Origin of the sequence: Lactobacillus sp. IBH004 (genome assembly GCF_026185255.2) — a bacterium.
Lineage (GTDB): Bacteria > Bacillota > Bacilli > Lactobacillales > Lactobacillaceae > Lactobacillus > Lactobacillus melliventris.
Genome location: NZ_CP110217.2, coordinates 1,380,925 through 1,611,610, shown reverse-complemented (window position 1 = coordinate 1,611,610; position 230,686 = coordinate 1,380,925). Strand labels below are relative to the sequence as shown.

Annotated in this window: 221 protein-coding genes, 4 tRNA genes, 1 pseudogene and 2 riboswitches (2 of these 228 running past the window's edge); of the genes and pseudogenes, 187 read left to right on the top strand and 39 right to left on the bottom strand. The window is 36.3% G+C overall.

Features of this window, described 5'->3' with window-relative positions; translation table 11 throughout:
* Nucleotides 1–1,086, top strand: the 3' portion of a protein-coding gene (lacG, locus tag LDX54_RS08055; protein WP_265667496.1) for a 6-phospho-beta-galactosidase. The gene continues 339 nt to the left of window position 1, outside the view; only the last 1,086 of its 1,425 coding nucleotides appear in the window; its start codon lies off the left edge, out of view; its stop codon occupies nt 1,084–1,086.
* 155 nt (nt 1,087–1,241) lie between these two features.
* On the opposite strand, the gene LDX54_RS08050 is transcribed toward lacG, so the two are convergent.
* Complete coding sequence (locus LDX54_RS08050) at nt 1,242–2,765, bottom strand: O-antigen ligase family protein (RefSeq protein WP_265667497.1); 1,524 nt, start codon at nt 2,763–2,765, stop codon at nt 1,242–1,244.
* Nucleotides 2,766–2,873: 108 nt separating this feature from the next.
* Nucleotides 2,874–3,188 carry a DUF2187 domain-containing protein gene (locus LDX54_RS08045; protein WP_122026482.1) on the bottom strand — a complete coding sequence of 105 codons (315 nt, stop codon included), beginning with the start codon at nt 3,186–3,188 and terminating at the stop codon, nt 2,874–2,876.
* Between the two features lie 94 nt (nt 3,189–3,282).
* Between LDX54_RS08045 and LDX54_RS08040 the strand changes: the two genes are divergently transcribed.
* The 4 genes from LDX54_RS08040 to LDX54_RS08025 all read left to right on the top strand — a co-directional run bounded on the left by LDX54_RS08040 (nt 3,283) and on the right by LDX54_RS08025 (nt 6,506).
* Nucleotides 3,283–3,828, top strand: coding sequence for an AAA family ATPase (locus LDX54_RS08040; RefSeq protein WP_187156766.1), 546 nt, complete (start codon nt 3,283–3,285; stop codon nt 3,826–3,828).
* A gap of 180 nt (nt 3,829–4,008) precedes the next feature.
* Complete coding sequence (locus LDX54_RS08035) at nt 4,009–4,500, top strand: NlpC/P60 family protein (RefSeq protein ID WP_046325494.1); 492 nt, start codon at nt 4,009–4,011, stop codon at nt 4,498–4,500.
* 209 nt (nt 4,501–4,709) lie between these two features.
* Nucleotides 4,710–5,429 (top strand): C40 family peptidase, encoded by a 720-nt coding sequence (locus tag LDX54_RS08030; protein ID WP_265667498.1) that lies wholly within the window; start codon nt 4,710–4,712, stop codon nt 5,427–5,429.
* A 153-nt stretch (nt 5,430–5,582) separates the two neighbouring features.
* Entirely contained in the window at nt 5,583–6,506 is a 924-nt protein-coding gene (locus LDX54_RS08025) for a C40 family peptidase (protein ID WP_265667499.1), read from the top strand.
* Between the two features lie 82 nt (nt 6,507–6,588).
* Here LDX54_RS08025 and hflX read toward each other — a convergent pair whose 3' ends face one another.
* On the bottom strand, nt 6,589–7,869 hold the full coding sequence (gene hflX / locus LDX54_RS08020) for a GTPase HflX (protein ID WP_265667500.1): 1,281 nt from the start codon (nt 7,867–7,869) through the stop codon (nt 6,589–6,591).
* 345 nt (nt 7,870–8,214) lie between these two features.
* Between hflX and LDX54_RS08015 the strand changes: the two genes are divergently transcribed.
* From LDX54_RS08015 to LDX54_RS07960, 12 genes are all read left to right on the top strand, one after another.
* On the top strand, nt 8,215–9,648 hold the full coding sequence (locus LDX54_RS08015) for an MFS transporter (protein WP_265667501.1): 1,434 nt from the start codon (nt 8,215–8,217) through the stop codon (nt 9,646–9,648).
* 139 nt (nt 9,649–9,787) lie between these two features.
* Nucleotides 9,788–10,075, top strand: a complete 288-nt coding sequence (locus LDX54_RS08010) for a type II toxin-antitoxin system HicB family antitoxin (RefSeq protein WP_110446552.1) — start codon at nt 9,788–9,790, stop codon at nt 10,073–10,075.
* A 259-nt stretch (nt 10,076–10,334) separates the two neighbouring features.
* Nucleotides 10,335–10,901 carry an aldose epimerase gene (locus tag LDX54_RS08005; RefSeq protein WP_265667502.1) on the top strand — a complete coding sequence of 189 codons (567 nt, stop codon included), beginning with the start codon at nt 10,335–10,337 and terminating at the stop codon, nt 10,899–10,901.
* A gap of 104 nt (nt 10,902–11,005) precedes the next feature.
* Nucleotides 11,006–12,130, top strand: coding sequence for an LCP family protein (locus tag LDX54_RS08000; RefSeq protein ID WP_265667503.1), 1,125 nt, complete (start codon nt 11,006–11,008; stop codon nt 12,128–12,130).
* A complete protein-coding gene (locus LDX54_RS07995) occupies nt 12,130–12,762 on the top strand; it encodes a glycerol-3-phosphate acyltransferase (protein ID WP_174795105.1) in 633 nt (210 codons plus the stop codon). Before LDX54_RS08000 ends, LDX54_RS07995 begins: the two co-directional genes overlap by 1 nt.
* 21 nt (nt 12,763–12,783) lie before the next feature.
* The gene (locus LDX54_RS07990) at nt 12,784–15,756 is read left to right on the top strand and encodes an alkaline phosphatase family protein (protein ID WP_265667504.1); all 2,973 of its coding nucleotides are present in this window, start codon (nt 12,784–12,786) and stop codon (nt 15,754–15,756) included.
* A 270-nt stretch (nt 15,757–16,026) separates the two neighbouring features.
* The gene (gene tyrS / locus LDX54_RS07985; RefSeq protein ID WP_265667505.1) at nt 16,027–17,292 is read left to right on the top strand and encodes a tyrosine--tRNA ligase; all 1,266 of its coding nucleotides are present in this window, start codon (nt 16,027–16,029) and stop codon (nt 17,290–17,292) included.
* 99 nt (nt 17,293–17,391) lie between these two features.
* A complete protein-coding gene (locus LDX54_RS07980; RefSeq protein ID WP_174795102.1) occupies nt 17,392–17,787 on the top strand; it encodes an NUDIX domain-containing protein in 396 nt (131 codons plus the stop codon).
* 75 nt (nt 17,788–17,862) lie between these two features.
* Nucleotides 17,863–18,201 (top strand): heavy metal-binding domain-containing protein, encoded by a 339-nt coding sequence (locus LDX54_RS07975; protein ID WP_265667506.1) that lies wholly within the window; start codon nt 17,863–17,865, stop codon nt 18,199–18,201.
* Between the two features lie 63 nt (nt 18,202–18,264).
* Nucleotides 18,265–18,337, top strand: a tRNA-Thr gene (locus LDX54_RS07970).
* Nucleotides 18,338–18,579: 242 nt separating this feature from the next.
* Complete coding sequence (locus tag LDX54_RS07965; protein ID WP_110446545.1) at nt 18,580–19,416, top strand: hypothetical protein; 837 nt, start codon at nt 18,580–18,582, stop codon at nt 19,414–19,416.
* A gap of 226 nt (nt 19,417–19,642) precedes the next feature.
* Nucleotides 19,643–20,296: an HD domain-containing protein gene (locus LDX54_RS07960; protein WP_110446544.1), complete on the top strand. Its 654-nt coding sequence runs from the start codon at nt 19,643–19,645 to the stop codon at nt 20,294–20,296.
* A gap of 56 nt (nt 20,297–20,352) precedes the next feature.
* Here LDX54_RS07960 and LDX54_RS07955 read toward each other — a convergent pair whose 3' ends face one another.
* A complete protein-coding gene (locus tag LDX54_RS07955) occupies nt 20,353–20,886 on the bottom strand; it encodes a methylated-DNA--[protein]-cysteine S-methyltransferase (RefSeq protein WP_122037977.1) in 534 nt (177 codons plus the stop codon).
* A 281-nt stretch (nt 20,887–21,167) separates the two neighbouring features.
* Between LDX54_RS07955 and LDX54_RS07950 the strand changes: the two genes are divergently transcribed.
* From LDX54_RS07950 to LDX54_RS07890, 13 genes are all read left to right on the top strand, one after another.
* Nucleotides 21,168–22,259, top strand: a complete 1,092-nt coding sequence (locus LDX54_RS07950) for a BMP family protein (RefSeq protein WP_110446542.1) — start codon at nt 21,168–21,170, stop codon at nt 22,257–22,259.
* A 119-nt stretch (nt 22,260–22,378) separates the two neighbouring features.
* Nucleotides 22,379–23,449, top strand: coding sequence for a BMP family ABC transporter substrate-binding protein (locus LDX54_RS07945; protein WP_110446541.1), 1,071 nt, complete (start codon nt 22,379–22,381; stop codon nt 23,447–23,449).
* 74 nt (nt 23,450–23,523) lie between these two features.
* The gene (locus LDX54_RS07940) at nt 23,524–25,059 is read left to right on the top strand and encodes an ABC transporter ATP-binding protein (RefSeq protein ID WP_281214426.1); all 1,536 of its coding nucleotides are present in this window, start codon (nt 23,524–23,526) and stop codon (nt 25,057–25,059) included.
* Nucleotides 25,052–26,197 (top strand): ABC transporter permease, encoded by a 1,146-nt coding sequence (locus LDX54_RS07935; RefSeq protein WP_265667507.1) that lies wholly within the window; start codon nt 25,052–25,054, stop codon nt 26,195–26,197. Before LDX54_RS07940 ends, LDX54_RS07935 begins: the two co-directional genes overlap by 8 nt.
* On the top strand, nt 26,197–27,153 hold the full coding sequence (locus LDX54_RS07930) for an ABC transporter permease (protein WP_187160429.1): 957 nt from the start codon (nt 26,197–26,199) through the stop codon (nt 27,151–27,153). The genes LDX54_RS07935 and LDX54_RS07930 overlap by 1 nt, the downstream gene beginning before the upstream one ends.
* A 9-nt stretch (nt 27,154–27,162) precedes the next feature.
* Nucleotides 27,163–28,098: a nucleoside hydrolase gene (locus tag LDX54_RS07925; protein WP_187160430.1), complete on the top strand. Its 936-nt coding sequence runs from the start codon at nt 27,163–27,165 to the stop codon at nt 28,096–28,098.
* 71 nt (nt 28,099–28,169) lie between these two features.
* Complete coding sequence (locus LDX54_RS07920; RefSeq protein WP_265667508.1) at nt 28,170–29,873, top strand: glucose PTS transporter subunit IIA; 1,704 nt, start codon at nt 28,170–28,172, stop codon at nt 29,871–29,873.
* Entirely contained in the window at nt 29,860–30,855 is a 996-nt protein-coding gene (locus LDX54_RS07915; protein WP_265667509.1) for an ADP-ribosylglycohydrolase family protein, read from the top strand. Before LDX54_RS07920 ends, LDX54_RS07915 begins: the two co-directional genes overlap by 14 nt.
* Nucleotides 30,856–31,014: 159 nt before the next feature.
* Nucleotides 31,015–31,626 carry a hypothetical protein gene (locus LDX54_RS07910; protein WP_046325472.1) on the top strand — a complete coding sequence of 204 codons (612 nt, stop codon included), beginning with the start codon at nt 31,015–31,017 and terminating at the stop codon, nt 31,624–31,626.
* Complete coding sequence (locus LDX54_RS07905; protein ID WP_265667510.1) at nt 31,619–32,362, top strand: energy-coupling factor transporter transmembrane component T; 744 nt, start codon at nt 31,619–31,621, stop codon at nt 32,360–32,362. The genes LDX54_RS07910 and LDX54_RS07905 overlap by 8 nt, the downstream gene beginning before the upstream one ends.
* Entirely contained in the window at nt 32,359–33,195 is an 837-nt protein-coding gene (locus LDX54_RS07900) for an ABC transporter ATP-binding protein (protein WP_265667511.1), read from the top strand. Before LDX54_RS07905 ends, LDX54_RS07900 begins: the two co-directional genes overlap by 4 nt.
* Nucleotides 33,192–33,986, top strand: a complete 795-nt coding sequence (locus LDX54_RS07895) for an energy-coupling factor ABC transporter ATP-binding protein (protein ID WP_122037969.1) — start codon at nt 33,192–33,194, stop codon at nt 33,984–33,986. Before LDX54_RS07900 ends, LDX54_RS07895 begins: the two co-directional genes overlap by 4 nt.
* Entirely contained in the window at nt 33,986–34,924 is a 939-nt protein-coding gene (locus LDX54_RS07890; RefSeq protein ID WP_265667512.1) for a nucleoside hydrolase, read from the top strand. Before LDX54_RS07895 ends, LDX54_RS07890 begins: the two co-directional genes overlap by 1 nt.
* Nucleotides 34,925–35,021: 97 nt before the next feature.
* On the opposite strand, the gene LDX54_RS07885 is transcribed toward LDX54_RS07890, so the two are convergent.
* Together LDX54_RS07885 and LDX54_RS07880 are read right to left on the bottom strand one after the other, a co-directional pair.
* Entirely contained in the window at nt 35,022–36,338 is a 1,317-nt protein-coding gene (locus LDX54_RS07885; RefSeq protein WP_174795093.1) for a C1 family peptidase, read from the bottom strand.
* A 138-nt stretch (nt 36,339–36,476) separates the two neighbouring features.
* Entirely contained in the window at nt 36,477–36,899 is a 423-nt protein-coding gene (locus tag LDX54_RS07880; RefSeq protein WP_046325466.1) for an Hsp20/alpha crystallin family protein, read from the bottom strand.
* A gap of 209 nt (nt 36,900–37,108) precedes the next feature.
* On the opposite strand from LDX54_RS07880, the gene greA reads away from it, so the two are divergent.
* The 4 genes from greA to LDX54_RS07860 all read left to right on the top strand — a co-directional run bounded on the left by greA (nt 37,109) and on the right by LDX54_RS07860 (nt 40,062).
* Nucleotides 37,109–37,570, top strand: a complete 462-nt coding sequence (gene greA, locus LDX54_RS07875) for a transcription elongation factor GreA (protein ID WP_187160433.1) — start codon at nt 37,109–37,111, stop codon at nt 37,568–37,570.
* Between the two features lie 78 nt (nt 37,571–37,648).
* Nucleotides 37,649–38,962, top strand: coding sequence for a Y-family DNA polymerase (locus LDX54_RS07870; RefSeq protein WP_265667513.1), 1,314 nt, complete (start codon nt 37,649–37,651; stop codon nt 38,960–38,962).
* Complete coding sequence (locus tag LDX54_RS07865) at nt 38,955–39,311, top strand: hypothetical protein (protein ID WP_265667514.1); 357 nt, start codon at nt 38,955–38,957, stop codon at nt 39,309–39,311. The genes LDX54_RS07870 and LDX54_RS07865 overlap by 8 nt, the downstream gene beginning before the upstream one ends.
* An 88-nt stretch (nt 39,312–39,399) precedes the next feature.
* Nucleotides 39,400–40,062 carry a CPBP family intramembrane glutamic endopeptidase gene (locus LDX54_RS07860; protein WP_265667515.1) on the top strand — a complete coding sequence of 221 codons (663 nt, stop codon included), beginning with the start codon at nt 39,400–39,402 and terminating at the stop codon, nt 40,060–40,062.
* 125 nt (nt 40,063–40,187) lie between these two features.
* Here LDX54_RS07860 and LDX54_RS07855 read toward each other — a convergent pair.
* Both LDX54_RS07855 and LDX54_RS07850 read right to left on the bottom strand, forming a co-directional pair.
* Nucleotides 40,188–40,258, bottom strand: a tRNA-Gly gene (locus tag LDX54_RS07855).
* A gap of 158 nt (nt 40,259–40,416) precedes the next feature.
* Entirely contained in the window at nt 40,417–41,022 is a 606-nt protein-coding gene (locus LDX54_RS07850) for an SOS response-associated peptidase family protein (RefSeq protein ID WP_265667516.1), read from the bottom strand.
* A 97-nt stretch (nt 41,023–41,119) separates the two neighbouring features.
* Between LDX54_RS07850 and trpS the strand changes: the two genes are divergently transcribed.
* The 11 genes from trpS (at nt 41,120) to glmU (ending at nt 53,242) form a co-directional block, all read left to right on the top strand.
* Entirely contained in the window at nt 41,120–42,139 is a 1,020-nt protein-coding gene (gene trpS, locus LDX54_RS07845) for a tryptophan--tRNA ligase (RefSeq protein ID WP_174795088.1), read from the top strand.
* 4 nt (nt 42,140–42,143) lie between these two features.
* A complete protein-coding gene (locus LDX54_RS07840) occupies nt 42,144–42,623 on the top strand; it encodes a deaminase (protein WP_045928576.1) in 480 nt (159 codons plus the stop codon).
* On the top strand, nt 42,610–43,209 hold the full coding sequence (locus tag LDX54_RS07835; RefSeq protein ID WP_265667643.1) for a TPM domain-containing protein: 600 nt from the start codon (nt 42,610–42,612) through the stop codon (nt 43,207–43,209). The genes LDX54_RS07840 and LDX54_RS07835 overlap by 14 nt, the downstream gene beginning before the upstream one ends.
* A gap of 57 nt (nt 43,210–43,266) precedes the next feature.
* A riboswitch (M-box (ykoK) riboswitch) is annotated at nt 43,267–43,433 on the top strand.
* A 90-nt stretch (nt 43,434–43,523) separates the two neighbouring features.
* Entirely contained in the window at nt 43,524–46,214 is a 2,691-nt protein-coding gene (mgtA, locus tag LDX54_RS07830) for a magnesium-translocating P-type ATPase (protein ID WP_265667517.1), read from the top strand.
* 116 nt (nt 46,215–46,330) lie between these two features.
* Entirely contained in the window at nt 46,331–48,307 is a 1,977-nt protein-coding gene (gene metG / locus LDX54_RS07825; RefSeq protein WP_265667518.1) for a methionine--tRNA ligase, read from the top strand.
* Entirely contained in the window at nt 48,307–49,074 is a 768-nt protein-coding gene (locus tag LDX54_RS07820; RefSeq protein WP_265667519.1) for a TatD family hydrolase, read from the top strand. Before metG ends, LDX54_RS07820 begins: the two co-directional genes overlap by 1 nt.
* Complete coding sequence (gene rnmV, locus LDX54_RS07815) at nt 49,061–49,627, top strand: ribonuclease M5 (protein ID WP_265667520.1); 567 nt, start codon at nt 49,061–49,063, stop codon at nt 49,625–49,627. Before LDX54_RS07820 ends, rnmV begins: the two co-directional genes overlap by 14 nt.
* Entirely contained in the window at nt 49,617–50,510 is an 894-nt protein-coding gene (rsmA, locus tag LDX54_RS07810; RefSeq protein WP_265667521.1) for a 16S rRNA (adenine(1518)-N(6)/adenine(1519)-N(6))-dimethyltransferase RsmA, read from the top strand. The genes rnmV and rsmA overlap by 11 nt, the downstream gene beginning before the upstream one ends.
* A gap of 84 nt (nt 50,511–50,594) precedes the next feature.
* Nucleotides 50,595–50,840 (top strand): Veg family protein, encoded by a 246-nt coding sequence (locus LDX54_RS07805; protein WP_034978009.1) that lies wholly within the window; start codon nt 50,595–50,597, stop codon nt 50,838–50,840.
* A gap of 122 nt (nt 50,841–50,962) precedes the next feature.
* Nucleotides 50,963–51,793 carry a pur operon repressor gene (gene purR / locus LDX54_RS07800; protein ID WP_122026440.1) on the top strand — a complete coding sequence of 277 codons (831 nt, stop codon included), beginning with the start codon at nt 50,963–50,965 and terminating at the stop codon, nt 51,791–51,793.
* Nucleotides 51,794–51,856: 63 nt separating this feature from the next.
* The gene (gene glmU / locus LDX54_RS07795; protein ID WP_265667522.1) at nt 51,857–53,242 is read left to right on the top strand and encodes a bifunctional UDP-N-acetylglucosamine diphosphorylase/glucosamine-1-phosphate N-acetyltransferase GlmU; all 1,386 of its coding nucleotides are present in this window, start codon (nt 51,857–51,859) and stop codon (nt 53,240–53,242) included.
* A 107-nt stretch (nt 53,243–53,349) separates the two neighbouring features.
* Here glmU and LDX54_RS07790 read toward each other — a convergent pair whose 3' ends face one another.
* Entirely contained in the window at nt 53,350–64,272 is a 10,923-nt protein-coding gene (locus tag LDX54_RS07790; protein ID WP_265667523.1) for an SLAP domain-containing protein, read from the bottom strand.
* A gap of 409 nt (nt 64,273–64,681) precedes the next feature.
* Between LDX54_RS07790 and LDX54_RS07785 the strand changes: the two genes are divergently transcribed.
* From LDX54_RS07785 to LDX54_RS07760, 6 genes are all read left to right on the top strand, one after another.
* Nucleotides 64,682–66,034 (top strand): MFS transporter, encoded by a 1,353-nt coding sequence (locus LDX54_RS07785; protein WP_265667644.1) that lies wholly within the window; start codon nt 64,682–64,684, stop codon nt 66,032–66,034.
* A 145-nt stretch (nt 66,035–66,179) separates the two neighbouring features.
* Nucleotides 66,180–67,736, top strand: coding sequence for an SLAP domain-containing protein (locus tag LDX54_RS07780; protein ID WP_265667524.1), 1,557 nt, complete (start codon nt 66,180–66,182; stop codon nt 67,734–67,736).
* Nucleotides 67,737–67,888: 152 nt separating this feature from the next.
* Nucleotides 67,889–68,287: a nuclear transport factor 2 family protein gene (locus LDX54_RS07775; RefSeq protein WP_233557727.1), complete on the top strand. Its 399-nt coding sequence runs from the start codon at nt 67,889–67,891 to the stop codon at nt 68,285–68,287.
* Nucleotides 68,288–68,576: 289 nt separating this feature from the next.
* Nucleotides 68,577–69,941, top strand: a complete 1,365-nt coding sequence (locus tag LDX54_RS07770; RefSeq protein WP_046325441.1) for a PTS sugar transporter subunit IIC — start codon at nt 68,577–68,579, stop codon at nt 69,939–69,941.
* A gap of 14 nt (nt 69,942–69,955) precedes the next feature.
* Nucleotides 69,956–71,056 (top strand): MupG family TIM beta-alpha barrel fold protein, encoded by a 1,101-nt coding sequence (locus tag LDX54_RS07765; RefSeq protein ID WP_265667525.1) that lies wholly within the window; start codon nt 69,956–69,958, stop codon nt 71,054–71,056.
* Between the two features lie 124 nt (nt 71,057–71,180).
* A complete protein-coding gene (locus LDX54_RS07760; protein ID WP_265667526.1) occupies nt 71,181–72,248 on the top strand; it encodes a MupG family TIM beta-alpha barrel fold protein in 1,068 nt (355 codons plus the stop codon).
* Nucleotides 72,249–72,303: 55 nt separating this feature from the next.
* Here LDX54_RS07760 and LDX54_RS07755 read toward each other — a convergent pair whose 3' ends face one another.
* Nucleotides 72,304–73,023 (bottom strand): alpha/beta hydrolase family protein, encoded by a 720-nt coding sequence (locus LDX54_RS07755; RefSeq protein ID WP_265667527.1) that lies wholly within the window; start codon nt 73,021–73,023, stop codon nt 72,304–72,306.
* A 118-nt stretch (nt 73,024–73,141) separates the two neighbouring features.
* Here LDX54_RS07755 and LDX54_RS07750 point away from each other — a divergent pair, with 118 nt between their 5' ends.
* The 17 genes from LDX54_RS07750 to LDX54_RS07670 all read left to right on the top strand — a co-directional run bounded on the left by LDX54_RS07750 (nt 73,142) and on the right by LDX54_RS07670 (nt 90,845).
* A complete protein-coding gene (locus tag LDX54_RS07750; protein WP_265667528.1) occupies nt 73,142–74,041 on the top strand; it encodes a BadF/BadG/BcrA/BcrD ATPase family protein in 900 nt (299 codons plus the stop codon).
* Nucleotides 74,038–75,132 (top strand): MupG family TIM beta-alpha barrel fold protein, encoded by a 1,095-nt coding sequence (locus LDX54_RS07745; RefSeq protein WP_265667529.1) that lies wholly within the window; start codon nt 74,038–74,040, stop codon nt 75,130–75,132. The genes LDX54_RS07750 and LDX54_RS07745 overlap by 4 nt, the downstream gene beginning before the upstream one ends.
* 20 nt (nt 75,133–75,152) lie before the next feature.
* Nucleotides 75,153–76,430 (top strand): PTS sugar transporter subunit IIC, encoded by a 1,278-nt coding sequence (locus LDX54_RS07740; protein ID WP_265667530.1) that lies wholly within the window; start codon nt 75,153–75,155, stop codon nt 76,428–76,430.
* Between the two features lie 5 nt (nt 76,431–76,435).
* Nucleotides 76,436–76,699, top strand: coding sequence for an acylphosphatase (locus LDX54_RS07735; protein ID WP_265667531.1), 264 nt, complete (start codon nt 76,436–76,438; stop codon nt 76,697–76,699).
* Nucleotides 76,700–76,706: 7 nt separating this feature from the next.
* On the top strand, nt 76,707–77,843 hold the full coding sequence (locus LDX54_RS07730; RefSeq protein ID WP_265667532.1) for a DUF1343 domain-containing protein: 1,137 nt from the start codon (nt 76,707–76,709) through the stop codon (nt 77,841–77,843).
* A gap of 371 nt (nt 77,844–78,214) precedes the next feature.
* Complete coding sequence (locus LDX54_RS07725; protein ID WP_265667533.1) at nt 78,215–79,060, top strand: MurR/RpiR family transcriptional regulator; 846 nt, start codon at nt 78,215–78,217, stop codon at nt 79,058–79,060.
* Between the two features lie 61 nt (nt 79,061–79,121).
* Nucleotides 79,122–80,018 carry an N-acetylmuramic acid 6-phosphate etherase gene (gene murQ / locus LDX54_RS07720; RefSeq protein ID WP_265667534.1) on the top strand — a complete coding sequence of 299 codons (897 nt, stop codon included), beginning with the start codon at nt 79,122–79,124 and terminating at the stop codon, nt 80,016–80,018.
* A 311-nt stretch (nt 80,019–80,329) separates the two neighbouring features.
* On the top strand, nt 80,330–81,301 hold the full coding sequence (locus LDX54_RS07715) for a ribose-phosphate diphosphokinase (RefSeq protein WP_046325435.1): 972 nt from the start codon (nt 80,330–80,332) through the stop codon (nt 81,299–81,301).
* A 163-nt stretch (nt 81,302–81,464) separates the two neighbouring features.
* Nucleotides 81,465–83,066, top strand: coding sequence for an ABC transporter ATP-binding protein (locus LDX54_RS07710; protein ID WP_265667536.1), 1,602 nt, complete (start codon nt 81,465–81,467; stop codon nt 83,064–83,066).
* Nucleotides 83,056–84,660 (top strand): ABC transporter ATP-binding protein, encoded by a 1,605-nt coding sequence (locus LDX54_RS07705; protein ID WP_265667537.1) that lies wholly within the window; start codon nt 83,056–83,058, stop codon nt 84,658–84,660. The genes LDX54_RS07710 and LDX54_RS07705 overlap by 11 nt, the downstream gene beginning before the upstream one ends.
* A gap of 190 nt (nt 84,661–84,850) precedes the next feature.
* On the top strand, nt 84,851–85,879 hold the full coding sequence (locus LDX54_RS07700) for an SIS domain-containing protein (protein WP_265667538.1): 1,029 nt from the start codon (nt 84,851–84,853) through the stop codon (nt 85,877–85,879).
* A gap of 66 nt (nt 85,880–85,945) precedes the next feature.
* Nucleotides 85,946–87,016, top strand: coding sequence for an SIS domain-containing protein (locus tag LDX54_RS07695; protein ID WP_174795075.1), 1,071 nt, complete (start codon nt 85,946–85,948; stop codon nt 87,014–87,016).
* Between the two features lie 3 nt (nt 87,017–87,019).
* On the top strand, nt 87,020–87,439 hold the full coding sequence (locus LDX54_RS07690) for a hypothetical protein (protein WP_122026421.1): 420 nt from the start codon (nt 87,020–87,022) through the stop codon (nt 87,437–87,439).
* A gap of 13 nt (nt 87,440–87,452) precedes the next feature.
* Entirely contained in the window at nt 87,453–87,920 is a 468-nt protein-coding gene (locus LDX54_RS07685; protein ID WP_046325428.1) for a PTS sugar transporter subunit IIB, read from the top strand.
* Between the two features lie 22 nt (nt 87,921–87,942).
* Nucleotides 87,943–88,755 carry a PTS sugar transporter subunit IIC gene (locus tag LDX54_RS07680; protein ID WP_122026420.1) on the top strand — a complete coding sequence of 271 codons (813 nt, stop codon included), beginning with the start codon at nt 87,943–87,945 and terminating at the stop codon, nt 88,753–88,755.
* The gene (locus tag LDX54_RS07675; protein WP_046325426.1) at nt 88,745–89,578 is read left to right on the top strand and encodes a PTS system mannose/fructose/sorbose family transporter subunit IID; all 834 of its coding nucleotides are present in this window, start codon (nt 88,745–88,747) and stop codon (nt 89,576–89,578) included. Before LDX54_RS07680 ends, LDX54_RS07675 begins: the two co-directional genes overlap by 11 nt.
* An 88-nt stretch (nt 89,579–89,666) precedes the next feature.
* The gene (locus tag LDX54_RS07670; RefSeq protein ID WP_265667539.1) at nt 89,667–90,845 is read left to right on the top strand and encodes an MFS transporter; all 1,179 of its coding nucleotides are present in this window, start codon (nt 89,667–89,669) and stop codon (nt 90,843–90,845) included.
* Here the strand turns inward: LDX54_RS07670 and LDX54_RS07665 are convergent.
* The 3 genes from LDX54_RS07665 to LDX54_RS07655 all read right to left on the bottom strand — a co-directional run bounded on the left by LDX54_RS07665 (nt 90,842) and on the right by LDX54_RS07655 (nt 94,316).
* Nucleotides 90,842–91,579 carry a GntR family transcriptional regulator gene (locus LDX54_RS07665; protein WP_265667540.1) on the bottom strand — a complete coding sequence of 246 codons (738 nt, stop codon included), beginning with the start codon at nt 91,577–91,579 and terminating at the stop codon, nt 90,842–90,844. The two genes, LDX54_RS07670 and LDX54_RS07665, sit on opposite strands and share 4 nt — an antisense overlap.
* Nucleotides 91,572–92,309, bottom strand: coding sequence for a GntR family transcriptional regulator (locus LDX54_RS07660; RefSeq protein ID WP_187156718.1), 738 nt, complete (start codon nt 92,307–92,309; stop codon nt 91,572–91,574). Before LDX54_RS07660 ends, LDX54_RS07665 begins: the two co-directional genes overlap by 8 nt.
* A gap of 648 nt (nt 92,310–92,957) precedes the next feature.
* Complete coding sequence (locus LDX54_RS07655) at nt 92,958–94,316, bottom strand: HD domain-containing protein (protein WP_265667541.1); 1,359 nt, start codon at nt 94,314–94,316, stop codon at nt 92,958–92,960.
* 197 nt (nt 94,317–94,513) lie between these two features.
* Here LDX54_RS07655 and LDX54_RS07650 point away from each other — a divergent pair, with 197 nt between their 5' ends.
* The 9 genes from LDX54_RS07650 (at nt 94,514) to scrK (ending at nt 105,085) form a co-directional block, all read left to right on the top strand.
* The gene (locus LDX54_RS07650; RefSeq protein ID WP_265667542.1) at nt 94,514–95,344 is read left to right on the top strand and encodes a helix-turn-helix transcriptional regulator; all 831 of its coding nucleotides are present in this window, start codon (nt 94,514–94,516) and stop codon (nt 95,342–95,344) included.
* Nucleotides 95,345–95,870: 526 nt separating this feature from the next.
* On the top strand, nt 95,871–97,475 hold the full coding sequence (locus LDX54_RS07645; protein ID WP_265667543.1) for an ABC transporter ATP-binding protein: 1,605 nt from the start codon (nt 95,871–95,873) through the stop codon (nt 97,473–97,475).
* A 222-nt stretch (nt 97,476–97,697) separates the two neighbouring features.
* The gene (locus LDX54_RS07640; protein WP_265667544.1) at nt 97,698–98,888 is read left to right on the top strand and encodes an MFS transporter; all 1,191 of its coding nucleotides are present in this window, start codon (nt 97,698–97,700) and stop codon (nt 98,886–98,888) included.
* Nucleotides 98,889–99,000: 112 nt separating this feature from the next.
* Nucleotides 99,001–99,405: a DUF1934 domain-containing protein gene (locus LDX54_RS07635; protein ID WP_122037926.1), complete on the top strand. Its 405-nt coding sequence runs from the start codon at nt 99,001–99,003 to the stop codon at nt 99,403–99,405.
* A 47-nt stretch (nt 99,406–99,452) separates the two neighbouring features.
* Entirely contained in the window at nt 99,453–100,007 is a 555-nt protein-coding gene (gene rpoE, locus LDX54_RS07630; protein ID WP_046325417.1) for a DNA-directed RNA polymerase subunit delta, read from the top strand.
* 126 nt (nt 100,008–100,133) lie between these two features.
* Complete coding sequence (locus LDX54_RS07625) at nt 100,134–101,753, top strand: CTP synthase (RefSeq protein ID WP_122026405.1); 1,620 nt, start codon at nt 100,134–100,136, stop codon at nt 101,751–101,753.
* Between the two features lie 129 nt (nt 101,754–101,882).
* On the top strand, nt 101,883–103,157 hold the full coding sequence (locus tag LDX54_RS07620) for a UDP-N-acetylglucosamine 1-carboxyvinyltransferase (protein ID WP_265667545.1): 1,275 nt from the start codon (nt 101,883–101,885) through the stop codon (nt 103,155–103,157).
* 160 nt (nt 103,158–103,317) lie between these two features.
* On the top strand, nt 103,318–103,944 hold the full coding sequence (locus LDX54_RS07615) for a hypothetical protein (RefSeq protein ID WP_265667546.1): 627 nt from the start codon (nt 103,318–103,320) through the stop codon (nt 103,942–103,944).
* A 268-nt stretch (nt 103,945–104,212) separates the two neighbouring features.
* Nucleotides 104,213–105,085, top strand: a complete 873-nt coding sequence (scrK, locus tag LDX54_RS07610; RefSeq protein ID WP_265667547.1) for a fructokinase ScrK — start codon at nt 104,213–104,215, stop codon at nt 105,083–105,085.
* 84 nt (nt 105,086–105,169) lie between these two features.
* On the opposite strand, the gene LDX54_RS07605 is transcribed toward scrK, so the two are convergent.
* Entirely contained in the window at nt 105,170–106,003 is an 834-nt protein-coding gene (locus tag LDX54_RS07605; protein WP_265667548.1) for an AraC family transcriptional regulator, read from the bottom strand.
* Nucleotides 106,004–106,158: 155 nt separating this feature from the next.
* Between LDX54_RS07605 and LDX54_RS07600 the strand changes: the two genes are divergently transcribed.
* Both LDX54_RS07600 and LDX54_RS07595 read left to right on the top strand, forming a co-directional pair.
* Nucleotides 106,159–107,457, top strand: a complete 1,299-nt coding sequence (locus LDX54_RS07600; RefSeq protein WP_265667549.1) for a PTS transporter subunit EIIC — start codon at nt 106,159–106,161, stop codon at nt 107,455–107,457.
* Between the two features lie 23 nt (nt 107,458–107,480).
* Nucleotides 107,481–108,956, top strand: coding sequence for a glycoside hydrolase family 1 protein (locus LDX54_RS07595; protein ID WP_265667550.1), 1,476 nt, complete (start codon nt 107,481–107,483; stop codon nt 108,954–108,956).
* 63 nt (nt 108,957–109,019) lie between these two features.
* Here the strand turns inward: LDX54_RS07595 and LDX54_RS07590 are convergent, their stop codons facing one another.
* Nucleotides 109,020–110,435, bottom strand: coding sequence for a C69 family dipeptidase (locus LDX54_RS07590; RefSeq protein ID WP_265667551.1), 1,416 nt, complete (start codon nt 110,433–110,435; stop codon nt 109,020–109,022).
* 201 nt (nt 110,436–110,636) lie between these two features.
* Here LDX54_RS07590 and LDX54_RS07585 point away from each other — a divergent pair, with 201 nt between their 5' ends.
* Together LDX54_RS07585 and LDX54_RS07580 are read left to right on the top strand one after the other, a co-directional pair.
* Complete coding sequence (locus LDX54_RS07585) at nt 110,637–110,792, top strand: helix-turn-helix transcriptional regulator (protein WP_071290284.1); 156 nt, start codon at nt 110,637–110,639, stop codon at nt 110,790–110,792.
* A 183-nt stretch (nt 110,793–110,975) separates the two neighbouring features.
* Nucleotides 110,976–111,854, top strand: coding sequence for a phosphotransferase (locus LDX54_RS07580; RefSeq protein WP_265667552.1), 879 nt, complete (start codon nt 110,976–110,978; stop codon nt 111,852–111,854).
* Between the two features lie 78 nt (nt 111,855–111,932).
* Here LDX54_RS07580 and LDX54_RS07575 read toward each other — a convergent pair whose 3' ends face one another.
* Both LDX54_RS07575 and LDX54_RS07570 read right to left on the bottom strand, forming a co-directional pair.
* Nucleotides 111,933–113,246 carry a nucleobase:cation symporter-2 family protein gene (locus tag LDX54_RS07575; RefSeq protein ID WP_265667553.1) on the bottom strand — a complete coding sequence of 438 codons (1,314 nt, stop codon included), beginning with the start codon at nt 113,244–113,246 and terminating at the stop codon, nt 111,933–111,935.
* Nucleotides 113,246–113,824 carry a xanthine phosphoribosyltransferase gene (locus LDX54_RS07570; RefSeq protein ID WP_265667554.1) on the bottom strand — a complete coding sequence of 193 codons (579 nt, stop codon included), beginning with the start codon at nt 113,822–113,824 and terminating at the stop codon, nt 113,246–113,248. Before LDX54_RS07570 ends, LDX54_RS07575 begins: the two co-directional genes overlap by 1 nt.
* An 80-nt stretch (nt 113,825–113,904) precedes the next feature.
* Nucleotides 113,905–114,002, bottom strand: a riboswitch (purine riboswitch).
* Between the two features lie 188 nt (nt 114,003–114,190).
* Between LDX54_RS07570 and guaA the strand changes: the two genes are divergently transcribed.
* The 6 genes from guaA to LDX54_RS07545 all read left to right on the top strand — a co-directional run bounded on the left by guaA (nt 114,191) and on the right by LDX54_RS07545 (nt 122,022).
* A complete protein-coding gene (gene guaA / locus LDX54_RS07565) occupies nt 114,191–115,741 on the top strand; it encodes a glutamine-hydrolyzing GMP synthase (RefSeq protein WP_281214425.1) in 1,551 nt (516 codons plus the stop codon).
* 271 nt (nt 115,742–116,012) lie between these two features.
* Entirely contained in the window at nt 116,013–116,135 is a 123-nt protein-coding gene (locus LDX54_RS09650) for a type IIL restriction-modification enzyme MmeI (RefSeq protein WP_348650911.1), read from the top strand.
* A gap of 112 nt (nt 116,136–116,247) precedes the next feature.
* Nucleotides 116,248–117,540 (top strand): ATP-binding protein, encoded by a 1,293-nt coding sequence (locus LDX54_RS07560; RefSeq protein ID WP_265667557.1) that lies wholly within the window; start codon nt 116,248–116,250, stop codon nt 117,538–117,540.
* 250 nt (nt 117,541–117,790) lie between these two features.
* Nucleotides 117,791–118,501, top strand: coding sequence for an acetolactate decarboxylase (gene budA, locus LDX54_RS07555; RefSeq protein WP_265667559.1), 711 nt, complete (start codon nt 117,791–117,793; stop codon nt 118,499–118,501).
* Nucleotides 118,502–118,853: 352 nt separating this feature from the next.
* A complete protein-coding gene (locus tag LDX54_RS07550) occupies nt 118,854–120,455 on the top strand; it encodes an ABC transporter ATP-binding protein (protein ID WP_265667560.1) in 1,602 nt (533 codons plus the stop codon).
* Nucleotides 120,445–122,022 (top strand): ABC transporter ATP-binding protein, encoded by a 1,578-nt coding sequence (locus LDX54_RS07545; RefSeq protein ID WP_265667561.1) that lies wholly within the window; start codon nt 120,445–120,447, stop codon nt 122,020–122,022. Before LDX54_RS07550 ends, LDX54_RS07545 begins: the two co-directional genes overlap by 11 nt.
* Before the next feature lie 43 nt (nt 122,023–122,065).
* Here LDX54_RS07545 and LDX54_RS07540 read toward each other — a convergent pair whose 3' ends face one another.
* Nucleotides 122,066–123,145: a GntR family transcriptional regulator gene (locus LDX54_RS07540; RefSeq protein ID WP_265667562.1), complete on the bottom strand. Its 1,080-nt coding sequence runs from the start codon at nt 123,143–123,145 to the stop codon at nt 122,066–122,068.
* A 381-nt stretch (nt 123,146–123,526) separates the two neighbouring features.
* Here LDX54_RS07540 and LDX54_RS07535 point away from each other — a divergent pair, with 381 nt between their 5' ends.
* From LDX54_RS07535 to LDX54_RS07485, 11 genes are all read left to right on the top strand, one after another.
* Nucleotides 123,527–125,131 (top strand): FGGY-family carbohydrate kinase, encoded by a 1,605-nt coding sequence (locus LDX54_RS07535; protein WP_265667563.1) that lies wholly within the window; start codon nt 123,527–123,529, stop codon nt 125,129–125,131.
* The gene (locus LDX54_RS07530; RefSeq protein WP_265667564.1) at nt 125,132–125,860 is read left to right on the top strand and encodes an L-ribulose-5-phosphate 4-epimerase; all 729 of its coding nucleotides are present in this window, start codon (nt 125,132–125,134) and stop codon (nt 125,858–125,860) included.
* Nucleotides 125,861–125,880: 20 nt separating this feature from the next.
* Nucleotides 125,881–126,852: a family 43 glycosylhydrolase gene (locus LDX54_RS07525; protein ID WP_265667565.1), complete on the top strand. Its 972-nt coding sequence runs from the start codon at nt 125,881–125,883 to the stop codon at nt 126,850–126,852.
* Nucleotides 126,853–126,869: 17 nt separating this feature from the next.
* The gene (locus LDX54_RS07520) at nt 126,870–128,156 is read left to right on the top strand and encodes an oligosaccharide MFS transporter (protein WP_265667566.1); all 1,287 of its coding nucleotides are present in this window, start codon (nt 126,870–126,872) and stop codon (nt 128,154–128,156) included.
* The gene (locus LDX54_RS07515; RefSeq protein WP_265667567.1) at nt 128,156–129,649 is read left to right on the top strand and encodes an alpha-N-arabinofuranosidase; all 1,494 of its coding nucleotides are present in this window, start codon (nt 128,156–128,158) and stop codon (nt 129,647–129,649) included. The genes LDX54_RS07520 and LDX54_RS07515 overlap by 1 nt, the downstream gene beginning before the upstream one ends.
* 57 nt (nt 129,650–129,706) lie before the next feature.
* Complete coding sequence (gene araA / locus LDX54_RS07510; RefSeq protein ID WP_265667568.1) at nt 129,707–131,131, top strand: L-arabinose isomerase; 1,425 nt, start codon at nt 129,707–129,709, stop codon at nt 131,129–131,131.
* 127 nt (nt 131,132–131,258) lie between these two features.
* The gene (locus tag LDX54_RS07505) at nt 131,259–132,296 is read left to right on the top strand and encodes an aldose epimerase family protein (RefSeq protein WP_187156691.1); all 1,038 of its coding nucleotides are present in this window, start codon (nt 131,259–131,261) and stop codon (nt 132,294–132,296) included.
* Between the two features lie 167 nt (nt 132,297–132,463).
* Nucleotides 132,464–133,318 carry an ABC transporter ATP-binding protein gene (locus LDX54_RS07500; protein WP_265667569.1) on the top strand — a complete coding sequence of 285 codons (855 nt, stop codon included), beginning with the start codon at nt 132,464–132,466 and terminating at the stop codon, nt 133,316–133,318.
* A complete protein-coding gene (locus LDX54_RS07495) occupies nt 133,319–134,164 on the top strand; it encodes an ABC transporter permease (protein ID WP_265667570.1) in 846 nt (281 codons plus the stop codon).
* Between the two features lies 1 nt (nt 134,165).
* Nucleotides 134,166–134,615, top strand: coding sequence for a LytTR family DNA-binding domain-containing protein (locus LDX54_RS07490; RefSeq protein WP_265667571.1), 450 nt, complete (start codon nt 134,166–134,168; stop codon nt 134,613–134,615).
* Between the two features lie 2 nt (nt 134,616–134,617).
* The gene (locus tag LDX54_RS07485; protein WP_265667572.1) at nt 134,618–135,007 is read left to right on the top strand and encodes a DUF3021 family protein; all 390 of its coding nucleotides are present in this window, start codon (nt 134,618–134,620) and stop codon (nt 135,005–135,007) included.
* 168 nt (nt 135,008–135,175) lie between these two features.
* Here LDX54_RS07485 and LDX54_RS07480 read toward each other — a convergent pair whose 3' ends face one another.
* Both LDX54_RS07480 and LDX54_RS07475 read right to left on the bottom strand, forming a co-directional pair.
* Nucleotides 135,176–136,720, bottom strand: a complete 1,545-nt coding sequence (locus LDX54_RS07480) for a caspase family protein (protein ID WP_265667574.1) — start codon at nt 136,718–136,720, stop codon at nt 135,176–135,178.
* Nucleotides 136,721–136,920: 200 nt separating this feature from the next.
* Nucleotides 136,921–138,228 carry an amino acid permease gene (locus LDX54_RS07475; RefSeq protein ID WP_265667575.1) on the bottom strand — a complete coding sequence of 436 codons (1,308 nt, stop codon included), beginning with the start codon at nt 138,226–138,228 and terminating at the stop codon, nt 136,921–136,923.
* Nucleotides 138,229–138,428: 200 nt separating this feature from the next.
* On the opposite strand from LDX54_RS07475, the gene rbsK reads away from it, so the two are divergent.
* From rbsK to alr, 11 genes are all read left to right on the top strand, one after another.
* Complete coding sequence (gene rbsK, locus LDX54_RS07470) at nt 138,429–139,334, top strand: ribokinase (RefSeq protein WP_265667576.1); 906 nt, start codon at nt 138,429–138,431, stop codon at nt 139,332–139,334.
* A 147-nt stretch (nt 139,335–139,481) separates the two neighbouring features.
* A complete protein-coding gene (locus LDX54_RS07465; RefSeq protein ID WP_265667577.1) occupies nt 139,482–140,390 on the top strand; it encodes an L-lactate dehydrogenase in 909 nt (302 codons plus the stop codon).
* Nucleotides 140,391–140,759: 369 nt separating this feature from the next.
* Nucleotides 140,760–141,419, top strand: a complete 660-nt coding sequence (locus LDX54_RS07460; protein ID WP_046325389.1) for an amino acid ABC transporter permease — start codon at nt 140,760–140,762, stop codon at nt 141,417–141,419.
* Nucleotides 141,400–142,077, top strand: coding sequence for an amino acid ABC transporter permease (locus LDX54_RS07455; RefSeq protein ID WP_265667578.1), 678 nt, complete (start codon nt 141,400–141,402; stop codon nt 142,075–142,077). The genes LDX54_RS07460 and LDX54_RS07455 overlap by 20 nt, the downstream gene beginning before the upstream one ends.
* Before the next feature lie 5 nt (nt 142,078–142,082).
* A complete protein-coding gene (locus LDX54_RS07450) occupies nt 142,083–142,823 on the top strand; it encodes an amino acid ABC transporter ATP-binding protein (RefSeq protein ID WP_265667579.1) in 741 nt (246 codons plus the stop codon).
* Nucleotides 142,824–142,833: 10 nt separating this feature from the next.
* Complete coding sequence (locus tag LDX54_RS07445; RefSeq protein WP_187156679.1) at nt 142,834–143,679, top strand: transporter substrate-binding domain-containing protein; 846 nt, start codon at nt 142,834–142,836, stop codon at nt 143,677–143,679.
* Nucleotides 143,680–143,794: 115 nt separating this feature from the next.
* Entirely contained in the window at nt 143,795–144,043 is a 249-nt protein-coding gene (locus LDX54_RS07440; protein ID WP_046325385.1) for a type B 50S ribosomal protein L31, read from the top strand.
* 131 nt (nt 144,044–144,174) lie between these two features.
* Nucleotides 144,175–145,542, top strand: coding sequence for a UDP-N-acetylmuramoyl-tripeptide--D-alanyl-D-alanine ligase (gene murF / locus LDX54_RS07435; RefSeq protein WP_122026368.1), 1,368 nt, complete (start codon nt 144,175–144,177; stop codon nt 145,540–145,542).
* A gap of 10 nt (nt 145,543–145,552) precedes the next feature.
* Nucleotides 145,553–147,034, top strand: a complete 1,482-nt coding sequence (locus LDX54_RS07430; protein WP_265667580.1) for a DEAD/DEAH box helicase — start codon at nt 145,553–145,555, stop codon at nt 147,032–147,034.
* A gap of 78 nt (nt 147,035–147,112) precedes the next feature.
* Nucleotides 147,113–147,466 (top strand): holo-ACP synthase, encoded by a 354-nt coding sequence (gene acpS, locus LDX54_RS07425; RefSeq protein ID WP_110446449.1) that lies wholly within the window; start codon nt 147,113–147,115, stop codon nt 147,464–147,466.
* Between the two features lie 2 nt (nt 147,467–147,468).
* The gene (alr, locus tag LDX54_RS07420) at nt 147,469–148,596 is read left to right on the top strand and encodes an alanine racemase (protein ID WP_265667581.1); all 1,128 of its coding nucleotides are present in this window, start codon (nt 147,469–147,471) and stop codon (nt 148,594–148,596) included.
* Between the two features lie 68 nt (nt 148,597–148,664).
* Here the strand turns inward: alr and cbpA are convergent, their stop codons facing one another.
* Nucleotides 148,665–149,357 carry a cyclic di-AMP binding protein CbpA gene (gene cbpA, locus LDX54_RS07415; protein WP_046325378.1) on the bottom strand — a complete coding sequence of 231 codons (693 nt, stop codon included), beginning with the start codon at nt 149,355–149,357 and terminating at the stop codon, nt 148,665–148,667.
* A 226-nt stretch (nt 149,358–149,583) separates the two neighbouring features.
* Between cbpA and pth the strand changes: the two genes are divergently transcribed.
* The 11 genes from pth (at nt 149,584) to lysS (ending at nt 162,730) form a co-directional block, all read left to right on the top strand.
* Nucleotides 149,584–150,150, top strand: a complete 567-nt coding sequence (pth, locus tag LDX54_RS07410; RefSeq protein WP_265667582.1) for an aminoacyl-tRNA hydrolase — start codon at nt 149,584–149,586, stop codon at nt 150,148–150,150.
* Nucleotide 150,151: 1 nt separating this feature from the next.
* Nucleotides 150,152–153,646, top strand: a complete 3,495-nt coding sequence (mfd, locus tag LDX54_RS07405) for a transcription-repair coupling factor (RefSeq protein ID WP_265667583.1) — start codon at nt 150,152–150,154, stop codon at nt 153,644–153,646.
* 9 nt (nt 153,647–153,655) lie between these two features.
* Nucleotides 153,656–153,898, top strand: a complete 243-nt coding sequence (locus tag LDX54_RS07400; protein WP_046325375.1) for an RNA-binding S4 domain-containing protein — start codon at nt 153,656–153,658, stop codon at nt 153,896–153,898.
* 75 nt (nt 153,899–153,973) lie between these two features.
* Nucleotides 153,974–154,351, top strand: a complete 378-nt coding sequence (locus LDX54_RS07395; protein ID WP_265667645.1) for a septum formation initiator family protein — start codon at nt 153,974–153,976, stop codon at nt 154,349–154,351.
* A complete protein-coding gene (locus tag LDX54_RS07390) occupies nt 154,351–154,716 on the top strand; it encodes a S1 RNA-binding domain-containing protein (RefSeq protein ID WP_198202728.1) in 366 nt (121 codons plus the stop codon). Before LDX54_RS07395 ends, LDX54_RS07390 begins: the two co-directional genes overlap by 1 nt.
* Nucleotides 154,706–155,962, top strand: a complete 1,257-nt coding sequence (gene tilS / locus LDX54_RS07385) for a tRNA lysidine(34) synthetase TilS (RefSeq protein ID WP_265667584.1) — start codon at nt 154,706–154,708, stop codon at nt 155,960–155,962. The genes LDX54_RS07390 and tilS overlap by 11 nt, the downstream gene beginning before the upstream one ends.
* 86 nt (nt 155,963–156,048) lie before the next feature.
* Nucleotides 156,049–158,301 (top strand): ATP-dependent zinc metalloprotease FtsH, encoded by a 2,253-nt coding sequence (ftsH, locus tag LDX54_RS07380; protein ID WP_265667585.1) that lies wholly within the window; start codon nt 156,049–156,051, stop codon nt 158,299–158,301.
* A 47-nt stretch (nt 158,302–158,348) separates the two neighbouring features.
* The gene (gene hslO / locus LDX54_RS07375; protein ID WP_265667587.1) at nt 158,349–159,224 is read left to right on the top strand and encodes an Hsp33 family molecular chaperone HslO; all 876 of its coding nucleotides are present in this window, start codon (nt 158,349–158,351) and stop codon (nt 159,222–159,224) included.
* 187 nt (nt 159,225–159,411) lie between these two features.
* Entirely contained in the window at nt 159,412–160,038 is a 627-nt protein-coding gene (locus LDX54_RS07370; protein WP_187156668.1) for a histidine phosphatase family protein, read from the top strand.
* A 113-nt stretch (nt 160,039–160,151) separates the two neighbouring features.
* The gene (gene dusB / locus LDX54_RS07365) at nt 160,152–161,171 is read left to right on the top strand and encodes a tRNA dihydrouridine synthase DusB (RefSeq protein WP_110446438.1); all 1,020 of its coding nucleotides are present in this window, start codon (nt 160,152–160,154) and stop codon (nt 161,169–161,171) included.
* 17 nt (nt 161,172–161,188) lie between these two features.
* Entirely contained in the window at nt 161,189–162,730 is a 1,542-nt protein-coding gene (lysS, locus tag LDX54_RS07360; RefSeq protein ID WP_265667588.1) for a lysine--tRNA ligase, read from the top strand.
* Nucleotides 162,731–162,746: 16 nt separating this feature from the next.
* On the opposite strand, the gene LDX54_RS07355 is transcribed toward lysS, so the two are convergent.
* A complete protein-coding gene (locus LDX54_RS07355) occupies nt 162,747–164,438 on the bottom strand; it encodes an IS1182 family transposase (RefSeq protein ID WP_265667589.1) in 1,692 nt (563 codons plus the stop codon).
* A 177-nt stretch (nt 164,439–164,615) separates the two neighbouring features.
* On the opposite strand from LDX54_RS07355, the gene LDX54_RS07350 reads away from it, so the two are divergent.
* From LDX54_RS07350 to LDX54_RS07335, 4 genes are all read left to right on the top strand, one after another.
* Nucleotides 164,616–165,059, top strand: a complete 444-nt coding sequence (locus LDX54_RS07350) for a hypothetical protein (protein WP_265667590.1) — start codon at nt 164,616–164,618, stop codon at nt 165,057–165,059.
* 19 nt (nt 165,060–165,078) lie between these two features.
* Nucleotides 165,079–165,522: a hypothetical protein gene (locus LDX54_RS07345; protein WP_265667591.1), complete on the top strand. Its 444-nt coding sequence runs from the start codon at nt 165,079–165,081 to the stop codon at nt 165,520–165,522.
* A gap of 37 nt (nt 165,523–165,559) precedes the next feature.
* Nucleotides 165,560–167,173, top strand: a complete 1,614-nt coding sequence (locus tag LDX54_RS07340; protein WP_109586373.1) for an ABC transporter ATP-binding protein — start codon at nt 165,560–165,562, stop codon at nt 167,171–167,173.
* A gap of 135 nt (nt 167,174–167,308) precedes the next feature.
* Nucleotides 167,309–168,583 carry an ISL3 family transposase gene (locus tag LDX54_RS07335; RefSeq protein WP_265667192.1) on the top strand — a complete coding sequence of 425 codons (1,275 nt, stop codon included), beginning with the start codon at nt 167,309–167,311 and terminating at the stop codon, nt 168,581–168,583.
* A 111-nt stretch (nt 168,584–168,694) separates the two neighbouring features.
* On the opposite strand, the gene LDX54_RS07330 is transcribed toward LDX54_RS07335, so the two are convergent.
* Nucleotides 168,695–169,513: a DUF2785 domain-containing protein gene (locus LDX54_RS07330; protein ID WP_265667592.1), complete on the bottom strand. Its 819-nt coding sequence runs from the start codon at nt 169,511–169,513 to the stop codon at nt 168,695–168,697.
* Nucleotides 169,514–169,708: 195 nt separating this feature from the next.
* On the opposite strand from LDX54_RS07330, the gene LDX54_RS07325 reads away from it, so the two are divergent.
* From LDX54_RS07325 to rpoC, 5 genes are all read left to right on the top strand, one after another.
* Nucleotides 169,709–169,780, top strand: a tRNA-Gly gene (locus LDX54_RS07325).
* 43 nt (nt 169,781–169,823) lie between these two features.
* Nucleotides 169,824–169,897: transfer RNA gene (locus tag LDX54_RS07320), tRNA-Pro, on the top strand.
* 289 nt (nt 169,898–170,186) lie between these two features.
* Nucleotides 170,187–172,682, top strand: coding sequence for an ATP-dependent Clp protease ATP-binding subunit (locus LDX54_RS07315; protein ID WP_265667593.1), 2,496 nt, complete (start codon nt 170,187–170,189; stop codon nt 172,680–172,682).
* Between the two features lie 210 nt (nt 172,683–172,892).
* On the top strand, nt 172,893–176,531 hold the full coding sequence (gene rpoB, locus LDX54_RS07310; protein ID WP_122026354.1) for a DNA-directed RNA polymerase subunit beta: 3,639 nt from the start codon (nt 172,893–172,895) through the stop codon (nt 176,529–176,531).
* A 16-nt stretch (nt 176,532–176,547) separates the two neighbouring features.
* The gene (rpoC, locus tag LDX54_RS07305) at nt 176,548–180,207 is read left to right on the top strand and encodes a DNA-directed RNA polymerase subunit beta' (protein WP_122037887.1); all 3,660 of its coding nucleotides are present in this window, start codon (nt 176,548–176,550) and stop codon (nt 180,205–180,207) included.
* A 70-nt stretch (nt 180,208–180,277) separates the two neighbouring features.
* Here the strand turns inward: rpoC and LDX54_RS07300 are convergent, their stop codons facing one another.
* Nucleotides 180,278–180,646, bottom strand: coding sequence for a DUF3021 family protein (locus tag LDX54_RS07300; RefSeq protein ID WP_046325362.1), 369 nt, complete (start codon nt 180,644–180,646; stop codon nt 180,278–180,280).
* Between the two features lie 204 nt (nt 180,647–180,850).
* Here LDX54_RS07300 and LDX54_RS07295 point away from each other — a divergent pair, with 204 nt between their 5' ends.
* On the top strand, nt 180,851–181,366 hold the full coding sequence (locus LDX54_RS07295) for an ECF transporter S component (RefSeq protein WP_046325361.1): 516 nt from the start codon (nt 180,851–180,853) through the stop codon (nt 181,364–181,366).
* A gap of 65 nt (nt 181,367–181,431) precedes the next feature.
* Here the strand turns inward: LDX54_RS07295 and LDX54_RS07290 are convergent, their stop codons facing one another.
* Nucleotides 181,432–182,121: an A24 family peptidase gene (locus LDX54_RS07290; RefSeq protein ID WP_265667594.1), complete on the bottom strand. Its 690-nt coding sequence runs from the start codon at nt 182,119–182,121 to the stop codon at nt 181,432–181,434.
* Nucleotides 182,122–182,304: 183 nt separating this feature from the next.
* Between LDX54_RS07290 and rpsL the strand changes: the two genes are divergently transcribed.
* The 42 genes from rpsL (at nt 182,305) to LDX54_RS07080 (ending at nt 206,543) form a co-directional block, all read left to right on the top strand.
* On the top strand, nt 182,305–182,712 hold the full coding sequence (gene rpsL, locus LDX54_RS07285) for a 30S ribosomal protein S12 (protein ID WP_110446429.1): 408 nt from the start codon (nt 182,305–182,307) through the stop codon (nt 182,710–182,712).
* Between the two features lie 13 nt (nt 182,713–182,725).
* Nucleotides 182,726–183,196 (top strand): 30S ribosomal protein S7, encoded by a 471-nt coding sequence (gene rpsG, locus LDX54_RS07280; protein ID WP_034980476.1) that lies wholly within the window; start codon nt 182,726–182,728, stop codon nt 183,194–183,196.
* Nucleotides 183,197–183,220: 24 nt separating this feature from the next.
* Nucleotides 183,221–185,314: an elongation factor G gene (fusA, locus tag LDX54_RS07275; protein WP_046325358.1), complete on the top strand. Its 2,094-nt coding sequence runs from the start codon at nt 183,221–183,223 to the stop codon at nt 185,312–185,314.
* 474 nt (nt 185,315–185,788) lie between these two features.
* Nucleotides 185,789–186,097: a 30S ribosomal protein S10 gene (rpsJ, locus tag LDX54_RS07270; protein WP_045928455.1), complete on the top strand. Its 309-nt coding sequence runs from the start codon at nt 185,789–185,791 to the stop codon at nt 186,095–186,097.
* A 24-nt stretch (nt 186,098–186,121) separates the two neighbouring features.
* On the top strand, nt 186,122–186,751 hold the full coding sequence (gene rplC / locus LDX54_RS07265; RefSeq protein WP_046325357.1) for a 50S ribosomal protein L3: 630 nt from the start codon (nt 186,122–186,124) through the stop codon (nt 186,749–186,751).
* A 14-nt stretch (nt 186,752–186,765) separates the two neighbouring features.
* Nucleotides 186,766–187,398 (top strand): 50S ribosomal protein L4, encoded by a 633-nt coding sequence (rplD, locus tag LDX54_RS07260; RefSeq protein ID WP_046325356.1) that lies wholly within the window; start codon nt 186,766–186,768, stop codon nt 187,396–187,398.
* The gene (gene rplW / locus LDX54_RS07255) at nt 187,395–187,706 is read left to right on the top strand and encodes a 50S ribosomal protein L23 (protein WP_046325355.1); all 312 of its coding nucleotides are present in this window, start codon (nt 187,395–187,397) and stop codon (nt 187,704–187,706) included. Before rplD ends, rplW begins: the two co-directional genes overlap by 4 nt.
* 15 nt (nt 187,707–187,721) lie before the next feature.
* Nucleotides 187,722–188,558 carry a 50S ribosomal protein L2 gene (rplB, locus tag LDX54_RS07250; RefSeq protein ID WP_034980459.1) on the top strand — a complete coding sequence of 279 codons (837 nt, stop codon included), beginning with the start codon at nt 187,722–187,724 and terminating at the stop codon, nt 188,556–188,558.
* A gap of 18 nt (nt 188,559–188,576) precedes the next feature.
* On the top strand, nt 188,577–188,858 hold the full coding sequence (gene rpsS / locus LDX54_RS07245) for a 30S ribosomal protein S19 (RefSeq protein ID WP_038523755.1): 282 nt from the start codon (nt 188,577–188,579) through the stop codon (nt 188,856–188,858).
* A 19-nt stretch (nt 188,859–188,877) separates the two neighbouring features.
* The gene (rplV, locus tag LDX54_RS07240; RefSeq protein WP_265667596.1) at nt 188,878–189,231 is read left to right on the top strand and encodes a 50S ribosomal protein L22; all 354 of its coding nucleotides are present in this window, start codon (nt 188,878–188,880) and stop codon (nt 189,229–189,231) included.
* A gap of 13 nt (nt 189,232–189,244) precedes the next feature.
* On the top strand, nt 189,245–189,916 hold the full coding sequence (rpsC, locus tag LDX54_RS07235) for a 30S ribosomal protein S3 (RefSeq protein ID WP_046325354.1): 672 nt from the start codon (nt 189,245–189,247) through the stop codon (nt 189,914–189,916).
* On the top strand, nt 189,916–190,356 hold the full coding sequence (gene rplP, locus LDX54_RS07230) for a 50S ribosomal protein L16 (protein WP_046325353.1): 441 nt from the start codon (nt 189,916–189,918) through the stop codon (nt 190,354–190,356). The genes rpsC and rplP overlap by 1 nt, the downstream gene beginning before the upstream one ends.
* Nucleotides 190,346–190,543 (top strand): 50S ribosomal protein L29, encoded by a 198-nt coding sequence (gene rpmC, locus LDX54_RS07225; protein WP_046325352.1) that lies wholly within the window; start codon nt 190,346–190,348, stop codon nt 190,541–190,543. Before rplP ends, rpmC begins: the two co-directional genes overlap by 11 nt.
* A gap of 18 nt (nt 190,544–190,561) precedes the next feature.
* A complete protein-coding gene (gene rpsQ, locus LDX54_RS07220) occupies nt 190,562–190,828 on the top strand; it encodes a 30S ribosomal protein S17 (protein ID WP_034980439.1) in 267 nt (88 codons plus the stop codon).
* A gap of 32 nt (nt 190,829–190,860) precedes the next feature.
* Nucleotides 190,861–191,229: a 50S ribosomal protein L14 gene (gene rplN, locus LDX54_RS07215; protein WP_034980437.1), complete on the top strand. Its 369-nt coding sequence runs from the start codon at nt 190,861–190,863 to the stop codon at nt 191,227–191,229.
* Between the two features lie 16 nt (nt 191,230–191,245).
* The gene (gene rplX, locus LDX54_RS07210; protein WP_046325351.1) at nt 191,246–191,509 is read left to right on the top strand and encodes a 50S ribosomal protein L24; all 264 of its coding nucleotides are present in this window, start codon (nt 191,246–191,248) and stop codon (nt 191,507–191,509) included.
* A 14-nt stretch (nt 191,510–191,523) separates the two neighbouring features.
* Nucleotides 191,524–192,066, top strand: a complete 543-nt coding sequence (gene rplE, locus LDX54_RS07205; protein ID WP_046325350.1) for a 50S ribosomal protein L5 — start codon at nt 191,524–191,526, stop codon at nt 192,064–192,066.
* A 12-nt stretch (nt 192,067–192,078) separates the two neighbouring features.
* Nucleotides 192,079–192,264, top strand: coding sequence for a type Z 30S ribosomal protein S14 (locus LDX54_RS07200; protein WP_034980430.1), 186 nt, complete (start codon nt 192,079–192,081; stop codon nt 192,262–192,264).
* Between the two features lie 22 nt (nt 192,265–192,286).
* A complete protein-coding gene (rpsH, locus tag LDX54_RS07195) occupies nt 192,287–192,685 on the top strand; it encodes a 30S ribosomal protein S8 (RefSeq protein WP_046325349.1) in 399 nt (132 codons plus the stop codon).
* A 24-nt stretch (nt 192,686–192,709) separates the two neighbouring features.
* Nucleotides 192,710–193,240: a 50S ribosomal protein L6 gene (gene rplF, locus LDX54_RS07190; protein ID WP_034980425.1), complete on the top strand. Its 531-nt coding sequence runs from the start codon at nt 192,710–192,712 to the stop codon at nt 193,238–193,240.
* A 23-nt stretch (nt 193,241–193,263) separates the two neighbouring features.
* Nucleotides 193,264–193,623 carry a 50S ribosomal protein L18 gene (gene rplR / locus LDX54_RS07185; protein WP_046325348.1) on the top strand — a complete coding sequence of 120 codons (360 nt, stop codon included), beginning with the start codon at nt 193,264–193,266 and terminating at the stop codon, nt 193,621–193,623.
* A 16-nt stretch (nt 193,624–193,639) separates the two neighbouring features.
* Nucleotides 193,640–194,146 (top strand): 30S ribosomal protein S5, encoded by a 507-nt coding sequence (rpsE, locus tag LDX54_RS07180; protein ID WP_046325347.1) that lies wholly within the window; start codon nt 193,640–193,642, stop codon nt 194,144–194,146.
* A 13-nt stretch (nt 194,147–194,159) separates the two neighbouring features.
* A complete protein-coding gene (gene rpmD / locus LDX54_RS07175; protein WP_046325346.1) occupies nt 194,160–194,345 on the top strand; it encodes a 50S ribosomal protein L30 in 186 nt (61 codons plus the stop codon).
* Nucleotides 194,346–194,368: 23 nt separating this feature from the next.
* The gene (gene rplO, locus LDX54_RS07170; protein WP_046325345.1) at nt 194,369–194,809 is read left to right on the top strand and encodes a 50S ribosomal protein L15; all 441 of its coding nucleotides are present in this window, start codon (nt 194,369–194,371) and stop codon (nt 194,807–194,809) included.
* Nucleotides 194,809–196,104 (top strand): preprotein translocase subunit SecY, encoded by a 1,296-nt coding sequence (gene secY / locus LDX54_RS07165; RefSeq protein ID WP_110446428.1) that lies wholly within the window; start codon nt 194,809–194,811, stop codon nt 196,102–196,104. Before rplO ends, secY begins: the two co-directional genes overlap by 1 nt.
* A gap of 10 nt (nt 196,105–196,114) precedes the next feature.
* Complete coding sequence (locus LDX54_RS07160) at nt 196,115–196,771, top strand: adenylate kinase (RefSeq protein WP_110446427.1); 657 nt, start codon at nt 196,115–196,117, stop codon at nt 196,769–196,771.
* A gap of 65 nt (nt 196,772–196,836) precedes the next feature.
* On the top strand, nt 196,837–197,058 hold the full coding sequence (gene infA / locus LDX54_RS07155; RefSeq protein ID WP_034980408.1) for a translation initiation factor IF-1: 222 nt from the start codon (nt 196,837–196,839) through the stop codon (nt 197,056–197,058).
* Between the two features lie 14 nt (nt 197,059–197,072).
* Nucleotides 197,073–197,189 carry a 50S ribosomal protein L36 gene (gene rpmJ / locus LDX54_RS07150; RefSeq protein WP_006729432.1) on the top strand — a complete coding sequence of 39 codons (117 nt, stop codon included), beginning with the start codon at nt 197,073–197,075 and terminating at the stop codon, nt 197,187–197,189.
* A 20-nt stretch (nt 197,190–197,209) separates the two neighbouring features.
* Entirely contained in the window at nt 197,210–197,560 is a 351-nt protein-coding gene (gene rpsM / locus LDX54_RS07145) for a 30S ribosomal protein S13 (protein ID WP_034980405.1), read from the top strand.
* 21 nt (nt 197,561–197,581) lie between these two features.
* Entirely contained in the window at nt 197,582–197,965 is a 384-nt protein-coding gene (rpsK, locus tag LDX54_RS07140; protein WP_034980403.1) for a 30S ribosomal protein S11, read from the top strand.
* A 45-nt stretch (nt 197,966–198,010) separates the two neighbouring features.
* Entirely contained in the window at nt 198,011–198,949 is a 939-nt protein-coding gene (locus LDX54_RS07135) for a DNA-directed RNA polymerase subunit alpha (protein WP_046325342.1), read from the top strand.
* A 26-nt stretch (nt 198,950–198,975) separates the two neighbouring features.
* On the top strand, nt 198,976–199,359 hold the full coding sequence (gene rplQ / locus LDX54_RS07130) for a 50S ribosomal protein L17 (protein ID WP_046325341.1): 384 nt from the start codon (nt 198,976–198,978) through the stop codon (nt 199,357–199,359).
* Between the two features lie 404 nt (nt 199,360–199,763).
* Entirely contained in the window at nt 199,764–200,615 is an 852-nt protein-coding gene (locus LDX54_RS07125; RefSeq protein ID WP_265667599.1) for an energy-coupling factor transporter ATPase, read from the top strand.
* Nucleotides 200,591–201,436 carry an energy-coupling factor transporter ATPase gene (locus LDX54_RS07120; RefSeq protein WP_265667601.1) on the top strand — a complete coding sequence of 282 codons (846 nt, stop codon included), beginning with the start codon at nt 200,591–200,593 and terminating at the stop codon, nt 201,434–201,436. The genes LDX54_RS07125 and LDX54_RS07120 overlap by 25 nt, the downstream gene beginning before the upstream one ends.
* 4 nt (nt 201,437–201,440) lie before the next feature.
* The gene (locus LDX54_RS07115) at nt 201,441–202,238 is read left to right on the top strand and encodes an energy-coupling factor transporter transmembrane component T (RefSeq protein ID WP_265667602.1); all 798 of its coding nucleotides are present in this window, start codon (nt 201,441–201,443) and stop codon (nt 202,236–202,238) included.
* On the top strand, nt 202,238–203,023 hold the full coding sequence (gene truA / locus LDX54_RS07110) for a tRNA pseudouridine(38-40) synthase TruA (protein WP_265667603.1): 786 nt from the start codon (nt 202,238–202,240) through the stop codon (nt 203,021–203,023). The genes LDX54_RS07115 and truA overlap by 1 nt, the downstream gene beginning before the upstream one ends.
* Before the next feature lie 106 nt (nt 203,024–203,129).
* Nucleotides 203,130–203,573, top strand: a complete 444-nt coding sequence (rplM, locus tag LDX54_RS07105; protein ID WP_122037880.1) for a 50S ribosomal protein L13 — start codon at nt 203,130–203,132, stop codon at nt 203,571–203,573.
* An 11-nt stretch (nt 203,574–203,584) separates the two neighbouring features.
* Entirely contained in the window at nt 203,585–203,980 is a 396-nt protein-coding gene (rpsI, locus tag LDX54_RS07100) for a 30S ribosomal protein S9 (protein WP_034980394.1), read from the top strand.
* Between the two features lie 196 nt (nt 203,981–204,176).
* Nucleotides 204,177–205,034 carry an ABC transporter ATP-binding protein gene (locus tag LDX54_RS07095; protein ID WP_265667604.1) on the top strand — a complete coding sequence of 286 codons (858 nt, stop codon included), beginning with the start codon at nt 204,177–204,179 and terminating at the stop codon, nt 205,032–205,034.
* Nucleotides 205,015–205,665, top strand: a complete 651-nt coding sequence (locus LDX54_RS07090) for an ABC-2 transporter permease (RefSeq protein ID WP_265667605.1) — start codon at nt 205,015–205,017, stop codon at nt 205,663–205,665. The genes LDX54_RS07095 and LDX54_RS07090 overlap by 20 nt, the downstream gene beginning before the upstream one ends.
* 18 nt (nt 205,666–205,683) lie before the next feature.
* Nucleotides 205,684–205,848, top strand: coding sequence for a hypothetical protein (locus tag LDX54_RS07085; protein ID WP_265667606.1), 165 nt, complete (start codon nt 205,684–205,686; stop codon nt 205,846–205,848).
* A gap of 338 nt (nt 205,849–206,186) precedes the next feature.
* Nucleotides 206,187–206,543, top strand: a complete 357-nt coding sequence (locus LDX54_RS07080; protein ID WP_122026341.1) for a DUF6176 family protein — start codon at nt 206,187–206,189, stop codon at nt 206,541–206,543.
* A 126-nt stretch (nt 206,544–206,669) separates the two neighbouring features.
* Here the strand turns inward: LDX54_RS07080 and LDX54_RS07075 are convergent.
* From LDX54_RS07075 to LDX54_RS07050, 6 genes and pseudogenes are all read right to left on the bottom strand, one after another.
* A pseudogene (locus LDX54_RS07075) lies at nt 206,670–207,651 on the bottom strand (transposase); the annotation flags it as partial.
* Between the two features lie 313 nt (nt 207,652–207,964).
* A complete protein-coding gene (locus LDX54_RS07070; protein WP_265667607.1) occupies nt 207,965–208,717 on the bottom strand; it encodes a hypothetical protein in 753 nt (250 codons plus the stop codon).
* Nucleotides 208,714–209,373, bottom strand: a complete 660-nt coding sequence (locus tag LDX54_RS07065; protein WP_265667608.1) for an ABC transporter ATP-binding protein — start codon at nt 209,371–209,373, stop codon at nt 208,714–208,716. The genes LDX54_RS07070 and LDX54_RS07065 overlap by 4 nt, the downstream gene beginning before the upstream one ends.
* The gene (locus tag LDX54_RS07060) at nt 209,370–209,681 is read right to left on the bottom strand and encodes a hypothetical protein (protein ID WP_265667609.1); all 312 of its coding nucleotides are present in this window, start codon (nt 209,679–209,681) and stop codon (nt 209,370–209,372) included. Before LDX54_RS07060 ends, LDX54_RS07065 begins: the two co-directional genes overlap by 4 nt.
* A 41-nt stretch (nt 209,682–209,722) precedes the next feature.
* Entirely contained in the window at nt 209,723–209,854 is a 132-nt protein-coding gene (locus tag LDX54_RS07055) for a hypothetical protein (RefSeq protein WP_265667610.1), read from the bottom strand.
* A gap of 90 nt (nt 209,855–209,944) precedes the next feature.
* On the bottom strand, nt 209,945–211,018 hold the full coding sequence (locus tag LDX54_RS07050; RefSeq protein WP_265667612.1) for a S66 peptidase family protein: 1,074 nt from the start codon (nt 211,016–211,018) through the stop codon (nt 209,945–209,947).
* Nucleotides 211,019–211,247: 229 nt separating this feature from the next.
* Between LDX54_RS07050 and LDX54_RS07045 the strand changes: the two genes are divergently transcribed.
* The 3 genes from LDX54_RS07045 to LDX54_RS07035 all read left to right on the top strand — a co-directional run bounded on the left by LDX54_RS07045 (nt 211,248) and on the right by LDX54_RS07035 (nt 213,069).
* Nucleotides 211,248–211,388: a hypothetical protein gene (locus tag LDX54_RS07045; protein ID WP_167334247.1), complete on the top strand. Its 141-nt coding sequence runs from the start codon at nt 211,248–211,250 to the stop codon at nt 211,386–211,388.
* A gap of 165 nt (nt 211,389–211,553) precedes the next feature.
* Nucleotides 211,554–212,177, top strand: coding sequence for a DUF1700 domain-containing protein (locus LDX54_RS07040; RefSeq protein ID WP_265667613.1), 624 nt, complete (start codon nt 211,554–211,556; stop codon nt 212,175–212,177).
* Between the two features lie 25 nt (nt 212,178–212,202).
* On the top strand, nt 212,203–213,069 hold the full coding sequence (locus LDX54_RS07035) for a DUF4097 family beta strand repeat-containing protein (protein WP_265667614.1): 867 nt from the start codon (nt 212,203–212,205) through the stop codon (nt 213,067–213,069).
* Between the two features lie 294 nt (nt 213,070–213,363).
* Here LDX54_RS07035 and hxlB read toward each other — a convergent pair whose 3' ends face one another.
* Genes hxlB through LDX54_RS07010 form a run of 5 tightly spaced genes read right to left on the bottom strand, consistent with a single transcriptional unit; the run spans nt 213,364 to nt 216,550 of the window.
* Entirely contained in the window at nt 213,364–213,906 is a 543-nt protein-coding gene (gene hxlB, locus LDX54_RS07030) for a 6-phospho-3-hexuloisomerase (protein ID WP_046325317.1), read from the bottom strand.
* Between the two features lie 8 nt (nt 213,907–213,914).
* Nucleotides 213,915–214,361 carry a PTS sugar transporter subunit IIA gene (locus tag LDX54_RS07025; protein ID WP_265667615.1) on the bottom strand — a complete coding sequence of 149 codons (447 nt, stop codon included), beginning with the start codon at nt 214,359–214,361 and terminating at the stop codon, nt 213,915–213,917.
* Nucleotides 214,361–214,648 (bottom strand): PTS galactitol transporter subunit IIB, encoded by a 288-nt coding sequence (locus tag LDX54_RS07020; RefSeq protein ID WP_046325315.1) that lies wholly within the window; start codon nt 214,646–214,648, stop codon nt 214,361–214,363. Before LDX54_RS07020 ends, LDX54_RS07025 begins: the two co-directional genes overlap by 1 nt.
* Nucleotides 214,649–214,666: 18 nt before the next feature.
* Nucleotides 214,667–216,025, bottom strand: a complete 1,359-nt coding sequence (locus tag LDX54_RS07015) for a PTS transporter subunit IIC (protein WP_265667616.1) — start codon at nt 216,023–216,025, stop codon at nt 214,667–214,669.
* A gap of 9 nt (nt 216,026–216,034) precedes the next feature.
* On the bottom strand, nt 216,035–216,550 hold the full coding sequence (locus LDX54_RS07010) for an RpiB/LacA/LacB family sugar-phosphate isomerase (RefSeq protein ID WP_046325313.1): 516 nt from the start codon (nt 216,548–216,550) through the stop codon (nt 216,035–216,037).
* A gap of 192 nt (nt 216,551–216,742) precedes the next feature.
* On the opposite strand from LDX54_RS07010, the gene LDX54_RS07005 reads away from it, so the two are divergent.
* The 3 genes from LDX54_RS07005 to LDX54_RS06995 all read left to right on the top strand — a co-directional run bounded on the left by LDX54_RS07005 (nt 216,743) and on the right by LDX54_RS06995 (nt 221,586).
* Nucleotides 216,743–217,504 (top strand): DeoR/GlpR family DNA-binding transcription regulator, encoded by a 762-nt coding sequence (locus tag LDX54_RS07005; RefSeq protein ID WP_110446402.1) that lies wholly within the window; start codon nt 216,743–216,745, stop codon nt 217,502–217,504.
* Nucleotides 217,505–218,136: 632 nt separating this feature from the next.
* Nucleotides 218,137–220,740 (top strand): cation-translocating P-type ATPase, encoded by a 2,604-nt coding sequence (locus LDX54_RS07000; protein WP_265667617.1) that lies wholly within the window; start codon nt 218,137–218,139, stop codon nt 220,738–220,740.
* Nucleotides 220,741–220,938: 198 nt separating this feature from the next.
* Nucleotides 220,939–221,586: a hypothetical protein gene (locus LDX54_RS06995; protein ID WP_174794993.1), complete on the top strand. Its 648-nt coding sequence runs from the start codon at nt 220,939–220,941 to the stop codon at nt 221,584–221,586.
* A gap of 204 nt (nt 221,587–221,790) precedes the next feature.
* On the opposite strand, the gene LDX54_RS06990 is transcribed toward LDX54_RS06995, so the two are convergent.
* From LDX54_RS06990 to LDX54_RS06980, 3 genes are all read right to left on the bottom strand, one after another.
* Nucleotides 221,791–222,825 carry a linear amide C-N hydrolase gene (locus LDX54_RS06990; protein WP_265667618.1) on the bottom strand — a complete coding sequence of 345 codons (1,035 nt, stop codon included), beginning with the start codon at nt 222,823–222,825 and terminating at the stop codon, nt 221,791–221,793.
* Nucleotides 222,826–223,006: 181 nt separating this feature from the next.
* Nucleotides 223,007–223,591, bottom strand: coding sequence for a DJ-1 family glyoxalase III (locus LDX54_RS06985; RefSeq protein WP_265667619.1), 585 nt, complete (start codon nt 223,589–223,591; stop codon nt 223,007–223,009).
* Nucleotides 223,592–223,627: 36 nt separating this feature from the next.
* Entirely contained in the window at nt 223,628–224,284 is a 657-nt protein-coding gene (locus LDX54_RS06980) for an HAD family hydrolase (protein ID WP_265667646.1), read from the bottom strand.
* A gap of 257 nt (nt 224,285–224,541) precedes the next feature.
* Between LDX54_RS06980 and LDX54_RS06975 the strand changes: the two genes are divergently transcribed.
* The 9 genes from LDX54_RS06975 to LDX54_RS06935 form a co-directional block, all read left to right on the top strand.
* Nucleotides 224,542–224,820 carry an autorepressor SdpR family transcription factor gene (locus LDX54_RS06975; RefSeq protein WP_034980372.1) on the top strand — a complete coding sequence of 93 codons (279 nt, stop codon included), beginning with the start codon at nt 224,542–224,544 and terminating at the stop codon, nt 224,818–224,820.
* On the top strand, nt 224,807–225,442 hold the full coding sequence (locus LDX54_RS06970; RefSeq protein WP_265667621.1) for an SdpI family protein: 636 nt from the start codon (nt 224,807–224,809) through the stop codon (nt 225,440–225,442). The genes LDX54_RS06975 and LDX54_RS06970 overlap by 14 nt, the downstream gene beginning before the upstream one ends.
* Nucleotides 225,443–225,692: 250 nt before the next feature.
* Nucleotides 225,693–226,454, top strand: coding sequence for a sulfite exporter TauE/SafE family protein (locus tag LDX54_RS06965; protein ID WP_265667622.1), 762 nt, complete (start codon nt 225,693–225,695; stop codon nt 226,452–226,454).
* A 34-nt stretch (nt 226,455–226,488) separates the two neighbouring features.
* A complete protein-coding gene (locus LDX54_RS06960; protein WP_046325304.1) occupies nt 226,489–227,169 on the top strand; it encodes a histidine phosphatase family protein in 681 nt (226 codons plus the stop codon).
* A 53-nt stretch (nt 227,170–227,222) separates the two neighbouring features.
* On the top strand, nt 227,223–228,104 hold the full coding sequence (locus tag LDX54_RS06955; RefSeq protein WP_265667623.1) for a cation diffusion facilitator family transporter: 882 nt from the start codon (nt 227,223–227,225) through the stop codon (nt 228,102–228,104).
* Between the two features lie 14 nt (nt 228,105–228,118).
* Nucleotides 228,119–228,298 carry a hypothetical protein gene (locus LDX54_RS06950; protein ID WP_265667647.1) on the top strand — a complete coding sequence of 60 codons (180 nt, stop codon included), beginning with the start codon at nt 228,119–228,121 and terminating at the stop codon, nt 228,296–228,298.
* A gap of 1 nt (nt 228,299) precedes the next feature.
* Nucleotides 228,300–228,980, top strand: coding sequence for a 2,3-diphosphoglycerate-dependent phosphoglycerate mutase (locus LDX54_RS06945; protein ID WP_265667624.1), 681 nt, complete (start codon nt 228,300–228,302; stop codon nt 228,978–228,980).
* An 85-nt stretch (nt 228,981–229,065) separates the two neighbouring features.
* The gene (locus tag LDX54_RS06940) at nt 229,066–230,001 is read left to right on the top strand and encodes an AAA family ATPase (protein WP_265667625.1); all 936 of its coding nucleotides are present in this window, start codon (nt 229,066–229,068) and stop codon (nt 229,999–230,001) included.
* A gap of 140 nt (nt 230,002–230,141) precedes the next feature.
* Nucleotides 230,142–230,686, top strand: partial view of a galactokinase gene (locus LDX54_RS06935; RefSeq protein WP_265667626.1) — the 5' end (the start) only. Its footprint extends 619 nt past the window's final position; 545 of the gene's 1,164 nt are visible here — the first part of the coding sequence; the start codon lies at nt 230,142–230,144; the stop codon falls past the right edge of the window.

Sequence of the window (230,686 nt, the reverse complement as noted above, 5' to 3'; positions counted from 1 at the left end):
GAACCTTACGTTAGCCTGCATCATTTTGATAGTCCTAAAACTTTATTTGATAATGGTGACTGGTTAAATCGCAAGAATATTGATTATTTTGTTGACTATGCCAAGTTTTGCTTTAATGAATTTAAAGAGGTAAAAAACTGGTTTACTATTAATGAACTAATTTCTTTAGCATATTCACAGTACATTGCCGGTACTTTTCCACCAAACCATCATTTTGATGTTACCAGTGCGATTCAGGCCGAACATAACGAGTTAGTAGCACATGCCAGAGTAGTTAATTTATATAAAGAGCTGGGTTTACCAGGTAGAATTGGCCTAATTCATGTTATTCAACCAGTATATCCAATATCAACCAGTACTGAAGATAAACATGCAGCTAAATTGCAAGATGCGTTTTTGAACAAGTTTTTGCTTGATGGGACGTTCTTAGGCTATTACTCAGACGATACCATGGCATCAATTAATGAAATACTGCGTTTAAATAACGCACATTTGGATATTCAAGACGGTGACCTCGCTATTCTCGCTAAAGCTGCATCACAAAATGATATTTTAGGTCTAAATTATTATCAAAATCAGTTTATTAAAGCATATCATGGCGAAAGCGAAAATCACTTTAACGGTACTGGTGACAAGGGTACTTCTTCCTTTAAGTTTAAAGGAGTAGGAGAAACTGTCAAAAAGCCGGGGGTACCGACAACCGACTGGGACTGGAATATTTTCCCACAGGGTCTCTATGACACATTAAAGCGTATCAGTCATGATTATCCTAACTGTAAGACAATTTATGTGACTGAAAATGGTTTAGGTTATAAGGATAAATTTGTCAGCCCAGATAAGATTATTGATGACACTCCCAGAATTGATTTTATTGATCAACATGTCGCAGCCCTTTTAAAAGCTCGCACTGAAGGAGTGAATGTCCAAGGCTATTTTGTATGGTCTCTGCAAGATCAATTTTCCTGGGCGAATGGCTACAACAAACGTTATGGTCTGTTTTATGTAGATTTCAAAACGCAGAAGCGTTATGTTAAAAGGAGTGCCTTATGGTTTAAAGAATTAGCAGATACAATGAATAAAGAATAAAATTTAAGCAACTAACTTAGTTTAAACCCCGAAATTGAATAAATTGCGGGGTTTTCTAATGGGCAGAAAATTTTTAAAAAATAAAAGAACTAAGTCTGATTGTGACAGTTAGTCCTTTATCTAAAATTAAAACTATGATAAATCTACATTTTACATTAATTGGATATTGCTATTGTTTCCTTTTTACGAACTTGAACTAATAGATTTCCTTCAATGAAGGCGAGAATAAAGCTGGCTGTCAAAAAGTCAACCACATTACCGGAAGAAAAGGCAGCGAGCAGGATGAAGCAACTGGCCAGTAATAAGGAACTGACTAAATAAGTCCGTGCTGCTTTATATCTGAGCCACCTGTAAGCACCATAAATTAGTACTGCCAAATATGGTCCGACATACAAAAGCATTCCCAGCCAGCCTAAGGAATATATTTGGGCAGTAAAATCTCGTTCTAAATTAAAAATATTGTTTTCTCGGATGTAAGAAATACCAAAAAGCTTGTCTAGTTTGTTGTTATTGGTTTTGACTACTTGATTAAGCATAGCCTTTTCAATTTGGCGGTTTTCCATGCGCGACTGGCCCGGTTCGTTCATAATTTTGAGCCAAAATTCCGGGTCATATTGGTAAGGATAGCTTTTAAAGACAAATTTGGGATTAAGCGCATATTCTTGATAATTTTTCTTAATGAAGTAACGCAAAAACTCTTTTCTTTTTTTGCCATTAGGGTATTTTTGTAAACCAGCAGCTAATTCCTTTTTTTCGTCCGCTAAATCATGGTCAGACTGTTTAGCTAGATAAATTTCATAATTATAACGCTGAATTGCAGGGCCAAAGGGCAAAATCACTAGGGCTCCTGCTTCTATTAAGACAGCAACTAAAAACGCTTTGCCGCCCTTTTTTACATCTTTAATCAGATATTTATGTAGGCCAAACAGGATGAGACCGATTATTATTCCGCCAATCAGACCAATAGCAGCAACTTTAGTGCCGATTTCAATCATTGCCAGAGCCTGCACCACATTTAACAAAATGGTATGCCAGTTAAATGAAGTGAAAAGATAGTAGAGCATGAGCGGCAACAACATAAAGAGGACGGCTGAAATCATGTTGGTAAAATTGAAGAAGCCTTTAGATGCCATATGGGAATAACCGATATTGGGATTAAAGAACCATTCAAAAATGTTGGCACTGATAGTTCCTGTTTCGTATGATTTCAGAGAAATGACGAAAAGGTTAGAAAGTACAATAGTACCGGAAAAAAGTCCCGAAATGCCTTCAATCACCATTTGTAATTGCCGGGATCCAAAATCTAATTCATCAGTCAAATATAGCACTGTTAAGGGTAATATCATTCTAATTAAATAGAAGATTTCTCCACTAGGAGAATAACCATAATTGTTGGGACTCACGCTGGTAAAATGCTGCACGTGTATTAAATGTAGTGCTGAATAGATGACTAACAGCATAATATAAATTAGTAGCCATTTTTCCTGTGATAGTTTCTGCCAGGAATTTTGCGAGCTAAAGTAAAGGCCAACCAGGCTCGCCACTGCAAAAATACGGATAATTGTAGGCAGTGTAAATGGTAAAATATTAGCCAGAGTGCCATGATAGAACCAATATAAATCTAGAAACGGTTGTATTAAAATGAACCAAAATAAAATGGTTCTTGCTTTTTCTTTCACTTTTTTCTCCATATCATAAATATTTTCATGGTTTAATTTTAGGCAAAAATAAAGCAAAAAAAAAGAGCAGTGAACATTAATCACTGTTTCTTAATTAAAAAATAGTTATTATTCTTTGTTTGTGTCAGTAGTTGCTTTTTCTGTGGCAGATTTTTTGATCTTTTCTACTTTAACGTCACTTTTTGCTAAAGCCTGAATTTCCTTCATTTTCTTTTTAGAAACGGTTTTTAAGTTCTTAAAGTTGACCACTATTTTTTGATTGAGGTCACTAACTGCAGTTTTATCAGCTTTATCATAATCGATTATTTTTAGCAGAACAGAATTTTCATAAATTTTTTCTACTTTGCCCACAAATGGTTTGGTCAGTTCTTCATCAGACTTGGCACTGAGAATGTCATCTGCTTTGACGTCAGCTTTTTTCATAATAAGTTTTACTTCCTCTCTTAGCCATGTTTCACTATAATAGAAAGATATTATTATAAAAGCGAATAGTTTTCAAGTAAAGGAAGCTCGGATTTTGCAAAAATTAATTTTAATTGCTGGCCCCAGTGGTGCTGGTAAAACTACTATTTCAGAATACTTGGCAAATACATTCGCCATTCCCAGGGTATTGACCCATACCACCCGGCCAATGAGGCCGGGAGAAAGTTCAAAAGAATCGTATCACTTTGAAAGTGAAGCCAGTTTTAAGAAACTGCATTTTTTTGAACATGTCAAATACGGTTCCTACCAGTATGGTTCAAGTAAAGAAGCTCTAGACCAGGCTTGGCAGGATCATGATCTAGTATCTTTGATTGTCGACATTAAGGGAGCGCAATCTTACCTAGCAAAGTTAGAAAAACAGGTCTATTTTTTATACGTTACTGCCAGTTCGAAAAAGATGCTGGCTGAACGTTTAATAAAGCGTGGAGACGATCCAAATAAGATTAAAGAACGGTTAACTGGCAGTGAACTAAACGTCCTGCCGCCAACTCTACAAAAATACGCGCACATCTTGGTTAATGACGATTGGAATCAGACTAAGCGTCAACTCGATAATATTGTTAAAGAACTGAGTAAGTAACTTGTCTGAGTAATTACTTTTGTAAAATGGTTTCAAATTAAAATTCTTAACATTTTGTAGCTCGTTTGACACGAATGTGTAACATTAAATGAGTAAGATAGAAAATGTCGGAAGAAATAGATAAGTAGTTTTAACTCTGCTTGCTAAAATTAATAAATATATTTAGAAAAGAGTTTAATTTTGAAACACGGACACTCGAAAGGATTAATTAAGTTAATAATTGTTATTGCCCTCTTTTTCACTGGTGCAACTAGCGTAACGGTAGTTAGTGCTGCTACTGCTAATGATGTCAGTGCTAGTAGTGTAACCAAGAAGCGCAAAGCTGTAGCTAATTTAGCTAAAAAGCAAGTTGGCAAAGGCTATGTATATGGCGCTGCGGGTCCTTATTCTTTTGACTGTTCCGGTTTAGTACAATATGTCTACAAGACAGCTGGAAATAAAATTTTACCAAGAACTACATATTCACAAGTTTTACAAGGTAAAAAGGTTTCACTAAAAAAATTAAAGAAAGGTGATTTACTTTTCTGGGGATCTTCAGCTGCCCCAAACCATGTCGGCATCTATGTGGGTGATAACCAGTTTGTACATGCTGCTACGCCAAGCCAAGGTGTTTTAAAACAATCAATTAGTGCTTATTTTTATCCTTCCGCTGCTAAACGTATTTTAGATTAAGCACTCTTTTCTAATTTCCCCAAATTTGCTAAACAATAGAATAAATTTGAGCGTCCTTTTACTGCTAAATTTGTGAAAGGGCTTTTTTACGTACCGGTATTATTTCTGTAACCTTTTTGTAATACTTTGCGTGTAAAATTGATTTTGTAATATAGAAGTAGAGCTTATTAATATAAATAGTTTGATGCGAATACGGGGGGATTTTGATTTTGAAGATTAAAAGTAACTTAGTTAAATTTACTACTGCTGCGGCGCTTACCATCACTGGCTTAGGTGTTGCCAGTTTAGCCAATAACAATTTGACAACTGCTAATGTTAAAGCTGCCACTAAAAAAGTAAAAATCAATTATGTTCCCGGTTATGGTATCAACATTTGGGATAACTATGAAAATCCTACTTTTACCGGCCAACGGATAAAACACGGTAAAACAGTTAATGTTTTAAGCAGTGCTATTGACCAAAAAGGCAGAACCTGGTATCAAATTGGTGAAGGTCAATGGATTCAAGCACGTTACACCGTCAAACCTGGTGTTAAAATAAAGTCGGTCAAACCCAAAAAATCTGTTAAGCAAGCCGAAAAAGTTGTGGATTTGGCTAATGCAGAAGTGGGCAAAGCATATGCCTGGGGTGGCAATGGACCTCAAGGATTTGACTGTTCAGGTTTGGCTCAGTATGTATTTAGTGAAGCTACTGGCGTGAACCTGAGTCGTAGTACTTATTCACAAGTTAAACAAGGTAAACAGGTTTCGATACAGGACTTAAAGCCTGGCGATCTTCTGTTTTGGGGATCAGCAAGTGCTCCATATCATGTTGGTATTTATGTTGGCAATAACCAATATGTTCATGCTGCTTCTCCTTCACAAGGTGTTGTTAAGGATAGTTTAAGCTCATACTTCTATCCTTCAGTTGCAAAACGTGTTCTTGAATAGGAATATATTAAAAATTAAAACACTTAGGAAATCTTCTAAGTGTTTTTTTAGTACCATTTGATTAGTGTAACTTGATTAAAAATCTGAAGCGTTTAAAATGAAGTTAAATAGTAGTTTTTGGTCACATTATGCTACCAAAGGAGAAATGATTTGATGAAGCGTAATTTTTGGAAAATGAGTCTTGCTGCAGCATTGACATTAACCGGAATTGGTGTTGCTTCACCGCAAAAAACTGTAGATGCTGCTACGTTTAAGACACCTATAAAAAGAATACAAATCAATTGTCTGCCAAATAAGAGTGTGAAAATATGGACAGATTATAATGGAGGGCAACTGATCAGTTTTCGTGCAAAAAATAAAAGTAAATGGAATGTTGCCAAAACGGCTGTTGATCGCAAAGGTAAATTATGGTACATGATTGGCGACAGTGAATGGATTGAAGCACGTTACACGCAAGATTTAACGCAGGATTCTAATACACAAACTGTGCACGAGCAGGTTAAGAGTGCAGTAACTAAAAAGAAGAATAAAAAGGCTAAAAGCAAAACTAAAAAAATAGCAGTTGGGCCGAATAAGCAGAAGACAGCTAAGCCAAAGGCGCAGGAGCAAAAGATAGTTGTACCTAAACTTAATAATGCGATCCAAACAAAGAGTGCCGCTAATGTAACCCCAATAACACGTTTGAGTAATAAAGTTTCTGCTGATAATGTTTCTAAACGTGCACAAGACGTTGTGAATTTAGCAAAAAGTCTAATTGGTAAAGGTTATGCCTGGGGTGGAAATGGTCCAGATAATTATGACTGCTCGGGACTGGTTCAGTATGTTTATAATCAAGTCGGTGGCGTGCAATTGCCCCGCGTAACGACTGACCAAGTAAAAGTTGGAGTGACTGTATCGCTGGACCAGCTGCAGCCGGGTGATCTCTTATTCTGGGGGTCCGAAGATGCGCCTTATCATGTCGGAATTTACGTTGGCAATAATCAGTATGTTTGTGCTGCAACACCAGAACAGGGAGTAGTATTACAGACAATCAGTTCATATTTTTATCCTTGTGTAGCAAAGCGCGTTATTCAATAATAAAATGGTAGTTTTGAGGCTAAGAAGCTTTGAGTAAATGAAAAAAGATTCTCACAATAATAAAATATGCGAGGATCTTTTTTTAGTTAATATAATTGGCTAAGCGTGCTTGTTCTTGGGGTGAAAGACGCGCAACAACATGAATACCATCATTTTGATAGTTTTCTTTTAATACTTGAGCATTTTCATGCAGGTAAGCTAAAATCTTTCCCGCAGATAAGGGTAAAAGCAGATTAATTTGCTTATAACTGCTAAAAATATGCTTGGTTATTAAATCAGCAAGGGTTGCGATAGACTTGGTATCAATTGCAGAATATAGAATACCGCTACCTTCAATTTGCGGATAATTGCGCTCTGACTTGTCAGCCTTATTATAGGCAGTAATCATCGGCGTGTTTTTGACGCCAATTTCATCAAGCACGTTTTGTGTGGTGCGGATCATCTGTATCATATTGGGATCAGAAGCATCAACGACGTTAATTAATAAATCGGCATCTTTTACTTCCTGCAGCGTAGCTTTAAAAGATTCAATCAGATTATGGGGCAATTTAGAAATAAAACCAACTGTATCTGACAGGATAAAGCTAAAATTATTATCTAAGTCGATACGACGAACATTTGTATCCAACGTAGCAAACAGCATGTTTTTAACAAAAACTTGTTTAGCACTATGCTTGGAAAATTCTGTTAACAGCCCATTCATAGTGGTTGATTTGCCAGCATTAGTGTAGCCGACTAGTGCTACTTTAGGGATATGATTTTGATTGCGCCTTTTGGCTTTAATTTCTTCTTGTTTACTAATAGTTTGTAATTCCCTTTTTATAGTAGAAATTTGTTTGCCAATTGTGCGCCGATTCAATTCCAGTTTCGTTTCCCCAGCACCACGGTTGGCAAAACCACCACCAGTGGAGCCGCCATTACCGCGTTGTTGATCCAACGAGTTCTCAGAGGGATGCAGGCGCGGTAATTCATATTGTAATTGCGCCAGCTGCACCTGCAATTTTGCTTGCTTAGTCCGAGCGCGATTTGAAAATATTTCTAAGATTAATTCAGTGCGATCAACTACCCGCAGCTTAGTCAGTTTTTCTAAATTACGTATTTGTACAGGTGTTAACTCATCATTAAGTACTAATACTTTTGCTTTTAGACCCCGTGCCATATCTTTAATTTCATTTATTTTTCCCAAGCCAAAATAAGTACCAGCTATGATGTGTTCCGCATTTTGTCGTGTCTGTCCTACAACCTGCATGTTTGCGGCTTCTGTAAGATTGGCAAGTTCATTCATGTAATATTCAAAATTAGGGTCATTTAAATTAACTCCTGCAATAAATGCCTCTGTTTTATGGGGAGTATTTTCAATCATTTAATTCTCTTTCTGTATGTGAAGTTATTAATAGTGATCTTATAAATTAATATTTTTTAATCCTCATGATTCATACCTCTTTTGCTTTGCTATTAGTTTAATTTTAATACATCTATGTCTCATTACCAAAAAGAAGATTAATTGTCCGCCAATTTTAGTGGCAAAAATAAAGCTTTTTAGGATAACTGTCCCAATTGATTTATCATAGAGCCGGCTCTTTTACCTGCTAGGTTTTGCAAAAATTACTGCCAATAGTTTTTATTACTTGGCAGAGAGAAAAAAAGGAGTATAATTCAATCTGTTAAGGTACCTAACTAATTTTGTAAAAACGGAGATATTTGTAAAATGGCACAAAGAATAAGCTATCAAACTAATCAAAAGGTACAACAGAATCGCTGGTGGATTCTGGTTGCCGTGGGACTTTTCACGTTCATGTCAACTTTAGATGGCACAATTGTTAATATTGCTTTGCCAGTAATCAGTAAAGATTTGCGGATTCCAATGAGCCAGTCCGAATGGGTAGTTTCGCTGTACTTAATTGTAGTCTGCAGCTTTATTTTGTTTTTTGGCAAGTTAAGTGATATCTTGGGCAAGATTAAAATTTTTCGCTTAGGCGCAATCTTTTTTATTGCGGGGTCACTTTTATCAGGTTTTAGAATCAATCTATTGTTTTTGCTGGGCGCAAGGGCCTTGCAAGCAGTTGGTGCCGCTATGACTATGGCTACAAATAATGGTATTATCACAGAAATTTTTCCCACTACAGAAAGGGGAAAAGCGTTAGGAACTATTGGCTCCTTTGTTGCTCTGGGTTCAATTGCTGGTCCCGGTTTAGGTGGATTAATATTAAGTCGCCTGTCCTGGTCTTATATTTTTTGGCTTAATGTGCCAGTGGGAATCATTGCTGCATTAATTGGCGCCAAGTTTTTACCACAAGACATTACTTTTACCAAAGCTCCTCTGGATAAAATGGGCTCGTTCAGCTTTGCTTTCGGCATGATTACTCTATTTGGTGGTGTTTTCTTAGGCCAGCAATTAGGTTTCAGTTCTTTACCGGTTTTATTAATGTTAATAATTGGTCTTGTAAGTTTTATTTGGTTTGTTTATGTGGAAAATCATGCTGCTAATCCATTGTTACAATTCAAATTGTTTAAAAATCCGGATTTTTCAGTTAGTCTGCTCTGTGCGTTATTAATTTTTATTACGAACTTTTTCTTCAATGTGGTCACACCTTTTTACTTGGAAAATGCGCGTCACTTACCTCCGAGCCAAACTGGTTATATCTTGATGATCTTACCTGTAGTCCAGCTGGTTGCCGCTCCTGTTGCAGGATCTCTTTCTGACAAGATAGGTCCTAAATTAATCACATTTATAGGTTTGGTTTTACTGTTAATCAGCCAGGTGGGTTACACATTGTGCAACTTAAATTCACCAATTTGGCTGTTCATTATCAGCATCGCTTTAATGGGATTGGGAAGCGGCATTTTTAGTTCTCCTAATAATTCACTTGTCATGGGTTCTGTTGAACAAAAGGATTTAGGTGTTGCTGGCAGTATTAACTCTTTATCCCGTAATCTAGGTATGGTTATTGGTATTTCCAGTGCAACTACCGTATTATTTGCGGCAATGAGCAAAGCAAAAGGAGCTAGAGTCACCGCATATTTACCCAAGCAACCTGAAATTTTTATTTATGGTATGCATGTAGTTTTCATTATTTCAATGATAATTTGTCTAATTACTGTTATCTTAAGTGGCTGGAGACTATTCAAAAATAATAAATAATAACTTGTAAATAAGTGTCGAAAATAAAAATTTTCAACACTTTTTTGCTTTAAAAAATAATTTTTTAATAATTTTTTCTTCTTTTTACTTATTTGGGTATATTATTGTAGAGGGAAAGTGCAAAACGAGGAGGTTTAGGATGAACCATAAAGTTGTGACGTATCCAGCCATTTTTAAGCCACTGGAAAATGATATATATGTAATTAGTTTCCCTGATGTTAAAGGGGGAATAACCGAAGGGCAAGGTCTGCGTGAAGCAATGAAAATGGCTGCTGATACACTTGCGAGTCGTTTATACAATAAAGCGGTATTGCCGAAGGCTAGCAAAGCTAGTGATATTAAGTTGCCAGATGATGGTTCCTTTGTTGCACCGGTTTCTGCAGATTTAACTGAGGCGTCGCGCGATCGTCTTAATTATGAAATTTGATTTACAAAAAAAGCACCCCAATTTCTTGGGATGCTCTTTTTATTAACTTGTTCCAAAAACTTTCTTTTAATTCTCGGGAACAAGTCTATTATAATATATCTAACAAAATTTTGCTAATACTTTTAGCTTGTTTTACTAAAAAGTGTTTGCAATAAGCTCTAATTAAATGTACAAAAGCATTTTAGATATTCGATACAAATTGACAATAACATTATTTGAGTGCTATTTTTGAGAAAGAAAAAAAGTGTGGGAGTAAATTATGCAAACGATTGAAAGTTCTGTTTTGCGAATTTCTATTTCTGAAAAGGGTGCCAAGTTAGTTAACTTTATTGCCCAAAATAAGCAGAATGATTATTTTAAAGATGAGAATGAGCAAAAACAATTAGAGATTATTTTTAAGGGAGCAGGTCAAGGGGAAAACCTGGCTGACATCCTGCCATGGACAGTTGTAGATAAGGGAGATTCCAGAGTAAGCTTAGCGTTAATTGACGACAACTCAAGCTATAAGAACTTTCCTTACCATTTTGAGGCAATTCTGACATATGCTTTGGAGGGAAATAGAATTGATATTAAGTTTTATTTAAAAAACAATTCGCATAAAGATTTGCCATTTTCGTTACAATTCTTAATGCCTGTTTTCACAGGCTGGTCAATCACTACCAACGCAAATGAACTCGAGCTGGGTAGAAACGATACTACTTTGACTTTGGATTCTGCTCATTTCGCGTTAACAGCTGCTCATGAGCAAGTTAAAGCCAGTATCGACCAGGCCAGTCTTGCCAGTGATAGTGATGAAGAATTGACATTGACCTTAACATTGAGTTAAACAAATTAATGTTTTTAATAAGATAAAATTGACAAACCGTCGTCGGTTTGTTTTTTTTGCTATAATATACTCATTGTAACTAGATTTTAGGTAAGTAAAAAGTTATGGATCACAACGAGAATCACCCGCATAAGAGTCGGGTCGAATTGCACGCAAAGGACTACCACAGAAGAAAGCGGATTTTAGCTTGGGTGTTAAGCATTGCAGTCCTGTTAACTGTGGCGGTTGGTGCGTATTCCGCATATATTTATTTGCGCACGAAAGATGCAGTTGATAATGCCTACGATGACCAAAACAGTGTGCAGATCAAAAATGGCGAGTTTGATGGCAAGAAAAAATTTGCTGTATTGCTAATGGGCACTGATACCGGGGCACTTGATCGTAAAGAAAAAATAGGTAATACTGATACTATTATTATTGCTGTCGTTAATCCGCAGAAAAAGCGTTATTCATTGATGTCGGTACCAAGAGACACAATGGCTCAAATGATAGGAGCAGAAAAATTTCAAGTTAAGAAAATTAATGCTGCTTATCCTGTTGGTGGGGCTGCCATGTCCATGGCCAGTGTTTCTAAACTAGTTAATGTGCCTCTCAAATACTATGTTTTGGTAAATATGAAAGGTATTATGCGATTAATCCGCTATATCGGTGGCATTAATATCAAACCTACTTTGAGTTTTGAGTATGGTGGTTACATTTTTAAGAAAAATCAATTGACTCACATGGGTGGCGGTGGAGCTCTGGCATACTCACGTATGCGCTATGATGATCCGGAAGGTGATTATGGCCGTCAGAAGCGCCAGCGGCAAGTGATAACTACTATCATCAAGAAGTCAGTATCAGTCAGTACTTTAGCCAGGCTAGATTCAGTATTGTCCGCAATTTCTAACAACATTAAAACTAATTTGCCCTTTGATGCGCTGCGCCAAATTGCGTTTAACTACCGTGATTCTACCAAGAATGTCAAAAATGATTATCTTCACGGACACAATGCGACAATTGACGGTGCATCTTATCAAGTACAATCAACTAAGGAACTGCAAAGAGTTTCAGATTACTTACGAACGGAATTAGGCTTGTCTATTGTACCAGTAGACAATAACGAAACCTACCAAAACAAACGTAACAAAATTCAAGGGTTTGATTTTAAAAATCCTGAAAATCAAGATTATCATATTTACGAGGATTATCAAGATCAAAGTTACCAGGAAGAAGGCGACAATTGGTAATGCGTTTGTGGTCAATCGCTATCGGATATGGATTCGGCTGTTTGCTGTTTGCGGTTTTTATTTGCCGCTTTGCTTTACACGAGGATCCCACAAAGGTGGGTTCGGGTAACCCAGGAACGGCTAATGTCGGAGCAGTGTTTGGGAAAAAATGGGGTATATTAACTTGTATTGGTGACTTGTTAAAAACGCTCATCTGTCTTCTTATCGTACACTATCTTTTCTCAGACAATATTGCTCTTTTGTATGCTGGCTTAGGCTTGGAGCTGGGGCACTGCTTTCCCTTTTGGAACCATTTTGACGGGGGAAAGGGCGTCACGGTAGCCGTGATAGTAGCGGCGCTGTATGATACTCCTGCTGCTGCGGTGACACTTCTAGTTTGTTTAATACTACTGATACTATTACAAAATTTGACGATTCCGCCGATAATTTTTATAATATTGTTCAGTTTGTATGAACTTTTTAAAGTTAAAGAAGCGGGAATCGTATTATTAATAATGACTCTGGTCATGACTTTCAAATTTAGATATGACCTACGTGACTTTTTTACTGGCAACGGGAAAAAGGTTGATGTTTTATACTCAATTAAGAAAAAATTGGGTCTATTGCATGATAGTCAACAGCATCATTTTTAGTGAGGAATATAACTTAGGAATATGAATAAAAATAAGAAATCTTTAAAAGCTATTCAGATAATTTTCCTATTGGTGGCAACTCTGTTTATGCTAGTGCAAATGTTTAATTTGAAAGGATTTGCTGCCAGAGCGCACTTTTCATTTATTCACTTTATGCCTAACATGTTGCACAACGCAACTTTAATGATAGTGCCTATGGTATTTGGTGCTGTTTACAGCAAGAAAAAGCAAAGTGTTAGTGAAAGCTTTAAATATTGGCTGCTAGCCAGTGTTACTTTAATCGTTTACTACATTTTCTTTTTCTTTATAGTTCCAACCCGTTTTAATATGTGGCGCGTTTGGGGAATGCTGTTTCCCATCATTACCAGTACTTCAGTTTTGTTCTCCGGCCTGGTTTTCTGCTTACTAATCCAGCCACACCTGTATGACTTTTTGCATAAATTAACTGTTAAGCAAAATCTCTTAGTACTAAGTTTGCTGACATTATTAGGTTTTGCCCTCAGTGCCGGTAATTTATCTTTTCAATACTCGTTTTATGGCTTGTACTTAGTGCTTTTCTTTGCCTGGGGCATGTTTTTAGCCAATGTTCCCATCAATAATAAGTTGCTGACATTATCTTTAATCAGTGGTTTTTTGTCCTTCTTCATTGTAGTGATTGGCGTTTCCGGCTTTGACGCTGTTTACTGGTCTCAGATAATTTCCGGTAATGGTGGTGGCGACTGGAACAGGGAATTTTTAAATAATCCTACGTCACCATTTATGTTTTTACTGGTGGTTGCCGTCTTTTTATTGTTTAAGAAGTTAATCTTAACTTTTAACAAAAAGCAGATGCGCTACTTTATCCCAGTAATCATGATCATGGATGCACCTATTTCACCCAGATTTATGAGAGCTTTTAGCTTTACAGGATCATCCATTATTGACAAGCTGATTTTGCTGCTAGTGATGACAATCATTGTGGTTGTCTGGTATCAATTGCTTGAGCGCTATTTGTTCCAAATAAATCCATTTGCTAAGATTATCAATTACTTAGATCATGAACCTAATCTGGCCAAAATTTGTGAAAAGGGTTGGGCAATATTTACCAACTTTGTTATTAAAAACAGGGTTAATCTGCTAACTTGGGCCTGGTTCTACATTTTAAGTTTTGGCTCTTTCCTAATTGAATCCGATAACTTACGAATTCAGATAAGCACGGCGGCAACGATTAATGCGATAGTTTATCTTCTTGGCACTAAGTTCTTTGCCATGATTCTAACCACCATTTTTCTAGATGCATTGTTCTCAGTATTTTATTTCGTAACAACGCGTTACTGGACTTCGAATATTCTGGTAAGTCTGATAGCTATCGGCTGGGCTATCGCAAATAAAATTAAGCTTTTACTCCGTGGTGAACCAATCTACCCCACTGAATTAAGTGAGATAGTCAACTGGAGAACCTTGATTCCAATGATTGGTAAAACAACTGTCATTGTAATTTTAATTGCATTGGTTGTAATAATTGCGCTGGATATTTTCTTAGAATTAAAGTGTCCAATCAAAAAGCGCGGATCATGGAAACGGCGTGGAATTTGGGCACTGTTAAGTCTGTTACTATTTGTTACGCCGCTGCGTTTTAACCATGATGGTGGCGTAATCTATCATATTAATCGCGGTTTTGACAACAGACAGAGATTCCGTAACCCAGAGCGTGATATTCAGGTTAATGGGCCTGTCCTTAATTTCTTGAATTACATTGACCTGCAAATTATGGATCAGCCTGAAGGTTATTCAGAAACAAGCATTAAGCAACTAAATACCAAGTATGAAAAAGTTGCTGCCAAAATTAATAAGAAACGTAAAAATGATCTGAAGAATCAAACCATTGTCTTTAATCTGAGTGAAAGCTTTGTTGATCCAAGCACCTTCCCTACGATTAGATTCGATCGTGATGTTCCAAATCCAGTTAAATTTATCCAGTCGATGAAGTCACGCTCAACCTACGGTAATATGTTGAGTGCTGGTTATGGTGGTGGTACTGCCAACATGGAATGGGAAACTTTAACTGGTTTGAATATGGGTATGTTCAAGTCTACTTTGACCCCTTACGTTCAAATTGTGCCAAATTATGACTTCTACCCAACAATAGGGATGAACTTTGATTATAAATCTGCAGTCCACCCATTTATCGGTACATACTACTCACGTCAGGAAGACTACCATAGATTTAAGTTTGATAAGTTTATCTACGTCGGTTCAAAATATAAAATTATTGACCAAAAGAAGCTAGGTAAGAGCGGTTATAACTCTGACTTCACTACCTACGCCAACGGACTAAAAGAAATCAATTCACGTAATGGCGGCCAGTTTATCAACCTGATATCAATTCAAAACCACATGCCATACAATAACTGGTACCCCAACAACGAATACATGGGTAAGATTTCGGGAGAGTTGTTCAAGTCTCCAGCAGTACGTGATCAAATGGCTACCTATGTCAAGGGTACGCAATATACTGACAAGGCAGTTGAGCAATTTATCAAGCAGATTGATAAAATTCAAAAGCCTATTACTCTAGTCTTTTATGGCGATCACTATCCAAGCATTATTTCTCAAAACTATACTGCTAAGTATCCGGTACAAATGCATTCAACGCGCTACTTTATTTACTCAAACAAGTATGCTCGTCAACATGGTGCTAAGACTAGGTTGCCGCGTAGGGCTAATAACTTCGTCAGCTCGAGTGACTTTATTGCTATGATGCTAGAACAGACTGATTCGAAAGTTACCCCTTACCAAGCGCTGTTAACTGAAGTGCATAAGAAATTGCCGGCAATTACGATTAACTTTAAAGGCGATAAGGGCTTCGAATTAATTGGCCGGCAAGGACAAGTAATTGATCCAAAATATCTCACTAAAAAGCAACAAGAAATTTTAGCTGACTATGAAGCTATCCAATATGATATGACAGCAGGTAAAGCATATGGCTTAAAGATTAAAGGCTTCTATAAGTAATAAAATTATATTGACTTATTAAGAAAAAATGAGTATTATCATTTATAACAATTTTAAGTAGCACCTTGATTCAGCGTTCAGAGAACTAGCGGTTAGTGTGAGCTAGACAGGTCAAGAGTAGCGAAATACTAGTTGGGTGGTTCCCGTAAAGACCATAGTTAAGGCACTTGTAATTAAGTGTAAACGTGGGTGGTACCACGGCTGAAAAGGTAATTAGTCGTCCCTAGATTCAAAAATGAATCTGGGGACTTTTTTATTGGAGGAAAAAAGATGGCAAATTTTGATATTTTAGCAGATTTGAAGTGGCGCGGAGCGATTAACCAGCAAACCGATGAGGCTGGCTTAACCAAGTATTTACAAGAACATGATGATTTAGCCCTTTATTGTGGTACCGATCCTACAGGTGATTCCCTTCATATCGGCCATCTTATTCCCTTCATGATCTTAAAAAGATTTCAGTTGGCCGGATATCATCCTGTGATTGTTATAGGTGGTGGTACCGGAACAATTGGTGATCCTTCTGGGCGTAAATCTGAGCGGGTGCTTCTTAGTGCGGAAAAATTGCATGAAAACGAGGTAGCTCTGACTAAGCAAATGGAAAAGCTGTTTGGCACTGACAATTTTCAAATTGTTAATAACGCTGAATGGCTTGATAAATTAAGTTTAATTGAATTCTTGCGTGAATATGGCAAGCACTTCCAAGTTAATAACATGATTAATAAAGATGTAGTTGCCAGTCGTTTGGAAAATGGTATTTCCTTTACTGAATTCTCCTACCAAATTTTACAAGCCATTGATTTTTACCAGTTAAATAAAAATTATGGTGTCCAAATGCAAATTGGTGGCAGTGATCAGTGGGGCAATATCACCGCTGGCATTGATTTAATTCACAAGTTAATGGGACCAGACAGACAGGCATTTGGTTTAACAATTCCGTTAATGTTAAAAGCTGATGGCACTAAGTTTGGTAAATCAGCAGGTGGAGCTGTTTGGCTTGATCCTGAAAAAACCAGTCCTTACGAATTTTACCAGTTCTGGATCAATCAGGACGATCGTGACGTAGTTAAGTATTTGAAGTACTTTACATTCCTAAGTCATGAAGAAATTGATGATCTGGCTGAAAAAGTAAAAACCGAACCATGGAAACGGACAGCACAAAAAACACTTGCAAGGGAAGTAACCAAGTTTGTTCACGGCGAAGCAGGACTAAAAGAGGCAGAGATGATCACAGACGCCCTGTTTTCCGGTGATATTAAAAACTTGTCGGTTAAACAGATTGAGCAGGGACTTAAGAGTGCTCCTGCAGCCGTAGCACCTTCTCAGAGCCAAAATATCGTAGACTTCTTAGTTAATACTAAGATTGAATCTTCTAAACGTCAGGCACGAGAAGATGTTGTTAACGGAGCAATTTATGTTAATGGTGAGCGCGAGCAATCAGTTGACTTTGAGGTCGATCCTGCTAAAGCCTTTGACGGTAAATACGTTATTATTAGAAAAGGCAAAAGAAAATATACTTTAGTTACAATTAAAGATTAATCTAAAAGAGGCAGTTGCTATTTTCGCAACTGCCCTTTTTTAACTCTAATTAAAAGCGTATAATAAGAAAACATTATTTTTTCGGAAGGAGTGGTTGATATGCGTGCACGTGTAATTCTTTATAATTCTGAAAATGATGCGATTTTATTAATTCATAGATTAAAAAATGGTCGAGACTACTGGGTAATTCCTGGTGGTGGAGCTAAAGGGAATGAAACCCCAGTTGAAACCGCAATCAGAGAAATTGATGAAGAACTAAGTATTCAACTAAAACCAGCTGCCTTAAACCAGCTATTTGAATACAAAAGTCAAGAAAATGAACATTTCTTTTATGCTGAAATTTCCTTTATAGCTGCACCAGAAATTAGTGGAGAAGAAAAAGAACGCTCAAATAATGCAAATGTTTATCAGCCTGATTGGGTAGCTGTCAAAGACCTAACTCAGATTAATTTAATGCCTCCTAAAATTGCTTGTAAAATAATAAATCTGATTTGACTAATTTGACAAAAAAGTTATGGGATTTCATACTATTAATTTAGTAACGTATAACCATACTGCTAGGAGGGCAAAATGGCACAAAAAGAAATTTTAATAACAACTACAGAAAATATACCTGGTAAAAAATACGAAATTATCGGAGAAGTATTTGGTCTGACTACTCAGTCCAAAAATTTTGTTAAAAACTTTGGTGCAGGATTAAAATCAGTTGTTGGTGGTGAAATTCGCAGTTACACCAAAATGCTGGAAGATTCTCGCAATCAAGCTTTAGAAAGGCTGCGTCAAGCTGCAGAGGATAAGGGCGCAGATGCAATTGTGATGATGCGTTTTGACTCTGGTTCAATCAGTGGCGACATGCAGTCAGTGGTTGCCTACGGTACTGCTGTAAGATTTATTGAAGATGACGAATAGATATAGTATTATTTGAAGTATTCGCTTTATGGAAAGTGAATGCTTTTTTATTGAATGTAATTCGCCACTTTAGCTCAGAAGGTAGAGCACCGCCGTGGTAAGGAGGAGGTCCCCAGTTCAAATCTGGGAAGTGGCTTAGAATTTTTAATATCAGTAATTTATCAAAATATTGCTATGATAGTTTAAGGACTATTCTGCATTAAGTGTCGTAATCAGTTTTAGCGGTAAAATTGTATCGAAAAATTGAAAATTAAAAATCATTATTATCTAATTTTTATATTGCTTAATTTTATTATTGATTATATAACTAATAGTGTCAGGTAAATAATTTATTATAAAAGGTCAAACTGTATCTTACAGAAAGGATGTCAATTTGCTATGAAGAAAACCAAATTATTCAAAAAAATCATAATTGCGGGAGTGTTATTGACTGCTGGCATTACTACACTAGCTTGTTTAAACTCTCAAACCGTTGCTGCCAAATCACTACCGGTTGCGACAACTAAGGATTATAACAAGCTCCAGAAACTTTCTAAAAAGTCTGGTGTCCATTACATCAAAAAAAGAAAATGGTACGCTAGTTTTATTCCAGGCGACAATGTTGAAGCGTATCGTGATCTTAAATCACTGAAATTAATAGGAACTAAGTCTGATCCTGGGATTGATGACTGGGATGTCTTTATAGGTGCTGGCACAATCAACGGAACGCGCTATTTTATTAGTAATATTAAGGAAAAAGATGGCAAAAGAAAATATATTATTCCTGCCGCATATTGCCAGGTCCCATATGGTTACCAACTTAAAAAGGGACACGCGGTAGTTCATGATTACAATGGTTCTTTGGCTAATGCTTATAATGGTTACAGTGAATCAGATCATAAATATGGTAAAACGCTAACTAATGAAAACATTATATATAGTAATAAGGAAGACGCCACGTTTACAGTTTCCCTGAAGCAAGATGGTCAAACAAAGGGCAAACATAAAGGTTTTTGGATTGGACGCACACCGATTAAATTCAGAGTTGACGGTACTAATACCTATGAAAATTATTACCCGCTGTATAACTATGTGCCCAATGGTGAATTAATTGTGACTTATATTAAGACGGAAGATTTAAGTCAATTTAAACCAGCAACAGTAACTTATAATCACATTGGTACTATAACTAAAAATCATAAGTTCAAACCAGCCCATAAGAAATTAAACATTTAGCATTGATATTTGGTAAGAATTATCTCAACAGCTAGTGTTTCTTTGATCTTGGTGACTAACATAAAATGGTTTGGTTAAATTAATCAAAAGAGATAGACTATTAAACAAGTAGTAAAAGCTATGAATTTGTGGTCTGTCTTTTTTTAGTAAAAAAGCAGTAAAATCATAATTAAGTTATATTTTTAGTGATGTGAGCTTAATAGTTGGATGCGGAAAGGAAATTAATTTGGATTTAGCTAAAGTAACAGAATTTGTTAAAGAGCAGCTGCAAGATGAAAAAACTGGTCATGATTTTTATCATGGCCAACGGGTAGCGCATTTGGCCAGCAAAATGTATTTGCAGGATAATCCTGCTGCACATAAAGACAGCCGTATGGTTGCTATTATCGAGGCAGCCGGATATTTGCATGATACTATTGATGAAAAGATTTGTGCAGATCCTGATCAGGTTCTTGCTAGTATTAAAAAATTGTTGCCACAAGCAGGGTTTACTGCTTTAGAAGTAAAAGATATTTTATTTACAATACAGCATATGTCCTTTTCAGCCAATATAGAGCATCATTATCAGCTGCCAGTTTCTGGAGAATATGTCCAAGATGCTGATCGCATTGAAAGCCTGGGTGCAATCGGTATTGCGCGGGCTTTTACTTATGGTGGTGCCCATGGCAATGTTATATATGACCCCAGAATCAAACCGCAAAAGCTGGTTAGTCATGATCAATATCGAAAGCACACGGAAACAACAATTAACCATTTCTATGAAAAATTATTTCACTTAGTTGATTTAATGAATACAGCCGGAGGTAAAAAGGAAGCACAAAAAAGAACCGAATTTATGCGTGACTATGTCCAAGAATTTATGTCTGAATGGAATGTTTAAGCTGCATGAGCTCCATGCAGCTTTTTATTTTGCTTTAAAACCGAATATTAAATGCTTTATAGCAAGTCTAATTGACTGGAAAATTTGATTTGGGGATTTTCCATTTTTAATAATGTCTTTTTGCGGTCGAGACCTCCAGCATAACCCGTTAAAGAGCCGTCACTGCCAATTACTCGGTGGCAGGGAATGATTAAGCTAATAGGATTGTGTCCAACAGCATTGCCAATTGCACGAGCCTTATTTACTTTATTCTTTTGCCCCTTTTGCATGCGGTTGGCCAATTCTTTATAAGTGACAAGCTCGCCGTAAGGCACCTTTTGCAGTTCCTTAAGTACTTTTTGCCTAAAGGCTGACACGTCAGGTTTCACGGGGACAGTATACGGGTCGGGGTTTTGCCCAGCAAAATAGTCAGTCAGCCATTTTTGGGCCAATTTAATCGGGTTACTGGGAAAGACTTTGACAAGACTCAAATCATAGCCGGCACCAAAATATTTTTGTCCGTTAAACCATAATCCTAAGAGGTGGTTATCATCGCTTAAAAGCGTTAATGTTCCTAATTTTGATTTAAAAAAAGCTTTATATAATTTCATTAGATTACCTTTATCATTGACGAACATTTTACCGTTTATTTTATTATACGTTAGTTTATGAACAAAGGTTGCTTAATGGCGCCAGATTAACTTAATTAACACCTATACGAAAATTTTAACTTTTTTATTTGTGGTATACAAAACATTATGAGTAAGGCTCAGTTTCGCTTTCATGAAAAAATAGGAATGCTATCAGATCAACACTTTATCTTGTAGCTTACTTTTGACAATACTACCAGATATGGTATGTTAGGTATTGTGATATTTACAGGAGGTACAATATGAGGTCAAAAATCAAAAAAATCTTTTCCATCAGTGCGATAGCGGTTGCTGCAGGGTTAGCGCTTACTGCTTGTTCAGGTAAAAAGCAGGGTGGCGCCAGCAATTCAAGTAGTAGTGCCAAGCACTCAATTGCGCTAATCACTGATACTGCGGGCGTTAATGATAATTCTTTTAACCAGTCTGCTTGGCAAGGCTTTAAGGAATATGGCAAAGATCATAATCTTAATCGCGGGCGCAATGGCTACCAGTATTTTCAATCAGGCAGTGCGGCGGATTTTGAGCCTAATTTTGATCAGGCAAGCAAAGCCGGCTATCAGACAATTTTTGGTATTGGCTATAGCTTAAAGGATGCGGTCAAGGCTGCTGCTAAAAAGAATCCTAAAAAGAACTACGTTATTGTCGATGAAGTAATAAAGGGGCAGAAGAATGTAGCTTCTGCCAACTTCAAGAGTGAGCAGGCTTCCTATTTGGCAGGTGTTGTTGCGGCAACAGAAACAAAGACGAATGTCATCGGCTTTATTGGCGGTGCCCATGGCAATATTATTGATTTATTTGATGCCGGTTTTACCAAGGGCGTTCATGACCAGGCGCAAAAATTGCATAAAAAAATTACACTCTTAAACCAATATGTAGGCGACTTTAAGAGTGCTGATAAAGAAAAGGCAATTGCACAGTCAATGTATGCTAAAAAAGCCGATATCATTTTCCACGCTTCTGGTTTAGCTGGCAACGGCTTGTTCCAAGAGGCTAAATCAATTAACCAGACAAGAACAGCTGCTAACAAAGTTTGGGCTATTGGCGTCGATTCCGACCAGTCTCATTTAGGTAACTACAAGTCTAAAGATGGTAAAAAGGATAATTTTGTTTTGACTTCAGTTATTACCGGTGTAAATGTAGCTACACGGGACATTTCTAATCGCGCTTATCACGGGAAATTCCCTGGCGGTCAACAACTGGTTTATGGTTTAAAAACTAACGGAGTTTCGATCAAACGCGGACAAATTAGTGCAAAAGCTTGGCAATATTCACGTCAAGCTCGTACAGAAATTATTAAGGGTAATATCAAAGTGCCAATTCATCCAAGTAAATAGTTCGCAATACGCCAACATTTTTACCTATAATCAACCACAAAAAAATATTTCTTGAATTAATGCGTATTTTATTATAATATTAACTATGAAAAGTTCGTATTTTGTGGAGGGTAAAATCAATGGGTAAGAAATTTACGAAATTTTTGTCATTAGGATTTTTAATGGCATCATTTACTTTAGTTTTGAATGCTTGCTCGGGAAAAAAGCAGGGAACAAGCAGTCAGAACAAAAAAGACAGTATTGCTTTAATTACTGATAGCAATGGTATTAATGACCAATCCTTTAACCAGGCTGCATGGGCCGGTTTTAAAGATTATGGTAAAGAACATCATTTCAAGCAAGGTAAAGGCTATCAGTATTTCCAATCTAGCAGTGCTACTGACTATACGCCTAACTTTAACCAAGCTGCTAAATCTGGTTACCAAACAATATTTGGTATTGGTTATATGTTAAAAGATTCGGTTAAAGCAGCTGCTAAAAAGAATCCTAAGAAAAATTTTGTAATCGTTGACGATGTGATTACTGGTCAAAAAAATGTGGCTTCAGTAACTTTTAAGAGTAATGAATCATCATATTTAGGTGGTGTGGCTGCTGCTTATTCTACTAAAACCAACAAAGTTGGTTTTATCGGAGGAGCAAAGTCAGCTATCATTGATACTTTTGAAGCTGGTTTCAAGCAAGGCGTAAAAGACGCTGCTAAAGCTCAGCATAAAAAGATCAATGTCAGCGTACAGTATATCGGTAACTTTACTTCAAACGATAAAGCTAAATCAATTGCTCAGTCAATGTATGCTAATAAATGTGATGTAGTATTCCAGGCTGCAGGTTCAGCCGGTAGCGGAGTCTTCCAAGAAGCTAAAGCCCTAAATCAAACTAAACCTGAAAGTAACAAGGTTTGGGTGATTGGTGTAGATGTTGACCAGAAAAATCTTGGTAACTATAAAACGAAAGATGGTAAAAAGGCTAACTTTACTTTAACTTCAGTATTGAAGGGACTAAACGTTGCAACTAAATCCTTGGCTGACGATGCGGCTAAAGGTAAGTTCCCAGGAGGAAAGCATCTTGTCTACTCCTTAAAAGGCAATGGTGTTTCAATTACTAAAGGCAACCTTACACCAAAGGCATGGCTGGCAGTTGAAAAGGCCAAACAACAAATAGTTGCCGGAAAAATTACTGTAGCGCAAAATTAAAGTAAATTATTGATTAAAACTCTTTGTGTATACTTATGCAAAGAGTTTTTTACGAAAAAGGAAATTTACATAAAATGGAAGATATGACGAACGTAATAGAAATGCGCCATATTGTTAAGGATTTTAATGGCTTTAAAGCCAATAACGATATTAATCTGACTTTGAAAAAAGGTGAGATTCTAGCGTTATTAGGGGAAAACGGTGCTGGTAAATCAACTCTCATGAGCATTCTATCAGGATTGATTCAGCCCACTTCAGGTTCAATCGAAGTTCGCGGAAAAAAGGTTAATATTAAAAATCCGACTATCGCCAAAGATCTAGGTATCGGTATGGTACACCAGCACTTTATGTTGATGGAATCCTTTACAGTTTTGGAAAATATTATTTTGGGCCATGAAACAACCAAGGAACCTAAACTAGATTTCAAAAAAGCTGAAAAGCAGATTATGGCCTTATCTGAGCGCTATAACTTAAATATTGACCCTCAGAAAAAAATCAGTGAGATTACAGTGGCGCAACAACAAAGAGTGGAAATTCTGAAAGTTTTGTATCGCGGGGCTGATATTATGATTTTTGATGAGCCTACTGCTGTTTTAACGCCACAAGAAATTACGGAATTTATTCAAATTTTGCGTGGACTGGCTAAAGAGGGTAAATCGATTATTTTAATCACGCACAAGCTGGAAGAAATTGAGAGAGCTGCTGATCGTGTCACCGTTATTCGTGCTGGCCAAAGTGTAGGAACTTTTGCCGTTGCTAACGTCGATAATAATCGTTTGGCGGAATTGATGGTTGGTCGTCATGTTAACATGACGCTTAATAAACCAGTGGCAAAAATTGGTAAAACGATGTTGCAGGTTGAAAATTTGCAAGTGAAAAATAAGCAAAACGTGGCTGTAATTAAAGGAATGTCTTTTAATTTGCATGCTGGCGAAATTTTGGGTGTTGCCGGTATTGATGGTAATGGTCAAGATGAACTTGTCAGGGCTTTAACCGGCTTGCAACATGTTCATGCCGGCAAAATTATAATTGACGGCGAAGACATGACTAATCGCAAGGTACGCCAGATAACTGAAAAGGGCGTGTCATATATTCCTGCTGACCGGCAAAAATATGGCTTAATTTTACCTTTTTCAGTTTCAGATAATTTAGCCCTGCAAACTTATTATCAAGAGCCATTTTCACGTCACAACGTCATGCACTACGATGTCATTCACGAACATGCTAGAAACTTGATTAAGCAATTTGATATCAGGACGACCAGTGAAAAAATGCCTGTGAGTGATTTATCTGGTGGTAATCAACAAAAAGTGATAATTGCCCGTGAACTAAGTCGCAACAGCAATTTGGTTATTGCTTTTCAGCCGACACGCGGACTTGATGTTGGTGCTATTGAATACATTCATAATCAGCTTTTAAACGAAAGAGCTCAAGGTAAAGCAATTTTGTTAATCTCGTATGAACTTGATGAAATTATGCAGTTGTCTGATCGGATTATTGTCCTTCATAATGGCAGTATTTCAGGTGAAGTCAGACCGGAAAACACGAGTGATGAGGAATTAGGATTGTTAATGACTGGCGTTAAGAAAGAAGGCAGCGCTCTTGCTTAAAGTAACACTAAAAACCAAAAAAATTTTAGTACCAATTATTTCAATTTTAGCAGGCTTTTTAGTTGGGGCAATCATCATGCTGGTCTGGAGTTACAACCCGTTTCAAGCATACGTTTCAATGTTTTCCAGCGCCTTAGGCAACATGAATGGTATAGGTGAAACTATTCGTGAAGCAACTCCCCTGATTTTCACTGCTATTGGATTTGCCATTGCTTCTACTGCTGGCTTTTTCAATATTGGTTTGCCCGGTCAGGCGCAAGCAGGCTGGTTGTCATCCATCTGGGTGGTGCTTGCTAATCCCAATATGCCTAAAGTATTTTTACTGCCACTGGCTGTAATTACCGGTATTATTGCCGGTGCACTTGTTGCCGGTGTTGCCGGCTGGCTGCGTGCTCAATTTGGGACTAACGAAGTAATTACAACTATTATGATTAACTACATTGTGCTTTATTCTTGTCAATATTTGATGCAGCAGGTAATGTCAGCGAAATTACGTATTGATACTGATACTACTAAAACAATTACTGCTAACGGTAGTTTAAAGATTAACTGGCTTAGTTCAATGTTTGGTGATTCACGGATTAATGCGGGAATTTTTATTGCTTTAGTCGCCGTCTTTTTGTATTGGTATTTAATGAGGAAGACTACCACCGGCTTTGAAATTCGTTCGGTTGGTACTAATGCTGCAGCTAGTCGTTATGCCGGAATGTCTGCTAAAAAGAATATTATGCTATCGATGCTCTTGTCTGGCGGTTTTGCCGGTTTAGGTGGAGTTGTGCAAGGCCTTGGTACTTATCAAAACTACTTTACCCAGACGACTAGTTTGGATATTGGCTGGGATGGCTTGTCTGTTGCCCTTCTTGGTGGCGGCACAGCTGTTGGTATTTTGCTAGCTTCATTATTGTTTTCGATATTAAAAATTGGTGGTCTAGGGATGCAGACCATTGCCGGTATTCCTTATGAGATCGTTTCGATAGTTATTGCTGCTATTATTTTCTTTGTTGCTATTCAATATGTTATTGGACTGCTATTTAAAACTAAAAAAGCCCAGGCAATTCAAAGAGACACCAAAACTGCTGATACGGATTCAGACAGTGCGGTGGCGGATTCTACTAAAACTCAAGGAGGACAAAATTAATGAATTTAGTTACGATTTTAGCGTTAATTGTATCATCAACTTTTGTCTATTCGGCTCCGTTGATTTTCACCGCTTTAGGTGGCGTTTATAGTGAAAACTCAGGTATTACCAATATTGGCCTAGAAGGAATAATGACTATCGGTGCCTTTTCTGCCATTGTGTTTAACCTGACTTTTGCTTCTACTTTTGGTAAAGCAACGCCATGGCTTGGCTTATTGATTGGTGGAATTGTGGGTCTGCTCTTTTCATTACTACATGCTGTTGCCACTATTAATTTTCATGCTGACCATATTATCAGTGGGACTGTACTTAACCTCATGGCACCGCCTTTAGGAGTATTTTTAGTTAAAGCTATTTATGATAAAGGGCAAACTGAAAACATTACTCAAAGCTTTGGTTATTTTAGTTTTCCCGGCTTAGCTGATATTCCTGTAATAGGGCCTATTTTCTTTCAAAATACATCAGCACCAGCATGGCTGGCAATAGTGGTGTCCGTAGTATTGTGGTGGATTTTGTATAAAACCCGCTTTGGCTTGCGCTTGCGCTCATGTGGTGAAAATCCGCAAGCAGCTGATACTCTGGGGATTAATGTTTATGGTATGCGCTATACCGGCGTATTAATATCAGGCTTTTTAGGTGGAGTTGGCGGTGCAGTTTTTGCAGAGGCAATTTCTGGTAACTTTTCAGTTTCTACTATTGTGGGCCAAGGTTTTATGGCTTTGGCGGCCATGATCTTTGGTAAATGGAATCCGTTAGGTGCAATGATGGCTTCGCTTTTCTTTGGTTTTGCTCAAAGTATTAGTATCATCGGCAATCAATTGCCGTTCTTCAGCCACATACCTGCTGTTTACATGCAGATTGCTCCTTATGTAATTACAATCATAGTTTTAGTTCTGTTCTTCGGAAAATCGGTTGCTCCAGCAGCTGATGGTCAAAATTATATTAAGTCAAAATAGGGAGTATTAATGAAAACAATTTATTTTAACCATGATGGTAATATTGATGATTTAGTAGCTTGTTTACTGTTTTTGCAAGCGCCGGATATTAAATTAATTGGCGTTAGTGCAATTGATGCGGATGGCTATGTTGATCCAGCTGTTGAAGTGTGTCGTAAGTTGACAGATCGCTTTAACTTGCGCGGTGATCAATTGGAAATTGCCAAATCAAATTCTCGCGCCGTTAATCAGTTTCCGGAAGATTGGCGTAAAGCGGCATATTCTTTCAATTATCTGCCGTTATTGAATCGTTCTGGCAAAGTGATTACTAAGATGGCAGACAAGCCGGCTCATTTAGATATGGTTGAGAAAATTATGGCATCAGAGCAGCCTGTAACTTTAGTTATGACAGGTCCTTTAACGGATTTAGCGCGCGCACTAGAAACTAATCCTCAAATTGCGGATAACATTGAAAAGCTGTATTGGATGGGTGGTTCCCTTGATGGTCATGGTAATGTTGTTCAGGTTAATGCTGACGGTACTCAAGAATGGAATGCTTTCTGGGATCCTTTTGCGCTTGAAACTGTTTTGAAATCAAGCATTCCCATGCAGGTTATTGGTCTTGAAAGCAGTGAAGAACTGCCTTTAACTGATGAGTTAAGAATGCACTGGGCCAGTTTAAGTGAACATCCAGCTATGGATTTAGTTGCACAAGGATATTGTCTTCTGGTTAATCCGCCAATACCAACTGCGCAATTATACTTCTGGGACGTTTTAACGGTCATTAGTGCCCTGTATCCCGCAGTTGTTTTGACGACTGAAAAACACAAGGTAAGAGTAATTACCCAAGGCTTGGCAGCAGGCCGTCTGGAAGATGATCCCGCTGGTCGTGAAATAACTTTAGTGACTAAAGCAGATAAAAATTTATTCTTTAAAAAGTTTGATGAATTATTATTGCGTAGTTAAGTAATACTTATAAAGAGAAAACCCTCGATTTTCGAGGGTTTTCTTGTAATTAAAATTTATAGTGGACAATTATGAACAGCAAGAATTTAATTGCAGATTTAGGTGGAAAAGATAATATTGAATCAATTTCACACTGTATGACTAGGATTCGTATTAAAGTCAAAAATCCGCAATCTGTCAATAGAAGGCAAATTGCAAGTGAAAAAAATGTGATTAAGGAACAGTTTGTTGGTCATGAATACCAGATTATAGTGAGCAATAACGTGGAAAAAGAATTTGCCAGTCTGCAAAAGCAGATGCATTCAGGTGGGAATGATTTTACAGCTATTGAGTGGAAAACCATACCAAGTCAAATTTTAGTTCCTATACTACCTTTATATACAACCGCGGCTATTTTTCAAGGTGTTTTAGTATTAATTAAATTGTGCAATTTAGTTTCCGCTGATAATTATCAATTTCTATTAAATTTAATACGACTTCCCGTATTTTGTTTACCAATAATTATTGGTTATAGCACCGCCAAAAGTATCAAATTGAACCCACTTGCTGGAATAGGCTTTGGTATAGAATTAATGGCAGTACATCATTATTTCAAAGCTTTTCCCAATTATGTTGGTTCTTTTATTCCTGTGATTTTGGTATGCCTGGCAAGCAAAATTATTTTTGTGTTTTTGGATAAAAAAATTAGGGGAATCATAGGTGCTACTTATAATTTTACATTGGGCTTTATCATTACCAGTGTAATAGGAATTTTATTTTTAGCACCAATTGGCCTATTTTTAGGCAAATTATTTTCAGATACTATCAAGTTAATTATGCTAAAAGTGCCTGTCATTGCAGCGTTAGTAAGTTCTATACTTTATTTGTTTTTAGTTGTCAAGGGTCAGCATTGGTGGTTAACGCTACTTGCTCTGAGCAACTTAGGAGCCTTAGGCTATTCTTGGCTTTTTGCTTTTACTTCAACTGCACAGTTTGGCCAATTGGGCGCAGTTTTGGGAATTGCGACAAAGCACAAAGAAATAAAAAATAAAAAAGTAAAGAATACTGTGAAAAATTGCCTTTTTTGTATTATTGAACCCGCATTATATGGTTATACGACATTAAAGAAAAGCAGATATATTTCAAGTCTTGTTGGACTAGCTCTCAGCGCAATTTATTTAGCTATAGCTAACGCTAAAATGTATGCTTTTCCAAGCAGCATCCTTTCCTTGGTTAATCCAGAACAGCCGACCTGGGATTCACTAATAACAGGTTTAATTTCGATTTTAATTGCTATCTTCGTCAGCTTCATTGCTGCTTTAGCTAGCGAACAGAATAACAGTTTACCTAAAATTAAAGTGACGGCCCCAATTGCGGGAACATACTTTGATATTGCACAATCTAAGGACCAGACATTTGCCAGTAAGGTACTGGGAGATGGAATAGCAATTACTCCCTTATCCTCGACTAATGCTGACATTTATGCTCCCGTAAATGGGAAAATCATTATGATCGCGCCCGACCAACATGCATTTGGTATGAAAACTACTGCAGGTGTTGAACTTTTGGTACATGTCGGAATTGACACGGTAAAATTAAAAAAAGCAGCTGTTAAACTAAATTTAAAAGTAGGACAATTAGTTGCAAGAGGAGACAAAGTCGGAAATGTAAACATCAATAATATTATCCAAGCAGGCTATAATCCAGAAACATTGCTGATTGCATTGAAAAATCCAGAATATTATTTTGATAAGAATAATTTATGCTTAGTTAAGAGGAAAAATGAAACCAGATAAGAAAAGAGTTTTAGGAATATTGCAGGGAGTATCACTAGGTGATGCTATGGGAATGCCAACAGAAGTATTGTCACAAGAACTTATTCGCGAAAAATTTCCTAACGGTATTCATGAATTGTTAGGCCCTGTAAGCGGCGGACCGTACAAGAGAGATTTACCGGCTGGCTCTATCACTGATGATACCGTTAATACCTTATTAGTCTGCAAAATGTTAATTAAAAATAATGGCAAAATAGACAGCAGGCAATTTATTGAATCCTTAATAAGATGGACACAGGATTCCAATATGGCACAGTATGTTGCGGGTCCATCAACTAAAAGTGCTATTAAAGCTATTCAAAACGGGTTACCACTTGAAAAAGCTGGAATTACTGGTACTACTAACGGAGCAGCAATGAAAATTTCTCCGGTTGGTATTGTGTTTGATTATAAAAATGCTAGTGCACTGCTAAAGGCTGTTTCGGCTATTTGTATGCCTACCCATAACACGAGTATTGCCATTGCGGGAGCTAGTGCGATAGCAGCTATAGATAGTTATGTTGCAAGGGGTGGCACGAAGATCAGTACAATATGGCAAATTGCCGTAGATTTTGCTCAAAAGGGCTCAATGAATGGCTTTAAATTTCCATCCGCCGATTTAGTTTTTCGCATTAATCAGGCAAAAGCAATTGTTCAGACTTCCAGAACAAGAACAGTATTGCTTTCACGGCTTTACCAAGAAGTTGGCAGTGGAATGGAAACGATAGAAACTATTCCCTGCGTTTTGGCCATAGTTGACTTTGCCAAGGCAGATGCTTGGAAAGCAGCACAATTAGCTGCAGAAATTGGCTGGGATACAGATACAATTGGCTCTATTGCCACTGGTATATGTGGTGGTATACGTCCTGAAAGTATACCAATTTCAAAAATTGCTCGGATCGAGAAAGTAAACCAGATTAATCTTAATTATATATCCGAACAATTATTTAAAGTAGTAAAATAAAATAAAGTTTGTATTATCTCCTTGCTAACGCAAAATTTTTCCTATATTTAAATAAAAGTAGCCTTGAAAATCACAATCATTTCATGTATTCTTAAATTGAATCATACGTATAAATTTATGCGTATATCATTATATTGTTCGTCTTTTAAGGAGGAAAAATTGAAACGAGGACTTAGGTATGATTTCGATTTACTGGCACTATTATTAATACCAGTTGGCGTAGCGTTAAATTTTGTCGGTTATCAGTTATCTGCGGCATTAAAATTACCTGTTTGGATTGATCAGGTAGGAACATGTTTTGTGTCTATGATTGCAGGTCCGTGGGTGGGAATGGTGATGGCTTTATTAGGCAATATCATTAATGGTATGTTAATACCAACTGCGATTCCATTCGCCTTGGTAGCCATGACTAACGCATTATTTGTTGGTTATTTTTCACGGTTTAAGTTTTTTAGCAACATTTTTACGGCAGTTATTGCATGTGCAATTGTTAATGTTGCAACTGCAGTACCTTCAGCTATAGTAACAACTTTTGTGTTCGGTGGAGCAACAGGAGCTGGTAGTGATTTGCTTACAGCTGTATTTTTAGCAGCAGGCAAAGCTTTGCTTTGGTCAACAATTCAAGCAAACTTAGTTGGGGGTACTTTTAGTGTGGCCTTTAACTTCACTATTGCATGGCTTTTAGTAAGACGTTTACCCGATAGATTTTTAATAAAATTAAATTATGGTCGTCCATACATTAAAAACAGAAAGGCTCTAATCTATGCTTAAATGGTTTAAATCACTATATCCTTCAACTAAGGCATTAATTGTTTTGCTTCTTATTTTACTTAGTATGATGAGCTCAAAGTGGCAGGTTCAATTGTGTTTAATAGCTGTAACAATGATTCTGGCATTATTTTCTGGTACATTAGTCAGGCTAATTAAATTGTTCTTTGAATCTTTAGCATTAATTGTGGTCTTTTTATTTGTATTGCAAGTGTTTTTCATCAGCTATCCTGATTCACAAAAAATTTGGTGGGTCATTAAGTTTTCACAAACAGGTCTTAATACTGCAATTATGTTGGCAAGCAGGATAATTGCTATTTCGTTACCAATTATCTGGTATTTTTTAGTTACTTCCAGCGATGTTATCATCCAAGCTCTAGATCAAACTAAGTTGCCTAAAAAAGCTATCTTTGTTTTAGCTTCAACTATTCAGGTTGTTCCCCAATTAATGTGGCAGTCAAATATCATTAGTGAGGCACAGCAAGCAAGAGGAGTAGAAACTACGGGTTCATTATGGCAAAGAATAAAGACATTTATACCAATGATGGGTCCCTTGGTTTTATCTTCTGTTGAGCAAAATGAAGAAAAAGTTTTAACGTTACAGGCACGTGGCTTTTCTAATCCAACTCCCCGGACAACTTTGCATCATATTTCTAAAAAGAAAATCGATTATTTATTAGACATAATACTCTGTTTAATCTTGGTTGTTTTTGTTATTTGGGGAGGTAAATTTCTATGAGCTTAATAGAACTGCAACATATCAATTATCGCTATCCGTTAACTTCAGACCTAACGATTAAAGATCTGTCATTAAAGGTTGAGCCAGGTGAAGTGTTGGGTGTTATTGGCAGCAATGGTTCTGGTAAAACGACTGTGTGCAATATAATGCGTGGCTTTATTCCTGCTTTTTATAAAGGCGAACTTGAAGGAAAGGTTATCTTTGAAGACAAACCGCTGGATACTTCTAACCTGGGCAGACTGGCACAAAAAATTGGCTATGCTTTTCAAAATCCGTTTACACAAATAACTGGCGTTAAATATACAGTTTATGATGAAATAGGTTATGGACTGGAGAACTTGTCTATTCCCAGAGAAGAAGCTAATGAAAAAGTTGAGCAGGTCATAAAATTATTAAACTTAGAAAAAATACGTAATCAGAATCCTTATGATTTATCTGGTGGTCAAAAACAAATGGTAGCTCTGGCTTCAGTTATTGTATTAGATCCAGAATTAATTATTTTAGATGAGCCTACTTCACAGCTGGATCCCAGCTCGACATTAGCTGTGTATAATATTGTCAAAAACTTGAAAAAGCAAGGTAAGACCATAATTATTGTTGATCATAAAGTTGATTTACTGGCACAAGTTTGTGATGAAATTGCAGTGATCCAAGACGGACAACTTGTGGTTAAAGGAGAAACACATCATGTTTTTAGTGATGAAAAAGTAGTAGCTGCAGGTGGACAGATTCCAGAAGTATCAGCTTTCTATTTAAAAAAATATCCCAAATCAAAACAAGTTCCTGTTACGGTTGATGAAGCATATGAAATGTTAAAGGAAGCTAGAGCATGAGTTACTTAAGTCTGCAAGATGTCAGTTATTCGTATGATAATAAAAATAATGCAGTTGAAAGTGTCAATTTAGAATTTGAACTAGGTGAGGCAGTAGCTATTATCGGACAAAATGGTGCTGGTAAAACTACTACTGTAAAAATGATGAACGGATTGATTAGACCTGATAAGGGTCGAGTTTTACTCGATGGCAAAGATACTAAAGGAATCAGTGTAGCTCAATTATCTCACCATGTTGGGTATGTGTTTCAAAATCCTGATGAGCAGATTTTTCAAGATTCAGTTGAAAAAGAAATTGCATTTTCGCTAAAAAAGCAAAAGCTGCCACAAACGGAAATAACTACCAGGGTAAAAGACGCTGCTAGACTGTGTCACTTGGATAATAAATTAAATGAACATCCATATAATTTACCTTATTCTCAAAGAAAATTTGTTACAATTGCGGCAATTATAGCTATGAACCCAGAAGTTATGGTCTTTGATGAACCAACCGCAGGGCAGGATCATAACTCAATTATACGTTTAAATAAAATTATCAAAAAACTAACAAGCATGCATAAGCTAGTGATTACAATTACACACGACATGAGCTTTGTAGTTAATAATTTTAAACGCGTGATAGTTTTTGCTCAGGCTCATAAGCAAAAAGAAGGTTCTCCTGCAGAAATTTTTAGTGATGAGTCTCTTTTACGTAAGAGTAAATTAGAACCGCCAGTAATTGGTCAACTGGCAAAAAAACTAGGGTTTAGCAACGTCTTAACAGTTACAGATCTACTAAGAGTGGTAAATTAATGGATATTTTATATGACTGCGATCCTGGTCAAGATGACGCGATGGCTTTATTAACTGCTTTAGGTAATCCTGATAAGGTAAAGGTTTTATGTGTTTCCACAGTTGGCGGCAATCAGAATATTAATTTGGTAACGCAAAATGCGGGCTACTTACTAGCCTTTTGTAAGCAACACATTCCGTTAGTTCAAGGACAAGCAGGGCCACTGCTTAATCAATTACACGTGCAGGCAAAAGCTCATGGCAGCACTGGTATGGATGGCTCAGATAGTTTAAATAAATATGCTTATCCGGTTGAAGATGACAATGCAATTTGTTTTATGGCAAATATGTTGAAAAAGCAGTCTCAAAAGGTGACTATTGTTGCTACGGGACCGCTCACAAACATCGCGTTATTAATTAAAACTTTTCCCGAAATTATACCTAAAATAGCTAAAATAGTTATTATGGGCGGAGGTATAGATCACGGCAACGTTACTGACTTAGCTGAATTCAATATTTGGACTGACCCTGAAGCGGCGCAAATTGTCTTTAGTTCATCTTTGGAAGTGATCATGGCGGGTTTAGATGTAACTGAAAAAATTACTATTACTAAAAAACAAATAGCAAGTCTTCAATTTGGTGGTCCAGCATCTAAATTGGCAGGTAATCTGTTACATTTTTATCAAAAATCAGGTGAACAATTTGGTTTTACGGCTGCACCTGTACACGACCTAGTTGCAATGGAGTATGCAATTTGGCCAGAATTTTTTGAGGCCGTTCCAGCCAACATTAAAGTTAATACTAATCACGGAGATGCATATGGGCAAACGTATATTGCTAAGGGAAAAGACGAGAATAAAGCAGCCCATAATGTACTAATTAAAAAAATGACTAAAAAGCTATTTTTTGCTCTTTTGCAAAAAAGTTTGCAGTTTTTGGACCAAAAATTAGTCAATTGAAATTAAAAGCAGTCAATTTTATTACATAATTGTTTTTAAATAGATAAAAAGACGAAATTCTATTGTGAATTTCGTCTTTTTTATTAGATATAATGCTCTAAGCGAGTGAATCCCAAGCTGGCAAATCAGTAATTGGACCTTCTGCTATAGCTACTTGCTCTGGTGTCAGGTACTTCTTGTGGACAACAACTTCGTAAACATAATCTTTAAACCAGTCGTTGTTCATAACAAAGAATCCTTTGTCGCCATTCTTTTCGCCCCAGGAGTTTTCAACCTTCCATTGGCGAACATGTCCACCGTCTTCATCTACGCCAACTAAAGTCATTGCGTGAGTAGAAGCGCCTGCACCAGTGCGCAAACGATCAGCCTTGGACATCTTAAGGTCTACGCCAAAGAGTTCGCTTAGTTGATACAAATCACTGTCAAGGTAGCCCTTCTTGCGGTCACTTTGTTCACCAACATCATTGCCAAACCAGACTGCTTCGCCGTCTTTTAACTGGTTAACAGCTGCAGTTTCCAAATACTCCATTGGTACGTTTAAGAATTTGATGCGGTATGACCCCTCAACGTTATCTTCAAAAGGTAAGCCATATAATTTATCATATTCATGGTCTGGAGCATTAGACAATACGACATAGTCGTTGAAGTCAACGTCACCCATGTATTTATGCAAAAATTCCAGTGGAGTTAAATCTTTATCCAAGTGGTATTTCTTATCGTCATCACGATATTCCAAATCAAATTTCTTAGGTGGTTCACCGACTGCGATTGCAGTCATCTGGTAAACTTCACTTAAGAATTGCTTGCGGGCTTTTTCGATCTCATCGTCTTTACCGGCCTGCTTTAATTTACGCAAGACCAGAGCATCCTTCTTCAGCTTATCACCCAAAGCTTTGGCAAAGCCGTTAGTATTATTGGTATTGAAACTCTCAGGCATTGCATAAGAAGGAACGACACCATATTTTTCAATTAAAGCAGCGCCCATGTGGAATTGGCCACCATCTTCGCCTGCACCATCTAGGTGGGCTTTAACAGTACGTGAATCGAGTGGTTCGTCTGCTGTGTCTAAGATATTGTCATAAAAAATATTTGCCCGTTCAATTTTATCCCAGAAGAAGTTGTAGCTTTGTGAGAAAGTAAAATTCTTGCAGTGATATTTTTTACCAAAATTGTGGCGTAAAATGTTTAAAGTGGCAAATTCCCAGCAACGACCTGATTGGCGTTGATTAGTAACATTTTCTGTATCAAGTTCGGTTGAAAACACACGGGTCAATTCACCTTGAACGCGTTCATTGTAAGCAGCTGTTAAAACACCACTTTTTTGAGCTGCTCGAGCAACAACTTGATTTTGTGGTTTTTCATTAAAGTTTGCGGCAAATTCTTCCAACTCTTGGACAGTTAATTTATGAGCCATAAAATAAATTCTCCTTTTTTAATCTATTTTTAAATTACTATATATTTTAAGCTAAAATAAAAGCGAGTTCAATAGCTGAACTCGCTTTAGAGAATTGTATTGGTAACTTATTTAAAATTTATGCAAGATGGTAATAGGTTAATCAATTTGAATTGAATTATCATTTGCACCAGCTTGCTGCTTTGGCAAGGTAATAGTCAATACACCATTATCGTATTTGGCGTGAATGTCACTTGCAACTACATTTGGTAATCTGAAGCTGCGTGAAATGTGGCCTTCACTTCTTTCACGGTGGATAATACTGTTATCCTTAGACATATCCTTAAATGATTTTCTTGAGCCGGATACGCTCAAAATACCATTATTATAATTTAGGTGTATCTTATCCTTGTCCATTCCGGGCATATCAACTTTGATCACATATTCTTTGTCGTTTTCAACAACATCTGATTGCATTAATTTTGCTACTTCGTTATCGTCAAAAAATTTTCTCGGAAGATCAAACCAATCGTTCATCGCATCAAATAGGTCATTGTGCCGATTCATCATATCATTTGCCATAGTAAAAAACTTCCTTTCGAAATTTATATATTTGTATCAGAAGACTTTCATTTCTTCCTTACAATTATTATTATAGTATGCAGTTTCATAAAAAGGAAATAATTAGCACTATTATTTTTTGAGTGCTAAATAATTAGCTTAGATACCTTGAAATTGGTATTTATAGCTTGTGGATAATATTTTTAAGAAAATAATTAGGAGAGAATATTTTGGTTTATTATCAAAAAATGACGCCCAAGGGTTACCAAAAAATCAAAGATGAAATAGCCGGTTTAAAAAAGGATAGGCCCAGAAGAATTAAAATTTTACAGGAAGCCCGCTCTTTAGGTGATTTGTCGGAAAATACTGAATATACGGAGGCCAAGCGTGATTTAGGTCATCTTCAAAGTCGTCTGCGTTATCTGGAAAAGCAGTTGAAATATGCCGAAATTATTGAAAAGAAGGCCGATGGCAAAGTAGATTTAGGCAAGACGGTCACACTAAAGTTTGCTGACGATCCGGAGACTGAAACATACCAGGTTGTCGGTCGCATGGAAGCTGATATTGAAGCAGGAAAAGTTGCGTTTGACTCACCTCTGGGTCAAGCAATTATGAAAAAAGAAGCTGGTCAAACTGTAAGTGTTGCAGCACCTGCTGGGAAATATCAAGTTACTATTAAAAAAATTGAATAAATTTTTGCTTGATTATTCGAACTTGTGTTTGTATAATTTATTTTAGCGAACGTAAGTTTGCAATAGGAAGTGAAAGCAATGTATGATTACCGTTATGAACCACACCGGTTAATTTTTATGATTGATAACAAATCATTCTTTGCTAGTTGTGAGGCACTTCAATTAGGTCTAAACCCAATGAAAGCTGTGTTGGCAGTAGTTTCGCATCAGCCGCATACAAATTACGGCTCGGGGCTAATTATGGCGGCTTCACCATTAGCGAAAAAGAAATATGGGTTGACTAACGTCATGCGGGTACGTGATTTACCCACCAAAAAAGAAGCGCCGGATTTGATTTTAGTAGAACCTCATATGAACTTATACATCAAGCGCAGCATGCAGGTATTGGCAATTTTTCAAAAGTATGCTGCTGATGAGGATATCCATGTCTATTCTATTGATGAAAGCATGATTGATATGACTAAGTCATGGCGTTTGTTTGGCAACGATCCGTATCTGGTAGCACGCAAAATTCAGGTAGAAATCAAATCAAAAATTGGACTTTACACTACTTGCGGAATAGGAGAAAATCCATTGCTAGCCAAATTAGCCATGGATATTTCTGCTAAACACCGTTGTTCAATGATTGATTATTGGCATTATATTGATGTACCTGATACTATTTGGCAAATTAAAGATCTGGAAGATGTTTGGGGGATTGGCAAAAAAATAGCTGCCCGTTTGCGCCGATTACACATTAATAATATGTATGAATTAGCACACACTGATCCAGCAATTTTAAAAAAAGAGTTTGGCGTAATTGGTGAGCAGCTATTTGCAATTAGCTGGGGAGTGGATCGCAGCATTATTAGCGAAAAATATTTTCCCATAATGAAAAATTACGGCAATTCACAGATTTTAAACCGTGACTATACAGATCAGCGGGAGGTTGAGATAGTCTTACGTGAAATTGGCGAGCAGGTAGGTGCCAGAATACGGGCACACCGCTTGCAAGCTGGCTGCATTAGTTTATTTGTCGGCTTTTCCAGGTATGAACAAGATGGCAAACGCAAGGGCTTTAATGTGCAGCAAAAAATTTGTCCGACCAATGATAATGACTTGTTAGTGCAAGAAATACTGGCACTTTTTCGTAAAAATTGGCATGGCGAAACAGTCCGTGCTTTAGGGGTTAACTGCAGTCGTTTAGAGCCGGATACCTGCCAGCAATTGACCTTCTTTGTTCCAGCTTCTGAGCAGATAAAAAAACGTACTATAAACATAACTATTGATAGAATCAGAAAGAAATATGGCTTTACCAGTTTGGTCAAAGCATCGAGCTTGGCTAAAGGTGCAACAGCAATCAGGCGTAGCAGTTTAGTTGGCGGGCATAATGGCGGCAATGCATATGAATGATTTTGATAAAATTGTCACAGATTTTTTTAAAAACTATCAAGATCGCAAAATGAAAAAGTGGCAAGGCTTCTTTTTAAGCGATCATACAATGGCAATTAACAAAGATAAGCAAAAGCGCAGCGTGCAGCATCCCGCTAAACAAACTATGAGTATAGAAGAAATTGGCTTACAATTACTTAAAGCATATGGTAATCACCGCATGGTTCACCTGCAAGTCAAGGTCATGAACAGCGATGATCAGCTGCCCGCAGATATAGTTGGTTTTGTCAGTGGCTATAGTGATGATGGCATTATTGTTGCTGGTCAAAAAATTGCGCTAGAAGATATCAACAATATCAGTATCGATTGAGAAAAATTTTCTTGATATTTTATATAGGTTGCTTTTTTTGCTATAATATGGAACTTGTAAGGTACATAATAGTATAGAGGTAATTTTTGTGAATACACCAGCATCGAGGCAAGGCAACATCATACGCTATTTTGTTTATTTTATTAGTTATTTGATGGTTGTCGGCGTGATTAAGCTAGTTACTGCTAATTCACCGATTCATATTTGGGATTTAATCTTATTTGCAACTATCTCGCTGATGGTTTCATTGTTTTTTATTTATCGTTTTAATAGAGAACAGCGCTTTTTTGACCGTAGTTTTGGGGGCTCCTGGCTGAACAATTTTGGCTTAATAATTGGTTTGACTGCTGTGGTAACGGCTTTACGTATTAGTGTTTCCTGGCTCCAATCCTACGGCAGATTAAAATTATATAATTTTCAAATTGCTTATTTGCACCATGAAGCAAGTTTAACCTACTGGTTTTTACTAGCTGCAATAGGGATAGTTTTACCAATTCTGCAAGAATTTTTAATTACAGGGTTTTTATTTAATTATGCATTTAGAAGTAACACTGTCTTAACAGCAATTCTGGGCATACTTACTTCTGGTATCTTGTTCGGCTTACTTAATTGGCAAAATTCACTGTTACTATTAGTAGTTAACGTTGTACTTGGTGGGCTTTTTGCCTGGTCTTACCTTTATACTCAAACTTTATGGATGCCAATTTATTTAGCGGTGCTAAATGGCATTATCTTAATAATTATGACTTAAAATAAGAGCTTAGCACATGAAATAATTCCCTAAATTTTGTCCGAAATTTTGGGAATTTTTTTGGTTTCAATTATCTGCGTAGAGTAAAAAGGCAACGACTATTGAAGTCATTGCCTTTTTAATTAAGCGGATAGCGTGAATCGAACCCGCATCTTCAGCTTGGGAAGCTAACATTTTACCATTAAACTATACCCGCATTACTCAAACAGTTTACCATGTTTCGTTTGCGAAACCAAGTTTTGTTTTTTGATTTTTTAAAACTTGCTAGATAAAAATGTAGCTAAAGCCCTTAATATTTTCGCGTGTTTTAGCTTTATTTGCGTAATAATAAGTGATAGAAAAATTTAAGAGTAATTACTTTCTATGGTGCATTTTGACAGAATCAAGCTCCAACTGGCTGCGATCAACTAAAGACGAGAAGTTTTGAAACAGCCATTGGCGCAACTCGTCTGCCTGAATAACTAGAGGCATACGGTCATGGATTGGGGCATAGGACGCATTAGGTTTAGTAGTTACCATTGAAAAATGGTCTTTTTGATAGATTCCGGCGATTAATGTCAGTGCGGCATTGGAATTTTTAAAACCGAATCGTTCATGATAACTGTGGTTATTTTCACCCAGATAGGTTTCATGACCGGATTCAAAAAATTGCTTGGCGATTATAATGCAGCGAGATTTGGCAAATGAAGAATCCCACATTGATCTTTTTTCTTCAAAGAAGCGTTCAACCCGGGCATTAAAAACCACTTGTTTGTGGTCGAATGGACTGGGATAACCCCAGGATTTAGGCAGTAACTGTAATTGCTTATCCGAATATACTAGTACAGGAGCAATTCCTTGTGGGAAAATGTTCTGGTTTTGGGGTAAGTTACTTGCTGGTTCTACTAAAGGCAAGTTTAAGTCGTTTGCTAAGTATTTTTTAATTTCGGCCAAACTTGGCAGTTGAAATTGATTGCACATTTTTTCCTCCGTGTTTAATCATTGCTTGATTTTTGGTAGAATTATTATAAATTATTATATTAAAAAGATTTTAATTATTTAAGGAAGGAAAACTAAATTGAAAAAGAAAATTATTCTGACAGGTGATCGACCAACAGGAAAGTTGCATGTAGGTCATTACATTGGTTCATTAAAGAATAGGGTAAAATTGCAAAATTCGGGTGAATACCACCCATTTATCATGATTGCTGATACCCAGGCTTTAACTGATAATGCCCGTAATCCTGAAAAGATTCAAAAAAGTTTAATTCAAGTAGCATTAGACTATTTGGCAGTGGGGATAGATCCTCAAGTTTCAACCGTTTTCGTTCAATCCCAAATACCCGCCTTGTTTGAACTGACAGCCTATTATATGGACTTAGTCACAGTCAGCCGCTTAGAGCGTAATCCAACTGTTAAAGCTGAGATCAAGCAAAAAGGTTTTAACGATTCCATTCCCGTGGGCTTCTTAAATTATCCAGTATCACAGGCAGCTGATATCACAGCCTTTAAGGCAACTTTGGTACCAGTTGGAGATGACCAGGAGCCCATGCTAGAACAAGCACGTGAAATTGTGCGGACCTTTAATCGTGTCTATAATTGCAATGTTTTAGTAGAACCTAAAGGCTACTTCCCGGAAAAAGGTGAGGGACGCTTGCCGGGTCTAGATGGTAATGCCAAAATGTCCAAATCCTTAAATAATGCTATTTATTTATCTGATGATGCCAAGACCGTTGAACAAAAAGTAATGTCAATGTATACTGATCCCCAGCACATCCATGTTGAAGATCCAGGCAAAGTAGAGGGCAATACTGTCTTTACCTACCTTGATATTTTTGATCCTGACAAGAATAAGGTAGCGCAATTAAAGGCAGATTACCAAAAAGGCGGCTTGGGTGACGTTAAAATTAAGCGTTACTTAAATACGGTGTTGGAAAAAGAACTGGCTCCAATACGTGAGCGGCGCGCTCAATATGAACAGAATATATCTGCTGTTTATGAGATGCTGATTGAGGGCTCTAAAAAAGCAAACGAAGTAGCTGATCAAACCTTACAAGAGGTACGAGACGCAATCGGTTTGAATTATTTCAAGAGGTAAAAAAATGCGTAAGCGAATTCCCTGGAAACAGTACTTTATGATGCAGGCCTTAGTGATTGCTCAGCGTTCAACATGTGACCGGGCTTTGGTTGGCAGTGTTTTAGTAAAAAAGAATCGTATTATTGGCACCGGTTATAACGGTTCCGTTACGGGTCAGCCTCATTGCGATGATGTAGGTCATCAATTAGTTGACGGTCATTGCGTGCGGACAATCCATTCTGAAATGAACTCACTTATTCAGTGTGCACGTAACGGCGTTTCAACCGATGATACTGAAATTTATGTTACACACTTTCCCTGTTATAATTGTGCTAAAGCTTTAGTGCAGGCTGGAGTTAAAAAAATCAATTATTATTTTGATTACAATGACAGTCCGCTGGCGATTAAACTTTTTAAAGACTGTGGGGTTCCTTATGAACAAATTAAAATCGATCGGCAATATGTGGAGCAATTGGCCCATAAGTTGGAAGATGCTGAAAACTAAATTAGCGTTATTTACGGCTTTATTCGGTATTTTCCTGACAATGACGGGCTTTGCAAGTCCCAACATTAAAGACAATAGTAATTTGCTTGAACGCGAAACCAGTAAATTGATTTTAGCCAAAAATGACCGTTATTTTCAAACCAGTGAACAACCACAAATCATTGTCAAAACGGTAAACCGGGTTGACCATTTAACACCCGCCAAATTAAATAAATATAAACGGACAGTTTTTATCGTTGTAGGTACTAAAAACAAGAAGCGTAACGTGCAGATATATTCCAGTAAAGATCTTCACAGTGCGTTTTCTGCTGATGTCCGGACAAATATAATTCGGTCTCAATCTGACAAATTGCGTAGTAACAATAAAAAGAAATTTAATGAAGGGTTACGTTTTGTTTTTAGGGCATGTGCCACTACCATTGACCAGCGTTACCAATATTCACTTGATAAATATGACTTGTCCAGTGATGAGCGCGCGCAACTTTCCCACCCTCATAGGCTGGCTTTACCTATCGCTTTAGCCTTGGCACTAGTAATCAGCGGCTTAGTTTACTTTTTTAAAAATAATTTGAACATAAAAAGGTAAAAATGTTGACTTTATCATGTGTTATGTATTAAACTCACAGTGCAAATTAAATAAGAACAAATAAACTGTTAGGTGAGACTCCTACGTGAACAAATGCTATCGCCCGGAAACATCCAGAGATGCCAACGGGTCAAATAGTTTTCGTCGATATAAGGCGCAAACCAGATAGCTAGCAGCACAAGCTTACGTCACGTAGTGTTAAAACTGAACGATGAGTATAATAATACCTGTTGAAAAGGGGACGCCAAGCGGTTAGCTAGGTGGCTCCTTTTTTAGTTTGTTTGAATTAGTTGTGTGATGAGGAGAGTGGGAAAATGCTGAAAAAACCAAATGGTACTACCAGCAACAAAGACTTGGAGCTGGTAAAAGCAATAGCTAAAGAAAATAGATCAGAGACTTTAGCGCGGCTGCATGCCAGCAGTAACGGTTTAACTAGCGAGCAAGCTGAAAAAAACCGGGAGGAATATGGTTCTAATACTATTGCCACAAATAGACACAATTCTAAGCTCCGCTTTTTGGCGGAAGCTTTCATCACGCCATTTACTTTGGTATTACTGGTCTTAGCTACATTGTCTTTATTTACCGACTATATTTTTGTACCAGCAGGAGAAAAGGACTTAACCACCGTAGCAATTATGGTCACGATGGTTTTGATTTCCGGAATAACCAGCTTTGTGCAAAACGTCCGGTCATCTAATGCTGTGGATTCCTTACTTAAGCTTGTTTCTGTTACGACAGATATTATTCGCGATGGTCAGGACCAGGAAATTGATACTAGTGAAGTGGTTGTAGGTGATGTAATTCGGTTAGCTGCAGGAGATATGGTACCGGCCGATATGCGCCTTTTAACCAGTAAGGACCTCTTTTGTTCTTCCAGTTCTTTAAATGGTGAATCAAATCCGGTAGAGAAAATCGCTACTGCCAAGCCAAAAATTGGGGCGGATCGTGATTATCTGGATTATCCTAATATTTTATACGAAGGTACAACAATCGTTTCCGGTTCTGGTTTAGGAATTGTGTTTGCAACTGGTGAAAGAACCATATTCGGCAAATTGGCTCATGATATTTCACATAACGATGTTAAAAACACAACTTTTGATGTTGGTATCAAAAATGTTTCTAGATTATTAATAATTATGACTGCCATCATCGCACCTTTAGTTTTCATTATCAATGGTATTACTAAGGGCGATTGGGTTAATGCCCTGATCTTTTCAATTGCGACCGCTGTCGGACTAACACCCGAAATGCTGCCTGTAATTGTAACCACCAATCTGGTTAAAGGTTCAATTGAAATGTCCAAAAAAGGCACAATTGTTAAAAAGATGAATTCAATTCAGAACTTTGGCTCGGCTGATATTTTGTGTACTGATAAAACTGGGACCCTGACTCAGGACAAAGTGGTTCTGGAGCGTCATTATGATTTAAATTTACGGGAAAATCCGCGGATTTTAGAGTTAGGCTATCTTAATTCCAATTACCAAACGGGGATGAAAAACCTGATTGACAAAGCAATCATTGAAGCTGCTGGGGATGAACTGGATATCAGTGAAATTCAGCGTGATTACAATAAGATTGATGAAATTCCGTTTGACTTTTCCAGAAGACGCATGAGTGTGGTAGTGGAAAACTCTGATGAACAGCACGGCGAGCACTTGTTAGTAACTAAGGGTGCTTCAGAAGAAATGATGGCTGTTGCTACGAAGCTTGAAGTTGACGGTCAGATTTTACCTTTAACACCTGAACGTAAGCAAAAAGTAATGGCTAAAGTAAATGACATGAATGATGATGGCTTGCGCGTGATCATGCTGGGATACAAACGTAATCCTGCACCTGTCGGTGAATTTTCAGTAAAAGATGAAAATGACCTTATTCTTTGCGGCTATCTTGCCTTCCTTGATCCCCCTAAAGAGAGTGCCAAAGACGCTTTAGCTCGTCTAAAGTATGATGGTATCAACGTTAAAATTTTAACAGGAGATAACGAGGCTGTTACCAGAACTGTTGGCTTACAAGTTGGTTTAAATGTCGATACGGTTTATTCAGGTGCGGATCTTGAAGGCAAGAAACCTGAAGAGTTGGCAAAAATGGTGGAAGAATGCAATATTTTTGTCAAATTATCACCGGAAGATAAAACCAAAATTATTAATCTGTTAAAGCAAAATGGTCATACAGTAGGCTATATGGGTGATGGTATCAATGATGCTCCTGCAATGAAGGCAGCTGATGTCTCAATTTCTGTTGATACTGCTGTGGATATCGCCAAGGAATCTGCTGATATTATTCTGCTGCATAAGGATTTGAATGTACTAGAAGAAGGCGTGAGAATCGGTCGAAAAGTATTTGGCAACACCATGAAGTATATCAAGATTACGCTGTCTTCCAACTTTGGTAATATTTTATCAATTATGGTAGCTTCTTCATTCTTACCATTCTTGCCAATGCTGCCACTGCAACTTTTGGTTTTAGATTTACTCTACGGCACTAGTTGCCTCTCTCTGCCATTTGATGACATGTCTGATAAGTTCTTAAAAGAACCCCGGACATGGTCAACCAAGAAGTTGCCTAAATTTATGTTTTACTTTGGTCCAACTTCATCTGTCTTCGATATTCTGACTTTTGCGTTATTATTCTTTGTTATTTGTCCACAATTGACAGGAGGAAATTACAGCGCTTTGGGAGCAACCCAAAAAGTTGCATTTGTCGCTCTTTTCCACACTGGCTGGTTTATTGAATCGCTGTGGACTCAGGAAATGGTTATTCACGCTTTGCGTGATCCGCGTTTGCCATTTATTAAGCAGCACGCTGCACCGGGAGTCACGCTAGCAACATTTGGTGCTGGGGTAATTGGAACCTTGATTCCATTTTCATTCCTGGCAACAAAACTGGGCTTTGGCAAGATGCCAATTAAATTTATGTGGGTAGTATTCGGTATACTTGTTCTATATATTTTATTGACTACAGTTGTCAAGTATTTCTATTTAAAGAGTGAAAAATTTTTAATCTAAAAATAAGTACAGAATGCTAAATATCTACTAAAAAAGAGAACTCCGTAAGGAATTCGCTTTTTTGTTAGTGTAGTATAATATAGTATAATTAAGCGAAAATTAAGGAGCAAATGAATATGGCTGATAAAAAAACTTTTTATATCACAACACCAATCTACTATCCATCCGGCCGATTGACTATCGGCAATGCTTATACCACAATCGCAGCTGATGTGATGGCGCGCTACAAGCGCAGCCAAGGCTACGACACCTTCTTTTTAACTGGTACTGATGAGCACGGATTAAAAATTGAGCAAAAAGCTGAAAAGCAAGGGGTTAAACCGCAAGAATTTGTGGATAAAATGGTGGTTATTTATAAAAAGCTGTGGCAAAGCCTTGATATTTCATACGATAAATTTATTCGGACTACTGATAAAGAACACGTTAAAGGCGTTCAAAAGATTTTTGAGCAGCTGTTAAAACAAGGTGATATTTATCTGGGAGAATATACAGGCTGGTATTCTGTAGAAGATGAAGAGTATTTCACAGAATCACAATTAGCTGAAGTTTATAAAGACGATGATGGTAATGTGATCGGCGGCAAGGCACCATCTGGTCATGAAGTCCAACTGGTTAAAGAACCATCATACTTTTTCAAGATGAGCAAATACGCAGACAGACTTTATCAGTACTACCAAGACCATCCTGATTTTATTCTGCCTCATTCTCGCGAAAAGGAAATGGTCAACAATTTCATAAAGCCTGGTCTGGAAGATTTATCAGTCACCAGAACGACTGTTTCCTGGGGTATTCCTGTTCCAAGTGATCCTAAGCATGTCGTGTATGTTTGGATAGATGCATTATCTAACTATATTACTGCATTGGGTTATGGCTCAGACGATGATTCTTTGTTTAAAAAATACTGGCCGGCTGATATTCACTTGGTAGGGAAAGAAATTGTTCGTTTCCACACAATATACTGGCCGATTATGTTGATGGCTTTAGGTTTGCCATTACCTAAGCATGTGATTGGTCACGGCTGGGTTTTGATGAAAGACGGCAAAATGTCCAAGTCGAAGGGCAACGCAGTTTATCCTGAATCTATTATTAACCGTTATGGCGTGGATGCATTGCGTTACTACTTAATGCGTGCCTTGCCATTTGGCTCTGATGGCGTCTTTACGCCAGAAGATTTCGTTGAGCGCGTTAACTATGACTTGGCTAACGACTTAGGCAATCTGCTCAACAGAACTGTTTCCATGATCAATCAATATCAAAATGGCAAAGTTGAACCAGTTGCCCAAGAGCAGGATGACTTAGGTAAGGACTTGGCCCAAACGGCAGCAGACGTTATTGCCAGCTATAAAACAGAAATGGATACTTTGCACTTTACTCAGGCAATTGAAGATATCTGGAAGTTTATTAATCGTGCTAATAAATATATTGATGAAACAATGCCTTGGAAATTAAATAAGGAGGGTAAAGCTGCAGATTTAGCGCGCGTAATGTCGAACTTGGCAGAGAGTTTACGTATCATTGCTTTGCTGATTGCTCCAATTATGACCAGGACTCCAGTAGAAATGTACAGACAATTAGGTCTTGACTGGGACAATGATGAGCACAAGCAACTTGAATTTGGTGCATGCACCTGGAAAACTCAAGTCATTTCTGATCCCAAGCCGATTTTTCCAAGAGTTAAGCCTGAAGAAGAAATTAAATACATTAAAGACGAGATGGCTAAAGCTAAGCCGAAGAAGGCAAGCCGCAGCGAACAAGGTAAGGATAAAGAAATATCGATAGACGATTTTGCTAAGGTTAAAATCCAAGTCGGTAAAATTCTGTCTGTTGAGCCAGTTCAAGGTTCTAAGAAATTGCTTCAGTTCCAAATGGACTTTGGCAATGGCGATGAAAGACAGATTTTAAGTGGTATTAGGCAGTATTACCCTAATGCCAGTGAATTACTGGGCAAAAAGGTTTTGGCAGTAACCAATCTTAAGCCACGCAAGATGTTAGGTCATCTAAGCCAAGGTATGCTGCTTTCTAGTGAAAAACATGGTGAAGTAAAGCTGGCTTTAGTTGGTGACGAACATGAAATTGGGGCCCAACTAAGTTAATGGAATTAATTGATAACCATACTCATTTACAAGATGAACCATTTCGTGGCAAAGAAGAGTTTTACCTCGATCGGGCACAAAAATTAGGTGTAACTAAGATAATTTGTGCAGGACAGGATCCAGAGTTTAATAAGCGCGCAATTAATTTAAGTCAGCGTTTTACTCAAGTCTCTGCGATGGTGGGTTATTGCCCTGATGTGGCCAAAGATTATAACCAAAAAGCAGAAGACTTGCTAATTGAACAGTTGCAACTTCCTGGCGTTGTGGCGTTAGGTGAAGTAGGGCTAGATTACTATTGGGATGAATCTCCGCGTGATAAACAAAGAGAGGTTTTTGCTAGACAGGTTGAACTGGCTCATGAATTAAAAAAACCGGTTGATATTCATACGAGGGATGCTTTTGGTGATTGCTATGAGATATTAAAAAGCAGCAACTTAGAGTACGGTGCAATTTTGCACAGCTTTAATGGCGATATTTCATGGCTAACTAAATTTTTGGATTTAAATGTATATTTTTCTTATTCTGGTGTTGTTTCCTTTACTAAGGCAACTGCAGTCCATGAATCGGCCAGAAAAACTCCGTTAGAGCGATTGTTGGTGGAAACCGATGCTCCGTATTTAACTCCTAAACCATATCGCGGCCGGCAAAATGAACCGGGCAATGTTTATTATGTAGCTCGCGCCATTGCGGAATTAAAGGATCTCCCGTTAGAAAAAGTTGCTCAGGCAACATATGCGAATACGATGAGGGTCTATGGTCTTAACTAAAAAACAATATAATGCCGTTGTTGTCGTTGAGGGAAAAGACGATACTATTCGTCTTAAACAATTTTTTCCCGGAATTGAAACCATTGAAACGAATGGCTCGGATGTGCCTGATACAGTACTTACTGAGTTGCAGGAACTAGCTCATAAAAGAGAAATTATTGTCCTGACAGATCCTGATTTAAACGGCGAGCGAATAAGACGTCTAGTTACTAAAGCAGTGCCGACCGCAAAGCAGGCTTTTATAACGCGTAAAGAGGGTGAGCCTCATAAAAAAGGTTCACTTGGCGTTGAGCATGCATCAAAAGAGGCACTGGTGAGGGCACTAAGTGTTTTACATGAAAAGAAGCTGCCCAGCAGTGATTTGACCAGGAAGAAATATCAAGAACTAGGTTTAGCCAGTGGCCCTAATTCACGCAAATTGCGGGAACAAGTTGGAATAAAGCTGCGCGTTGGCTATGGCAATGGCAAGCAATTCTACCATCGTTTACAGACTTTTGGGATTTCACTTGCGGAGCTTAAACAGGCTGTTGAGGAGGTTAAAGATGAACACTGAGATTCCTATTGGCTCTCCAGTTAGAACTCAAGCAATTATCAATCGCTATTTTATGAAGGCTAAAAAAAGCTTGGGTCAAAACTTTTTAGTAGACTTGGATGTACTTCAAGGTATAGTTCGAGCTGCCGCAATTAAACCCGGTGATCAGGTGATTGAAATTGGACCGGGAATTGGTTCTTTGACTGAACAACTGCTCAATGCCGGAGCTAAAGTTTTTGCTTATGAAGTTGATGAAAACCTCCCAGAAGTGCTGCATAATGAACTACCCGCTAAAATAAATGGTATGCCATTAAAACAATGCTTTAAATTAAAAATGAAAGATATTTTAAAGGCTGATTTTGCAACTGATCTGGTTGACTTTTTTGATTTAAATAAACCGATCAAGGTTGTTGCTAATTTGCCTTATTACATTACAACTCCAATCATTTTCTTTCTTAGCAATTCTCAACTGGAATTTACCAGTTTAACCTTAATGATGCAAAAAGAAGTGGCAGACCGTTTGCATGCCCATGTCGGAACAAAGGAATATGGGCCTTTAACAATCGCGGTTCAAGCCGAAATGAGTGTGCAGCCTTATTTGACTGTCAAAAGCAGCTCATTTATACCTCAGCCTAAGGTTGACTCAAGCGTCGTAGTTTTAAAACCTTTAGCGGCAGCGAATAAACCTGATATAGCTAACCTTGAACACTTTAACCGGGTAGTTAAAATGTGTTTTGCTCAAAGACGTAAAACATTAAATAATAACTTAAAAGTTCTTCTGCCAGATGAAAAACAACGCTTAGCTCTGATTAAATCTTTGGGAGTCGATTCACGCATTCGTCCAGAACAACTGACACTAGAGCAATTTATTAAAATTGCACATAGTGTGTCGGTTAAAAATTGACGAAAATATTCTGGGGTAGTTTTTAAAAAGAATTGAAAAAATAATAATAAAGTGGTATAATGCAACTCAAAGGAGTTGTTTTCATTGCCAACATCTATTATGACCATTAAGAGTAAGCTGGATTCACATTTAGGTGATTCATTAACTGTAGTTGCAAGAGCTGGACGTAAGAAAGTAACTAAAAGACGTGGAATTTTGAAGAACACTTTTCCTGCAGTTTTTGTAGTTGATTTAGACCAGGATTCAAATAACTTTGAACATGTTTCTTATAGTTACACAGATTTGTTAACCAAAAATATAACATTAAAATTTGATAACGCTGTGCAATAAGATTAAGGCGTCATCTTAAGATTACTTTTTGGCAATAACATTTGGTAAAATGTTAGTGCCTTTTTTTATGGTTGAGTGTATAGTAGTAACTGGCAAAAAGCAAACAATAGGAGGTAATTTCTATGAAACGTTCAGAGAGATTAGTTGATATGACTAAATATTTAATGGAACGACCACATGACTTAATTCCGCTGCCATTTTTTGCAAAGAGATATGGTGCAGCCAAATCTTCAATTTCTGAAGATTTGGCAATTTTGAAGCACACCTTAGCAAGTAATCAAGACGGAATTTTGGAAACAGTCGCTGGAGCAGCTGGGGGTGTGCGTTATATTCCTTTTTGGGGTAAAAAGCACGCCCAGAAATATTTAAATGAATTGGCCAGTCGCATTGAGGATCCTGACCGCATTTTAGCTGGTGGATTTGTTTATCTGTCTGATATCATTGGCAATCCACAAGACTTGGATAAAATCGGTAAATTAATTGCTACTAGGTATGCATATTCTAATATTGACATTGTGATGACTATCGAAACCAAGGGCATTGCTTTGGCTCAAGCAGTTGCGCGCTATTTAAATGTACCCTTTATCATTGCTCGTAAACGCTCAAAGGTAACTGAGGGAGCAACAGTTTCTGTAAATTATATTTCTTCTTCACTTGATCGTGTTTCTAAAATGGAGTTACCCACAAGGGTGTTAAAAGAAAACTCAAACGTACTGTTGATAGATGATTATATGATGGCTGGCGGAACGCTGACGGGAATGCAACAACTGGTAAAAGAATTTAATGGCAACATTGCCGGTATTTGCGTTTTATGTGAAGCGGATTTTGACGATGTTAAACTAATTGAAGGTCATCTTTCTTTAGTAAAAATTAAAAAAATAGATGATAAGAGGAAAGTTATCATGGCAGAGCCGGGTTCTTTAATTGCTCATACTGATTTTGGCAGCTTTTAGTTTCTGCGCCAGTATACTAAAATATAAATAGTAATTTAAGAATATAAAAGAGGCTAAAAATCTATGAGAAAATTTGTAATTGTTCTAGCGGCTGGCAAAGGAACACGTATGAAGTCCAAATCATACAAAGTTTTGAACAAGATATGTGGGAAAACTATGGTTGAATATGTGGTCGAAGCTGCCCAGGCCACTGAACCGGATAAAATAGTTACAATTGTTGGCATTGGCGCTGAAGAAGTTAAAAAAGTCCTGGCCGGTAAGTCCGAATTTGTTTTGCAGAAAAAACAGCTTGGTACAGGGGATGCTGTTTTAACTGCAGCTGATGAATTGGCGAAAGAAAATGGTGCAACTCTTGTGATTACTGGCGATACTCCCTTATTTACAGGCGAAACCTTTCAAAAATTATTTGATTACCACCAAAGTAAGGGAAATGCAGCTACAGTTTTGACTGCTCAAGCTGCTAATCCTTTTGGTTATGGCCGCATTATAAGGGATGACCAGGGTAACGTCTTAAGGATTGTTGAGCAAAAAGATGGCACAGCAGAAGAATTGGAAACTAACGAAATTAATACTGGTGTTTTTTGTTTTGACAATCAGAAACTGTTTAGTGCCTTAAAGCAGGTTAACAACCATAATGCTCAAGGAGAATATTACTTGACTGATGTCTTGGAAATCTTGCGTAATCAAGGTGAAAGAATTGGTGCATATAAAATGCCCGATTTCAGTGAAAGCCTTGGGGTCAATGATCGCTTGGCATTAGCTCAGGCTACTAAGACTATGCAGAAGAGAATCAATGAAAAGCATATGGCTAATGGCGTTACTTTTATTGATCCGGAGACGGCATATGTAGATGTGAATGTAAAAATTGGTTGTGATACCCAAATTGAGGGCAACGTAGTTATCAAAGGTAATACCGAGATCGGCGATAACTGCGTAATTACCTCTGGTTCAAGAATTGTTGATTCAAAAATTGGCAATAATGTGACTGTGACTTCATCCACGATTGAGCAGGCCGAAATGGCTGATTTTTCAGATATTGGGCCAAACTCACACTTGCGTCCCCAGGCTATTATTAGAAAGGGTGCCCACATCGGTAATTTTGTTGAAATTAAATGTGCCGAGATTGGAGAAAACTCCAAAGTTGGTCATTTAACTTATATTGGCGATGCTACATTAGGTAAAGATGTTAACGTTGGTTGTGGTACTATCTTTGCTAATTATGATGGTGTAAAAAAAGATCACACTAACGTTGGTGATCATGCATTTATTGGTTCAGGTGCTACTTTAGTGGCACCGGTTAATATTGCTGACCATGCTTTTGTAGCAGCAGATTCAACAATTACTAAAGATGTAGCTAAATATGATATGGCAATTGCGCGTGGCCGACAGGTAAATAAGCCTGATTACTGGCATAAATTGCCCCTGTCTAACGATTCTAACTGGAAATAATAATCAAACAGAGCTGAAATCAATTTTCAGCTCTGTTTGATTTTGCAGAATAACTAAAAATAGCTCCTGAGTTCTTTAAACTCAAGAGCTATTTTAGTAAGCTACACCTATTTATTAAAATTAGTTTCTTTAACAAACTTATTTTTAGCAATGATAAAGTACTTTTCGTGGTTAATTTTGACAGGACTGCCATAAGTTTTAATTACTTGCTGTTTCCTTAAAACTTTTTTGCTAATTAGATTACCATGTTGGCTGTAAACATAAGCATTATGCCTTAATTTAAGCATATTAGAATCAATATTGTTAGCGGCGATGAATAAACCATCATCCAGTTCGTAGTATTTCTTACCATTGATGAATCGCTGGTTAACCGTATTAACAATTGAACCGGCCAGTATAACGATCTTGTTAGCACGTTTACCGTTTTGATCATATAGATAGGAATTGTGCATAATAGTTTTTGCAGCTGCTGGTTGCGCCTTTTCCATTACGAGTTCGTTGTTCGGCGCTGCACTAGCGGCTTTTTGCAAAGCAATATTTGCAGCCTTAACAAAGCGGTTTTGGGCAATAATGTAATATTTTTTGCCCCGAATTGTGACTGCGTTACCATAGGTTTTAATATTATTGCCTTTTCTTAATACGCCAGCTTTCTTTATGCGATTGCCATGTTTATTGTAAACATAGGCATTATGTTTTAATTTCTGACTTGTAGGAATAACATTACCCAGAGCAATATAGTAAATTTTATTCTGATTGCCTTTATCGACCAAGACGTAATAGCTCTGCCCGTTAATCTCTTTGGTGCCGTAAGAAGTAATGATTGAGCCGGCACCAAGAATAACTTTGTTAGCACGTTTGCCATTTTCATCGTAAAGGTAAGCGTTGTGCATTAAGGTTAATTCTTCGCTGCTGGTTAAATCAAGTTTTGCCTCATTGTCTTCTTTGCTTGATGTATTAACAGGCGTATTGTTAGCAGGAACCGGGATAGAATGATTGTTAGAACTATGTTCATTTTCGCGATTAATATCATGAAGAATATGATCAATTGTGGCAGAATCCGTAGCATCAAGATACATTTGCTTAATAGCATCATCACGCAGTTTAGTAATTGTCTGACTGTCATTGACCTGAGGCTGTTTGAGAGCAGCGTTTGCCTGGGACATATCTGTCTCAATTTGCTTAATAATAGCTTGCTTTTCTTGCTCAGTGTACTTGCCAGACGACTGAATTTCACTTGTAGCTGCTTTTTGTGCTTCTGTCAGTGCTCCAGCAGCTATTTCTTTTTCACCAGCTAATCCTGTTGCAGCGAGTTTATCCGCGTTGGCAGGATCATTGAGCGCATCTTTAGCATTTTCGTATGCTTGATCAACGCTAGTGGTGTTTGCTTTATCCTTAAACCTGTCTTTGAGAAGTTTAACAGCGGAATCATAGGCAGCTGTTAGTCTTTCTTCTTGTACATTGCTATCGTTATTTAAAACATTCTCAAGTTCTTGACTATCGCTTACAATAATACTGCTTATCTTGTCAACTGCATTCTTTCTGGCAGTTTCTATGCCAGTTGAACTTTGAGCCTGATCAATAGTGCCCGTTTGATCCGAGTTAGCTTTAGCTGCTTCTTGGTCAATGTAATCTTTAATTGCCTGCTTTTCAGCACTAGTATAATCGCTGCCATCTTGATGCTTTAATTTATCAACTTGGTTTTTAGCGTTGATAGCAGTGTCTGCTACTGACCCCTTAGCTATTTCTTTTGCAGCTGCAGTCTTAGCTGCTGTAATATCTTCAATTGAGTCACCATTCACCTGTGAGTGCTCGTGATATGCTTTATCAACATTGGTGGTGTCAGCATTTTCGCCAAATTTTTCTTTTAGTTCAGCAACTGCTTTTTGATGTTCAGCAGCTAATTCATTGTTTGCTTCTGCTTTAAGCGAACTAATAGATTCCTCTTTAGCGGCATTACCAGCACTGCCGATATCGGATTTAGCGGTTTCTGTGATTTTAGCAATCTGGTCCTTTTTGCCCGATGTATCGCCTTTAGGAGCATTAACTGCATCAATTTGATCCTTGGCTTTCTGGCTATCATCTTTAATTTGCTCTTTCAGCCTGTTCTTTGTTTCAGCAGCTAATTTATCGTTACTGTCGATTTCTGCAGTTACTTTTGCAGCTTCCTCGTCGATGTCAGCCTTAGCCTGTTCCTTGTTAATGATGGTCATAGCCTCATCATAAGCAGTGCTAGCAGTCTGGATATCAGTAGCATTATTAATAGCTTTAATTTGCTCGTCAATATGATCTAGCAATTCTGGTGACAGCTTATCTTTCAGTCTGTCTTTTAATTTACTGTATGCATCGTTAATGCCGTCTACTCCTTCAGCGCCCTTAAGGGCATTATTTTGTTCATCATTGAACCATTCTGGTTCAGTGCCAGTTTCAGGCTTAGCCAACAGCCGATCAATGTTTTGCCCAATATCAGCTTCTTCTGGGATGTCGGCACTTGCAGCAGCACTTTCGATATCTTGGTAACTCTGCTTGTATGCATCATCAATTGCTTTTTTAGCTGCTGCCTTTTGCTCGGCAGTTAATTGAGATTGATCAATTACAGCATGAGCCTTAGTTTGTTTATCTTTCAGAATGTTTTCGGCTTTTGTCTTATGACCAGCCAGGGCTGTCTGTTCTTTAATGCTATTGATATTAGTAATAGCTTGTTTTCTATTATTATCTATTTGGTCTTTAGCGCCGGCTTCAGATTGCGAAACAGAATTAATGTCAGTTCTTGCTTGTTCAACAAGTTTTTGAATTTGCTCCTTTTGCTTTTGCTGGTCTGCTGGGGACAAACCAGATTTTTCTATTGCGTCATTTGCTTCTTTTTGAGCTTGTTCGATCTGAGAAATTGCCTCTTGTTTAGCTTTAACTATTTCGGCTTTTTCTTGTGCAACTTGGAAAATGCGGTCGATTTCTTTCTCACCAAAATTAGCAGTTTCACCTTCTGGCACTATACCTTGTTCGGCATTTTCAACTTGTGTTTTAGCATCTTCGTAGTTGTTTTCAAGCTTAATACCGGCAATGTTAGCAATGGTTTTGTTAACGGCTTCTTCCAATTGCTTTTGAAGAGCGTCAATTTGATCTTGCTCAAGGTTGGTTGCCACACTGGCAATTTCGCCTTTACTGTTAACATAGTCCTTAAACTTATTAATTTGTTTATTCTTTTCCGCAGTCAGTTTGCTTGGCAATTTTGCCTGATCAATGTTTGTTTTGGCATCTTGTTCTAACTGGGATAGCTGTTCACTTGTCCCGCCATAAATTGAACTAATACCATCATTTAAGGCCTGGTCAATGTCTTGATAGCCACTAGCGGCATCGTTGCCGGCTAAACCTATACCATCAATGTCAGCTTTGGCTTCTGCGGCGTGTTCTTTTAAGCTCTTAACGATTTGATTTTTACGATCAAAATCATCACCTAATTTGTTAATTGTGGTAATGCCATCATCTGCAGCTGTTTGAATTTGCGTAATGGTGTTCTGCTTACTGCTCCTAGCGTTAATAATCTTTGCTGCTGCTTTTTTTTGTTCCTGATCTATTTGTGCTTTCATTTGGTCAGCAACGGTGCTGTCTTCAGTTTCAGCAGCTTTAGCTTTGGCGTTGGTGGCTGCAGTTTGTAAATCATTTAGAGCTTGGGCTAGAGCTTCTTCGTTAGCAATATTATTATTGACCTTGTTAAGAGCTGTCTCACCATTACCTTTGGCAGCATTAATTTTATCCAGATCAGTGGCAGCAGAAATCTCGGCTTTAGCTGCACTTAAAGCGTCACTAATAGCCTTACTTAAGTCATCATATTGATTTTGATCAATTTTGTTATGCAAACGGTCATCGTTTAAGCGTTGGCTCAGCTTTTTAGCCTGCTCAACCAGTGAGTTGTAGGCGGCATTTTGTTCCTGCAGTAAAGCTGCGTTTTCTTTGGCATTTTGTACAATACCGGTAATGGCATTTTCAGCGCCTTGTTTGGCTTTTTCTACCTCGTCTGGACTTTGTGCCTTGTTAATATTTTGGATAGCTATCTCTTTATTTGAGTTGATTAAGTCAATTTGCTGGGCTTTCTCAGTATCACTTAGAGCTGACTGTTCGATCTTCTTGATATTATCTGCAGCTGTTTGGGCAATATTCTCTAAGTATTTATTGGCATTATTCTTAGCCGCTTGTAATTGAGCAGCGCTTAAAGCTTTGTCAATGTTGATAATACCAGTAGTCTTAGCGGATGCAATATCGTCTGTTGTTTGCTGAGCGTTAATCTGACTGACAGCTTTATTTTTAGCAGCGGTTGCCTGACTCTTATACTGAGCTTTTTCTTCAGCACTTAAGCCTGTAATTTGATCAATTTGAGCTAAAATTCCCGGAGCACCAGGATTATTAGTTTGACCGTTTAGTTCCGCTGTCAATGCTTTAATTGCTTCGTCTTTAGCATTTTTTATTTTGGCAGCATCATTAGAATCTGCTGTAGTCTTAATTCCTTTGATGTGATTAATGGCAGAATCTCTACTGCTCAAAACAGTGCTACTATCCTCAGCAGCAGTAATGGCTGAAGCGGCATTCTCTAGAATAGAATCAACACTGTCTTGATCCTTTTTATCTTTTAAGTTGTTTTTGATTTCGTCTGCGACATCTTTAATAGCTTTTCTGGCTTGTGCTTTGGTAATTGCTAAGTTACCACTTGCTTCTGCTTTATTGATGGTAGTAACGGTAGCAGTAGTGATTTTATTGCTATCTTCTTTTGTCTTGCCATTTTGTAATTTACTCTTGGCATCCGCAACAGCCTGATTAATATCAGAGATTGCCTGCTCATATTGGGAACTAGCTTCTTCTTTTTCTTCAGCGCTTAGAGTGTCATATGAAGATTTTAATCTGCTAATTGCTTCTTGAGCAGCTTGGTTAATAGCCTCTTCGCTGTGATGTTTAGTATTCTCCAAATCAGCTGTCATAGCTGTGGCTGCAACCTGACCAATAGCATCTTTACCATCATTTTTGGCTTTGTCTACGGCATCATTATTTTTTTGCAATTCAATATTTTGCTTAGCTTTAGCTCTTTCATCGTTGATTTTTGCAATGGTTTGAGTTTTATCCGCGTCAGACATCGCAGATTGATTAATGGTAGAAATTGCTTGATCAGCCTGCTTGTCGACTTCTTGCTTAGCATGATCAATATTGGTATCAAGGCTTTGCGCATCCCTAATAACTGTGTTCATATTATCAATGCCTTGCTGTTTTTCAGAATCGACTTGAGCAGCAGGAGCATTCTTTACTTTAGCAACTGCATCATTATAGTAATCAGTTAACTGTTTAATTAATCCGTCTTTAGTAGTGCTGTTAACATTTTGTAAGTTGGTAATTTGATTAGAAACATCGGTGCAGGTGTTCAACAATTCTTTAAGCGCAGCGCTTCTACTTGATTGCAATACTACTTTAGCAAGAATTTTATTTAAAGCTTCCCGACCGGCGTTTGTTGCAGTAGCAATTTCATCTTGAGAATGAGCATTTTGAATATCAGTTTTGGCTGAAGTTAAAGCAGAACTAATTTCGTCATAATAATCACTTTTTTCTTTGCCGGAAAGGTTAGGATCTTTTTCGATACTTGTCCGAATTTTCTCTGCTAGAGCATTTAGGCCAGTGTCTTTATTGGTTAAAGCATCATCTTTTTGTTGTTCTAAGTATTTTGCTTCTTCACTGGCAATACTGCTAGCAACGCTGGCCATAGCAGCAATGCCATCATCCCTATCTTTAGCCACTTGTTCAGCAGTCAAGTCGTTGTATACTTTGCTGGTTGCCGTTTCATAGAAGCCATTAATTTTGTCTGTTAGTGCGTCTTTTTGCTCGCTATTAATTTTATTATCAGTAAAAGCCTGATTAATAGTATCTAAGTCTTTTTTCTTCTCATCTTGCAACGCTATATTTGCCTGAGATTTTGCGACTATTAATTGACTGGCCGCCAAATCCTCATTAATACTGGTTTTACCAGCTTGTCTAGCAGAATTAACACCATCATTGTCTTTAGCTGCATTAATTGCTGCTTTGGCGTTAGCCAAGTCTTTATTAATAGTTTCTTGATAATGTTGTTTATCTTCTGGACTTAAAACAGTATCGTCAAAGTCGTCAATTGTACTTAAAGCGTTTTTAGCTGCTTCTTCAACTCCCTTGATTGCATCTTGACGCTGCTTATTTAAATTATTAGAGCCGGTATTAGCAGCATTTTCTTGATAACCGGTAATATTTTTAATGGCTCTGTCTTCATCTGTTGCAATTGTAGTTTCATCTTCATCTTGAGTGATTTTAGCAACACCAGCAGCAGTTGCAGTATTAATTAGTTCTTGATATTTGGTTTTTTCCTCGTCACTCAGATTTTTATTATTTGTAATCTTAGCAATAGCTTTGTCTTTAGCATCCTGAATTGCTGCAATGGCCTGATTACGTCGACCACTTAAGTTTTGCTCATCAAGTAAATTGTTTAATGCAGCAGTGCCTTCTCTAACTGCGGTATTAATATCAGCTATAGTTTCAGCCTTATCAATGCGGCTATTATAACCTTGACTTCCGGTAAGCAATTCACTGGCTTTATTGGCAGCATCGTCTTTATTCTTGGCCGTTAAATTAGGATTATTCTGAATTTTGTTAACAATGTCTTGTTTAACTGTTTCCAGTTGCTTTTTAGCAGCAGCCTTATAGGCATTTAAAACATTCTTTTTACCGTCAATAACGTCCTGGTTGATAACGGTAAGTGAGTCATGGCTAGCAATCGTGTTGATAGCATTAGTGACTGCCTCATCAATATTAGACTCTTGCTCAACCCCTAAATTGTTTTTAGCTTCAGTTGCATCTTGCTCAATTTGTGCTTTAGCAGCCGACTTATAGGCATTTAAAACATTCTTTTTGCCGTCAGTAATATCTTGCTTGATGTCAGCAGCAGAGCTATGACTGTCAATCGTGTTACCGGCATTGGTGACTGCGTCATCAATATTAGTTTCTTGCTCAACTCCTAAATTGCCTTTAGCTGTCTCTGCGTCCGCCTTAACCTGAGCTTTAGCATTTTCTTTAAATGCGTTTAAGATATTTTCTTTAGCGGCTTTTTCTGCTTGGACAATATTTGAACTACTTGCAGCATTATCCTCAATTTTATCAATTGCCGCTAGGGCATCTGTCATGGCGGTTTCGGCTTGGCCAACTTGACCAAGGACATTCTCGTAGTCCTTAGTATAACCAGCAATTTCAGCTTTGGCAGCTGCTTTGTTAATTAAACTTTCAGCAGCAGCTTTTCTCTTATTGATAATTTCACTGTCATCAGTGCCATAAATAGATTTGGCAGTATCACCAGTAGTAGCTGTTGCAGCAGCAACTGCTTCATCTATTTCATCAAGGTATGTTTTTTGTTCATCCGCTGTTAAATCAGAATTTTGAATCCGTTCTTTAGCTTGAGCAGCTGTCTCCTTAATATCTTTTGCTGCTTGGTCTTTTACTTTATCCGTATGTGTGCCATTAATCTTATCAATACCATTGTTAAGATCATCTTTAGGATTATTGCTGTTAATAATATCTTTGATAGCTTGATTTAAAGCAGCTTGAATTTCAGGTCGATCATCACCATACTGTGCTATTTGCTTTTTAGCAGCAGCTTCTAATGCTGCAATTGCATCAATAGTATCTTGCACACCTGGGAGTAGAGCTTTGGCTTCTTTTTGATGGTTATTAATAGCCGCTTCATCTTCGTCTTGATCAAGCTCACCGTCAGGAGCAACAATTTCTTTTGGTCGCTTGAGCTTGTCTTTTATACCGTTAATTAACTCGTCTACCAGTGATTTAACATTCTCATCTTTTGAGACTGTGTCAATAGCATTTTCGACTTTTGTAATTGCCTGGTTAATATCAGTTTTTACATTATCTCGGTAATCTTTTCCTGCTTGATTAATAGCATTAATACCGTCATTAACAACCTGATCGATGTTAATGTTATTTGTGGCAGCAGCCTGTACTTTACTAATGGCTTGGTTTTTAGCGGCAGTGATAGATTGTTCCTGTGCAGGGAACTTTTTAACTTGCTCCTCAGCTTGCTGAGTTAGTTTGTCAATTGCAGCCGCTTTAGCTTTTTCATATTCTCCTTGACTTTGGGCTGTTTGTATAGCCTTATTGACCAAGTCTAAAGCCGTCTTTTTCCTATTATTTATTTCACTGATTGCCGTCTTGGATGATTGGACGCCATAAACTGATTTTTTAGAATCATAATTGCTATTTTTATTGGTAGCAGCATACTGGGCGGCTTCATTCAGTGCATCAGAGAATGCTTTTTCCTGATCTGCAGTCAAATTAGCCGGCTTTTTAGTTTTAGCAGCATTAATAGCATCAGTAATTTCCTGAGCTGCTTCTTGTTGTACTTCGCTAAACGGTTTGATGCCGAGACTAACTATAGTAGGGCGGTCGCCACTGGCAATGTCTAACGGACTATATTCAATGAAGTTTGCATGTGGAGTTAGTTGAATTGTGGCGTCTTTAGCCATCCTGGTAGTAATTTCGGCAGGGATGGTAATGGTGAAGGAGCCATCAGGAGCAACTTTAGCGGCAAATTTGGTAGGTAATGCTGCCAAATCATTTGCTTCACCGCGATAAGTATCAACAGTATCAGCGTAGGGATTAGCGATTGTTGAATCAATAACAGCTTGACCATTTCTGTATACACCACTATCTTTAAACCTGGCTAAAACATAGGCTTCGGTACCACCAGGTAAGATGTTTTTAAAAAAGCTGTCACTATCAGGACCATCTTTTGCAGGATTATAGTATAATACATAACCTTTGACTAGTTTTGAACCATCTTCTTGATTAATTACCGTCACATCTTCTGGGTCTATGTCTAAGAAGCCGCTTTGATTAGCCGGTGTAAATCTGATGTTATTGTAGCCTGGGTTGTCTTTATTGGAAAAAGCTGCTTCCACGATGGCTCGAAAGAGCTGGTCATAGCTTTGATGATTGTAATTTTGCAGCAATTTCTGGAAGTTTTCAGGTGCTTTACTGAGAATGGCGCTAAGCTGGGGGCTATCTTTTTTGACTTTTTCTAAGTCGAAGATCCTTTGACCGTTTAATACTTCCAGTTTGTTAACTGCGACAGTTTTAGCATTTTTTTCGACTTGTAAAACATGAAAAGGCGGCAAGACTAAGTTGCTGCCAAGAGCAGATCCATTTAACAGTTCACCAAGGTTTAAGGACTGGCGAACATTTGTCACGGTGATTTTATTATCACCGATAATACTGGTGCGATCATTGTTATTCAGATGAGCATCTAACACAAGAGAAGTAGGGTTATTAACAATCAGTTGCCCAGTATTGGCCACATCAACCAGCTTTATTGCACCAGTACCGGCATCACCAACTAATTGAATTTCAAAGCCGCCGTTTTGCACGTTAGCTGTACCGTCAATTTGCACTAGCGAACCACTATAATTGCCCATGTTTTGCCCGGTAATTTTGAGAGCACCACCTGAGTTAATGGCAAAATCGCCCCCAATATAAATCAGGCTTTGCTTATTTTTAGTTGAAATATTACCATTCGTGTTAACGGTAATTGCACCATTTTTGCTAATATTGACCTTTGAATTGGCGTTGTTTAAATAAATGGCTCTGGCCTGGCCATTATTTTGCTTGCCCGCATACTTAATTCCTTCACTTTGTCCGATGTTAATGTTCACCTGACCGTGAACAGTTACTTGCGCATCGTCACTAATGAAAATGGCACTGACTGGATTGCCGTGTTCACTGTTATTAGCACCATTTGAGCCATCGTACGTCTTAAGTGGGGTCAGGTCAACAACTGCTCCTTGTTCAACATTAAGAGAATTGCCTTCTCCTCTCATTTCAATCAAAGTTCCGCCAAATGTCGAACCGTCAAAGTGGCAGCCTGCTTTAAAAGTAATGCTATTATTGCTATTGGTGAATTCTAAAAGCTGCTGATTATTACCGTCAAACCAACCGCCAATATTGCTTGGAATTTTGACAGTTTCAGCGTGAATTTGGCCTTCAAAAATAATGTCAGTATTATTTTTGGTATATGTTAATTGTGAACCATAAAAATCAATATTTCTAAAAGTGATTTTAGCCGTTTGCCCTTTAGTCATATTGTAAGTATCAGCGACACCATAATAGTCTGTACTTTTAAGTATTAAGTTTTCATAAGTAATATCTAAAGAAGAATTACCGGTAAGAGTAGGGTGGTTACTCTTGAAATCAAGGGTATATTTCGCATTACCTGCAGACTTAATTAATAATTTTCTACCTTGAAAAGCCTGGCGATTATGACCTGTCTCTCTGTCAGCAATAATATTATTGGTAATATCAATTTCACTGACATTACTATTGTTTAGGGCGCTAATAAAATCCTTCCAGTTACCAACGCTTACTTTTTTACCAGCGTCTTTTGCATCTTTTGCGGTGATCTTAGACTTTGCGGCGTCCTTATTTTTATCTGTTTTGCCAGTTTCCTGCTTAGCAGTATCGTCTGTATGGGGCTCTTCTTTGTCCGAGTTATCGCTGTTAATGCCTGTTTTGTCTTCAGTGCCTTTGTTAATATCATTGTTGTCTGCACTATTTGCATTAGGCTCTACCTTGTCTGGGTCGTCATTGGCAGCAGTTTGATCTGTTTGAGCAGTGTCATTTTGTTTACTGTTACTATTATTCTCCCTCAAAAACGAACTCAAGCCAGAAAATGCGGTTAAATTTGGTTCCCCTTCTGGCTTGTTTGTTTTGTATGTAGTAGTAGATATATCTCGTGCGGTATTTTTGTTGCTGTCTTGCGAAAAGATTTCTGCTTGAGAATAGGTATTCTTCTCAGTTAGTTGAGGTGGAACAACTGTATCAGCCTTAACTGTTTTGCTGTTTAAGCCTAAAAAAGTAAAGCCAAGCAATACAGAAGTAGTACCGATACTCAATTTACGAATTGAGAAATGGTCTTGCTTAGCCTGCCTTGCCATTTTTTTCACCCGTTCATTGTAATTATTCTTTCCTAACATAGAAATTTCCTTTCTAATTTCCATTTACTATATAATTATCAATTTAGTAGATGATGATATAAATGTCAATTATTGCGTTTTGTAAAGTATTATTTTATAAATAACAAGTTTTGCAAAAATAAGACAGCGTAAATTAAATAAAGATAACGCTAGCATTAAATTTTTGATAACAATAATTGGCTTTTATAGGCAAAAATTAGATGATGATATTAAAAAACTGTTCAAAATAAGATAGCTAAAATTTATATATATATCTAAATAATATTGTTATATAATTTATTTGATTTGCTAAAATACGAAGGAAAAATACAGTTGCCGCAATGCATGATTTGTTATGTTTCAAATTAGTTGCACCATTTTAAGTATTGAGAAAGTTCTATGATATCCTGAAGGGGAGGAGGCATTTATGATGTTTAAATGGATTTTAAAACAGCCTGATTCGAATATGCTAGTTCCTAAAGAAAAAGTGGCACAAACATACGGATGGCGGCAACTAGGAGTTTTACTAGCAACTTGTATTGGCTATATTGGGTACTACATCATTCGCCTTGTATTTACCACAGAACAAAATGATATTATGAAAGAATATCATTTCTCTACAGCTAATATTGGTCTCATTTTGTCTTGTTTTGGTATTGGCTACGGCATAGCAAAACTCTTTATGGGGGTATTGGCAGATAGGTGTGATTCCAACCGGTATTTAATGGTAGGACTGTTATTGTCTGCAATCTTAAATATTTTTTTAGGTTCAACTCACAACCTTTATTTAATGATGTTGTTAATGTTTTTAATGGCAGTCACACAAGGAATGGGGGCTGCAGCTTGCCAAAAAATGATTCAGCTCTGGTGGGGACCAAGAATGAGGGGAACAATGTATTCCATTTGGTCTTCAGCACATAATGCCGGCTCATTTATTTGTGTGGCCATAGTGCAACTGGCGGTTTTCCTTTTTTCAGGTTCAATTCCAGCTGTCTTTTATACATCCTCAGCAGTTTCCTTTATCATTTGCATCTTAATTTTAGTTTTGGGTGCTGATAGACCTAAGGTGGTCGGGTTACCTGATATTTCTACTTATACAGGTGACAAAGTTATTCTGGATAATGGCCAAGTTTCGACTGCGGATCAGACTGATTTGAGTGTGGGCCAAATTTTTGTTAAGTATATCTTGCAAAATAAATTAGTTTGGGCAGTTACTCTGACTTCAATGTCACTTTATCTGGTTCGCTACGGCATTCAGAGCTGGATCCCATCTTATTTAGTCCAGAATAAGGGCTTCGATCCTGCAGCTGCTAAATGGATTATCGGCATTTTTGAATTAGCATCAGTTCCGGGAGTAATTATTATTGGAGCGATTTCAGATGCTTTAAAAGGTCGCCGCGCATTAGTTTCAATCGCTTGCGTAATTGGGACGTTAATTTGCTTAACGCTATATTTTTTCAGTAATAATCATGCTCTGATAATTGCCGCTTTAATCATAATGGGTAATTTAATTTACGCACCGCTGACACTTGTGGGACTAATGATTAATGAGGTTGTCCCGAAATATGCAGTAGGTGCGTCAACGGGTTTCATGGGCTTTTTCCAATACATTTTTGGTGAAACTCTAGCAACAGCTTTAATCGGGATACTGGTTGATAAATTTGGCTGGATCGCCAGCAACTCGGTTCTTTACGTTGCCTCATTTGTGGCATTAATTTTCTTAATTTATACCGCTATTAGTGAAAACAAGATGCGCAAAGAAGCGGAAAGTAATAATAATTAGATTAAAATAATTTTGCAGACATTTTACATTGATGCAAGAGTGTTAAAAAAAGGTAAGTAATGCTTTAAGCTATTTGAATTAGCGGTTTTTAAGTATACAATATTATGTACCGATATAATTTTAAAAATAACGAGGTTGGAAACAAATGAAGATTAGTCGAAAATTATTAATGGTATCTGCTGCTGCATTAATAGGTGTCAGTCCTGTGCTTAGTGCAAGTCAAGCTGTTGTGGTTCAGGCCGCTAACAAGACTACCGCTAAGAAAAAGACGACAAAGAAGAATACCATTAAGTTGAGTCATAATGCTTATGTTTATGACAAAAATGGTAAACGCTTGAAGACCTACATGGGTAGTGCTAAAAACACTAAAATTGCTAAAGGCATTACTCTATCATTTAGTAGTAAAGTAACTATTAATAAGAAGGATTATTACAGCATTGGTAATAATGCCTTCATTAAGGCTGCTAATGTTGGCTATGTTAATGGTAAAAAGGTCACTAAAAGTGCACCAGTAGCTACTGCAAAAATTAAGCATAATTCATATATCTATAATGCTAAAGGCAAAACAGACAAGAAGAAAATTAAGAAAGGTCAAACTGTTACCGTCGACCAGTTAATTTATATTGGTAAAAAGTTGTTTTACAGAATTAGTGGTCAAAGTGATCAGTTTATAAAAGCCGCAAATGTTGGTAAAACCAGTGGTGCTAAACTAAAGCCAGTAAATAAGAAACCTGGTAAGAATGAAAATGTACCAAGCGATAATCAAAACGACCCAACTGTAATTCTTCTTAATCACAATGCATATGTCTACGATAGTAATGGTGAAACCACCAAGACTCTGATTAGGAGTGGTGAAAAGGTAACAGTTGATAAATTACAATATATAGGTAAAAAGCTTTATTATCACATTAATGACGCTAATTACCCAGGTAATGATCAATGGGTTAAAAAGAATAATGTGGGAATTGTAACTGGCAAGCAACTTGAGCCTTCAAATTCAAAGCCTGAAAGTGATGAAAATGTGACAACTGTTACTTTAGCTCGCACCGCTAATGTCTACAACAATAAAGGAGTTCTACAATCAACTAAGACCTTTGCTAAAGGCCACACTGCCCGTGTAACAGAATTGCGTTATATTTGGGTAGCTGCTGAAAACCAATCTGCACTGTTTTACAAGTTGCAAAGTGATAAAAATGGCTATCTGAGAGAATCGGATATTAGTAACGTTAATGGTGTTAAATTATCACCAGTCAACACTCCAGAAGCAGCTAAGAATGAAAATACTTTTGCTTCAGCAACCGATAAAAAAGCGTTGCAGGATGCTTTGAGTCAAGATACAACTGTTAAAGCCAGTGATGCTTATAAGCTTTCTGCTAAATCATTACGCGATGCTTATGACGCAGCTATATCCAGTGGAAGTCAGGTTAACACTGCTAAGTCAACTGTTACTCAAGTAAATGATGCTTTAACTAAAATTAATACTGCTAAAGCAGCTTTAAATGGTAAAAAGATAATTGTTAGTGATTTAAAGAACTTGTCATTAACTGAAGCCAGTCAAATTGTTGATCTAGTTGCCAGCGTAAATGGTGTAGACAAGAGTGCTGTACAATTTAGCAACAATAATACGATACTGACAATTATTAGTGCTAATGGTTTCCAAAAACCTGTAACTATCACTGATTACGTCACGACAAATAAATAAAGTGTAAATAAAATCAGATAAACTAAAAAGAACGCAATTCACTGAAAATGTGAACTGTGTTCTTTTTTAGTAAATTATATAAAGCTCTTTAACTTTAAGCTTATAATATTGATAGATTCTGAAAGTCAAAATGAAAACTGGCAGGAGGCAAAATGATGCACACAACTGAGCAACTTTTCGCTGAGGAAAAGATTATTAGAGAATATTTTAATTCATGGCTAGAAAGCGATTTTAGTAGGCTTGATAACTGGTTTAGCCAAGATGTCTATTACCGTGAATGTTATGGTGCTACTTATAAGGGATTAAATGAGTTAAAAGCCTATATCAATTCGAAGTCTAAAGAGCAGACAGTTTTAAAATGGGATATTTTGAGCATGGCTTATACTTCCTCTAACCAGTTTGTAGTTACTTGGTTTTTTGATGCTAAAGAAAAGCAGGAATATTGTTTTGACGGTGTTTCCCTAATAGCTTTTTCTGATAACAAGATAAAAAGCATAGTGGAATATTCAACCAAACATGAGACATACCGACCATACAAGGACAAGGTGTAACCATGATTTTGTAAACATCATATATTTAACTCATTGGTGGCAATAATTTAAGTTTTATAATTTCTTTTTTTATAGCATAAACAAAAAGGTTAAAAATTTTTTGAAGAAAAATATGGTATATACCATTTATATTCAAAAGCTATAAATATATTGAAATACAAGACTAATTTGGTTTATACCAAAGCTCTAAACCCTACTGCCACAACATTTTTCATCGATTTTTAGTAAAACGTTTCCATTTAATGTGCTATAATACAATTGTAGTGAAATATTAGTAGGAGGAAATATTATGAATGCTATAATTAATTGGCTAAACAAGCATCTAGTACCTGTTGCAGCCAAGATTGGTTCAATTCGCTGGCTTGTAGCTTTACGTGACGCCTTTATTTCGATAATGCCAATAATGTTAGCTGGTTCTGTTGCTAGTGTATTGAATGCCATTTTTAGAGACGTTCCCACCAACTTAGGCTGGATGGGTGTTGTTAACTCAATGCAATGGCTGATCAGTATCAATGCAATGGTCTGGACAGGATCAACTGCTATTTTGGGCTTGCTGTTTGCCTTTACCTTTGGTTATCAGATGTGTGTGCAGTATAAAGTTGAACCCATTGCGGGTGGTCTTCTTACACTAGGCACATTTATTATGAGCTTGCCTCAGAGCTTTTCAGTTGATTTGAAAAATGCTCTTACTAAAGGTGATATAAAGACTTTAACTGATGCTGGTACAGCTGTTGTCGGTAAAAATGTTAGTGCCTGGGGCTGGTTTAACTTTAACAAGTACTTTGGTGCTTACGGCTTCTTTACCATAATGATTATGGGTGCCATTTCAGTTGCAGTTTATATTGCTTTAGTTAAGAGACATATTACTATTAAGATGCCTGAAAGTGTGCCACCTGCAGTTTCTAATGCCTTTACTGGTATTATTCCAGCAACTGCTGGTTTGTTCGTTGTCGGTATTATTGATTATCTATTTAGTTTAAAGAACACTACGGTTATTGACCTGATTGCTCAAACAATTCAAGAGCCATTAATGAAGATGGGTCAAGGCTATGGTTCATTATTATTAATTGTATTCTTAGTACAACTGTTCTGGTTCTTTGGTATTCATGGTACCAATGTTCTTGCTCCAGTTACTGAAAGTATTTGGACAACAGCATTAATCGCTAACGTTAATGCCCACAAGATGCAAAAAGCTTTACCATATATGTGGACTAGAAGCGACTTCGACCTTTACGTTTGGATTGGTGGTGCAGGTTCAACACTGTTACTTATTCTGGCTGTTCTTGCCTTTTCAAAACGTGAAGATGAACGTGCTGTTGCTAAGGTTTCTCTCGTACCTGGAATCTTCAACATTAACGAGCCTATGATGTTTGGTATGCCAATTGTTTTGAACCCAATTTACATTATTCCATTCATTCTTGCTCCATTAGTTATGGTATCGATTGCCTATGGCGTTTTGAGTCTCGGCTGGGTAAGTCCGGTTGCAGTACAGACTACTTGGGCAATGCCGCCATTCCTTAACGCAATAATCGCTACGATTGACTGGCGTTCAGTTATCTTACAAATTGTTAATATGGTTGTTGGCTTCCTAATCTATGTACCATTCGTTATTGCATCTAATAACATGGATCCTGAAAAAGTTAATAAAGTTTAAGGAGCAATAATTTTATGAAACAGTTAGGTATTTCCCTTTATCCCGAACAAAGTACATTTGAGCAGGATAAAGAATATATGGATTTAGCTCACAAGTATGGCTACAGCAGAATTTTTTCTTCACTCTTGCAATTAAAGAGTGCCAGCGGTGAAGATTTACTTGCCAAGTTAAAAAAAGACGTTGCTTATGCAAATGATTTAGGGTTTAAAACCGTAGTTGATATTAATCCCGTTTTATTTAAAGAATTAAAAATTGACTATAATGATTTAGTCTTTTTCCATGACTTAGGCGTTTGGGGCTTAAGGTTAGATGAGGGCTTCAGCGGTATGGAAGAAGCCGCTATGACTCATAATCAATATGGGTTAAAAATAGAACTTAATATGAGTCGTGGTACCAATTATTTGGATAGTATTATGGCTTATGATCCAGAGATTGATAATCTAATTGGTTGTCATAACTTTTATCCTCAAGAATACACGGGATTAAGTGAGAAAATTTTTAATGAATATTCACAAAAGTATCGTGACTATGGTTTACATACCGCTGCGTTTATTTCATCTAAAAATGCTCAATTCGGTCCGTGGCCTGTTCATGAAGGTTTACCAACAATGGAAAGCGATCGTCAAAGAGCTATTTTTAGTCAAGTAACACATTTGCGCTTGAGTAAAAAAATTGATGATATTATTTTTGGCAATGCGTTTGCTAGTGAAGATGAACTAGTTGCTGCTGCGAAAGCTTTTAACAGTTCATTTCCTGCTCTAGGAATTGAATTTGAACAAGATATTTTGCCAATTGAGAAGACAATTTGTCTTAAAAAGCCGCATTTGTATCGCGGTGATGCTTCGGAATTTTTGTTGCGTGATACCCAACCCCGTGTCGTTTATGCTAAAGAAGATATTCCTGCACATAATAACGATAAAGCCTCTTTTGAAAGAGGAGATATAGTTGTTGTCAATGATAAATATCCACGCTACAAGGGAGAATTACAAATTGTTTTAACTCCATTTGCAAATGATGGCAGACGTAATCTTGTTGGTCATATCTGTCCAGATGATTTGGATCTGTTGAAAGACATTGAGCCTTGGAGTACATTTATATTACGAGAATCTAACTAAGTTAATTTAATTATTAAAGCCATGAGCAATTGCTCATGGTTTTTTATTGTGCAATTTTTTAAGAATAAAATAGTATAATTGTACATGTAAGTGATTTCAGATAAAGGAAGAGAATTAAATTACTATGCTAGGTTTTTCAATGTATCTCAACCGCGATTTTACGGCTGATGACTATAATTATTTGCTGGCAATGCGTAATGCGGGATTGACTACTGTTTTTACCTCATTGCATATACCAGAAGATGATCAAAAAGTTGTTTTGAAAAGATTAGCTGAATTAACCAAGTGGTGTCAAAATTTAGAAACAGATATCATTGCTGACGTTTCTGAGAAGGGACTAGAGAAATTAGGAATTCTACTAGATAACGAAAAGCAGGTTAAAAGTCTGGGGCTAACTGGACTAAGAATAGATGATGGTGTGTCCTCAGCTACTATAGCCAAACTTTCGCAGAAAATGCCAATTGCTCTGAATGCCAGCGCTATAAATGAAGATGACATCACAGCTTTACGAGAACACGGCGCCAGTTTTGAAAATTTACAAGCTTGGCATAACTTTTATCCTCGTCCGGAAACCGGCTTAGATGCAAATTGGTTGGAACAAAAAAATAATTGGTTACACCAAATGAATTTGGAGACGATGGCGTTTGTTGCGGGCGATGATATTCTGCGTGGACCTATTCATGCTGGATTGCCAACTCTTGAAAAACATAGAGGTGAGAATCCTTTAGCTGCCACACTGGAATTGAAACAGCTTGGTTGCGATCATGTCTTTATTGGGGATGGCTCTTTAACAACAAATATGATTGACTGTTTTAAAAATTACATTAAACAGCGGACTATTACACTTCACGTTGATGAAAACTTGCCTGAATTGTTCAATTATGAATGGAGCAATCGTCCAGATGTAGCGCGAGATGTGATTAGATTGACGGAGGGGCGTAGCCGCCAACTTTTTAACACAGAACCAGAGACAAAAGTAAGTTCACGTCCTAAGGGAACCATTACCTGTGATAATAAATTATATCTGCGTTATCAGGGTGAATTACAAATAACTAAGCGTGATTTACCAGCAGATAAGAAAGTCAATGTTTTAGGACGAGTGGTGCCTCAAGACTTACCGCTTTTGAATCAACTTGGTGCAGGCCAGAAGATTAGCTTTGTACCCATTGCTAAGAAATCAACAAGTTTATAATAACCTAATGAAGTTAAAATTATTTGCTAGATATTTGGAACCAATGTTTACCTGATTAAAATTTCTCCAATGGTAACCAGTCAAAAATTTTCTCAATTTGTTTATCCCAAAAAGTCCAGTCATGTTTGCCACTGCTAATTTGCATGTTTAAATTAATCCCTAGTTTTTTAATTCTGTTTACAAACTTTTGGTCATCATTCAAAAGAGGATCTGAATCACCAATTAAATTCAACCAATTTGCCATAGATAAAATATTTTTATTTGATAATGCCAAATTATACAATGAAGAAGTTTTTTTACTCTCTATTATTTGATAATCTGGCATTATTTTTGGTAATACAGATAAGTTGGTTACAGGAGACATAGTTGCGATATAGCTGAATTTATGTGGATCCGAGAAAGCCCATTTATATGCCCCAAATCCTCCCATTGAATTACCGACTAAAAAGTTTTTGTTCAGATCAGTACTAAAAGGAAAAACAGAGTATAAATAATGATATAACTCATCTGTTAGATATGTATAAAATGGCAAACCGTCTTGTATATTTAAATAGAATGATCTCTGCATGTCGGGAAAAATTATAGCAATATTGTACTTTTCAGCGAATAATTCAATTCTTGTTTTCCGCAGCCAAGTATTACCATTGTCTCCTAGTCCATGTAGCCACCATATTACTGGTAATGGGTTTACTATTTTTTGATCAGGAATTAAAAGTCTTACAGTAGTCTGATTTTCTAATAACTTTGATGCAAATTGAATTTTTACAAGAGCCATATCGTTCTCCTTTTTGAAATTTTTTTACATAAATTTTATAAAAATATTGAAAATATTTTTCTTTATATTATAATGTAAGCGTAAACAAATAACAAATGCTTTTTTAGAAGGTGATTAATTGGAATATGTAATTGGGATAGATAGTGGTGGGTCACACATTGTAATTCAGGCAATTAATTTAAAAGGAAAAGAATTGTTTGAATTCACTAGTGTGGGTTGTGGAAATATACTGATTGATTATTCAGCAACACTTGAACAAATAAAAAAATTAATTTTTAAAGTTGATGGCAATCTTTCTTTAAGTTTTTGCAAAGTAATAGTAATTGGAATAGCTGGTTTAAGTAATAGTAAATGTGCTTCTAAATTTAAAGAAGAAATTTTTAATTGCTTTCACTTACCAGTAGTTTTGATGACAGATGTAAGCCTAGGTATGTGGAACGTATTGCGTGGTGAAGATGGAACTTTGGCAATAGCTGGAACTGGTTCAGCTGTTTTTGCCAAATCCAGAAACAAAATCGATCGTGTTGGGGGATGGGGATATCTTATAGGAGATGAGGGCAGTGGATATGACATTGCTCGAAGAACAGTAAAGTTTATAACGAGTTCCATTGACCATCACTTGAAAGATGACTTTACCGATTTATTTTTGCAAAAATCAGGATTTGACGGAGTTTCAGACTTAATTTCCTGGATATATTCTAATGATAGAGATCAAATTGCTACACTAGCTAAAGTTACTGCCGAAATTGCTCCTACTAATTCGCAGGCTCTTACTATTATTAGTAATGCTGCTAATGACTTGGCTAAACAGGTAATTATATTGCTGAAACGGAACCCCAAAAATTTGTTGATTGGTGAATCGGGTAGTGTATTAACTACAAATACTATATACAGAAAGAAATTTGAAACAGTAATAAAATCGTTCTCTCCAAAAATGAAATTTGTTATTTCTTCTAAGAATAATTCGTATGGTAGTTATTTTTGGTATAAATATAATAAGGAAAATATTGAATCATGACAATGCGCCAATTGGGTTTGTCAATTTATCCCGATCACAGTGATCAGGATAAGGACGAATCATACATACTACAGGGTGAAAAATATGGTTTTACCAGAATATTTATGAGTATGCTTGAAGTCAAAGATGTTTTAGCTACAAAAAAGAAGTATGAACACATAATTAATTTCGGTAACTTACATGGCTTTACTACCACTTTGGATGTTTCTCCAAATATTTTTAAAAAAATTGGGGCTTCATATACTGACTTAACCTTTTTTAAAGAACTAGGTGTAACTGGAATACGCTTAGATCAGGGGTTTGATGGCATTACGGAGGCCGAGTTGTCTTTTAATCCAGAGCACTTAATTATTGAACTTAATATGAGTAATGATACAGGATATTTAGATAATATCCTTAGTTATCAAGCCAATGAGCCATTCATATATGGATGTCACAATTTTTATCCCCAAATTGGAACTGGACTGGAAGAAGAATTTTTTATACGTACAAGCAAAAGGTTCAAAAAAAGAGGAATACATACAGCTGCCTTTATTTCAAGTCATTGTGGAAACTTTGGCCCTTGGAATGTTAATGATGGGTTGCCAACAAGAGAATGTGACCGAAATTTACCGATTGAAGCGCAAGCTAAGTCGCTGTTTATGACGAACTTAATTGACGATGTAATTATTGGTAATGCTTATGCGAGTGAAGTCGAAATGAAAAGACTAAGTTGTATAGATAGATATGAATTGAGTTTTAATGTCAACATTTCCAATAATATAAGCGCTGTTGAAAAGAAGATATTATTAAATGAAAAACATTATCGTCGAGGAGACAGCAATGCAATAGTTGCAAGGTCAACAATGTCTAGAGTTAAATATAGAGATATGAATAATCCTTGTCATGATAATGATAAAAAATTTCATGTTGGTGATATTGTTGTTGGCAATGACAATTTTGGTATTTATAAAAATGAATTGCAAGTCGTTTTAAAGTCTCATTATGATATTCGTAAAAATAAAGTGGCAGAAATTGATAAAGTAGATATCCCTTTATTAAAGTATTTAAAGCCATGGACAAAATTTAAATTTAAAGATATTACGAATTAATTTTATGAAAGGAGTATATAATGAAAAATTTTAGTAAAAGCCTTGAACAAAAGGTTATGCCAGTAGCAACTAAAATATCACAAAATCGATACTTGGTTTCGATTCGTGATGGTATTATTGCTACTATGCCTTTAACAATGCTTGGAAGTTTTTTCGTTCTATTCGCACAATTACCAATTACGGCTTATCAAAATTGGGTAAAGCCTTATGTTACAACAATTATGCTGCCATATAGAGCAACAGTTGGTTTAATGGCGGTTTATGCTGCATTTTGTATAGGTTATTATTTGGCAAAGCAGTATAAAATAGATGCCTTGTCTAGTGGATTAATAGCAATGGTAGCATTTATGATGACTACCATTCCTGTAATAGCTAATGATGCTGCAAATCCAAAATTGTCACTAGGAATGGTATTACCAATGACCTATTTAGGTGGATCGGGTATGTTTACAGCAATGGTGGTGGCCATACTTTCTGTAGAAATTGTAAACTTTTGCGTGAAGAAAAATATTACAATAAAAATGCCTGATGCTGTTCCTAAATCTGTTTCTCGCTCATTTACAGCAATTATTCCAGCTGCAGTTGTAATCATACTAGTCTGGATTGTTACTGGTATTTTGAAGTTTAACATTAGTGAGTTTTTAATGACAATTTTTAAGCCGATTATAAATATAGGTTTGAATTCATACTTAGGAATTATTATCCCAACTTTGCTTATCACCATATTATGGTGTATGGGAATTCATGGATATGCAATAATTGGTCATATCCTCGAACCTTTCTGGTTAATCCTTTGGCAACAAAATGTTGATGCAGTGGCTGCTGGACATGCAGCTACTAATATCGGAGCTACTGGTTTTTATAATTTCGCCTGGATTGGCGGTGCCGGTGGTACCCTTGCTTTATGTGTAATTGCAGCCTTTTGTTGCAAATCAGCTTATTTGAAAGAAGTTGGTCGATTAGCATTACTACCAGGTATATTTAATATTAATGAACCTATCATTTTCGGTGCACCTATTGTATTGAACCCAATACTTGCAATTCCATTCGTTGTTGGGCCATTTATTACTACTACTGTTACATATTTTGCTATGTATTTTAACTTGTTAAATAAAACCTCAGTTAACGCACCATTTACTGTGCCATTTCCACTTATGGGTTATATGACAACTCTAGGAGACGTAAGAGCCATATTCTGGATGCTTCTTAACTTTGTGATTTATTTAGTTATTTATTATCCTTTTACAAAGATGTATGATAAACAATTACTTAAAAAAGAACAGGCTGAGGCGAAGTAATAGATATGAGAAAAAAGCTGATATTACATGGAAACTTAACTGACGGTGGTGTAAAGTATGTCGCACAGCGGTATGCAATGGAACTACATTTAACAGGTATTTCTGCTCGTGGTCCTGAAGGAACAATTGAAATTGAAGTTCAAGGTGAAGAGCAAACAATAAATAAATTTATAGAAAAGATCAAACAGGGTAATCAGTTCTTTAGTGTTCAAAAAGTCGATGAAAGTGTAATTCCAGAGATACCCGAAAAAATCTTTCATATTGGTTAAAGCAGTCATGAAATTAGGAATTGAAAATATTAATGAGTTTAAATCTTTAATAATTAATAAAAATATTGGCTTAATTACAAACTTTACGGGTTTAACTTCTGATTTTAATTCGACAATTGATGTTTTGAACAAATACTCCTCAGTAAAGAAAGTATTTACGCTAGAACATGGGTTACATGGTATTGCTGATCCTGGACAAAAAGTGGCAAATTATTTTGATCAAACTTTAAAAATAACGATTCATAGTCTTTATGGCAGTCAGCTTGCTCCTACTGCTGACGAATTAAAAGATATTGATATCTTGATCTTTGATATTCAGGATATTGGTGTCCGTTACTTTACGTATATAAGCAGCATGTTTAAATTAATGCAAGTCGCAAATAAACTAAATTTACCCTTCTTAGTCATGGATCGCCCCTTACTTTTAGGTCGTAAAAAGCCATTAGGACAAATAATAAAGCCTGACTTTTATTCCTTTGTTGGGATGTTACCGTTGCCAAACTATTATGGTTTAACAATTGGTGAATTAGCAAGTTGGATAAAAGATACTCAATTACCTAATTTAAATCTATTTGTTAGTCATTTAATAAATTGGAATCCTAAATTAAATATTGAAGAAAATGGGTTATCTTTTGTAGCTCCGTCACCAAATTTGCCTTCAATAAATGCTCTTAAATTGTATCCAGGTCTTTGTTTCTTGGAAGGGACTAATATTTCTGAAGGGAGAGGAACGGTTAAACCATTTGAACAATTAGGGGCTCCATGGATTGATGAAAAAGAATTTACTAAAACTTTGCGAGATTCTTTTCAAAATAGTGGTGTCTTGTTTCAACCGGTGTGGTTCAAACCAAGTAGCTCTAAGTTTTGTGATAAGATTTGTAAAGGAGTACAAATACATATTGTAAATCACAGCTTTAATCCATTAATAGTAGCAATTAAAATTATACGAGTTCTATTAGTTTTATATCCAAATAAATTTAAGATGGATTTAGTTTCACCTGCTATAGGAACAAAACATAATTTTATTGAATATTTAATGGGTTGTGAGTTTCGCAACTTAGATGATACAGACCGTTTACTAGCAATTTTTGAAAAGGATGACGAACCTTTTTATAAAATAGCACGTAATTATTATTTTTATTAGGGAATAGGAAAATGTCTATTGGATTAAGAATTACTTTTTTAGTTGTTATATTACTTTTTCTGTTCATATTAGCACATAGTCTAGTTGAGAAAGTTTATAAGAGTGGTCACAAAATTTATAGTATGCTGGTTGGCTTTATCAGTTGTTTGTTATTAATATATGATTCGCTTTTTGTCAAAAATACTATAATATCAACTATCATTCAAGCATTATACTTATTTGGTGGCATCATCTTCTTTATGTCTTTTAATTTGAACTTTAAGCTTATAATAAAAGGTAAAGGAAATAGTTGGTTGGCAAAGCGTATAAGACGATTACAATCAATAAGTAAAAATATTAAATAATCAGTTTTTATCCTTGTTAGGTGTTTTATGAATTTTCAAAATAGAGTTGAAGCAGTTCGTGATAATTTAACAAAATCAGAAGTCAAAATTGTCAAATTTATAGAAAATCATCCAGATAAATCTCTTAAACTTAGTATTAACGAATTGGCTAGTTGTGCGCAGTCAAGTTCAGCAACAGTTACAAGACTAGTAAAAAAGCTTGGTATTGATTCTTTCACGGCCATGAAAGTAATGATTTCTAAAGATTTGGGAGGCCAAAAAGAAGATAGTAACTATCAATTGGATGTAAGAAAAAATGAATCTTTCATTTCCATTTCTGATAAGTTACAGGAAAATTATAGTAAAAATATTATGGCTACCAAAGAACTATTGAAAGAAGAGATTTGTCAATCCGTAGTAAATCGCTTACTAAAAACCAAAAATTTATATGTTTATGGCGTTGGCGCTTCGTCACTCGCTTCAACTAATATTTATCAAAAATGGTCAAGAATCGGTTGCCATGTAGTTAAAAATCAAGATTTTGAAGTCTTTTTAACGAATCTTTGTGGAGCTAAATCTCAAGATACCTTGTGGTTAATTTCTAATTCAGGCGAAACGAAAGAAGTATTGAAGTTGGCGAATTTTGCAAAGCAAAATAATATTTTTACGATTTCTCTTACCAAATTTGGCCAAAATTCTTTAGTTAAAAACACTAAGTTAAATTTGACGACATGTAAACCCCTAGAGCCTGATATTAGAGTTGGAGCAACCAATTCTATTATTGGTCAGTTTTATGTAATTGATGTAATTTTCTATTTGTACTTTAGCCATAGTTTTGAAGAAAGCTATAAGGCAATAACTGCTTCAAAAAATGCTGTTAAGAAATTTAAATAATATAACTCATCTGTTTTATTAGAACTTAAAAACTATTTATAAGATAACTAACGGGAAAAGAATGAAATTAAAACAATTAATAACAGAAGCACGCAATCCTGCTTCAACTCATATTGATACTATGTCTACTATCAATATGGTAAAAACTATCAATGCCGAAGATCAGAAAGTAGCGCAAGCTGTAGCAAAACAAAGTGAGACAATTGCACTCGCGATTGATCAGGCTGCTGAAAAATTCGCGGATGGTGGGAGATTAATATATATAGGTGCTGGCACTAGTGGTCGGTTAGGAGTCTTAGATGCAACTGAGTTAGTTCCAACATATGGCATTGAGCCAAAAAGAGCAGTAGGTCTTATTGCTGGTGGAAAAGAAGCATTGTTTACTGCTGTTGAGGGTGCAGAAGATTCTATGACTCTCGGAATTAACGATCTCCAAAAAATTAAATTGACTGCAGATGATATTGTAATTGGTGTAGCTGCTAGTGGTCGAACACCCTATGTTGTTGGCGGCTTAAAATATGCAAGAAGAAGCCATGCTCTCACTATAGCCATTGCCTGTGTATCAAAATCAGTTATTGGTCAAAATGCTGATATTGCAATTGAAGCTGTAGTTGGTCCCGAAGTAATTACTGGTTCGACCCGAATGAAAGCTGGTACTGCTCAGAAAATGATTTTAAATACGATATCAACAGGTATAATGATTAAACAAGGCAAGGTTTATCAAAACGTGATGATTGATGTACAGCCGACAAATGATAAATTAATCGATCGTGCATCTCGTATTATCAGTGAAACGGCGGCAATATCTCTTAAAGAAGCTCAGACTTATTTAAGGCTAGCAGATAATAATGTTGCAGTAGCAATAGTAATGGCCAAAACAGGAAAAAATAAAATGGAAGCAGCACAGTTATTAACCAAGTATCATTGCAACGTAAGTGCTGTTCTAAAAAATAATTAATCATATTCGATTAAATAGAACCCTCTATGTTAAGAAAATGAAGTGCTCCATAATAGTTAGACATTAATCTGACTATTAGGGGCACTTCAAAGTCGACTTGAGGGTTTTACTGTGAATGATTTTCTAAAAACGGAAAAATGAAATGATTATATACTGCTTTTTGCGGTAAAAATTAGTTATTTTGCTCATTAATCTAGTATTCGGGGCTTGAATGTCACCAACTAAAGTTGAATAATAATATAGGAAGTAACTTTTTCAGACAACTTTTGGTAAAATAATAAGTTGTTAACAATTTTAATACGGAGGAAATTATGTCTTATAAAGACAATATGATGTTGTTTGCCCTTAATTCAAACGTTCCGCTGGCCCAAAAAATTGCGGAACGTGTGGGGGTGCCCTTAAGTAAGTCCAGTGTTCAACGCTTTAGTGATGGCGAAATTCAAATAAACATTGATGAATCTGTCCGGGGCAAAGATGTATATTTAATTCAGTCAACCAGTGTGCCGGTCAACGATAACCTAATGGAGCTGTTAATCATGATTGACGCTGTGCGCCGTGCCAGTGCACAGACGATTAATATCGTAATTCCTTACTATGGTTATGCTCGTCAAGATCGTAAAACAAGACCCCGTGAGCCAATCACTGCTAAACTAGTAGCTGATATGTTGCAAGAAGCGGGTGCAACTAGAGTTTTATCTCTTGATCTTCACGCCCCACAAATTCAAGGTTTCTTTGATATCCCAGTTGACAATTTAATGGGTGCACCTTTACTTGCTGATTACTTTTTAAGAAATAATTTGCAAAAAGATGCCGTGGTAGTTTCACCCGATCACGGTGGTGTAACTCGTGCTCGTAAATTAGCCGAGTTTTTAAAGACACCAATTGCAATTGTCGATAAACGACGTCCACGAGCCAATGTTTCAGAAGTAATGAATATTATTGGTAACGTGAAAGGTAAGCGTGCGATTATCATTGACGACATGATTGATACTGCAGGCACTATCACACTTGCTGCTCAGGCTTTAATAGATGCTGGAGCTACCGAGGTTTATGCCAGTGCTACACATGCGGTTTTATCAGGACCCGCTATTCAAAGGTTAAACGATTCTCCGATTAAAAATTTGGTGCTAACTGACTCTATTAATCAACCTGTAGAAAAGAAACTGGAAAAAACTCTTCTAGTTTCGGTTGGTCCGCTTATTGGGGATGCAATTAAATGCATTCAAAAACACGAGCCTCTTAGTCCATTGTTTAATACTCGGTATGAAAAAGATAAACATTAATAAGTTAAAAAAGATAGAAGATCTGCTTGAAATAAGGCAGATCTTTTAATTTGACAGAATTACCACTTAGTCTGCTTTATTGACCCCTTAGTGAAATACTATTGCATTTAAAATAAAATTAAAGTTTAATAAAAACATACAAAAGATGAAAGGATAAATGGTAATGTCACTGAAAGAACTTTTGAAAACTAATATTCCCCGTAGTGTATTTATTCTAATTATTTTCTTAGGTTATGCCATTTGTGGAACACTAGGAACATATCTTTTTAAATTTGCAATTAATGATCTAACAAAGGGGCATTGGGACAGATTTGTGTTTTGGCTGGTTGTTGATTTTGTCATATCAATCTTTTCCGTTTTGCTTTTACCAGTAGGAACATTTTTATTTAATAAACAAATTCAAGAATGCATACATAATATTCGGGCAAAACTTATGCGCCATTATTATCAGTCAAATACTTATAAAGTTTCCAATATTCAAAACCAGTTGAACAACAATCTCAAAATTTTAACTGATGATTACGCCACTCCCTGGATACAGGTCTGGACTAATTTGTTAAGTATAATTATGGCAATAGGTACATTGCTTACACTTCACTGGTCATTAATTTTATTCGTTGCCATAGCAGCTGTCATTGTGCTGACATTACCAAAAGTAATGACTAAAAAGTTATCGAGCTCAACAGCTGAAGCGTCAAAGAAAAATGCCGAATTTTTAAATACAATTGAAAATTGGTTTTCTGGTTTGAGTGAATTGCGTCGTTATAGTGCGGGTGCTCGCTTGGACAGAGCACTTGGTCAAGATAGCAGAAAACTGGCAGCCGCCAATGTTAATAGAAGAAAAATCCAAGGAATTTCTATTAGTATTAATGGCTTAGGTAATGCTATTGGTCAAATTGGTGCAAGTTTATGGAGTGGGCTGCTATTTTTTGCACATATTATCACCTTAGGTGATTGGTTTATAGCGGGCAGCTTTGCTTCGACAATTTTTAATGGTCTCTGGTCAGTTATTAGCGCAATAACGCAGATGAGATCTACCAAAAAATTGCGTCAGGAAATTGCACAATTGACAAAGCCAATATCTGGGAAGAAGCAAGGCACTAAAGTTTATGGTGTTGAATGTCACAATTTGAAGGTGCAATATCCAAATGGTGAAAGTATATCTTATCCTGATTTTACTATTAATAAAGGCGATAAGGTTTTACTTTCAGGTGATTCAGGTACAGGTAAATCGACTTTATTCAAAGTTTTACTGGGGCAACTTAAACCCGAAACAGGTGAAGTATATTTCACTGCTAAAGACGGCACCAAAATATCACCTCAAAAAGCTCAACTGGGTTATGTAGCTCAGGATGCAACGCTTTTTCCTGATACTATTGCTAATAATATTACAATGTTTAACCGCAAATTGACTGGCAAACTAAAAGAAATTGTCCAAAAAGTTCAACTGGTGCCTGATTTAGCCAAGTTTCCCGAGCAAATTAATACAACGGTTGATTTAGATCAAGGCAATTTATCAGGTGGACAAAGACAAAAAGTAGTTTTAGCAAGGGCTGAAATTCATGATGAACCATTTTTGTTACTTGATGAGGCAACTAGCGCAATTGACAGTAAAGCTACCAGTGAAATTATTGGTAACTTGCTCGATACTGATAAAACAGTTTTGATGATTGCACATAACTTTAGTCCTGAACTAAAAGACAAGTTTGATTATCAAATCAATTTAAAATCTAATAAAAAATCAGGTAATCAAAATGACAATTAAAGAATTTTACAAGAACAATCCTTTCCGTTTTATTGTTTTACTATTAATCAATATTAGTTTCTATGCTCTGCTAATTATTGGCACAGTTTTCAGTATTATAGAAACTACGGCAATTCAACAGGGCAATTTTAAAATCTTTTTAATTACTATTTTATGTAGTTTTGCATGTGTAATGGCAGATTATTTAATGCAAGGTCTGACAAACTACCTTTTGTCTTGTCAAGAAGAACAGTATAATATCGCCATCAGAGCGAAAACTGTTAATCACTTTTATGAAGATCAAAAAGATCACACAGTGGCACAAGTTCAAAATCGGCTAACAAATGATGTAGTCCAAAGTCAGCAAAATTATATTACTCCCTTTTTTAGTTTAATTGGCGGAGTAGTCATCATAGTTTCTGCTGTTATATTATTGATTTCATTGCATTGGAGTTTGCTTGTTACTATTGTAATAATGGTGGTAATCTCTTTACTTTTACCCAAGCTGTTAGAGAAACCCTTGCAAAAGTCAATGCTTCGAATTTCTCAAAGTAACCAAAAATATCTCGATTGTCTGGAAAAATGGCTTAATGGACTTGCAGAAATACAGCGTTATTTTAGTGGGGCAAAACTATTTAGGGTAACAGGTAGCGCAGCTAAAGAATTAGAAGATGCCAATGTTAAGCAAAATGGTGTCATGCAATTATTAACTGTTATCAACGGCTTAGTGTCTGTGGTTTTCTCACTGATTTTATTTTTATTAGCCGGATATTTGTTTCAGCAAAAATTAGTAGTGTTTGGCGTCATTACCGCAGTAGGTAATTGCTTAAGCTACTTGAAACAAGGAATTCAGTTTATAGTAACCTCTTATGGGCAAATGAAGGCAACGGCATCTCTAAATAAAGAAATTGCTAAAACCGCAAAACCAGTAAGAAAAACTCAAATTGAAAAAATTGTGACTCCAGCAGCGATTAGCACATCTAATCTTAGTTTGCAATTTCCTAATGGTGAAAGTTTGGCTTTCCCAGATATGGACGTGAAACCTGGGGAAAAGATATTATTAACTGGAGACTCCGGAGCTGGTAAGTCAACGTTGTTTAAACTCGTCTTGGGACAGATTAAACCAAATTCTGGACAAATCATATTTAAAGATAAAGATGGTTCAAGGATTAATCCAGATATGAGTAAAATTGGCTATATCCCGCAAGATCCAGTTCTTTTCCCCGTCAGCATTGCTGATAATATGACAATGTTTGCCGATGAACTTAAGAGTGCTTTACCACAACTTGTAAATAAAGTAGAGCTTGCTGGTGATATTGCCAAATTTGACGATGGACTAAATCAAAAGATTGACCTAAATAAGTTAAATATTTCAGGTGGTCAAAGGCAAAAGATTGTGCTGGTACGAGCTTTAGTTCATCAGAGTGAAATTATTTTGATTGATGAAGGGACTAGTGCCATTGATCAAGAAGCAACAATGCAAATATTGCGCGAGGTTACTTCAACCCCTGCTACGGTAATCTTCATTGCACACAACTTTAGTGACAAAATGAAAAGCCTATTCGATAGGGAAATTCACTTAGTTAAAAATGTTAAAGCTAAAAGTAAAAATTAAGAGAAAAAATCAATAAGTAAATGACTAATTCAAAGCTTGTTTTGGATTAGTTTTTTTCTACCAAAATATTTTTGAAAGCGATTTAAAAAAGTGTTGATTTATTTCTAAAAACTGGTACACTTAAAAGTGAAATCGGACTTATTAAATATCCAATTTTGTTTATCTTGTTTTTTTACTTGGGAGGTAAAAAATGGAAACAGAAAAAGTAGAACTAATTAATTTTAACCCAGAAGCCTATCTAAAAGACGGCGAAATGGTCTATTCCAAGAGGTCAGAAATTGAAGAGTTGGCTGATAAGCTAACCCAAGAAGGATATAAAAATATCTATCTGATGGGAATAGGCGGAACTGAGTTTGAATTGTACCAGTTTGCATATGCAGCTAATAGAATGTCAGATTTACCTGTTAAAGTGATTAATGCTGCGGACTTAAATGCAGTTCATCCACGTGATTTGACTAAAGATACAATTGTTATTACTGCAAGTGACAGTGGTAATACCCCAGAGATTATTGAAGCTGCACAGTGGTTGATAAAAGATAATATTAGACTAATTGCGTTTACTAAAAAGAGCGGTGAATTAGGTGGAATGGCACCAACTGTAATTGAAGTAAATGGCTCAACCGGTTCTGGGCAAAACTACTATATGGCAGAAGCAATGCTAATTTATAGTTTGCTTTATAAACATGGTGATTTTCCAGACTACCCTCAATTTGCTGATCAACTGAAAAATGTCTTTAAGGATTTGCTGGACATCAGAAAGAAATTCGAACCAAAAGCTGATGAGATTGCTCATAAATGTTACAAGGCTCCTTACACTATTTTCACCGGTTCAGGAGCTTTGTGGGGTGAAACTGAATTATTCGCTGAATGTCTGCTTGAAGAAATGCAATGGGTAAGAACACGCCCAATTACCAGTGCAAAATTTTTCCATGGTACTCTGGAGCTAGTTGAAAAAGGTGTACCAGTTTTCATTGTCGAAGGTGAAGACGAATTCAGAAAGCAAGACGTTCGTGTACAACGTTTCTGTGAAAAGATTGGCGCTGAACATTATGTAATTGATACAAAAGAATATAGTTTAAGTGTTGATGATAAGTTTAGACATTTGGTTATTCCATGGATTGTTAACTCTCTATTAACAGACAGATTAACAAATCACTACCAAGTTTATACAAAGCATAATAAGAACTACAGAAGATATTATCGTCAATTCGAATATTAGTATGATAAAAAGACGGGATACTTGTGTATCCCGCTTTTTGTTCAAATTTTTAGTTTGGAAGTGAATATGATGAAAATGCTGGATTATGTTAAAGCGTCACCACAAAAAGTTAAAGAAAACATTAATGATAAAGAAAGTTTAGTTACACCATTAGTAAAACTTTTTTGTGATCAAAATTTTGTAAGCGTTATCATAGTTGCGTCTGGATCATCTATGAATGCTGCAAAAATGGCACAACCATATATGGTTAAACGTTTAGGATGTCCTGTATCGGTAATAACCCCTGAATTGTATGAACTGATAGAACCAATTAATTTTAACAAAACATTCGTATTCTTTATATCTCAAAGTGGGGCTTCTACCAATATTCTGCATGCGATGAATTACATGAAAAAGTTAAGCCACCAAACTATTTTATTGACAGGTAATGTTCATAGTCAGGCTGCTGGTAATGCTGATTACGTAATTGATTACGGTGTAGGCGTTGAAACGGTTGGTTATGTGACCATCGGTTTGTCAACCTTAATTCTTTATTTAGCCCTCTTTGCAAATGAAGTTGCTATTAAAGGTGATCGTGAACATAACACTGATGATGAATTTATCCAATTAGCTAATGTTATGTCTAGCACAGTAGATAAGGGAATTGATTTTGTCAATGAGCACTTCCTGGAGCTTGCTGAAATGGGCCCAACTTTTATTTGCGGTAATAATATGAACCTGGGTGTTGCCAGAGAAGCTGCTCTTAAATTCCAAGAAACTTTGAAAATTCCTACGATGCATTATGAAGTTGAAGAATTTATGCATGGACCAGATATTCAACTAAGCCCAAAATATACGGTGTTTTTAATTGATAATCTGCAACACAGCTCACGAATTTCCAGTATTTATGAAAAACTAGCTGTAGTAACTTCAAGAAGATATTTGATCACGTTTGACAGTGAACCAAAAGAGCAAAACGTTATTAATATTACCAAACCGTTGATTACAGATCTGTGTTCTCTGGCCGTAATACCATTTTTCCAAGTTATTGTTGCCTCAATGATGCCCGCACTGAGTACGGAAAAATCTCATCCGCTGGCAGAAAAATTTATGGACGCAATTACTACTAAAAATTATAGTCAAAACAACAAGGAGTAAAAAATGGTTCAAGTATTGATATGTACGCATGAAGAGATGGCAGTTGGTGTGAAAAAAACAGCGGAATTTATTATGGGCCCGCAAAAAAATTTACATGCTATAGCAGCTTATACTGATGAACATTTAGATTATCAAAAAATGATTGCTGAGTTTTTAGCAAAACATTCTTCTGAACCTGTTGTTGTGCTAACAGATATCCTTGGCGGCAGCGTTAATACAGCATTAGGGAAAATGCTAGATCAATACCAAAACCTGCATATCATCTCGGGAGTCAATTTACCAATGATAGTGCAACTGTTGTTGTCAAATGAAAAAACCTTGGATGGAACAATCCAAAAGACAATTGCAGAAGCAAAAAATGGTATTCAGTATGTAAATCAAACACTCACTAAACAAACGAATAGTTTAAGTGATGATTTTTAAGGGGATGTTTTAAATGATTAAAATGATCAGAGTTGATTACCGTCTATTGCATGGCCAAGTCGCTGTGTCATGGACAGGAACTCTTGGAGCTGATGCACTTTTGCTAGTTAGTGACACCTTGAAAAATGATAAGTTAAGATTACAAATGCTTGCTTTGGCTAAGCCCAGTGGTGTCAAGGTAGTAGTAAAAGACACACAAGGTGCAATTGATGTCATCAAGAGTGGCAAAACCGATCGCTACAGTTTATTCATTATTTGTGAAACTGTTGAAATAGCGGCCAAGTTAGCTCGTGAATTTAATATTAAATCAGTTAATTTGGGCAATATCTCATTTGGTGACGGCAAGCAAAAGATTAGCAAGAGTATTTATATTAATGAAGACGAAAAACGAACAATTAAAGAATTAATTGATGAAGGAGTTGATGTCTTTATCCAAATGGTACCTACAGAAAATAAGATTGAGGCCAAAAACGTAATTTAGAGCGGTAAAGGAGATGTTCTAAATGATTTTAAAAACATTTTTGATTTTCATTGTGGCTTTAATTGGCTATAGTGATGCTTTTACTGGTACAAGTTTAATTCAACGTCCACTAGTTATGGGGATGTTAACAGGACTGGTATTGGGCGATTTAAAAGACGGCATTATTATGGGTGGTGCCATGGAACTGGCCATGGTAGGTTCAGTTTCAATTGGTGCTTATATTCCGCCTGATATGGTTTCTGGAACTATTTTAGGAACTGCTTTGGCAATTCAAGCACATGCGGATTCAGCAGCTGCTTTAACATTGGGTATTCCAATTGCTACTATAGTATTGGCTTTAGAAACAGCAATTGGTCAGCCACTAAAGTTGATCTTTGTTCACAGAATTGATAAAAACGCCCAGGATGGAGATACTAAGGCAATTGCACGTAATATGATCCTTGGTGGTTATGCTGGTAAATTACCGGGCTTAGTTATCGTACCAACCGCATTTTACTTTGGTCAACATGCGGTTACTACTTTACTCAGCAATATGCCTAAATTTATCTCGACGGGGATGACTATTGCTTCAGGGTTACTGCCAGCATTAGGATTTGCCATGTTAGCACAAATGATAATGAACAAGAAAGTTGCTGTGTTCTTTTTCATTGGTTTCTTCATGGTTGCTTATGGCAACTTGTCAACAACAGGTGTAGCTTTATTTGCTGCTTTAATCATCATTGTAATGTACATCTTTGTTGAGAGAAAAGATGATAAGAAAGGTCAAGCTACAGCCACTGAACCCGCCACAGGACAAGCAACAGAAGAACAAGGAGATGGTTTCGATGAGTTTTAAAATACAGCCTGAATATAAAGGTAAAATAACTAAAAAGGATCTACAAAAAGTATTTTGGCGCAGTATTCCAACAGAGCATTTGTGGAACTACGAAAGAATGATGAATGTTGGCTATACTTTTGCCATGATCCCAATCTTAAAGAAACTTTATCCTAAAAAAGAAGATTTATCAGCTGCATTGACGCGAAGTCTAGAAGTTTATAATGTTACTCCGTATATTATTACTTTACCAGAAGGTATTGCTACTGCTATGGAAGAGCAAAATGCGAGTGATCCAGATTTTGATACGCAATCAATTTCGGCTGTGAAACTCGCTATGATGGGTCCTTTATCAGGAGTTGGTGATGCTTTCTTCTGGGGAACTTTAAGAATACTGGCTACTGGTGTTGGTACTTCCTTAGCAATGCAGGGAAATATATTGGGACCTTTACTTTTCTTGATAATTTTTGATGTACCACATTTTATAATCAGATATGTCATGACTTTTTTAGGATACGGTCTTGGTTCAAACGTGATTGATAAACTAAAGAAGTCCGGCATTATGGATAAGGTTATGGAATATGCTTCAATCATGGGGATCATGGTTGTTGGTGGCATGACGATGAGCATGTCAAAAATTAACTTTATTACAAAAATAGGTTCCGGTAAAGGCGCCCAGACGATCCAAGGACTACTTGATGGTATCGCCCCGGGACTAGGTGTCTTAGCGCTATTTGGCGTCATGTACTGGATGCTTAAGAAGAAAATGAATCCATTGTTAATTATGTTGATTGTCTTAATCGTAAGTATAGCAGGAGCTTACTTTAACATTTTAGGAGTTTAGCTGCTATTTAATTTAAGAGTCATCAAAAAGAAATGAGATTAAATGAACTCATTTCTTTTTGTTTTTTAAGTAAAAACTAGGTGAAAAAATGTTGAAAAAAAGACGAACTATTTCTTTAAAATGGCTACTTCTTGGTGTTTTAATTACTAATACTGCAATGAGTTTTATTTGGCCGTTAAATACAATCTATATACATGAAACATTACATAAAAGCTTGGTAGTTGCGGCATCTGTATTATTCTTAAATCAACTTGCAACCATGTTGGGTAGTTTGATTGGTGGTAAATTGTTTGATACCTGGAGTCCTTATTACTCCATTTTACTAGGAATAATTTTAAATATATTTGCTTTAGGGGGACTTATTTTTTTTCATGCTTGGCCGGCCTACGCTTTATTGCTCATTTTGTCTGGTCTTGCAAATGGTATTTCTGTAACTTGTGAAAATTCTTTGGCAACTAGAGTCGGCGATCATCGTTCCAGTTATGTATTTAACCTCTTATACTTCGCCTCGAACTTTGGCTTAGTTTTTGGAACTCTTACAGTTGGATATATTATGCCTTTGGGAATTGCTTACGTATTTGCCATTGCAACCATAATTCAAGTATTGTTTTTAGTGGTAGCTGTTATCAATTACAATATTCAGTTTAACCAAACAATTGGCGACAGAAAGCAAGCAATAAAAAAGGGAAAATTAACACCAAAGATTCTAGGTGCTCTTATCATGGTTTTAATTTGCTGGCTCATTTATGAACAATGGCAAAGCAATCTCTCCACTTTTATGGTTGAAAAAGGCTTTAAAGTTAAAAGTTACAGCTTTCTTTGGACATTCAATGCAATTTTAATTGTTTTATTTCAACCTGTTGTTACTCATTTTGATGAATTATTGTTAAAACATATTAGAGGACGATTAAATATAGGTATTTTATTATTGCTGGCATCATTTGCAATTTTATTATTACCTTTTAAAAACACTTACGGCCTCTATGTGACATCTATGTGTTTACTTACCCTAGGAGAGATATTGCTTTTTCCAGGGGTTGCCAGCTTTGTAGACATTGAATCACCTAAAAATTTAACAGGTTATTATCAAGGCAGAGTTCAAATGTTTAGTGCTTTAGGCAAAGCAATAGGTCCCTTATTCGGAGCATTAATTATTGACAATACCAGTTATGAATTTTTGTTCTTAACCTGTATTTTAATGGCCTTAATGGCTTTAGTTATTTTTTCTTGGCCGGGATTTGCTATTTCAAAAAAATATAAGGTCTAATTGCTGAGGTTTACATGATAACGGATTGACCCTTCGTTTGCAATGACGTAGCTTTCAGTGTATTCAATGATATCCTGATTTTGATCAGCGGTTGAATAGCAAGATTTGAAAACAAATGAGTTGGTACTAATTTGTAATAGTTTTGCTTCCACGGGCATCAAGGTTTCGAGTTGCTGATAAGTTTGATGTGCCTTTAAAAAGTGTCCCATGCTTTCAATATAATCGTATAAACCGATATTATTAAAATCAATTTGATAAAAGTTAGGGAAGAACTTTCCCGGAACAAAGGAATTTTCAAGTGCAAAGGGTTTGCCACAATGTAACTTTAACCGTTGAACCCCATAAACGGGCTCAGTTTCATTAAGAGCTAATTTTTGCCGTAAAAATTTTGAATCAATATTAGTAAAAAATTTAATTTGTTTGTTTGTGATAATAATTCCTTTAAGAGACATTGAATTGGTCAGGGAACGGGAACTGTCAAATGAAATATTAAAGCGTTGGTCAATACCACTGACGACGAAAGTTCCTTTTCCCAGTTTTCTCACTAATAACCCGTGTTCAACTAAGGAATTGATAGCACGCTTTGTGGTAGTCCTGCTTATTTTATAGTGTTCAGCTAGTTCACGCTCACTAGGTATTTTTTGCCCCGGTAAATACTCTTGAGTTCTAATTTTTTCGTATAAAAGGTGTTCAATTTGTTCGTATAAAGGAGCTTTATAAGAAATTTTATTCATTAAATGTACCAAGTTTTTCACTTATTATCTGAGACGGCATAATACTTACCGTATTTTTGGCGTCACTATATTGTTCTATAAAAAAACAAGTCTGATTGCTTGTAGTGGTAAATGTAGTTTCAACAGATAGCAAAGGATCCTGCACTTTGACGTGAAGAGCTTTAGCAATTAGCTTATCAGCAAAACAGAAGTTTAAAGTAACATCTGCATCTTGCGCCGTTTGCAGTTTTTCCTTAATTTTATTGAAGATCATTTCTTCACTACTCATTGAAAAACCGTTGTCAATTGGCAAAAAGATTCTATAAACTACATAACCGTTTGATTCTTTTTCAACTGATCTGAGAGTTATTAGTAGAATTTTTGTTCCCAATAACACCTTTAATTTTTCAGAAAGCTCTTTGTCGGTGTCGATGAATTTATGTCTCAGTATTTCATATTTGGTGTCATGTTGAGAAATATTAAGGTAATCAAGTTTATTTGAAAAAGAATTAATCAAATTTAAAAGAGGTTCATGTTTACGGTAGTTAACAAAGTAACCTGCTGCCGGTTTGCGAGAGATCAACCCCTGCTTTTCCAGTCTTTTTAAAGCCATTCTGGCAGTTCCGCGAGACACTGAATAATTTTTGGCTGTAGTACGTTCAGTCAATTTTTGTTCATATTTAATGAAGCCTTGTTCAATTTGGTATTGAATATCTTTAGCTATCAATTCTTCTTTCTTTATAGCCGACAAGATAGCCACTCCTTAGATAGATTAATTCGGAATTAATTGAAAACATTTAGTTATATTTAAAGTAATTTTATCAAATTTATTTTGATATAGATGTGATGTGTTGATAAATTATCAAAAAAATCACTTCTTTATAATGCAAAATTTATTATATCATGATTGAAAAAAGTATTGTGTTAATAAGTTAGACAGTGAACAACTTGTGTATTGTTAAAAAAGCCTTATTTCGTTTTAAAAAGCGAGATAAGGTTTTTAAATGTTCGAGCCATTAAATCTATATGTATATAAGTCAGGGTTATAGTATGAAACAAATACTCCTAGAGGTACCCGCTTACCAGATATGGAAATTGTATCAACGTTAGCTAAAGTTTTTAAAAGAAAGTCAACACTCAAATGTAATAAGCTTTGTTGCTCTTTTGTGGCTCTAACTGCGTTAATTTCTGCGTAATTTTCAATTAATGGTAACTTACATTTTTTTAAATATTGGTATAAAGACTTGTTCAAAAGGGCTAAATCAATATTTTGCATTACGTCAAAATTTAAATATTCTTCATTAATAGCTATAGGCTGATTATTACCTGTCCTAAGTCTTTTTAAATAATAAAATTTTCACCTTTTTGTTAAATTGGAAGAATAATTTATGAATATTTTTTATTTTTTAGGCTTTCTGATATATCTTAACGCACCATTTTTAACGTAACGTTGGAATTTTTGGTACAGGGGATCAAAAATTTGGGGTTCATCACTATTTGACATCATAATTTTTGGAAAAAAGAAACGTTCATCGCCTTGAAGTGTGCCATTTAATGATCTTACAAGTGGACTTAATTGTGACAATTCAATCAATTGTCCGTCATCCTGCATGATTTCAATTTGACTGTTGGCATTTTTGCCTGATGGCTTATAGGCATCGTATGGCTCGTCAAAAGCCGAATTGGTATCTGTATAATAGTTTGGATCAAAACCTGCTTGTTTAATCAAATCTTTCAATTTAGGTAGTAAATTTTTAGTTTCCTGATCAATACAAATACTGGCTAAGGGTTGTCTAAAAAGATAACGTTTGGTTAGATCCGCCAAAATTGGGTCACTCACTTTAGTCCACATTGAAAAATTAGTTTCCATTACGCCATCATCTAGCTTCAAATAATCATCAAGCGTCCAGTCATTGGCTAAAAATTTGGCTAAACTTGGTGTTACAGGCAAATTACCCTGCTGGTAAATAATTTTTGCTCTTTCAAGTAAATGTTGTAAAATTACTTCCATTGAACGACCAACTCTATGAAAGTAAACTTGTTGATACATTTGATAACGGGAAACAATATAATCTTCAACAGCATGCATACCAGCCATTGTGAAGCAGATTCCCTCATTGTAGGGACGAATTTCCTGTAAAATTCTTGATAAATCGAATTTACCGTAGGTTACACCAGTAAAATAAACGTCACGTTGCAAATAGTCCATTCTGTCAGCATCTGCCTGACTGGATATCATTTTTACCACCTGTGGATTAGGATAAGTTTTGGCAATAACGCTAGCTACAAGAGCTGGAAAATTGGGTGAAACAGACCTCAAAACCTGATTGATTTCGGTATTTGGATCAGTGATAATTTTTTGACCGATTTTTTCGTGATTTGTACCAAAAAGATGCTCGAAAGTATGTGAATAGGGGCCGTGACCAATATCATGCAGTAGTCCCGCACATTCAACAAGGAGTCTGTTATTATCGTCCCAGAGACCATCACCTGAGCGTTGAGAAGGATATTTTTTGGCAAAAATATTACAAATTCTGCGTGTCAGTTCATAGACACCTAAATTGTGTTCAAAGCGTGTATGAGTTGCACCAGGAAAAACATATGAGATTGGCCCGAGTTGCTTTATTCTCCGCATACGCTGAAATTCTTTGGTTTTTAAAATATCAAGTATTACCTGATCTTCAATATGGATGTATTCATGAACCGGATCTCTTAAAACTACTTCTTTTTTAAGTTTTTGGCTGTAGAAATTTGGCATATAGAATCCTCGAAAATTACTAGATTAGTCTTTAAAGGTTATTTGATACCTAAATTATAACAAACTTAAGCCTTTTAGTTTAATACAGTTGCCGTTAATATTATTTTTATTAAAATTAAATAATGAGTTTTGCCAGTTGTGGCAAAACTGTTCATAATTATAAAGGCACTAATATTATTAAATAGATGGGAGATCATATGAACTATATAGGCAATAAATTAAAAGCCTTACGTCAGGAATTAGGCTTAACTCAAACAGAAATGGCAGCTGGTATAATTTCCGTTTCCTTTTATTCAAAGGTCGAGCGAGGCTTAAATGACATCGGTGTAAATGATTTTCTGGAAATTTTACAGAAGCACAATGTTGACCCACAAGAATTTTTTGATGAATTTAAGGGCATAAAAAATAATAAAAAAACAGTAACAGCTTTAATGAACAAGTTAGTAAGGGTTGCTAATGAGGACAATGACGTAGCTATTAATAGTATCATAAATAAACTTAATAAAATAACACCGCAAACACCCTTTATTAAGTTTGCTATTTTACAAGCAAAATTAATTTCTAATACACATGATGTTAATGCTTTAAGCAACTTAACAAATAGTGAAAAAAAGCAAATAAAAAAAGTTATATTTCAAAGGGATACGGAAGAAAACGAATATTATCGATTAATATTAATTACAAATATTATTCAAATTTATAGTATTGAAGAATCTAACTTTTTAATTAGTAGTATTATTCGTCGCTATAAGGATACTGATAATTTGGATCGGAAAACTGTTGTTGTTTTAGGTGCGTTAATGATTAATTTTGTTGATTGGAGTTATAGGAAGGATAAAAAAGAATTTTGTTATTTACCACTAAGTTATTTAAGATCTTTACCTAACATAATTGAAGTTGCCTTTCCCAAAATCTTAGGCGTGTATTTTGAAAACAAAATTGGGAATAAATACGACGAGGCGAATGAAATAAAAAATATTCTAAAAAAAGCAGGATATGATACATTTGTAAATAAAATGAATAGGTGATTTTCAAATATGAAAAAATACCCACAATTTATAAAAATAGAATTAGAATAGTAATTAAGAATTTATTTAATATGTAAAGGAGTAAATTATGGATTTGTTAAGAACTCTAATTGTCGTTGTTGCTGAAGAATAGTTTAATTAATATGTTAAATTAGTTAATATTAAAAAGAGACCTTTAGGTTTCTTTTTTTTTGAAATTTGATTGCCTAAAGTATTGATAGAACAGGAATTTAGAAATTAGAAAATATTTCTTAAGGTGTTATAAACTTATTTATAATTAGAGCTTGCAGAACCTCTGCTATTTGAAATTGTATCAAAATAATTAAATTTAATAATGAAATTAGAAGATTTAAAACTAAAATAAACCAGTTTTCCATCCAGACAGGGTTTCAAAAGTTTATTAACTTTCGGAGCCTTTTTATTTATTAAAATTTTTTACAAAAAATAATTTATTATTAAAAATTAATGGTAAAATGAAACAAAAGTAGTTTTTAATTTTAAGATGATGTTCCTAAGGTAAAGTTTTATGAAAAATTTGTTTAAATACGTTAAACAAGAACCGGCAAAAGTAACTTTGGTAGTAATTCTCCAACTAATTTGCTCAGCTTTTCGGGTTCTTAATTCATTAATTAATGTTTTCATTTTAAATAGCTTAATTAAACTTGATTTTCAAGCATTTTTTAAATACATTTTGCTCAATATCTTATTGTTTTTGGTAATGACTGTATTCTTAATTAGTGAACAAGTATTGAGCGTAAAAACGGTGCAGTTTCTTAGCTTAAGGTTACGTCAGGATATTATTGAACACATAGAAGATTATTCGGTTTCCAGGTTTGAAAAACATGATACTGGAGTTTACACATCATGGCTGACTAATGACATGAATTTAGTTGAAGAAAATGGTTTTACAAATTTATTCTCAATGGTACAAATTTTTGGTGATTCCATCTTTTCTCTAATTGCATTGATAAAATTTAATTGGACTTTTCTGCCTCTGGTAGCCATTTTGACCCTTTTTACTTTAGGATTACCTCAGCTTGTGCGAAAGAAAGTCGCCAGCAGCAACTTCACTACTAGTAAGGAAAATGAAAAAGTGGTTAATGTAATTAATGATTGCTTACAAGGGTTTGCTACTTATAATATTTTTACTGCAGAACAACAAATAGAAAAACGTATTACCGATGCTATAAAAAAATTAATTGGGGCGAAAGTACGACAAGCAAAGTATAGCTCATATAATGGCAGTATAGCTGGGGCCAGCAATGTTATCAGTCAAGTAGCTATTCAAGCTTGGACAGGTTTTCTGATTTTAGAAAAGCAGGTAACTATTGGGGTAATTAATTCATCTACTTCGCTTGCCTTTAATGTTTTTAATTCATTAGCGGTTATTGCACCGATATTGACTGAATTGCAGGCACTCAATCCGATTTTTAGCAAATACCAATTAGACAAGCCACTTAAAGCTCATACTCAAGGCGGTAGTAAAATTGCTGACATTAATATTACAGCTAAAAATTTACAAATTGCTTATCATCCAGGTAAGCCAGTATTTAAAAAGCCACTCAACTTTACCATTCATGATGGTCAAAAAATTGCTGTTGATGGAGAATCAGGTAGTGGTAAGAGTACATTATTAAAAATTCTAGCCGGTAGGTTGACCGATTACACAGGTGATCTTCAATTAGACCAAACTGAGATTAGAGACATTGATAATAATGCATTACGGTCTAACACTGTTTACATTGATCAAACAGCATATCTTTTCAATGCTACAGTGCGCTATAATTTGGAACTTGGCCAGCATTTTACTGACGAAGAAATAAAATCTGCATTGGAAAAGGCTGATTTATGGGAATTTGTCAGCACTTTGCCGCAAAAATTAGATACCCCAGTTGGCGAAGGTGGCGCTAGTTTATCTGGTGGGCAAAAGCAACGTTTGGCTTTAGCTCGAGGATTGTTACGTAATCGTAAGTTATTCTTACTGGATGAATCGACTAGCAGCTTAGATAAAGCTGGAGCTATCAAAGTTGAAAATGACTTTTTAAATCAACCTAAGATTACTGTTGTGTTTGTCAGTCACCAATTACATGAAGAAAATAAAGATAAGTTTGACCAAATCATAACTGTTTAACTTATTAAAAGTAACTCTTTTGTAAATCTAACATAAAACGACTCGAAACTCTTTTTTTCTTGAAATTTTTTACGAAAAATGATTTATTATTAAAAAAAAATGATAGAATGAAAAACAAGAAGTTTTTAATTTTAAATTTTCGTTCCATGTAAAACAAGCGGTTATTTATTTTAAGCGCCTAATATAAAACGATATTAACAAGCTAAGCTTTAGAGGAAAATCATGTTAGAAAAAAGACCGTACTTACTTTCCCGATTAGTCAGTGGTTTAGGCAACTCACTTTTTGGTATGGTATTTATTTGGTGGATCCAAATACAATCTAAGAGTTCATCTGTTGTTGGTATTACCAATGCCATTTTCACAATAACTGCAGCCCTTTCTATTTTTTATGGGCCATTCATTGACAATCATTCTTTCAAGAAAACCAGTATTTATTCAATGGTGATCCAAGTAGTCCTACTTTTTATGTTAACAGCTGCAATGATTTACTTTAGTAAATATTACGCTTTTGCCATTATTATTGCCGGACTTCTGTCCATTTGTGATGAGTTTTTTGGTCCCGCTGATCGGGCTATTTTAAAAGAATCTGTGTTAGACGAAAGCGAAATGACCAGTATCATTTCCCAGATTAATATTGTTGATCAGCTGGTCAATGTTGGTGGTACTGCACTTTCTGGCGCATTACTGGCCTTTTTGTCAAGTGGAGATATTATTTTAGCTTGTTCATGCTTAAGCTTGCTCGGACTTTTATTACTAATTAGAGCTCTAAGAAATATTCCTGTTCACAATGTAGTTAAAGAAAAAGAGAATAAAGATGAAGGCTTAACAAAATATTGGCAAAAAATTCTCAACGGTTACCGCTACATAAAGGGAAACAGCTTTTTGTTTCACTATCTTTGGTCCAGCGTACTATATTCATTTGCAGAACCTGCACTGATCTTGATTTTGCCTCGGATAGCTGCAAAGGCAGGACAACCGGCACTTTATAGCACTTTTTACATTTGTATACTGGTAGGAATAATTCTTGGTGCTGTCATCGGTGGCAAAATGAAAGCTAAAATTAAAACAATTGGTTGGGCCTGGATTATTAGCGCTATACCTATCATTATTATGCTCTTTTTCTTAAAGAATATGGTTATGCTTTGTATCCTGCTTTTCCTGTTTGGCCCTGCAACCAGTATTCATAATGTCCTTGAAGAATCTATTATTCAAACTTCGACCTCTGATAATTACTTAGGACGAGTTTTGACGACTATCAGGACGTTTGCCAATATTGGTGGACCGATTTCGTCAGTTGTTGCCGGAGTAATTCTTGATCATCTTGGTGAAAAATTTATTGTTGTTATTAGTACAAGCCTAATTATAATTGGTGGTATTAATATTTTGCTGTCAGCACCTAAAAAAACTAATTAGTGGTGTTAAAAAATAATTTGTTTTATAATATTTTCTGCTAAAATTAAGAAGGATGTTAAATTATATTAGCTAATCGTGATGGTTGGCTTTTTTATTACAAAGAATCAGATAGATGACTAAAGTAAAAATTGATTTTACTAGTAGAATAACTCAAGGAAAAGAAAGCGAAACTTTTACTAAAAAATGCCAAGGAGAACTAATTGAATCAGGTGAAACTACTAGAGTTTCATACTTGGAAGATGGCAAAGTACCGGTTAAAATACTGATTAGAGAAAATAATGTGATTATTAGGCGTGGCAGTGACCAGAATAATTACTCGCAGTTACATTTTATAGTTGGCGAACGTAAAGATTGTCGCTATGTGGCACAAGGCTATCAAATGGATCTGCAAAGTACAACTGAATTTATTAAATTTTTTTCTAAAAATAATAATTCCCGTGAACTTCAGATTGAATATAACCTTTACAGTGGTCTATACTTAATAGGTAATTATACCGTCACATTGATTTTTACATGAACGCCTAGTAAAATAAGAAAGACTGTTTAAAAGAGAGGAATACAATTGTGGGATTAAACGACTTTAAAGACAAAAATCGCAATGAATTATCAATGATTGAAGTTGCTCGCGCAATTTTAGAAGATAACAATAAGAGAATGGCTTTTGCAGATATTGTTAACGCTGTGCAAAAGTACTTAGGTGTGAGCGATGAAGAAATAAGGGAACGTTTGCCCCAATTCTATACTGACATGAACACCGATGGTGAATTTATTTCAATGGGTGAAAATGTGTGGGCTCTTCGTTCATGGTTCCCGTATGAATCTGTAGATGAAGAGGTTAATCACCCTGAAGATGAGGATGAAGAAGATACTCGGACTCACCATAAGAAAGTTAATGCCTTTTTGGCTAGTGCTACTGGCAGCGATGATATTATTGATTACGACAATGATGATCCAGAAGATGAAGACTTGGATGCCACTGCTGATGATGAGCCTGATGACTTTGATGATGACGATGATTATGTCAATACTGATGATGACGATGACGAAGACTTACCTGATGGTATTGAAGGTCAGTTATCAGAATTAAACGATGATGACGACGAAGATGACAATGAATAATTTTCTTGACTTTGCGTCCTAAAATAGATAGTATTTTATTTGGGCACGTTATGTGCGTTTAAGCTCCCGTTAGGGAGCTTTTTTATTTTTTGATTATTCTTATTTTTTGCAAAGGAGTTTGGGCTAATGACAAAATATATCTTCGTTACTGGCGGTGTTGTTTCTTCACTGGGTAAGGGAATTACCGCTTCTAGCTTAGGTCGATTATTAAAAAACCGCGGTTTAAAGGTAACAATGCAAAAGTTTGATCCCTACATTAACATTGACCCCGGAACAATGAATCCTTATCAACACGGGGAAGTGTTTGTCACTGATGATGGTACTGAGGCGGACCTTGATTTAGGACACTATGAAAGAATTGTTGACGTACGTACCAGCAAATATTCAAATGTTACTACCGGTAAAATTTATAAAGAAGTACTGGAAAAAGAGCGGCGTGGGGACTATCACGGTGCCACTGTTCAGGTCATTCCCCATATCACAGACATGATTAAGCAAAAAATTATGCGTGCTGGTCTGACCACTGATTCAGACGTTGTTATTTCAGAAATTGGCGGTACTGTTGGTGATATTGAATCTACTCCTTTTATGGAAGCTATCAGACAAATGCGCCGTGAAGTAGGTGAAGAAAATGTAATGTACATTCATTGTACGCTAGTACCTTATTTACATGCAGCACAAGAAATGAAAACTAAGCCTACCCAACATTCTGTCGCTGAACTGCGCAGTATTGGTATTCAGCCTAATATGCTGGTTTTACGTGCTGAAATGCCAATTGATCAGGAGCATAAGGATAAAATTTCCAATTTTACTGATGTGCCGGTTGACCGTATTATTGAATCAATTAACGCACCATCGCTTTTTGACTTGCCGTTAGCTTTTCAAAAGCAGGGAATGGATCAAAAGGTCTGTGATTTTCTCCATATCAAGAGTCCTAAGGATGAAGCAGATATGGCTGAATGGCAAAGGCTTGATGAACGGGTTAAAAATTTACAACACACTACCACGATTACTCTTGTTGGTAAATATGTTGAACTTGAGGATGCATACATTTCTGTTACTGATGCGCTAAAACATGCTGGTTACGCCTACAATACTGATGTCAAAATTAATAAGGTGCAGGCAGAAGATGTGACCGAAGATAACATTGCCGACTTTATGAAAGGCTCTGATGGTTTAATCGTTCCTGGTGGCTTTGGTTCACGTGGTTTTGAGGGAATGATTACAGCAATTAAGTATGCCCGTGAAAATGATATTCCGTTTTTAGGAGTTTGCCTGGGGATGCAAATGGCGACTGTCGAATTTGCACGTGACGTTTTAGGATATAAGGATGCTAATACCACCGAAGCAGATCCTAAGACTAAGCATAATGTAATTGACATTATGGCTGATAAGCGTGACGAAGAAAATATTGGCGGTACCTTGCGTTTAGGTCTTTATCCAGCTACCTTGAAGAAGGGGACAAAGACTGCTGCTGCATATGATAATCAAGATGTCATTCAGGAGCGTCACCGTCACCGTTACGAGTTCAATAATGAATATCGTGAAGCATTTGAAAAAGCAGGAATGACTTTTGCTGGAGTATCACCAGATAACCACCTAGTTGAAATTATTGAATTAACTAAAAACAAATTCTTCATTGCTGCACAATATCACCCTGAATTTTTGAGTAGACCGCAAAGGCCGGAAGGATTGTATAAAGCATTTATAGGTGCTGCATGTGGACTTCCTGAAGAAAAGCTTTAATTGGCAAAGTTGAATAATACAAAAACCAGATTTTTGGGTGAGGGAAGGCAAAGGTCTTCTCTTGTTTTTTCTGTTAAATTCCTATAACATTATTATGACTAAACGAAATAGAAAAGGATTTTTTCGCCAATGAAGCAAATGATAATTCATGGTGGAAAGCCCCTGCAGGGTGATGTCTGGATTGGTGGTGCCAAAAATTCAACGGTCGCATTAATTCCAGCATCTATATTGTCGCGTACACCAGTAACTTTGGAAGGTGTTCCAAAGATTGCGGATGTTGACAACTTAATGGATCTGCTCAGTGAAATGGATGTTGTGAGTGATTTTCACAATACAACATTGCGTATCAATCCAGAACACATTAAGATGAGCCCATTGCCAAGTGGTAAAATCAAGAGTTTGCGTGCATCTTATTATTTTATGGGTGCCCTTCTTGGTCGTTTTGGTAAGGCTGTTGTGGGCTTCCCTGGTGGAGATGATATTGGTCCCCGCCCCATTGACCAACATATTAAGGGGTTTGAAGCCTTAGGCGCATGTGTAAAAAATGAGAATGATCAAATAAAAATTACTTCCCCTGCAGAAGGGCTCCATGGTGCTACTATTCATTTAGCAATGCCTTCTGTAGGTGCAACAATGAATATAATTATGGCATCAGTAACCGCTAAGGGACAAACTATTATTGATAATGCTGCTAAAGAACCTGAAATAATTGACTTGGCTACGTTTTTAAATAATATGGGCGCAGTTATCAGGGGTGCCGGAACGGATTCGATTAGGATTGAAGGAGTTAAGCAGCTGCAAGCTAAGACCCCCCACACTATAATTCCTGATCGAATTGAAGCGGGCACTTATATTTCCCTTGCCGGTTGCATTGGCAATGGCATCTGCATTCATAATATTATTGAGGAGCACCTTGATTCTTATTTAGCTAAGGTAGAAGAAATGGGTGTAGTAATTGATGCAACTGAAGATTCCCTTTATGTTTATCCTGCTGGCGATTTAAAAATGACACAAATTCGCACTTCTTCTTATCCAGGATTTGCGACAGATTTGCAGCAGCCGGTGACTCCGCTTCTGCTTTCTGCCAAGTCCGGTGAAGGCGTGATTATTGACCAGATTTATCCTAAAAGAATCGGTCACATTGAGCAGTTGCGTAAAATGGGTGCGGACATTAAAGTGGAAGATAATATTATTTTGATTCATCCAACTGCTAAACTTCATGGTACGAAGGTTTCAGCTGGTGAAATTCGTGCAGGAGCCTGCTTAATGATAGCTGGTTTGATGGCAGATGGCGAGACTGTAATTGACAATGCTGATAATATTCTCCGTGGTTATGATCGCGTGCAAGAAAAACTCCGCCTACTTGGTGCGGATGTAAAAATCCAGGATGCACTTAATAAATAATTTAATAGTAACTGAATAATAGTTGAGTGGGCTAATCATAATGATTAGCCTGTTTGGTTATATTTTAAAATTATAAAAAGTACTTTATTGTTTCTTTTGTAATAAGAACGTAATATAATTACATTATTATTACTAAAAGATGAAATAATGAGGTATAAAAATGAAAAAGGACTTTCATAAATTTTCAAAAACTGTCATAGCTGCGGCTTTGCTAAGCGTTCCTGTCGGAGCAGTTTTTTCTGTAAACAATGTTAATGCAAAAACTGTTACAAGCGCAGAAAAACTCTTTCACTATTCTCAAAAGACTTTGTCCAAAAAGTTTGTTAAGGCCGGTTATGTTTTTAAACTAACTGATGCCACAAAGGGAGCCTTATATAAGTCTACTGGTAAACCCTATAGTACTAAAGTCATTAAAAAGATTGTCAAGAACAATACACTTTTTAAAGTTAAAAAAGTTACGCCAATTCATAATGGCATGTTTGTTGATTTAGTTTCAAAAGATGGTAAATATAAGGGTTCTACTACATATCTAACTGGTATATATAACAAAAATACAGAAGATGAAAAGCTGAAACCTTTGGTGCAGGCAGAGCTGGATGTTATGACAGCTAGAGATAATAATAAGCCAACTGCAGAACTATTAGCTAAAGCTGAAACATTAGCTAATGAATTGACAGGACACGAAAAGAAAATCGCACTGACATCTATCAAAGAACTAAAAGAATTCGTTAAGTATGGGACTATGGGAGAAATACCAGTGCTATTAATTGGAAAGTATCCTGATTAATTAAAGGAATAGATCAAGTATAGAATTATGTGGTAATACAGCTACTACAGATTGAAAATTGTTCAAAGACTTAATATAGATAGGATAAATAATATAGTTTAAGTAAATATAAAGCCTGAAGTATGATTGCTTCGGGCTTTTTTATTAAATAATTGTTTGTATGGCTTGCAGGAAGACGCACTTTTTATTTGAGAAAAAAATTTTTTATTCTGATTGAGAGTTATAATAAAAAAGTAACTAAAATGAAAGGTCAATTAAGGAGTTATAAATGCTATTAGGTTCAATAGAAGCTGGCGGTACCAAGTTTGTTTGTGCAGTCGGCAATGAAAATTATCAAATTAAAGATCAAACAACTTTTCCCACCACGACACCAGAAGAAACTTTGCAGAAAACAGTGGATTACTTTAAGCAATTTGCCGTTGATGCCATTGGAATTGCATCTTTTGGACCGATTGAGGTGCGGAAAACAGCACCTAATTATGGCTTTATCACTGATACACCAAAAAAGGGATGGAACAATACTGACTTTGTCGGATTTTTGACTAAAACAATTAAAGTCCCAGTTTTCTTTACTACTGATGTTAATGGTTCGGCTTTTGGGGAATACGTGATGTCACAGTTATCAAATGAAGACGTTGACTCTCTTGTTTACTACACGATTGGCACTGGTGTCGGTGGCGGAGCTATTATTAATGGTAAGTTGGTAGGCTCTTTAGGCCACCCTGAAATGGGTCACGTAAAAGTTAAACGTCATCCAGATGACTTGGATTTTGCAGGAATTTGTCCTTTTCATAAAGATTGCCTGGAAGGTTTAGTGTCAGGTCCTACTTTTGAAGCTCGCCTTAATAAAGCCGGTAAAGATGTGCCGCTTTCAGATCCTGTTTGGGATATTATGAGTTACTACGTAGCTCAGGCTGCCTTGCAAGTCACCTTAATTTTACGTCCTGACAAAATTGTTTTTGGCGGCGGCGTTACTAGTGAAAAGTTTCTAGAAAAAGTGCGGCGTGATTTTGCGACATTATTGAATAATTATGTCCACGTGCCACCATTGGAGCAATACGTCACTATGCCGGAAATCAGTAATAATGGTTCTGCCACAGTCGGTGATTTTGCTTTGGCAAAACGGGTGTTGAGAGAATAATTCATTTTAGTAATTTTACAAAAATAGCGAAACCTGAAATTAATTTTTTTAATTTCAGGTTTTTATTATGGAACATATTTTTACTCAGTGGATTTCTAGCCTGTACTTTTTTGGATTGTAACCGTATTGTTTTTTAAAATAGGAACTAAAAGACCTAGAATTTGAAAAACCATTTTTAAAGGCAATTTTATTGATTGATAAGTCTGTCATTGTTAAGTCAAAGTATGCATGTTTTAAACGCACCTTAGTTAAATACTCTGAAAAAGAAACACCTGAATGCTTTTTAAAAAATTTAGAGAAGTATGTGCTAGAGTATGAAAATAATTTGGCAGTTTCCGCTAATGTTATTGGATAATGATAATTTTCTTCTATATAAATCATTATTTTTGATAAAATTTCTTCGTATTTTTGAGAGGTATTGATCATCTGTGTATCAAAATCTCCTACTTTAAATTCTGTCAACAGTAAAAAAATGATGTCATTAATACAAGCTTTTATCCTAAAATTAAGCTCTAGCCCTTGATTTCTTTCTTGAATAATATTTAATTCTTCCATATAATTTCTTAATTTTACTAAGGAAATATAATTTTTATCGGATAGTTTTGTGTCAAATTCATAAGTACTAAAAATATCTTTATATTCACTTAAACACTCTTTTTCAATGGTTAGTCGTAATAGTTGAAATGGAACTTTTGATTTTATTGAATGACTTTTAAGACTATTTATAAACAGTATTCTATTTTTTGTTAGATTATGATTTTTAGAACCAATTTTAACTGTTGCATTGCCTGAATAGCAAAGTAATAGTTCGAAAGAATTATGCCACCGACTTGATTGTGAAAAATTATTACTTTTATTTGAAATAATATTAGTCGAATATAATTGCTTAACCTTATAGTTCATCGGCATGTAACTCATTTTTGTTTTCCTTACTTAATTATGTTGTAGCAAAAGTTTGCACAAAAGAAACTAATTATTTTGTTTTTGGTAGCGCTTTATTTTAATAAACTAAATTTAGATTAAGTGCTTAATTATTTTTTGTCAAAACAATTTTTTTAGAAAGGAAAAATAGAATGAACGAAAACAAAGCGACATTAACTGACAGATTTACTGCTGTGGCAGCTAAAATTGCTAATATTACTTACCTTAAGATTTTAAGGGATGCTTTCCAAGTTATTATGCCAATGTTTATCTTAGCTGGTATTGGTACATTATTAAATAGTGTAATTTTTCCAGCTTTAACGAATGGCGATTTGTTAGCAAAATTGCAAGTATTTGGAACTTTAATTAGTAATGCAACATTAAATATTTCAGCAATGCTAGTTGCCCCAATGATTTCATATTATTTAGCAAAGGCTAGAAAATTTGATTCCCCAATGTCTGCCGTAATAGTTACAATTGGTAGTTTATTTGCCATTATGCCAATAATTAATCAGGCTACGATAAAAGGCACCGATAAAGTGACAGAAGTTATTGGAGTAGTAACTTTTGACAAAATTGGTACTAACGGTATGTTTGCTGGCATTATTATTGGCTTTGTGGCGACAGAAATTTTTATTAAATTGTCAAAATTAAAGGCTTTAAAAATTAATTTAGGGCAAGGAATTCCTCCTGCTGTTGCTACTAGTTTTGAATTAATGATACCAATTTTCATTACCATTTTAATTATTTGTTTAGTATCAACTCTCTTAGTTGATTTATGGAATACAAGTGTAATTGATTTTATTACAATGGCTATTCAAAAACCTTTAACTAAAGTTGGTAATAGCTTTATTGGTTTTACATTTTTATTTGCGCTTGCGAATTTTGTGTTTTCAATTGGTATTCACCCTTCAACCATTACAAGTTCAATTATGAAAGCTCCTCTTATGGTTGCTATGAATGAGAATATGACTGCAGCAGCAGCTGGTCGTCAAGCTCCTAACATAATTAATTATTCATTTAGACTTGTTTTTGGTCAAATGGGAGGTACGGGTGCTACACTTGGTCTTTTAATCGCTATTTTATTATTTACAAAATATAAGCCATTTAAACAGGTATCAAAATTAGCTCTTGCTCCTGCAATCTTTAATATTAATGAACCAATTGTATTCGGACTTCCAGTAGTATTTAATGTTTCTTTGATGATTCCCTTTGTGTTGGGGCCAATTATTGGAACAACAATAGGTTACGTAATGACAGCTATAGGTTTTATTAAGCCACTAACAGTATTAGTTCCATGGACTATTCCTCCATTCGTCAACGGTTTTTTAGCCAGTGGAGGAGATTGGAAAGTAGTTTTAGTGCAAATTATCATAGTAGCAGTTCATGTTATTTTATATCTACCATTTTTGAAAGTATCAGAAAAGATAGCAAAACAACAAGTTGACTAAATATTTATAGTTTGAGGAACATCATGAATAGTAAAATTTTTCCAGAAAATTTTTTATGGGGTGGAGCAGTTGCCGCTAATCAGATAGAAGGTGCCTGGCATGAAGACGGCAAGCTACCAAGTGTAATTGATACAGTCGTTGGCCTTCACTCCCGAAAACCAAGTATAAAATGGAATAAAAATAAGAAAATATGGGAACTTAATCTAGATCCTACAAAAACTTATTTGACTCATGAAGCGATCGATTTTTACCATCATTTTGACGAAGATTTAGAGCTAATGCATGAGCTTGGCTTGAAAGCTTTTCGAACAAGTATTGCTTGGTCTAGAATTTATCCAAAGGGTGATGAGGATAAACCAAATGACAAAGGATTAGAGTTTTATGATCAGCTTATTGATACCATTATTAGTAAAGGAATGGAACCAATAATAACGTTGAGTCATTATGAAACTCCATTTAATTTGGTAGCTAAATACGGCGGTTGGACTAACCGTAAAATGATCGATTTTTTTATTAAGTATTGTCAAACTGTTTTTCAACGATATAAAGGGAAAGTTCACTATTGGATGACTTTTAATGAAATTAACAATTTGATGAAATATCCATATGTAGCGGGTGGTATATTACCGATACCACCTAGAAATCTAGATGATCCTCTATCTGATATAAGTTTAAAAGATTGTTTTCAGGCTAGTCATAACATGTTTGTGGCAAATGCACGAGCTATTCAGATATTAAGAAAGATTGACAGCAAAGCAAAGATGGGACTAATGTGTAGCTTTTCTCAGCTTGCACTATATCCTAATACCCCAAATCCCAAAAATGTTTTTGGTGCTTATCTTTTTACCAGAAAATCATTTTTCTTTAGTGATGTAATGTGCCGGGGACATTATCCTATGTATATTATTCGCTATTGGAAAGAAAATAATTTGGCTCCAGATATTGAGCAAGGAGATTTAGAACTAATTAAGAATTTTACATGTGATTATATCGGATTTAGCTATTATAAAAGTAGTGTCTTTGATGTAGATGAAAAAATGAAAGTAGATACTGGAGGGCCGATTGGTATTGATAATCCCTTTTTAAAGCTGAAAGCACCGCAACCTTGGAATTGGCCGATTGATCCGGAAGGGTTACGTTATGTATTAAACATATTAACTGACCGCTACGAATTACCCCTTTTTATTGTGGAAAATGGTCTAGGCATGGATGAACATCCAGATAAAAAAGGCTGCATTTATGATAAAGAACGATGTGACTATCTTAAGATGCATATTGAGCAAATTGCTAAAGCAATTCAAGATGGTTGCAATGTAATTGGTTATTTATGGTGGGGGCCTATTGACATTGTTTCAGCTGGAACAGGAGAAATGAAAAAACGCTATGGCTTCGTTTACGTTGATAGAAACAATGACGGTAGTGGCACTTTAAAAAGAATCAAAAAATTTAGTTTTAACTATTACAAGCAAATCATTGAATCGAATGGGACAGATCTTTGAGAAAATCGTTAACAAACAAAAACGGCAGAGCTGATACTCTACCGTTTTTTGTATTTCAGAATTTTAATCTAACAAGTCAAACTTAAGCGTTGCCAGGTTATGGCCTTCATTGACCATGTTACCCAGCAGTTCAATAGTGTTGTTGTAAACTTGATCAGCCATCTTTTGGTTGGCCTCAGTTAATAAATCTTCAGCTTCTTTACCTGAAAGACCTGCAACTTTTTTATCAGTTTCGTGTTGAATGAAGTGACATTGTGCCAATGATTTTTGCTCAAAGTCATTTTCTAATTCACCGTAGACTTTAAAGTTAGTGTCACCCAATTGTGCTGTTAATTTGTTTAACCAGAAAATCTTGTTCAAATCGAACTTTGGCCCGGTTTGGAAACTGGCTGGTGTGTCGTTGACATTCGTGTAGAATGGGACAAAGCTGTTAAAGGTATTTGGACCAAAGCAAAGCCATTGCACGCCAGCAATTTCTTCAGGAACGTCATTTCTAACTTGCAAGATATGAGTTTCGAAGTTGCGATTAAGGGCGATTGGACGGAAGGTCTTCTTTTGTTCAGGGGTACCTTGATCGCCATAAGGATCAAATGGCGTATCTTGATAGTGAGAACTCTCGATAAAACAAATATCCTCAATACTAATCTTACGGTTTGCGTGGCAAATAAATGGTTGATCCTGATCACTTGGCTTGCCACCGAATTCTGGATCAAAGTAATTGTGAACAAACCAGGCACGTGGATTGTTGTAATGAGCATCTTTAATAGTTGAGCTACCAAAGATATGCCGCATGTTGTAACCTTCGCGGTCAGGGTTTAAGTGGTATTCCTTAATCAAGTCTTCTAAGGTGTCATCAGCTAAGAAGCCATCTTTACCAAAATGGAATTCATCGATGTTCAAACGGTTAGGAGCAACAACATAAGCGTCATCAGGAATACGACGTGCAATCCAGTGGTGACCACCAATAGTTTCCAGGTACCAAACTTCATCGTGGTCGGCAAAAGCCATACCGTTCATTTCGTAAGTACCATATTTTTCCAGCAAATAACCAATCCGCTTAACGCCATCAAGAGCACTGTGGATATAAGGCAATGTTAAAGTAACAAAGTCTTCTTCTCCTAGGCCTCCCTTAGTAACAAGCGGGTCGATCCCTTGTATACGTGCGTTAGTGGTAATAGTTTCAGTAGCAGTCATTGCTACGTTTTCTGAGTTAATTCCGGCTGCACCCCAGATGCCGCTTTCGCCAGAGACGTCAGGTGCACTGGTATAACGTAAAGGCTTTTCCGCTAAGTCTGCATCATCAATCTTTTGGTGACTAATAACACTTTCATAATGCTTTGGTTGTTTTTCCGGTGTAATAAGTTCAAAACCTTCAGGAATTATTTCACGGCCACCGTCTTCACTTCTGGCAATCATAGCTGAGCCGTCAATGGTGGCATTTTTACCGACAAGAATAGTCGTACATTCTGCTTTTTTCATCTTATCTGTCCTTTCAAATTACTTAATCTATATTGTATTAAAAAAGGCGGGCTGTTTGCAAAAAAATGAGTAAACTTAAACCTAAATTATTATTACTTTTACGAAGTTGGGATTTTAACTAAATTCTGATTTATGATTGGCAAAAAATGTAAAAGATGCTTTACTAAAAAAGTCAAATAAGTTTGACAGGAGAGTGAATTAGTGAAAAATAGAATTGCTCAATTGCGTAAAAAGCAGAGGTACTCACAGGCTCAATTCGCCGCAGCCGCTCATGTTACTCGGCAAACAATCAACGCCATTGAAAATGATAAGTATGACCCATCTTTAGGATTAGCTTTTTACTTGGCGCAGATATGAGGGGTAACGGTTGATGAATTATTCTTATATGAAGGCGAGAATTAAAATGATTAATACTAAGAAAAACATAGTTTATGGTGCGTTTTCATACTGCTACCTTGATTGGCAAGAAAATCGGTAAACAACTTTTGTGCTAGGTCGCTGTGGCATTGCCCGCATCGGTGAAATGAAAGAAATAAACTAATGACTATAGAAAAAACTTTAGAAGAAAAACTGCAAGCTGACTTAACAAAGATCACGCACGAGTCACAAAACAGCACTTTTGTTGGTGATAGTGCAAAATTTGAGCAAAAAATTTTTGTCAAAGTCTTTGCACAAGCAGGAAAATTTTTAACTGAAAAAGCTGTTAACGAGCAACTAAATACTCGGGTATTAGACTCTTTTGTTGTCAAACAAACGCAACAATTTGTTTTGGTCATGAAAGATTTGGCGCCTTCTGATATTAAAGAAGAAATCACTCCTGATATGGCATTTAACTTGGGCATAGAATTGTCTCACTTCCATCAAAAAGTCAAACCTTTTTCTGGCATATACCTAAATAATCAACTATTCAATAAGGCAAAAGGCGACATTGATAACTTAAATAAACCCGAAATCAAAAATAAGCTGCTGAAATTGCTGGCACAGTTTACAGCCGAAAGAGTAGATATTGAAAAAGATTTAGCAGTTCATGCAAATACTGTTTTACACGGAGATGTCGGCTTGCGCAATTATAAAATCGTTGCTGATCATCTTAGTTTAATTGATTTTGAACGAGCGCGCATGGGAGTAAATTATCAAGACTTCATTAAGCTTTTTTACCAGGACTTTGGTTTAAATAAAGAATTGATTGTTTCTTTTGTCAAAGGATATGAAAAGTGTGGTCAGAAAATTGCAGTTGCTCCAGTGACACAGGTTTTTCTCATTTTTATCACTGCTATTGGAATTATGAAGTATACAGAAAAAATTGTGGATAAGCCATTTGAACAAATCGGAGAACAAATGCTTGCAACTTGCAGTTCATTTCTAAATAAAGGGAGTTTGACTGAGAGCCTGACTAACATGAATGCTATTATCCGATAAAAATAAAAAAGCATCTTCTTGCCTGAAGATGCTTTTTTGGGGTAAATAGAATTGTCTCAAGGGTAAAGACAATTTCATTTACGTGATATTTGCAGTTTGAGTATTTTGTTTTGCTTTTCTATCACCTCCTTTAAGTAAAAAGTTTAGAATTGTTGCGGATAAGCTAGTAATCACGATGCCGTTGCTTAAAAATAATTGCACAGTAGCCGGTAGATTTTTGAAAAATTGGGGATAAATAGTAACACCGAGTCCCAGTCCAATTGAGATAGCAATAATTAAGACATTGTTATTGTCACTCAAATCAACTTTGGCCAGTGTTTTGATACCTTGAACTGCAATCATAGTGAACATTACGAGCATTGCACCGCCCAACACTGGCGTTGGAATGATAGTTACCATTGCGCCAATTTTAGGTAACAAACCCATAGCCATTAGTAGACCACCGGCCCAGTAAATCGGACGTTTAGTTTTAATGCCTGATAATTGTAAAAGACCGACATTCTGAGAAAAAGTGGTATAAGGAAAAGCATTGAATAAACCGCCAAAAATCTGGGCAATGCCTTCTGCGCGATAACCTTTTTTCAAATCTTCTTCAGTGACGTCATGGTGTAAGAGGTCACCGATGGCGAAGAATACGCCGGTTGATTCGACCATCGAGACTAAAGCTATGATGATCATGGTCAGACTGGAAGACCATTCAAATTTCGGCACTCCGAAGTAAAAGAGTTGAGGTAGGTGGAACCAAGATGCTTCCATGACAGGAGTGAAGGAAACGAGTCCCATGCAAGCGGCAATAGCAGTTCCGGCAACAAGACCGATTAAAACAGAAATTGACCTGATGAATCCTTTAGTCCAAATTTCTAATGCCAAGATGATAAACATGGTGCAAAATGCTAGAAACAGGTTTTGACCACTGCCAAAACTTTTAGCAGCTGAATTGCCACCACCCATGTTTTGAATTGCGACCGGAACGAGGGTTAAGCCAATAGTAGTGATTAATGTGCCTGTTACTACAGGAGGAAAGAACTTTTTGATTTTGGCAAAAACACCCGAGATTAAAACTACGAAAATACCGGCAACTATAATGGCACCATACATGTCGTTGATTGAGAATTTCTGCCCAATCATTTGCAAGGGGGCAACCGCCTGAATGGCGCAACCCAAAATGACTGGAAAACCAATACCGAAGTACTTGTTACGCATTAATTGTAATAGCGTAGCTAGGCCGCACATGAAAATGTCAATTGAAACAAGGTAAGTCATTTGTGCAGGAGAAAATTTTAACGCATTTCCAATTAACAGAGGTACCGCAACAGCACCAGAATACATTGCTAACAGGTGCTGTAAACCTAAAACAGCTGCTTTTTGCTGGCTAACTTCTTTTTCTGCCATTAGTTTTCTCCCACAAAATGTACTTGATTATTAGCTAAACTAGCGATTTCTGCCAAGGCTTCGAGGCGATAGCCGTGTTGTTTAAGCCAGTCGCTGCCGCCTTGGAAAGTTTTGGCGACTACGATACCAACACCAGCTACCTCAGCACCAGCCTGGTTAGCAATATTAATCATGCCTTTAACTGCTTCACCGTTTGCCAGGAAGTCATCAATAATTAACAGGTGATCATCATGGTGCAGGAATTTTTGTTCAACACAAATTTGATTAGTGACTTTCTTGGTGTAGGAATAAACATCTGCCCAATAGACCGCATCATTAAGTGTAGCGGGCTTTTTCTTGCGGGCAAAGACCATTGGCACATGTAATTCATAGGCTGCCATTACTCCAGGGGCAATTCCAGAAGCTTCACAGGTCAACACCTTTGTGACACCACTATCCTTAAATAGCCGACTAAATTCTTCTCCGACTTTCTTCATTAGTTCGGGATCTACCTGATGATTTAAAAACGAATTAATTTTTAAAACGTTACCAGGTAGAACTTCTCCGTCACTGCGAATCCGGTCTTCTAATAACTTCACTTTTTCCTCCTTCAAGACAAAAAGGGCTTTTCCTACCAAAACTATGGTAAAAAAAGCCCTTTAAACCAGTATTTTAACTACTTTAAATGCATATTATCCATAGTTCAGAATTTACGGTTCTGAGTAGAAACTGCCGACCACATTACGGCAATATATAGATTTTTATTTTGCTATTGCAAGCATTGTAACAGAGTCGCATAATATGTGCAAGATTAATTTTAAATGAAATTGCGAATTATATTCAGTAAATAGGGATAAATAATTCGCAAAATCTCTCTTTAGAGCTAAAAAATTATTGACCACTGCTGCATTTCTTAGTAAAGTTGATATAGTATGAATTTAGTGAGTAAAGGAGCTTGGATGTCGGTGAAAAAGAATATTAGTGATTTTGATGAAATTATTGTGCTGGATTTTGGTAGTCAATATAATCAACTAATCACACGCAGGCTGCGGGATTTTGGGATTTATTCCGAGTTGTTGCCCCATGATATTAGTATGGACCAAATAAGAAAGATTAATCCCAAAGGGATTATTTTTTCCGGGGGTCCTAACAGTATTTACGACCAAAATGCCTTGAAAGTAGATCCTGCAATTTTTAAATTGGGCATTCCTATCTTAGGTATTTGTTACGGGATGCAACTGATGACTTCTTATTTAAACGGTAAGGTCGAAAAAGCTGCTAATTCTGAATATGGTCGTGCCGACATCGAGGTTGAAGATACTAACTCCGTTTTATTTGCCGGATTGCCCAAAGATGAATACGTCTGGATGAGTCACGGTGATTTGGTCACAGGGGCTCCTGCTGGCTTTGAAACGGTCGCTTCAAGTAAGAATTGCCCGATTGCCGCTATTGCTAATGATCAAGCTAAAATGTATGGTATTCAATTTCATGCTGAAGTGCGGAATACCCAGTATGGTCTTGATATCTTGCGTAATTTTGCTTTTAAAGTCTGCGGCGCTAAAGCTGACTGGTCAATGACCGATTTTATTGACTTGCAAATTGCTGAAATTAGAAAAACTGTAGGTAATAAAAAAGTAATTCTGGGTTTATCTGGTGGGGTAGACTCCAGTGTTACCGCGACTCTTTTACACAAAGCAATTGGCAATCAGCTGACAGCTATTTTTGTGGATCACGGCATGTTGCGTAAAAACGAAGGCGATGAAGTAATGGCAGCCTTGAACCGTGATTTAGGCGTTAACATTATTCGGGTAAACGCTCAAGAGCGCTTTTTGAATAAACTTAAAGGTGTCACCGACCCTGAGCAAAAGCGGAAAATCATTGGTAAAGAGTTTATTGAGGTGTTTGCGGACGAAGCAAAGAAAATTAAAGATGTGGACTTTTTAGCCCAAGGCACCCTTTACACTGATGTGATTGAGAGCGGCACAAATACCGCCCAGACAATCAAGTCGCACCATAACGTTGGTGGGTTACCTAAAGATTTACACTTTAAGTTAATTGAACCCTTGCGCAAGTTATTTAAAGATGAAGTACGTGAACTGGGTGAAAAATTAGGTATTCCGCATGATTTAGTTTGGCGTCAGCCATTCCCGGGACCCGGTCTGGGCATTCGCGTTCTCGGCGAAGTAACCGAGGATAAACTCAAACTGGTGCGTGATAGTGATGCAATTTTGCGGGATGAAATTAAAAAAGCCGGTTTACAGGAAAAAATATGGCAATACTTCACCGTTTTACCTGGTATCAAATCCGTGGGCGTGATGGGTGACGGTCGCACTTACGACTATACCATTGGTATTCGTGCTGTTACATCAATTGATGGGATGACCGCTGACTTTGCTCGCTTGCCGTGGGATGTTTTACAAAAAATTTCAACGCGCATTGTCGACGAAGTGCCCAACATTAACCGCGTCGTCTACGATGTTACCAGTAAGCCACCATCAACGATTGAGTGGGAGTAAAAGGGATGATAGAACTTGAAATTTATTTCCTAATTATGTTTGTCATTACATTATGGGAAATTCACAATTCATTGCTAACAATGCAAGGTCTAAGAAAAGTGAAAGATCTTTTTTGGCGCAATTTTAAATACTTAAAAGAAAGATCGTAGAAGTATATTTGGAACAAAAGATAATGTTTTAGACTATGTTTTGCATGCTGATTTTCTAGAGCCACTACTTGAAAAAGCGGAAACTTCATATTTATTTGATGAGGTAAAGGACTGTACGAGCGATAATTAATGTACGGGCATTATATCAAGATAGTTTACTTTCTGGTCTTTATGATTCATTAATTATGCCTAAAGGACTTCTTAAGGTTCATCAAGATAATGATTGTACAGTGATGAAATCATAAGGTTTACTTGTTAAAGAAAGTGATGCCGTGGCTAATATGTTTGAATTATATAAAAAATTATCAAAGTAAGTATATATTATAAAAAGTATTATAGTTTAGATTGATATAGAAAATGTTAAATAAAAAAGATTTAATAAGAATTATTAATTTAGCACCTAATGAAAATGATCATTGGGATTTTAAACTACAATGGTATAAAAAGAATGATCGAAATAGTTTGCTTTTAGATATCATAAATATGGTTAATACGCCTCACCATGATGATTGTTATATTATTATTGGCATTGGTGATAAGACTGGAAAAATAGTAGGGATTGAAAACGATGAGGGTAGAATGAATAAACAAAATCTTCAAGACTTTTTAAGGAGCAAACCATTTGCTCAAAATTTTTATCCTTTAACTGACGTAACAACTTATAAGGTTTATAGTCATACAAAACAGGAAATGGTAGAAATTGATGTTATTACTATTTTTAATGAAAATAATGTTCCATTATATTTAGATAGAGATATTGAAGGAGAGTATAAGCTTGACAAAAATGGGAAAATTATAACAGATAATAAAGGTAAAAAAATAAAAAAGCCCAAAATAACCAGCGGATTAATTTATTCTAGAGTTAACGATTCTAACACTCCTTATGATAGGTCAACTAGTGATGCACAAATGGAATTATTATGGAAAAAAAGATTTAGGTTAGATCTTAATATTTTTTCACAGTTTAAGCACTATTTAAAAGATGCAAATAACTGGTTTTATAACGAAACAGAACATAAACCAAAGTATATTTATCAATTGAATCCAGATTTTTTAATCGAAGAAGCTAAAGACGATGAAGATGCATTTAGAGGCAAGTTTGTTTGTTGGTCACAAACTCTTATGAATATTCGTGTAGATTTTAGGATTATTAAACTTAAATATAGAGGAATTATTATTAAAGAATATGTTGCTACAGTTATGGATGGAGCAAGATTTATTGCGTGTGATCCAGAAACTACAAATATAGGGAACATAGGTCAACATATTTACTTTCATTATTATATTGAAGATTCATTGAGATATTTTGTTAATGAGATGATTGATAATGTTAGTTTTCCAAATACTGATACACGTGACTGGGAAGGCTATAATCAAATCAAAGAAAATTTAGTGTTATTTAAAAATAATTCTGAGTTTAAAAAATTTAAAACTAATTCAAAGCTACAAAGTGAGTTAGATGAAAAATTTTGTCCAAATAATGAAGATATATCTGATTTATCTAGGAAGATTAAAAATAATATGGAATATGGAGACAAACTTTGGGGTGAACCAGAAAAAATAGCAGAGCAATTTTTAGTTGAAAAACATAACGCAGAAGTTATAAATAAATATTTAGAGAATTATCGATTGCAACCGAATAAGAATTGATCATCAACATAATGAATATAGAAAGATAATATGCCAGATTAGATAACAAAGTTTCAATGAATAAGTCAACTTTAAGTAGATAACTTTAAAAGTTGATATAAAAGGAACATGCCTTATTCGTAGGGAGTAACGAAAAAAGCAATCTCAACTTATTAGATTACAGCTCATTAGTATTAAGCTAAACTATGAGTATACTATTAAGTTAAAATTGTTTTTTATTATAAGTGTATGAATTAATGGAGCAGCAGATATGACAAAAAATACATTGTTTCAACATGGGACTATGCAAATGTTGGTTGAAGGCTTGTTGGAAGGTACTTTACCGCTGTCAGAATTGTTAAAGCACGGCAATATCGGCATTGGAACGGGTGATGGCGTTGATGGTGAATTAGTTATATTAGACGGTGTCGGTTACAAAATAGATGTTAGTGGTCCAGCTGTGAAACTGCCAGATGACTTTAAAGTGACTTATGCTGACGTTAGTTTTGCGGATTATCACAAATTCAAAAGCTATCAAAATGTCGAATTGACAGAAATGCTAAAAGATGTTTTAACCAAAAATAACGCTCAAAATCAATTTTTCGCAATATTGACTAAAGGTGTTTTCCAAAAAATTCGTACAAGGTCTTCTAAAAAATCACGTAAGCCATATCCATCTCTGGGAGAAATAGCTGAAAATCAAGTGGAGTTTGAAGCTGAAAATATTTCAGGCACAATGATTACTTATTACACACCAACTGTTTTTCAAGGTGTCGGAGTTTCAGGATTTCACAATCATTTTTTGGCAGACGATTTAAGCTTTGGCGGTCACATTTTGGCAGCAACGATGAAAGATGTAGTAGTCAGCGTTCAGCCAATAGAAAACTTTGAACTGCATTTGCCAGTTGATAATCAAGAATTTTTAAATGCCAACTTAAGTGACACCAGCAACTTGGATAATGTTATTTCGAAGTCAGAATAAATTTATTAGTAAGATGAAAATAAAGAGTGTTCAACTATAGTTAAAACTATAATTGAGCATTTTTAATGACTCAAATTTTTAAAAAATAGAGTAGCTAATAATTTTGGCAATATACTTCAGAAAGTAAGAATTTGCCAAAGAAATAAAAAAGAAACTTTTAATTACTGTCATTACTGTAAACCAACAAATCAAAAATTAAATACTTTTAAACTAATTTCTTCATAGGAATTAGTTTTTTTATTTATAATCAGCCATTATATTTTGCCTGCTAAGTTGACACCTTTGCTCATTCATTTTATTATTAGATAAATTTAATAAAATTGATTTAGTATGAAATGAAAGACGCAAGTATATGACATTAAGGGGACTGATTAGCTCCAATAAACAACGAGCAATTTTTATTATCTTACTTTATTTTATTTTCGCTGTTACCGGCTCACTTGACCAATATTTTTTTCAATTCGCAGTTAACGGACTTAGTGTGGGCAACTTGCCTGTTTATATTCGCTGGCAATTAATTGAATTTATCCCGGTAGTTTGTGGTGTATTTATTCTACCTTTAGCGACTTACCTTTTTAACGCACAGATTCAGGAATATCTTGATCAATTAAGAGGGCAAATGGTAGACCATTTTTATACTGAAAACGATGCGACAGTGGCGCAAATGCAAAATTATCTGCAAAGCAATCTCGATACTTTGACCAGCGATTTTGCTCTGCCCTGGGTTAATGTTCTTAGCAATTTATTCATTATCTTGCTTTCTGTCGGCGTCCTTTTTAGCTTAAACTGGTCTTTTGTTTTACTAACTGCAATTTTTGTTCTAATAGATTTAAACTTGCCCAAAATAATGGCGCGCATGACTTCAGAGGCAAGTAGAAAAGTGATGCAAAATACTAGCGCTTTTTTAACTGGTATCGGTGAATGGATCAATGGCTTAAATGAACTGCGGCGGTATCATGCTTGGACGATCTTAAATAAAGAAATGAGCAGCTACGCTGAGAAGTTGGAAAAGTCCAAAGTCAATCAAACCAACAAAAACTGTGCTTCCAATACAATTAATGGAATTGGTAATACTTTAGGGCAAATGTCGATTGCCTTTTTAGCAGGCATCCTATTTTTAACTGGTCAAATAAAAATTGGGGCGGCATTAGCTTCGACTTCTTTTGCTTTTGGTATTTTTTCAGCTGTATCCTCTATTACAAGTGCTGCGGTCAAGATTAAGTCTACTAAAAATATTAATCAAACTACGGCTGGCCTGATTTCTAACACTAAATCAAGACAAAAAGGTTCATCTGCTCAAATTGCCCAAATTGAAATTAAAAATTTGGCGCTTAAATATCCTAATGGTCCAATAATTAAATATCCTGATTTTGTGATCAATAAGGGTGAAAAAGTTTTACTTTCAGGCGATAGCGGAACTGGCAAGTCAACACTGCTTCAAGCTCTTTTAGGTAAGATCAAGCCTTATCAAGGGCAAATTATTTTTAAAAATAATACAGGGCAGATTTTTCAACCAAATTTAAACCGGATTAGTTACATTGCTCAAGATCCGCAATTGTTTCCAGGAACAATTGCGGAAAATATCGTGATGTTTCACCAGCAGTTGTTGGATCAAGTACCTAATTTAATTAATAAAGTGCAATTGCAGAGCGACATTGCGAGATTTCCCCAAGGAACTGATACCCAAGTTGATTTGGATAAAAATAATTTATCCGGTGGTCAAAGGCAAAAGATTATCCTTGCCAGATCAGAAGTTTTCGCTGATGAAATTATTTTGCTGGACGAAGCGACAAGTGCCATTGATAGTAAAGCAACTAAGCAAATTATTACCGAGCTGATTAACACTGATAAGACCGTGATCATGATTGCCCATAATCTTAATTCTGAGGTTAAAAATATGTTTGATAAAACGATTCGGTTAGCAAGCCAGAAGGAGAACAACCATGACTTTTAAAAACTTTTTTCATTCCAATCGAATTCGTTTCATATTCATTGTGCTTTTTAGTTTCTTACAACCCTTTGTTTTAATCGGGGCATCTTACTTAAATATGTGGGAATTTACCGCCTTGCGCCAGCATGACGGTCAAGCGTGGCTGTTAATCATCATTTTTACTACATTAGCTTATCTCTCATCGTATGCTTTTGACTGGGGTTCCGAATATTTACTGACACGACAAGTTCAAGAATTTAATCACAACTTAAGAAGCAAAATAGTGAGTCACATCTATTATGATCGTAAGAATCATCAAACTTCGCAAGTTAAAAACCGCCTGACTAATGATCTTAATACGGTTAACAATCAGTCCTTTAACTTAATTCCGGTCATTTGCAATTTTCTGGGCTATGTTATTTTCTCTGTAATTGCCCTGCTAACGATGCACTGGAGTCTATTGCTACTTATCTTAATTTCGGTAGCCGTTTCCCTGATTTTGCCTAAAATAATTGAAAAGCCATTGCAAAAAGCTACGGAAAAAGTATCTCATCAAAATAGACAGTATTTGGATCTGATTGAAAAATGGTTGAGCGGTATTGCTGAATTAGAGCGTTATCTTGCTGGTGATAAATTAACCAGCGTTATGCATAAAGGTGCACGCGACTTAGAAAAAGCCAACCTCAAGCAGACACAGGAACAACAAGTTCTGTCCATTATTACCAACGGTGTTGCGCAAATTATGATCCTAATATTGTTCGTCTGGACGGGTGTTTTAATTAAAAGTGGCCTGGTTACGTTTGGTGCAATTGCAGTTATTGGTAATTTTAGTCATTATATTTCACTAGCAATCGAATACTTGCCATTCTATTTTGGTTTAATTAAGGGCACCAGAACTTTGAGAGACAAAATTACCGCAGCAACTGTACCAATAAAAACTGATGAGCAAAAGTTAGGAACACCTTATGCTTTTAGTACAAAAAATTTGGTAATTAGTTTTCCTAATGGTGAAGCTTTGAAGTTCCCTGATATCACTGTCAATTATGGTGAAAAAATTTTACTATCAGGTGATAGCGGAACAGGCAAGTCAACTTTGTTTAAACTAATTTTAGGGATTTTGTCACCGAGTTCGGGGAAAATAGCATTTAAGGATCAAGAGGGAAAAGTTATCAAGCCTGATTTAGCTAAAATCGGCTACATTGCACAGGATCCTGTTTTATTTCCCAGCACCATCAAAAACAATATTACAATGTTCAATCCCAAATTAGACTTGCTGGCCGAACCTGCAGCTCTAGCAGTAGGTTTGGGCGCAGATATTGCCAAATTTTCTCATGGCTTAAATACAGAAATAAACTTGCAAAAACTAAATGTTTCTGGCGGTCAAAGGCAAAAAATAATTCTTGCGCGCACCCAGATACATGACAGTAAAATCTTACTGATTGATGAAGGCACAAGTGCAATTGATCAGGCAGGAACCAGAGAAATCCTGCAAGAACTCCTTAAAATGCCAGGCACTGTCATTTTTATCGCCCATAATTTTGATAAAAACCTGCAACTGCTGTTTGACCGCGAGATTCATCTAAGTAAATAGCAACAGTACAAAAGCGTTAATTAAGTTTTGATTAACGCCTTTTTTATTGCTTCAGTGTAGCAACTGAATCACGCAGTTTCATCTCAGGGTGATGTACCACTGAAGTAAATTTCTTACCATTTATTAAAGCTAAAATTCCTTTGCCTGCCTCTTGACCAACGGAAGTTCTCTGATAATTCATAGTCGTCAGGCTAGGGTTTAAGTAAGCAGATGAATCGTAGTTATCGAAACCAACCACAGAAATATCTTGGGGAATTTTGATTTTTAGCTTTTTCAATTTGTCAATGACTAAAACAGCTAATTCATCATGATAACATGCTATTGCTGTAGGCGGTTCGGGACTATTTAAATACATATCAATTTTTTTACTAATAACAGAGAAAGAATCATGTGAGCTGTACATAATTAAATTACTACTTGCTAAATTAACATTATTTTCCTGATAAGCAGCGATAAAGCCCTTCATCCGTTCGACCCCTTGAAGGTCGTCAGTTTGGAAAATACCTAGAATCCGGCGGTGATTTTGTTGTAGTAAGTAAGAAATCAGTTCTTTTTCTGACTGTCTATCCGAGTTCACAATAGCAGGAAAATTAAATTCAGGGTACTCCGCATTAATGAACAACAAGGGTATTTTACTTTTTTCAATCCGGCGGTAAATATCCGCATTTTGACAAGGCTTGGCACTTTCACTGGGTTCAACGATTAAACCGGCCACTTGTGAATCAAGCATTTTAATCAAACTTGACCGTTCAGTTTGAGGATAGTTATGAGTATTAGCTAAAAGCAAAGAATAGCCCTGTGGTTGAATTTCCGAATCAATTTGAGCAATAATCTTGGGAAAAATATAATCTGCAATGTGAGTGCAAATTAATCCGATAGTTTTACTTTGCGGATTGGCTTGCCATTTTTTATTCCAATCCTGGATATACATTCCGCTTCCTTGGACTTTGTAGATTAAATGCTCATTTTGCAATTCAGTTAAGGCTTTCCTAACAGCGTAACGAGTGACCTTAAAGCGGTGCATTAACTCGTCTTCTGTGGGTAATTTTTGGTTAACTTCATAATTACCAAATGTTATTTCATTTTTAAGTGTTTCCACAACGTTTATGTAATCGCTTTTCATTGTGTAACCTCCTAAAATTCATTTGAATAAATTTTAGCTAATATTGTTAAAATCCATGCTCTTTTAATTAAAATCATAACATAGTTCAATTTTAAAAGGTAACTTATATTTATTTTTTGCTGAAATATTAGCATTTTTATAAAAAATAAAGGTATAAGTGTAAACAATAAATTTCTGCTGAAATAGCTCAATAAAAACAAATAAAAATTCTAAAATAGCTAAAATGCCGTGAAATTAAGAGTTTAGAAAGCTTAAAAATTTTCAAAAACATTCGAATGAATTTTTAAGCCTATTGAATTATTCAAATAAAAAATATATCATGAAAGTGCTTTCCGAAGAAAGCTAAGGATAGAATTCTACCGTGAGGAAAGAGGCGTTTAAATGAACATTACTAAAATTGTTCAACTCATTCAAAGGGGGCAAACAGCATTAGGAATTGAATTCGGTTCTACACAAATTAAAGCAGTTCTAATCAGTCCTGATTTTCAGCCGCTTGCTTCTGGCAGCTTTTCATGGGAAAACAGATTGCAAGATGGTATCTGGACCTATTCTCAAGCAGATATTTTGACTGGTTTAAGGCAAAGTTATGCCCAATTAGCCGCTATGGTCAGCAGTAAATTTCATGTCAAAATTGAAAGAATAGGAGCCATAGGTGTTAGTGCAATGATGCACGGCTATTTGGCCTTTGATACTAATGGCAAACTGCTAGTCCCATTTAGAACATGGCGTAACACTATTACGGAAGATGCAGCAGAAGAACTAACCAAGCTATTTAACTTTAATATTCCTTTGCGCTGGAGCATCGCTCATTTATATCATGCGATACTGCAAAACGAGCATCATGTTAAAGATATTGCTTACATCACAACTTTAGCTGGTTATGTTCACTGGAAATTATCTGGTGAAAAAAATATTGGAGTTGGGGACGCTTCAGGAATGTTTCCAATTGATAGTGATGGTCAGTTTGACCAAACATGTCTTCGCAAATTTTCCAGTTTAGAAAAGGTGAAACAGTATCCGTGGCAAATCGAAGATATTTTACCTCAAGTTTTAAAAGCTGGTGAAGTTGCAGGCTATTTAACTGAAAAAGGTGCTGCTTTACTTGACCCAACTGGTACTTTAGAAGCTGGTAGTGTTATGGCACCACCTGAAGGAGATGCTGGAACCGGCATGATTAGTACCAATAGCATTAGACGGCGTACAGGAAATATCTCTGTGGGTACATCAGAATTTTCGATGGTTGTTTTAGATAAGCCTTTGCAAAAAGTTCACAGGGACATTGATATTGTTACGACTCCTACAGGACTACCGGTGGCAATGGTTCACATAAATAACTGTTCTTCAGATATTAATGCTTGGTCGCAGGTCTTTCGCGAATTTGCAGGCAGGTTAGGTAAAAATATTAGTGCAGACGAACTATTTAGCACTTTGTTTTTAGATACTACAAAGTCAGATCCAGATGCCGGTGGCATAGTTAACTATAGCTACTTTTCAGGTGAACCAGTAACCAAAACCCAAGAAGGAAGACCTTTGCTAATTAGAACACCTAACAGTAAATTTACTTTAGCTAATCTGATGTTGGCACAGCTTTATTCAGCTTTTGCACCACTCAAGATTGGAATGGATATTTTAACTAATGAGGAGAAAGTGACAACGGATGTCATGATTGCCCAAGGCGGACTATTTAAGACGCCTGTTGTAGCTCAACAAGTTTTATCTAATGTTTTGAATATGCCAATTTCCGTTATGACTAATGCTAGTGCTGGTGGTCCTTGGGGTATGGCAATTTTAGCCCAATATGTATCATCCGGTGCTCAAGAAAAGCTGGAGGATTACTTAGATGAGAAGGTTTTTGTTGACTCGGAGATAATGACACTGAGTCCTGAACAAAAAGGAGTTACTGGGGCTGCGCAATACATTGAGCGTTACCGTTTGGCTCTATCTTTGGAAAATTCAGCGTCTATTTTGAAAGATGAGGAACGTTAAATGCTGGAGCAATTAAAAGAAGAAGTATACAAGGCTAATATGCAGTTGCCTCAATTAGGATTAGTTACTTTTACTTGGGGTAACGTTTCCGGAATTGATCGTGATCAAGGATTATTTGTCATTAAGCCTTCAGGAGTTGAATACGATAAACTAAAACCTGAGGACATGGTGGTAGTTGATTTGTCAGGCAAAGTAGTCGAAGGAAAATTGAATCCATCAAGTGATACTCCTACGCACACATATTTATACAATCATTTTCCAAAGATTGGTGGCATTGTTCATACTCATTCACCTTGGGCAGTAGCTTTTGCGGCTGCTAAGATGGATATTCCAGCACTTAACACCACACATGCCGATACTTTTTACACTGATGTTCCGGCAGCTGACGCGTTGACAAAAGAAGAAATTGCAGAAGATTACGAAGGCAATACCGGCAAAACTATCGTCCGTACGTTTGATGAGCGCCACTTAGATTATGAAGCTACTCCAGGAGCCTTAGTTAGTCAACATGGACCTTTTTGCTGGGGGCAAACACCAGCCCAGGCTGTTTATAATGCCAAGGTTTTAGAAGTTGTAGCTGAAGAAGACTATCATACGCTGCAATTGACTAGAGCAAACAGCCGGCTGCCCCAATACTTGTTAGACAAGCATTATTACCGTAAGCATGGCAAGGATGCATATTATGGTCAAAATAACGCGCAATCACAGACGCATGCAAAAAGAAGATAAAAATTTAGGAGGAAATAATTATGGAAACTAATACTTATACTAATCCCTTAATAATTCAAAGAGCGGATCCGTATATTTATAAGCATACAGACGGCTACTATTATTTTACAGCCTCTGTACCATCTTATAATCGCATTGAATTAAGAAGAGCAAGAACCCTTGAGGGACTGGCACATGCAGCTCCCAGAACTATTTGGCGTAAACATGATAGTGGAGAAATGAGCCAATTAATATGGGCACCGGAAATTCACTATATTGATAGTAAGTGGTTCATTTACTTCGCTGCAGCAGAAACAAAGGAATTAGATAAAAATGGTATGTTTCAACACAGAATGTTTTGCATCGAATGTGATGAGGCTAACCCAATTACCAAGGAAGAAAATTGGATAGAGCATGGTCAAATAAAGACTGGTATGGACAGCTTTTCATTAGACGCAACCAGTTTTGAATACAAGAATGTCTTGTATTATGTTTGGGCTCAAAAGGATCCAAATATTAAAGGAAATTCAAATATTTATATTGCTGAAATGGAAAATCCGTGGACGTTAAAGACTAAGCCTGTCATGTTAACCAAACCTGAGTATGACTGGGAGACAAAGATTTTCTGGGTAAATGAAGGACCTGCTGTAATTCATCATGGTAATAAGTTCTTCCTTACTTATTCAGCAAGCGCAACTGACGAGAACTATTGTATGGGCATGCTTGTGGCTTCAGACACAGCAGATTTGTTAGACCCTAACAGCTGGAAAAAGAGTTCAAAGCCGGTATTTCAAAGCGATTTAGCTCATCACCAATATGGACCTGGTCACAATTCATTTACCAAGGCAGAAGATGATAAGACTGATATTTTAGTTTATCACTGCAGAGATTATACCGATATTAAAGGAGATCCTTTGTACGATCCAAACCGTCATACTAAGATTCAGGCTTTCACTTGGGACGAAAATGGCATGCCTGTTTTTGGTAAACCAGTTCCATATAACTATCAGTAATAAATAGAGGAGAAAAAATGAATAGTGAAGTAAAAAAAGAAAATAAACATTTTTGGGGTTTCCCGTTTACCCATTTTAGTTACTTCTTTATTTGGGCAACTGTGAATGGTTACTTGACTCTATGGATGGAGCAAGTAGGTCATCTAAATGGCGCACAATCAGGTTTGGTGTTCTCAATGATGGCAGGAATTTCACTAATCTTCCAGCCTTTCTTTGGAGTAATCTCTGACAAATTACTTTTCAGGAAAGATTTGATACTAATTATTGGTGCAGTAGGAATTTTCATCGGGCCTTACTTCCAATGGGCTTTCATACCATTAATGAAAATTAATTCATTTTTGGTTGCCTTTGTTACCGGTGTTTTCCTCAGCTTTGTTTTAAATGGTGGTGTTAGTGTAGTTGAACAATACGTTCAGCGTGCTAGTTTGGCCAACGGCTTTGAATATTCCCACTCACGTTTAGGTGGTTCTTTAGCCGGAATTGTGGCTTCATTAGTAGCAGGTCGTCTATTTCTGTGGAAACCAGATTCAATTTTCTGGATGTGTTCTATTGCTGCCATAATTTTTGTTTGCTTGTTGTTGTTTAGCGATAAAATTAATATGGATAATGCATCAGCTGCCGGTGATACATCTAATTCATTAAATATGCAGATTGTTGGTTCTGTATTTAAGAACAAGAACTTCTGGTATTTATGTATCTTTTATGTTGGTGCATCAGCTATCTTTGATGTCTTTGATCAGCAATTCATTATCTTTTTCAAAACATTCTTTGCTACTGCAGCTCAAGGTACTTTAGTATACAGCTATATGTCATCTGCTCAAACTTTAATCGAATTTATCTTAATGTTTCCAATGCCTTGGATTATCAATAAGATTGGAGCTAAAAAGGGCTTAATTGCTTATGGCTTTTTAACTTGTATTCGTATTTTAGGTTCTGCTTTATCTCCAACTTGGGGTTGGATAGTTGTGTTTAGACTGCTTGCTGGCCTGGAAATGCCGTTGCTTTTAACATCAATCATGAAATACATCGCCGGTGCGTTTGATATTAGATTATATGCTACTGTTTATGCATTAGCTTCAAACTTTGCCAAGCAAATATCTGTTTTTATCTTTTCATCAGTAGCAGGTCATATGTATGATGGCTTTGGTTATCAACATACATATGTCATGATGGGTATCTTCGTCTTTGTTATTACTCTCTTTTCAGCATTTGCTTTAAAGAAAGAAGACCCAGTACAAGCTGGTGAAGTTGCAGAAAGTAACGCTTCAAGTAGTACCCAATCAAGTTCTGTGGAGAATAAATAATGGTTAAAGCAACTTTTAAAATAAATTCAGACAATATAATTAGTGAAATTGATCCACGTATGTGGGGCTCTTTAACTGAACAGCTAGGCCGTTGTGTATACAATGGTATTTATCAGCCAGGTCATCCTTTAGCTAATAAAGATGGTTTTCGTACTGATGTGATTGAAGCTATCAAGAAATTAAGAGTTCCCTTAGTTAGGTATCCGGGAGGAAACTTTGTTTCAGGCTATAACTGGGAAGATGGTATTGGTCCTAAAGATACAAGACCTGTCAGGCTTGATATAGCATGGAAAAGTATAGAGACTAACCAATTTGGTTTACACGAATTTTTAAATTGGTGCAAATGTATCGGTGCAGAAGCTGATATGGCTATTAATCTTGGTACCCGCGGTATAGATGCCGCTCGCAATTTGATCGAATACTGCAACTTCCCAAGTGGTACTTATTGGAGTGATTTGCGCATTAAAAACGGTCAAAAAGAACCATTCAACATTAAATTATGGAGTCTTGGTAATGAAGTGGATGGAGACTGGCAAATAGGTCATAAAAATGCCCATGAATATGGCAGATTGGCTCATGAAACAGCTAAGGCAATGAAAAGAGTTGATCCATCTATTGAATTAATAGCATGTGGAAGCTCACTTCACACTTTAGATACTTTTGGTTCATGGGAAGAGACTATTTTAGATAACGTTTATGAAGATGTAGACTACTTATCACTTCATCAATATTATGACGATAATGAGCACGATATTAAAAAATTCCTTTCGTCCTCGGTTGATTTGGATAGTTTTATTAGTGAAGTTGTTTCAATTTGTGATGCTGTTAAAGCGCGTAAGCACATGGATAAAACCATGTATTTGGCTATGGATGAATGGAACGTTTCGTATCATTCAAAAGAAAGTGATGCCAAACAAAAGCCATGGCAAGTAGCACCACATTTGTTAGAAGATCACTATACGTTTGCTGACGCGCTTGTTGTAGGTTCACTGGCTCTAACTTTATTAAAGCACGCAGACAGGATTAAGATTGGCTGCTTGGCACAACTAGTAAATGTTATTGCCCCAATTATGACTAATAATGAAGGAAATCCTTCTGTTTGGTATCAATCAATCTTTTACCCATTTATGCAAATTTCAAACTTTGCACAAGGCGAGTCACTTAAGGTTGATAGTAAAGTAGAAAACTATACGGTAGTAAACAGAGACGTACCGTATCTCAGTTCAGCTGCAGCAGTCAACAAAGCAACAAATGAAATAGTCTTATTTATTGAAAATAAGGCTGATGAACCAGCACAGTTTGAATATCAACTCTGCAATTTTCCAAATGTCAGCTTAAAAAAAGCAACTCAATTTGCAGGGTATGATCTTGACGCAACAAATGAAAATCAATTAATGCATATTTCAGATTTAAAAGATGTTGCTATCGACAATAATACTGTGAAAGGAAAACTCGACGCATATTCATGGAATATGATTCGTTTAAGTCTTTAATTAATTATTGTTAAAGCTTAGTTTAGACATTTTTTAAAGATAAAAGGAGGACAAATAATGTTAAATGTACCAAAATATGAATTTTGGTTTGCAGTTGGTAGTCAACATCTTTATGGTGAAGAAACCTTGCGCAGTGTAGCTGATGATGCGCAAAAAATTGCTGACGGTTTAAATGAAAAAGGCAATTTGCCTTACAAGGTTGTGTTTAAAAAGGTTTTAACTACAGCTGATGAAATTACCTATTTTATGAGAGAAGTCAATTACAGGGATGAAGTTGCCGGTGTAATCACATGGATGCATACATTTTCACCCGCTAAAAACTGGATTCGCGGTACAAAACTATTACAAAAACCGTTGTTACACTTTGCAACCCAATTTTTAAATTATATTCCTTATGACACAATTGACTTTGACTATATGAACTTGAATCAAAGTGCTCATGGTGATCGTGAATATGGCTATATTAATGCTCGCCTGCAAAAGCATAATAAGATTATCTATGGCTATTGGCAGGATCCAAAGATCATGAAGCAAATTGCTGATTGGGAAAACGTTGCAGTTGCTTATGATGAATCGTTCAACTTAAAAGTTTGCCGCTTTGGTGACACGATGCGGAATGTGGCCGTTACTGAAGGTGATAAGGTTCAAGCTCAAATTCAATTAGGCTGGACCGTTGACTATTACGGTGTTGGCGACTTAGTTGCTGAAATGGCAAAAGTCAAAGAATCTGAAATCGATGACGAATTTGCTGATTTGAAAGCAAAATATATTTTAGTCCAAGGCGCTATGGATCCAGATGCTTATAATAAAACGGTGCGCTACCAGTTAAAACAGTATATTGCAATGAAACATTTCTTGGAGCGCGGTGGCTATACCGCTGTTACCAGCAACTTCGAAGATTTACATGGACTAGAGCAATTACAAGGTTTATCAGCTCAACTGTTAATGCGTGACGGCTATGGCTTTGCAGGTGAAGGTGATTGGAAGACTGCAGCCTTACTGAGAACTTTCAAGATCATGACTCATAATCAAAAGACTGCCTTCATGGAAGATTACACTCTTGATTTGCGTCCGGGTCATGAAGCAATTTTAGGCTCCCACATGCTTGAAGTTGATCCATCAATTGCTTCAGAAAAACCACGTGTTGAAGTTCATCCATTGGATATTGGCGGTAAAGCTGATCCGGCCAGATTAGTCTTTTCAGGTTCTGAAGGAGACGCTATTGATGTTACCTTAGCCGACTTTAGAAATAACTTTAAGCTTGTTACTTATGCAGTTGATGCTCATAAGGCTGAAAAAGAAACACCACACTTGCCTGTAGCTAAACAATTATGGACCCCAAAAGTTGGTTTAGAAAAAGGCGCTACAGAGTGGATCAAAGCTGGTGGAGGTCACCATACTGTCTTCTCATTTGCAGCAACAGAAGATCAAGTTACTGACCTTGCAACAATGTACGGCATTGATCTGTGCAGTATCAAATAAAATCAAATCGCTAACTAATAAATCCCAAACACATACGCTTAAGATTTCTTAGAAAAAATACACTATTTCAATAGTATAATTGAAGTAGTGTATTTTACTAATGCGATTAAGTTAACTGGAGAAAAAGATGGAAGACATTGAGGAAACATTTGAAAATTATCAAGGTAACGAAATCAAAAAGGTTACGTTAAAAAATGATCATGGCATAACAATTTCATGTTTATCGCTGGGAGCTGTCTGGTACGAATTTTTGGTACCAGATAAAAATAAACAACAAAAGAATTTGTTGATGAACTTTGATCATTGTGCAGATTATTATTCTAACGGTTTATGTTGCTGCCAATCAATTGGACGTGTAGCTGGCAGAATTAAAAACGGCCAGTTCACTTTAGATGGCGCTAATGTGCAAGTTCCCACCAACGAAAATGGCAACACATTGCATGGTGGTAATAACGGCTTTCGCTTTTTAAACTGGCAAACACAAACTGCTAAAACTGCTAACAGTGCAAGTGCAATATTTACACACCAGATTAAAGAAGATCATGATGGATTTCCTGGCAATATGCTGGTTACCATTACCTATACTCTAGATAATGAAGATAAAGTAACAATCTCTTATAAAGCTGAAAATGGCGCGCAAACTACACTGTTTAACCCCACTTGTCATGCTTACTTTAATTTAAGTGACCAGCCTAATTTAAGTACGCACGAAATTAAGATAAATAGTGAGAAACATTTACAACTTGACTCTGAGTTAATTCCGACTGGAAAAATGCTGGCAAATGCCAATACTCCGTATGATTTTCATGATTTTAACAATTTGGCTGCTGCATTAGAAGCCAATAAAGGTTTCGATGACGCATTCGTTATTAATGGTAAAGAAAATCAAATGAAGCCTGTCGCTACTTTGAGAGAAAAAGAAAGTGGCCGTCAAATTACTATTTCAAGTGAAAGCAATTGTTTAGTGATGTATACCATGACGCAGGAGCAACCCGGGGTAAAATTTAAGCGGGACAACGGTTCAATTGCGCAGCCAAGTGAAGCTGTCGCTTTAGAAGCACAAGTATTGCCAGACGCAATCAATCACCAAGATTTTGGCGATATTGTTTTACCTGCTAATACTACCAAGGAACATCAAATCGTTTTTGCTTTTAAGCAGAATTAAGTTTTTATCAAATCATATGTGGAAGGCTACTAAATGTAGCCTTTTTTATTTTTCATGATTTAATTTTGTCCTTTTGTGTTAAATATTTGGTTGCTTATCTATAAGTTTGCTACAAATTTTTATTTTATTAGTATGATGGCTCTAATTAGAAAAAGGAGATGCCAATTATGCTGATTGAAACAAAAGAACTGACGAAAAAATTTGGTAATAAGGTTGCTGTCAGCAAAGCTAATATTCAAATTAAAGAGGGACAGCTAGTTGCTTATTTAGGAACAAATGGTGCGGGTAAATCTACCACGATTAATATGCTAACCGGATTATTAAAGCCGACTTCAGGTGTTATTTCATATGCGGCAGATTTGAAAATAGGCTTAGTTTTTCAAAATAGCATTTTAGATAACGAGTTAACAGTTAAAGACAATCTTTATTTAAGAGCAAGGATGTACCGCAACTTTTCTCAGGAGTGGCTTGAACAATTAATTGACTTAATTGGCATCAAAAACTTTTTAAAGCAAAAATTTGGCACTTTATCAGGCGGCCAAAAGAGGAGGGTAGATATAGCCAGAGCTCTTATTTGCAAACCAAATTTACTGTTTCTGGATGAGCCAACTACAGGTCTTGATATTCAAACGAGAAATGCTATTTGGGAATTATTGACCAAACTGCAAGAGCAACAAGATCTAACTATTTTTTTAACAACACATTATTTAGAAGAAGCTGAAAATGCTGATCAAATGTATATTCTGGAAAATGGTCAAATACTAGCTAGTGGTTCTGCTGCAGAAATTAAGAGCCAATATGCTCCTAATAAATTAATACTCACCGTTGGCGATATTCAGTCTTTGAACACTAATCAAAAAGTTATTCGGCTTAATCGTGAGCAAGTTGAAATTGATTCCTTATCAGCGCAAGAAACCATTGAATTATTAAAAAACAATCAGGAAAATATCGCTGACTTTACTTATTCTAAAGGAACTATCAATGATGCGTTTTTGCAGATAACTGGGAAGGAGATACAATAAATGGTTGCTTTATTTCGCAGAAATTTAAAAATCTATTTTTCTAACATTACTGGTGTAATTATGTCATGCCTCGGTGCATTGATATCTTTCTTTATTTATATTGGCTTTTTGCAAAACAATCTAGAAAAAAATTGGCAAAATTTACCACACGTTACTAAAATATTAGATTTGTGGATGATAGCTGGTATAGTTGCAGTTTCTGGTATTACTACGGCTTTTCAAGCTCTCGGCCAGCAAGTTACTGATCAAGAAACTCATGCTGTTGCCGATTTTCAACTGACGGGTTTATCACAATTCAAACAGAATCTTGCATATGTTTTGAGCGGGGTAGTAGTTAGCTTTCTTATGCAAATAATTACATTTATTGTGATGGCTGCGTATTTTGCACTGGTAGATAAAGTAAGAATTCCGCAAGAAGCATACCTACCTGGGCTTTTATTTATTTTCGTGGGTGCAATTGCAGCAACTTTACTTGATGAGATAATTGTGCTGTTCATGCATTCAAGCACTACTTTTAGCCGATTTTCCGCTGTATTAGGTGCTGCTGCCGGTTTCGCGGTTGCGACTTATTTACCATATGGTATATTGGTTTCTGGAGCACAAAATTTGGTAAAATTAGTACCAAGTAGTTATGAGGCAGCTGCTCTAAGAGGCTTTTTACTTAAACCGACATTAGCTACTCTCCCCACTAATGTAAAACGGCATTTAATTAATTATTTAGGGATACAGTTCAAAATTAATAGTAACAGGCTAAATAATATGCTTGTTTTGCTATTAATGATTGCAATACTAATTTTAGTGATTATTATGCTTTCGCTTATCACTGATAGAAGGCGCAATAGATAAAGTGAAAATTAAATTTAAGTCGGATCCTACTCTAAACGAAGAAATTGAAGTTGAAATTAAAGCAGCACCAAAAAACGAAACGGTAAACGATCTGATTGATTATTTACACAAATTTGGTGAGAAGAAATATCATCTTTTACCAATTAAGGTAGAAGACCGCATAGTCACAATTAAACCTACTGAGATTATTAAAGTAGAAATCCAAACAACAGATATCACATTTTATACTACTAAAGACATAATAAAAACCACTGGTCGCTTATATCAGGTACTTGAAAAATTGGGTGATGGGTTTATTCAGGTTTCTAAACATGGCATTATCAATATTAATTTTCTGGAATCGATAGAAGTAGGCTTTGCAGGAAATATGATCGCACTTTTAAAAAATAATTTAAAAGCTGACGTTTCCAGATTATATTTGCCGGCATTAAAAAAAGAATTGGGGCTATAAAAATGAGGAAATTAAGTAATTTCATTAACTATTTCTTTACCGGTGTGGGCTTTGGTGCAACTACCTATTTGATCATTATCACTTTTGCTTCTCCTAGTGTTCCTACCCGTTTAGGTGTTATTTCTGTTTTTATTATTTCAGGGTTAATAGGCATTTTATCAATGATTTTTGCAATGGATGTACCACCTGCTGTTGCCTTCAGTGTTCATATCATAGGCACATTTTTGCTGGTGTTATTAATGTCTTGGATAAATAAGTGGCCGATTAATTTTTGGTTGGTTGGTGTCTTTGCCTTAGTTTATATTGTTATTTGGATAATTGTTATTTTGTCGCAAGTGCGGATTGTGAAGGAAATTAATTCGAGTATTAAAAAAAGAAATGCGAAAAAATAAATAATTTTGAAATATATAAAAGCCAGAATTTTTAACTAATAAAATTTGTCTTTTCAATTATTTAAATATAGTTCTATTTTCTAAATTGATTTCACCAATCAGCATGCAGAATAACCAGTTTAAAATTAACACAATACATTGATTGTCAAGTAGACATTAGCACTTTTTCTACTTCAAAATCTTATTTTCTTCCTTTTTTAATTCTTCGAGTTCTTGGTAATATCTGTCTATAACATCATTCATTTTAATTTCCAAGTCGTTAAGTGGAGATTTTTCAAAATCGTAACTATTAAAAATTAAAGTGAAGTCATCAATTGTTGCTGCTAAACACTTACATGCAATATACCAATTATTTAGTTTTTTAGGTGGTAATGGCAGGTCCCCATCTTTAAAATATAGTTCTTTAATTTTTAGACCGATCAGATTTATATGTTTGCTTAAATCTTGTTTGGTGATGTTTTTATTTAAAAATTCGTTATAGGTTGAAATAAAATTTTGCGCTTGATCAATTAATTTATATGTTATTGTCCTTTGTTTTTTTAATAGTAAATATTCTTTTTCAGTATTTTTATTTTGAAAATCCTTCAAAATAAGGTAATTATCATTAAAAGCAAAACCAATATTATTAATTTCTTTTTCAATACCAAAGTTTATTTTTTGCAGTTCTTTGTTCTCAGCCTTATCTGTCCAAACTGTGCGGCAAAAGAAATTTGGAAACATCATGTCTTGTTCATCTCTGCCAAAAAAGCAGAAGACTACATTTGCCTTTTTGTTTTTCCACCTAACTTCAGAACTACTACTATTAAATATATCTAGGTATTTAACTTTGTCGACGATTTGATTAGTTAGATTTGCAATTTGTTTAAAGGAGGGAAAATTTTTAACTATTATTTGAACTTTAAGTCTTTTTAAAGAACCTGTACTATTAGGCTTAACAGAATAAATAATGTAGTCTTTTGTTTCTTCGCTATATTTTTTTGAATGGTAAGGAATGTAATTACTTACAGGAAATGTGATAGTACCTTTAATATTTGAATGGAATGAAGGGTTTTGGATTTTGGCTCTTTTGACCTGTTTATTCCACCAACTAAAATAAAAACGTACTAAATTCGTTATATCATTTAAAGATTTTCCCCCTTTTTTAATTATTGCTTTATCTTCTATTGCTTCGCAAAAGAACTTTGTAAATGCACTGATATTAGAATCATCATAGGCGTATGAACTTTGAGATGAACTTGAAGAAGAAATAATTGCATAACCTCTGTCTAGAAAGTCATTTATAGTTTCACTAATTTTAAGAGGTGCTACTTCTTTAACTTTTACATTACCAGAGTAGCAGGTATCAAGAATTATTAACTTGTTTTTAGAAGGAATAAAATCTAAATCGTTAAGGACCTCTTCAGTTTTTATTTCTTTATCAGTTAATAAAAGATAGTGATTTTTTCCGTCAATATTTCCTCCATGACCGGAAAAATAAAGAATAAAAGTGTCATTAGAATTAACGCAATTAGCAGTTTTAAAAAGTTTACCAATAAAAGATGATTTTGTAACAATCCCATCGTTTCCTAATATAGATATATTTTCTTTGTTTACAGCAAGTCCCTTCATTAATGATTCAGAGATAGCCTTAATGTCATTTTTACAAAATGGAAGATTTGAATTATCGTTGTAATAATATTCACTGACACCAACTATTAGTGCTTTTATGCTCATAAAATTTATACCGTATAATCTTTAATTTTTATCTTTAACTAGACTTATTTTAAATCAATATTCAGCAATGTTACAATCAATTTTATTGGTAATATAACTTATATTGATTTAGCACTAAAAAGCCTTGGAATAGAAAAAAACTCCAAGGCTATATTTTTTAATCTCTATAAAAGTCTTTAATACAGTTTTTAATACTTGAATTAAGTATGATTTTTCTTTTGCACATAAACATAAACCGGCCAGCCAGTGAGGGTCAGTAAAATGCCAATAATTGCTAAAAGCGGTTGAGTTAAGGTCGTAGTGATAACAACGAATAAAGCACCACAGATTGCTAGAATTGGCGGAATGGGATACCAGGGGGTTTTGTATGGTCGTAAAAGATCTGGTTGTTTTTTGCGTAAGATGAGAACGCCAAAAAATAATAAAATTGAAAAAATCCAGGAAACATAGACTAACATGTTTGTTAATGAGTCAAATGTACCGGAAAAAATCATAATGGTGGCAATTATGCATTCAAAAATCATACTGTTTGTAGGTACGATAGTTTTAGAATTCAGTTTGCTGAAGAAGCTTGCGGCTGGCAGCTTCTTTTCTCTACCCAAAACATAAGGCATTCTTGACCCTAGAAGAAGGTGTCCATTAATAGCGCCGAATACAGATACTAATATCCCTGTAGCGACTAAAGTGCCACCTACACTGCCAAATAATTTTTTAGCAGTAAGCAGAGCTGTTGTTTGGTTACCTACGACCTTAGGCCAGGGAATAACTCTGACATAGCTCCAATTAAGAAGAGTGTAAAAGATTGTTACTCCGAAAAGTCCCCAGATGATCGCTTTGGCCAACGTTTTTGCCGGGTTTTTAATTTCACTGGCTAAATTACCGATACTTAGCCAGCCGTCATAGGCAAAAAGTACGGCCAAAAGAGCTTGCCCAAAAGCCATTGCACCTGAAGCAGAAGAAATGTGTGGTGCTGGAGCACCAGCTAATTGGTTAGGCCCTCTGTAAAACAAAGCAAAAATGATAATTGCCGCAATTGGGAGTAGTTTAATAACTAAGGTTATTTTTTGCACTTGACCGCTCAATTTAGAACCGATCCAATTTATCAATAGGATTGTCAACATGACAATTAGGGCAATTACCGTAGTAGACAAGCCTTTAAAATGTGGTATTTCTTTTAACTGAGTGGCAAACACGATTGAAAGTGCTGCAATATTTGCTGGATAATAGACGATTATCAAAGACCAGCCAAAAAGAAAGGCTATCTTAGGTCCGTAAATTTCTTCCAAATATCTGACAGGTCCACCATCTTTAGGATAAATTGACGCTAATTCAGCTATGCTTAGTCCTGCCATTAGTGTGATAAAACCGGCAAAAGGCCAAACGATGATACTAAGCCATGCATTATGAGTCAATGCGGAGACATTTGCAATTTTAAAAAAAGCACCGCCACCAATCATGGTGCCCATGACAGTTGCTAATGCGGCGAAAAAGTTAAGTTCTCTTTTCATATTTTTACCTTACTTATTTTAAGTTAAACTGTATTATATTCTTTCTCTAAGAAAATAAAAAGAACTGTTAACGCCACTTAAGCAAAAATAAATAAAAATTAAATGAAAAAATTACAAAATTCAGGTTTTGTTGCAAGCAGATTTTGATATGATATGATTTGAGTTGAATCAGGCAAAAATTTTATTTTTGAGGAGCAGAAATGAATAAAGTTACAGTTATTGGCAGTATTAATTTGGATACCAACTTACGTGTCAAGCAAATGCCCAGACCCGGTGAAACAATTCATGCTACAGATCACTATTCAGCTGCGGGAGGTAAAGGTGCTAATCAAGCAGTAGCTGCAGCTAGAGCAGGATCTGAGGTAAGTTTTATTGGCGGAGTTGGCGCTGACGCACCAGGAAAAGAAATGCTGAACTTGCTTAAAAGCGAAAATATTGATACTAGTGGCATAATTACAGCCACTAAAGAATCTACTGGTCAAGCATTTATCACGGTTGATGACAATGGTCAAAATTCGATTACTATTTATGCTGGAGCTAATTACGCTTTTGGAGCAAATGAGGTTTTACAAAACCAAAGTTTAATTAAAAATGCAGATTTTGTTATTGCACAGTTTGAAACACCGCTTGCAGCTACAATTAAGGGCTTTGAAATTGCTCATGAGGCAGGCGTCAGAACAATTTTAAATCCAGCTCCTGGAATGGCTCAAATTCCAACAGAATTATTGAAACTGACTGACATCATTACGCCAAATGAAACAGAGGCTGAAACTATTACAGGCGTTAAAGTAACTGATGAAAAAGCCGCACAAAAGGCTGCTGCTAAATTGCACGAGCAAGGCGTGGAAACAGTTATCATTACTATTGGCGACAAGGGTGCATTTTATTCTTATCAAGGTAAAAATGAACTTATTTCTGCTTTTAAAGTTAAAGCTGTTGATACTACAGCAGCTGGCGACACATTTATTGGGGCAATGGCTAGTGTATTGCACCCAGATCTGTCCAACTTGAAAGAGGCCATTATTTTTGCCAATAAAGCCTCGTCACTTACTGTTCAAAAGTATGGTGCCCAACCTTCAATCCCTTATAGAAAAGATATTAAATAAATTCCAAAAGTATTTGTCTTTTAAAGATTAAGATTCAAAAATTTTTTCTTTAAATTGTAACCTTGAAAGCCCTATCTTTGTATAATAGAAGAGTAATTTAGTTTGGCTGACAATGTGTCAGATGTTTTAAGGGAGAGGTACTTAATTATGACAACAAAAATAGGTATTATTGGTGACGGTCACGTTGGTTGCACTGTTGCTCACGAGTTAATAATTTCAGGATTAGTTGATGACTTGGTAATGATCGACGTTAATGAAGGCAAAGTCAAAGCCGACGCAATTGATTTTGAGGATGCTATGGCTAATTTGCCAAATCATGCCAACATTATTGTTAATGACTATGACGCATTGAAAGATGCCGACATTGTCATTAGCACTTTAGGTAAAATATCTTTAGAAACACAAGGCGATCGTTTTCAAGAATTGGAATATAATAAAAAACAGCTGAGTCCGATTACAGAGTCTATTAAAAATAGCGGCTTCAACGGAATTTTGCTTGTTATTTCCAATCCGGTAGATGCAATTACCAGTCTTTATCAGCAATTAACAGGCTTACCAAAAGAGCATGTAATAGGAACTGGAACTTTGCTTGATACAGCGAGAATGAAGAAAGTGGTCGCTAAAAAGTTTAACGTTGACCCTCGTTCTGTAAGCGGCTTTGCACTAGGTGAACATGGTAATTCGCAATTTACTGCTTGGTCGACTGTAAAGGTATTTGAAAAACCAATAACTGAACTGGCTAAGAATGAGTCATGGCAACCAAGTGACCTTGAGGATGAAATTAGATTCGGTGGCCAAACTGTTTTTATGGGTAAGCATTACACTAACTATGGAGTTTCCGCTGCTGGCGTTAGAATTGTTCGTGCTGTTTTGACAGATTCTCGGACTGAATTGCCTGTTTCGAGTTATCAAGAAAAATACGGTACATATATGTCTTATCCAGCAATTGTGGGTCGTGAAGGAATTGTCCGCAAGATTGATTTGCAATTAACTGCTGAAGAAGAAGAATTATTGCAAAAGTCTGCTGCAGCAATTAAGGAAAAATCACAGGCTTAAAAAGGTACATTATAATTAAAACGCGCTTGACTTAGCGCGTTTTTTGTTAACAAAAATTGGAAAAATGAAAGTAATATTAAGCAAAGTAATTGACAAAAAGTAAGTAAACGCATAGCATTAGAGACACTTATAGTTGCTAACAAAAAGGAAGTGAAAACAAGAAGTAGGCAAGTCTGACTACAAAAGGGAAAATAACAGTGATTCCTGATAAAAGTAGTTGGAACTTAGTTTTTCACTTGTTGCAATGGTGTTAGCAATTATGACATTTAAATCTGCGAATAAATCTGATTCGTAGATTTTTTGTTTTTCTGACTGCTTGATTCTCTAACTCTTAGATCAGGTCGTCTACTTAAAAGTGGGAGGTAAAAAATGAGTTGGCAGATAATTACACAGAGTTTGCCTATTTTTTTGAAAGCCTTTGAGTTGACCCTTTGGCTATCGTGTGTGGGAATTGTGTGCTCAATCCTCGTGGGTATTTTTTGCAGTTTAGTGCAGTATTTTAAAGTGCCCGTTTTGCATCAAATAGTCACAGCCTATGTGGAATTGGCACGAAATACACCTTTATTGATCCAATTATTTTTTCTATATTATGCTTTTCCAGTCATTGGCTTAAAAATGTCGGCTCAAACTTGCGGGATTATCGGTCTGGTATTCTTGGGTGGAGCATACATGGCTGAAGGCTTTACAGGCGGTTTTGCTGGGGTCAGTCCAAGTCAAATTGATGATGGCAAAGCCCTAGGGATGAATAACTTGCAATTAGCACGCTATGTGGTCTTTCCACAGGGTTTTGCTTTGAGTATGCCAGCCTTAACGGCTAACGTGATCTTCTTAATCAAAGAGACATCAATCTTTTCGGTCATTGCAATTCCCGAGCTGACTAACACTGCTTTGGACTTGATCGGGCTGTATTACCGTTCCAATGAATATCTACTGGTGTTGGTCATAGCCTATACCATTATTCTAATTCCGGTTATTTTGCTTTTAAACTATTTAGAAAGGAAGGTTCGCTATGGCACATTCGGCGATTAATGTTTTGTTTACCGGTAATAACTTCAGTAGAATTTTGCAAGGCCTGTGGACCTCCGTTTGGATAGCTGGAGTTAGCTTAATAATTGGCTTAATTTTGGGCACGCTTTTAGGAATGTTGCGGACTTTACCTAATAAAATAATGCGCTTCATTTTACGACTGTATCTGGAATTTTTTAGAATAGTTCCCACAATCGTATTACTCTTCTTGTTTTATTATATTTTGCCACGTACCTTCCATATTAACTGGCCAGCTAGTTGGATGGCGGTTTTGGCATTTTCTTTATGGGTTGCAGCTGAATTTAGCGATATTGTTCGTGGCGCACTTGAATCAGTTCCACTTGTGCAAAAAGAATCGGGCTTGGCCCTGGGCTTAAGCAGAGTACAACTTTTGCGCTATGTCTTATTACCTCAAGCTGTGCAATTGGAACTACCGGCAACTATTAATCTGGCAACAAGAGTAATCAAAACGACTTCTTTATTAATGATGATCAGCATCATGGACGTGATTGCTATTGGTCAACAGATTATTGAAGCTAATAATCAAAAATATCCAACAGCCGTTTTTTGGATTTATGGTCTGATTTTCTTCCTGTATTTCATAATAGATTATCCGTTATCAAAATGGTCTAAACGGTTAGCGGCAAAGCAGAATAGGTGAGGCAAATGACAAAAGAAGTTTTACGAGTTGAACATTTAAATAAGTTTTATGGCGATTGGCAGGCTTTGCATGATATTAGTTTCACCCTTCATCAAGGCGAAGTTTTGACATTATTAGGACCTTCCGGCTCTGGTAAAAGTACGCTAATCAGATGCTTAAATGGTTTAGAAGATTTCAAGAGTGGTGCAATTTATTTTAAGGGTGAGAAAATTGCAGCTACTGCCAAAAACTGGCAAGAGTTACGCCAAAAAATTGGCATGGTTTTTCAAAGTTATGATTTATTTCCCAATTTTACGGTTCTTGAAAATATTTTGTTAGCGCCAGTAAAGGTGCAAAAAAGAGCTGAAGATGAAGTTAAAAAAGAAGCTTTAAAGCTGCTAAAACGAGTTGGACTAGAAAAGTACGTTAATTCTTATCCCCGTGAACTGTCTGGTGGACAAAAGCAAAGAATTGCTATTGTTAGAGCGTTAGCCATGCATCCCGAAATAATGCTGTTTGATGAGGTGACTGCTTCTCTTGATCCCGAAATGGTTCGAGGAGTTTTACAAATTATGACTGACTTATCCCGAGTTGATCATATGACAATGATTATTGTGACCCACGAAATGAATTTTGCGCGTCAAATAGCAGATCAGGTTTTATTTCTTGAAAATGGCAAAATTTTAGAAAACACGCCGAGAAAAGAATTTTTTAAGCATCCCCAAACAGATAGGGCACGTGATTTCTTAACAAGTATGGATTTCTAAGGAGAAAATAATGCAGAAAAATAAAAATAGAAATATTATCATCACCGTTTTAATTGTCCTGATAATTGCAGTGGCAGCTTTTTTTGGCATTAAGTCAACAAATAATAAAAGTAGCAATGCTAATGACAGCAGCGTGAGCGCTATTAAAAAGCGGGGCACTTTACGAGTTGCCGTATTTGGCGATTTACCACCATATGGTTGGGTTGATGATAACGGCAATCGCGTAGGCTACGACGTTCGTCTTGCTCGCCAAATGGCTAAAGATATGGGCGTTAAAGTGAAGTTTACCCAAGTAAATGCCAATAATCGTGTTGATACCCTAAATTCGAATAAGGCCGATATTGTTTTAGCCAATTTTACTGAAACGCCAGAACGTAAACAAGTCGTTGATTTTGCAAAACCATACATGAAAGTATCCGTTGGGGTTATTTCACCTAAGAGTGCTCCGATTACTAGTGCAAAACAGTTAAAGGGCAAAAATTTAATTGTTAACAAGGGCACAACAGCAGAAAATTACTTCACTAAAAAAGGCGGAGTTGATTTACTGAAATTTGATTCCAAAACGCAGCAGTTCAACGCTTTTAAAAATAAACGTGCTGCCGCTTTAGCAGATGACAATTCATATCTCTATGCCTGGGTCAAAAAGAATCCTAATTATACAGTCGGAATTAAAAACATTGGTCCTAATCAATTTATTGCCCCCGCAGTTAAACAAGGGAATAAGTCACTTTTAAACTGGACTAATAAAGAAATCACTAGATTGGCAGATAAAAAGTTCTTCACAGATGACTATAATAAAGAACTCAAACCATATTTTGGCAAGGAAGTTAAACCAAGCGACATTGTTTTAAATTAACTCTGCTGCTATAATAAATAAGTCTTGAATTTTACTATTAAAAATGTTAAGGTATTAAGCGTTAATCGATTAATCTATGACTTGAAATAGGAGTCATGGCAAAGGAGTAATAAATATGAAACAAGGTATTCATCCAGATTACCAACAAGTAGTCTTTATGGATTCAGCAACTGGTGCTAAATTTGTTGCTGGCTCAACATTAAAGTCCAAAGAAACAGTGGATTATGAAGGTAAAACTTACCCATTGATTCGTGTTGAAATTACTTCGGATTCTCACCCATTCTATACTGGCAAGCAAAAGTTTGCTCAGGCCGATGGTCGAATCGAAAAGTTCAACAAGAAGTATGGCATGAACAACAAGTAATATCTTCAATCTGGTGGAAGGCAGTCCCATTGGGGCTGCTTTTTTATGTAAAGGCTAATTGTTATACTACATAAATAAGGAGTATAATTAACTACTTCAGCAAAAACTCTTTTCGGCTAGGAGATAAAAAGATGAAAATGCAACTGGCAGAGATAGCCAAAGCAATAAATTCAAAGTGTGAAGGCAACGATCAGACCGTTATTACTTCTGTTGCCTTTGATTCTAGAAAAATCGCCGCTGGTGGATTATTTGTCCCACTAAAGGGCGAAAGAGACGGTCATGATTTTATCAGCAGCGCAATTAGTAACGGTGCAAGTGCCACATTATGGCAGAAGGATCATCCCAATAAACCCGACAATATTGCAGTTTTAGAAGTGGATGATCCATTAAGCAGTATGCAGCAATTGGCCCAATATTATTTAAATAAAGTCAATCCTACAGTAGTTGCCATTACAGGTTCAAATGGTAAGACTACGACCAAAGATATGACAGCAGCAGTTTTAGCGAAAAGGTTTAATGTGCATAAAACTGCTGCTAACTTTAACAATGAAATTGGCGTACCCATGACAATTTTAGATATGAAACCAAATACCGAAATCTTGGTTTTGGAAATGGGTATGGATCATGCAGGGCAACTTCATCAACTAAGTAAACTGACTCGCCCTGATGTCACGGTCATTACAATGATTGGTGAGGCTCACATTGAATTTTTAGGCTCTCGTGCTGGAATTGCTGATGCCAAGATGGAAATTACCGATTTCTTACGCGAAGATGGTGAGTTCATATATAACGGGGATGAACCGCTTTTACGTGAACGGGCGGCAAAAATACCACAAGCAAAAGTTACCTTTGGTTTTGCAAAAAATGATACAGTTTATGCAACAGGTTATCGCAGCTACAAGCACCATGCTACTTTTACGATTAATAATTCTGCTCATAAATTTACTATTCCTATGATTGGCAAACATAATGTTTCTAACGCGCTTTCGGCTCTTTGTGTTGGCAGGCATTTTGGTGAAAGTGATGAAGAAATTGCCACAGCTTTAGAAAAGTTCACTCCGACAGCGGATAGAATGGAATGGGAAAAAGGCGATGTAGGAGAAGATATTATGAGCGATGTTTATAATTCCAATCCTACTGCCGTGCGTGCCGTGATAACCAGTTTTGGTCAGATCCAGGTTCCAGCTGGAAGTCGCAGGATCGCTGTTTTGGGTGATATGTTAGAATTAGGCCAAAGATCTGCCAAGCTTCACGCTGGGCTGGCAGATTGTCTTGACCCACAGGTAATTAATGAAGTTTATTTGTATGGTACAGAAATGAAAAATCTGGCAAATGCACTTAAAGAAAAGTATAAACCAGAGAATTTGCATTATTATGCCCCAGAACAAATGCAACACATGGTTTCAGATTTAAGAAATGATATTAAGCCGCATGACATTGTTGTTTTAAAGGGTTCGCATGGGATGCACCTGGAAAAAGTAGTAAAACGGCTTAGATAAGGAGAATTTAGTGAAATTTTCAGAATTAGGATTAAAAGATGAGCTTTTAAAAGCAATTAAGCGCTCAGGCTTTGAAGAGGCAACACCAATACAGGAACAAACAATTCCTCTGGCTTTAGCAGGCAGGGATGTAATTGGTCAAGCTCAGACGGGTACTGGTAAGACTGCGGCCTTTGCGCTACCTATCTTGCAGAATTTAGATAAGCATAATAAGGTAATTCAAGCTTTAATTATAGAACCGACTCGTGAATTGGCCATTCAAACTCAAGAAGAACTTTTCCGACTGGGTCGTGATGAAAATGCTCGCGTGCAGGTTGTTTACGGTGGTGCTGATATTGGACGGCAAATTCGTTCTCTTAAAAATCATGTGCCTGCGATTTTAGTAGGGACACCGGGACGATTACTTGACCATTTAAAGCGCAAGACGATTGATTTAGAAAATGTTAATACCATTGTTTTAGATGAAGCTGATGAAATGCTGGACATGGGTTTTATCCAAGACATTGAAAGTATTTTAGGCTATGTTAAAAACCGGAAACAGACTCTACTGTTTAGTGCTACTATGCCTAAACCAATTTTGAACATTAGTGAAAAGTTCATGCATAATCCGGAAATTGTACGGATTAAAACTAAAGAGCTAACTGCCGATTTAATTGATCAGTACTTTGTTCGGGCAAAAGATTCAGAAAAATTTGACATCATGTGCCGTTTGATTGATGTTGAAAGCCCAGATCTGGCAGTAGTATTTGTTAGAACTAAACGCCGAGTTGACGAAGTTACTAGGGGACTTCAGGCCCGTGGCTACAATGCAGCGGGAATTCACGGTGACTTGACCCAAGCTCGCAGACTTACTGTTTTAAAAAGGTTCCGTGCTGGTAAACTAGATATTTTAGTTGCTACAGACGTGGCTGCACGTGGATTGGATATTTCAGGCGTAACACACGTCTATAACTACGATATCCCTCAAGATCCTGACTCCTATGTTCACCGCATCGGTCGTACCGGCCGTGCCGGACAAAATGGTAGTTCAATCACTTTTGTTACGCCAAATGAAATTGGTTATATGCGTACAATAGAGCAATTAACTAAGAAAAAGATGACCCCTTTGCGTCCGCCATCTGATGATCAGGCTTTAAGGGGCCAACTTAAAGTGGCTAAATCTAAGATAGAAGACATAATGAAAGATGATCTATCTAAATATACTGATGATGCCAACGAATTATTAGAAAATTATTCAGCAGTTGATTTGGTATCAGCTTTTCTGAAGAATTTGTCAAAAGATTCTTCAAATGTTGAGGTCAAAATTAGTTCTGAAAAACCATTGCCGTATAAGGGTAATGGTCGTGGTGGCCGCGGTCGCTATAGTCATGGCAGAAATAGTCGTGGAGGCTATCGCGGTGATCGTAACCGCAGCCGTGGCAATTATCGTGGAGGCCATTCTCGCCGCTCCGGTAATGGCAGAAATTTTATTATTAAAAATAAAAAAGGTTAATGTTTTTACTAAAAAAGAGTTGTGACAGTTTACAACTCTTTTTTGCTAATATAATTTTATTATTATGAGGATAAGAAAATGATCGTTGGAGTTGGCATTGATGCTGTTGAAATTGAACGAGTTAAAAAAATAGTAGCCAAAGGGGATAATTTTGCCCGCAAAGTTTTGACCCCAAAAGAATTTGCCCAATACCAAAAACTAGCAGGCAGACGCAAAGTAGAATATTTAGGTGGCCGCTTTTCTATTAAGGAGTCGTTTGTTAAAGCACTAGGAACAGGCTTTGGCAAAGAAGTGGGTCTGCAAGATGTTGAAACTTTATGGGATAAAGTAGGTCACCCAGTCACAAGCTCGCCTAAATTTGCTGGCAAGATTTTTCCTAGTATTACTCATGATAGACATGAGATAGTTACATTAATTGTTTTGGAGAAGTAAAGATGGTTCCTGGAATTCATAGACCTGCAGCTGTGTGTGTGGATTTAGCTGCAATAAGACAGAATATTAAAGAAGAAATTAAGCATTTGGCACCAGGGCAGAAACTGTTTGCCGTTGTTAAAGCAAATGCATATGGCCATGGTGCGGTAAAAGTAGCCCAAGAAGCTGTTAAGGCAGGTGCCAGCGGCTTTTGCGTTGCTATTTTAGATGAAGCTTTAGAATTAAGGCAAGCCGGAATTGTCCAGCCGATCTTGGTGTTGGGCGTTACGCCCGCAAAGTATGCCTCACTTGCAGCTGTGAATGGCGTCTCATTAACTGTGCCTGATTTAAAATGGCTCAGAAAAGCCGAATCTAACTTGATTCAAGACAAGCTGCAATTAAAAGTTCATTTGGCAATAGATTCCGGGATGGGACGCATTGGTTTTAGTCAAGATGATGAATTTATTGCAGCAAATGATTTTTTATTGAATAATTCCAATTTTGCTGTTGAAGGGCTGTTTACGCACTTTGCCTCCGCAGACAGTAGTGATGATTCATATTTTCAAGGACAAGTCACGCGCTTTAACCACTTTAAAAAATTGTTGAAAATAAAACCCAAATGGATTCATGTAGACAACACTGCAGCCAGTGTTTTTGATAAGAAAGTTCATAGTGATTTGGTTCGTTTTGGTATTGGCATATATGGTCTGAATCCATCTTCGAATCCTGCAAGTGCTGACTTAGAAACCGCAATTAAATTAAAACCGGCTATGTCTTTTGTTAGTGAACTGGTACAAGTTCATACTATTCACAAGGGTCAGGGAGTGGGCTATGGCTCAACATATATTGCTGACGAGGATCAAATTATCGGAACAATTCCAGTAGGTTATGCCGATGGCTTTATTCGTAAATTTCAGGGTTTTAAAATTAAAGTCGGTTCCGAATACTGTCCTATTGTCGGTCGCATTTGCATGGATCAGTTAATGGTGCAATTGCCATATGAGATGGCAGTAGGAACTAAAGTAGTTTTGATTTCAAATGATCCGGCAGCGCCAAATTCTATCAAAAAAGCAGCCGACTATGTTGACAGTATCCATTATGAAGTTGCCTGTTTACTAGATGATCGTTTGCCAAGAAAATATTATAATTAAAAATTGCTAAGTAAAAAGCACATCAAAATGATGTGCTTTTATAGTGGCAACAATTAATTATTTTCGTCTTAGTTAATGTAGACACCAGGATTTTCATCACTCATAAGTGTCATACCAGCCTGCAAGTCTTCAATCTCAGCAACAACATAGCCTTTTTTCTCAAGACGTTTAACGATTTCTTTTAAGACGTCCTCGGTAAGCCCAGCAGGTAATGTAAATAAAATACGTCTTACAGCATTATCTGTTTTACCAGCAGTAGGTGCGTCCAGGCTCATTACACCTGCTATGGCACAGTACTTACTGATAATTTTGCTCATCTTTGCTAAATTGCCCCTTGAATTATCTGTTAAAACAGTGAGGACATACGACCCAGTTTTAATATTCCAGGCATCTGATAACATATCAAGCAATCTTGAGTGCGTCAAAATACCATAGAATTTGTTTTCTTCGTCTAACACTGAAATGTAAGGCAAGTCCTTAATTGTGAAGAAAACTTTAAAGAATGGCGAATTAACCTTGATGGTTTTAGTAGCATTTTTTAATAAGTAGGTAACTGGCAAATTCATATCCTTACCTTGAGATTTATGGCGGTAGATATGCATCTTATAAATATTACCACGGAAAATTGTGCCAGTGTCATCCAAGATTGGGACACATCGGAATCCAGAATCTTCCAAAGTTTTTAAAGCTTCTTCAAGCGTAGCGTGTTCGTTGACTGTGGTTAAATAATCTTTTTTAATAACCAAAGATTTGATTAGCATTAAACTGCCTCCGTTGTAAAAATAATCTAAACGATTATATCATATAAATGAAAAAATTAGATTAAATGAAAATTAAAAGAAAAACATTGTTCAGATTGATTTTAGCACTTGCCGTACAAATTAAAAAGCCTAATTAATCAATGAAATCAAAGTGTAATAGTCTTTAAGGAAATCAGACCGATTGATTGTGCTATCATTAATAAGACTATAAATAAGGGGAAGTTAAATGAAGATTATAGCAGGTCTGGGTAATCCAGGCAAAAAATATGATGGAACAAAACATAATACTGGCTTCATGGCTTTAGATCACTTTTTACAAAAAAATGCTTTCAATTTGGAAAGAGAAAAGTTTGAGGGCAAGTATACAAAACAAAAAATAGCAGGAATTGATGTAATTTTACTTGAACCACAAACTTTTATGAATGATTCAGGCAGATCTGTAGCCCAATTTGCTCATTTTTTTAAAGTTGAGCCCCAGGACATTTTGATTGTTCATGATGACATGGACATGCCATTAGGTAAAATCCGTATCCGTGCAAATGGTAAATCTGGAGGTCATAATGGTATTAAAAGTATTATTCGTGATTTAGGCACCAATAATTTTAACAGACTGAAAATTGGTATCCGCCATCCAGCAAACGTAACAGAAGCAAGTGTAGTCTCCTGGGTTTTATCACCGTTTAATACTGAACAAAAACAGTTGATGGATGAAGCTTTTGCCACAGCCAGTGAAGTCATAACTGACTTTATTGCAGGAAAAAGCCCACAGTATTTAATGAATAAATATAATTAAAATGCGTTTAACTAACATTATAGAAAAAGATCATGATCTGATAAATTTTATTGCTAATACTAGCAACACCAAAAATTCTTTGATCACCGGAGCTAATGCCGGTGCTTTTGATTTGCTTTTGTGCCAAATAGTTGAAACTTTGCAAAAGCCGTTGGTGGTATTGGAAGAAAATGAAAATAAGGCTCAAAAACTTTATAGTGAACTCAATGCAATTATGCCTGAAGACAGTGTGCAAATTTTTCCAGTAGATGCATCGATAGCGACTCAAACGGCAGTTACTTCACCTGATGAATTAAGTAGTCGTATTCAGGCGCTTAACTTTTTGCTGAGTCAGAACAAGGGCATCGTGATTACTACTCCGCAGGGCTTACAATATAAATTGTCTAAACCACAAGAATACCAAGCAGCAAGACGGGAGTTTGAGCCTGAAAAAGAATTTGATTTAGCTGAACTGACTAATTGGTTTGTGCAGGTAGGCTTTCGCCGCGAAAATCTGGTAGCTAAACCTGGCGAATTTGCATTACGGGGAGATATTCTAGACGTTTACCCACTTGACCGCGAAAATCCTGTCAGAATTGAATTTTTTGGTGACGAAATTGATACTATAAAAGAATTTGATTTAGCCAGTCAACGCAGTCAAAAGCAGATTGATAAAATAGTCGTTACTGCAGCTCAAGATCGCGTTTTTGCCGCTAATAATTTTAAACGTGCGGCACAGAAGATAGCAAAAGCTATGGCAGATTCTCCTGCTGGTGAAAAGGAAGTTAAGGAACATTTTGCGGAGTCATTGGATGAACTAAATAATGGTTCTTTACCTCAAAACTACGCTTTTTTAACAGACTTTCTAATTGATAATCCCGATAATTTACTTGATTATTTAGCAAACTCTGGTTTGGTTTTGCTTGATGACTGGCCGTTAATTGAGCAGGCTGTTAAAACAGTAGATGAACAGAATGCCGGTTTTATTGCTGATGAACTAAAAACTGGTGCTATGATACCAGGACAAGAGCTGCACAGTGATTTTCATAAAAATTGGTCACAAGATAAACATAGTCATCTTTATTTTTCATTATTTCAACGCAGTATTGGTCGCGTTAAGCTAGGTCAATTATTTGACTGGCAGACAAGAGAACCTGAACAGTTTTTCAGTCAGATGCCTCTTATCAAGTCTGAAATAGAATCATATCAGAAAAAACAGCAAACGGTAATTCTGCAGGCAGATAATAATAAGAGGGCAAAACAAATTAGTCAGACGATGGCTGAATTTGGCATGGATGTGGCAATTGTTAAGCCAGATGACTTAGTCGAGCGTCAAACGCAAATTACGGTTGGTGGTTTTGCCAGCGGCTTTACTTTACCCAATAATAATCTAGTTTATTTAACTGAACGAGAACTTTTTAATAAAGTAACGCACCACAGTCGCCGTATTAAAACCATGGAGAATGCCCAAAGACTGCGTAGTTATACTGAACTGAAGCCAGGAGACTATGTTGTTCACGTTAATCACGGAATCGGCCGCTTTGAAGGAATAAAAACCTTAGAAAATAACGGTGTCAAAAGAGACTATATTACTATTACCTATCAACATGGTGACCAATTATTTGTTCCCGCTGATCAGCTGAAATTAGTGCAAAAATATGTTGCTTCTGAAGGGAAAAGACCACATGTTAACAAGCTGGGTGGTAGTGAATGGGCAAAGACCAAGAGTAGAGTTCAATCTAAGGTCGAAGATATCGCCGATGAATTAATTGCTTTGTATGCCAAAAGAGAATCGGAAAAAGGCTTTGCTTTTTCAAAAGACGATGATTTGCAGCGGCAGTTTGAAGATGCTTTCCCTTATGTCGAAACTCCGGATCAGCTGCGCTCAATTAAGGAAATTAAACATGACATGGAACAAGAAAAGCCGATGGACAGGCTACTTGTGGGTGATGTTGGCTTTGGTAAAACTGAAGTAGCTTTAAGAGCAGCATTTAAAGCGATTGAAGATAACAAGCAAGTTGCCTTTTTGGTACCTACGACTATCTTGGCACAGCAACATTATGAAACTATCCAAGATCGGTTTAAAAATTTTCCTGTTAATTATGCTGTTTTATCCCGTTTTCAAACTCCAGCTGAAGCCAAAAAAATTACTGAAGGTTTAAGAAATGGCAAGATTGATCTTGTAGTCGGGACACACAGATTATTATCAAAAGATGTTAAGTTCAAAGACTTAGGCTTACTCATTGTTGATGAAGAGCAAAGATTTGGCGTAAAGCACAAAGAGAGGCTTAAAGAACTGAAGGCCAACATTGATGTTTTAACGCTAACTGCAACACCGATCCCTCGTACGTTGCACATGTCAATGATTGGTGTGAGGGATTTATCAGTTATGGAAACCCCGCCATCCAATCGTTATCCGATTCAAACCTATGTAATGGAACAAATACCAAGCGTTGTTAAGGAAGCCTGTCTGCGGGAAATTCAGCGTGGAGGACAAGTCTTCTATTTGCACAATCGTATTGGTGATATTGATGATGTTGTGCTGGAACTCGAAGCTCTCATGCCTACAGCTAGGATTGTCAGTGTTCATGGCCGTATGAGTAAAAACCAAATGGAAGATATTCTGTATCGGTTTTTAAATAGAGAATTTGATATTTTAGTTACAACTACCATAATTGAAACCGGAATAGACATGCCGAATGTCAATACCATGTTAATTGAAAATGCAGATCATTATGGCTTAAGTCAGCTTTACCAGTTGCGTGGCAGAATTGGTCGTAGCGCCCGCTTGGCATACGCTTATTTTTTATATCAGCCCAATAAGGTTCTGACAGAAATTGGAGAAAAAAGGTTGGATGCCATACGTGATTTTACCGAACTTGGATCAGGATTCAAAATTGCTATGCGTGATTTGTCAATTCGTGGAGCCGGCAATATGCTTGGAGCAGAGCAGCATGGCTTTATTGACAGTGTCGGGTATGATCTGTATTCACAAATGCTTTCTGATGCCATTAAAAATCGCAAAAACAAAAAGAAAGTCAGAAAGAGTAACGCTGAAATTGATATGGGACTTGAAGCATATATTCCAGAAAAATATATTAGTGATCAAGAAGAAAAAATTGAATTTTATAAGAAAATTAAATCTGCCAGTCCTGCTGATATCGAGCAAATTAAAGATGAGTTGATTGACCGCTTTGGTAATTATCCTGAACCGGTCGAAAATTTACTGGCAATTTCACAGTTAAAGGCTGAGGCAGATTTAGCTCAGGTCAGAAATATTACCAAAATTAATAACCAGCAGGTAAAAGTTGAATTTGAATTAGAGGCTTCAAAAGAATTACAGGGACCTAATATTTTTAAGGCTCTTGAACATGTTTCATTTAAAGCAAAAATCAATCTTTCCCCGGCTAACAGGCTGGTTGTGCTGTTGGAACTTCCTGATAATCTGCATCAGAGACAATTATTTACTAATTTAATTACTTTTATGACGGCTGCCAGTGATATTATTCAAAGATAGGAGAAAAAAATGAGAATTGATAAATTTTTAAAAGTTTCCAGACTAGTTAAAAGACGCCCAATAGCTAAAGAAATGGCTGATCAGGGTCGAATTAAGGTAAATGATCACGTGGTCAAGTCCAGTTATGACGTTAAGATTGGCGATATTATCGAAGTAGGTTACGGTTCTAAACAGGTAAAAGCCAAGGTTTGTGCAATTAAAGAAACTACTAAAAAAGCAGAAGCCAGTGAATTATATGAATTAATAAATTAGTTTGGTCTTTAATGACATTTATAGGTGGTCTTGTTATAATTAAAATAGTATTTGTTTTTGATAGTAGAGGTCAAAATTATGAACGGTCCACGTATATACAATTCAGTTAGTCCGGAGGAGCAACTGGCTCGTCTGAAACGTAAACAAGAAAAAAGAGCAAAAGAAGTACACCGTGTACGACGTAATCGCATCGTTGCTCTTTTCGTTGCCATTTTTGCGTTTTTAGGAGTACAGATTGGCGTTACGCACTCTCAGACAGAACATATTAACAGTCAAGTGCAGACTTCTAAAAAGGAATTGAAGAAAATAAACAATCAAAAACAAGTTTTATTAGCTAAGCGCAATGACTTGAAAGATACTGATTACGTGGCTAAACTGATTCGTTCTAAATTTTTGTACTCTAAGCCAAACGAAACAATTTACAATTTACCTGAAGGAAAAAACAATAATTAATGAAATATCAAGTTGGACAGAGAGTTACAGGTATTATCAATAATATTAATGACTTAGGCATCTTTGTCACTCTTTCTCATCATCAAACAGGGCTAATTCATCATAGTGATTTTAACAATAATTGGTTGCGGGAAAAGAATAATTATCGTGTTGGAGAACAGATTCGCGTAGTTGTCCTTCATAATTATAAAGGCAAAATCGCCCTTTCAAGAATGAGGGTTAATGATCCTGATTTAATTGATCATACTAACCCTTTTTCTAATACTAAAATGGCAGATTTTACCAAGACTTTAACGCAAACTGTGAATGATGCCCAAAAAGAAATAAAAAAATTAGAACAAGATTTGGTCAGTTATGCGGATTGATGACTTTTTTAAGGTAAATCATTTTCCGCTGGCTGCTAAAACCCTTGTAGTCGCAGTTAGTGGTGGACCAGATTCATTAGCTTTATTAGATTTGTTATATCAAATAAAGGAGCAATACCAATTTAGATTGCTCGCCGCCCATTTGGATCATCAACTGCGGCCTGACTCTTTTAAAGAAGAAAAAGTAATTTCTGCGTATTGTCAAAATAAAAGTATCGAGTTAATTAATGAAAAATGGCCTCAATCTTTACAACCTTTAGGCGGCGTTGAGGCTGCTGCTAGAAAATATCGTTATGATTTTTTAGTTAAAATAATGCGCAATTATCAGGGAGATTATTTATTAACGGCACATCATATGGATGATTTGCTTGAAAATATTCTGCTTAAATTTATTCGTTCTGGTAATCCTAGTGAAATGAATAGTTTGAGGGCAATTAGCGAAATGCAGGGAATGACTTTGTTAAGGCCTCTTTTAAATGTCACAAAAGCTGATTTATTAGAATATGACAAAAAGCACCACATACCGTACGTAATCGACCAAACTAATAATGAGGACGATACTTTACGCAACAGGTTACGTCATCATGTAATTCCCTTACTTAAAAAAGAAAATAAAAAAATTGGTCAAAATGCTCTTAGATTTAGTAAAGAGGTTAGTTTGCTAACATCAATCGTCGATGAAAGATTTGCTCAGTTTGACCAGCCGAAAAAGTTTTTAAATGTAGCATATCGTCTAAAAACTAGTGCTCTCAAACAATTGAATAGTGAGCAAAAGCAGGCTTTTTGGCAACATTTTATATGGCAGACCTGGCAGGAGCGAGTCAATCAAAATTTGGCGAATTATACGTTACTTGTTTATCAAGGCTTTTTTTATCTTTTTAAACAGTTGCCAGCTAGGCCAGCAAATAAAGAAATTATTCTCGATCAAGTATTTTCATTTAATAAGCGTAAATTTTTACTATCTTTAAAAGCAGCCGAACCTCATAAATTAATTGGAAATTTTAGGGCAAGCAATAAAAAACAATTTACCGCAGGGTCAATTTTACCCGGAACAAAGCTTTTATTAAAAGATGGCAGCCATGTAAAGAGCAAGAAAAAGTTTGCTCAAAGTGGTATTCCGAATATATTGCGGCCATACTGTTTGACTATTTATGATGGTGATAAAGTGGTTTTCATTGAACAGACTTATTCTAATCAGCAAGTGTGTTCTGGTGAAAAATGCTTTTATTTATATGAAGATAATTGATAAAAATTTTTAAATTATTAGAGTACAGATGAAATTTGTGATAAACTTTTATTCGTATATCTCTAGAAACTTTGCGGAGGTTTTATATGAAAAATAACCGGAATCGGCTGTTTTCAAACGGTTTATTCTATATAGTTGTTTTCCTGCTTTTAATAGGAGGAATCAACTGGGCAATTGGCGGATCAAATAATTCTGGTAGCAGTGAGAATATTAGTTACTCTGAATTTGTAAGTGATTTGCGTAAGGGAAAAGTTAAAAACTTTAATGTTCAACCTGCAAATGGTGTTTATACTGTTTCAGGTAGCTATAAAGAAACACAAGAAAGTAAAAACCAGTCAGATAGTAATTTTGACTTTTTTAATGGCAATTCAGGATCAAAAGTAACACGTTTTTCCACTACGATGCTACAAAATGATTCCAGCGTATCCAACGTGCAAGAACTAGCTCAAAAGAGCGGTACTAAGATGACGACTCAGGGTGAGTCACAATCTGGAAACTGGATCTCGACTATTGTCATGCTTGTGCCGACCATTCTTTTCATAGTTATGCTTTGGATGATGGTCAGTCAAAGTGGCGGAGGCCGAGGCGGCAACGGCGGAATTATGAATTTTGGTCGTTCTCATGTTAAGCCTGAGGATCCCAAGAAGAATAAAGTGCGCTTTTCTGATGTTGCCGGCGAAGAGGAAGAAAAGCAGGAACTGGTAGAAGTGGTTGAATTCTTAAAGAATCCGGCTAAATTTACCAAGTTAGGCGCTAAGATACCTTCAGGTGTTTTACTTGAGGGTCCTCCGGGTACTGGTAAGACATTGCTGGCTCGTGCCGTAGCGGGAGAAGCAAATGTTCCTTTCTTCTCAATTTCAGGTTCAGACTTTGTTGAAATGTTTGTCGGTGTTGGTGCTAGTCGTGTACGTGACTTATTTACTAATGCCAAGAAAAACGCACCAAGTATTATTTTCATAGATGAAATTGATGCTATTGGACGCAGACGTGGTGGTAACGCTGGCGGCGGTAACGATGAACGTGAACAGACTTTGAACCAGTTGTTAGTTGAGATGGACGGTTTTGAGGGTAACGAAGGCGTTATTGTTATTGCAGCTACTAACCGTTCGGACGTACTGGATCCAGCTCTTTTGCGCCCAGGTCGTTTCGACAGAAAAGTTTTAGTTGGTACACCTGATGTTAGAGGCCGTGAAGCAATTTTACGTGTTCACGCTAAGAATATGCCTTTGGCTGATGATGTTGATTTAAAGGAAATTGCTCGTCAAACACCAGGTTTTGTTGGTGCAGACCTAGCTAACTTACTTAATGAAGCTGCACTGCTTGCAGCCAGACGAAACGGTAATAATATTACTGCTGCAGATTTGGATGAAGCTGAAGACCGTGTCATTGCGGGTCCTGCTAAGAGAAACAGCTTGATTTCTCAAAAAGAAAGACGCAGAGTTGCCTTTCACGAGGCTGGTCACTCCATTTGTGGTTTAGTGCTTAGTGATTCAAGAACGGTGCGTAAAGTTACTATTGTGCCTCACGGCAGAACAGGTGGCTATAACTTGATGTTGCCTAAAGATGATCAGTTCCTGCTAACTAAGAAACAGTTAATGGAACAAATCGTTGGTCTGATGGGTGGACGTGCTGGTGAAGAGGTTGTAGTTGGAGACCAGTCAACTGGTGCTTCTAATGACTTCGAACAAGCCACACAGATTGCCCACAGCATGGTGGTTAATTACGGAATGACTGACTCATTAGGAATGGTTGAACTTGAAAAAGAGGGCGAAACTAATCCTTATGGTTTTAAACCATATAGTGAAGCAACTTCAGCTAAAATAGATGAAGCTGTCAAGAAGCTACTTGATGAAGCTCACGCTAAAGCAGTTGAAATTGTTAAAAATAACCGTGAAAAGCATCGCATTATAGCTGAAGCTTTACTTAAGTATGAAACTTTGGATGAAAAGCAAATTATGTCTCTTTACACAACGGGCAAGATGCCTGAAAAGACAGAGCAGGAATATCCAAGCGAATCCAAAGCATCAACTTATGAAGAAGCTAAGGCAGCTGCTGAAAAGAAAGAAAATCAATCGCAGAAGAAAAATCTTATAAATTCAGAAAAGGCGCAGGAAGAAAGAGATGCCTCTCTAGAGTCACCCGCCCAAAAGAATGAGGAAGCAGAAGAAAGTAATCCTGAAAATCCAGAAAAAACTGAATTTCCCAAAGAATCTGAGCTAGATAAAGAAGAAAAAACATCTGAAATTAATTCTTCTGAATCGGAAAAAGATTCTGAGAATCAGCAAGATTTAAAGGATACTGACATTTCACGTAATGAAGACGATCATCCTCAAGAATAATAATTAATAGGGCCTACTGTTAGGCTCTATTTTTTTAGGAGAATAAAATGACTGATTATTTAATTAAAGCAATTGATAAGACTAAAAATTTACGTTTGTTAACGATTACTGCCAAGGATTTGGTTCAAGAAGCACAAACTCGTCATGATACTTGGTCAGCTTCTTCGGCAGTTCTCGGGCGTACTTTGCTTGCAGGCGTTTTACTGGCAGGTGCTGAACTCACAGACAAGGAAGAGTTGACTATCAGACTTTTGGGCAATGGTCCAGTAGGTCCAACGATAGTCACAGCCAAATCAGACTTAACTGTTAAGGGTTATGTTAAAAATCCCCATATTGCTTTACCACCAAAGGAAAATGGTCATATTGATGTTAAAAAAGCCGTCGGTGCAGGATGGCTTGAAGTTACCAAAGATTTGGGCTTAAAAGAGCCCTATACGGGTCAAGTACCTATTGTTTCTGGTGAGATTGCGGAAGATATTGCATATTATTTAACCAAATCTGAGCAGATTCCTTCGGCTGTTGGCTTGTCAGTTTTTGTTAATCCCAATAATACTATAGGTGAGGCAAGTGGATTTATGTTGCAGGCACTACCGGGTGCTTCAGACAGTTTAATAACTAAGACCATTGAACGCATCAACGATTTGCCGACACTTTCTACAGCCTTTTTGTCGGGATTGACTCCTGAAAAATTGGCAGCTATGATTCTAGGCGATGACTGTAAGATTTTAGAAAAAGATGAAGTTGCCTTTAAGTGTGATTGTTCTAAGGAAAAGTATGGCAAGATTTTAGCAACAATGAAAAAGAGTCAACTTGAAACCATGATCAATGAGGATCACGGAGCAGAATTGACCTGTAGTTTTTGTGGTAATAAATACCACTATACAGAAGATGAATTAAAAGCAATTTTGACTAAAATTAAATAATAAGTTATTGTTGTACACCGTTTTGCAGAATTGAAATATTATGATGAAGTTGTTAATCTTAAAAAAGACTGACTCAAGTTTCAACCAAATAGCATTATAGTTCATAGGTTTTTTAAGATTAAAGATGCGGTTAGTACCAATTTTGCTATAATGAAAGAGTTGAATAGATAAGTAAAGGAGAAAATAAATGCTAAACGTATATATAGTTCGTCACGGCCAAACGGATACTAATAAAACTTTTGGTATAAATGGCTCGGGAACTAACTTACCACTAAATGAAACTGGTAGACAACAAGCCGAAAATTTACGCGATAGTTTTGACATTAACAAGATTGATTATGTTTATTCCAGTCCTTTAAAAAGAGCGCGTGAAACAGCAGAAATTTTAAACCAGGGTAAACATGAGATTTTGATTGATGACCGTTTAACCGAAATGAATTATGGCAACTGGGATGGTAAAGATGTTCACGAAATAATTGCAAAGTATCCTCAAGTATTTGATGAACTGGGTTATTTCAAAGAAAATTACAGTGATTATTGCACCGGTGAAACCTACCAGCATTTGGCAGACAGACTAATGGATTTCTGGCATGACCTAATTAATAATCATGAAAATGAGTCGGTTTTATTAGTGTTTCATGGCACTGCTTCTCGTTCTCTGGTCCAGAATGTTTTGCAGATACCTAAAATTGCTTTGGTTGGCGAAATTCAAAATGCTGGCGTAATCAATATTTCCGTTGATGAAGCTTCCCAAAAACCGTTTTTGCGTTATTATAATAGAGTTGCACCTGGAAAATTTTTTATCGAAAAGTAATTAAAGATTGATATAGATATCAAGGGTTAACTTTTTATTACGAAAAGTACCATGAATTTTGCTTATAGAATCCTTTTTGTTAAGATATTATGGTGTTTTGAAAGGGTGATTTAGTGGATAATAGTTGGAAAATTCGTGATATTACTATTCCTAATCGTGTTGTAGTGGCTCCAATGGCTGGAGTGTCAAATTCGGCTTTTAGAATGATTTGTAAGGAATTCGGGGCAGGCTTAGTTGTCTGTGAAATGATCTCGGATCATGGCATTATATATCGTAACAAAAAAACTATGTCTATGATGAAGGTGGATCCGCGTGAGCACCCCATGAGTATTCAAATTTTTGGTGGTACTGAAGATACTTTACTTGAAGCAGCACAATATATTGACCAACATACTGCTGCAGACATTATAGATATTAATATGGGTTGTCCGGTTCCTAAAGTAACCAAAACAGATGCGGGCTCCAAATGGCTGCTTGATTCTAATAAAATTTATCAGATGGTTCACAAAGTTGTCCAAAATGTGCAAAAGCCAGTTTCCGTCAAAATGCGTATTGGTTGGGATCGTAAACATATTTTTGCAGTAGAAAACGCCTTGGCAGCGCAGGAAGCTGGTGCCAGCATGATTGCTATGCATGGTAGAACTCGTAAGCAAATGTATATGGGTGAAGCTGACTGGGAAACGTTGCACGATGTAGCACAAGTACTTGATATTCCTTTTGTGGCTAACGGTGATATAACGACGCCGGAATTAGCTAAAAAAGCTTTGGATGAAATTGGGTCAACTGCAGTCATGATAGGTCGCGCAGCCTTGGGTAATCCTTGGATAGTTAAAAATATGGTGCACTATTTAGAAACTGGTGAGAAACTTAAACCGCAAACGGTCCGTGAAAAGGTTGCTACAGCTAAACACCAATTAAAAGGTTTAGTTGAATTAAAAGGGGAAAAAATTGCAGTGCCTGAATTTCGCCAGCAAGCAGCCTACTATTTAAAGGGAGTTCCCCGTTCTGCACGTACTCGTGCTAAAATAAATGAAGTTTGGACGGCACAAGAAGTTTATGATTTGCTTGACAATTTCGTTGATGATTATGAAAAAAGGCAAAAACAAAGGACTGTCAGAAGTGATGTTAATTAATAATGGAGGAAATGTAATTGGCTAAAAATGAAATGAATGACCAATTAATCGTTCGACGCCAAAAATTAGACGAATTAAGAGAAAATGGTATCGAACCTTTTGGAATGAGAAAGTTTGATCGGCAAGACTTAGCGCGGTCTTTGAATGAAAAATATTCTCAAGATGATAAAGATGAGCTAAACAAGGAATTGCCTAAGACTAAAATTGCTGGCAGAATGCTGGCAAAAAGAGGAAAGGGTAAGGTCGGCTTTGCGGATCTCTATGATCGGACAGGCAAAATACAGATTTATGTTCGTAAGGACATTGTCGGTGAAGACAATTATAAGATTTTTAAAAAGTCCGATATTGGCGACTTCTTGGGCATTGACGGCGAAGTTATGAAAACTGATACCGGTGAGTTAACGATTCGCGCGACTCATGTTACCTTTTTATCTAAGGCTTTACGGCCATTGCCAGAAAAATATCATGGTTTAAAAGACGTTGAACAAATATATCGTCAACGTTATCTCGATTTAATTACCAATCGCGAAAGTTATGAACGTTTTGTAAATAGAACAAAAATTATTCAAGCTATTCGTGACTATCTGAACAGCAAGGACTTCTTGGAAGTTGAAACTCCCGTTTTGCATAACATTCCAGGTGGTGCTGAAGCACGGCCATTTATTACGCACCACAATGCTTTAGACATTGACTTGTACATGAGAATAGCTCTGGAATTACCTTTAAAGCGTTTGATTGTTGGTGATATGGAAAGAGTATACGAAATTGGTCGGGTATTCAGAAATGAAGGACTTGACACTCACCATAACCCTGAGTTTACTGAACTTGAGACTTACTGTGCATACTGGGACTTCCATGATGTCATGGATGAAGCAGAAGGCATTATCCGCGCAGCTGCTAAAGTCGTATCAGATGATGGCAAGATTACTTATCAGGGCACAAATATTGATTTGGGTAAGCCTTTCCGTCGCGTTCATATGGTTGACCTAATTAAGGAAAAGACCGGCGTTAATTTCTGGCAAAAGATGAGCGTAGCAGAAGCAACCAAAATTGCTGAAGACCATGACATCAAGGTTGAAAGCTTCTGGAAGGTTGGTCATATCATTAACGCCTTCTTTGAAAAATATTGCGAAGAAACAATTGTTGACCCTACTTTTGTTTATGGTCATCCAGTTGAAATTTCACCATTGGCTAAGAAAAATGCTGATGATCCTCGGTTTACCGATCGTTTTGAAATTTACATCATGGGTGAAGAGTACGGTAACGCCTTTTCAGAACTAAACGACCCAGATGACCAACGTGAGCGTTTTGAAGCACAAATGGCAGAACGTGAAGCTGGAAACGATGAAGCAGATATGATCGATGAAGATTATCTGCGTGCTATGGAATACGGTATGCCGCCAACAGGTGGTTTGGGCATCGGAATCGATAGATTGGTGATGCTTTTGACAGATGCACCTGCAATTAGGGATGTTTTACTATTCCCAACAATGCGCCCAGAGAAGGTCGAAGACATTGATCGGGAAGTTAAGGAAGACTTGAAGAAAAAGAGCAAATAATAATTAAGAAAACATTTTAAAAATGAGTGTCCGGGAAAAAACTAACTCCCAGATAACAAAAGACGATCAATTTAACTCTTAATTTGATCGTCTTTTTCTGTCTTTTTTTATTCTTGAATAAAAAAGAATAGTCCTTAGGCCAGCTTCTGTGCCAATATTTGCTTAAATTCATCATCATGAAGGCTATTCCAACATCGGTTTCTACCTTCTTTTTCCCTCTTAAATGGGTTCGGTGCATGCCAAAGACGTTCTTCAAATGCCCGAAAACGGGCTCGACATCATACTTTCTCATGCTATAGTTGTGTCTGCCTTCGGGACTTTGGAGAACTGCTTTGGCTTTTTCTTTTAAGTACTGCCAGTTAGGATTATAGCGTACTTGGCGTTGATATCCGCTTTTGGTTTTTGCCAATTGCTCTAGTTCCGGCGTTAGTTGTACTTCATCTGCTTCATAGACCTTAAAATCACGTACTTGACCAGTCGAGCGCTCCTGGCGCTGGCTATAATATTTGAAGTTGAATTTAACGCCATTTTGATCAAGGTAGTAATCGTCTTTTTCATTGTAGAACCAGTTAATCAGCTTAGTCGGATCATTCTTATATTTCCGAGTTTGTTCCTTTTCGTACATAGTATAGGGAATGTAGTACTTTTTATTTGAATACTTGTCTTCTAGCAGTGAGTAGTTATATTCACTGCCATAACCAGCATCGGCGACAATCTTGTCAAACTTATCCAGTGTCGTCATTTGTTTTAAAAATGGTTCTAGGGTCTTAAAGTCAGTTGGATTAGGATACAAAGCAAAGTCAACTACATATTGATTCGTAGTCGCTGCTTGAATATTGTAGCCTGGCTTGAGCTGCCCATTCTTCATATGATCTTCTTTCATATGCATGAAAGTCGCGTCATGGTCTGTCTTAGAATAACTATTGCGCCCGGCAAAGATTTTTTCTGCTTCTTCATATTTCTTCATTCTAGGAACATAATCTTTTTTTAGCTGATGAAGCAGCTTCTTAAGACCACGTCTTCTGGCTTTTTTAGGAGAACCACCAGGAATGACTTTAGGCTCTTGCGCAATTTCCTCAGTCAGTTTTTCAATCTCAGCTTCGGTTTCACGCGCTAGTTCGGTCAAACCTTGGCTGGTCTGCACTTGCTCTTGCGCCATTGCTTTAACGACTTCTTTGGTAATCAGTTCGTCATAAAGCTCAACCGCTTGACCTTTTAACTTTTCATGAAACTTCTCGACTGCCTTGCGCCAAACAAAAGTATAGCGATTAGCATCAGCTGCAATTTTTGTGCCATCAATGAAGAGCGCCCCTTCATTGATCAGGCCTTCTGCCTCTAAAAGATTAGTAAAGTAAAGGAAGCTTTTCTTAACCAATTCGTTAGCGTGGTCGCTTGATCTAAAGTTATTGATCGTATGATATGAAATCTGCTGGTGCTCAGCTAATACCATCAGCGGCAGATTTTCTGCTAGCAGCAGCTCAATCTTTCTGCCTGAAAACACTCTGCGAGAATAAGCAAAGAGCAAAATCTTCAGCATCATAGCCGGGTGATAAGCAGGCCGCCCAGTTTTGGCAGTATCACCCAGCAAAACTTCTTCTGGGATCGAGTCAACGAACCAACCAATCACGGTCGCCAAGTGATTATTAGGAATAGTAAAGTCTAAATTAAGTGTTAAAGCAGTTTGGCCTGTGATATAATCTTTGTACATGTTAGTTTCCACCTTTTTGTATTTATTTTGTGGTGATTTAATCATATCAAGGCAGAAACTAAAAGTATAGCAAAAGAGCCATAATAATGATAACTTGTTATTGATAAACTCTTTTAATGAGTTTGATATGAACTTGTATCAAATAAGAAAGACTATGATAAGAAAAGAGTCAACAGAATGATTTATGATTTTTCTATGTATTTGAGTGATCTAGATGATCAACGTCTTTTCCAAGTATTAAAAAAAAGTAATCAACTTGATTTGATTTGGAAAGAAATTTCTTTAATTAGACAAATTGAAATAAACGAAAAAAAAGAAAATATTCAAGACCTTGTGACAATTGCAAGTAAAGCCATGAAGTTTACTAATTTAAAAAACCAAGAGTCACTGAGCAAAAAATGGGCTAACTATATTTTGTTTCAAGAAACTGATGCTATATTTGTTTATTTATTTTCTCAGACAAAGTGTTTTCTAAAAAATAATTTAATTATTATAAATGAAGAAAAATTAAATGATATTAAGAGAGGAAATACGATAATTTTTAGTCCACATTTGGGGAGATTTTTATTCTATACCAATAATATTGGCGAGTTTAAAAATTCAAAATGTTCCATTAGCTAATGGTGATGAAGGGGAGCATATGCGGTCCATTTTAGATGTAATGTTATCGAGCTTAAAAAAGTACATAACAGAAGTTTTAGACACATCTAACCCAGTTAATGCTCTTTTTAAGTTGGATAATTTATTAAAAAATTCAAAAAATATACTTGAATTTCCAGAATATACATTAGGTCCTAAACCCAAGTATCGTACTAAGTATTTAGATAATTTCTTTCCCGTAGCGTACGGATTAGCAGCCTTAGCTAAACGAAATAATTCAAATATACAACCAGTTACTTTTACAAGAATAGATGATTTTCCTCATTATGAATTAAGATTTTATTCCAAGATAAATATAAAAGATATGACAGTAGGACAGATTAATAATAATATTCACAGACTGATAAACAGTATAATAGTTAAGACTCCTGAAAAGTGGTGGTATTGGTATTTGTTTTCCAAAAATAGAATATCAATCAATTAAGTATTATATATTAATTTAATATACAACGGTGATAAAAATGAAAATAAAAAACATAATTAGATGGTTACCTAATTGGCTCGTATTTTCAATAATAATAACAACAATTATTTCATCATTTGATGGAGTAGTTTTGGCACAGGTACTTTCTTCTATAGCAAATTTTAATCATAACTCAACATTTTTAGAAGTAATGTTTTATGCTGTCAAAAGCTTTTCAGCAATGGCTATTGTGTATTTTTCAATGACTTTAAGAAAAATGTTAATAAATTTAGCAATAAAAAAGCTTAATGTAAAGCTCAAAAGTAATTTTATTTATGGGCAAATTAATACTTCAACTTTTAGTAGTGATACTGCGGATAATGTCTCAAAAATATTTAATGATTTTAAATTGGTTGAAACAGATTACTTTAGTCTGATGTTTGAAGTATTTGCGTCTTTGTTAATGGCATTAATCTCTGGAATTTATATTTTAAGTTTAAGCATACCTATTGGAATTTTGTTTATTTTATTTTCTTTATTACCTATGATAACTCCAAAGATTTTTGGTAAAAAATTAACTGCCACTTCTTCAAAGTGGCAGGAAGATAGTAGTAGATTTTTAAGTAAGGTAACTGATTTATTTAATGGAGCCAATACTATCAAAACTTATTTAGCTGAAAAGTATATGTACAATGATACAGATAAGTATTTAAATGAATCCGAAAATTCTTATTTACTTATGAATAACTGGCAAGCTGTTACTTTTTTTGTCGCTTCAATTCTTTCAGTTGTTAGTTATATTTTACCTATTGGTATTGGCTTGCTTTTAGTTATTCAAAGAAAGATATCTTCTGCAGCTTTGATTGGTATTTTTATGGCTAGTGACAGAGTCGTAGGTCCATTAGGAACAGTTTCAGAGTATCTTAGTAAGATAAAAACTACTCAAGAAATTCGAAAATCTTATAGTGAACATATGATTGAATTTAAAGCTCCTAAAAAAATATCGAAAGATATTAAGCCAAAAATTTGTTTTGAAAATGTTTATTTTACGTACTCAAATGGTAAACAGATTATCAATAATTTGAATTTAAATATTACTTTTGGAGAAAAAATTTTGATTACAGGAGCTTCTGGTGTTGGTAAATCGACAATACTTAATTTGATTCAGGGTTCTATTAAACCAAGTAGCGGAAAAATTTATTTGAGGGAAAAGAATAGTAAAATAAACAATATTCTCGAATCTGGTAGGATTGCTTATATAAGACAAAATCCCAACTTATTTAATGATACTTTGCGTTTTAATCTAACTTTAGGCGAGGATTTCTCAACTAAAGATTGTTTATTTGTTCTTGAAAAAGTAGGATTGATTAATGAACTAGGTAACGATGCTTTAAATAGATATTATGGTGAAAGTGGGAAAAACTTATCTGGTGGACAACGGCAGCGAATCGAAATTGCTAGAGCTCTTCTTTTTAATAAAAAAATTATTTTAATTGATGAAGCAACTTCTAGTTTAGATCCAAAAATGTCGGACAAAATAAATAAAATTATTCAAAATTTAGATTGTACAGTGATTGAGGTTGCTCATTATTATGACGATATTGAATTTAAACATGCACATTTTACACACTATGTACTTGAAAATAAAACTTTAAGATTAAAGGCTCTATAATTTATCCTGTTGATGACTTATCCATGTGGTAAGCTGTTAATAGGTTTTTTATTGCATAAAAAAGGAGGACATCTTCCTCTTGCTTCTTGTAATAAAATATTAACTTCACCCAATATTTTATAGAAGGTTTGAATTATGTCCTCTTTTAATAATTATATTAAATTTGCTCTTGATATTAAAGATCAAAACATTGTTTTTGAAGATTATTTCTTCCGTTTGGCTAACGGCTATAAGCAGAAGGTTTACCAAGCTGTCTTATTGCAGCCCAGTTGTCCCTTTTGTGGCTCACAGGAGCTGCGGCACAATGGCCGTTTGAAAACCGAAATCCGCTATCCTGCTGCCAATGCCAGTCAGCCAGTCATTATTAGACTTTTTAAGCAGAGAGTCTGGTGTCGCACCTGCAATAAACGCTCAATGGCTCAATCTGACCTGGTAGGCAAATACTGCTGTATTTCCCAGCATTCTAAGCTCAAAATTCTCAGTGCTTTAACAGAAGACCGCTCAATGACCAGCATTGCCCGGGAAAACAATGTTTCTGTCAATACGGTGCAAAGAGTGCTGGGCTCTTGCTCGCATCAGTTTAGTAGCAGCTATGATTATTTGCCGGAGCATCTGGCCTTCGACGAGTTTAAAGGCGTTGACCGCACCTTGCATTTTATTTGTCTTGATGCCGACAAACACGAGGTGGTTCAGATTCTCCGAACACGCTATAAAAAAGCAATTATTGCCTACTTCAAAAAGTTTGCGCCAGCGGCTTTGCAAGGCGTCAAAACAGTTTCTCTGGACCTGAATTTTTACTATCAGGACATTGTGCGAGCATGCTTCCCCAACGCTGAGCTTGTGCTTGATCGCTTTCACATGGTACAAATGCTTACGCGTTCCTTCAACTCCCTGCGCGTGCAGGTCATGAAGAAATTCAAAAAGACCAGCAGAGAATACAAACTGCTTAAATCACCGTGGAAACTGTATCTCAAGAAGTACCAGGCACTCGACCAAATTCATCCGCATTACAATTGGCACTACAAAGACAATCTGACGCAAGAGCAGATAGTCAACGAAGGCATCGCCTGCAGCACGGAGCTTACTAATGCCTACAACCTGCTGCAGGCATTTTATGATGCTTTGGCTGCCAAAGATCCGCTGGCAATTAAAGAAGTGATTCATGCTAAAGAAGAAGTTGGCTGGCAAATGCATCAAACCCTGTTAACTTTTAAGCATAACCTGAAAGCAGTAATTAACGGGATAACATTGAATTATTCCAACGGCTGCTTAGAGGGCTTCAATCGCAAGATTAAACAAATTGAGCGCACAGCTTTTGGCTACGCCAACTTCCACAATCTGCTAACCAGGATTAGATTAGCAGAAAACAAGGTAAAAGAAAAAGAACCAAGCAGTTTTTTAGCTGCTTGATTCTATTCATTTAAGCTCTATCAACAGGATTTGACAAAGAGCCAGGAAATCATCGTTCTTTTTTCGTGGTCTGGGAACTAGTTTTTTCCCAGACACTCATTTTTATTTTGTTTACAGTTGGTATCCCATTTGTTCGTTATATTCAGAAATCTTTTTAAGTAGATTATCTTTAACAGACTGGTTTGAAAAATAAAAATACCAGTTTTGAAGTAATTTGAGCCAGGAACTTAATCGATACCAGCTGATGCGATCATTTTCTGCGAGCTGCTGATAAATTTTTTCGTTATAGCAGTTAATAAACGAATTAAACTCAGCAGTCGGTATTTTACCGAAATGAATGCCTTCAAAAAAGGCAAAAGCTAACCGTTGCTCCTCATCATCAATAAACGGTCCTTGCATATTTTGAAAGACCGTTTCAATTATGGCCAAAATATCAGCAGTATTATTTGTTGTAAAATCTGGATGACTTAAAGTAGAGCCTAAAAAGTCGCTACCATGAGCAACGCTGTGAGCCCAACCTTTATCTTTAACATAACCGCGGAAATCTTTTTCTTCCTTCAAATAGGAAATACTCCAGTTAAAAAGAGTTTTTCGTTCGGTCGCATTTAAAATTGAATGCTTTTTATCGTCATCTAAAATTAGGGAACCCAGTAATGCACTGAATGTTCTGAGAAAAATTAAATCGTTTTCTGGCTGATCGATGCCCTTAAACAGATTTTTTGAATTGATAAAATTGGTAAAAATTTTTGCTTTCTGCTTTGAAGTAAATGAATTTTCAAAAAAGCCACGAGCAAAAAGCGTATAAACAACATCATCACGAAGATGTGGGTCAAGGTTTCCGATATTTTGCAACATATAGTCGATTTGACTATCATCAAAAGTGATTTTACCAGAATCTAAATTAACAAGTTTTTCCAGTTCTTTTTGCAATTCTGTAACCCTCCTTTTTATCTGACAGTGATATGATTTCATATTTGTGTATAACAGAATACTACCTTTTATTAGCAATTATGTTTTAGAAACTCTCAAAAGGCAAGCTTTCCCGTTAAAATACTTATTTTACGGATTTATTTTACTAAAAAAGGTTGCAAAATGAGATTGGTTTGCTATAATAATATTTGTCTTGCGGAAGTAGTTCAGTGGTAGAACATCACCTTGCCATGGTGGGGGTCGCGGGTTCGAATCCCGTCTTCCGCTCTAGAAAAAAGACTCACCAAAAGCGGTGAGTTTTTTTAATAAACGGGAAATAGCTCAGCTTGGTAGAGCGCTACGTTCGGGACGTAGAGGTCGCAGGTTCGAATCCTGTTTTCCCGATAATATATAGATTTATTCTCATGCTGGTAATTTATTTTTGCTAGTATGAGAATTTTTAGTTTTTTGGAAGTTATAACAGCCCACTAAGATTCTTGTACAAGTATTCTGTTGAAAAATTATTTCTAATTTAAATAATAAAGAAGGATTGGGTCGCACGAAGTGCTTGTCTTTGATATAATGATTGCAAAGTTTTTGACATGACACTTATATTTAGCCTCAAACAGAATATTTTACAAATTCTCAAAAAGGTTTATAGTGTATACACGTCATTTTTAAAGGTGGTGCAATGATGAAAAAATCTTATACAACCAGTGCAAATCAAGTATTAGAAATTGCACGTGAACAAGCACAGAATTTTCATCATCGTTTAATTGGTACTGAACACGTACTACTTGCGATGGTAATTGAATCTGATGGTGAAGCCGGCAAAAATTTGCGGGCTTGGGGTGCAACACCGAAAGCGATTCGTGAAGAAATTGAACGTTATACAGGTTATGGCTCAGCTGGCAAAACCAGTTACATGCAGATGTCACCACGCCTCAGCATGGTTTTGGCATATGCTGGCACTTTAGCTGAACGAGAAGGTTCTGCTAAAATTAAAACCTGCCATATTTTATTAGGAATGGTCCTCAATGAGCAGATATTGGCTTCTGTGATTTTGCGTAATTTAAACATTGATCTTGATGGTTTGCGTAATGACATCCTGCACAGTTTAGGTGAAGATGAACAAGATATGGATGAAAATGATCAAGAGTATAGCAGTTGGTCAGGTTTTAATGGCTCTGAAGAAAGCACCAGTAGAAATTCCAGCACACCAACTCTTGATCAGGTTTCAGTCAACCTCAACGAGAGGGCTGAAAATGGTGAAATCGATCCAGTCATTGGGCGTGATCGTGAAGTAGCACGAGTGATTGAAATTTTATCTCGGCGTAATAAAAATAATCCTGTGTTGATTGGTGAACCAGGTGTAGGCAAGACGGCAGTGGCAGAAGCCATTGCAAGCGCCATTGTTGCTAAAAAAGTACCGCACGATTTATTAAAGAAGCAAGTGGTCTCACTGGATTTAGGTGGACTTGTTGCTGGTACAAAATATCGTGGTGAATTTGAAGACCGGATGAAAAAAATCATCAAGGAAATTACTGAGAATGGCAATATTATTCTCTTTGTTGATGAAATGCACACTCTCATTGGAGCTGGAGGCGCTGAAGGCTCAATTGATGCTGCAAATATTTTAAAGCCATCTTTAGCTCGAGGCGATATCCAAATGATTGGAGCAACAACTTTTGATGAGTATCAAAAGTATGTCGAAAAGGACCAGGCTTTAGCTCGTCGGTTCCAAATTGTCAGGTTAAATGAACCTTCTCGTGCTGAAACTTTAGCAATTTTGAATGGCTTAAAACCAAAATACGAAAAATTTCATCATGTAAAAATATCTCATTCTGCTTTAGAAAATGCAATTGATCTTTCTAGCCGCTATATTTCTGAGCGTTATTTACCAGATAAGGCAATTGATTTAATTGATGAGGCAAGTGCTGCGGTTAAGATTAAGTCAGGTAAAGGTTCTAACAATCAGTTATTGCAACTTAATGATCAAATCGAGAAAGTCATTGGCGAAAAGAATCATGCTGCAGTTAACCAGAATTTTGCTAAAGCTGCACAACTCCAGGAAAGACAAAATAGTTTGCAAAGAAGACAAGATGAATTAACAACAAAGCTTGATGAATCAACTAGTAAAGGTGCTATAGTTCAACCTGAAGATGTTGCTAAAGTAGTTTCTAATTGGACCGGTGTTCCCGTTACCCAAATGAATCGGGATGAAACTAAGCACTTAGCCAATTTGGAAAAAGACTTACATAAGCGCATTATTGGTCAGGACAAAGCAGTTTCTGCTGTCAGCAGGGCGGTCAGGCGAAGTCGCAGCGGTATTAAAGATGAAAATCGACCAATTGGTTCATTCCTATTTTTAGGTCCGACAGGGGTCGGTAAAACTGAACTAGCAAAAGCAATCGCTGCAGCAATTTTTGGCTCTGAGAACAACTTGATTAGAATTGACATGTCTGAATATATGGATCAAATAGCTAATAGTAAATTGATTGGTTCTGCTCCGGGCTATGTTGGCTATGATGAGGGCGGCCAGTTGACTGAACAGGTTCGCCGCCATCCATATTCAGTAGTATTATTGGATGAAGTTGAAAAAGCTCATCCTGATGTATTCAACTTGTTGCTACAGGTTTTGGAAGATGGCTTTTTAACCGATTCCAAGGGCCGTAAAGTAGACTTTAAAAATACTATTATTATCATGACTTCCAATTTGGGTTCCCGTTCATTATTTGAGACGCAGGCTCTAGGATTTAATGCTGATAATACTAGTCAAACCAAGCTGCGGCAAGATCGCGTTCGTCAAGCACTTAAAGAGTTCTTCAGACCTGAATTTTTAAACAGGATTGATGAAACTATTATTTTTGACGAACTTGATCAGAAGCAATTACGTCAAATAGTTACGCTTTTAACTCGTAAATTGATTGACCGCTTGCATAAACAAGGAGTTCAACTGAAAATTTCCACAGCTGCTTTGGATAAGATTGCAAAAGATGGTTATAATCCTGAAATGGGAGCAAGACCGCTGCGCCGTGCAATTCAGAAAGATATTGAAGATAAGATTGCTTCAATGCTGATTAAAGGTGACCTTAAGAATGGTGATATTCTTAAAGTTGGGTGCAGTCATAATCACTTAAAATTTGATGTTTTGAAACAAAAAGATAATAATTTAGTCGGCGCAAAGTGAATTAATTGACACACGAATTTTATTTTGTTATAGTAGTGCGTGATTAAAAAGCTGATTTTCAGGATTTTGCTGATCTATTGTCCAGCAAAATAATAATAGACAAAAACGACAAAGGTTGTTTTTGTCTTTTTTATGCATAAATTTCCGGCTTTTTGAAATTGTAATCAAAATGTAATATTAGCTTTCTCTGACAGAAAGGGTGTTTTCTCCTTGTTAAATGGACACGTAGTGAATTTTGGCAAACATCGGACAAGGCGCAGTTTTTCCCGCATTAAAGAAGTGCTGGATCTGCCTAACTTGACAGATGTGCAAACCGAATCATACCAATGGTTTTTGGATGAGGGTATTAAAGACGTTTTTGATGATATTATGCCAATTAGTGACTTTTCAGGTAAGCTTTCCCTGGAATATTTGGGCTATAAACTGCAAAAACCAAAATATACCGTTGATGAAGCACGTGATCATGATGCAACTTATGCTGCACCAATGCACGTTACTTTAAAACTGACCAATCAAAAAACCGGTGAGATTAAGACTCAAGATGTTTTCTTTGGTGATTTACCATTAATGACTGAATCTGGCTCATTTATTATTAATGGTGCTGAAAGGGTCATCGTTTCTCAATTAGTTAGATCACCAAGTGTTTATTATTCTGGTGATTATGACAAGAATGGTCGGCAAATTTTTGGTACTACTGTGATACCAAACCGTGGTGCCTGGCTTGAGTATGAAACTGATGCTAAGAATGTTTCTTACGTTCGCGTTGATCGTACTCGTAAATTGCCACTAACTGTTTTAATCAGGGCACTTGGAATTAGTTCGGATGACGAGATTTTAGACCTCTTTGGTCAGAGTGATACGCTACAATTCACTTTGGATAAAGATGTACATAAGAATCCGGCTGATTCTCGTGTAGCTGAAGCGTTAAAAGATATTTATGAGCGCCTGCGTCCCGGTGAACCAAAAACGACTGACTCTTCACGTTCACTTCTTTATGCACGCTTCTTTGACCCACGTCGCTATGATTTAGCACCCGTTGGTCGATATAAAGTTAATAAGAAGTTATCTTTAAAGAGTCGCTTGTATGGTCAAACTCTGGCAGAAACTTTGGCAGACCCTGATACAGGTGAAATTATCGTTAAAAAGGGTACAGTTGTGACCCATGAAGTGATGGATACTCTAGAAAAGTATCTTGATCGCGATGACTTTAAGATGGTTACTTATCAACCATCCAAAGAGGGCGTTTTACCTGATCCAATTAATGTTCAAGAGATAAAAGTTTACTCCAAGGTAAATCCTGAACGTGTTGTTAAATTAATTTCTAACGGTCATATTGATAAAAAAGTTAAGTATTTAACTCCAGCTGACGTGGTTGCTTCTATTAATTATTTCTTCTTGTTGCAAGATGAAATTGGTAACACTGATGATATTGATCACTTAGGTAACCGTCGTATTCGTCGTGTTGGTGAATTGTTGCAAAACCAGTTTAGAATTGGTTTGGCCCGGATGGAACGTGTTGTTAGAGAAAGAATGTCAATTCAAGACCCTTCAACTGTGACGCCGCAACAATTAATTAATATCAGGCCAATTGTGGCAAGTATTAAAGAGTTCTTTGGTTCATCACAACTGTCACAGTTTATGGACCAGCACAACCCGCTGGGTGAATTAACTCATAAGCGCCGTATGTCTGCTTTGGGGCCTGGTGGTTTAACACGTGATCGTGCTGGATACGAGGTGCGGGATGTTCACTATACTCAATATGGTCGTTTGTGCCCAATTGAGACTCCTGAAGGTCCTAACATTGGTTTGATTAACTCTCTTGCTACATACGCAGTTATTAATAAATATGGCTTTATCGAAACGCCATATCGTCGGGTTTCCTGGACCACACACAAGGTAACTAATAAAATTGATTACCTCACCGCTGATGTTGAGGATAACTACATTATCGCTGGTGCCAATACTCCACTTAATCCGGATGGTTCATTTAAAGATGATCTTGTTTTAGCACGTCATAAGGAAGATAACGTCGAAGTTAGTCCAGATAAAATTGACTACATGGATGTTATTCCTAAACAAGTTGTTTCTGTTGCTTCAGCATGTATTCCGTTTTTGGAAAATGATGACTCTAACCGTGCTTTAATGGGCGCTAACCAGCAAAGACAAGCTGCACCTTTAATTAATCCTCACAGCTGTCTTGTTGGTACTGGAATGGAATATCGTGCAGCACATGATTCCGGTGCAGCAGTTTTGGCTAAAGCCGCTGGTACAGTTGAATATGTCGATGCCAACACTATCAGAGTAAGACGTGCTGACAGTACACTGGATAAGTACACTCTGGAAAAATATCGTCGTTCAAACAATTCGAAATCATACAATCAGACTCCTAACGTTAAGTTAGGCGACAAAGTTGTAAAGGGTGAAGTAATTGCCAATGGACCAACAATGGATCATGGCGAATTGGCTTTGGGTCAAAACCCAGTTATCGCTTTTATGACTTGGAACATGTATAACTACGAAGATGCCATCATGCTTTCTGAACGTCTGGTAAAAGATGATGTTTATACTTCAATCAGTATTGAAGATTATGAATCAGAAGCCCGTGACACTAAACTTGGCCCTGAAGAGATTACACGTGAATTGCCAAACGTTGGTGAGGATGCACTTAAGGATCTCGATGGTCAAGGTATTGTTCGTGTAGGTGCTGAAGTTCATGACGGAGACATTTTAGTAGGAAAAGTTACGCCTAAGGGTGTTACTGAACTATCAGCTGAAGAAAGACTGCTGCATGCCATTTTTGGTGAAAAAGCTCGTGAAGTGCGTGATACCTCATTACGTGTTCCTCACGGTGGTGGCGGTATTGTCCGTGATGTTAAAGTTTATACTAGAGAAAATGGTGATGAACTATCTCCTGGTGTTAATACTTTAGTCCGGGTCTACATTGCACAAAAGAGAAAGATTCAAGTCGGCGATAAAATGTCTGGTCGTCACGGTAACAAAGGTACTGTTGCCGCAGTTGTACCAGAAGAAGATATGCCATATTTACCAGATGGTACTCCAGTTGATATTTGTTTAAACCCAATGGGTGTTCCTTCACGTATGAATATTGGTCAGCTTTTGGAATTACACCTTGGCCGTGCTGCAGATAACTTGGGTATTCATGTCGCTACACCAGTATTTGATGGAGCAAGTGAAGACGATGTTTGGGATACTGTTCATAAGGCCGGTATTGATAAAGATGGTAAAACAGTTCTTTATGATGGCCGTACCGGTGAGCCTTTCCACAACCGGGTTTCTGTTGGTATCATGCACTATCTGAAGTTGACCCACATGGTTGACGACAAGATTCACGCACGTTCAATTGGGCCTTACTCATTAGTAACGCAACAACCTCTTGGTGGTAAAGCACAGTTTGGTGGACAGCGTTTTGGTGAAATGGAAGTTTGGGCTCTGGAAGCTTATGGTGCAGCATATACTTTGCAGGAAATTTTGACTTATAAATCAGATGATGTTGTTGGCCGTGTCAAAGCTTATGAAGCTATTGTCAAGGGTGAAAGAATTCCAAAACCAGGTGTTCCTGAATCATTCCGTGTCCTAGTTAAAGAATTGCAATCTTTAGGATTGGATATTCGCGTTCTTGACATGAATCATAAAGAAATCGAATTGCGTGATATGGATGATGATTCAAATGAGCATTTGAACATTGATACTCTTTCAAAGATGGCTGAAGAGCAACAAAAGAAGAAGTTGGCCGCAGAAACTGCAGATTCTGAAGATAATGAAGAAGCAGCAGAGGAATTGGATACCCCTGTAGATCAGTCTGACGATGATAATAAGATTTCTCAATAAGTAGGAGGTTAAACTTTTGATCGACGTAAATAAATTTGAAAGCATGCAAATTGGCCTTGCATCTCCGAATAAAATTCGCAGCTGGTCATACGGTGAAGTTAAAAAACCAGAAACTATTAATTACCGTACTTTAAAGCCGGAAAAAGATGGTTTGTTTGATGAACGAATTTTCGGACCGACTAAGGATTGGTCATGTGCATGTGGTAAATATAAAGGTGTGAGATACCGCGGGATCGTCTGTGATCGTTGTGGTGTTGAAGTTACCTCCTCTAAAGTTAGAAGAGAACGAATGGGTCATATTGAATTGGCCGCACCAGTTACTCATATTTGGTATTTTAAAGGGATTCCATCAAGAATGGGACTCATTTTGGATATTTCTCCGAGACTCCTTGAAGAAGTTATCTATTTTGCGGCTTATATTGTAATTGATCCTGGTGATACCGATCTAGAATTTAAACAACTTTTAACAGAGGCAGAATACCGGGAACAGAAAGAAAAATACGGTAATCGCTTTACGGCCAAAATGGGTGCTGAAGCAATTCGTGATTTGTTACGTAAAGTTGATTTAAATAAGGAAGTTACCGATTTAAAGAAAGAACTGGAAACTGCTACTGGTCAAAAACGTACCCGTGCTATCAGAAGACTTGATATTCTGGACGCGTTTAAAGATTCTGGTAATAAACCAGAATGGATGGTTATAGATGCTGTCCCAGTTATACCACCCGACTTGCGCCCGATGGTTCAACTTGAAGGTGGACGTTTTGCGACTTCTGACCTAAATGATTTATACAGAAGAGTAATTAACCGTAACAATCGGTTAAAGAGACTGTTAGATCTAAATGCACCTAATATTATTGTGCAAAACGAAAAACGGATGCTGCAAGAAGCAGTAGATGCGTTAATTGATAATGGCCGCCGTGGACGTTCTGTAGTAGGACCAGGTAACCGCCCGCTGAAATCTTTATCGCATATGCTTAAAGGTAAGCAGGGACGTTTCCGTCAGAACCTGCTTGGTAAACGTGTTGACTATTCCGGTCGTTCCGTTATTGATGTTTCTCCAAAATTGAAATTCTATCAATGTGGTGTTCCGCGTCCGATGGCCTTGGAATTGTTTAAACCATTTGTCATGCATGAGCTTGTTAAGCGTAAGATTGCTACAAATATCAAGAGTGCTAAACGGAAAATTGACCGCGAAGACGATGATGTCTGGGATGTACTTGAGGATGTTATTAAGGAAAGAACGGTATTGTTAAACCGTGCCCCTACTTTGCACCGTTTGAGTATTCAGGCCTTCGAACCAGTTTTGGTACCTGGAAAGTCCATTCGTCTGCACCCACTTGCTTGTGAGGCTTACAACGCTGACTTTGATGGTGACCAGATGGCGATTCACGTGCCTCTGTCAGATGAGGCTGTTGCTGAATCAAGAATGTTAATGCTGGCTGCTCACCATATTCTTGCTCCTAAGGATGGTAAACCAATTGTTACTCCATCACAGGATATCGTTTTGGGTAACTACTGGTTGACTCAGGCTGAAAAGGGTCGCGAAGGTGAAGGAATGATTTTCAATTCACCTGATGAAGCGACAGTTGCTTACACTAACGGTGACATTCATTACCACACTATTATCGGAATGTCTGCTGACTCAATGCCGAAGAAAGCATGGCCTAAAGGTTATGAACATGGTATTTTTGTTACTACATACGGCAGAATCATTTTCAATCAAATTTTCCCAGAAGATTATTTCTACGTTAATGAACCAACTGAAGAAAACTTGAATAATCCTCTTGCTGCCAAGTACTTCTTGGAGCCTGGCGAAGATATTCATGAGAAAATTGACAGCGTGGCAAATGATTTGATTTCTACACCATTTAAGAAGTCCTTCTTGTCTGATTCTATCGCTACAATTTACAAGTATTACAAGGTTCAAAGAACTTCAGAATATCTTGATGATTTGAAGACTTTAGGTTATACCAGTTCAACTACTTCTGGTATTACGATTGGTATGACCGATGTTCCCGAAATTCAGGATAAAGATGAAAAAGTTGCAAAAGCCCACAAACAAGTTGATGTGGTGTCTAAGCAGTTTAGACGCGGTTTAATCACCGAGCAGGAACGTCATGATCGTGTAATTAGCATCTGGAATGATTGTAAGGATCAAGTCCAAGATGAAATTGCTCAGATTTATGATCCACGTAATCCTATTACCATCATGGCCGACTCTGGTGCCCGTGGTAATATTTCAAACTTTACTCAACTTGCTGGTATGCGTGGCTTAATGGCTACTCCAAACGGTGGTTTGTTCGAAATTCCAGTTACTTCCAACTTTAAGGAAGGTTTGTCAGTTCTAGAACTGTTCATGTCAACTCACGGTGCACGTAAAGGTATGACGGATACTGCTTTAAAGACTGCACAATCTGGTTACTTAACTCGGCGGTTAGTCGATGTTGCGCAAGACGTTATTATCCGTGAAGATGATTGTGGTACCGATCGCGGTATTGATGTTCACGCAATCATGGAAGGTGACGAATTAATTGAGCCACTCTACGATCGATTATTGGGACGCTTTACTGCCGAAACGGTTAAAGATCCTAGAACCGGTGCCACAATTATCGGTCGTAACGTTATGATGGATGAAAACTTGGCTCACCAAATTTGCGATGCAGGTGTGACTAACGTAAAGATTAGATCAATCTTAACTTGTGACACGCCACACGGTGTTTGCCGCAAGTGTTATGGTATGAACTTAGCTACAGGTGAAGAAGTTGAAGTTGGTGAAGCAGTTGGTACTGTTGCCGCTCAATCAATTGGTGAACCTGGTACGCAGCTGACTTTACGTACATTTCACAACGGTGGTGTTGCCGGCGCTGAAGATATTACTCAAGGTCTTCCTCGTGTGCAGGAATTGTTTGAAGCTCGTAATCCTAAAGGACGTGCGATAATTTCTGAAGTTGATGGTGTAGTTGATTCAATTCAGGAAAATCCTGCTGAACATACTCGTGAAATCACTGTTAAAGGTAAGATTGATACCAGAAGTTACAGTGTTCCTTATACTGCATCAGTAGCAGTTGCCGAGGGCGATGAAGTTCAACGTGGCGATAAGTTAACTCTTGGTTCAATTGATCCGAAAGAGTTGATTCAAGTTACCGATACTTTAACTACTGAAGAGTACATTCTGGTTGAAGTCCAAAAAGCATATAGAATGCAGGGTGTTGATATTTCTGACAAGCACGTCGAAGTATTAACCAGACAGATGTTACAAAAAGTTCGTGTGCTTGATCCTGGTGAGACCGACTTGTTGCCGGGCGAGATTATGGATATTGGTCAATTTAAAGATCGCAACACATCTGTAATTATTTCTGGTGGTATACCTGCAACTGCCCAAAGTGTAATTCTGGGTATTACCAAAGCTGCCCTTGAAACTAACAGTTTCTTATCAGCTGCTTCATTCCAGGAAACAACTCGTGTCCTAACAGATGCTTCTATTCGTGGCAAGAATGATCCATTACTTGGATTAAAGGAAAATGTTATTATCGGTAAGATCATTCCAGCTGGTACTGGTCTTCCAATTTATCGTGATATGGAACCCGAGTCAGATGTAAAGAAACCTAAATCTGTTTACTCAATCGCAGACATTGAGAAGAAGATGAAGGAAGCCGATCAGGCTAGGGAATCATAAACTCAATTAATCAAAAAAACTGTTCCGTTAGAAGTTCCTAACGGAGCAGTTTTTTGTTTACCCCAAATTTTTACTTTAAAATCTTACCAAATAACATATATGACATTGTCCATAAAATTATGCCAACAACCAAAAAAATACCAAATATTTTTACCAAGTCTAGTATTGATTTTGTTGGAAACCAGCCGCTGAATACTAAACAAGGATATATGGTAACCAGCATGATTAGAAAATAAATGACAGATTGTTTTGTTAATGACCAACTTTTGACATCATAAATAACAGAGGTTGCTGCAACTGCAGTTATTATTAGTCCCGTGATAAATGTCGATTTAACGCTATAATCATCGATATATTGTAACTTCATAATCCATGAAAATATACTCATAATGATAAAAGGTATGGCGCCACGTATTGCTGCAGATAAAATATAGTGCATCGTTTTTCCTCAATAAACTTTTGATTTTCTTATAAAAAAGATTTTATCATAGGCTAAATCGTAATAGAAGATACGGGTTTTAGTTAAATGAATTTTATAGTTATAACCCCGCTAAAAAATTTTGTCATTTGTAATTTTATGAATGATTAGTGATAATTTTATTAAATAATGTTATAATCGGAAAAAGTCACGAGGGAGATGTTGATGGTGAAGGAAGACGATTTTTCTTTAAAACAACTGGTATTATTAGCATTATTAACTGCGATTAACGTTGTTGTCAGTCGTATTTTCATTATTCCTATGCCTTTGACTCACGGTAATATCAATTTATGTGATGCAATTATTTATTTAGTAGCATTATTATATGGGCCAGTTGCCGGTGGTATAGTTGGCGGACTTTCAGGATTTTTACTTGATCTTCTTGGTGGATATGGCCAGTTTATGCTCTTTTCTCTTGTTGTCCATGGTTTAGAAGGTTTCTTTGTCGGATTGGTCTTTAAATACTGGAATTTAAGAAATCAAATAGTCAAGGGGGTAATTGCCGGAGTAGTAGGAGTATTTTTTATGGTAGCCGGCTATTTTATCACTAATACAGTTCTTTATACTTTTGCTGCAGGCCTTGCTAGTCTTTTTACCAATACCATTCAAGGAGTTGTTGGTGTGGTAATAGCCATCGTTTTGCTGCCGAGCTTGCAACATTTAATGGCAAGATACGGTTAGTATTTATTTGTAAATTATTTTAGATTCATAAAGTGCTGCATTATCGGTTGTGGGATGCAGCTTTTTTAGTTGCTCAAAAGCTGTATGATTAAACCAATATAAATGAAAGGAATAAATGCTACAGGTTCTTTTTTGCTTACTTCACTAACAATAAAAAAGGTGAGTAGAATAATTGAGGCAGTCAAAAAAGTTAAATTGGCAAATTTAGGGTCAAAACAAAAAGTTAAAACAAGATAGATTATTAAATCTCCCTTGCCAATTTTATTTTTTATTGTTTCATAAAGAAAAAGTAAAAAAATGGGACAAAACTCCACTAAATCTGTAATATTGATTTGCGGAAAAGTTTTAATTATACGCAAAGCTGAAATAAAAAAGGTTGGAGCAACGAACGCAATATCAAACTCTTTTGACTGATAATCACTGATAGCAGCTAGGAGTATGTTAAACAAGACAATCGCTGTGATTGCATCATGAGGATTGCTAAAATCGATCTTAAGGAAAGTAAATCCTCCTAAAAACTCTGTTATAAAATATTCAGCAGGAATCTGAATTTTGCAATAACGACACCGACCTTTGAGTAATAAATAAGAAATTAATGGTATCTCATCAAATATGTTTAGTTGCTGATTACAGTTAGTGCATTTTGACCGGCTAAAAATAAAGTCTTCTTTTCCAGCTCTTTCGACAATAACGCAGGCATGAGAAGCCAGACAGGTTCCAATCAAAAAATTGCTAATTTTAAAAATCAAGTTCATTTTATTACCCCACTAGAACTAAATACGAAAAAACTAATATAAATTTTTTAGCTAATAAAAATAATTTGCATTTTTGATTCAAGCGAGTACAATAGTCATTGTGTATTTTGAAGATTTATCTGGGACCAAAAAAAGAAACTCCTGGATGTGTGAACAAAATAATTTTTTTAGGAGGAAAATTTAATGCCAACCATTAACCAATTGGTAAGAAAAGGCCGTCACAACAAGACGACTAAATCAAAGTCACCTGCTTTAAGCTACGGCTACAACAGTATGAAGAAAGAGCTAGTAGCTAACCCAGCACCTCAAATGCGTGGAGTAGCTACTCGTGTAGGTACCATGACACCAAAGAAGCCAAACTCAGCTTTACGGAAATATGCTCGTGTTCGTCTTTCAAACTTGATCGAAGTAACTGCATACATTCCAGGTGAAGGCCATAATTTGCAAGAACACTCAGTTGTTTTAATTCGTGGTGGTCGTGTAAAGGACCTTCCTGGTGTTCGTTATCACATTATCCGCGGTGCGTTAGATACTGCGGGTGTTGATGGTAGAAAGCAAGGCCGTTCCAAGTACGGTGCCAAGAAAGATTAAGGAGGAGTAAATAATGCCTAGAAAAGGACACGTTGCTAAAAGAGATATTTTAGCGGATCCAGTATACAATTCAAAGCTCGTAACCAAGTTGATCAACCACTTAATGATTGATGGTAAGAGAGCTAAGGCATCTTCAATCCTTTATGATGCTTTTGACATTGTTAAAGAAAAGACTGGCAAGGAGCCACTCGATGTTTTTGAAGAAGCTATGAACAATATTATGCCAGTTTTGGAAGTTAGAGCACGCCGTATTGGTGGTTCAAACTACCAGATCCCAGTAGAAGTTCGTCCTGAAAGAAGAACTACTCTTGGTTTAAGATGGTTAGTTTCATATGCTCGTTTACGTAATGAACATACTATGGATGAACGCTTAGCTAATGAAATTATCGATGCTTCAAACAATACTGGCTCAGCTGTTAAAAAGCGTGAAGATGTTCACCGTATGGCTGAAGCCAACCGTGCATTTGCACACTATCGTTTCTAATTTTTTAGGGAAAGGAAAAAATCTATGGCTAATAAGCGTGAATTTCCATTAGAAAAAACACGTAACATTGGTATTATGGCCCACATTGATGCGGGTAAGACTACTACTACAGAGCGTATTCTTTATTACACTGGAAAAATCCATAAAATCGGCGAAACCCATGAGGGTGATTCCCAAATGGACTGGATGGATGAAGAAAAAGAACGTGGTATTACCATTACTTCAGCTGCTACTACAGCACAATGGCATGATTACAGAATTAACATTATTGATACCCCAGGACACGTTGACTTCACTATTGAGGTAGAGCGTTCACTTCGTGTACTTGATGGTGCTGTTACTGTTCTTGATGCCCAAGCCGGAGTTGAACCTCAGACTGAAAATGTTTGGCGTCAAGCTGAAACTTACGGTGTTCCTCGAATTGTTTTTGTAAACAAGATGGACAAGATTGGTGCAGATTTTGATAATTCTGTTAAGTCTTTACATGAACGTTTAAATGCCAATGCTCTGGCTGTTCAAATGCCAATTGGTTCTGCAGAGAGCTTTGAGGGTGTTATAGACTTACTCAACATGGTAGCTGATGTTTATGATGAAGATAAACTTGGTTCCAAGTGGGACACTATTCCTGTTCCTGATGAGTATAAAGAAGAAGCAGAAAAGCGTCGCGGTGAGTTAATTGAACAAGTAGCAGACGTTGATGATGACATCATGGAAAAGTATCTTAATGGTGACGAAATTTCCGTTGATGAATTAAAGGCTGCTATTCGTAAAGCTACATTGGATTTGAAGATTTTCCCAGTATTTGCAGGTTCAGCATTCAAGAACAAGGGTGTGCAAATGATGCTTGATGGTGTAGTTGACTACTTACCATCTCCATTAGATGTTAAGCCTTATGTTGCTCACGATCCAAAAACTGGTGAGGAAGTTGAACTAGTTGCTGGAGACGAAAAGCCATTCTCTGCTTTAGCATTTAAGATTGCTACTGACCCATTTGTTGGTCGTTTAACTTATATTCGTGTTTACACTGGTTCACTTGAATCAGGTTCATATGTTTTGAATGCTTCAAAGAATGGCCGTGAACGTGTTGGCCGTTTGTTGCAAATGCATGCCAACTCAAGAAGTGAAATTCCTGAAGTCTTCTCAGGTGATATTGCTGGTGCCATTGGGTTAAAGAACACTACTACTGGTGATTCCTTAACTGATCCTGACCACCCATTAATTTTGGAAAGTTTGGAAGTTCCAGATCCAGTTATTCAAGTTTCAATTGAGCCAGAATCTAAAGCTGACCGTGATAAGCTTGATGTTGCCTTGCAAAAACTGACTGAAGAGGATCCAACTTTTAGAGCAGAAACTAATGCTGAAACTGGTCAAACTTTGATCTCCGGAATGGGTGAATTGCACCTGCAAATCATGGTTGAACGTATGAAGCGTGAATTCCATGTTGAAGCTAAGATTGGTGAACCACAAGTTGCCTATCGTGAAACCTTCACTAAGCCTGCTAAAGCACAAGGTAAGTTTGTTCGTCAGTCTGGTGGTAAGGGTCAATACGGTGACGTTTGGATTGAATTTACTCCAAATGAAAGAGGAAAAGGTTACGAATTTGAAGACGCCATTGTTGGTGGTGTTGTTCCTCGCGAATTTATTCCAGCTGTTGATGCAGGTCTGCAAGAATCCATGAAAAATGGTATCTTAGCTGGTTACCCGTTGATTGATGTCAAGGCTAAACTTTATGATGGTAGTTACCACGAAGTCGACTCATCTGAAGCTGCTTTCAAGGTTGCTGCTTCATTGGCTTTGAGAAATGCGGCTCCTAAAGCTGGTGCTGTTATCCTTGAACCTATTATGAAGGTTCAAGTAATCACACCTGAAGATTACTTAGGTGACGTAATGGGTTCCATTACAGCTCGTCGTGGTACAATGGATAATATGCAAGACCGTGCTGGAGCTAAGGTGTTGAATTCAATGGTTCCACTTGCAGAAATGTTTGGTTATGCTACTACTTTGCGTTCTTCAACACAGGGTCGTGGTACGTTTACAATGGTCTTTGACCACTATTCACCAACTCCTAAATCTATCCAAGAAGAAATTATTAAAAAGCGTGGGGGTAACGCAGAATAATTTCTGATAGTTAATGGGGTATAATTTTAAAATTGATATAAGAGCTATTGGTAGATCCAGTAGCTCTTTTTTATGCGCAATGTAATTTTAATAATAAACTCTGTCTTTATAAACTAGATTTTGTCATGTCAACCTAACCTAGTTATTTTCACCAAATTGAGCAAAAACATTGCTATAAAATATTCCCTGTTGTATTTTAGTTGCTGCTAAAAAATATTACTTTATAAAAGTTAAAATTTTATAATTGCTGATATAAAGTCAAGAAAAATATCCTTTAAGCCTTGATATTCAAGCTTAAAACAGGTATACTATCTTTTGTGTGTCTAGGGCTTTTTCTGCCCTAAAAGCACATTTTGTTGTAAAGCGTTGATACAAAAGGTTGCGGCACACCAGGCTGCATTGCCACAGAGGTAGTGCCGGGAATTTTTGTGGAAGCTAGTCATCTTTTAAAGAAGACGTTGAGGAGGTAATTTAATGGCAAGTCAATCAATTCGTATCAGACTTAAGTCATACGAACATGGTATTCTCGATGAATCAGCTGCTAAAATTGTAGCTACTGCTAAGAGAACTGGAGCTGAAATTTCAGGTCCTGTTCCACTGCCAACAGAAAGGGTATTGTTTACTGTTTTACGTTCACCACATAAGAACAAAGATTCACGTGAACAATTTGAAATTCGTACGCATAAGCGTTTAATCGATATTTTAAATCCAACACCTAAGACTGTTGACTCTTTAATGAAGCTTGATTTACCAAGCGGTGTTGACATCGAAATTAAACTTTAATTTTTAAAAGAAAGAGGTGTAATCATGACCAAAGGAATCTTAGGAAGAAAAGTTGGTATGACCCAAATCTTCACTAAAGATGGTATCCTTGTGCCTGTAACTGTTGTTGAAGCAACTCCTAACGTTGTTATGCAAGTTAAGACAGTTGAATCTGACGGCTACGAAGCAATTCAATTAGGATACCAAGACAAGCGTGAAGTTTTGAGCAACAAACCAGAAAAAGGTCATGCTGCAAAAGCAAAGACTTCGCCTAAGCGCTTCATACGTGAAATCCGCGGAGTTGAGCTTAAGGACTACGAAGTCGGCTCAGAAGTTACTGTGGACACATTTAAGGAAGGTGACGTAGTTGACGTCACTGGTACTACAAGAGGTCATGGATACCAAGGTAACATTAAACGTTGGGGCCAATCACGTGGACCAGAAACTCACGGTTCAAGATATCACAGAATTCCTGGTTCAATGGGTTCCATTATCAACCGTGTTCCTAAGGGCAAACGCCTGCCAGGACACATGGGAATGAAGAAAGTTACCATTGAAAACTTAGTAATTGAAAAAGTTGTAGCAGATAAGAATGTATTATTAATCAAGGGTAATGTACCTGGTGCTAAGAATTCATTGCTTACTGTTAGATCTGCTGTAAAGACTAATAAATAGGAAGGAGGACTAGAATGGCTAATTTAAAAGTTATCGATCAAAAAGGCAAAGACGCTGGTGAAGTTACTTTAAATGATGATGTATTTGGTATTAAGCCAAATGAAAGCGTAGTTTTTGACGCAATTATCAGACAGAGAGCTGGCAGACGTCAAGGTACCTCAAAGGTCAAAAATAGATCCGCTGTTCGCGGCGGTGGTAAGAAACCTTGGAAACAAAAGGGTACTGGACGTGCTCGTCAAGGCTCTATCCGTTCCCCACAATGGCGTGGCGGTGGTGTAGTTTTCGGACCAACTCCACGTTCTTACGCATACTCAATGCCAAGAAAGCAACGGCGCTTGGCTATCAAGTCTGTTCTTTCCCAGAAATTGATTGATGAAGATTTAGTAGTTTTAGATCAACTGACAATGTCAGCTCCTAAGACCAAAGAATTCAAGTCAATCTTGGACGGCTTAAAAGTTGAAGGCAAAGTTTTAGTTGTTTCTGATGATAAGAATGTTCAATATTCAGCTAGAAACTTGCCAAACGTTAAGGTAATCACTGCTAATGGCTTGAATGTTGAAGATGTTGTTAATTATGACAAATTAGTTTTGACTAAAGAAGCTATTGAAAAGATTGAAAAGAATGTTGAGGGGGCTTCAGCGAAATGAGTGCACATGATATCATTTTAAGACCTGTCATTACTGAAAAGTCAACGAACTTAATGGATGATAAGAAGTACACTTTCAACGTGCTTTTAACTGCAACCAAGACTCAAGTTCGTGATGCTGTTGAAGAAATTTTTGATGTTAAGGTTAAAAAAGTTAATATCATGAATGTTCGTGGTAAGGATAAGCGTGTTGGCCGTTATTCAGGCAAAACAGCTCGTACCCGTAAGGCAATAGTTACCTTAACTGAAGATTCAAACGATATCAAAATTTTCAAAGACGATAGCAACAATAAAGAAGAAAATAAGTAATAGGAGGTCAGTCAATTGGCTATTAAAATTTATAAGCCAACCACAAATGGTCGCCGTAATATGACTACTTCTGACTTTGCTGAAATTACTAAGAGCAAACCAGAACGTACCCTACTTGAGTCACAATCACATACTGCAGGTCGTAACTCTTATGGTCATATTACAAGTAGACACCGTGGCGGTGGACATAAGCAAAAATACCGTATCATCGATTTTAAGCGTAATAAAGACAATGCTAAAGCTGTAGTTAAGGCTATCGAATACGATCCAAACAGAACTGCTAATATTGCACTTCTTCACTACACTGACGGTATTAAAGCTTATATCCTGGCACCAAAAGGTTTAACAGTCGGCGATGTGGTTGAATCTGGTGCTAACGCAGATATTAAACCAGGAAATGCTTTGCCTTTAAAGAACATTCCAACTGGTACTTCAATTCATAATATTGAATTAAGACCTGGCAAAGGCGGTCAGCTTGTTAGAAGTGCTGGAGCCAGCGCTCAAGTTTTGGGCAATGATGGTAAGTACACATTAGTTAAATTACAAAGTGGTGAGGTTCGCAAGATTTTATCAGTTTGTCGTGCAACTATCGGTGTCGTAGGTAATGAACAACATTCATTAATCCAATTAGGTAAAGCTGGACGCAGTCGCTGGTTGGGTAGACGCCCACAGTCTCGTGGTTCCGTAATGAACCCTAACGATCACCCACATGGTGGTGGTGAAGGTAAGGCTCCTGTAGGTCGTCCACAACCGATGACTCCATGGGGCAAGAAAGCTCGTGGTATTAAGACTAGAAATAGTAAGAGAGCCAGCGAGAAATTGATTGTTCGTCACCGTAAGGGTAGCAAATAATAGAAGGAGGGTAATTTAATGAGCCGTAGTATTAAAAAAGGGCCTTTTGCTGATGCATCTTTATTAAAGAAAGTTGATGCACAAGCAGACACAGATAAAAAACAGGTTATTAAAACTTGGTCACGTCGTTCAACTATTTTTCCTTCTTTTGTTGGTTTGACTATAGCTGTTTACGATGGTAGAAAGCATGTTCCAGTATACATTACTGAGGACATGGTTGGTCATAAGTTAGGTGAATTTGTTCCAACGAGAACTTTCCGCGGACACAAGACATCTGACGACAAGGCTACTTCAAAATAGAGAAAGGAGAAACACTTAAATGGCAGAACAAGTTAGTTCAGCTAAGGCAGAGGCAAGAACAGTTCGTATTGCTCCAAGAAAAGCACGTTTAGTCGTTGATTTGATTCGTGGCAAAGACGTGGCTGAAGCATTGGCAATCTTGCAATTTACGCCTAGAGCTGCTTCCCCAATCGTTGAAAAAGTTTTACGCTCAGCAATTGCAAATGCAGAACACAATTACGATCTTGAAAGTGCTAATCTTTATGTGTCTGAAGCATACGTAAACGAGGGAGCTACTTTAAAGAGATTTAGACCACGTGCCAAGGGTATGGCTTCTCCGATTAACAAGAGAACTAGTCATGTAGTTGTAGTAGTGTCAGAAAAGAACGATTAAGGGAGGTATATTAATGGGTCAGAAAATTAACCCAAATGGTTTTCGTCTCGGCGTGATACGTGACTGGGAATCTAAATGGTATGCTGACAGAGGATACAAAGAAACCTTAAATGAAGACCTGCGCATCAGAAAATTCATTGATAAGAAATTAAAGAATGCCTCTGTTTCTACTGTTGAAATTGAACGTGCAGCCAATAGAATCAACGTATCAATCAATACTTCTAAACCAGGTATGGTGATTGGTAAAGGTGGTTCTGAAGTTGAAGCACTGAGAAGAGAATTAAATGCTTTGACTAAAAAGCAGGTTCACGTTAATATTGTTGAAATTAAGAAGCCAGATCTTGATGCTAAATTGGTAGCTGAAAGTATTGCTAGTCAACTTGAAGCTCGTATTGCTTTTAGACGTGCTACGCGTCAAGCAACTCAAAGAACAATGCGTGCCGGTGCTAAAGGAATCAGAGTACAAACTTCTGGTCGTTTAAATGGTGCTGACATGGCAAGAAGAGAATGGCATACAGAAGGCCGTGTTCCATTACAAACTTTAAGAGCTGATATTGATTATGCTTGGGTAAATGCTTACACCACCTATGGTGAAATTGGCGTTCAAGTATGGATTAACCGGGGTGAAATCTTACCTTCTAAAAGTAAGAAGCCCGAAAAAGCTGCGAAGGGAGGAAACAAATAATGCCTCTAGTACCAAAAAGGGTAAAACACCGTCGTGAGTTTCGTGGTAAAATGCGTGGTGCCGCTAAGGGTGGTAAAACTATCGCTTTTGGTGAATATGGATTAGAAGCCCTTGAATCCCACTGGATTACTACTCAACAAATCGAAGCTGCTCGTGTTGCGATGACTCGTTATATGAAGCGTGGCGGTAAAGTTTGGATTAGAATTTTCCCTCAAAAGTCTTACACTGCTAAAGGTGTTGGTGTACGTATGGGTTCTGGTAAAGGTGCACCAGCAGGCTGGGTAGCTGTAGTCAAGAGAGAAAAGATCATGTTTGAAATTGGTGGCGTTAACGAAGCAACTGCTCGTGAAGCTTTGAGACTTGCTGCAACTAAGCTTCCAATTAAATGTAAGTTCGTGTCTAGAAGTTCGGAAGTAGGTGGCAATTCTAATGAAGGCTAAGGAAATCAGAGCATTAACCACTGATCAAATGTTAGACAAAGAAAAGCAATACAAAGAAGAACTCTTTAATTTGCGTTTTCAACAAGCAACGGGTCAATTAGAAAATACCGCTCGCCTAAGCAAAGTCCGTAAAAATATTGCTAGAATTAAAACAATTCTTAGTGAAAAAGCATTGGAAAAAGATTAGTGGAAGGGAGTTATTAACTTGAGCGAATCAATCGAAAGAAATCATCGTCACGTATATCAAGGCCAAGTAATTTCTGATAAGAATGACAAAACTATCACTGTAGTTGTTGATACTTATAAGAATCACCCTGTTTACAAGAAGCGTATCAGATATTCAAAGAAATACTACGCACAAGATGATAAAAATGAAGCTAAAGTTGGCGATACTGTTCGTATCATGGAAACTCGTCCATTATCTCGTACAAAGCGCTTTCGTTTAGTTAAAATTGTTAAAAAATCTGTTTAATTTTGCGGATTTAGTGAGGGGAGGATTATATAGTGATTCAAAATGAATCCCGTTTGAAGGTTGCTGATAACTCAGGTGCCAGAGAACTTTTAGTTATTAGAGTCTTAGGTGGATCAAGACGTAAGACTGGTAACATTGGTGATATTGTGGTAGCAACTGTTAAACAAGCAACACCAGGTGGCGTTGTCAAAAAAGGAGACGTTGTCAAGGCCGTCATTGTTAGAACAAAATCAGGCGCCCGTCGTGAAGATGGTTCATACATCAAGTTTGATGAAAATGCTGGAGTAGTTATCAATGCAGATAAGAGCCCACGCGGTACTCGTATCTTTGGGCCTGTTGCACGTGAGCTGCGTGAGCACGACTTTATGAAAATCGTCTCTCTTGCTCCTGAAGTCTTATAATAAGTGAGGTGCACTGATGTTTGTTAAAACTGGTGACAAAGTAAAAGTTATTGCCGGAAAAGACAAAGGTAAAGAAGGCATTGTTTTATCTGTTAATGTTAAAAAGAACCGTGTGGTTGTTAAAGGCGTTAATAAGATTAAGAAACACCAAAAGCCTTCACAGACTAATGCTAATGGTGGTGTGGTTGAATCAGAAGGTTCAATTCATGCATCAAACGTTAAAGTCATTGCAAAGTCTGAAGGCAAAGCAAATGATAATAAAGAAGAAACTAAGAAGTAGAAGGGAGGACACAAATGGCAAATTATTTAGCTCAAGAATATAAAGAAAAAATTGTTCCTGCATTGCAAGAAAAGTTTGATTACAGCTCAGTTATGCAAGTACCAAAGATTGAGAAAATCGTTTTGAACATGGGTGTTGGTGATGCTGTTTCCAACGCTAAAAACTTAGACGAAGCTGTTGAAGAATTAACTTTAATTTCAGGTCAAAAGCCTTTGGTAACAAAAGCCAAAAAGTCAATCGCTAACTTCCGCTTGCGTGAAGGTATGTCTATCGGTGCTAAGGTTACACTTAGAGGAGATAGAATGTATGACTTCTTGTATAAGTTAATCAGTGTTTCACTTCCTCGTGTTCGCGACTTCCGCGGTGTTTCAAGCCGTTCATTTGATGGTCGTGGTAACTACACTTTAGGTATTAAGGAACAATTAATTTTCCCAGAAATTGACTTTGATAAAGTTAATAGAACCAGGGGTTTAGATGTTGTTATCGTTACTACTGCCAATACAGATGAGGAAGCTAGAGAACTTCTAAGTCAATTTGGTATGCCGTTTGCAAAATAATGGAGGACATTAATGGCTAAGACATCACAAAAAATTAGAAATCATCGTCCTGCTAAATTTTCTTCACGTGAATACACTCGTTGCGAGAGATGTGGTCGTCCACGCTCTGTTTATCGTAAATTTGGCTTATGCCGTATTTGCTTGAAAGATTTAGCTCACAAAGGTCAAATTCCTGGCCTTAAAAAGGCTAGTTGGTAATACGGATAGGAGGATAGCATAAATGGTCATGACAGATCCGATCGCAGATTACTTGACTAGAATTAGAAATGCTAATATGGCAAAACATAATTCAGTTGAAGTTCCTGCATCAAATATTAAAAAATCTATTTCAGAAATTTTGAAACGCGAAGGCTTCATCCGTGATTACGAAGTTACCGATGACAACAAGCAAGGTATGATTAAGATTTTCCTGAAATATGGTCCTGACGGAGAACGTGTCATTTCAGGCTTAAAGCGAATTTCTAAGCCAGGTCTTAGAACTTACGTAAGCGCTGAAAATTTACCTAAGGTACTTAATGGCTTAGGTATTGCCATCGTTTCTACTTCTGCTGGTGTAATTACCGACAAGGAAGCAAGACAAAAAGATGTTGGTGGCGAAGTTATCGCCTATGTATGGTAATTCTGACAGAAAGGAGAACAATCAATGAGCCGTATCGGTTTAAAAACAATTGAAGTCCCAGATAGTGTCACTGTTACCAAGAAGGGTGACAATATCACTGTTAAAGGACCTAAAGGTGAATTAACCAGATATTTCGATCCAAAAATCACTTTTAAACAAGAAGATGGTAAAATTAACTTCTCACGTTCTAGTGAAAGCGACAAAGCTCTTCATGGTACCGAGAGAGCTAATTTAGCCTCTATGGTTGAAGGTGTGGTTGATGGATATAAGAAAACTTTAAAGTTAATCGGTGTTGGTTACCGTGCAACAGCACAAGGTAATAAACTCACTTTAAATGTTGGTTACTCACACCCAGTTGTAATGACTGCACCAGAAGGTGTTTCAGTGAAAGCTACTTCAGCTACAGACATTGAAGTAGAAGGAATTTCTAAGCAAAATGTTGGACAATTTGCTGCTGAAATTCGCGATGTACGTCCACCAGAGCCCTACAAAGGTAAAGGTATTCGTTATACTGACGAATATGTACGTCGTAAGGAAGGTAAGACAGGTAAATAGAAAATAATTTTTGAGGTGAAATTGTGATTTCAAAACCAGATAAGAACAAATTGCGCTTAAAGCGTCACAAACGTATTCGTAGCAAAATTTCTGGTACTGCTGAGCGCCCACGCTTAAGCGTTTTCCGTTCAAACAAAAACATCTACGCTCAATTAATTGATGACGTAGCGGGTGTAACGCTAGCAAGTGCCTCAACTTTAGATGATGCTGTAGCTAAGGATCAGACTAAAGTAGAACAAGCTCAAGCTGTTGGCAAGAATATTGCTGAAGCAGCGAAAGCTAAAAACATTACTAGTGTAGTGTTTGACAGAAGTGGTTATTTATACCACGGCCGTATTTCAGCTTTGGCAGATGCCGCTCGTGAAAACGGATTAGAGTTCTAGGAAAGGAGATAAATACATGGCAAACCGCAACGATTCTCGCAATAATCGCAGAAATAAGGACGACATCGAAGATCAGTTAGTAGCAATTAATCGTGTCACCAAGGTTGTCAAGGGTGGTCAACGAATGAGATTTGCTGCCTTGGTAATCGTTGGCGACAAAAAAGGTCGTGTAGGCTTTGGTACTGGTAAAGCTCAAGAAGTTCCAGAAGCAATCCGTAAGGCCGTTGAAGCTGGTAAAAAGAACATGATCAAAGTTCCTAAGGTTGGCACTACTATTCCTCATGAAGTAATTGGTCATTATGGCTCAGGTAATATTATGATTAAACCTGCTCCAGCTGGTTCTGGTGTTGCTGCTGGTGGTGCCGTTCGTATCGTTATGGATATGGCTGGTATTGCTGATGTTACTTCCAAGTCACTTGGTTCTAATACTCCAATTAATGTTGTTCGTGCAACAATAGATGGTTTGAAGAAACTTAGAACAAGTGAAGACGTTGAAAAGCTTCGTCACGCTGAATTAGATTAGGGAGACAGGATAAATGACTGAATTAAAAGTTACTTTAATTAGAAGTGCTGCACACCGTCTGCCTAACCAAAGAAAAGTTGTGAAAGCTCTTGGTTTAGGTAGAATTAACAGTACAACTACTTTACCAGACAATGCTGCAACTCGTGGTGCATTGATGAAAATTGCCCACTTGATTTCAGTTGAAGAAATTAATAATTAGTTAATTGAGGAGGTGCCAAATTAATGAAGCTTCATGAATTACATGCTGCTGAAGGTTCACGCAATACTAGAAAACGTGTTGGTCGTGGTACTTCAAGTGGTTTTGGAAAAACTTCTGGCCGTGGCCAAAAGGGACAATTGTCTCGCCAAGGCGGTCATACCCGTTTAGGCTTTGAAGGTGGTCAAATGCCATTATTCAGAACTATGCCAAAGCGTGGATTTAAGAACGTTAACCGCAAAGAGTATGCAATCATTAACTTAGATGATTTAAACAAGTTTGAAGATGGTAACGAAGTTACAGTTGCTAGTCTTAAAGAAAAAGGTTTGGTAAAGAAAGAATTATCAGGCGTTAAGTTGCTTGCAAAAGGTGAGTTAAAAGTTAAGTTAAACGTAAAGATTAACAAAGTTTCCGCCGCTGCGAAGAAAGCAGTTGAAGATGCAGGCGGATCTGTTGAGGTGATCTAATGTTTTCGACCTTGAAGAACGCCTTTAAGGATAAAGAAATTAGAAATAAAATATATTTCACACTCTTTATTCTTTTGATTTACCGAATTGGAGCTAATATCACTGTTCCAGGTGTCAACGCAAAAGCGATTACTCAAGTTGCACAAACTGGTTTGGTCCCAATGCTGGATACTGTTTCTGGTGGTGGACTTGATAACTATTCAATATTCTCTTTAGGTGTTTCACCTTACATTACTGCACAAATTGTTATTCAACTTTTACAAATGGACATAGTTCCGACGTTGGTAGAATGGGGTAAACAAGGAGAAGTAGGACGCCGTAAGACTAATAACGTAACCCGTGTACTTGCATTGTTTGTGGCATTCATCCAAAGTATTGGTATCACGCTTGGTTTCAATGCTTTGACTGAGATGGGTTTAGTCAAGTCACAGACTTGGCAATCTTACTTTGAGATTGCAATTGTAATGACTGCCGGAACAATGTTGCTAACCTGGTTAGGTGATGAAATCACTGATAAGGGTCTGGGCAATGGAGTTTCTGTTATTATTTTTGCAGGTATTATTGCTAGGCTACCGCGAGGACTGTGGCAGCTATATAAAGAAGACGTTATTAACAACAGTGCGAGTGATCGTTGGCAAGGGATTTTGTTCTTCATCGCGATTATCATTGCAATACTTATCGTAACGCAAGTAGTTACATGGGTAGAACAGGCAGATCGCCGAATTCCAATACAATATACAAGAAGAGCAACTATTAGTGGCTCTGAAAGTTTTTTGCCATTGAAAGTTAATGTTTCTGGTGTTATTCCAGTTATTTTTGCTAGTTCTTTCATCATCACACCGGCAACAATTTTAATGGCTTTCCAAAAGTCTCAAGGCGACCAGCAGTGGTACAAGATAATGACTAATATCTTTAGTATGCAAACTACACCTGGGGTTATAATTTATACTGTTTTAATAATTCTCTTCACATTCTTCTATGCTTTTGTTCAGGTTAACCCTGAGAAGCTGGCTAAGAATTTGCAGAAGCAGGGCGCTTATATCCCAAGTGTTTGGCCGGGTAAAGATACACAAGATTATGTTTCTAAGGTATTGATAAGATTATCAACAGTAGGATCTGTATTTTTAGGCCTTGTAGCTTTATTACCACAACTTGCTACTAATTTTTGGGATTTACCAAGTTCAATTGGATTAGGCGGTACCAGTCTTTTAATTGTTATTGGTGTCGTCTTGGAACTATCTCGTCAAATTAACGGATTGTTAATGAAGAGAGAATACGTTGGATTCATCAGATAGGGACGGATAAATGATTAATATATTTCTTTTAGGTTTGCCTGGTGCTGGCAAAGGTACGGTATCAGAACAAATTGTCGATAAATATCATCTAACTCATATTTCAACTGGGGATATGTTTAGAGAAGCAATGGCTAATGAGACTAAAGTTGGTCTTGAAGCTAAAAGTTACATTGATAAAGGTGATTTGGTACCGGACGAAGTTACTGCCAAATTAGTTGAAGAACGTATAGGGCAACCTGATATTAAAGAGGGTTACATCTTAGATGGTTTTCCACGGACTATTGTTCAGGCGGAACTTTTTGAAGATATTGCTAAACGCGTCAATAAACAATTAACAAACGTAATTTCACTAGAAGTTAAAGAAGAAACTTTAGTAAAACGTTTGTCAGCACGCTTTATGTGCAAAAATTGTGGTGCTACTTATAATAAGATTACAAAAATGCCCCAAGTTACAGGGACTTGTGATCGTTGTGGCAGTCATGACTTTTATCAACGTGAAGATGACAAGCCTGAAGTAGTAAAAAATCGTTTAGAAGTAAATGAAAAGATGAATACACCGCTAAAGGACTTTTACCAGAAAAAAGGTTTGTTAACTGTTGTTGATGGTGAACAAACCCCTGAAGAAGTTTTCAAGAATGTTGATGCGGTTTTAAGTAAAAAGCAATAATTTGTATATTTACTTTTCCGTGTTATAATTTCAAAGTATGACTGTTTAAATGCGGAGGAACGGCTTTGGCAAAAGATGATGTCATAGAAGTAAAAGGTAAGGTTGTTGATACCTTGCCTAATGCTATGTTTAAAGTTGAATTGGAAAATGGAGCAGTGATTTTAGCACATGTTTCCGGTAAGATTAGAATGCATTATATTCGAATTTTACCTGGAGACCGTGTTACAGTTGAACTTTCTCCTTATGATTTAACTAAAGGTAGAATAACTTATCGATTTATAAAGTAATAACGGAGGGAAACATGAAGGTTAGACCATCTGTTAAACCAATGTGTGAACATTGTAAGATAATTAAAAGAAATGGTCGTGTAATGGTTATTTGCTCTGCAAATCCAAAGCACAAGCAACGTCAAGGTTAGAAAAATAGGAGGTGCAATTTATGGCACGTATTGCTGGTGTTGACTTACCAAGAGATAAAAGAATAGTTGTTGCATTAACTTATATTTATGGTATTGGTGAACCAACAGCACAAAAGATTTGTGCGGATGCTGGTGTTTCTGAAGACATACGTTCAAAAGATTTGACTCCAGATGACCAAGAGAAGCTTCGTGCAGAAGTTGATAAATACCGTGTTGAAGGTGACTTACGTAGAGAAGTCAGCATGAACATTAAGCGGTTAATTGATATTGGTTCATATCGTGGTATTCGCCACCGTCGTGGACTTCCAGTTCGTGGTCAAAATACCAAGAATAATGCTCGTACACGTAAGGGTAGTAAAAAGAATAAATAAAAATTTTAAGGAGGTTTATTGATGCCTAAAACAGCACGTAAACGCCGTGTGAAGAAGCACGTTGAAAAAGGCGTTGCTCATATCCATTCTACGTTTAACAATACTTTAGTCATGATTACTGACGTTCAAGGCAATGCAATTGCTTGGTCTTCAGCTGGTGCATTAGGCTTTAAAGGTAGTCGTAAGTCTACACCATTTGCGGCACAAATGGCAGCCGAAGCAGCAGCTAAGAGCGCAATGGATCAAGGCATGAAACATGTTGAAGTTTCTGTTAAAGGTCCTGGTGCTGGCCGTGAATCTGCTATTAGATCGCTACAAGCGACTGGGCTTGAAATCACTGCAATTCGTGATGTTACCCCAGTTCCTCACAATGGTTCTAGACCACCAAAACGTCGTCGTGTTTAATTTTGTTCTTAATGAAGGACATTGCGTTTTGAAAGGGGCCTAGTAATGATTGAATTTGAAAAACCAAATATTACCGTTGTGGACCAAGAAAAGTCGTATGGTAAATTTGTTATTGAACCACTTGAACGAGGCTTTGGTACTACTTTAGGTAACTCATTACGTAGAGTTTTACTGACATCTATCCCAGGTACAGGACTTGTTTACGTTCAAATAGATGATGTCTTACACGAATTCTCAACCGTTCCAGGCGTAAGAGAAGATGTCGCTAAGATAATCCTGAACCTTAAGAAACTTGAATTAAAGTCTTTTTCAGATGAACAAAAAATTATTGAAATTGACGTAGAGGGTCCGGCTACTGTAACCGCCGATGATCTTAAAGCTGACGCTGATATTCAAATCCTGAATCCTGATCAATATATTTGTACTATTGCTGATGGTGGTCATTTGCATATGCAAATTGCTGTTCAAAATGGCCGTGGCTACGTTGCAGCAAGTGACAACAAGAGTGAGGATATGCCAATTGGGGTTATTCCGGTTGATTCTTTGTTTTCACCAATAAAGAAAGTTAATTACCAAGTTGAATCTACTCGTGTTGGTAAAAGAGACGATTTTGATAAGCTCACCTTAGAGATTTGGACAGATGGTTCAATCAAGCCTAACGATGCCCTCAGTTTCGCTGCTAAAATTTTAGTCGCACACTTTAAAGTGTTTGAAACTGCTGATGCAAATACTAAATTCAATGATGTGATGGTTGAAAAAGAGGACGATACGGCAGAAAAGAAGCTTGAAATGACAATTGAAGAGCTTGATCTTTCTGTTCGTTCATACAATTGTCTTAAACGTGCCGGAATTAATACACTGCAAGAACTGACTGATAAGACAGAAGCAGATATGATGCGTGTACGCAATTTAGGACGGAAATCGTTGGAAGAAGTTAAAAACAAGTTAGCTGACTTGGGACTATCACTTCGTCAAGAAGATTAATTTCGAAAAATAAAGGAGGTAAACTGATGGCATACCGTAAATTGGGACGAGACAGTGCACATAGAAAAGCAATGTTAAGAGAAATGACTACTCAATTGATCATGAATGAACGCATTACTACTACTGAAACACGTGCTAAAGAAGTTCGCAAGACTGCCGAAAAGATGATCACTTTAGGTAAGCGTGGAGATTTAGCCGCAAGAAGAAGAGCCGCTGCTTTTATTCGTGATGAAGTTGCAGATATTCATGAAGAAAAAGATGCAGTAGTTGTTAAATCAGCTTTACAGAAGCTTTTTAGCGATGTGGCACCTCGTTACAAAGACAGAAATGGTGGTTACACCAGAATTATGAAGCTTGCTACTGCCCGTAAAGGTGATGCAGCTCCAATGGTTATTTTAGAATTAGTTTAATTCGAATAATCTAAACTTAATAGCTATTAAGAATTATCCGTGAGAGTGAGAATAAGCGTTAAGATGATGACGAAAGTTTAGTCTAGCTTAGATGAAGTAATTTATCCCTCCTCATGGATGATTTTTTTTGCTTTAGATTTTAGTTAATAGACAGTGTGTAAATAAAACTTAATTGACTTTTACCTCATATTCAGTTTTAATACTTTAATTTAGTGAGGCAAAATGAATTACACAGCTGCAAACAAAGTAAAAATCACTTAATTAAAAGCTACTCCTTGTGATATTGCTAAAATTTATTAAAAAAAGCCAGATAGTAATGATAAAAATAGAAAGATTGCAAACATGGTTCAGAAATCATAATATTTTTGGTACAATTGAATCAGACTTTTTAGGATGGTGAGAGTATGACAACTGACAGTATTATCAAAATAAAAAATGTAAGCTTTACGTATCCAGAGTCAGAAACTCCCGCTATAGACAACATTAGTCTTGATATTAAACGGGGTTCATGGACATCAATTATTGGCCATAATGGCAGTGGAAAGTCGACAATTATCCGCCTGATTAATGGTTTACTGGTACCTGATGAAAAAGGAAAACCTGAAATTGAAGTGGACGGCTTAAAATTAAATGATGATACCGTTTGGGAAGTTCGAAACAAAGTTGGAATTGTCTTTCAAAATCCTGACAATCAATTTGTGGGAGCTACAGTGGCTGATGATGTCGCATTTGGCCTAGAGAATCGCGGTGTTTCTCACTCTGAAATGGTAAAGATTGTTCCTGAAGCAATTAAAGCAGTGGGGATGAGCGAATACACCAATGCTGAACCTGCAAATCTTTCAGGAGGACAAAAACAAAGAGTAGCAATTGCTGGGATTCTGGCTATTAAACCTAAGATTATTGTGCTGGATGAAGCTACGTCAATGCTTGATCCAGAAGGTAGAGACCAAATATTATCAATAGTGCAAGCGATGAAGAATAAATATGACTTGACAGTAATCTCAATTACGCATGATATTGATGAAGCTAATATGGCTGACCAGGTTTTAGTAATGAATGATGGTAAATTAATTACTAAGGGCAGTACTAAAGATGTCTTTAGTCAAGTTGATCTGTTGAAAAAGTTGGGCTTGGATGTACCATTTTATGAGCAAGTCAAAGCAAAGTTACTGGCTGACTCTGTTAAAATTCCAGCTAGTATAGATTCAGAAAAAGAGTTGATCAATTACTTATGTCAATTAAATTCGAACATGTAAGTTACATTTATTCTCCAGAAACACCACTTGAAAAAAAAGGTTTAGACAATGTTTCTTTTAAGCTGCAAGATGGTTCTTTTAATGCAATAATTGGTCATACTGGTAGTGGTAAATCGACACTTATGCAACATTTTAATGCTCTAATTAGACCTACATCTGGGAAAATAGAAATAGCTGGCACAACTATCACACCAGAAACTACCAATAAAAATTTAAAAGAATTGAGAAGACATGTTAGTCTGGTTTTTCAATTTCCAGAAGCACAACTATTTGAAAATACAGTAATAGATGATATTGCTTTTGGGCCTAAAAACTTTGGCTATGATAATGAAAAAGCTCTTGCAAGTGCCAAGTTTTGGTTAAAAAAAGTTGGCTTACCTGAAGAGATTGGTAAACGATCACCTTTTGAATTATCTGGTGGACAAATGAGAAGGGTAGCGATAGCCGGTGTTATGGCTTATGAGCCAGATATTCTCTGTTTAGATGAACCAGCCGCTGGTCTTGATCCTGAAGCACGTAAACAAATGATGGCACTTTTTTCTGAATATCAAAAAGAAGGGCATACTGTAATATTAGTTACTCATAATATGGATGATGTAGCTAATTATGCTGAAAATGTTTTGGTCATGGAACATGGCAAAATGATTAAACAAGCTGCACCAAGAGACATTTTTAAAGATCGTAATTGGTTACAAGAACATCATTTAGAAGAGCCTAAGTCTTCCTTGTTTGCAACTAAATTGCAAAACTATCATTTTGCAAAATTACCATTAACTATAGCTGACTTGGTAAAAGATATAGAAACCAATTTAAAGGGGTGAGAATGTGAGTAAAATCTTAATTGGCCGGTATGTAGCTGGTGACTCGATAATTTATCGTATGGATCCAAGAGGAAAATTACTAGCAACTATTATTTTTATTTTATTCGTATTTTTAGCCAATAATCCAGTTACTTATCTAATTGTAACCATTTTTAGTATAGCTGCTGTAGCTGCCACTAAGCTAAAACCAAAAGTCTTTTGGGATGGAGTAAAACCCCTAATTTGGTTAATTTTGTTCACGTCCTTTTTGCAGTTGTTTTTCTCAGTTGGTGGAACTGTCTATTGGCAGTGGACAATTTTTGCATTGTCTAGTTATGGTATCACTAATGCTATTTATATTTTTATCCGCTTTACAGTGATCATCTTAATTTCTACAGTAATGACTGTTACTACTAAGCCACTGGAGATTGCTGATGCTATCGAATGGCTATTGAAACCATTAAAAATAGTTCATGTTCCGGTCGATAAGATCGCTCTGATAATGTCAATAGCTTTACGATTTGTACCAACTTTATTTGATGAAACTTTAAAAATTATGAATGCCCAACGTTCACGAGGTGCAGATTTTAATAATGGCGGGCTAGTTACCAGGGCAAAGGCGATTACCCCTCTCCTGGTTCCACTATTTATTAATTCGTTAGAAACAGCGATTGATTTATCAACTGCGATGGAATCACGTGGTTATCGTGGAGATCAAGGTAGGACAAAATTTAGAATTCTAAAATGGTCCAATGTTGATCTTATTAACTTGATTTATTTCATTTTACTATTAGGGCTTTTATTAATATTTAGGACACATTAATGACAACAAGATATAAAATGACGGTTGCTTATGACGGACACCTTTTCCATGGCTTCCAGTATCAACCTCGTCAAAGAACTGTGCAAGGAACGATTGAAGCCGCGTTATCTAAAATGACTAAGGGCAAAAATGTGGTTGTTGAGGGTTCAGGACGTACAGATGCAGGAGTTCATGCATTGGGCCAGGTAATTCATTTCGACTATCCTGATAAAGAAATTCCGCCAGAAAGAATGATTTGTGCTTTAAATTCGCTGATGCCGCTAGACATTGTTTTTAAAAAATGTGAGATAGTTGATGAAAAATTTCATGTGCGGTATAGCGCTAAAGGTAAGTGGTATCGCTATCGTGTTAGTTTAGACAGATTTGTCGATCCCTTTAAGCGCCTCTATACGGGGCACTATCCTTACCCAGTTGATGTGGAAAAAATGAAAAGGGCAGCCTTTGATTTACTGGGAACGCACGATTTTACCAGCTTTGCAGCTAGTGGAGGCCAAATTAAGAACAAGGTTCGCACGATGTTTTATGTAAATATCCAAAAAGATAAGCAGAATAATGAAATTGTCTTTGATTTTATCTGCTCTGGTTTTCTTTACAATATGGTCCGTATTTTAGTAGCAATGTTATTAGAAATTGGTAGGGGTAAGCGTCCTGTTAATGATATTCCCCGGGTAATAATGGCAAAGGATCGGGAGCAGGTAAGAGAAACTGCTCAGGCAAGTGGGTTATTCTTATATCATGTTTTTTATGATGATATACCTAAAAAATATAGGCTCGACAGGGAATAATATTGACTTTTTAGTTGAAAAGAATTATTATATTAAAGTATGTTTGTCCACGATAGGCCCCGGAATCTTATTGTTTTCAAACAACGTATAAACGGAGGAAATTAAATTGCGTACTACACAATTAGCGAAACCTAATGAAATTGAACGTAAGTGGTATGTTATTGACGCAACAGATGTATCTTTAGGTCGTCTGTCAACAGCAGTAGCAACTATTTTAAGAGGTAAGAATAAGCCTCAATATACACCAAACGTTGACACTGGAGATAACGTCATTATTATTAATGCCGCTAAACTAAAGTTAACAGGTAAGAAAGCTACTGACAAGATTTACTACCATCACTCTGATTACCGTGGTGGCATAAAGGCCACTCCAGCCGGAGACTTGCTGGCTAATAATCCAGTTAGATTAGTTGAATTGTCAGTTAAGGGTATGCTTCCTAAAAACACTCTTGGTCACCAAGAGTTTATGAAGATGCATGTTTATGCTGGTGCTGACCATAAGCACGAAGCACAAAAGCCTGAAAAATTAGACATTAACAAATTAATCTAGGAGGTTAAATAATGGCACAACAAGTCGCATATGCAGGTACTGGTCGGCGCAAGAATTCTGTTGCTCGTGTTCGTTTAGTACCAGGTAGTGGTAAAATTACCGCTAATAATAAAGATATTGATCAATACATTCCTTTTCCTAATTTAGTTAAGGATTTGAAGCAACCATTGACTTTGACTGAAACTGAAAATCAATATGATGTTAAGGTTAATGTCAATGGCGGAGGTTTCTCAGGTCAAGCTGGAGCTATTCGTTTAGGAATTGCTCGTGCTCTTCTTGAAGTAGATCCTGATTTTCGTGGTCCACTGAAGAAGGCAGGTTTCTTAACTCGTGATCCAAGAATGGTTGAACGTAAGAAACCAGGTCTTAAGAAGGCTCGTAAGGCTTCACAATTTAGTAAACGTTAATCAACACGATTATATCAAAGTTTCAAAACACTTCATGGTTCACACCATGGAGTGTTTTTTTGGTACTTTTTAGCTAAATTCACACACTTTCACATCAATACTTTAAAAAAGCAATATGCTGTTTGACTTTGATAATCCTAATTTGAAGTAGTTTAATGGTTATATATATGATGTTGCAATCTTAGTGAGGTATAAAATGGGTTCCAAACCGGTAATAGATGTGCTAAATTTAAGTAAGCGGTACGCAGATTTTCAACTACAAATTAACAATTTAAAAATAAATGAAGGTAGTATTGTTGGTTTAATTGGTGAAAATGGGTCAGGTAAGTCAACTTTTTTGAATTTACTATTAAATCAAATAAAAAGTGAAATAGGCAATGTAAAAATTTTTGGTTTAGATTATGTTAAAGATGAATACCAGATAAAACTTAACTTAGGTGTAATTTTGGAGCAAAATTATTTTCCAAACTCATTTTCTGTTCAACAAATTGAAAAAATGCTAGAAAAAATTTATTCCCGGTGGGATAAAAAACTCTATCACAATTTAATTGATGAGTTTGATTTGCCTACCAATAAGCCTATTAGTAATTTTTCAAGAGGGATGCTTGTTAAATTAAATTTTGCTGCTACGCTTTCTTATCACCCAAGACTCTTAATTGCTGATGAAGCAACCAGTGGGCTTGATCCAATTATAAGGAAAGAAATCTTGTCTTTGCTAAAAGAATATGTAAGCGATAATCAAATGACGGTATTATTGTCTTCACATATCTTAAGCGATTTAGAACAAGTTGCTGACTATTTTATTTTTATTAAAAATGGCATTATTTTATTAAAGGGTGTCCGGAGCGAATTGCTTAACCACTATACAATTAAAACCGAAATAACAGGCTTGCCATTGAAAAACATCAAATATAAATTATGCCAAGATAACTTGGTTCAATATCTAGTTGATGTATCACAAGAAAGTGTTGATTATAAAGATTATGCTTCATTAGAAGAAATATTGCTATTTTTAGTAAAAGGAGTGAGGATAGATGAAGGGACTTCTCTATAAGGATTTGCAACTTATATTAAATAAGGTAAGTTTAATAGGTAGATTGCTAATTATATTAGTACTACTTTTGGTGACAATTTTTTGTAGAGAGTCTGGAACGATTTTTCTCTCAATCATGGGACCGATTGGTTTAGCATCAATACCAACTAGTCTATTAGTTGCTGACCAAGAAAATGGATGGAACAGATTTGTCGGTGTTTTCCCTATTCCTAAAAAAAACATAGTTTTGGCTAGATACATTTTTTGTATTTCTTTAATTCTATTTATTAGCTTTATAACTTTAATTTTAAGCATTGGCACTGCTCTGATTTTCCAACAATTTAGTCTGCAAATCCATATATTGATAGCGATAGTTGGCTTATTGATTGGTATCATGTATGTAGTTCTCTTACTTCCAGCAGTTTATGCTTTCGGTACGTTTGGCAGCACAATCGTAAATATACTGATCTTAGTCCTTATCATGGGAGTGATTTATATTTTGCAGAAAACGACTTGGGGTCTATTGTTCATCACTTGGATTAGTAATACTAATTCTTTACTGCTAGTAATCGCAAGCTGTATCTTAATTGCAGTAATATCAATCGTTTCAATGATAATTTCAACAAAAGTATATTCCAACACATTTAAGTAGTTAGGAGCTTGAACTATTATGAGTAAAAAATTATATCATCAAATAGCTGTTGCTTTAGCAATAGTTTCAATTGTACTCGCAGTCGGGATACTAATCTGGGGAGAAAGAGGGACTGCTTTTATTGCAATTATTCCCGCTGTAATTGCAGATTTAATGGAACGGAAGGTAAAGAAAGTAAAATAATTAACTGGGAGTGTCCTACAAGATTGTAACCAAAGTAAGTTATCGAGTGGTTTGAGTTGCTAATATTTATAAGCTCAATTCATATATTTTGGAAGTAAATTCACACCATTCAGATGAAGTTAGTTGAAATTTATTGAAACAGTGTTTTCAGAAAAGTGTGGGAATACCTGATATTAAAAGCTTTTTGAAATTTAGTCAAATAAATGTTATTCAAACTAGGTCTTAAGAAAGCGCTAATTATTTATTTTTAACGAATTACACCATTTATTATAAAAAATTAAGGCACCAACATAAGTTCGGTACCTTTTGTTTAGATTAGATAGGATTAAAGTAGAATTATGACAAAAACTGAATTAACCCGTTTTCGCATTAAAAAAGGAAAAGAAGCGAAGGCACAGGAATGGATGGACTTTTTAAATGAACATCATCAAGATACTGTAGCAACAATGGCGGGAGAAAGAATGTATATTGAGACTGTATTTAAAGAGGAGTGTGCGGATGGTTACACATACTTTTATTGGTATTCTATGCAAGGAGAAGGAGGAAATGCAGTCGAAGATTCGGATAGTTATATTGATCAAAAACACTTAGAATATTGGGACGAGTGTATAGATACTGCATATAGGCCAGTGGATATGAAAGTGATGGAAAAACTAGTAGCACCTAAAATCAAATGTATTATAGATGCTGATTAAATAAAAAATCTAATAAGGTGTAGTTATTTGAATAAAAGAAAGGCAAAAAACGTCAGATATTATCGGCTCTTTGTCAAACATCCTAAAGTAGGATGCAGATAGAAGTATGACGATACTTTTATCTGCTTTTTCTTTTACCTTGTTTTCTGCTAATCTAATCCTAGTTAGCAGATTGTAGCAGTTGGCGTACCCAAAAGCTGTGCGCTCAATTTGTTTAATCTTGCGATTGCAGCCTCTAAGCAGCCGTTGGAATAATTCAATGTTATCCCGTTAATTACTGCTTTTAGATTATGCATAAAAGTTAACAGGGTTTGATGCATTTGCCAGCCAACTTCTTCTTTAGCATGAATGCCTTCGTTGATTACCTGCTCTTGCGTCAGATTATCTTTGCACAATGTGAAAGCGATCAAGCACAAGCTCAGCGTTGGGGAAGCATGCTCGCACAATGTCCTGATAGTAAAAATTCAGGTCCAGAGAAACTGTTTTGACGCCTTGCAAAGCCGCAGGCGAAAACTTTTTGAAGTAGGCAATAATTGCTTTTTTATAGCGTATGCGGAGGATCTGAACCACCTCGTGTTTGTCGGCATCAAGACAAATAAAATGCAAGGTGCGGTCAACGCCTTTAAACTCGTCGAAGGCCAGATGCTCCGGCAAATAATCATAGCTGCTACTAAACTGATGCGAACAAGAGCCCAGCACTCTTTGCACCGTATTGACAGAAACATTGTTTTCCCGGGCAATGCTGGTCATTGAGCGGTCTTCTGTTAAAGCACTGAGAATGCAGGCTGGGAAATACAGCAGTATTTGCCTACCAGGTCAGATTGAGCCATTGAGCGTTTATTGCAGGTGCGACACCAGACTCTCTGCTTAAAAAGTCTAATAATGACTGGCTGACTGGCATTGGCAGCAGGATAGCGGATTTCGGTTTTCAAGCGGCCATTGTGTCCGCATCCTGTGAGCCACAAAAGGGGCAGCTGGGCTGCAGCAGGACAGCTTGGTAAACTTTTTGTTTATGGCCGTTAACCAAACGGAAGAAATAATCTTCAAAAACAATGTTTTGATCTTTAATATCAAGAGTAAATTTAATATAATTATTAAAAGAGGACATAATTCAAACCTTCTATAAAATATTGGGTGAAGTTAATATTTTATTACAAGAAGCAAGAGGAAGATGTCCTCCTTTTTTATGCAATAAAAAACCTATTAACAGCTTACCACATGGATAAGTCATCAACAGGATAAATTATAGAGCCTATAAAAAAGGCTTCAACACAAAGTTGATGCCTTAAATTGTAGATCATCTGAGGGTGTATCCCTTTTGATTGTATGATCAAAATAATTTAAGTTATTTTCTAGCCACTTCATTGCATCATTAAATATTTCACTTGCTATAGTATGCACATTATCATTATCAACCATTTTTAGCCTACCAAATCTATATAATTAAGTTTTCTAAATTTAATAGATATTAAAATCCAAACTAGACTAAATATACAAATTAAACTATTTAACATAAATGAGCTGTGTGATAGAACATTTAATTGTGAATGATTAACTTCAAAGAAAATATATGGCAAAATATTTATATATACTAAATTTTTAACTGAACCTGCGTTAGATATTCCACTCATAAAACTTTTTATGATTGAATGATTTAAATTCCAGAACAATGAAATTTGAGCTATGATGACTATCAAACAAAAACCTAAAATGAAAATTCTGCCTAGCAAAGGATTTTGAATATTTTTGAATAAAATACACATTGCAAAAACTAACAGATAAAAACTTGCTAATGATAAAATCTTTTCAGGAATATAAATATTACCATAAAAGTTCTGTTTACTTATATTATTTTGAATAGCCTGATAAACAATTCCAAATATAACGGTCCCAACAATATAAAATATTATGTCAATTAATGCTAATCCTTCTTTAGAGTAAGGTAATACTTTCCATAAAATATCATGACTAATATAATAATTTTGAATAAGTTGATATGTTGAAACAAAGCATACTATTGCAGTGGCAGCCAGATACCATAAACCGTGATATTCTAAAATATTATCAGGATTATTAGATATCTTTGCATACAAAAAAATAATTAACTCTATAAACAAAGGAACTGCAAATAAGAGACTCAATCGTTTTATTCTAATTTTTAAATATTGAATCATTTTCCAACCTTCTCTACATATGCTTTTTCAAGATTTCCATATCTTTCTATTAGCTCTTTTTGTGTATTACAGGAAATTAAATTACCATCCTTGAAGAAAATAACCTTATCTAGCATATCACCTAGATCACGTAACAAATGTGTAACTATAATAACCGAACTATCTGCTCTGCGATAATTTTGAATAATATCAATAAAATATTGTCTCTTAATTGGATCTACTGCTGACAGCGGCTCATCCAAAATATAAAAATCTGTATTTCTAGAAAAAACTAGTGCTAAATGAATTTGCTCATGCATACCTTTAGAACAATCATGCAACTTAAGACTTGTTGAAATAGAAAATTTATTTAGAATTTTTAACATCCTGTCTTTGTCAAAATCCTCAAAAACTTTATCGAACAATCTTATTGCTTCTTTTACTGTCATACTTTCATACAAAAATGAGCTATCTGGCATGTAAGAAATACTTTCATTTACTGTCCTATTGCCAGTAAATTTATTGATATTTTTTAAAATTAAATTTATTAAAGTAGTCTTTCCTGACCCATTGTCACCTAAAATACCAATTACATCATTTTCATTATTAAGCTGAAAAGAAATATTATTGAGAGCAACTTTTTTTCCATACTTAACCGTTATATTATTTAATTTCATTTTTCAGGACTTTCAAAACTCCTATCTCGAAGTGGCAAAATTACATATACATATAAACTACTAAAGAGAACCCAATCCTCTACTACCTGTGAGGTTATATTTTTATCTCTTAGAGGATTAACAATACCAATTGGACCATCTATGTTTTGATCAAATTTCAAAAACTCCCAAAAATCTTTTGATGATTTATCAGTCTTATTTATAAACAAGTAAATAATGGATGCTACCGGAATATTCTGCTCCTGCACAGCATACATAAATAATCCATCGATAAAAGCTGTCTTTTCAAGGTTATCTAATGTTTTCAAATGTGATAATAAATAATAAGTCTTCTCTTCTTTAGACTTGCCTAACCACTTTTGCCAATGATAGCAACCGAATCACCTTTGTTAATCTGTAAATTTATTCCGCGTAAAGCATCAAACTTAGTTGCACCTTTGCCATAGGTGCGAGTTACCTCACGAGTTTCAAGTAAACTCATAAATTTTCCTTCTTTCTTTGTATCATTGTAATATACATATAATACACCATGACTAAAAAAAGTCAAATATTTTTTTAAAATAATTTCAGATTAGGCAAACCAGGGTTCCATAACTTTTATCTCTGGTTTTTCAAAATCAATTTGTGTTAGCGCGCCGTATGGCAGAGCAGCACGGGGATAAGCATGTCCAATATTTACATTATATAAAATTGGTGTATTAAAGGTAGCAGTCTCTTCCAGTAAGACTTTTTTATACTCAGAAAAATATTTTTTATCCTGCGGTTTACCAACTAAAATAGCTCGCACATTGCCTAAAATACCCACTTCAGCCAGTTTAGCTACTTCTTTATGATAAAATTCAGGAGCTGGTTTTTCTTCGCATGTTTCTATAAATAATATTTTATCTTGAGCTTCTTCCTCTGTAAGCATGAGATGATATTGACTGGCGATAGGCGGTTCGTCTTCATAACGATTAGGGACTAAGTCATCGTAAAGGCTATCAATACAACCACCCCATAGTCTTCCCAGAATTTTTCCGTGACCGCGTAGCACCTCATAACCAGTATCTTGGTGGTTTATCCTTTTTTTGCCAACTTGGCTGATTGAATAATCAGTTCTTTCTTCATACCAGGTTTCACTAGCAGGAATGATGGTTGCAGGTGAATTCTCAAAATAATGATTTAAAGTTTTTTTGGTGTAAGGTAAAAGTTCGTTTTCTAGCTCTGCAAAATCAGTTAAAAAGCTTGGACCATAAAAAGTTTGCATTCCTAACCTGTAAAACATTAAATGATTATTCGTGGTATCAGAAAAACCACTAAACAACTTGGGATGCTCAAAAACAGCAGTTTTAAATTCCTGATCTGCCATTAAATAAGGCAGTGTCTTGTAGGTATCATCCCCACCAATTGCGGCAATGATTCCTTTGATATCTGGTTCTAAAAATGCTGCTTTTAAATCGGCAGCGCGTTTAGCAGGATGACTTTTGATGTATTTAATACCGCTGAGAGCATGGGGCATAAAAACAGGCTGTAAACCAAGTTGCTTCATGTGCTTAATTCCTTGTTTAAGTTCATGAGAAGCAAAATTCTCTCCCAGAGTACCAGCTGATAAACTGACTATTGCTATCTTATCTCCAACCTGTAAATGTTGTGGTTTCATTAACATAGATTGAACCTCCATTATTAAAAGTAGTTATTAGTTTTTAATCTTACTATAAAAACTTGGCCTAGAAAACCTTAGTGAGTATTTAAAGAACAAGTAAGAAATTATGTTTGATAAGTTAGAGAATGTAAGAACAAAGGAAAAAATTCAGTGAAACTTTCAATAATTGCTTGAAAGCATTTTGATTAAGCTCTACAATATTATATATAATATAATAATGAAGGAAATAATTATGACGATAGTAATTCCAAATCGTCTTCTGGATGGAGTTGTCTTAGCTTTTATTAAAGAAAACAGTGGTTATAGTCGTGGAATAACAAACTGGGCTAAAGCAACTTTTGGTATTCTGAGTCTGCCATCTATCCTGTCTTGAAAAGATTAAGGGAAAACAAATTCTTATTAGTTGGTACCAGGCTTTTTCAGGGAAGAAGCAGGAATTACTATCAAATTACTGCTTCAGGTAAAGCAGAATTAAAAACAATTAAAAAAGAGTGGTACAGTTTTAGCACTAAGATATATCAAATTATGGGAGAAGAAAATGAATAAAGTTATTGATAATTATATTTTGCAGTTAAAGCAAAATCTTGTTAATTTGCCTAATTCTGATATGCAAGATGTTGTGGAATTTTATCAGGAGTTTTTACTGGACGGCAATTACCATAATGAATCAGAGATAATTGCTGAGTTAGGGACTCCAAAGCAATTAGCACGCAAAATTATGGCGGACTATTCAGTTTCAATACCTGAAAGAGAAGAGGCACACAAAACCAGCTCCAAGTCTAACTTAAAAACCATTTGGGTTATTTTATTGGGAGTTCTGGCTGCACCCATCGGCATACCATTAGCATTAGCAGCAGTAATAGTTATGGTAGCAGTATTGATTGCATTGGCCGCAATCTTTATTGCTTTAGCTATCATTATTACCTCTTTATTCATCGCTGGTGCTTTTATATTGATTAGATCGTTTGGACTGCTTTTTGGTGGCTACTGGGCTTCAGGCTTTTTCTATGTTGGAGGAGGTTTAGTTTTAACATGTGTTAGCTTAATGCTATTCCCAGTAATTATGAAGTTTATTCGCTTCCTAACTGCAGAATGTGCTGCTTTTTTTCAACACATTGGCCGGAAAATTTTCAAGCAGCGTTACTATAAAACCAATGTTTAGATGAGTGAGGAGGATTGGATTAATTATGAAAAAGTTTTATCGTATATGTGGATTGGCCATAATTGTTGGTCTTGTTATGATGCTCGTTGGCTGGTCTAATAACGGTGTAAGACCAATAATTGCCAATCATAACCACTTTACTTTGACCGCTATTGATGATTCTAAGCTCACACGTATATATACTTCAAACCACAAATTTAATAAAGTTTTTATTCAAACTGATTCCTCTGATGTTTTTCTTCATTCGGGCAAAAAATACCAAGTTAATGTGACTGGAGTTAATCCAGATGCAGTACAAGTCAAATTAGCAAATAACCGTTTGGATATCTATGAGCCCAGACCTATTGCAATCAATTGGCGTAAAATTGGTTCCAAAATTGACGTAACTGTCCCTCAAAATGTTCACTATACCGAATTTGATAGCGACAGTGACCACGGAAACATCAGGTTAAAAGACCTGAAAGCTAATGCAAATTTTGTGAGTTGTATAGATGGTTATTTAGATATTGATAATATTGACACGAAAAATACAAGTTTAATAACTGGTAGCAACCATAGATTAACACTCAATAACTCTGATCTGGGTAATGCAGAAGTTAAAATAGATGGAGGTTGGTGCAGACTTTTAAATTGTCGTTCAACAATGACTCTGGATGCTTCTAACGCTAATATTACAATTAACAACTCGCAACTCAGCAATAGAAATTCTTTTACTTTACAAAGTAGCAATTTAGTAATTAAAAATACGCCTAACCTAAGTTACCAGTTGACAGCAGATGGCAAAGCAATTAGGTATAAGGGTTCAAAGCCCTATGAAAACTTCATCAAAAAGAACTCCAAGAAAAATTTTATTTTGGTTGATTCAACAGAAGGAACTATTACTATTAAGTAAAAATTTATGACAATTCCATACTCATACCTTTTAATTTCTAAAATAGATATTTATCTAGATGTTCTATTTCTGGATTGAAATGATAATGACTCCTAAATTCCTTAATAACTAGTTCAATTGATACTTCAAATAAAAGTCATTGTGTACATAATACCGCTCCTCAAAGTCTGAAGACAACGTAAATTTCTACTAATGTAAAAATAGATAAAGATTGTAAAATAAAAAATCAATAATTCACACTTACTAAAGTGTATAATTATTGGTTTTTATTTATATATGAGTTTCAATTTTTAATCATTCAATATCGGCATGGTTTTGTATCATTTGTTCCTCTGTAATATTAAGTTCTTTCATTAATCTCAAAACGATGCTGTCAAATAGAAGTAGTGAAAACTGTTCAAACAAAGCTCCCATTGGTTGAATAGATTTATTGTGCTCAAATTTTGATTGGGCATTAATTTGCACAACTATTTCACAAAATTGCGCTAATGGACTATTGTTATCAACAGTAAAGAGAATTTCTTTTAAACCGTTATTTTTTGCTATCTTCGCCTGGGCTATTAGTTTCTCTGATTTTCCCGAAGCAGAATTAAATATTAATAAGTCATTTGAATGTGTATGAGGAGAAGAAATTTCTCCAACAACGCTAACTTCTAGTCCCAATTGCAGTAACCTGTTAGCAAAGGATTTTATCATTAAGCCTGAACGACCTGAACCTGAAAAATAGATATGATTACTATTTATTATTAATTGACAGATTCTATTTAAAGTTTTTTCATCTACTGGATCATCAACATTATTGATTTCTTCGCATATTTTTTTTAATTCAAATGCCATATATTTTCCTAATTCAATTTTTGATAAAGATATTCTTCTAACTCTTTATCTTTCTTATTTTTAACACTTTGTAGAAAATCTTTATTTTGAAATAGTTTCATAAGGGTACGCAACATGGTTAAATGTTCATCACCTTTTGCTAAAGCTAAATTAAAAATAAAACTACATTTCACATCTTTTGATTTATCATCCATGCGGCCAAATTTTACTGGATGAGAAAATCGAACAAAGCTAACACAGCTTGTGTTGACAAAGTTTTGATTTCCATGTGGAATCGCAATGCCTAAATCAGAATTAACTTGTAATCCTGTAGGAAAATCTTTTTCCCTTTCAATGCAGGCCATAGTAAATTCTTCAGTTATTAAATTTTCAGCTAATAGCGGTTTTCCAGCAATTTTGATAGCTTTTTGATAGTCTGGAATAATATCATTATTTGATTGTACAAAGATTTTCATTATTTGGTCAGCTCGTCTTTTATTTCTTCTAAAACTGAGTCCTCATTTATACCCGTTAAAAGGGCAGTTCCTACAATTATTGGTGTTGTAACATTTGGCTTATCCAATTTAGTGGATGAAACGATTAAATCATAGCCATTGAAAACATCATCTGTGCAGTCCATCAATGATTTTTTATCTAAATTCACGTCAGAAACGCTTTGGTCATTTAAATAATCTTGTAGTTCTGCCAACATAACAGAAGATGATGCAATTCCATTTCCACAAACTACTAACACTTTTTTCATGATATATCTCCTTAATTTCTATTTAGCTAAAGAATTTTGTCTACGTTCGTACTTTTTAAGCCAATAACCAAAAGCAACTATTATCACGGCAATCACAATATATGACCACAAGCCAAGACGAGAAGCTTCAGCAAACAAACCTGTAAATGGATTAGCTGATGGATTTAATGATGAATACATAACACCATTTTTGGCACCACTGCCAAATTCTCTGAATACTTGGGTTGTTGGTTTGGCCATCCAAGAAGCTATATATAATCCTGGTGTAAACATTAAAATTGAAGTGATCCAAGTTCTAATAATGTTGCCATGAAAAATAGGAACCATACATGCAATAAAGAATACAAATTGGGATAAGTCACCCATCGGCATGACTTTATTGCCAGGAAGAAAGACTGCAATAATTTCAATGACTGGGATTAAAAGCAAGGCTGGTGCAATTACGTCAGGATTTCCTATCACTAATGCAGTATCCATACCTACTGTAATATCACGGCCTTTGAAGGCTTTAGTCATTTTCTTTCGAACAGCATTTGATAAAGGCACAAGACCTTCCATCATGATGGAAGTCATTTTTGGTAACAAGAGCATAACGGCTGCTAGGTACATACCTAAATGTAAACTTTGAATTATTGTATCGCCAGGATTTGACCAGCTATAACCTGCAAATCCCAAGAGAACACCAATGATAAAACCTACAATAGTAGGGTCACCAAAAACGCCAAACTTTTTCTGAATTGTTTCTGCAGTGACATTCCATTTTCTGACTCCTGGAATATGATCAAAGATCCAATTCATAGGGTAGGCAAAAATCATATATGTATTTGCAACGGGGTGTGAAATAGAAACTCCTTCAGGTAAATTAAAGAATTTTTCATTCTGCTTAGCTCCTAAATCGGCCATAAATAATGCCCACATATGAAAAATACCGGCGGTAAGTAAACCATACCAGAAATTACCAGAGTAAGCATATACAATCGCGCCCATTGAGGCATTTTGGTGTAAGTTAAAAACATCAACATTAATACAGTCTGTCAATTTTAACAGTAATAAAATAATATTAATACCTACGCACAAAGGAATTATAACTGCTCCGACTTTTGAGCCGAAACCCATAACTGCTGTCGCTGCACCACCAACGTCAATTGCTTGCAATGAAGAGCCAGTTCTTTTAGCTAAGCCAGTAATTGCTGGTTGCATTTTATCAAGCATGAAAGAAGTGACCATGGTCAAAGCTATAAAACCAATACCAACTTTCATGGCAGAAGAAATTGATTCTGCCCATGACCGACCTACAGCCTTCATCAACACTAAAAATATTAAAGGAATAAAAATAAAGTTACCAAGATTATTAATAAATTGAGTAATTATTTCCATTATTAACTCCTATTCTTCTGTGAAGCCCATGTTCCAAGCTACATAATCAGGCTTTTTCAGATTACGGTCATCATCTTTTTTAGCTTCCAATAAGTTTGCTCTAGAATTTGGTCTGGAATTTTTAAAATCAAATGGTTCATCTAAGAAAGCATCAAGTACCATTTCCATGTAAGGTAAACCATTTACTCTCGCTCCCAAGCCTATGATTTGGACATTGTTGCTTAACCTTGCCCTTTTAGCAGAGTACGGATTAGTTACTGCTGTTGCTCTTATACCCCAGTGTTTATTAGCCTGCATAGTAAAACCAATTCCTGTGCCACATATATATACACCTAATCTGCACTCATCTTTTTGAATAACTTCTGCCATCTTATCAGCTAATTTAGCAAAAGTATTCTTGCCATCTTCAGGCTTTTTAACGGGATCCCAAACGACTCTGTAATTCTTTTCTTCCTCCAAGTATTTCTTAATGGCTTCTTTCCGCTCGAAACCAATATCATCACATGCTATTGCTATTTTTTTCATACAATTTCCTTTCTGTAAACGCTTAATGTTATTACAAAGCCAATTATAAAATTTGTTTTAATTGGTGTCAACCGCAAAAATATACTTTTTTAGTAATTAAAAGCAACTAAAACCAATTTTTATAGCATAGAAGTAACAAAAATGATAATCTATGATATTCTTGAGTAAAAAGTTTAAAAGGTGAGTAAATAAATGAAATTAACGAATAAAAGAAGAAATGATATTTTAACTGAAATCATAAAGAAAGGTAGTGTTACAGTTCATCACCTTTCAAACGAATTTTCAGTTAGCTACGAGACTATCCGTAAAGATTTAACTTTCCTAGACCAAAAAGGTTACATTATTAAAGAACATGGTGGAGCGACAGCCTTAAATAGTCTTATTGAAAACTCGTTTACTGTGAGACAAGAAAAGCAAATCAAATTAAAAAAATTAATAGCAATTGCAGCATTCAAACTTATATTAGATAATTCGTCGATTATTCTTGGGTCAGGTAGCACAGTTTTAGAGTTGGCAAAATTATTAGTAGCTAAAAAGAATTTAAAAATTTATACTGATTCTTTTCCTGTAGCAACTGCGTTAGCAAATTCAGACAACGAACTTTATTTTTTTGGTGGCAAGATTAGAGCTAAATCGTCCTCGGTTTATGGGGGATGGACTAATGAAGCAATTAATAGTATAAAAGCTAATATGTGTTTTATAGGTTCAGATAATTTTGCTGGTCATAACGGTCCAACGACACCTTCGTATTCTGATTATGGTGTTGATAAGCTTTTATTAGAGCATTCAAATAAAAAATATGTTCTAGCTGATTCTACTAAATTTGAAGGATCAAGTCTTTATCAAATAACAAATTGGGAAAATATAACAGCTTTAATAACTAATGTAATTTCGAAAGCTCAAGTAGATAGTTTGGCTTCTTTAACTAATATTATTCAAGCAAAAAATTCTTAAGTGAAAAAGATAATTTGAAAATTAAGAAGATAGAAAATAGCCAGTCAATGCAAAAGTGGCTGGTTATTTTAATAAACTGAGTTTATTTAACTACAATCGTGTTGTAATCTTATTTGTACATAATCACTATTAACGGCTTAAAAATGAAGTAAGAATTTTTGCTTTAGCTGTGTTAACAAAATAGTAGGTTGACTATTAGTCAGATTATAAAAAGTACCTTATAAAACGCTTTAAATAACAAAATTAATTATTTAGCAAAAGATGAAGCTTTTTCAACCTTATAATGCTAATAGTATAAGCATAAAAATAGCCAAAAAATAACAAATCATGTAAAATAATAATAAGCTTGTATAGGAAAGAGGATGCTTAGTTTAGAAATTAAATTTTTAAGCTAAAGACGATTTTTGAAAAACGTTGTTAATTAACAACTACTTTTTAAATACTAAATGAGCAGAAAACTTCGGATAATTATCAGAGGCTTTCTGCTTTTTTAAAAGTAAATGAGTAATTGTCTTTGATACATAAAATTGAATTGAGGCCTTTAAAGAGCCATATAACTTCAGTAAATTAACTTATCTATACAAACAGCTTAACTGTAATTTATTTCATAAGCGAATAATGGAGGAGATAGCATGTCCCAAAAGTCAGAACTACTATTCACGAAAACCCCCAAGTCCGGTTTAACTGCTGCTGAAGTGGAACAAAAGCGTGGTGAATTCGGCACTAATGAGTTGCTCGAAAAACGCCCGCTTCCATTGTATAGAAAAATATGGCGTCATCTTAAAGATATTTCGTCACTTGTCCTTTTATTAGCAATAATTCTAGCGACATATATGGCTGTTTTTCAAAATGGCGGTTGGACCAAAACTATCGTTATCAGCTTGATCTTAGTCATTAATGTGGTAATTGGACTGTACCAGGAAGCTTCTGCGGAAAGATCACTTGCAGCTCTCAAAGAAATGAGTTTGCCAACAGCTAATGGTCGGCGTGATGGGCGCGATATGACAATTGCTGTTGCAGAACTAGTGCCCGGAGATTTGATTTATCTAAACACTGGTGATCAGGTACCAGCAGATGCTGTGATTTTAGATGAAACTAATTTGGCGGTTGATGAAGCAATTTTAACCGGTGAAAGTTTACCTGTTTCTAAAAAAAGCTTTCAACCAAAAAATAATTTGACTAGTGATGAACGTGTGTATTCAGGAACTTCAGTTGTTAGTGGCCGGGCATTTGTTCAAGTTAATGCAATTGGTATGGCAACTGAGCTCGGTAAAATTGCGGGTCTTTTAAATGAAACTCATAAACGGGAAACTCCTCTTCAAGGTAAGTTAGACAGTCTGTCAAAATGGATGACATTTTTTGCTGGCCTAGGTGGACTGATGATTTTTGCTTTAAGCATAGGACTGCAAAATAATAGTTTAACTGATAGTTTAATGATTGGACTATCTTTAGCAGTTGCGGCTGTACCTGAAACTTTACCAATTATTGTTACTATCAGTTTATCCCGCGGTGTTAAAAGAATGGCTGATCGTAATGCTATTATTAGACAGATTGGTGCCGTGGAAACAATTGGCAACGTTGACGTTATTGCGACTGATAAAACAGGTACCTTAACTCAAAATAAAATGACTATCACTAAGTATTGGACTCCAGAAACCGCCATTAAAAAAGCGGATGATTTACCAGAAGCTGGTCAAAATTTGTTAAAGATGTTAGGTTTAGCTAATAATGCTAAAATCATGGAAAAAGACGGTTCAGAAGAAGTTGTTGGTGATGCTACTGAAATTGCAATTGTGAACTGGTTACACGCGCAGGGAAGTTCTCGCCAGCTGTTAGAAGAAAAAGCCCCTCGGATAGCGGAAGATCCGTTTGATTCTGATAAAAAAATGATGTCTACTGTCCATCGTCTAGATAATGGCAACCAATTGGTAATTGTCAAAGGGGCTTGGGATAGATTACCCTTAGATGAAAAAGAACCAATTAAAGCAGGCCAAAAGGCTCATGATGATCTGGCTAGAGCAGCGCTAAGGGTGCTTGCAGTAGGATATAAAATAATTCCTGCTACTGCTGATCCAACTAATTGGAATGAAAATAACTCTAACTTGCAGCTTGCAGGTATGATTGGCTTAATTGACCCACCTCGGCCGGAAGCAAGAGCGGCTGTTCATAGAGCAAAACAAGCAGGTATCAAAACCATAATGATAACTGGCGACCATCTTGTGACCGCTGAAGCAATTGCTAAAGAAATTGGCATTTTGGAGTCAGGCCAAAAGGCAATAACAGGAACCGATTTACAGAAAATGTCGGACACTGAATTAAAAAATTGTATTCAAGATATCAGTGTTTATGCTCGTGTTACTCCTAGTGATAAAATTCGGATAGTTCAAGCTTGGCAAGAACTTAATAAAACAGTTGCCATGACAGGTGATGGTGTGAACGATGCACCTGCTTTGAAGGCTGCGGATGTTGGCATTGCTATGGGTATCACAGGTACAGAAGTGGCAAAAGAATCTGCGGATATGGTTCTGACTGATGATAACTTTGCTACAATTATTAAAGCTGTAGCGGAGGGTAGGACAGTCTATCAAAATATTATTAAAGCGGTAGAGTTCTTAATTGGTGTTAATTTCGCTCAAATGTTCTTAATGGTTATTAGTACAATTTTGGGTTGGGGTGCACCACTATTAGCTGAACAATTATTAATTATCAACGTGCTTGCTGATGGGATACCAGGATTCTTTATTAGTAAAGAACCGGGTGAACCAAATATAATGGATCAAGATCCAATAGGTAATGAGGAGAGTCTTCTTGGACGGGGATTAATGCAAAGAATGATTGTTAGAGCGACAACCTTCACAATTTTAACTCTCGGAATTTATGCCTATGGCAAATTTATTATTTCTGCTAATGACGCGCAAATGGGTATGACTTTAGTCTTTTTAGTTTTAGCTCTTGGCTCCATGATTGATATTTATGCCATTAAAGATTCGCAACCAATTACTATGCAAACTTTTAGATCGAATAAAATGCTTAATTGGGGATTACTACTAAGCATGATCTTAGTTGTATCACTGACTCTTTTACCACATTTGAGGCGATTTTTACATTTCACTTTATTACCAGTTCAAGGTTGGCTGATGGCTTTATTGGGAAGTTTGTTACCAATTTTTGTTTTAGAAATTAATAAACGATTGACTACCAATGTACAATTAAAAGTAAACAAAAGTAGTTGCTAAATGATAAAGTGTTTTAAGAAATTGGTTTCAAAATAAGTCTTCAAAGTAGTCTTGCTTTTAAGGCTTATTTATTTGGCAAAAATTGATAATCATTTTGCTTTTTGATAGTTAAATAAATATTTATTATTGACATATAAATGTAATAAAATTACAGTTTTGTTACAAATTAATATTATAGTTTATTTTTGAGGTTAAAAAATGAAACACAAGTATTTGAAAACAGTTTTATGTTCTACAGTCACCCTTTTTTCCTTTACGGCGCTGGCTAATTCAACTGTAGTTAAAGCTGAAAATATTGATACCGCCAAGTCAGCAGCGGTTAGTCGGACAACCGAACCGGGTATGACCGTTACGCCAGCTAAACGGTTTGCTAAAGAAGGTTACGTATTTAAATTGGCACGGAATGCTGTTGTTTATCCCGCAGTTAATGATGTTATCAATGATACTTCTAAACCATTTGGCAAAAGCTGGGTTGAGAAAATGGCAGATAAAAATGTCAAATTTAAGATTACTGAATTTGGTACCAGTAAGGTTGAATTACTCGCGCACATAGTTGATCAAAGTGGCAAAAATCACGGCTGGGTTAGCTTCTTTAATGGCGATCTTTATAATAAAAATGTTAAGAAAAAAGCTTTGCAGCCATTGATCAAAGCAGAATTAAAAGTCATGGATTTACAATTTGAAGGCAAAAAGCCGTCATTGATTCCTGCTAAAAATGAGGCTCGAAAGTTACAAGGTCAAAACAAAAAGATTGCCAATAAATCAATAAAGGAAATAAAAGGCTGGATTGCTTATAAAGGAGATTTAGCTTATACACATTATCCATCATTATTGGTTGGTAAATAGTGATTATTTATAAAAATGAGTCTAGGAAATACTCTAACCTAACTAAAAAGGCTGACAGATCACGTCAATAAAACGTTGATTTGTCGGTCTTTTTAAATTGTAAAATTTTTTAATTTAACTTCAAAGAGCCATTTTTCCTAGATTCATTTTGTTTCAAATAGAACAATTAAAAGACTAATGACTCAAATCAACTGGTAATAAATTTTAAGCTAGAGCTTTTTGTCTTTTAGTTTCTAATACTTTAAAGTCGTGTTGAATAGGTTGAGTGATTTTAGACGTTGTGTCAGGGTCCAGAACAAACTTAGTCATTGTTGGGCAGTCTTCAGGTTGAATATATAAACTTCTGCCTGAAACATCATATCCTGCCCAGTAACCAGAATAATCACACTTGTTATCACCTTCGTGAAGATGTTCTAGTCCCCGTGGAATCATGACGGATTTAAAAACATTATATAATTGTGGAATTCCTTGATCAGAATGAAATGGTGCTAGGAATTTAGAAATAAATGTTCCCCGAACAAAACGTGATGGTGCAGTGTAATCACCAGGTAATCCCAACAAACCTGAACCACTTTCAATTTGTTTAATATCTAGTTGATCAGTAATTTGGTGATGGCCTAAGTTATGGTTAGTTAACTGCAAATAATTACGCAGATTGTCAAGATGCCAAAGATATTCCGGACTATTGGTCATCACACCAATGCCATCATAAATTTTGAAGGCACCCTTGTTAACTGGTTCTAAGATTACGCTTTTGCCGCTAGAATCACTAAAGGTATAATGCATTGGAATTGGAGTAGGGATGCCCGTGTCAGCATCTTCCCAATCAGGATAATTAGTTTTTTCCTGACCTAAATGTTTGAATGCTTCTTTAATTTCTGCGATAGAACCAAAATTACTTAAAACATAGGCAACAACTTCTTCACCAATGATTGGCTTTAATCCGCGCTTTTTAAGATTTTCTACTGTATCCCAAGAGGCCTCTTCTAAAAATTGTGCATCTCCTACGATTCCAGCACTATTAATGCCATCGTTAAAGAAAAGCGAATCATTGACGTTGATACCCATAAATGGATATTTAGTCGTCCAACTTTGGTGCAAACCTTTTAATTCATAATTTGCAGGAAATGTAGTCATTTTGCTATCCGCACTTGGTTTGAAGGGGTCGAAGGTAAAGTCCATTGTCCGTCCCCAAAATACGTCCCCACTATCTGACTTGATTGCAATAGTTGTGCACATTTTAATACCTCCTGTTATTAAATTTTAAGTGTAATTTAATTCTATCATGTTTATTTAAAGCTAGGCAATTAAGTGCTTTGTTTCTGGTTTTGACTGAAAAAGTTAGTAAAGTATTGAATAATCATAATGGCAAAATAAAAGGGTGAAGCAGTTAAGCTTCACCTTTATTATTGGTGTTAAATTATAAACTATCCTGAATATTTTCAGCAAGATAATTGTAAAGCATGCCGGCTTTCAGATCCTTGGTGTCAATTCCCAGCGCTTCCGCAATTGTATATGCAAATGCCCAAGCAGTTGCCGGACCACGACTAGTAATGACTTTATGTTCGTCATCAGTTACAGTAATATCTTCCTTAAAGTGACCGCTTGGTGCATCTTTTTCTGTTTGTTTTTCAAAACCCGGATAACATGTGTAGTCAGCATCAGCTATAACGCCATAACGGGCAAGAGCAATGGGGGCAGCACACATTGCGGCATCCCATTGGTTAGCGTTATGCCGTTTTATCATCAGATCTGCCAGTTTTTTATTATCCCGTAAATTTTCTGCTCCGGTTGTTCCACCTGGAAGAGCTACTACGTCATAATCCAATAGACTATCGTCAACAGTTTTATCACAGGTAAGTTTGATATTGTGTGCACCATTTACCCTTGTACTAGTAAGCCCAACCATATCAGCTTGAATACCTAAGCGTCGTAATACATCAATAACGCTTAAACCTTCAACTTCTTCACAACCATCGGCAAAAATCACAGCTACTTTTTTCATTTGTTTTACCTCACAATTCTTATACTTTATTATAAACTAGCTTAATTCTAGGTAAAATAATAAATCACTTAATTTATTTAAATGTAAGGTTGGGTGAGGGCTAATTGGCATTTTTACTTTCTTGGGCGCGAGCCAAAGAGAATCTAGGTTAGCATTTTCGGCACCCTGAATTTCATCGACTAAGTTTGTACCAATCACTAGACAAGTAGCTGGCGACAGATTTTGCTGGTGCAATATTGTTGTCAAAACCTTTTTATCTGGTAATTTACTAGTCAAGTCATCTTTAAAATAAACTGCGGAAAAATAATTTAATAGTTCTGTGCTCTGCATGCGGGATGAAGCCACGTCCTTTTTTTCTTTTGTCAGCAAAATCAAGTTGACTTTGTTTTTCACCTCATCTAAAAAAGGCAAGACATCTTTATTTAACTGATCTTGTTTTTGCAGCTGGTTGTCAAAAGTGCCTTTCGCCGAAATCCAGTCATTTTTAAAGAATTCCTGCAAAGTTAATTTAATGCGTTCATCAAATCCTAGTAATTTAATCTTTTCCTGTACTGAGTTATATTGTATGCGCTGAGCTGGACCAAATTCTCTGCCTGCCAACTTCAAAGTCTGACTAAGTGCATTTAGTTCTGCAACTTTTTCGTTTAATAAGCTTCCTTCAAGAATAAAAATTAAAGTTTCATATTTTGCCAAGTGTACTTTTCCTTTCATTAACTAACCCTCTGCATTATAACGATTAGCTAAGCTAAATTAAAGACAAATATTTATGAACAAGTTTTTACGCATCATTTGCTGAGTTCTCACACAGCCACCTGAATAGTTTTATTATTTTTACTGTAGTTCAAGGATTTTTGATTAACATGTTAAAAATTATTGTTTTTTGTAAAAATTGTGATACTATTTAGATAAATATCTAATTAGATATTTGTCTAAATAGAAAGGAAACTAATGTGAGCTTTGAGTCTAGTTTTAAGGCCTTGTCAGATCCAGTGCGCCGCAAAATATTGCAGCTTTTAAAAAATGGACCAATGTCGGCAGGAGATATTGCTAATCATTTTAATATGACTAAAGCTACTATTTCCTACCACCTTAATATGCTGAAAAAGGCTGATTTAATTGAAGAGGAACACGAAAAAAACTTTATTTATTATTCGCTAAATACTTCTATTATAGAAGAAATTATGGGTTGGCTTGTTGATCTGAAAGGAGATCATGATGAAAAAGAATAGTATTCGTCAAACAGAATTAATCTCGCTTCTGCTAATCTTATTTCCAATTTTGACCGGAGCATTTTTATATAATCGTTTGCCGCAAAAAATGGCCACACACTTTGGGATGACTGATATGCCAAATGCTTTTAGCAATAAATTATGGGTTATTATTGGTCTGCCTTTTTTGGGAATTATGCTTCAAATAATGGTTTTTTTTATATTACACAATCAAAAAGAAACCAAAAATCTTGATTTTAAGATAGTTAATATTACCCTTTGGCTTGTTCCTGTTATTACTAATATCGTAAATCTGTCACTTTATGCCTATGCACTGGGTCATAAAGTAAAAGGCTCCTTTATGCTTAGTGCTTTTTTGGGACTGTTCTTTATTATTTTTGGTAATTATCTGCCTAAAGTTAGTCCCAATCATGTCGTTGGCATTAGATTACCATGGACTTTGAATAATACGGAAAATTGGCGTAAAACACACAGATTTGCCGGATGGATCTTTTTTATCAGCGGCATTTTTCTGCTTCTAACTTCTTATTGGGAAATGTATTGGATGATTATAGCTGTTACTATTTTGGTTATTTTGATTCCAACTTCTTACTCATATTTATTGAGTAAGAAAGGGTATTAAGTAACTAAGATACTGAGAGATGAATTTAAAACAAAATATTTATTTAGAGAAGAATTGACTTTATTATCGACTAAAGTTAATTCTTTTTGCGTGCAAAAACTGTATGTTTCAGTAATTATTAGTTAAAGACTAATTTGTTAAAGCCAATTTCATTATTAAATAGACAATTGGTCAGAATTAAAATACCTGCTTAAATTATTTTTCAAGAGCATTATAATAGAAATTAACTTTAAAAAGGGAGTTAGTTTGAATGGCAGCTATTTTTTTAGTAATTTTTATCTTAATTGGAGGCGTGGCCAGTGGCTTGTTGTCGTCAGTAGCTTCAATGGCTTCTCTTGCTTCATATCCGGTATTACTAGCTGTTGGTATTCCACCAGTTTATGCCAATGTCACAAATGATGCTGCCTTGATTTGGACTAGTATTGGTTCTACTATTTCTTCGACAAAGGAACTTAAAGGACATTGGCACCAAGTTGCCTTTTACTCGATATTTACGGTTGTAGGTTCTTTAATTGGCTGTCGTTTATTATTAGCTTTCCCATCGAGTGTTTTTGAAAAAGTGGTACCAATTTTTATTGCTGGTTCGGGTGTTTTAGTAATTGTTTCAGGTAAGCATCATAGTTTAGAGCCGCATAAAAGACCACTGTGGCAGGAAATTTTTTATATTGCTGCATTATTAGGTATGGGCGTTTACACTGGCTATTTTGGAGCAGCCGGCGGAGTAATTGTGCTGGTTTTATTAACTTATATTACTGATGAAAAGTTTATTGTCGTTAATGCAATCAAAAATGTCATCTGCGGCCTGGCCAATCTGGTAGCACTAATTGTCTTTATTTTTACTTCGCGTATATATTGGCTGCAGGCTATTCCTCTTGCTATCGGCATGTTTATAGGTGGCTATTTGGGAATGGATGTCTTGCGCAAAGTTCCGGCCAAATATGTCCGCATCTTTATTGCAACTTTAGCTTTTATTCAAGCTGGGTATTTCTTTTACAAAGCATATATGTTATAGTTTAAAACACGTTATAAAGGAAGGAGAATGCAAATTGGCAACGGAAATTTATTTTGTCCGCCACGGCGAAACAATGTTTAACCAGTTAAACAAAGTTCAAGGATGGTGTGATTCTCCCTTAACGGTTAAAGGAATTAATGATCTGAAGATTACTGCGCGAGCTTTAAGTCAAGTTCATTTTGACAATATGTATTCTTCTGATTTAAAACGTGCAATTGATACAGTTCACCTGATGAAAGATGCCAATCAAGTTTCAGAAATCGGTAAAATAAAAAAATTACCTGAATTTCGGGAAGTATTTTTTGGTTCTTTTGAAGGTGATGATATTGAAGATACATGGAGACAGGTTGCACTGGCAGCAGGCGTTGGACCACAAACAGATGTAACCAAAATTATCAATCAAGTTGGTATTTATGAGTTTCGCGAAGCAACCAAAAAGGCCGATCCACGTCATTTAGCTGAAAATAAAAAAGAACTGGATGAACGAATGGTAAGGGCGATTAATGTTCTTCATGAGTTAACTAAAAATGAAAAGAGAGTTTTGTTAGTTTCTCATGGTGATTTTTTAAAAACCCTGGCAATTAAATATTGGAATCAGAGTGACGGTCTTCATGATATTAATTTTCCCAATAATGGTAGTGTAACTCGGGGAATACTTCGTGAAGATGGCAATTTTGAAATTATAGATTATAATATAAATGCTGAAGATATGTAAAGTCCTGCTTAAAAGTAGGACTTTTTTCGCCCTTAGGCATTGAAAGGAAATTTATGAAGGATCACACTACAAAGAAATTTGCGTATGTAACTGGGTTGAATGTTGTTATTACAGTTGCTGAATTTATTGGCGGATTTGTTTCAGGGTCTTTATCCTTATTGTCAGACGCTGTTCATAATCTTAGTGATGTTGGTGCAATAATCATTTCGTTTGTAGCTCACATTATCAGCAATAGGCGCAATAATAGGAACAAAACTTTTGGTTATGAGAGAGCTGAAACTTTGGCTGCTTTTACCAATGGTATTATCTTAATATTAATCAGTATCGTCCTATTTATAGAAGCGATTGAAAGATTTTGGACACCTACCAAAATTAGTGGTGGCGTTATGCTCATCGTTGCCATTATTGGACTCGTGTCAAATGTAATTTCAATGCTCGTGATGAATCAAGGTAGCGAGCAGAATTTAAATGTGCGCTCTACATTTATGCATATGCTGAGTGATGCTCTTTCAAGCGTAGCAGTGGTAATAGGTGCTATTTTTATTTACTACTGGCACATTAGCTGGATTGATCCCTTAATGACCTTACTGGTTTCAGTTTTTGTGTTTCATGAAGCTTGTGAAATAACCGGCAAAGCAGCAAATATCTTGATGGAATCCAATCCCGATATTGATTTGGAAGAAATTAATAGAATTGTTTTATCATTTCCCGAAATAAAAAACATGCATCATGTACATCTGTGGCGTTATAGCGATCGTTATATCATGCTTGATGCGCACGTTAATGTTGATCCTGATTTGACTGCTAAAAAGTTCGAATTATTGACTCAAGAAATTAGCGCAAAATTGCAAAAATTAGGTATTAACCATATTAATTTTCAAGTTGAATGTGAACGCGGAAAAAATGATAAAATGATTGTAACTGATCGAGAGTAAGTAGGAGAAAGATAATTTTGAAAATTAGTATTTTTACTGCTGTTATCGTTTTGATAGTCGGCTTATATGATATTGCCTACGCTTATAACAGACGGTACCGCAATCATAATCGAGGAGTAACTCCTTTTATGATATTAGGCATCATTTTTACTATTAGTGGTTTGATTTTAATCATAATGCACTGGGCAAAGTAAAATGGTTAAGTTGGTATTGTTAAGACATGGTGAAAGTACAGCCAATAAGTCTAATGTATATACTGGCTGGAATGATGTTGGTTTAACTGTTAAAGGACGAAAACAAGCAGAATCCGCCGGCAATTTGATTAAGGAAATTACCGATTTTAAGCCCACTCATATCCATACTTCTGTTTTAACTCGAGCAATTGTGACAGCTAATATAGTAGCTGATATTTGTCATTTTTTATATTTACCTATTACTAAAACTTGGCGTTTAAACGAAAGACATTATGGCAAATTGCGTGGAATAAATAAAGATGAGTCACGCAAAATATTTGGTAAACAGCAAGTGTTAGAATGGCGACGTGGCTTTTACGCTGTTCCTCCTTTGGGTGAAAAAGTGACTTCAAGACGCTATTCTAGCTGCGACTTTCACCTCTTGCCAAGAGCTGAAAGTCTTTATCAGACACAAAAGAGAGTTTTACCTTATTATCAAGATAACGTAGCCACCAGGTTAAAAATGGGTGAGGATCAATTAGTCGTGGCTCATGGTTCAAGTTTGCGCGCATTAATTAAAAAATTGGAGAATATCAATGATCACGATATTATCAAGCTTGAGGTGCCAAATGCAGAGCCCATAATTTATACTTTTGATCAACATTTAAAAATTATTGATAAAAAGATTTTACGCAGCTTTTAGTTCAATAGTAAGGATTTCTGCAATTATATGTTAAAATTTAATACGATATCATTTAAATTTTACATTTTTAGTTTGGAGTAGAGGCATGCGTAAAATATTTTTATTACGAGGCGCACCCGGCTCTGGTAAATCTTCATTTATTTCTCGTCATCACTTACAGCCATATGCAATTAGTCGTGATCAGATCAGATTGTTATTGGCGAATCTAACCTATTATTATGAAGAAGAAACAGATTGCTTACATCAAGTTATTCCCCGTTATGCAAACGAGCAAACGGAAAAAGTGGTGGATTACCTCGTAGAAGAAAAAATGAAACGCGGCGAAACAGTTATTGTAGATAGTACGCATATTTTTACGGAAAACATCGAACATTATCAACCCTGGGTCGAGCGTTATCATTATGAGTTATTTGTCGTTGATTTAATGTATCATAAAACTTTGCGAAATTTATTGAATCGTAATGAAATTCGCAGACAGTATGATTGGGTTAAGCCTAATGTGATTAGGGAAATGTTTTTATCATATCAAGATAACTTTGATGTGCCTGAGTGGGCGCATGTGATAAGCCCTAATCAGTTAGGTAAAGCATTATCGCAAAAGGAAAGTAATTTGGATCATTTTGCTCACGTCATCGCAATTCCTGATAAAGTTACAGAAGAGAACTTTCCTCATGTGCATATTTCCAATTTTTATTTTTCTTTTAATGATTTATTTACAGAAAAGTATGGTACATATCGTAATGTAGTTACAATTGGGAAAACCAAGGATGAAGTTGTCAATCAGTTTCGCTTACCGTTTTTTGTATTCAAATTTCATCACAAACATTTTTTGATTTCTGCGTATCCGATTAGAAATGAAATGCTTGATCCTATTAAAAAGGTTAAAAGTGTTTGGTCATATTCTACGGGACTAGCTAATCCGGCTGATTTTTTGGAGCAATTTCCCCAAAGCCGGCCGCAGCATGTGCATCAATTCAATTTATGTAAATTACATCCGGATAGATTATTACATATCTGGTAATAGCCTTGAAAAGAGTTTCGACCAAACGAAACTCTTTTTTAATATTGAGAATTCCTTTTTAAGCCTTGCTGGTAAATTATAATGAAGTATAATTTAATTGTCAGTATGTTGATAGCGCTTTTAAAAGGAAATGGATACAAATGAAAATTAAAGAACTCAAGCAAGAATTTAGTAAAATTTATCACCAAGAACCAACCGGCTGTTATTTTTCGCCTGGTAGAATTAACTTAATTGGTGAGCACACTGATTATAATGGAGGTCATGTGTTCCCCTGTGCAATATCTTTAGGAATTTATGGTGCAGCCAGTCCGCGGACTGATGAAAGATTTTGCTTTTATTCTGCTAATTTTGCCGATATGGGCGTAGTAGAAACTGATATGCGCCAGCTGCAGTTTGCAAAGGAAGATTCATGGGCAAACTACGCAAAAGGGATGCTTCATTTTATGCTCGAAGATGGGGCAAAGATTGATCATGGTCTTAATATTTATATTAATGGTAATATTCCTGATGGTGCCGGATTATCTTCGTCTGCAGCCTTAGAAATGTTAATTGGCATTTTATTGCAGGATCAGTTTAAACTAACTTTTTCTAAGTTAGAAATCGTCAAGCTGGGAGTCAAAACCGAAAATGACTTTATTGGCGTCAATTCTGGCATTATGGATCAATATGCAGTTGCTATGAGTAA

What these genes read in the sequence shown, in the direction of transcription:
- LDX54_RS06995 (WP_174794993.1), top strand. Translation starts at nt 220,939, where the DNA reads ATGAAACACAAGTATTTGAAAACAGTTTTATGTTCTACAGTCACCCTT.
- LDX54_RS07885 (WP_174795093.1), bottom strand. Translation starts at nt 36,338, where the DNA reads ATGGCTCATAAATTAACTGTCCAAGAGTTGGAAGAATTTGCCGCAAAC.
- rpmC (WP_046325352.1), top strand. Translation starts at nt 190,346, where the DNA reads ATGAAGGCTAAGGAAATCAGAGCATTAACCACTGATCAAATGTTAGAC.
- LDX54_RS07595 (WP_265667550.1), top strand. Translation starts at nt 107,481, where the DNA reads ATGAATAGTAAAATTTTTCCAGAAAATTTTTTATGGGGTGGAGCAGTT.
- LDX54_RS07035 (WP_265667614.1), top strand. Translation starts at nt 212,203, where the DNA reads ATGAAAAAGTTTTATCGTATATGTGGATTGGCCATAATTGTTGGTCTT.
- LDX54_RS07520 (WP_265667566.1), top strand. Translation starts at nt 126,870, where the DNA reads ATGAATAGTGAAGTAAAAAAAGAAAATAAACATTTTTGGGGTTTCCCG.
- rpsI (WP_034980394.1), top strand. Translation starts at nt 203,585, where the DNA reads ATGGCACAACAAGTCGCATATGCAGGTACTGGTCGGCGCAAGAATTCT.
- LDX54_RS07730 (WP_265667532.1), top strand. Translation starts at nt 76,707, where the DNA reads ATGAAATTAGGAATTGAAAATATTAATGAGTTTAAATCTTTAATAATT.
- LDX54_RS07515 (WP_265667567.1), top strand. Translation starts at nt 128,156, where the DNA reads ATGGTTAAAGCAACTTTTAAAATAAATTCAGACAATATAATTAGTGAA.
- LDX54_RS07990 (WP_265667504.1), top strand. Translation starts at nt 12,784, where the DNA reads ATGAATAAAAATAAGAAATCTTTAAAAGCTATTCAGATAATTTTCCTA.
- LDX54_RS07925 (WP_187160430.1), top strand. Translation starts at nt 27,163, where the DNA reads ATGAAAACAATTTATTTTAACCATGATGGTAATATTGATGATTTAGTA.
- metG (WP_265667518.1), top strand. Translation starts at nt 46,331, where the DNA reads ATGGCTGATAAAAAAACTTTTTATATCACAACACCAATCTACTATCCA.
- LDX54_RS07475 (WP_265667575.1), bottom strand. Translation starts at nt 138,228, where the DNA reads ATGAAAAGAGAACTTAACTTTTTCGCCGCATTAGCAACTGTCATGGGC.
- cbpA (WP_046325378.1), bottom strand. Translation starts at nt 149,357, where the DNA reads ATGCTAATCAAATCTTTGGTTATTAAAAAAGATTATTTAACCACAGTC.
- LDX54_RS07685 (WP_046325428.1), top strand. Translation starts at nt 87,453, where the DNA reads ATGATTAAAATGATCAGAGTTGATTACCGTCTATTGCATGGCCAAGTC.
- murF (WP_122026368.1), top strand. Translation starts at nt 144,175, where the DNA reads ATGAAAATGCAACTGGCAGAGATAGCCAAAGCAATAAATTCAAAGTGT.
- budA (WP_265667559.1), top strand. Translation starts at nt 117,791, where the DNA reads ATGACAAAAAATACATTGTTTCAACATGGGACTATGCAAATGTTGGTT.
- LDX54_RS07700 (WP_265667538.1), top strand. Translation starts at nt 84,851, where the DNA reads ATGGAAACAGAAAAAGTAGAACTAATTAATTTTAACCCAGAAGCCTAT.
- glmU (WP_265667522.1), top strand. Translation starts at nt 51,857, where the DNA reads ATGAGAAAATTTGTAATTGTTCTAGCGGCTGGCAAAGGAACACGTATG.
- LDX54_RS07350 (WP_265667590.1), top strand. Translation starts at nt 164,616, where the DNA reads ATGATTTATGATTTTTCTATGTATTTGAGTGATCTAGATGATCAACGT.
- LDX54_RS07315 (WP_265667593.1), top strand. Translation starts at nt 170,187, where the DNA reads ATGAAAAAATCTTATACAACCAGTGCAAATCAAGTATTAGAAATTGCA.
- LDX54_RS07655 (WP_265667541.1), bottom strand. Translation starts at nt 94,316, where the DNA reads ATGCCAAATTTCTACAGCCAAAAACTTAAAAAAGAAGTAGTTTTAAGA.
- LDX54_RS07400 (WP_046325375.1), top strand. Translation starts at nt 153,656, where the DNA reads ATGAGAATTGATAAATTTTTAAAAGTTTCCAGACTAGTTAAAAGACGC.
- LDX54_RS07005 (WP_110446402.1), top strand. Translation starts at nt 216,743, where the DNA reads ATGAAATTAACGAATAAAAGAAGAAATGATATTTTAACTGAAATCATA.
- alr (WP_265667581.1), top strand. Translation starts at nt 147,469, where the DNA reads ATGGTTCCTGGAATTCATAGACCTGCAGCTGTGTGTGTGGATTTAGCT.
- murQ (WP_265667534.1), top strand. Translation starts at nt 79,122, where the DNA reads ATGAAATTAAAACAATTAATAACAGAAGCACGCAATCCTGCTTCAACT.
- hxlB (WP_046325317.1), bottom strand. Translation starts at nt 213,906, where the DNA reads ATGGCATTTGAATTAAAAAAAATATGCGAAGAAATCAATAATGTTGAT.
- LDX54_RS07485 (WP_265667572.1), top strand. Translation starts at nt 134,618, where the DNA reads ATGAGGAAATTAAGTAATTTCATTAACTATTTCTTTACCGGTGTGGGC.
- LDX54_RS07015 (WP_265667616.1), bottom strand. Translation starts at nt 216,025, where the DNA reads ATGGAAATAATTACTCAATTTATTAATAATCTTGGTAACTTTATTTTT.
- LDX54_RS07080 (WP_122026341.1), top strand. Translation starts at nt 206,187, where the DNA reads ATGACAAAAACTGAATTAACCCGTTTTCGCATTAAAAAAGGAAAAGAA.
- rpsK (WP_034980403.1), top strand. Translation starts at nt 197,582, where the DNA reads ATGCCTAAAACAGCACGTAAACGCCGTGTGAAGAAGCACGTTGAAAAA.
- LDX54_RS07615 (WP_265667546.1), top strand. Translation starts at nt 103,318, where the DNA reads ATGAAAAAGGACTTTCATAAATTTTCAAAAACTGTCATAGCTGCGGCT.
- rpmJ (WP_006729432.1), top strand. Translation starts at nt 197,073, where the DNA reads ATGAAGGTTAGACCATCTGTTAAACCAATGTGTGAACATTGTAAGATA.
- ftsH (WP_265667585.1), top strand. Translation starts at nt 156,049, where the DNA reads ATGAAAAATAACCGGAATCGGCTGTTTTCAAACGGTTTATTCTATATA.
- LDX54_RS07950 (WP_110446542.1), top strand. Translation starts at nt 21,168, where the DNA reads ATGAGGTCAAAAATCAAAAAAATCTTTTCCATCAGTGCGATAGCGGTT.
- LDX54_RS07440 (WP_046325385.1), top strand. Translation starts at nt 143,795, where the DNA reads ATGAAACAAGGTATTCATCCAGATTACCAACAAGTAGTCTTTATGGAT.
- LDX54_RS07955 (WP_122037977.1), bottom strand. Translation starts at nt 20,886, where the DNA reads ATGAAATTATATAAAGCTTTTTTTAAATCAAAATTAGGAACATTAACG.
- rplV (WP_265667596.1), top strand. Translation starts at nt 188,878, where the DNA reads ATGGCAGAACAAGTTAGTTCAGCTAAGGCAGAGGCAAGAACAGTTCGT.
- LDX54_RS08045 (WP_122026482.1), bottom strand. Translation starts at nt 3,188, where the DNA reads ATGAAAAAAGCTGACGTCAAAGCAGATGACATTCTCAGTGCCAAGTCT.
- LDX54_RS07745 (WP_265667529.1), top strand. Translation starts at nt 74,038, where the DNA reads ATGACAATGCGCCAATTGGGTTTGTCAATTTATCCCGATCACAGTGAT.
- LDX54_RS07665 (WP_265667540.1), bottom strand. Translation starts at nt 91,579, where the DNA reads ATGAATAAAATTTCTTATAAAGCTCCTTTATACGAACAAATTGAACAC.
- LDX54_RS07000 (WP_265667617.1), top strand. Translation starts at nt 218,137, where the DNA reads ATGTCCCAAAAGTCAGAACTACTATTCACGAAAACCCCCAAGTCCGGT.
- LDX54_RS07900 (WP_265667511.1), top strand. Translation starts at nt 32,359, where the DNA reads ATGAGCTTAATAGAACTGCAACATATCAATTATCGCTATCCGTTAACT.
- LDX54_RS07025 (WP_265667615.1), bottom strand. Translation starts at nt 214,361, where the DNA reads ATGAAAATCTTTGTACAATCAAATAATGATATTATTCCAGACTATCAA.
- fusA (WP_046325358.1), top strand. Translation starts at nt 183,221, where the DNA reads ATGGCTAATAAGCGTGAATTTCCATTAGAAAAAACACGTAACATTGGT.
- rnmV (WP_265667520.1), top strand. Translation starts at nt 49,061, where the DNA reads ATGGTCTTAACTAAAAAACAATATAATGCCGTTGTTGTCGTTGAGGGA.
- rpsM (WP_034980405.1), top strand. Translation starts at nt 197,210, where the DNA reads ATGGCACGTATTGCTGGTGTTGACTTACCAAGAGATAAAAGAATAGTT.
- hflX (WP_265667500.1), bottom strand. Translation starts at nt 7,869, where the DNA reads ATGATTGAAAATACTCCCCATAAAACAGAGGCATTTATTGCAGGAGTT.
- LDX54_RS07070 (WP_265667607.1), bottom strand. Translation starts at nt 208,717, where the DNA reads ATGATTCAATATTTAAAAATTAGAATAAAACGATTGAGTCTCTTATTT.
- LDX54_RS08025 (WP_265667499.1), top strand. Translation starts at nt 5,583, where the DNA reads ATGAAGCGTAATTTTTGGAAAATGAGTCTTGCTGCAGCATTGACATTA.
- LDX54_RS07930 (WP_187160429.1), top strand. Translation starts at nt 26,197, where the DNA reads ATGAATTTAGTTACGATTTTAGCGTTAATTGTATCATCAACTTTTGTC.
- LDX54_RS07045 (WP_167334247.1), top strand. Translation starts at nt 211,248, where the DNA reads ATGACGATAGTAATTCCAAATCGTCTTCTGGATGGAGTTGTCTTAGCT.
- LDX54_RS07670 (WP_265667539.1), top strand. Translation starts at nt 89,667, where the DNA reads ATGTTGAAAAAAAGACGAACTATTTCTTTAAAATGGCTACTTCTTGGT.
- LDX54_RS07965 (WP_110446545.1), top strand. Translation starts at nt 18,580, where the DNA reads ATGAAGAAAACCAAATTATTCAAAAAAATCATAATTGCGGGAGTGTTA.
- LDX54_RS07455 (WP_265667578.1), top strand. Translation starts at nt 141,400, where the DNA reads ATGGCACATTCGGCGATTAATGTTTTGTTTACCGGTAATAACTTCAGT.
- LDX54_RS07545 (WP_265667561.1), top strand. Translation starts at nt 120,445, where the DNA reads ATGACTTTTAAAAACTTTTTTCATTCCAATCGAATTCGTTTCATATTC.
- LDX54_RS07740 (WP_265667530.1), top strand. Translation starts at nt 75,153, where the DNA reads ATGAAAAATTTTAGTAAAAGCCTTGAACAAAAGGTTATGCCAGTAGCA.
- pth (WP_265667582.1), top strand. Translation starts at nt 149,584, where the DNA reads ATGAAGATTATAGCAGGTCTGGGTAATCCAGGCAAAAAATATGATGGA.
- rpsE (WP_046325347.1), top strand. Translation starts at nt 193,640, where the DNA reads ATGGCAAACCGCAACGATTCTCGCAATAATCGCAGAAATAAGGACGAC.
- LDX54_RS07725 (WP_265667533.1), top strand. Translation starts at nt 78,215, where the DNA reads ATGAATTTTCAAAATAGAGTTGAAGCAGTTCGTGATAATTTAACAAAA.
- purR (WP_122026440.1), top strand. Translation starts at nt 50,963, where the DNA reads ATGAAACGTTCAGAGAGATTAGTTGATATGACTAAATATTTAATGGAA.
- rsmA (WP_265667521.1), top strand. Translation starts at nt 49,617, where the DNA reads ATGAACACTGAGATTCCTATTGGCTCTCCAGTTAGAACTCAAGCAATT.
- LDX54_RS07835 (WP_265667643.1), top strand. Translation starts at nt 42,610, where the DNA reads ATGCTGAAAACTAAATTAGCGTTATTTACGGCTTTATTCGGTATTTTC.
- hslO (WP_265667587.1), top strand. Translation starts at nt 158,349, where the DNA reads ATGACTGATTATTTAATTAAAGCAATTGATAAGACTAAAAATTTACGT.
- LDX54_RS08010 (WP_110446552.1), top strand. Translation starts at nt 9,788, where the DNA reads ATGAACCATAAAGTTGTGACGTATCCAGCCATTTTTAAGCCACTGGAA.
- LDX54_RS07980 (WP_174795102.1), top strand. Translation starts at nt 17,392, where the DNA reads ATGCGTGCACGTGTAATTCTTTATAATTCTGAAAATGATGCGATTTTA.
- LDX54_RS07480 (WP_265667574.1), bottom strand. Translation starts at nt 136,720, where the DNA reads ATGAGCATAAAAGCACTAATAGTTGGTGTCAGTGAATATTATTACAAC.
- LDX54_RS07680 (WP_122026420.1), top strand. Translation starts at nt 87,943, where the DNA reads ATGATTTTAAAAACATTTTTGATTTTCATTGTGGCTTTAATTGGCTAT.
- LDX54_RS07390 (WP_198202728.1), top strand. Translation starts at nt 154,351, where the DNA reads ATGAAATATCAAGTTGGACAGAGAGTTACAGGTATTATCAATAATATT.
- LDX54_RS07850 (WP_265667516.1), bottom strand. Translation starts at nt 41,022, where the DNA reads ATGTGCAATCAATTTCAACTGCCAAGTTTGGCCGAAATTAAAAAATAC.
- LDX54_RS07710 (WP_265667536.1), top strand. Translation starts at nt 81,465, where the DNA reads ATGTCACTGAAAGAACTTTTGAAAACTAATATTCCCCGTAGTGTATTT.
- mfd (WP_265667583.1), top strand. Translation starts at nt 150,152, where the DNA reads ATGCGTTTAACTAACATTATAGAAAAAGATCATGATCTGATAAATTTT.
- LDX54_RS07995 (WP_174795105.1), top strand. Translation starts at nt 12,130, where the DNA reads ATGCGTTTGTGGTCAATCGCTATCGGATATGGATTCGGCTGTTTGCTG.
- LDX54_RS08005 (WP_265667502.1), top strand. Translation starts at nt 10,335, where the DNA reads ATGCAAACGATTGAAAGTTCTGTTTTGCGAATTTCTATTTCTGAAAAG.
- LDX54_RS07065 (WP_265667608.1), bottom strand. Translation starts at nt 209,373, where the DNA reads ATGAAATTAAATAATATAACGGTTAAGTATGGAAAAAAAGTTGCTCTC.
- LDX54_RS07135 (WP_046325342.1), top strand. Translation starts at nt 198,011, where the DNA reads ATGATTGAATTTGAAAAACCAAATATTACCGTTGTGGACCAAGAAAAG.
- rplE (WP_046325350.1), top strand. Translation starts at nt 191,524, where the DNA reads ATGGCAAATTATTTAGCTCAAGAATATAAAGAAAAAATTGTTCCTGCA.
- LDX54_RS07605 (WP_265667548.1), bottom strand. Translation starts at nt 106,003, where the DNA reads ATGAGTTACATGCCGATGAACTATAAGGTTAAGCAATTATATTCGACT.
- LDX54_RS07040 (WP_265667613.1), top strand. Translation starts at nt 211,554, where the DNA reads ATGAATAAAGTTATTGATAATTATATTTTGCAGTTAAAGCAAAATCTT.
- mgtA (WP_265667517.1), top strand. Translation starts at nt 43,524, where the DNA reads ATGCTGAAAAAACCAAATGGTACTACCAGCAACAAAGACTTGGAGCTG.
- LDX54_RS07465 (WP_265667577.1), top strand. Translation starts at nt 139,482, where the DNA reads ATGACAACAAAAATAGGTATTATTGGTGACGGTCACGTTGGTTGCACT.
- LDX54_RS07600 (WP_265667549.1), top strand. Translation starts at nt 106,159, where the DNA reads ATGAACGAAAACAAAGCGACATTAACTGACAGATTTACTGCTGTGGCA.
- scrK (WP_265667547.1), top strand. Translation starts at nt 104,213, where the DNA reads ATGCTATTAGGTTCAATAGAAGCTGGCGGTACCAAGTTTGTTTGTGCA.
- LDX54_RS07335 (WP_265667192.1), top strand. Translation starts at nt 167,309, where the DNA reads ATGTCCTCTTTTAATAATTATATTAAATTTGCTCTTGATATTAAAGAT.
- LDX54_RS07300 (WP_046325362.1), bottom strand. Translation starts at nt 180,646, where the DNA reads ATGCACTATATTTTATCTGCAGCAATACGTGGCGCCATACCTTTTATC.
- LDX54_RS07020 (WP_046325315.1), bottom strand. Translation starts at nt 214,648, where the DNA reads ATGAAAAAAGTGTTAGTAGTTTGTGGAAATGGAATTGCATCATCTTCT.
- rplC (WP_046325357.1), top strand. Translation starts at nt 186,122, where the DNA reads ATGACCAAAGGAATCTTAGGAAGAAAAGTTGGTATGACCCAAATCTTC.
- LDX54_RS07920 (WP_265667508.1), top strand. Translation starts at nt 28,170, where the DNA reads ATGAACAGCAAGAATTTAATTGCAGATTTAGGTGGAAAAGATAATATT.
- LDX54_RS06945 (WP_265667624.1), top strand. Translation starts at nt 228,300, where the DNA reads ATGGTTAAGTTGGTATTGTTAAGACATGGTGAAAGTACAGCCAATAAG.
- LDX54_RS07760 (WP_265667526.1), top strand. Translation starts at nt 71,181, where the DNA reads ATGCTAGGTTTTTCAATGTATCTCAACCGCGATTTTACGGCTGATGAC.
- LDX54_RS07870 (WP_265667513.1), top strand. Translation starts at nt 37,649, where the DNA reads ATGTATGATTACCGTTATGAACCACACCGGTTAATTTTTATGATTGAT.
- LDX54_RS07945 (WP_110446541.1), top strand. Translation starts at nt 22,379, where the DNA reads ATGGGTAAGAAATTTACGAAATTTTTGTCATTAGGATTTTTAATGGCA.
- LDX54_RS07550 (WP_265667560.1), top strand. Translation starts at nt 118,854, where the DNA reads ATGACATTAAGGGGACTGATTAGCTCCAATAAACAACGAGCAATTTTT.
- LDX54_RS07705 (WP_265667537.1), top strand. Translation starts at nt 83,056, where the DNA reads ATGACAATTAAAGAATTTTACAAGAACAATCCTTTCCGTTTTATTGTT.
- LDX54_RS07790 (WP_265667523.1), bottom strand. Translation starts at nt 64,272, where the DNA reads ATGTTAGGAAAGAATAATTACAATGAACGGGTGAAAAAAATGGCAAGG.
- LDX54_RS07625 (WP_122026405.1), top strand. Translation starts at nt 100,134, where the DNA reads ATGACAAAATATATCTTCGTTACTGGCGGTGTTGTTTCTTCACTGGGT.
- LDX54_RS07055 (WP_265667610.1), bottom strand. Translation starts at nt 209,854, where the DNA reads ATGAGTTTACTTGAAACTCGTGAGGTAACTCGCACCTATGGCAAAGGT.
- rplD (WP_046325356.1), top strand. Translation starts at nt 186,766, where the DNA reads ATGGCTAATTTAAAAGTTATCGATCAAAAAGGCAAAGACGCTGGTGAA.
- LDX54_RS06990 (WP_265667618.1), bottom strand. Translation starts at nt 222,825, where the DNA reads ATGTGCACAACTATTGCAATCAAGTCAGATAGTGGGGACGTATTTTGG.
- tilS (WP_265667584.1), top strand. Translation starts at nt 154,706, where the DNA reads ATGCGGATTGATGACTTTTTTAAGGTAAATCATTTTCCGCTGGCTGCT.
- LDX54_RS07735 (WP_265667531.1), top strand. Translation starts at nt 76,436, where the DNA reads ATGAGAAAAAAGCTGATATTACATGGAAACTTAACTGACGGTGGTGTA.
- tyrS (WP_265667505.1), top strand. Translation starts at nt 16,027, where the DNA reads ATGGCAAATTTTGATATTTTAGCAGATTTGAAGTGGCGCGGAGCGATT.
- rpmD (WP_046325346.1), top strand. Translation starts at nt 194,160, where the DNA reads ATGACTGAATTAAAAGTTACTTTAATTAGAAGTGCTGCACACCGTCTG.
- LDX54_RS06970 (WP_265667621.1), top strand. Translation starts at nt 224,807, where the DNA reads ATGAAAAAGAATAGTATTCGTCAAACAGAATTAATCTCGCTTCTGCTA.
- secY (WP_110446428.1), top strand. Translation starts at nt 194,809, where the DNA reads ATGTTTTCGACCTTGAAGAACGCCTTTAAGGATAAAGAAATTAGAAAT.
- LDX54_RS07770 (WP_046325441.1), top strand. Translation starts at nt 68,577, where the DNA reads ATGAATGCTATAATTAATTGGCTAAACAAGCATCTAGTACCTGTTGCA.
- rpsJ (WP_045928455.1), top strand. Translation starts at nt 185,789, where the DNA reads ATGGCAAGTCAATCAATTCGTATCAGACTTAAGTCATACGAACATGGT.
- LDX54_RS07560 (WP_265667557.1), top strand. Translation starts at nt 116,248, where the DNA reads ATGTTAAATAAAAAAGATTTAATAAGAATTATTAATTTAGCACCTAAT.
- LDX54_RS07340 (WP_109586373.1), top strand. Translation starts at nt 165,560, where the DNA reads ATGAAAATAAAAAACATAATTAGATGGTTACCTAATTGGCTCGTATTT.
- LDX54_RS06965 (WP_265667622.1), top strand. Translation starts at nt 225,693, where the DNA reads ATGGCAGCTATTTTTTTAGTAATTTTTATCTTAATTGGAGGCGTGGCC.
- LDX54_RS07530 (WP_265667564.1), top strand. Translation starts at nt 125,132, where the DNA reads ATGCTGGAGCAATTAAAAGAAGAAGTATACAAGGCTAATATGCAGTTG.
- rplF (WP_034980425.1), top strand. Translation starts at nt 192,710, where the DNA reads ATGAGCCGTATCGGTTTAAAAACAATTGAAGTCCCAGATAGTGTCACT.
- acpS (WP_110446449.1), top strand. Translation starts at nt 147,113, where the DNA reads ATGATCGTTGGAGTTGGCATTGATGCTGTTGAAATTGAACGAGTTAAA.
- LDX54_RS07345 (WP_265667591.1), top strand. Translation starts at nt 165,079, where the DNA reads ATGCGGTCCATTTTAGATGTAATGTTATCGAGCTTAAAAAAGTACATA.
- LDX54_RS07690 (WP_122026421.1), top strand. Translation starts at nt 87,020, where the DNA reads ATGGTTCAAGTATTGATATGTACGCATGAAGAGATGGCAGTTGGTGTG.
- LDX54_RS07620 (WP_265667545.1), top strand. Translation starts at nt 101,883, where the DNA reads ATGAAGCAAATGATAATTCATGGTGGAAAGCCCCTGCAGGGTGATGTC.
- LDX54_RS07500 (WP_265667569.1), top strand. Translation starts at nt 132,464, where the DNA reads ATGCTGATTGAAACAAAAGAACTGACGAAAAAATTTGGTAATAAGGTT.
- LDX54_RS07535 (WP_265667563.1), top strand. Translation starts at nt 123,527, where the DNA reads ATGAACATTACTAAAATTGTTCAACTCATTCAAAGGGGGCAAACAGCA.
- rpsH (WP_046325349.1), top strand. Translation starts at nt 192,287, where the DNA reads ATGGTCATGACAGATCCGATCGCAGATTACTTGACTAGAATTAGAAAT.
- LDX54_RS07645 (WP_265667543.1), top strand. Translation starts at nt 95,871, where the DNA reads ATGAAAAATTTGTTTAAATACGTTAAACAAGAACCGGCAAAAGTAACT.
- LDX54_RS07785 (WP_265667644.1), top strand. Translation starts at nt 64,682, where the DNA reads ATGTTTAAATGGATTTTAAAACAGCCTGATTCGAATATGCTAGTTCCT.
- LDX54_RS08015 (WP_265667501.1), top strand. Translation starts at nt 8,215, where the DNA reads ATGGCACAAAGAATAAGCTATCAAACTAATCAAAAGGTACAACAGAAT.
- LDX54_RS07160 (WP_110446427.1), top strand. Translation starts at nt 196,115, where the DNA reads ATGATTAATATATTTCTTTTAGGTTTGCCTGGTGCTGGCAAAGGTACG.
- rplQ (WP_046325341.1), top strand. Translation starts at nt 198,976, where the DNA reads ATGGCATACCGTAAATTGGGACGAGACAGTGCACATAGAAAAGCAATG.
- rplW (WP_046325355.1), top strand. Translation starts at nt 187,395, where the DNA reads ATGAGTGCACATGATATCATTTTAAGACCTGTCATTACTGAAAAGTCA.
- LDX54_RS07590 (WP_265667551.1), bottom strand. Translation starts at nt 110,435, where the DNA reads ATGAAAAAAGCAGAATGTACGACTATTCTTGTCGGTAAAAATGCCACC.
- LDX54_RS08000 (WP_265667503.1), top strand. Translation starts at nt 11,006, where the DNA reads ATGGATCACAACGAGAATCACCCGCATAAGAGTCGGGTCGAATTGCAC.
- LDX54_RS07975 (WP_265667506.1), top strand. Translation starts at nt 17,863, where the DNA reads ATGGCACAAAAAGAAATTTTAATAACAACTACAGAAAATATACCTGGT.
- LDX54_RS07125 (WP_265667599.1), top strand. Translation starts at nt 199,764, where the DNA reads ATGACAACTGACAGTATTATCAAAATAAAAAATGTAAGCTTTACGTAT.
- rplO (WP_046325345.1), top strand. Translation starts at nt 194,369, where the DNA reads ATGAAGCTTCATGAATTACATGCTGCTGAAGGTTCACGCAATACTAGA.
- araA (WP_265667568.1), top strand. Translation starts at nt 129,707, where the DNA reads ATGTTAAATGTACCAAAATATGAATTTTGGTTTGCAGTTGGTAGTCAA.
- LDX54_RS07120 (WP_265667601.1), top strand. Translation starts at nt 200,591, where the DNA reads ATGTCAATTAAATTCGAACATGTAAGTTACATTTATTCTCCAGAAACA.
- LDX54_RS07895 (WP_122037969.1), top strand. Translation starts at nt 33,192, where the DNA reads ATGAGTTACTTAAGTCTGCAAGATGTCAGTTATTCGTATGATAATAAA.
- LDX54_RS07715 (WP_046325435.1), top strand. Translation starts at nt 80,330, where the DNA reads ATGTCTTATAAAGACAATATGATGTTGTTTGCCCTTAATTCAAACGTT.
- LDX54_RS07650 (WP_265667542.1), top strand. Translation starts at nt 94,514, where the DNA reads ATGAACTATATAGGCAATAAATTAAAAGCCTTACGTCAGGAATTAGGC.
- LDX54_RS07495 (WP_265667570.1), top strand. Translation starts at nt 133,319, where the DNA reads ATGGTTGCTTTATTTCGCAGAAATTTAAAAATCTATTTTTCTAACATT.
- LDX54_RS07050 (WP_265667612.1), bottom strand. Translation starts at nt 211,018, where the DNA reads ATGTTAATGAAACCACAACATTTACAGGTTGGAGATAAGATAGCAATA.
- rbsK (WP_265667576.1), top strand. Translation starts at nt 138,429, where the DNA reads ATGAATAAAGTTACAGTTATTGGCAGTATTAATTTGGATACCAACTTA.
- rpsS (WP_038523755.1), top strand. Translation starts at nt 188,577, where the DNA reads ATGAGCCGTAGTATTAAAAAAGGGCCTTTTGCTGATGCATCTTTATTA.
- LDX54_RS07675 (WP_046325426.1), top strand. Translation starts at nt 88,745, where the DNA reads ATGAGTTTTAAAATACAGCCTGAATATAAAGGTAAAATAACTAAAAAG.
- LDX54_RS07355 (WP_265667589.1), bottom strand. Translation starts at nt 164,438, where the DNA reads ATGTACAAAGATTATATCACAGGCCAAACTGCTTTAACACTTAATTTA.
- LDX54_RS07085 (WP_265667606.1), top strand. Translation starts at nt 205,684, where the DNA reads ATGAGTAAAAAATTATATCATCAAATAGCTGTTGCTTTAGCAATAGTT.
- LDX54_RS07095 (WP_265667604.1), top strand. Translation starts at nt 204,177, where the DNA reads ATGGGTTCCAAACCGGTAATAGATGTGCTAAATTTAAGTAAGCGGTAC.
- LDX54_RS07755 (WP_265667527.1), bottom strand. Translation starts at nt 73,023, where the DNA reads ATGGCTCTTGTAAAAATTCAATTTGCATCAAAGTTATTAGAAAATCAG.
- LDX54_RS07775 (WP_233557727.1), top strand. Translation starts at nt 67,889, where the DNA reads ATGATGCACACAACTGAGCAACTTTTCGCTGAGGAAAAGATTATTAGA.
- LDX54_RS07540 (WP_265667562.1), bottom strand. Translation starts at nt 123,145, where the DNA reads ATGAAAAGCGATTACATAAACGTTGTGGAAACACTTAAAAATGAAATA.
- LDX54_RS07010 (WP_046325313.1), bottom strand. Translation starts at nt 216,550, where the DNA reads ATGAAAAAAATAGCAATAGCATGTGATGATATTGGTTTCGAGCGGAAA.
- LDX54_RS07940 (WP_281214426.1), top strand. Translation starts at nt 23,524, where the DNA reads ATGGAAGATATGACGAACGTAATAGAAATGCGCCATATTGTTAAGGAT.
- rpsG (WP_034980476.1), top strand. Translation starts at nt 182,726, where the DNA reads ATGCCTAGAAAAGGACACGTTGCTAAAAGAGATATTTTAGCGGATCCA.
- LDX54_RS07695 (WP_174795075.1), top strand. Translation starts at nt 85,946, where the DNA reads ATGATGAAAATGCTGGATTATGTTAAAGCGTCACCACAAAAAGTTAAA.
- rplP (WP_046325353.1), top strand. Translation starts at nt 189,916, where the DNA reads ATGCCTCTAGTACCAAAAAGGGTAAAACACCGTCGTGAGTTTCGTGGT.
- LDX54_RS07575 (WP_265667553.1), bottom strand. Translation starts at nt 113,246, where the DNA reads ATGGCAGAAAAAGAAGTTAGCCAGCAAAAAGCAGCTGTTTTAGGTTTA.
- LDX54_RS06955 (WP_265667623.1), top strand. Translation starts at nt 227,223, where the DNA reads ATGAAGGATCACACTACAAAGAAATTTGCGTATGTAACTGGGTTGAAT.
- LDX54_RS07295 (WP_046325361.1), top strand. Translation starts at nt 180,851, where the DNA reads ATGGTGAAGGAAGACGATTTTTCTTTAAAACAACTGGTATTATTAGCA.
- LDX54_RS07290 (WP_265667594.1), bottom strand. Translation starts at nt 182,121, where the DNA reads ATGAACTTGATTTTTAAAATTAGCAATTTTTTGATTGGAACCTGTCTG.
- LDX54_RS07640 (WP_265667544.1), top strand. Translation starts at nt 97,698, where the DNA reads ATGTTAGAAAAAAGACCGTACTTACTTTCCCGATTAGTCAGTGGTTTA.
- LDX54_RS07765 (WP_265667525.1), top strand. Translation starts at nt 69,956, where the DNA reads ATGAAACAGTTAGGTATTTCCCTTTATCCCGAACAAAGTACATTTGAG.
- LDX54_RS07905 (WP_265667510.1), top strand. Translation starts at nt 31,619, where the DNA reads ATGCTTAAATGGTTTAAATCACTATATCCTTCAACTAAGGCATTAATT.
- LDX54_RS07370 (WP_187156668.1), top strand. Translation starts at nt 159,412, where the DNA reads ATGCTAAACGTATATATAGTTCGTCACGGCCAAACGGATACTAATAAA.
- LDX54_RS07890 (WP_265667512.1), top strand. Translation starts at nt 33,986, where the DNA reads ATGGATATTTTATATGACTGCGATCCTGGTCAAGATGACGCGATGGCT.
- LDX54_RS07580 (WP_265667552.1), top strand. Translation starts at nt 110,976, where the DNA reads ATGACTATAGAAAAAACTTTAGAAGAAAAACTGCAAGCTGACTTAACA.
- LDX54_RS07635 (WP_122037926.1), top strand. Translation starts at nt 99,001, where the DNA reads ATGACTAAAGTAAAAATTGATTTTACTAGTAGAATAACTCAAGGAAAA.
- rpsC (WP_046325354.1), top strand. Translation starts at nt 189,245, where the DNA reads ATGGGTCAGAAAATTAACCCAAATGGTTTTCGTCTCGGCGTGATACGT.
- rplX (WP_046325351.1), top strand. Translation starts at nt 191,246, where the DNA reads ATGTTTGTTAAAACTGGTGACAAAGTAAAAGTTATTGCCGGAAAAGAC.
- LDX54_RS07090 (WP_265667605.1), top strand. Translation starts at nt 205,015, where the DNA reads ATGAAGGGACTTCTCTATAAGGATTTGCAACTTATATTAAATAAGGTA.
- LDX54_RS07505 (WP_187156691.1), top strand. Translation starts at nt 131,259, where the DNA reads ATGGAAGACATTGAGGAAACATTTGAAAATTATCAAGGTAACGAAATC.
- LDX54_RS07840 (WP_045928576.1), top strand. Translation starts at nt 42,144, where the DNA reads ATGCGTAAGCGAATTCCCTGGAAACAGTACTTTATGATGCAGGCCTTA.
- LDX54_RS07460 (WP_046325389.1), top strand. Translation starts at nt 140,760, where the DNA reads ATGAGTTGGCAGATAATTACACAGAGTTTGCCTATTTTTTTGAAAGCC.
- LDX54_RS06940 (WP_265667625.1), top strand. Translation starts at nt 229,066, where the DNA reads ATGCGTAAAATATTTTTATTACGAGGCGCACCCGGCTCTGGTAAATCT.
- rpsL (WP_110446429.1), top strand. Translation starts at nt 182,305, where the DNA reads ATGCCAACCATTAACCAATTGGTAAGAAAAGGCCGTCACAACAAGACG.
- LDX54_RS07450 (WP_265667579.1), top strand. Translation starts at nt 142,083, where the DNA reads ATGACAAAAGAAGTTTTACGAGTTGAACATTTAAATAAGTTTTATGGC.
- LDX54_RS07525 (WP_265667565.1), top strand. Translation starts at nt 125,881, where the DNA reads ATGGAAACTAATACTTATACTAATCCCTTAATAATTCAAAGAGCGGAT.
- LDX54_RS07200 (WP_034980430.1), top strand. Translation starts at nt 192,079, where the DNA reads ATGGCTAAGACATCACAAAAAATTAGAAATCATCGTCCTGCTAAATTT.
- LDX54_RS07915 (WP_265667509.1), top strand. Translation starts at nt 29,860, where the DNA reads ATGAAACCAGATAAGAAAAGAGTTTTAGGAATATTGCAGGGAGTATCA.
- LDX54_RS07445 (WP_187156679.1), top strand. Translation starts at nt 142,834, where the DNA reads ATGCAGAAAAATAAAAATAGAAATATTATCATCACCGTTTTAATTGTC.
- LDX54_RS07820 (WP_265667519.1), top strand. Translation starts at nt 48,307, where the DNA reads ATGGAATTAATTGATAACCATACTCATTTACAAGATGAACCATTTCGT.
- LDX54_RS07865 (WP_265667514.1), top strand. Translation starts at nt 38,955, where the DNA reads ATGAATGATTTTGATAAAATTGTCACAGATTTTTTTAAAAACTATCAA.
- LDX54_RS07780 (WP_265667524.1), top strand. Translation starts at nt 66,180, where the DNA reads ATGAAGATTAGTCGAAAATTATTAATGGTATCTGCTGCTGCATTAATA.
- LDX54_RS07880 (WP_046325466.1), bottom strand. Translation starts at nt 36,899, where the DNA reads ATGGCAAATGATATGATGAATCGGCACAATGACCTATTTGATGCGATG.
- LDX54_RS06985 (WP_265667619.1), bottom strand. Translation starts at nt 223,591, where the DNA reads ATGAAAAAAGTAGCTGTGATTTTTGCCGATGGTTGTGAAGAAGTTGAA.
- truA (WP_265667603.1), top strand. Translation starts at nt 202,238, where the DNA reads ATGACAACAAGATATAAAATGACGGTTGCTTATGACGGACACCTTTTC.